The sequence below is a fragment of the Escherichia sp. WS2035 genome, assembly GCF_046487065.1.
In the GTDB taxonomy this organism is placed as follows: Bacteria; Pseudomonadota; Gammaproteobacteria; order Enterobacterales; family Enterobacteriaceae; genus Escherichia; species Escherichia coli.
In genome coordinates, this window is record NZ_JBJQKD010000001.1 from 55,701 (window position 1) to 286,386 (window position 230,686).

Below are 230,686 nucleotides of genomic sequence, written 5' to 3' on the forward strand. Positions count from 1 at the left end.
ATCCGAATTAAAGTGAAGAAATCATGCAAAAAATATTAGGTTTACTGGTGGTGCTCGGCTGCGTATTTGGCGGTTATTTTGAAGCGGGCGGGCAATTAGTGGCTATCTGGCAACCGGCGGAAATGATCATTATTTTGGGTGCCGGTTTCGGGGCGATGATTATTGGTAACCCGAAACATGTGCTGAAAGAGATTGCCCATCAAATTAAAGGCGTGATCAGTAAAAAACAGCTCGGGCCGGAGTTTCAGCGTCAGCTATTAATGTGCCTGTATGAGTTGCTCGAAATGGTGCAAAACGGCGGTCTGCGGATGTTGGATCAGCATATTGAGCAGCCGGAAGAGAGCACCATTTTCCAGAAATACCCGCTGGTGTTAACCCAGAAGCGGCTGGTGACCTTTATTGCTGATAACTTTCGCCTGATGGCGATGGGTAAAATCGACGCCCATGAGCTGGAAGGCATTCTCGATCAGGAACTGGACACCGCGGAAGAGTCCCTGTTAACGCCGTCGCGCTCGCTGCAACGTACCGCCGAAGCGATGCCGGGATTTGGTATTTGCGCGGCGGTGCTGGGCATCATCATCACCATGCAGTCGATTGATGGATCTATCGCTCTGATTGGCCTGAAAGTGGCGGCGGCTCTGGTGGGGACGTTTTTAGGCGTGTTTATCTGCTACTGCCTGATGGACCCGCTAGCCAACGCCATGGAACAGCAGGCGCGGGCGGAACATTCTTTGCTGGAATGCGTGCGCACTGTGCTGGTGGCGCAGGCAGGCGGCAAACCGACGCTGCTGGCGGTGGACGCCGGGCGTAAGCTGCTGCATCTGGCGTCCAAACCGACCTTCGCCAACCTCGACGCGTGGGTGAATGCGATGCTGGAGCAAGAATAAGCATGAGAAAGACGGGCAACCACCGCGAACGTGGGGCAAAAACCACCATCGTCCGGCGGCAGATCAAAAAGAATCATGCCGGGCATCACGGCGGGGCGTGGAAGGTGGCGTTCGCCGACTTTACTTTGGCAATGATGGCGCTATTTATGACGCTGTGGATTGTCAACAGCGTCAGTAAATCCGAGCGTGAAAGCATTATCGCCGCGCTGCACGGGCAGTCGATTTTTAACGGTGGTGGGTTGTCGCCGTTAAATAAAATCAGCCCGTCTCATCCGCCAAAACCTGCCACCGTGGCGGTGCCGGAAGAGACGGAGAAAAAAGCGCGCGACGTCAACGAGAAAACGGCGCTGCTGAAGAAGAAATCCGCCACCGAGCTTGGCGAGCTGGCAACCAGTATCAATACCATCGCCCGTGATGCGCATATGGAAGCGAATCTGGAGATGGAGATTGTTCCCCAGGGATTACGCGTGCTGATTAAAGACGACCAGAACCGCAATATGTTCGAACGCGGCAGCGCGAAGATTATGCCGTTCTTTAAAACTTTGCTGGTGGAGCTTGCGCCAGTGTTCGACTCGCTCGATAACAAAATTATTATTACCGGGCATACCGATGCGATGGCCTACAAAAACAATATCTACAACAACTGGAACCTTTCGGGCGATCGCGCGCTTTCAGCTCGTCGGGTGCTGGAAGAGGCCGGAATGCCGGAAGATAAAGTGATGCAGGTAAGTGCAATGGCGGACCAGATGCTGCTGGATGCCAAAAATCCGCAAAGCGCGGGCAACCGGCGCATTGAGATTATGGTGCTGACCAAAAGTGCGTCCGATACGCTGTATCAATACTTTGGTCAGCATGGGGATAAAGTGGTGCAGCCGCTGGTGCAAAAGCTGGATAAGCAGCAGGTGCTTTCGCAGCGAACGCGTTAAATGCTGAATCTTTACGCATTTCTCAAACCCTGAAATCACTGTATACTTTACCAGTATTGAGAGGTGAGCAATGCGTAAAATCATTCATGTGGATATGGACTGCTTTTTCGCAGCGGTGGAGATGCGCGACAATCCCGCCCTGCGCGATATCCCTATTGCTATTGGCGGCAGCCGCGAACGACGGGGGGTGATCAGCACCGCCAATTATCCCGCGCGTAAATTTGGCGTACGTAGCGCTATGCCGACAGGGATGGCGCTCAAATTATGCCCGCATCTCACCTTGCTTCCAGGGCGCTTTGACGCCTACAAAGAAGCCTCAAATCATATCCGCGAAATTTTCTCGCGCTATACCTCGCGCATTGAACCGTTATCACTGGATGAAGCCTATCTCGATGTCACCGATAGCGTCCATTGCCACGGTTCTGCGACCCTCATCGCCCAGGAAATCCGCCAGACGATCTTCAACGAGCTGCAACTGACGGCGTCTGCGGGCGTGGCACCAGTAAAGTTTCTCGCCAAAATCGCCTCCGACATGAATAAACCCAACGGCCAGTTTGTGATTACGCCGGCAGAAGTTCCGACATTTTTACAAACCTTACCGCTGGCAAAAATTCCCGGCGTCGGCAAAGTCTCGGCGGCAAAACTGGAAGCGATGGGGCTGCGGACCTGCGGTGATGTGCAAAAGTGTGATCTGGTGATGCTGCTTAAACGCTTTGGCAAATTTGGCCGCATTTTGTGGGAGCGTAGTCAGGGCATTGACGAACGCGACGTTAACAGCGAAAGGTTGCGAAAATCCGTCGGTGTAGAACGTACGATGGCGGAAGATATTCATCACTGGTCTGAATGTGAAGCGATCATCGAGCGGCTTTACCCTGAACTGGAGCGTCGTTTGGCAAAGGTAAAACCTGATTTGCTGATTGCCCGCCAGGGGGTGAAATTAAAGTTCGACGATTTTCAGCAAACCACCCAGGAACACGTCTGGCCGCGGCTGAATAAATCTGATCTAATCGCCACCGCGCGTAAAACCTGGGATGAACGCCGCGGCGGGCGCGGTGTGCGACTGGTGGGGCTGCATGTGACGTTGCTTGACCCGCAAATGGAAAGACAACTGGTGCTGGGATTATGAATAACATACAAATAAGAAACTATCAGCCTGGTGATTTTCAGCAACTATGCGCTATTTTCCTTCGAGCTGTTACGATGACGGCGAGTCAGCACTATTCTCCACAGCAAATTGCCGCCTGGGCGCAGATTGACGAATCTCGCTGGAAGGAGAAACTCGCGAAATCACAAGTGCGGGTTGCAGTTATTAATGCACAACCGGTTGGTTTTATTACCCGCATTGGACATTATATCGATATGTTATTTGTTGAACCGGAATACACCCGACGCGGAGTTGCCAGCGCTTTGTTAAAACCATTGATTAAGTCTGAATCCGAACTTACGGTGGACGCCAGCATAACCGCAAAACCCTTTTTTGAACGTTATGGTTTTCAGACAGTTAAGCAGCAGCGCGTTGAATGCCGGGGAACGTGGTTTACTAATTTTTATATGCGATATAAACCGCAACATTAAATCCAGCTTGCAATGAAAATAACGCCCGTCTAGTATGTGCGCGTTTTCTTATTCCACAAACTGCAAGGAGGTAAATCATGACAAATCCTTTATCAATGACTCTTTGCAGACCTTTCCAGGATTAATTCTTTTTTCTTGCCCTGGATTCGTCTGCCATTTCCTGATTTTTATTCATAAATGGAATGGTACATGGGCAAATATATTCGTCCCTTATCCGATGCGGTATTTACCATCGCATCTGATGACCTGTGGATCGAGAGTTTAGCGATCCAACAATTACACACCACGGCAAATTTACCCAACATGCAGCGCGTTGTGGGGATGCCAGATTTACATCCCGGACGCGGCTACCCGATTGGCGCAGCGTTCTTCTCTGTTGGTCGTTTTTACCCGGCACTGGTCGGCAATGATATCGGCTGCGGCATGGCGCTATGGCAAACAGATATTCTCGCTCGCAAATACAACGCCGATAAGTTTGAAAAGCGATTATCAGATCTGGATGACGTTGCTGAAGAAAGCTGGCTGGAGGAAAACCTGCCGTCAGCATTTGCACAGCATCCGTGGCACAACTCGCTTGGCTCCATCGGTGGCGGTAACCACTTCGCAGAACTGCAACAGATTGATCAAATTATCGACGCGGAACTGTTTGCACGGGCTGGTCTGGATGCGCAGCATCTGCAACTACTGGTTCATAGCGGCTCGAGGGGATTGGGGCAGTCTATTTTACAGCGGCATATTGCCTCGTTTTCGCATCATGGTTTGCCTGAAGGCAGTGACGACGCGCTACGGTATATTGCGGAACATGACGATGCGCTGGCGTTTGCGCGTATTAATCGCCAGCTGATCGCTTTGCGCATAATGCAACAAGTTAAGGCCACCGGAAGTCCGGTTCTGGATGTGGCGCATAACTTTGTTAGCGCGTGCCAAATCGGCGATCAACAGGGCTGGTTGCATCGTAAAGGCGCCACGCCGGATGACAACGGTCTGGTGATTATTCCCGGTTCACGCGGCGATTACTCCTGGCTGGTTAAACCTGTTGCGAACGAAAAAACGCTCCACTCGCTGGCGCATGGGGCGGGGCGTAAATGGGGGCGCACCGAGTGTAAAGGGCGTCTGGCAGCGAAATACACGGCGACGCAACTCTCGCGGACTGAACTTGGCAGTCGGGTAATTTGTCGCGATAAACAACTCATCTTTGAAGAAGCGCCACAAGCCTATAAATCGGCTGAAAGCGTGGTGCAATGTCTGGTGCTGGCTGGGTTAATTATTCCTGTCGCGCGACTGCGCCCGGTGCTGACGCTCAAAAACAGTGGAGGGAAAAAAGGATGATCTTGCTACAACTCTCCTCTGCTCAGGGGCCGGAAGAATGTTGTCTCGCAGTGAAAAAAGCACTGGACAGGCTGATTAAAGAAGCTACCCGACAGGACGTCGCGGTAACGGTGCTGGAAACAGAAACGGGTCGCTACTCTGACACACTGCGTTCGGCGCTGATTTCTCTGGATGGCGATAACGCATGGGCTCTAAGCGAAAGCTGGTGCGGCACTATTCAGTGGATTTGTCCGAGTCCGTATCGGCCTCATCATGGGCGCAAAAACTGGTTTCTGGGCATTGGGCGTTTTACCGCTGATGAGCAGGAACAATCGGATGCAATCCGTTATGAGACGCTGCGTTCGTCGGGGCCGGGCGGTCAACATGTCAATAAAACCGACTCGGCGGTACGCGCCACGCATCTGGCATCCGGTATTAGCGTGAAGGTTCAGTCAGAGCGCAGTCAGCATGCTAACAAACGGCTGGCGCGATTACTGATTGCCTGGAAGCTGGAACAACAGCAACAGGAAAATAGCGCGGCGCTGAAATCGCAGCGGCGAATGTTCCATCACCAGATTGAACGTGGCAACCCGCGACGAACGTTCACAGGGATGGCTTTTATCGAAGGATAATGAAGGATGAAACTGCCGGAAGGCGTTAAACGCCATCCGGCAGCAAATCAAATAATTACTTCGCCGGAATTTCTTTCAGCAGTTCAGTCAGCAGTGTCCAGTAATGGCCAACGCTTTCGATATGAACTTGCTCATCCGGGGAGTGTGGACCGGTGATGGTTGGCCCGATAGACACCATGTCCATTTCCGGATACGGTTTTTTGAACAGACCACATTCCAGGCCCGCGTGGATAATCTGGATGTTCGGCGTCTTGTTGAACAGACGCTGATAGGTTTCACGTACCAGATGCATTACCGGAGAGTTAGCGTCCGGCTGCCAGCCAGGATATGCGCCTTTTGCTTCGGTTTTCGCACCTGCCAGTTTACCCAGCGAATCCAGCATGCTCACTACGTAGTCTTTACCGCTGTCGATCAGAGAACGGATCAGGCAGTGAATTTCTACGTTATTGTCGGTCATGGTCACCACACCGACGTTCAGGGAGGTTTCAACCACGCCTTTGGCTACATCGGAATTACGGATAACTCCGTTCGGGGTGGCGTTCAGCAGACGAATAAAGGTATCGCGAGATGTCGCCGTTAATGCAGCTTTGTCGTTCGCTACGGAGTCCAGCAGCAATGCCAGATTCTTCTCTTTTTCTGCCAGTTCGTTTTTCAGGATCTCCTGATAGGTATCCACCAGAGATTTCAGGGCGTCGACTTTATCAGCTGCGACAGCAATGGTCGCAAAGGCTTCACGCGGGATGGCGTTACGCAGTGTGCCGCCGTTGAAATCAATAAGACGCAGGTCCAGTTCTTCTGCATGACCCGCCAGGAAGCGCACCAGCAGTTTGTTGGCATTACCCAGGCCAACGTGGATTTCACCGCCGGAGTGACCGCCTTTCAGACCTTTTAAGGTTAAATTGAAGGTTTCAAAACCAGCTGGAACCGCTTCACGATCTAAATGCAGGTTGGAGGTGAAGTCGATACCCCCCGCACATCCCATGTAGATTTCACCTTCTTCTTCGGAGTCGGTGTTAATCAGAATATCAGCCTGCAACCAGTTGCTCTGTAAGCCGAACGCACCGTCCATACCGGCTTCTTCAGTCATGGTCAGCAGCACTTCCAGCGGGCCGTGAACCACGTTTTCGTCAGCCAGAACCGCCAGTGCGGAGGCCATACCAATGCCGTTATCCGCACCCAGCGTGGTGCCGCGCGCTTTAACCCATTCGCCATCAATATAAGGCTGGATAGGATCTTTAGTGAAGTCATGCACGGTGTCGTTATTTTTTTGCGGCACCATATCGAGGTGGGCCTGCAAGACGACCGGTTTACGATTTTCCATACCTGCGGTAGCAGGTTTACGAATCAGGATATTACCTACCTGATCGCGTTCGACATGGAAACCTTTCTCTTTTGCCCAACCAACAATGTATTCAGCGAGTTGCTCTTCATGATAGGACGGGTGAGGAATAGAACAGATTTTGGCAAAAATATCCCACAGCGGCTGTGGAGATAATTGAGACAGTTCAGACACGTTAAGTCTCCTTGTCGATCACCCGCAAAACAGTATTGCAGGTCACAGGGTTAGCAGAAAATGTTGTCAACACAAGACAGGCTTGCGAGATATGTTTGAGAATACCACTTTATCCCGCGTCAGGGAGAGGCAGTGCGTAAAAAGACGCGGACTCATGTGAAATACTGGTTTTTAGTGCGCCAGATCTCTATAATCTCGCGCAACCTATTTTCCCCTCGAACACTTTTTAAGCCGTAGATAAACAGGCTGGGACACTTCACATGAGCGAAAAATACATCGTCACCTGGGACATGTTGCAGATCCATGCACGTAAACTCGCAAGCCGACTGATGCCTTCTGAACAATGGAAAGGCATTATTGCCGTAAGCCGTGGCGGTCTGGTACCGGGTGCGTTACTGGCGCGTGAACTGGGTATTCGTCATGTCGATACCGTTTGTATTTCCAGCTACGATCACGACAACCAGCGCGAGCTTAAAGTGCTGAAACGCGCAGAAGGCGATGGCGAAGGCTTCATCGTTATTGATGACCTGGTAGATACCGGTGGTACTGCGGTTGCGATTCGTGAAATGTATCCAAAAGCGCACTTTGTCACCATCTTCGCAAAACCGGCTGGTCGTCCGCTGGTTGATGATTATGTTGTTGATATCCCGCAAAATACCTGGATCGAACAGCCGTGGGATATGGGCGTCGTATTCGTCCCGCCAATCTCCGGTCGCTAATCTTTTCAACGCCTGGCACTGCCGGGCGTTGTTCTTTTTAACTTCAGGCGGGTTACAATAGTTTCCAGTAAGTATTCTGGAGGCTGCATCTATGACACAGGCAAACCTGAGCGAAACCCTGTTCAAACCCCGCTTTAAACATCCTGAAACCTCGACGCTAGTCCGCCGCTTTAGTCACGGCGCACAACTGCCTGTGCAGTCGGCCCTTGATGGTAAAACCATCCCTCACTGGTATCGCATGATTAACCGTCTGATGTGGATCTGGCGCGGCATTGACCCCCGTGAAATCCTCGAAGTCCAGGCGCGTATTGTGATGAGCGATGCCGAACGTACCGACGATGATTTATACGATACGGTGATTGGCTACCGCGGCGGCAACTGGATTTATGAGTGGGCTACCCAGGCGATGGTGTGGCAACAAAAAGCCTGTGCGGAAGAAGATCCGCAACTCAGCGGTCGACACTGGCTGCATGCGGCTACGTTGTACAACATTGCTGCCTATCCTCATCTGAAAGGAGATGACCTGGCCGAGCAAGCGCAGGCTTTGTCAAACCGCGCCTATGAAGAGGCCGCTCAGCGTCTGCCGGGCACGATGCGGCAGATGGAGTTTACCGTACCCGGCGGTGCGCCCATCACCGGCTTTTTGCATATGCCGAAAGGCGATGGCCCGTTCCCGACAGTATTAATGTGTGGTGGTCTGGATGCGATGCAGACAGACTATTACAGCCTGTATGAACGTTATTTTGCGCTGCGCGGCATTGCGATGCTGACTATTGATATGCCGTCGGTGGGCTTTTCTTCAAAATGGAAGCTCACCCAGGACTCCAGCCTGTTGCATCAGCACGTTTTAAAGGCGTTGCCTAACGTACCGTGGGTGGATCACACTCGCGTCGCGGCCTTTGGTTTCCGTTTCGGCGCTAACGTTGCCGTACGTCTGGCATACCTTGAATCGCCGCGTCTGAAAGCGGTTGCCTGTCTTGGTCCGGTAGTTCATACCCTGTTGAGTGATTTTAAGTGCCAGCAACAGGTGCCGGAAATGTATCTTGACGTTCTGGCGAGTCGTTTGGGGATGCATGATGCTTCTGACGAAGCGTTGCGCGTGGAGCTGAATCGCTATTCATTAAAAGTGCAAGGGTTGCTGGGACGTCGCTGCCCAACGCCAATGTTATCAGGCTACTGGAAGAACGATCCGTTCAGCCCGGAAGAGGACTCACGCTTAATCACGTCGTCATCTGCTGACGGTAAATTATTAGAGATCCCATTTAACCCGGTGTATCGGAATTTTGACAAAGGCCTTCAGGAAATCACAGACTGGATCGAAAAACGTTTGTGTTAAAAATTTGCTAAATTTTACCAATTTGGTAAAACAGTTGCATCACAACAGGAGATTGCAATGACGTTACCGAGTGGACACCCGAAGAGCAGATTAGTCAAAAAATTTACCGCACTAGGCCCGTATATTCGTGAAGGTAAGTGCGAAGATAATCGATTCTTTTTCGATTGTCTGGCTGTATGCGTCAACGTGAAACCGGCACCGGAAGTGCGTGAGTTCTGGGGCTGGTGGATGGAACTGGAAGCGCAGGAATCCCGTTTTACCTACAGTTACCAGTTTGGTCTGTTCGATAAAGCAGGCGACTGGACGAGTGTTCAGATAAAAGATGCCGAAGTGGTTGAACGACTGGAGCACACCCTGCGTGAATTTCACGAGAAGCTGCGTGAGCTGCTGGCGACGCTGAATCTGAAGCTGGAACCGGCAGATGATTTTCGTGATGAACCGGTGAAGTTAACGGCGTGAATGAAATGTGCCGGATGCATCACATCCGGCAATATCCATTAAAACTGATAGGTCATGCCAACCGCGACAATATCATCATTATTAATATTCAATTTGTTATCGCTATCCAGTTGGTTGATTTTATAATCAACAAACGCTGACATATTTTTGTTGAAATAATACGTAGCACCAACATCGACATAATTGACCAGATCTTCATCACCGATGCCCTCAATATCTTTCCCTTTCGATAAGACATAACCCAGCGATGGACGCAGACCAAAGTCAAACTGGTATTGAGCGACCGCTTCAAAGTTCTGCGTCTTATTGGCAAAGCCGCCAGAGATTGGCGTCATTTTACGTGTTTCAGAATAGAAAGTTGCCAGATAAATATTATTGGCATCGTATTTCAGACCTGTTGCCCATGCTTCTGCACGCTTGCCTGTGCCACGGCTTTGCAGGTTCTGCTCGTTGGTGCGATCAGAGTTGGTATAGGCTCCACTGATGGCGAAATCGCTGCCACCAAAGTCATATGTCAATGACGTGCCGAAGCCATCGCCGTTTTGCTTTTTAACGTCGCGGTTTTCGTTTTTCCCTTGATATTGCAGGGTTAAGTTCAGGCCATCGATAACGCCGAAGAAGTCGGTGTTCCGATACGTCGCCAGACCGCTGGCGCGTTTGGTCATAAAGTTGTCGGTCTGCGCCGAGGAGTCGCCACCAAATTCCGGGAACATATCGGTCCAGGCTTCCACGTCATACAACGCGCCCAGGTTACGACCATAATCGAAAGAACCCAAATCTTTATATTTCAACCCGGCAAAAGCGAGACGCGTTTTTTGCTGTGCAGTATCACTCTCCGCTTTATTACCGGCAAACTCAGCTTCCCAACGACCATAACCAGTCAGTTGATCGTTAATTTGTGTTTCGCCTTTAAAACCAAAACGGATATAACTCTGGTCGCCATCTTTACTGTCATTATCACTCATATAATGCATGGCTTTAACTTTGCCATAGACATCCAGTTTATTACCGTCTTTGTTATATATTTCTGCGGCCTGTACGGATACAGATGCCACAATGCCCATCACCACTAATGCCAGAGTGCTCTTTTTCATTTTCATTCCTGATTTTAATTAACGCGCGAATATTCAGCGGGAGAGTCCCGTTGAAAACAGGAAAGTTTTTAACCTGAGATTGTTAAAGATATATTACAGATTAATAATATTCTTAAAATGTGGTAATTTATTAAATCTGTAATAAAAGCGTAAACAACTGCCGCTACGCTTGCTGATCCCGCGCAACAAAACGCCATGCTTTGCTCGCAGATGGTTGGCAACCGACGACAGTCCTGCTAAAACGTTCGTTTGATATCATTTTTTCCTAAAATTGAATGGCAGAGAATCATGAGTGACAGCCAGACGCTGGTGGTAAAACTCGGCACCAGTGTGCTAACAGGCGGATCGCGCCGCCTGAACCGTGCCCATATCGTTGAACTTGTTCGCCAGTGCGCGCAGTTACATGCCGCCGGGCATCGGATTGTTATTGTGACGTCGGGTGCGATTGCCGCCGGACGTGAGCACCTGGGGTACCCGGAATTGCCAGCGACTATCGCTTCAAAACAGCTGCTGGCGGCGGTAGGGCAGAGTCGACTGATTCAACTGTGGGAACAGCTGTTTTCAATTTACGGCATTCATGTCGGGCAGATGTTGCTGACCCGTGCTGATATGGAAGATCGTGAACGCTTCCTGAACGCCCGCGATACCCTGCGTGCGTTGCTCGATAACAATATCGTTCCGGTAATTAATGAGAACGATGCTGTCGCTACGGCAGAGATTAAGGTCGGTGATAACGATAACCTTTCTGCGCTGGCGGCGATTCTGGCGGGTGCCGATAAACTGTTGCTGCTGACCGATCAAAAAGGTTTGTATACCGCTGACCCGCGCAGCAATCCGCAGGCAGAACTGATTAAAGATGTGTACGGCATTGATGACGCACTGCGCGCGATTGCCGGTGATAGCGTTTCAGGCCTCGGAACTGGCGGTATGAGCACCAAATTGCAGGCCGCTGACGTGGCTTGCCGTGCGGGTATCGACACCATTATTGCCGCGGGCAGCAAGCCGGGCGTTATTGGTGATGTGATGGAAGGCATTTCCGTCGGTACGCTGTTCCATGCCCAGGCGACTCCGCTTGAAAACCGTAAACGCTGGATTTTCGGTGCGCCGCCTGCGGGTGAAATCACGGTAGATGAAGGGGCAACTGCCGCCATTCTGGAACGCGGCAGCTCCCTGTTGCCGAAAGGCATTAAAAGCGTGACTGGCAATTTCTCGCGTGGTGAAGTCATCCGTATTTGCAACCTCGAAGGTCGCGATATCGCCCACGGCGTCAGTCGTTACAACAGCGATGCATTACGCCGTATTGCCGGACACCACTCGCAAGAAATTGATGCAATACTGGGATATGAATACGGCCCGGTTGCCGTTCACCGTGATGACATGATTACCCGTTAAGGAGCTGGCCGATGCTGGAACAAATGGGCATTGCCGCGAAGCAAGCCTCGTATAAATTAGCGCAACTCTCCAGCCGCGAAAAAAATCGTGTGCTGGAAAAAATCGCCGATGAACTGGAAGCACAAAGCGAAAGTATCCTCAACGCTAACGCGCAGGATGTTGCAGACGCGCGTGCCAATGGCCTTAGCGAAGCGATGCTTGACCGTCTGACACTGACGCCCGCACGGCTGAAAGGCATTGCCGATGATGTGCGCCAGGTGTGCAACCTCGCCGATCCGGTGGGGCAGGTAATCGATGGCGGCGTACTGGACAGCGGCCTGCGTCTTGAGCGTCGTCGCGTACCGCTGGGGGTTATTGGCGTGATTTATGAAGCGCGCCCGAACGTGACGGTTGATGTCGCTTCGCTGTGCCTGAAAACAGGTAACGCAGTGATCCTGCGCGGCGGCAAAGAAACGTGTCGCACTAACGCTGCAACGGTGGCGGTGATTCAGGACGCCCTGAACTCTTGTGGCTTACCGGCGGGTGCCGTGCAGGCGATTGATAATCCTGACCGTGCGCTGGTCAGTGAAATGCTGCGTATGGATAAATACATCGACATGCTGATCCCGCGCGGCGGGGCTGGTTTGCATAAACTGTGCCGCGAGCAGTCGACAATCCCGGTGATCACAGGCGGTATAGGCGTATGCCATATTTACGTTGATGAAAGCGCAGAGATCGCTGAAGCCCTGAAAGTAATTGTCAACGCGAAAACTCAGCGTCCGAGCACGTGTAATACGGTAGAAACGTTGCTGGTGAATAAAAACATCGCTGATAGCTTCCTGCCCGCATTAAGCAAACAAATGGCGGAAAGCGGCGTGACGTTACACGCTGATACAGCCGCGCTGGCGCAGTTGCAGGCAGGCCCCGCGAAGGTGGTGGCTGTTAAAGCCGAAGAGTATGACGATGAGTTTCTGTCATTAGATTTGAACGTCAAAATCGTTAGCGATCTGGATGACGCCATTGCCCATATTCGTGAACACGGCACGCAACACTCCGATGCGATCCTGACCCGCGATATGCGCAACGCCCAGCGTTTTGTTAACGAAGTGGATTCCTCCGCTGTTTACGTTAACGCCTCTACGCGTTTTACCGACGGCGGCCAGTTTGGACTGGGGGCGGAAGTGGCGGTAAGCACACAAAAACTCCACGCGCGCGGCCCAATGGGGCTGGAAGCACTGACCACTTACAAGTGGATCGGCATTGGTGATTACACCATTCGTGCGTAAATAAAACCGGGTGATGCAAAAGTAGCCATTTGATTCACAAGGCCATTGACGCATCGCCCGGTTAGTTTTAACCTTGTCCACCGTGATTCACGTTCGTGAACATGTCCTTTCAGGGCCGATATAGCTCAGTTGGTAGAGCAGCGCATTCGTAATGCGAAGGTCGTAGGTTCGACTCCTATTATCGGCACCATTAAAATCAAGTAGTTACCCCATATTTAAATACACCACGTTCTCCTCTTGTGCCGTATTTGTGCCATTGCGACTTATAATCGCATCGATTTTGCTCGCGTGCCCGGTGAAATGCCTGGCTGAAAGGTGAGCCTAACGACGAACCATTTCAAGAGTTTCCCATCCTCCCATCTCTTTAAGTGCAAGAAGAGAGACTCCGGACTGAACCAGCCAGCTTGCCTTTGCTATCAAAGTACCTTGAGGACCAGATGATTTCTGGCGATATTTACAGCGCTTCCGCAATGAGTTTTTCTCTGTGCCGCCAGAGGCGTTCCCCGCTTTTTCAGCACCGCAATAATGTCGGCGGAATGTCAGTCCTGTTGCATCATGCGGCCACCTCACTGATAAATTTTACGCCGTCGGCGGTACGCAGCCAGCGCGGGGATTTGAGTCCTTCCGTGAAATTCCAGACCAGCTCACACAGAAGCCCGGTCAGGGTTTGTTCCGTTTTTGGCTCTGCTGGACGTTCCAGCAGTAGCTGGAGCAGCGCGAGGCAGTATTCGCACAAGGAATCTGGTTCGGAAATAAAGTGCTCTGGTGTGGCGGGAAGGGTATCAACGGTCAGGCTTTCAATCAGATGCGGCGGGATGGGGTCGTGCAGCGTGGGTTGCAATAGCGCAAGAGCCGCGTGAAGCCGTCCGCAGAGCGCCAGCCGCAGCGCCGGATCGTCGGTTTCTATCAGGGTTTCGGCGAAGCGGGCGCAGTAGTCGGCCAGGACGGTGAAATCCGTGGTGGCATTGAAGGGAGCGGACAATAGATCGAGTAAATCGCAGTCAGAGATGAGGATTGTAGCCATAGGGCGTCTCCTGTAACGGTTTATTATGTCCGCCACTAGAGAGGCTAATCTCATGGGGGCGGAACCGGACGGGGTTAGCCTTACCGGCGTTACAGGAAACCGGCGCGTCTTGCGACGCCCCCGCCCGGCCCGCCATTGAGGTGTAGCCGAACGCACGACACAAAAAAGACGCTGGTGCGTCAAGTGTCGCCTGTAACGGTTTTCAGGAGGCTAATCCCGACGCCTGATTTTGCAGGCGCGGGAGAAAGATACTGCGATCGGTTATGAACGGCAAGCGGTTTTGCTGCGGTGAGTGCGGCGCAATGCGGATCTGGAATGCGCCTCGCAAAACCACGCCGGGGATTATTTGACCGTGACCTGTCCGTTCATAAGTAGAGGGAGGAGCCAGTCGCGGAGTTGGATTAAATGACTATTCTCTTGAGTGTTTGATGCCAGTTTATTATAAATTGGCATCATTTTATTCTCGAATAACGCCACAACATCAGGAGTGGGGCATATGATTTCACAATTAGTGATATGCGTATTGGTCAGGTTATTAATATTAGTTCCCAAGCACTGATTGTTTATATAAGACTTAAACCATTTCGATTGCAGGAATGTATTTATAAAATATCTGTATTTTCTGACGGGTGTAATTTTTGAACAAAATGCGCCAAATGCATGTTTTTTTTCGAAATAATACACGCCATTCTTCCCTACATGCTCCTTACTACCACTTGACATCACGATCAATATGTCAAATTTATTTAGCATTTGATTAACGTTTACTCTACTAGAAGGAATGAAGACTAAATCATCAATATCAACATTATTTCCCGTCACATTTGTAGCGCGAAGAATGCCTATCGTATCTTTATCATCCTGAGTTCGAACATCCTCTTTGCTATAAGTAACGCCACGATCTAACTCAATAAACTTACCAAGAATGGAGTCATTCCAACCTGCCGGAATTTCCCGTTTCAGCGTGGCGTTATACTCCATCTTCCCGCCGGAGGTTTTATACGGTTTTCCGTTGGCATCAGGGAAATCAAACTGTACAAACCAGTAGTCATACAGTGTTTTCGCCATCGCTTCCAGTTCCGTGTTGATGCGGTTGTTGAGGGCGATTTTTTTATCAATAACACTAAGAATAGTCACCAATTTTTCTTGACATTCAATTTCTTCAGGTATCCTGACTGGATATTCTTTTAAAGAAACTAGATCAACTCCAGTTTGTCCTCCGGTTCTGGCAGATAATTTATCAACATATTGGAAAACAGAGTCTTGCTTCAAAAAATAGTATAAAAAATCACGACTTACACCTTCTTTAGGTATAACCTTCAGCAAGGCAACGTTATATGCTCCTTTCAATCCGCGACATATTTGAAAAATTGGGGGACCATACCTACCAATCATAATATCGAATTCATCACAAAATTTCTTCGTCGACGATATTGGTATATACGTGGGAAATGCATCCGTTTTGTAATCACGCGTCTGGATCAACCTGACATATCCAGGTTTAGATACATAAATAAATTGAGATTTTGGAGGTTGACTTCCTCCGACAAAATCACATACATCTTTAATTTTCAGATAATTAAATTTCATATTTGATATCTGCCATCTGCATTTTTATTTGCACTTCTAACTCGCGCGACTGTTCAAAGAGATTATTCAGATTCTCCGTAAATCCTTTCATCTTCGCGGCAAACTGTTCCGGCGTCATGTCGGTGTATTCGATTTTCACATCAAAATACTGTCCGGCGCTGAACGAGTAATTTTTCGCGGCGATGTCGTCATAGCTGACCACCACCGAGAAATCCTCTTCGCTCCACTTGTTGTTAAACGCTTCGCAGATCCGTTTTTCTTCGCACTCCGTCAGCACCGTTTTCTGGTTTTTGCCGTCTTTGACCTTTTCACCTAAATTCGAGGCGTCGATCAGCACCACTTTCTCTTTGTTGCTGGCGTCAATAAACAGGATCGACACGTTGGTACCGGTGGTGGCGAAGATATTCGACGGCATGGAAACCACGCCCGCCAGCATCTTGTTTTGCACCAGATGTTCGCGAATGCCTTTATCAATGCCCGATTGCGCGGTGATAAACCCGGTCGGCACGACGACCGCCGCCTTGCCACCCGGTTTCAGCGAGAAAATGATGTGTTGCAGGAACAACTGGTAAATCTCCATTTTGTCCCTGGCTTTGGCTTTGATTTTCGGTATCCCGGCAAAGAAACGTTGCTGGTTTTCCTTGCTGTCCAGCGCGTCACGAAAGTCGCTGAAATCCATCTTAAACGGCGGGTTGGAGACGATGTAGTCAAAGCGTTTCAGCGCGCCGCCGTCCTTGTGGAACGGATGCAGAATAGTGTTGCCCTGGATAACGTTAGGGATCGAATGCACCAGGTTGTTGAGGATCAGGTTCAGACGCAGCAGGCTGGAGGATTTCTGCGAGATATCCTGGGCAAAGATGCTGCAACGATCTTCCCCAATGGCGTGCGCCACGTTCATCAGCAGCGTGCCGGAACCGGCGGACGGGTCGTAACAGCTTACGTTGCGCACCACGCCCTGCTGCGCTTTCGGCACCAGGATTTCCGCCATGATGCGCGCCACGGCGTGGGGCGTGTAGTATTCCGCGTATTTGCCGCCGGAGTTGCTGTTGTAGTCTTTGATCAGGTATTCAAAGATGGTGGCGTAGAAGTCGAATTTCTGCGTGAAGATGCGTTCGAAGCTGAAATCGGCCAGCTTGTTGATGATGGCGCGGCAGAAATCATCGCGCTTTGATTCGTCGGCGATGTACTGGCTGAGGCGCTCAAACAGCACCACTTTCGCGCCGCCGTCGGTTTTGACCGCGAAGACGTCGTTGTTGGTGGCGGCGATGTCCATCAGGGTGTCGTCAAAAGTTCTGGCAAAGTCCGCTGCGTTTTGTCGGTTATACAAGTAACGAATAAAATGGTGCGGCTTCAGGCGGGCGGTATCCGGGGCCATCCGCTGTTGCAGCTTTTTCAGTTGATCTTCGCTCATTGCGCTGAGCGCATCTTCCCAGCTTTCGGCGCTGGCGATACTTTTATCTTTCTGTTTGGCCTCAAAAGCGAATTTGTCGTTCAGGAATTTGTACAGGAATGCCTGAGTGATAATTTTGAATTCGTTACCGTCGTTGCCCAGGCCGTAGTTCGCACAGATGCTTTTCAGGCTGTCGATCAGGGCTTTGGTTTTGTCTCTAAATTCCAGTTCTACCACGTTCGTGCTCCGGTATTAAATTCGTTCAGGTATTCCGCCACAATCAGGCGGTTGATGTCGCTTACCGCACTGGAGGTCAGAGTGATATGGTGCTCATCCTCAAAGTGCGTGATGACGCATGACTCCATATGCCGCTCAAAATAGCTTTCATTGTTCAGTATCTGGCTGTTGTTCAGCACTTTTTCATCTGCATCCAGCTTAACGCTAAGCAGTGCTTCGAAGATTTTACGCTCCGGCTCGCTCAGGCCGCCGCGCTCGCGCAGGCGTTTGTGGGTACGCGCGTATTTCACGTCGCCCCGGTATTTCTGGCGCAGCAGGTTGTTTTGGCGGTTTAGCTCTTTGATGCGGCCATGAATTTTATTGAGTGTGCCGATATTCGCAACCATTTCTTGCTGGGTGACTTCGCTGAGTTTCTTTTTCTTAAACAGACGCTCCAGTTCGTCTTTCAGGCTGACGAACTGCGGGTCCTGCTGGTCGAAGTTGGCGGCCAGCGCTTCGCGGGTGCGGCGCAGCGTCTCTTTCAGCTCGTCGGCCAGTACCAGCTCTTCTTCACCCACTTTATGGAATTCAAAGATCACCTCTTCCAGCGCCCGGTTCAGCAGGCCGGAGAGGTCAACGCCCTGTTCCAGATCCGCTTTTAGGTTGAGTAAGTCGAGGCGGCGGCTGGCTTCGCGATAAAGGATGTTGAGTTTGTTGAAATCCAGCGCCTGGAGAAACTCAGTGTTGCCCTGGAGGCGGATGAGGTTGTACAGGCTGCGGGCGTCGGCCAGCGCGTTTTTTAGCGCCAGCGCGGTTTCCCGGTCCTGGATCTGGTTTATCTGGTCAGTGAAGATTTCCGCGTTTTCGGTATCGAAGCTAAACAGAACGTCTTTGATGTGTTCGATTTCTTCGCGGATCTCTTCCGCCGATTTGAACAGGCGGGAGTAGTGCTCCATTTCGTCGCCAAGTTCAGCCTGTAGCTCTTCGAAGTAGGCTTTGTTGGTAGCGTCAAATTCCTGGCGGATGTCGGCGAAGTCCACCACGTAGCCGTAGCGGAAGTGGTTGTACGTACGGTTGACGCGGGTCAGCGCCTGGAGCAGGTTGTGCTTTCTGATCACCCGCCCGAGGTAGAGTTTTTTCAGCCGTTTGGCGTCGAAGCCGGTGAGCAACATGTTGTAAACGAACAGCAGGTCAATCTTGCCCGCTTTGAATTGCTCCACCCATTCTTTGCGCTCCTGCTTGCTGCCGATGTCGTGCAAGATCAGGGCGGCGCGTTTGATTTTCCGCGTTTCTTTGGCGTGGAGGTGGTAAACGGCGGCAGGTTCTGCGGCCTGTAATACCGGCATTTCTTCGGAGACTTCATCGGCGGCGGTGGGCGATTCGGCGTAGTCAGTGTTGAATATCTCAAACATCTGCTTGGCCTGTTCAGAGCTGTCGCAAATCACCATGCCGCCGATGGTGTCATCATTCAGCGCGCCCCGGCTTTTGGCAAAGTCGGTGACGATGTAGTTCAGCATCGGTTTAACAAAGCTGGGATGGGCGTAGATGTATTTGCGATCCACATCGCCCATTCTGACTTCCACCTCTTTTAGCGCCTGTTGCAGGATCATTCGGTAGTTGGTGGCGATCTCTTCGCGGATCAGGCGCAGCGTGTAGCCGTCGGCGATGGAGGCGTTGTAGTAGTATTTGTGGATGTAGTCGCCGAAGAGGTCGCGGGAGTTGTAGTCTGTGCCCAGCAGAGGCGTACCGGTCAGGCCAATTTTGATGGCGTTGGTGTCCGACTGGCTTAAATTCGCCAGGAAGCTCCCTTTGGGGTTGTAGCTGCGGTGGACTTCATCGAGGAAGTACACGCGTTGGATGTTGATGTCGTAGTCTTTGGTGGTGACGACATCCGGGTCATCGCGGAATTTCTGGATGTTGACGACGGTGATTTCCGCTTTGCCGTGGTGGTTGTGCAGCGCCTGCGTTGCTTTGATATCGCGAGTGAAGGCTTCGCGGGAGTCGATAAGGTGAACGATTAAGCCACGGGCGGTGAATTCACGCTGCGCCTGCTGGAGCAGATCAAGACGATCGACAATAAAGTAGAATTTCGGGATCACCTGCTGATTCTGGAAGTAATCTGTCAGGAAGCGCACGTTGTAGTATGCCAATGCGGTTTTCCCACTGCCCTGGGTGTGCCAGATAATGCCTTTTTTCACACCCGCGTTCAGCTTGCGCTCAATCGCTTTGGTGGCGAAGAGCTGCGGGTAGCGCATGATGTGTTTTTGGATGCCGCCCGGTTCGGCTACATACACCAGCGCATAGCGCAGGATAAATGCCAGCCGATCCCGGCTCAACAGCGCGGTGCAGAGGCGGTTTGTCGGGCGGTTGTGATCTTTGTTGGTCTGAAATTCCGGGTTGGTGCGGATCACTTCCAGGTTGTTGTCTTTCAGGACGGCGATTTCGGTTTCTTCTGACAGCGGTTTCAGTAAGTTGGTCAGGTTGAAGAGTTCTTCTTCGCGGAAGTAGTTGAATACCGGGTTGCTGTAAGAGCTGCTGGCGTAGAATGCCCCTTGAATCGGCTCCGGGTCGCTGTCGTCATACTCCATGTTATTGGAGAAGATCATGAACTGGGTGATGTTGGCGAAGCGTTTGAATTTGGGGTTTTTAAAGCGTTCGTTGATGCGGTTGCGTTCTGCGACGATGCCTTCCCGATTGTTGGGTTTTTTCACTTCGATAAAGATTAGCGGCATGCCGTTGATCAGCAGCGTGATGTCCGGGCGGAATTCTTCATCACCGTTTTCGCATGTCAGTTCGGTGACGACATGGAAACTGTTGTTGTTGAAGTTATCAAAGTCGATCAGTTTGATACCGGAACGGTCACTGAGTTTTTCGAAGAAGGCGCGGCCCAGATCATCGTTGTCGAGAAGCAGCGTGAGGTCTTTTAACAGGCGTCCGATGTCGTCTGGCGCAAGTCCGGGATTTATTCTGCCAATCGCAGCGGTGAAGAGGTCAGGGAAGATATTGGTTTCTTTGTCCCAGCGTTGTTCTTTAAGGGACAGGTAGTGGTAGCCCAGCCGTATCAGGTGGAGGATGACGGGGATTTTTACTCGGGTATCTTCAGTGAATTTCATTGTGTTCCCTGTATTTATCACGTCTCAGGCCATGCAGCGCCCCACAACCTTGGAACGGCTGGCAACAATGTCTGTTCGATTTGCATCTATGTTACACGTTCTCTTTAAACCGACCGAGTCTATTTGTCGCACTTTGCCTGAATGTAGGTAAGTTTGTATTTTTTGCTCAATGTCGATTTTAAGTGGACGAAATGAGGAATCATTAAACTATTTCTTGCTGTGGCGTATCCCTGAACCTACACTGGTTTAAATATTTCTACTAATGTCTATTCAGGAGCGACATTTGCCAAACTATCTAAACTGGTTGATGCAAAACACGCTACCCGGTCAGGTGCTGCTCCAGTCATGGCTTACCCGCAATGGCGTAGATCGTAAGCTTTCTTATCTCTATGTTCAGAATGGCTGGCTCAGGCGCATCGCTCACGGTGTGTACTGCCGGACGGGCCGTGAGCCGGATTGGGTAGACGCGGTTTACTGCCTTCAAACACAGTGGGAAAAGCCTGTTCGGGTGGCGGGGCTAACCAGCCTTGCGCTTCAGGGCCATGCGCACTATACCGAACCGGGTAAGCCGCAGGTCTGGCTCGCGCTTCCGGCTTACGTCAAACTGCCGGGATGGTTTGCTGCCTTCGAACAATCAGCAACATTTATCACGCTGTATACATCGGGCCTTACCGTTGATGTCTCGTCATTTACTACGGAACTGAAAATTGGCGACCGGCAGTTAGCAGGCAGTGCACCGGAACTGGCCGCGTATGAGATCGCCTGCGGCGTTCCTTCGTTGATCTCGTTCGAACATGCCGATGCTCTGTTTCAGGGGGGGAATCTTCTCAGCCCACGCAAATTGCAGGCACTGCTTCGCGCCAGTCATTCGATTAAAACCAACCGGGTGATGCTTTACCTTGCCCGGCGTAATGGACACCCTTATTTTCAGTATCTTGATCAAAGCGGTATAGAAACAGGTACGGGAAAGCGGCAAATCATACCTGGTGGCTGGCTGGAGCCGGATTATCAAATTACTGTTCCCCGCACATTTAAACCGGAAGGAGTCGAAGATGGATCTGCGTGATAGCTATGCCAGGCAGGTTAAACTGTTGATGGCCGCTCTGCCGCATGTGGCGAAGGAATCCTGTTTCGCGTTGAAAGGCGGCACAGCAATCAATTTATTTGTGCAGGATTTCCCCCGTCTATCGGTGGATATCGATCTGGCGTATAAGAGCTTTGCGGATCGCGATACCGATCTGGCGGCGATCAACGACGCTTTGAAGAGAATTACTGCATCGCTGAACGGCAGACCGGGGATCACCGCGATTCGGCAGGAAAATAAAGCGGATGAAAAGCGCATCATTGTGAATACCGCTGATGCAAAGATTAAGATCGAGGTTAGCCCGGTCTGGCGCGGGCTGTTGTTGCCTCCGGCAGAAATGCCTGTGTGCGAACGTGTGGAAATGGAGTATGGCTTCACCACCATGAGTGTCGTCTCGCTGGCGGATCTTTATGGCGGTAAAATATGTGCTGCGCTTGATCGTCAGCATCCGCGCGATCTGTTTGATGTGTTGAATATGCTGGGGAGACCGGGCCTGACGCGCGAAATTTTTGACGGTTTTCTTTGTTATCTGGCAGGCCATCCCCGTCCCATTGCCGAGTTGCTGGCTTCAAACTGGGATACAGATCGGATTGCCACGTTATACGCTCAGGAATTTTCGGGGATGACTCAGCAGGAAACGTCGCTGGAATCGCTTCTGTCAGTAACGACTTTGCTGCCGCAGGCGTTGAAGTCACATTTTACGGATCTGGATCGCGAGTTCTTGCTCAGTTTTAAGCAAAACAGCCCTGACTGGTCGCGGTATCGCTATCCTGAAATTCAGCATCTTCCGGCTATTCGCTGGAAGCAACGCAATCTGGCGATGCTTAAAGATAAAAATCCGGCGAAGTATGTGGCGGCGGTGAATAAGCTAGAGAGGGTGCTGGAGTAATATTCTTAGCGCTGTTCAGGGACTCTGAATTGGGCCATGATGCTTTGGTTATATGAATAACTTCGTGGCAATAACTCAAACATATTCATTTAATTCAATACATAGCACCATCGAGTAAGAGATCGCTGAGTTATCAGACGATCTCTACTCATGAAAATACGAAACTATCTCTTTCCAAAGCTGATCTGAATAACATTATCTGGAGTACCATTATCAGACTCAATGATCTCATGCTCAATAAAATCCCCCCATTTCAGAAACAGATTCCGTAATTTTTCCGCTTGCTGCCCGACCTGGTAGGTTCTGATTAACCTGTCTTTGGGCACATGATTTAACAGAAGTTCTATAAGCCGTTCTGGTGCGTCCAGATATTCAGCGCAGCCTGTAGCAATGCTGCGGCGTAAATCATGTGGTGAGAAAGGAGCGACTTCTGCCATATATTTTGTTTTCAGGCGTTCAAGAGCACGAGTTATTGCGTCACCGGTGACAGGAAAACTTGGCTTACTGAGCGACTCGAATACCCAGCCGCCTTCTGAAATAATGCGCTGAGTCTTCAATAGAGAAAGCGCCAGAGGATGTAGCGTCACGATATGACTTTTACCGTTTTTGGTTTCAGGTATTGTCCAGCGGTTGCCATTAATCTGCTCCCAACGCATATTCACCGCTTCGGAACGTCGCACCCCCGTCAGGATGATGAGGCGTAATGCGTTAGCAATCGCTTGTGAAAGAATAACGCTGGACGCGATGCCTCGCCCTCCGGTTGCGACAGATCCGCCGCCGAACCCCGCTTCATCCAGTGCCTTCCATAACATTTGCAACTCGTCTTGTGGCAACCAACGCTCACGCGGTTTTCCCATTGAGGCACCAAACATTGCGGGTTTAAGCAAGCGAGCAGGGTTGTGATCGATCAATCCCTGCAAAGCGGCATGGTCAAGCGTCATATTGAGAAGAATAAGTCCCTTGCGGACACCTTCGGCGCTGGTCTTTCTGATCCGTATGAGATGTTCATAAATGTAGGCTCTGGACAGGTCGCAGACGCGTACTGAACCTAAACCTTTCTCCAGATGGCGGCGATATGTTCCCTCATAATCAGCCAGAGTACGCGCCCCAATGGGTTTATTGGTTTCACGGAATGCCAGCCAGTTTTTTCATAATTGTGAAAAAATCGGCATTTGTTCATTTTGCTGTTTTTCCGTTTTTCGCGCATAACGCGGATCAATACCTTGTTTAACCAGCGCCAGCGCGTCTGCATGTGCTTCACGCGCCTGAGACAATGTCATTGCAGGGTAGGAGCCTAACGTTATTTTAATCTGTTTTCCGTTGAGGTAAGGGCGGTAAATCCAGCTCTTCGTTTGACTCCCGGAACGGGATTCGACAGACAGGCCGGAACCTACTTTTGATTTGACGCTGACGGTTATCCGACTTTTTCCTTCAGGGGGAGTCAGGTTTGCGACTTGCCTGTCCTGGGTTATCAATATTGCCATTTTTGGCCTCATCTCGCGTACTTGCTGGCGTACTTGTTTAGCATTGTATAGAGCGAAATTCGATGGAACAATATAAGATGGGTTTTTTGTTTAATTATATGATTTTTAATATTTTTATGAGATTTATAGAGACGTGTAGATATGCGGAAAAATAGATGCTTTTTGGTTTCGTAATGCGAAGGTCGTAGGTTCGACTCCTATTATCGGCACCACTTAAATCAATAAGTTACACATCATTAATACCTTCCTTATTTTTTGATTGGGACAGATTTGGGACCGATGGGTTCAGGATCGAATCTATTTACCGTGCGTGTTCGGTAAGGTGATTAGGTGCGAGGTGAGCATATCGACGAACCATTTCGAGAGTTTCCTATCCGCTCATTTTTAAGTGCAAGCAGGGAAACACCGGACCAAACCAATCAGCTGTTCGAAAATGGCAAGCGGATTAATATGCCATGGCGGCTTTGAGCCGCACGCATGGGGTGTGGCAAGCCTGATGGATGTTACTGTGCTTGTGGTGGCGTCTTTGCTGGTCTGGTTGTTGGTTAATCGCGAAAATCATTATGCCAGAGGAATACCACAGGACGTTCAGGTTTTGCATAAAAAAGCCCACCATTAAGGTGGGCAAAAGGAATGATTTATATTCTCTGAGAGAAACATTACATTTCTCTTTGTCACTTCTAACATAAAAATATGGAGAAATAATGGAGCTTATATTAATTGGCGATTAGGTAACCATGTGGTTATACAAAACAATACAGTTCTTTACATTTGCCTTGTTTTATGAATACTCCTAAAGAGGTGTATAACATAATGGTACAAGCAGGGTAGATATGAATATATTTGAACAAACTCCACCAAACCGCAGACGTTATGGTCTTGCTGCATTCATTGGGCTGATTGCTGGCGTTGTTTCCGCATTTGTTAAGTGGGGGGCAGAAGTTCCATTGCCACCACGTAGTCCGGTTGATATGTTTAATGCAGCGTGTGGTCCGGAATCATTAATCAGGGCTGCAGGCCAAATTGATTGCTCCCGTAACTTTCTCAATCCTCCGTACATTTTTCTTCGGGATTGGTTGGGACTGACAGATCCAAATTCGGCTGTTTATACCTTCGCCGGGCATGTCTTTAACTGGGTTGGTGTAACGCACATAATCTTTTCGATAGTTTTTGCCGTTGGTTACTGTGTGGTCGCCGAAGTATTTCCGAAAATTAAACTTTGGCAGGGCTTACTGGCAGGTGCTTTAGCGCAACTTTTTGTTCATATGATTTCATTCCCTCTCATGGGACTTACGCCACCTCTCTTTGATCTTCCGTGGTATGAGAATGTCTCTGAAATTTTTGGACATTTAGTCTGGTTCTGGTCTATTGAAATTATTCGCAGAGATTTACGAAACAGAATTACCCATGAGCCAGATCCTGAGATCCCTTTAGGCTCAAATAGATAATGCTTTGAATGATAAAAATGGCGCAAATATAGCGCCATTTTTATAGGTTAAAAACGTTGCTTTTCATATTCTGATGCGGACAGTCAGTGATCATATCGCGCTACTTCAGGATGATGTAGATCCGGAGGACGCTACAGAAGAAGAGGCATTGTTGCTGGAAAATGGAAGAAGTTTCAGGTTTTGTTGTCCCTGAAAAACGAAGCCCCGCTATTACAGCTGGCGGGGCAATGCAATTAATTATTGTATATTTATAACGGTGTTAGCCCGTATTTAGCTCTTGCACGATTGCAAGCCTCATTGACTTCTCCGTTCTCACCAGACATGGCGAATTCTCTGCATGTGGACGATCGATTTTCATATATCGTGCAGCAGGCATTTTTGCCCGGTGTTCCTGCAAGGGCAATACATCGGGGATTTTTCTGATTAGTACCGCTCATGCATCGGTGAAAAGGGGATATTTGTTCAGTGAGCCTGGCGGGAATGGTACCGCCAGCATCGTCGGCTTCGGCCCAGTAAAAAGAGACGCGGAAAAATGCACAACAGGCACCACACGTCATGCATGGATTCAAATTGCTCATAATTCACCAGTACAGCTATAAATCGTAAAGATAACTGCGGTACGTCGTATGCAGGGACGTATCGCGGTTGGCTGGTGTACTTTCGATAGTGTGAGTATTGAATGATTTCCAGCCGTTACCGATTTTACGTCCTAATTAGTGAAGAAACCACTCGTTAGCAGGCCGCCTGGTACCTTTCCGTGTCTCCTGAACACTGTGGTGTGCATATGAGAAAGCTCATCGGTGACATTGACGATCGCTTCCACATCATTTAAACGATTTTTGAGTCTCTGAGGTGGAATTCTTCCCTCGTCCGATGGATAAGTCTTAGTCCGCCGAAGGGGGCTTAGCCGGACAGGAATCGCTAATCTTAATGAATTTGTCGTTATAGACCAGATAATGATTCCCCGGCTGACGTAACTCAGGCTGATGAACCACGTCTCCCGGACGTAGATACCAGGCATCGCCTTCCTCTTCGGTCGAATCACATCCTGGTTTAATCAGTAGCTTAAACCACGTGTTGCCGGTGTTACTTACCGTTCCTGTCACCTGATCGAAGGACCATTTAAACTGAACCTGACGTGGTCGTACTACCAGAATGGTATCCATCACCACCACCGGCTCCGTGCTGACCTCACCGCCGCTTGGGCTGCGTTTTGTCAGGTTACGAGTGGGGACCTCGCGAAATGAGACCCGGTAGTAGCGCTCGCGGTTATCCCGTGGGCCATGATAGTAAAATTTAAAATACTCGCTCTCACCAGCCTGCAACGCCAGCTGGCGGGGGGCGAAAAGTAGTTCACCATCCACCGGTCGGGTGCGCAATTCACTGCTGCCCGGGCTATCAATAGCACTGATGGCAATACGGTATATCCGTGCGCTTTTGTTGTTATTCACGACACGTTTGCTGACAAAGTCAGTCTCGGACGGCAGTGAAAAAGTCAGATTGCCGACCGAAATCGCCTGTGTCAAAGGTGCCGCCAGCATACAGACCACTGTCAGCAGGGCCTTAGTTAATGTTACGCCACGTCGCCTGAACATGAATCTCTCCTGAAGCGCTGACTTCGCCAAACCAGCCGTTATCATCTACCGTACGCAGAGAAATGGCGTTATCCATTGGAATCGAAAATTTGACTGTGGTCTTATCCATCTGCCCCACTTCGCCAGAGATATCAGTCCACGGTGTGGTCAACCACAGCGCATCGGTCATATCCCGCCAGCTATCATCGCACCCGGCATCGTAGGTTTTTGTAGCTCCGTTGCGGGTAATAAAGGAAAGCGTCGCCGGGAACGGTACTTTCGCCTTACCGTCATCGGAGCTGAAGACACAATAGGAGCGCCCGCCAATCACCTGCGCGGGTCCGGTCACCTTGATCAGCACTTCGTCGGCAGCTGTTTTACCGCTGGTGGTTACGATATAGCCGAAATCGAGTGCCGACTCGCCGCTGCCGACATATCCCTCCCGCGACGGTGTCTGAGTATATTCATCGGAGATAATACTGATGCTGAAATCACGGGGTTTGATAATCAGCGTGTTGGAGGTAGAAAATTCATACCAGCCAGACTCCGGTGATGTGGTGTTCTGAAAGCGAAAGTTGAACAGATCTTTGGTGTTGATATCGCTGATCCCGAGGTTCACCATCTGCTTAAAGAAGTTGCTCGAGAAGAACACATAGATCGAGTCTGCGCTCTTCATCTCGTTGAAGGTGTAGTAATAGGCAGTATTGCTCACCGGTTTCCATGAACTGCCATTCAGACTGAACTGCATATCGTACGCCCCGACGGCCGAGGCTAACGACGAGTTGGCGATCGCCGGGAATATATGGATTGAGGTGTTGCTGAGTCCGTTTGTTTGCAGGGTATAGTTAACCATCTTACAACTTAATCCTGAACGGCTGCCGATGGTTTGCGTCCGGCAGTCGGCGTTCCCTTCGCCCAGAGTCGGTACTCCGTCGCTGTTGATAAATACTTCCGCCAGCGAGTGGGTATTTATCAACCGCAGATTTGCTGCTTTCGTATGGGTGACGTTGCGAACATACCAGTTGCCGGAGGCCTGATCCTTACAGCGTGCGCCGCTGCTGGCGTCATAGTTCACAGAGGTCTGGCAGGCATTGATGGTCATTGTAAAGCTGCTGCCGACGGGCATTTGTTGCAGATACTGGTAAAACGCGTCTGACAACATGCCGTGCATCCACTTCGCGCCGCCGCTGGTCACCGTCGCGCCATAAAATCCACTGGCGTCGGTGGTTTGCGGCAGGATAAGACTGGTGGTCATATTACACCCTGCGTACCAGTTGATGCAGCGCAAGCCAGTTAAAGGAGATGAAACTGGTGAATTTTCCAGCCACATATCAAACTTCCAGTTGGTATAAAGGCCGGTGTTGTAACCGTTATCAATGTAGCCGAGGCTTTGCTGATAGATGGTTCCTGAACCATTGTATTTTAAACCGGTCCAGCGGTTGGCACCGGTCAGGCGCGGATCCAGCGCCCCGCCAGGAGTGACGAAAAAGTTGTCGTCTGAGTTGTTTTCGACAAACACAAACTCGCGTGCCGGAGCATCCGCCCAGGTTGTTTTGCTCACTGCCGCTCTGAGCGCGGTTGCAGGCCAGATTAGCGCAAAGATTATCATCGCTATCAGTAGGTTAACTCTCATTCTCTTCTCCTGTCTGCGTCACCGCCGCCCACGATGAGAGGCCGCTGCAGACCACATCACCGACCCAGACGGCACCGCGCGCCTGGTTGAGTTCCAGTGCCACTTCGCAGGTTTTATTGCCACTGTAGCGAAAATCGATAGTGGGGTATTTCTTATCCACGTCCATGACAAACTCGCCGTTTTCATCGGTTCGGGTTCGGCCGATATGGTTGTTAATCCGTGCGTTAGCCAGCAGTGTGCCGTCTTCCGCACGGATACGACCGGAGACGGTAACCATCTGCTTCACCTCTGGCTCAATGACAGCGACATTGCCTGGATAGAGAGTCAGATGACTTTTGCGACCGCTGACGATATCGTAACTGTCGAGTGAGTTTTTGCTGTTCTGCAACTCCACCTCATATCTTCCATAGGGAGAGAGCGGGAGATAGTTACGCTTGCCGTTAAGCGGGAAAATCCGCCCGTTGATTTTGGCGCTGATCTGACCATCGTTCTCCAGGCCAGTGTCGAATATCACCCCAGCGTTGCCATCGGTCCGCCCGCTGGCAGCGATGTTTTTACCCTGCCAGCCGACGCTGCCGTTGGCGGTCAAATTAGTATTGATGTAGCCGTCCGCCGCGCTATTGACGTTCAGCGTTCCGCTGGCGTAACGAGCGTCGAACTGTGCATACGCCCCACCGCTGAGGGTTTTGTCATCACCGGTATCGCCGGAGATGGCTCGTGACAGATTGGCACCAACAGTGCGAATGGTTCCTTCATCAAACTGTTTGCGTGCTGACAGGTTTGCCATGGTGTAGCCGTTTTGATGGGTCATCCCTGCGCTAAACCAGTTGCCCAGTGGTAGCGAGAGATCGAGAGCGATATATTTCCCTGTATTGGCGCTGCTGTCGCCGTTGTTATAGCGCTGAATACCGGCCCGCAGGCCAAGCGAACCAAAGGTACCGCTGTAGACACTTTGATAGTAATCTGCCGTGTAATAGTGGCTGTTGTAGCGGCGGTCATCATTGTAGCTGATGCTGAACGTACCCAGCTTCGACCACAGTGAGTTCAGGTTGAGTGTGCCGCCGATTGCACGGTTGTCGGCATCGCTACGTCGCAATTGATTGCCAATGCGGGTTTTTTCCTGGTTAACCCACAGCGAACTGAAGCCTCCAGGTAGAGTGGCGCTGATGCTGGCGATGTTGCTCCATGAGCTGTCACTGGCCAGCATGTTTTGCAAGTTAACGTTGATCGCCCCCCCAAGCGGAAGCGTCAGACGGGTTTCACCCACCGCCTGATTATCGTATCCATATCCCGTTGCCGCCCAGCTAAACGTACTCAGTGAGCCGGAGGTCGAGGCACCTGCCAGCCAACTCTCTTTGGCTGGTCGCGTCTTTTTCCCGTTTTCCGACCAGCGATCCATATGAAAGCTACCGCCCCATATCTGCCACGCCAGCGGTGCACCGACGCCACGCCCCCGGCTAAACAGCTTATTGACCCGCTGGGTGCGTTTGCTGATCACGCGACCGTTAACGATTACCTCAACTTCCACATCGTAAATACCGTACGGTAGACCCCGGGTATCCACTTCATGATTGCCCATGGTGAAGTTCTGAACGCTTAGTAGCCGCCCATCACGGGTGAGATGTACTTCGCCCGCCGCCGGTAAAAAGGCGATCACTGGCGTGGCCGACTGGCTGCTGTCGAAGATGGTGGAGCTGGCCTGGTTTCCCCAGGAAAGGCCGTAAATCTTCCCTGCTGAAATGGCGGTCATCGGCCCTAAGGACTGCAAGTTCCAGGTGTCGAGCATTCCACCGGCAAATCGGTGACCAGCAAAATCGCGTTCATACATCGCTTTATATAATTCACTGTCCTGTTGACCGCTACCAATCCCGTACAGTGAGCCGTCGAGCACCACGTGATGTTCGCGCAGCGCAGTAACGTTATTCAGCGACAGATAGCTGGAGGTGTTGCTCCCGCCGTTACGCAACTGGTTGTTATAGACGCCGAAGTTATAGCTCAGATTACTGCTGAGGGTGTTAACACTGGACTGCCCGATGTCTTCGCTACGTGAGCGTAGTACGGTGCCCAGCGCTTCGCGCTTGACCACCAGCTGCAGCAGCAGTTGGCGCAAGCTGAGATCCAACTGCGCGTTGTCAGTCAGGGGGATGGTAAGGGCCTCATTGAACGGGGCGTTGGCCAGAGTCATCAGCTGCTGTCGAGTTTGTTCGCTGACACTGGCGTTATCTTCACTCTCTTCCAGCTGTATTTTTCGGATGCGTAACTGTCCATCATCCAACCAGATAAAAGCGCTGCCGATTCGCTGATCGTCCTGGCGACCCTGGCTACCGGCGAGATGAATATAAAGCGGGACGCTCATGCCGTCCTGGAGCGCCTGACTGAAGGCCTGCGGAATAATCACCCCACCTATTTGCTGCGCACTTATGTCAGCAGCGCTGGCATCGGGCTGAACGAACAAAAAGACCATGCCGAAGGCAAACTGGGCTTTCAGTCCTGGGGAGAACCGTCGTAAAGGCATTGTCGTTATCCATCTGCACAGCTATCTATTTCACGGGAATGAACTTATCACCCTGCCAAAGTGCAACCCGTCCTTTGTTATCCGCCGTGTCCACGCGGGTAAAACGACGCGACTTGCCCGGCATCAGGTAGTAATTCTCTTTACACTCCTTACCATTGGCGGCTTTCAGGCAGGGGCCGTAGGCGAGGATCCGCAGCGTCGCATTTCCTGTATTTGTCAGGGAGCCGTTGGCGTACTGAAAGTGGTAGTTTGCCTGGCGGGGTGCGACGACCAGGATGGTGCCGATGCGGGCGGAGGCAGTGGCCACAGCGCTGCGGTTGGCATTATCGCGCTGCGCATCACTGAGGGCCTGATCAAACCAGACAATGCGGTAGTAGCGCTCTTTTTCATCTGCTGGTCCCTTATAGAAGAAGCGGATCACTTCGCTGGCTTGGGCGGGTAGCAGCAAGCTGGCGGGAGTGAGTAGCAACTCATCCGGCTTGTCCATTGCGATAACCTGCCCGTCGTCAAGCGGTGAAGAGAGCCGTTCGAGACGGATATTGATGAGGCGGCCACTGTCGGTACTGTTTTGGATCGTTTTGCTCAGCGTGCTGCTGTCACTGTTCATAAACGATGATATATCGCCGACATCCAGCGCCTGGGCCGGTGATATTCCGGAAAACAGCAGAGCGAGAGGCAGAAGGTGCTTTTTCATAACAATTCCGTCCAGGAATAAAGCAGGGGGGTACCCCTGCTGGTACATCAGAGAGATTAACTGGTCCAGGTAGCGTCGAACTGTACGCTAACGTCGCCGCTCCAGATGCCTTCCGGTAGAGTGCTGTAATCGGTTACTGCGGTGGTACCATTGGTGGTGCCGCTGATGATGGAGAAAGTGAAACCATCCTGTGCAGTGGTACGATTGCTGGCATTGTAACCGTTAGCCAGTGGGCTAAGGTTGCCGCCCAGTACGCCGTTGGCGGTATCGATCATCACGGTATCGCCAGTTTTTTCGACTGCCGCGCCGTTATAATCCACGCCCACATTCAGTGTGGAACCTGAGGTATCCAACTGGGTTAAGGTGTTGGTGATAAGACGTGAGGTCAGTTTAAAGGCGGTAGCCGTTGAGTCACCCTCGATAGCCACGTCAAATAGACCTTTTTGTGAGTTAAAACCTTTAATGCCTTCGGCATACTGGAACGCCAGGCTACCGAGTGGCGTCACAACCAGCTTACTGGTGGTGTCTTTTTTGGCTGTTGCTGACCAGGTCGCTACAGCCTGAGCTGTTACGTCAGCAGCCTGCGCCACACCTGTACCGGTAAACACCGTTACCAGAGCTATTGCCAGAACCTTTTTTTTCATTGCTTTTCTTCCCGAGTTGAATTGAGGACATGAAGTCCCGGTGAGTCATTTTTTAAAACTAACTTGCCTGGAGTTTACTGAACCAACTTATATAATTTTGAGTACAGCTTGGCCTCTGCATTACGCCGATGGGTATACACTGTCTTCACACTACAATTTTCAATTCTGGCAATCGATTTAGGCAGCATTCCCTGAGCCGTCATGCGGATAATTTCCATTTCCCGGTCAGTGATTTTATCTTTCTTAATATCTTTTCTCAGGAACCTGCCATTAATCACATAGGCCAGTTCTTTTCTAATATCACGACTCAGTCCAGCGTATACCACGCCCCTAATATTGCTGTTGTAATACCAATAATTTGCTAAGGCTTCTGACTTTCTGGCCGCAATCAATACGACCTGTTTCCCCTTTACCGCGGATAACCACTCATTATCACGGTTTATAAACTCAGTTAAAGAATCCGTATTGAGATTGATAAACACGAAATCTTTTCTGATTTTCTCCAGCGATAGATAAATTAATCTGTCGATATCCACAATCAGTTCAGATAGTCCTTTATAGAAGTAGGCGTCATGGGGAGACCAGATGTATTTATCAGAACGGTTTTGACATTCCATATGGTTTTTAACCTCATAGTCCCTGCTGTAATCATTTTGCCATGTCACTACTTTCCAAACCTGTAATTTTTACAGGTACATTCAGTTTTTTTAGTAAATCGGAAGTAAATAAGATACGTAGCACATATCAATATAGGTTAAACGAGATTAAGTTTTAATTATTTCGATTAGGTTTAAATTTATGTTTTTTTCCTGATGAGTGTCAATATGTGAACAGAAAATGAATTCCATGGTTAAGTCAATATTTACAAAAAATGAAAATATTGCTTTTTTGATAAGAAGAAAAAGACATTCAGTTTCATAAGGTTATTGGCAATATAACGTTCAATTCTTACTTGCATTTTATATTAGCCAGGAACTTTGCCCTGAGGTGTTAGGAATAGTCTTAATGTGTTGTGTAATGGACTAGTAAAAAAACAAGTTTAAATGATAAGAAATAGAATATAAAACTATCATAAGTCATAATTAAAGATGATTTGCCAATCAGTAAGGTGTTTTAATGGATTAACATGCCGCACAAAATGGTTATGGGTGTTCATTCCAATAAGTGATGGAAAATTAAACAGGTGTAAGTACGTCATCTGTCCGGTAAGCCCCCTAAGAGCTAAATTAAGTGAAGTTAAACGAAGACTGCCAGTTGTCACAGGAACGATGGCCTCTTTGCCAGGGCACTGCATTCAGTCATCTGTGCGCGTTACTCTAACTGGCACTCGAACGTCGGCGATGGGGTTACCGATGGATCTGGCCGTTCCTGTGGCGTAAACGTTTTTATGTCAGTACCAACAGATTTACCACATTTATCATCTTAACAGTTTGAGTGTAAATGCAGGCTGCGTCGCAAAGGGAGGAAACTGAGTGGCGTGTTCAGTCTAAAAGAGAGTTGATGCCAGCATACAGGGCGAAGCTGGTCAACAAGTCAACATTAATATAATGGAATATTCGGAGAGAAACGTCAGGCAGTTGACCTTAAATGAACAGGAAGATACATCCCCAGGAAAATTAATGCTGGTGTAATAAATACACCAACATTAATCCGGTCTGATTATTAATCAGACAAATATCGTTAATTCGTCGAATTTTAAATCAACGTTTTTTCTTACGACCCTGAACGGCCTTAAAACGTGGATTAGATTTACAAATCACATACAGCCGTCCTTTTCGCTTCACAATCTGACAGTCTGGATGGCGTTCTTTTGCGGTACGCAGAGAGTTAAGGACTTTCATCATGCCCCCTTTTTCGTGCTAACAAAACGACCAAAACGTTGGGTGAACCGTGCAACATTTCCTTCTGATGCCACTGTTCTCAGCTTCCCTGTATAGAACGGGTGCGATTTCGAAGAGACATCAATTGTTACGTACGGATACGTTACGCCATCCAGCTCAATCTCACGGTCTGTTTTGATAGTCGAGCCGATTTTAAAGTACTCATCAACGCTGGTGTCGTGGAACACCACAGTACGATACTCAGGATGGATATTGGGTTTCATCATTTTTACCTGTTATGTTATAACATAACCGTAAAGATACATGCTCATCCGGATCATTTCAACACCCAATCACTGTGACTATTTGTGGGATGTGGAATTTCCGCAACGGGGAAGTCTGGCATTGTTAGCAGCCATTGGCGACGCTCCCATAAACGCCTGGATGAGTGATTGATGATGGTTTCGCTGAGAGTATGGATTTTTCGAGAATGGAGGCTATCTCCACTTTACTGGCCGATGATTTATTGCAGCATGATTGATTACCTGACAATGTGTATTCCTCTCCCACGGATATAATAATTACTTACAAAAAAGGGAGAGGATGCATATTTTAAATATCACTGAAGTGAACAGTTTATTGCCGTTATTAATAGAAATGGAGAAATAAATAGGCGTATTCTACAATTGCGACAAAAACAACGATATTAATCAGTTTATGACTGATTTGCTGTACTTTATTCTCTTTCATTGGTACTTCCTCGCTTTAAAAAAGAGTGCACTTCGTAAGTGCCCTTATATAAATAACGAGTTTGGTCAACCAATTTTTTGACATGTATCACAAATTTGAATAGATGTATTACATCGGCTATCTTTTATTGCCCCAACGTCATTGATATATGTCGCCTGAAATCAGTTACGGGAATGAGTCTGATCTCAAGACTGGCCCAGTCCTGGCGTTGATTGGCGCTGAGGAGCATATCGCATCTCATCGTAACGTCGTATCTCCTGGGGTGTTATACAAGATATCGTTGTAGGTAACCAGGGAGAGGAATTGAGTCTATTAAACCGTCAACTATGCCGGATACATACTGGATTACACTGCAGGCACGCCTTGCGAGAGAACGTGCCGCAGTGACGGGTTAATTATCTGAAAGAATTTGCGAGGCTGTATCGGTTACTCATTGATTTGATAGTTTTACTCTCGGGAGAGTAATCGATATTTAATCCATTAACGGAAACCAGCCAGTTCCTTTCGATGCCTGAATTTGATCCCATAGTTTATCCGGAATGGTTAATTCAGGAACGCGTTGTGGATTAAGGGCTGTTTGAATTTCATGACTTCTACCTGATTCAGCTAAAGTCACCCATTCTGGATTTATCACCAGCCCTTTACCGATCGCAACAAGTGGCAGGCCAGCGGAAATTGCTTCTTGAGCCTGAGACGGTGTGCGTATTTTACCTGCGGCGATTACCGGCACTCTGCCTGCAATATGATTTAAAATCAATTCAATAGTTCGGGGACCATTTGGCGACTCAACAGGGTAGCTATCGTTAATACTGACCAGCGAGGTATGTATATACGAAATACCGGATGAAATGAGCCGATCAAGGAGTTTATAAGTATCCTCTATCCGCAGTCCCCCTGTTACAGATTCTTCAGGAGATATTCTGTAACCGATAGCAAAGGGCTTTGTCGCATATTCATAGACTACATTTTTTACTTCCTGTAATACGGCCAGCGGGAAGCGCATACGTCCTTCAAGATCTCCTCCCCATCGGTCATTACGCTGGTTAAATAGAGGGGAGAAGAAATTCTGCAGAAGGAATCCGTGCGCACCATGAAGTTCAACGCCATCAAAACCTGCTTTAATCGCCCTTTTTGTGACATCTCCGAATGCTCTAATGGTTTCCTGAATTTCGTTTTCAGTCATTTCCCTGCTTTGTACCACTCTCTTCATAAAGTCACCAGATTTTACGCTTGATGCGCTGGCACTAATAACATCGTAATTTGGCACAAGCTCCGGGATGGCTTTATTACCGGCGTGGAAAATCTGCAAAATAGCCGGAGCACCGCCACTTTTGGCTGCAGCTGCTAACTTTTCAAGGCTGTTAATGAAACGGTCGTCATACGCGGCAAATTCATGAGTAAACCCAATGCCGCTTGGCGTGACATAGGTACATCCTGTTATTACTAAACCAACATTTTGTGAGCGACGTTTATAAAATTCGAGTTCTTGCTCAGAGATGGTTCCATCAGGATTAGCTGACCAGGTTGTCATAGGAGCCATAACGATACGATTACGTAGCTTTATTTTTTCTGTCAGCATAAAAGGAGAAAACAATGATGGGTGTTTATTTGTCATAACAATACCTCAAATGTTTATCTGATTTTAATGCGTATAATCTTAATAAGTTGAGTTGCTACTTTTTGATGCTTTTTTCCTTTAATAGAATTCTTTTTGAGTAATTTTATTATTGTCGTGTAGTCAATAAAGGATAAATGTCAGGGAGATAATGAATCTCCCTGCAAGGTTATTACAAATGTGTTTTGTAAAAAGGAATTAATTTATCGAGCGCCTGTTTCACAGGTTCTGGCTTATCATACAGGTCGTAATGTGAATAACCTTCAACCACGACCAACTCTTTATGTTTTGAGGCTGCACGACCAATAATTTCGCAGCCGTCACGATAGGCACCAAAAGCGCCCACTCTATCGCCTACTACAACCATTAGTGGTTGAGTTAACAGGACTTCTGCAAGATGAAAAGCATCCCAGCCCACGGCAACAGTCTGATGTGAAAATAGCGAACGATTTACCCCATTAGGCGCACAGCCTCGTGGCGAACGATAATATTCTGTTGCTTCAAAAAGGTCTATTTCTGTTAATCCCGCTTCAAGAGCTGCTTCCGGAGAAGAAGGAAGCAAATCATCTACGCGAAGTTTTGCGCCGTTAGCTTCGTCTGTTCTTTGTTGCGCCATTGCTTCGAGTGCTCCGATAGGATTAAACGCTGTAAATCCCTCACGCATAAGACGCCCGTAGTTTGCACCTGTGACAGTACCAATGGCTTTAATCCGACGTTCTGTCATTGCGGCATTAATGGCATATCCACCTCCACCACAAATACCCAGTACACCAATACGCCCGGCATCAACGTAAGGTAAGGTGGTAAGGTAATCAACGACAATGCTGAAGTCTTTTACTCGCATTGTTGGATCTTCCAGATAACGCGGTTCTCCACCGCTGCTTCCCTGAAAACTGGCATTAAAAGCAATGACGATAAAGCCAGCTTTTGCCAGGGCGGCACCATACACACTACCCGATGTCTGTTCTTTGCAGCTTCCAATTGGATGGGCACTGATAATGGCAGGATACTTTTTTTCACTATTAAAATCGTCAGGGAAATAGATATCAGCAGCTATATCCCAGTAAGTGTGTTTTATTGAAACAGTTTTCATTTCAAGCTCCAGGGATTTGCCTAAACAGATTTAAATATCATTTCTATTATCCGCAACTGGCATTCGTGTTCATATCGCGAACGGCGTAATAGTATGACTTGTATTGGTTATCATCAATGGTCTAATATCTATCACAGTGTTAAGTTAAGGTTTACAATGATGAAAATAGAGCCTTCAATTTTGCCTTCCCTTGCCTGGTTTGCGCTGATTGTTCGTGCCGGCAGTTTTTCCAGAGCAGCCTCTGAAATGGGTATTACGCGGGCCGCATTGTCCCAGAATTTAAAATCTCTTGAGGAACGTCTTAACACCAAGCTGATATACCGTACAACCCGCAATATGTCGCTTACTGAGGAAGGACAGCATCTGTATGAAGTGCTGGTGTCGGCTTTGGGGCAAATTGATGATGCGTTGAAAGATGTCGGTGATACCCAACTTGAACCTACAGGACTGTTGAGAATAAATTCCTCCCGTGTTGCAGCAAGGATGCTTGTTGAGCCTCATATTGGCGAGTTTCTTACTCGTTACCCCAAAACAAAGATAGAACTCATTATGGATGACGGTTTATCTAACATTATTGCGGACGGCTGTGATGTGGGCATACGTCTTGAGCAAGGACTGGATGAGCATATGACTGCCATTCCTGTTTCTCCGCTTATTAAACTGGTTACTGTGGCATCGCCAGATTATTTAAAAGAACACGGTATTCCTGAAACTCCTCAGGAATTGAGTAACCATAATTGTCTTCGGTTGCGGCATAAAAGTAGCGGTGCACTCTCAGCATGGGAGTTTTCGAATGTTGTGGGGGGTAATGAAGAGTTCGAAATAGAGGTGTCAGGTAAGTATATTTCTAATGATGACGAAAGCATGATACGAATGGCGCTGAATGGAACGGGTATCATTCAACATCTGGATTTTGCAATCGCTGAACATATCAATGCGGGCAAGTTACAGCCGATTCTTGAGGATTGGGCCGTTTCATTTCCTGGATTTTATATATATGTTTCATCTCGGGTGAGAATGCCCTCTAAAGTTCGTGCTTTTATTGATTTTATGGTGGAGAAAAGAGTAAAAATAGAAAGTTAATGATGTGTGTCAGAATATCGGTAAGAAGAATGGCGCAATCGTGAGAATACGTTTATTCATAATAAATCTCCTGAAAGTTTAGAATTATTTTCGATACAGCCAGATTATCATTGTTACTAATAATGTGGTTAAAATAATAGCATCTATGCCCCCCTTCATGAGTGTCTGTGAAGAGGATGCTTCTACAAGGAAATCGCCAATGCTCAAAGAAAACTTCAACGAACTGCAAATCTTTCTTGTGGTGGCAAGAGAGCGAAGTTTTACCAAAGCAGCGGGCAAACTCGGCGTCTCTCAGTCTGCACTTAGCCATGCAATGAAGGCTCTGGAGGAAAGGCTCAATATCCGCCTCCTGACACGGACTACCCGCAGTGTGGCTCCCACAGAAGCGGGGGAGAGAATCATTGCCTGCCTTGAACCGCGTATTGACGAGCTTGAACAGGAACTGGAATCACTTATTCAATTGAACGGCACGCCCTCCGGGAATATTCGGTTATCTGCCGGGGAACATGCCGCGCGAAGTCTGGTCTGGCCGAAGCTAAAACCTTTTCTCAGAGAGTATCCCGAAATCAATGTCGAACTGGTGGTGGATAACGGTTTTGTCGATATTGTTGAAGGCCGTTTTGATGCCGGGATACGACTGGGTGAAAATGTTGATAAAGATATGGTTGCAGTCAGGATTGGACCAGATATGCGGATGGCTGTGGTGGGAGCTCCGGCGTATTTTGCTGCAAACCCTGCGCCTGAAACGCCTCATGAGCTACAAAATCATCGCTGCATCAACATGCGTTTGCCAACTGCCGGTGGGCTTTACCACTGGGAGTTCGAGCGAGAAGGGAAACCGCTTCGCGTTAAGGTTGATGGGCAACTGACGTGTAGTCCATTGCCAGAAAGAATTGATGCCGCGTTATCAGGGTTTGGGATCGCTTGTGTCCCTGAAGACATGGTTCAGGAGTATATAAAGTCAGGCAAGCTTATTCAGGTGTTACAGGAGTGGTGTCCAACTTTTCCTGGGTATTATCTTTACTACCCCAGCCGCAAGCAGCATCCGCCAGCTTTTGCGCTGTTGATCGATGCGCTTCGCTACACCGAATAACGGGTCCTTTATCCTGGACCCGTTTGGGTATTAGCGGCCTACGCGTGCCTGATGTTCAGGCGAGTAACGTTCACCGACGATTTTAATTGTTTCCAGCGCCTCGGTTATCTGCTGCGTATCTTTCTGCGAAAGAACAATGTCAGCAGCGGCCAGGTTTTCTTCCAGCCGGTTCAGTTTAGTGGTGCCAGGGATGGGAACAATCCACGGCTTTTGTGCTAATAGCCATGCCAGTGCGATTTGTGCAGACGTTACCCCTTTATCTGCAGCCAGTTCACCTAACAAGGTGACCAGTTTTTCATTGGCTTCAATGGCTTGTGCTGCGAAACGCGGTACGGTGCTGCGGTAATCATCTTTGCCGAAAGTGGTTCCCGGCTTAATCGCCCCTGTCAGGAAACCTTTACCTAGTGGGCTGAAGGGGACAAAACCAATTCCCAGTTCCTCCAGCAACGGCAGAATTTCCTGTTCAGGCTCACGCCACCACATGGAATATTCGCTTTGCAGGGCGGTGACAGGTTGTACCGCATGTGCACGACGAATGGTTTGTGCTCCTGCTTCAGACAGGCCGAAATGTTTGACCTTACCTTCTGCGATGAGGTCTTTCACCGTTCCTGCAACATCTTCAATAGGAACATCTGGATCAACACGGTGTTGATACAGCAGGTCAATAACATCTGTTTTCAGACGACGTAATGATCCTTCAACGGCTTCACGGATATGTTCCGGACGGCTGTTTAAAATCTGCTGCTTATTATCATCGCCGAAGGTAAAACCGAATTTAGTGGCAATTACCACGCGGTCACGAAACGGTTTTAAGGCTTCGCCGACCACTTCTTCATTCAGATACGGACCATACACTTCGGCGGTATCGAAGAAGGTGACACCACGTTCAACCGCAGCACGAATAAGTTCGATAGCCTGACGGGTATCGGTCGCCGGGCCGTAGCCGTGGCTTAAGCCCATGCAACCGAGCCCAAGGGCGGAGACTTCGAGTCCGGATTTACCCAGATAACGTTTTTGCATTGAATGAATACCTCTTTTATCGCGGCTTAAACATCAAGTTTGCGGCCAGTCAGCCATTCCACCATTGCGGGATCGCGGTGAGAGAAGAACGCGCTGGTTGCGGTATCCAGGGCGGTAATTTGCAGCATATCTTCAGGGCTGAGTTCAAAATCGAGAATGTTGATGTTCTCTTCCATGCGTTCTTTTCGCACTGATTTTGCCAGTGAAACAATGCCTCGTTGGTAGATCCAGCGCAGAACAACCTGGCCCACGCTTTTGCCATACTTCTCGCCAATTGCCGTGAGAACAGGATGCTGGAACAGACCATTTTTCCCTTCCGCAAACGGTGCCCAGGCTTCTGGCTGAATGCCACGACTTTGCATCCAGGGAACGGCCTGTAGCTGCTGATTGAAAGGGTTAACTTCAACCTGGTTTACCGCCGGAACGACGTTATTAAAAGCGATAAGGTCTGCCAGTCGGTCAGGATGGAAGTTACTGACGCCAATAGCGCGAATTTTACCGGCCTGTTGCAGCTCTTCCATGGCACGCCAGGCTCCGTGGACATCGCCATATGGCTGGTGAATCAAGTACAGGTCAACGTAATCAAGTTGCAGTCGATTCAGAGAGCGTTCGAACTGGGCTTTGGCCCCTTCGTAACTGGTATCCTGCAACCAGAGTTTCGTGGTGACAAAGAGTTCGTTACGGGCGATACCGCTTTGTTTCAGTGCGTTCCCGACCTGGATTTCATTTTGATAAGAGGCGGCGGTGTCAATCAGTCGATAACCGCTGTTAATAGCGTCAATGACCGCTCTTTCGCATTCGGCGGCATCGGTCATCTGAAATACACCAAAGCCCAACAGGGGCATTTCAATACCGTTGTTCAGTTTTACTTTTTGCATGGTGTTATCCTTCCGTTATCGTTCATGAGAAGCATAACGTAAAGGGAAGAGCTCGATTAGACGGCAGGATTTGTCAGGGGTTATGAACAAAATTCATAAATCTGTTTGAGGGTTGAGATTAGTCGTGCAAGTTCGATATCCCCGGAATTTACAGTCCGATGAATAAAAATGAATGTCCATAAAAAATATATTGGTTTATCCCGGCGTATATACTTACTTCGACGTACTCCCAATAGCAGTTAATTAAAGACGGGTCATTATTATTCACTCTGGATAATGAATTATTCACTGCCCGCAGAGTAAGAAATATAACTTAAGTATCTATTTAATGACTTGCACAAAAAGCTAAATTTTTACCCATAAATAAAAATATAATCCCGCGCCCAACCACCTGATGAGTGGCTACAGACACTGGATATATTAGGTGGCGGTGTACTTTCTTACATAAAGGTATTTCCTTTTCTGTGGAAAAGGAAACCGGGAAATCCCCGGTTTTTCTGACAAGCAGACGCCATTATTTGTGTCTGCCTATGTTCGTTAATTCGTTCATCAGGAAATTATCTCAATGTCACGTTATAAAACAGACAATAAACAGCCACGATTTCGTTATTCAGTTCTGGCCCGCTGCGTGGCGTGGGCAAATATCTCTGTTCAGGTTCTTTTTCCACTCGCAGTCACCTTTACGCCAGTAATGGCAGCACGTGCGCAGCATGCGGTTCAGCCACGGTTGAGCATGGAAAATACTACGGTAACTGCTAATAATAACGTGGAGAAAAATGTCGCGTCGCTTGCCGCTAATGCCGGGACATTTTTAAGCAGTCAGCCAGATAGCGATGCGACACGTAACTTTATTACCGGAATGGCCACCGCTAAAGCTAACCAGGAAATTCAGGAGTGGCTCGGGAAATACGGTACTGCGCGCGTCAAACTGAATGTCGATAAAAATTTCTCGCTGAAGGACTCTTCGCTGGAAATGCTTTATCCGATTTATGATACACCGACAAATATGTTGTTCACTCAGGGGGCAATACATCGTACCGACGATCGTACTCAGTCAAATATTGGTTTTGGCTGGCGTCATTTTTCAGAAAATGACTGGATGGCGGGGGTGAATACTTTTATCGATCATGATTTATCCCGTAGTCATACCCGCATTGGTGTTGGTGCGGAATACTGGCGTGATTATTTGAAACTGAGCGCCAATGGTTATATCCGGGCTTCTGGCTGGAAAAAATCGCCGGATGTTGAGGATTATCAGGAACGCCCGGCGAATGGCTGGGATATTCGTGCTGAGGGCTATTTACCTGCCTGGCCGCAGCTTGGCGCAAGCCTCATGTATGAACAGTATTATGGCGATGAAGTCGGGCTGTTTGGTAAAGATAAACGCCAGAAAGATCCACATGCGATTACCGCTGAAGTGAATTACACGCCAGTGCCTCTTCTGACCCTGAGTGCCGGGCATAAGCAGGGCAAGAGTGGTGAGAATGACACTCGCTTTGGCCTGGAAGTTAATTATCGGATTGGCGAACCTCTGGAAAAACAACTCGATACAGACAGCATTCGCGAGCGTCGAATGCTGGCAGGCAGCCGCTATGACCTGGTTGAGCGTAATAACAATATCGTTCTTGAGTATCGCAAATCTGAAGTGATCCGTATTGCTCTGCCTGAGCGTATTGAAGGCAAGGGCGGCCAGACGGTTTCCCTGGGGCTTGTGGTCAGCAAAGCAACTCACGGTCTGAAAAATGTGCAATGGGAAGCGCCGTCTTTGCTGGCCGCAGGCGGAAAAATTACGGGGCAGGGCAATCAGTGGCAAGTGACGCTCCCGGCTTATCAGGCAGGCAAAGACAATTATTATGCGATTTCAGCGATTGCCTACGATAACAAAGGCAATGCCTCGAAACGTGTGCAGACAGAAGTGGTTATTAGCGGAGCTGGTATGAGCGCCGATCGTACGGCGTTAACGCTTGACGGTCAGAGCCGTATTCAAATGCTTGCTAACGGTAATGAGCAAAAGCCGCTGGTGCTGTCTCTGCGCGACGCCGAGGGTCAGCCAGTCACGGGCATGAAAGATCAGATCAAGACTGAACTAACCTTCAAACCGGCTGGAAATATTGTGACTCGTACCCTGAAGGCCACTAAATCACAGGCAAAGCCAACACTGGGTGAGTTCACCGAAACTGAATCAGGGGTGTATCAGTCTGTCTTTACTACCGGAACGCAGTCAGGTGAGGCAACGATTACTGTTAGCGTTGATGACATGAGCAAAACTGTCACTGCAGAACTGCGGGCCACGATGATGGATGTGGCAAACTCCACCCTGAGCGCTAACGAGCCGTCAGGTGATGTGGTTGCTGATGGTCAGCAAGCCTACACGCTGACACTGACAGCGGTGGACTCCGAGGGTAATCCGGTGACGGGAGAAGCCAGCCGCCTGCGACTTGTTCCGCAAGACACTAATGGTGTAACCGTTGGTGCCATTTCGGAAATAAAACCAGGGGTTTACAGCGCCACGGTTTCTTCGACCCGTGCCGGGAACGTTGTTGTGCGTGCCTTCAGCGAGCAGTATCAGCTGGGCACGTTACAACAAACGCTGAAGTTTGTTGCCGGGCCGCTTGATGCAGCACATTCGTCCATCACCCTGAATCCTGATAAACCGGTGGTTGGCGGTACAGTTACGGCAATCTGGACGGCAAAAGATGCTAATGACAACCCTGTAACTGGCCTCAATCCGGATGCACCGTCATTATCGGGCGCAGCTGCTGCTGGTTCTACGGCATCAGGCTGGACGGATAATGGCGACGGGACCTGGACTGCGCAGATTTCTCTCGGCACTACGGCGGGTGAATTAGACGTTATGCCGAAGCTCAATGGGCAGGACGCGGCAGCGAATGCGGCAAAAGTAACCGTGGTGGCTGATGCATTATCTTCAAACCAGTCGAAAGTCTCTGTCGCAGAAGATCACGTAAAAGCCGGTGAAAGCACAACCGTAACGCTGGTGGCGAAAGATGCGCATGGCAACGCTATCAGTGGTCTTTCGTTGTCGGCAAGTTTGACGGGGACCGCCTCTGAAGGGGCGACCGTTTCCAGTTGGACCGAAAAAGGTGACGGTTCCTATGTTGCTACGTTAACTACAGGCGGAAAGACGGGCGAGCTTCGTGTCATGCCGCTCTTCAACGGCCAGCCTGCAGCCACCGAAGCCGCGCAGCTGACTGTTATTGCCGGAGAGATGTCATCAGCGAACTCTACGCTTGTTGCGGACAATAAAACTCCAACGGTTAAAACGACGACGGAACTCACCTTCACCGTGAAGGATGCGTACGGGAATCCGGTCACCGGGCTGAAGCCAGATGCACCAGTGTTTAGTGGTGCCGCCAGCACGGGGAGTGAGCGTCCTTCAGCAGGAAACTGGACAGAGAAAGGTAATGGGGTCTACGTGTCGACCTTAACGCTGGGATCTGCCGCGGGTCAGTTGTCTGTGATGCCGCGAGTGAACGGCCAAAATGCCGTTGCTCAGCCACTGGTGCTGAATGTTGCAGGTGACGCATCTAAGGCTGAGATTCGTGATATGACAGTGAAGGTTAATAACCAACTGGCTAATGGACAGTCTGCTAACCAGATAACCCTGACCGTCGTGGACAGCTATGGTAACCCGTTGCAGGGGCAAGAAGTTACGCTGACTTTACCGCAGGGTGTGACCAGCAAGACGGGGAATACAGTAACAACCAATGCGGCAGGGAAAGTGGACATTGAGCTTATGTCAACGGTTGCGGGAGAACACAATATTTCCGCTTCGGTGAATGGTGCTCAGAAGACGGTCACGGTGAAATTCAACGCGGATGCCAGCACCGGTCAGGCAAACCTGCAGGTAGACACCGCCGTTCAAAAAGTGGCAAACGGCAAAGATGCCTTTACGCTGACGGCGAACGTTGAGGATAAAAATGGTAACCCTGTTCCAGGGAGCCTGGTGACCTTTAATCTGCCCCGGGGTGTCAAGCCGCTTACAGGCGATAATGTGTGGGTGAAAGCCAACGATGAGGGGAAAGCGGAGTTGCAGGTGGTTTCCGTGACTGCCGGAACCTATGAGATCACGGCGTCAGCAGGAAATGACCAGCCTTCGAATGCGCAGTCTGTAACGTTTGTGGCCGATAAGACTACGGCGACCATCTCCAGTATTGAGGTGATTGGCAACCGTGCAGTGGCGGACGGCAAAACCAAACAGACGTATAAAGTTACGGTGACTGATGCCAATAACAACCTGCTGAAAGATAGCGAAGTGACGCTGACTGCCAGCCCGGAAAATTTAGTTCTGACTCCCAATGGGACGGCGACAACGAATGAGCAAGGGCAGGCTATTTTCACCGCCACGACCACTGTCGCAGCGACATATACACTCACGGCGAAAGTGGAACAGGCCGACGGTCAGGAATCGACGAAAACTGCCGAATCTAAATTCGTCGCGGATGATAAAAACGCGGAGCTCGCCGCAACATCTGATGTGCATTCTCTGGTGGCGGATGGGGTAACGACAGCAACACTGACGGTAACCCTGTTCTCGGCAAACAACCCGGTAGGAGGAACCATGTGGGTCGACATTGAGGCTCCGGAAGGGGTGACAGAGGCGGATTATCAGTTCCTGCCGTCGAAAAATGACCATTTCGCGAGCGGGAAAATCACGCGTACATTTAGTACCAACAAGCCAGGTACATACACATTCACATTCAACTCTTTGACATATGGAGGGTATGAAATGAAACCCGTGACTGTGACAATTAACGCCGTTCCTGCAGATACTGAAGGTGCTGAGGAGAAATAAAAACGACGATGTAATAAATAATAATGGCGTTGACATGCGCAGCGCCATTATTTACTGAATACCTACCCTGGCACCGATTAGACGGTGGCAGGGTAGGGTAAATCTTATGTGATGGAGTTACAGGCTAAACCGGGCGAACGGGGATAAAAATTTCGCAAACAATGTTATTGCTATCAATTTCGACGAAGTTTTCATTGTAATAAAATCGCTCAATATCACTGCCGTTCACTCTGGCTAACCCCCTGGCAGGTAATTCCATCAGATAGAGGTTTCGCGCCCATTCAGGGTAGTGCTCCCACTCACCTTCATAGCGGAAAGAGGCATACAGTCCTCGGTTAATTGTCCACTCTTTCGGCATCTCTGAATCGGTTTGTTTGCATACCGTACCGGCAAAAGTTTCAACTGTGAGCAAATCGACCGATTTTGTTGATGGTTCGAACGTGGAGACGAAATAGATATCCGTCTTAAAATTCTTCATACATCTGACTAAATGATGACGTCGCAGTTTGACTTCTTCATCCGGTAATTTATTCGACACTTCAATATCATATTTAAATGAATTGCCAAAAATAGGTGTCTCAGGAAAGTTGACTAATCTACACTCCGTCTTTTGCTGTTGACGTATTAAAAAAGAAGGGAAGATATTTGCGAGATCCCAATAATCACGGTGGCGGTATTCACGGGGAGAGCAGCCGAATAACTTTTTAAATTCGCGGCTGAATGACTGCTGTGAATCAAAATGCAAAGAGAGTGCAATATCAAGCATAGATTTCGCGGAGAGCCGGACAAGAATGGCGGCACGACAAAGCCTTCGTTTGCGAATGTATTCTCCCAAAGGCACATGCATGAAATTTCGGAACAGAAGCTGGATGTTGCGTCTGCTGTAGCCAGATTTCTGTGCAATATCTTCGATTGAAATAGGGTGCTCAAGATTGCACTCAATCCACTCCAGGAGCTGCTGTAGAATCTTCTGCCTGATCATCACATACTCCGTTAATTCTTTGTCATATCGCACATTTTCGTTATGTCCTGGGCCCTAAGTGTATCAAAAACAGCAAGTCCCAAGGCAAAAGCACTGATAGCGTCTGCTTCATTGCCCCAAAAATAGAGAGGTTTCAGTCCTACATTATTAATGAATTTTTTGCATAAGTGATATCAAAATCCACATACTAATTTGAGGTTACGTTTTAACGTAGACTCATTGTTCATACCTAATGGAGGGACTGACAGTGGAATTTTCCGTATTAAGTAACAATCTGAAAATGCCGATGATGGGATTTGGTGTTTTTCAGGTTACCGATAAAGACGTGTGCAAACAGTCAGTGTTGAATGCTATCCGCACGGGTTATCGACTCATCGACACTGCAGCGGTATACGGTAATGAAGATGCCGTCGGTGAAGCCGTTCGTGAAGCCATATCTGAAGGTTTATGTACCCGAGAAGAGTTATTTATAACGTCTAAATTGTGGGTGCAGGATATGTTGAATCAGGATATTGCAGCAGCAGGTATTGAAGCATCATTAAAAAAATCGGGGCTAGAATACTTCGATCTCTATTTATTGCACCAGGCCATGCGCGATTATTTTAGTGCGTGGCGTGCACTCGAAGATGCCTATGAAGAGGGCAAATTAAAAGCGATTGGGGTTTCCAATTTCTACCCTCATGTTCTGGCGAACTTTTGTGAAACGGTAAGAGTTAAACCGATGGTCAACCAGGTCGAGTTGCATCCCTATTTTGCCCAACCAGAGGCGCTGGCAACCATGAAGTATTATAACGTGCAGCCTGAAGCATGGGCTCCGTTAGGTGGTGGACGACATAAACCCTTTGAAAATAATCTGCTTCAGAGTATTGCAGATGCCCATCAAAAATCGATTTCTCAGGTCATTCTGCGTTGGAATATTCAACGGGGAGTGGTCGTTATTCCGAAATCGACACATCAACAGCGTATCGAAGAAAATTTTGCTATCTGGGATTTCTCACTGACAGAGAAAGAAATGGCGCAAATTAGTTCGCTAGATTTGGGTTATGTTGGGGAATCGGTAAAACATTTTAATCCTGAGTTTGTTCGTGGTTGTCTTGCTGTAAAAATACATGATTGATATTAATCACTTATTTTACCTGAGACGACAAAAATTTTTTAACAGGGGAGTGATATTGATCGTCACTCTGTCATATCTCCGGTAATATGGCGTCAGGCTTCATCAACAGAAAGGGGGCCTGACGCCTGAAAAAGTGAACAACAGACAGTGTTCGGATTATCAATATTCAGTTTTTAACGTTGAACTGGATTCATTACTGCGTTGTTTAAGAATATCCCGTGCCGAATCTGCCATTATCATGACAGCACCTGCCAGCATCAGAGTATCTTTCAATACCAGACGACCAGCACCGGATAAATAAGGGAAACCATGATGAGCATCACCCAATGCGGGTACCCATGCCTCCGGAGTGGTGATTAAAAATGAGAGTGTTACCAGCGGCGTGGTAAATGCCATCAGCCCACCCAATAAACCTAACCAGCGATTGACAGGATTAGCCAAAACCAGCAGAGCAATAATCACCTCCACGACGCCAAGACCGTTGGAAAAACCATAGGTATTATTAGCCGTTTGCCATGCTCTTGCTTCTGGTTTGTATTCGCCTTCGTGAGTCAGATACTGTTTATAGTCTTCCGGGTGTTCATAAAAGAACGACATTAGTGGACTGTTTGCGACGAATGGTGTAATGCTGTCTGCCTCGTAAGGGACAAACTTTAATAACCCAATCCACATAAAAACAATCGCAATGCTCAGACGAATCAATGTCAGGCCAATTTTATCTCCCCGACTTAACAGGTGCAGGTATCTTTCCATTGTAAACATCCTTATTTATACAATACTGCTGTTGCGGTTGAATTATTATCAATTCGCATCGATGTAACTTTCCAGGATGAAGCATTATATTTTCTGGCCATATCAGCAATGGCATTCTCAAGAACTGTCGGTGATGCTGATACTGATGAGACGCTGATATGTTTCAGAATTATTTTATCATCTGCATTGGTGGAAAATGCCATAACGCCAGATAATAGTGTTGCAAATAAAACAGATTTTTTAAACATATAAAATACCATCAATGAAGTGATTAAGAATTTATAAAGTAACAGGGAATTAATAAGATTCTTTTCTCTGAGACGCCAGAATATTTGTTCTGGCGTCTGATTTTGAGTTTATTTGACTAATGAAAATAGATCATTGAGTGATTCGCTCATCGACGGATGAGTAAATATCTGATCGCGTAATATGCTATAAGGCAGCCCGGCATCCATCACCATTTTCACTATATTGATCATCTCGTGGGAGTCAACACACAGCAGTGATGCCCCTAATATACGTTGGGTTTTATTATCAACAATCGCTTTTAATACCCCACGAGTATCATTCATCACTCTGGCACGCGGAATTGCAGCTACAGGCAATGTCACCACCTGAATATCAGCACCACTCTCTCTGGCCTGTTCTTCTGTCATACCAACCCTGGACAGTGGCGGTGTCATGAATACGGAATAAGGCACATTTTTCCGATCATCAGTACTACGTCTGCCTTCTCCCAGCAACTCATCACGCACAATGCGGTAATCATCCAGTGAAATATAAGTAAATTGCAGCCCGCCGGTAACATCTCCCATCGCCCAAATATTGTCTGCGGTGGTATGTAATTGCTTGTCAACGACAATTGCCCCGCGTTCGTTTACTGCGATACCTGCATTTTCTGGATGTAACGAAGCGGTAGCCGGTTGACGACCGGAAGCTATTAACAGTGCATCCACCGCCAGTTGGGCGTGTTCGCTATGCACTTGCACTTGATTTTCATGGTGACTGATTCGCTCCACATGGGCATTGAGGATTATATCGACGCCCTGATCGCGTAAAATCGTCGCGATATTATCAGCAATATCCCGATCTTCCCGAGGCAAAAACAGCGAAGCTGCCTCTAAAATGGTTACTTTGCTGCCAAAATTAGCGAACATAGAGGCGAACTCAACGCCAATATATCCGCCGCCCAAAATACCTAAATGCCCAGGCAATTCTTTTAGATTAAGTAATCCGGTGCTGTCATATACTCCTGGCGTGGTGGTAATTCCAGGAATTGGCGGAACCACGGTTTGTGCACCGGTATTAATAAAAATTTTCTCGCCATGAATTTCCAGATTTCCCTCAGGCCGATGAACACGCAGGCTATGATTATTGATAAACTCCGCCTGGCCGTCGATCACGTCGATATTGGGCATATCCGCAAGATTATGAAAATTCTTATTACGTAAAAAATTAACCACTTCATTTTTACGCTGTATGGCACGGACAAAATCTGTGTGCTGCTGTGCGTCATGAACCAATGTTTTGGTTGGGATACAGCCGATATTAATACAGGTCCCGCCATACATTGCATTTGATTGTTCGATGAGAGCCACACGCCAACCTGCTTTTGCCAGCGTGACGGCTAATGTTTTTCCAGCCTTGCCAAAACCAATAATAACTGCCTGATATTTATTCATGATGATTTCCTGTCGAAACGCGTTCATTTGACATCATGACTATAGACGCAAAAGAGCAAATAACATTTCTTCACAACGCTTGATATTTTGTCTTATCGTCTGGTATTTTCTTTTTCTTAATCAGAATCACAAAACAAAAATCATGATTAACTATTTGATGGTATTAGATTAATTATTGACTAAGATTGTTGGTGTTTGTAATCCAAAAACCACTCAGGAGTCTGATATGGATGCTCTTAGCCGTTTGTTGATGCTTAACGCTCCACAAGGAACGATCGATAAGAATTGCGTGTTAGGAAGTGACTGGCAACTTCCACATGGTGCCGGGGAGTTGTCGGTTATTCGTTGGCATGCGTTAACGCAAGGAGCGGCGAAGCTGGAAATGCCGACGGGAGAGATTTTTACATTACGCCCGGGAAATGTGGTCCTGCTACCACAAAATTCAGCTCATCGCCTGAGTCATGTCGATAATGAATCGACCTGTATTGTCTGTGGAACTCTTCGGCTGCAACATTCGGCGCGTTATTTTTTAACGTCTTTGCCGGAAACGCTGTTTGTAGCACCAGTGAACCATAGCGTGGAATATAACTGGCTGAGGGAGGCGATCCCGTTTTTACAACAGGAATCCAGATCGGCAATGCCGGGAGTGGATGCTCTGTGTAGCCAGATCTGCGCTACATTCTTTACCCTCGCGGTGCGTGAGTGGATTGCACAGGTTAATACAGAGAAAAACATTCTCAGTTTGCTTCTGCATCCACGTCTTGGTGCGGTAATACAGCAAATGATGGAAATGCCTGGACACGCCTGGACCGTCGAATCGCTGGCCAGCATCGCCCACATGTCCCGGGCAAGTTTTGCCCAGCTTTTCCGTGATGTTTCCGGAACCACGCCGCTGGCTGTATTAACAAAGTTGCGTCTACAAATAGCGGCCCAGATGTTTTCCCGGGAAATGCTCCCTGTTGTGGTGATCGCTGAGTCAGTAGGCTATGCCAGTGAATCATCTTTTCACAAGGCGTTTGTCCGCGAGTTTGGTTGTACTCCGGGAGAATATCGGGAAAGGGTGAGACAGCTTGCACCCTGAATAAAACCGCCAGAAATCAGGGCAAAGATAATCCGCATTCCGGGAGTTGTGAGCCTTTCAACTATTTCTATTTCTAACGGTGGTTTTGGGTTTTATATATTTTTTTGATGGACTCTAGCTCAGTTTTTAAATAAAAATGCAAACTAAATTGCTTCAATTAAATAAAATCCCGACTATTACTTGATGCGTGATTATTGTCGGTGATTTTTTTGTACACCATCAGTGTATATCTCAATAACCCCTGAATAAGTAGCTCTGAATAGGTATAAGGGATGTAGCCTTTTTAAATGGATTTCTTATGCCAAAAATGATCGTCGATTTCCCTATAAAATGTGAGCGATGCCGAAAGAAATAAAATTAGTTATTGCATTTGAAGTTTAGATGAAAGATTATCATTTGTCATACAAATGAGAGGTGGTATGTTGCTAGCCAATTAAAAAAGAACGCCATATTTATTGATGATTGATCCCCCGGAAGGAGGGAACCATCGGGCATAAATGGGCATGAAGTAATGGAGTATTAGTTGTGAATGTCAATTTCTTTGTCACCTGTATTGGTGACGCCCTGAAATCAAGAATGGCACGAGACTCCGTGCTGCTACTGGAAAAACTCGGCTGTCGCGTAAATTTCCCGGAGAAACAGGGATGCTGCGGTCAGCCTGCGATCAATAGTGGTTATATCAAAGAAGCGATTCCAGGGATGAAAAATCTGATCGCCGCACTGGAGGATAACGACGATCCCATTATTTCACCGGCTGGCTCTTGCACCTATGCCGTAAAAAGTTACCCGACGTATCTGGCGGATGAACCTGAATGGGCATCACGTGCCGAAAAGGTTGCCGCGCGTATGCAGGATCTCACCTCTTTTATTGTTAATACATTAGGGGTAGTCGATGTAGGTGCCAGTTTGCAAGGGAGAGCGGTGTATCACCCATCTTGTAGCCTGGCCCGTAAGCTGGGGGTGAAGGACGAACCACTTACGCTGCTGAAAAATGTGCGTGGACTGGAGCTGTTGACCTTTGCTGAACAGGATACCTGCTGCGGATTTGGCGGCACGTTCTCGGTCAAAATGGCCGAAATATCCGGCGAGATGGTGAAAGAAAAGGTTGCGCACCTGATGGAAGTCCGCCCTGAGTATTTAATTGGTGCTGACGTGAGTTGCCTGCTGAACATCAGTGGACGATTACAACGGGAAGGGCAGAAAGTCAAAGTGATGCATATTGCTGAAGTGCTGATGAGCCGCTGAGGATATAAAGATGTCGATCAAAACCAGTAATACAGATTTTAAGACACGCATCCGTCAGCAAATTGAAGATCCGATCATGCGCAAAGCGGTGGCAAACGCGCAGCAGCGTATTGGGGCAAATCGGCAAAAAATGGTCGATGAATTGGGGCACTGGGAGGAGTGGCGCGATCGGGCCGCCCAGATACGTGATCATGTTCTGAGTAATCTCGACGCTTATCTGTACCAGCTCTCAGAAAAAGTGACACAAAACGGCGGTCACGTCTATTTTGCAAAAACCAAAGAAGACGCCACCCGCTACATTTTACAGGTTGCCCAACGCAAAAATGCCCGGAAGGTAGTGAAATCTAAATCGATGGTGACCGAAGAGATTGGTGTCAATCATGTGTTGCAGGATGCCGGGATTCAGGTGATTGAAACCGATCTGGGTGAATATATTCTCCAGCTGGATCAAGATCCGCCCTCTCATGTTGTGGTCCCGGCAATTCATAAAGATCGCCATCAGATCCGTCGAGTGCTACACGAACGTCTGGGCTATGAGGGGCCGGAAACGCCTGAAGCGATGACCTTATTCATTCGGCAAAAAATCCGCGAAGATTTCCTCAGTGCTGAAATAGGTATTACCGGCTGTAATTTCGCGGTGGCAGAGACCGGTTCGGTATGCCTGGTGACCAATGAAGGTAATGCGCGAATGTGTACCACGCTGCCTAAAACGCATATTGCAGTGATGGGAATGGAGCGTATTGCTCCCACGTTTGCAGAGGTAGATGTATTGATCACCATGCTGGCGCGCAGTGCCGTTGGTGCACGTTTGACGGGATACAACACCTGGCTGACAGGACCACGCGAAGCGGGGCACGTTGATGGTCCTGAAGAGTTTCATCTGGTTATTGTCGATAACGGGCGTTCTGAGGTGCTGGCCTCTGAATTTCGGGATGTGCTGCGCTGTATTCGTTGCGGGGCTTGTATGAATACTTGTCCGGCATATCGCCATATTGGCGGTCATGGATATGGCTCTATTTATCCAGGGCCAATTGGTGCGGTGATTTCCCCGTTACTTGGCGGCTATAAAGATTTTAAAGATTTACCCTACGCCTGCTCTTTATGCACCGCTTGTGACAGCGTGTGTCCGGTGCGTATTCCGCTGTCAAAACTGATTTTGCGTCATCGTCGGGTGATGGCTGAAAAAGGGATCACCGCAAAAGCAGAGCAACGGGCGATAAAAATGTTCGCTTATGCCAATAGTCATCCAGGATTGTGGAAAGTTGGGATGATGGCTGGTGCTCATGCGGCAAGCTGGTTTATCAATGGCGGCAAAACACCACTCAAATTTGGCGCGATTAGCGACTGGATGGAAGCACGCGATCTTCCTGAAGCTGACGGAGAGAGTTTCCGTAGTTGGTTTAAGAAACATCAGGCGCAGGAGAATAAGAATGGATAATCGGAGCGAATTTTTGAATAACGTTGCTCAGGCACTGGGTCGCCCGCTGCGACTTGAACCGCAAGCAGAAGATGCGCCGCTTAACAACTATGCTAACGAGCGGCTTACCCAACTTACCCAACAACAGCGCTGTGACGCGTTTATCCAGTTTGCCAGCGATGTTATGTTGACGCGCTGTGAACTGACCAGCGAGGCGAAGGCGGCAGAAGCTGCAATACGTCTGTGTAAAGAGCTGGGAGATCAGTCGGTCGTGATTAGCGGTGACACGAGGCTGGAGGAATTGGGGATTAGCGAACGTTTGCAGCAGGAATGCAATGCCGTTGTTTGGGATCCGGCGAAAGGTATTGAGAACATATCACAAGCAGAGCAGGCTATAGTGGGCGTCGTATATGCTGAATATGGTTTAACCGAATCGGGAGGCGTGGTTCTTTTTTCCGCCGCCGGGCGCGGGCGTTCATTGAGCCTGCTCCCGGAATCTTCTCTTTTTATCCTGCGTAAAAGCACAATCCTGCCGCGTGTAGCGCAACTTGCAGAAAAATTGCATCAGAAAGCGCAGGCCGGTGAACGAATGCCGTCATGTATTAACATCATCAGTGGTCCCAGTTCAACGGCGGACATTGAGCTTATCAAAGTCGTCGGGGTTCATGGTCCGGTGAAAGCGGTGTATCTGATTATTGAGGATTGCTGAGAGAGATATGTAGTCTGGACATAAACCTGAAGGCGGTATACGAGGTTGTGAATAGCGTTAAGGACAACCTGACTTAACCCCGTTCCGTCATGGTTATGCTGCTCTTCTGTAAATATCCTGACATTAATAATGCCAGGATATTTACAGTTAAAAAGACAGGAATCCATTCCTGAAGACGGGCTCCCTTCCCGGTCACTGTCACTATAGTTTTATACAGGCACTCTCTGTCAGAATGCTGTTTATTACTGCCCAGAGTTTTGTTGGTATTCATCTACCATTTTTTTGACAAGGCAAAACATTACAGAAATCACAATACTTAGAAAAAATCCCAGAGCCAGGCAAATGGCAGCAGGGTATTTATTTTTTATTTCTGGTGAGCTTATAGTGACACAGCCATCACCGTTCGGATACAGTGACCAGTTCCTGGTCAGATATATCATTTTTGTATAAAGCTCACTGTTAATTGCTGAAGGCGTTTGTATCTCATCGAGAACTTGCCTGCCATTATGGTATTCTGACGTATACCATTTAATGATAGACGCCTGCACGCGAGATATTTCCGCTTCAGCAGTTGGTAAATCTCTCTTATCTCCTGACCATTCCAGCTTTATTTCTCTGTTCTTGACATCTGGGCTGGTCTGAAAAAATGTAGTAATTCGCTGAATAACATCTTCAGTCATTGTGGTCTGACAGGCAAAGTTATTATTGCTATCACAGCTAACAAGTATGCCTGGTGTTGTCTGATTTATTTTTAGGCTGTAACTCACTTTTATATTATCTTTATTGATATACAGAAACAACAGCACCATTGCCATACAGATAGCTATAATAAAAAGGATAACACGAATCTTTTTCTTCAGATAAAATAAAATCTCAATCAGATCGATATCCTGTTTGATTTGTTCATTCATAATATATCCAGAAAATGAAATCTGTCGCAGATAAGGTTGTATTAATAGTCTGTATCAGGAATGTTCAGGGTAAATATCAGCAAAAAGCCAGCATCATGAGTACTGGATATTTATAGCCTGCAGGCAGCATACTGCTGCCTGCAGGGGGTATAACAGTCGACAGGGGAACCGACTGCTTTATTCTTACCAGGTCACATTGATACCAACTACACCCTGTAGCGGGTTCTCAATGTCGTCACCTTTGGTGTAGTCAAGGCTTGCATATGCTCCCATGTTTTTGGTGATATCAGCCTGTACACCTGCACCCACGCGGAATGCTGCACCGTCAATGCTGGCATTGACAGACTCATCACCCAGACGGACTTTGTTGCCATCAGAGAATTCGTTCAGTGCGGCCAGATTCAGATAAGGTTTAACGGTCGCGTTGCCCACAGCGAAGTCATAACCCACGCGCGTACCGGCCTCACCCAGCACAGAGTTATAGCTGTCAGAATGAACGTCCACGCCGTTGAGTTGATAATCCACACCTTCCAGAGTCAGAGCAGACAGTTTGGCATATGGCTGAATAAACAGGCCATTACCGTCTTTCCATGTGTAACCGCCTTTAACCATCGCACCAAAACCATTGGTGTTAAAGTCAGCTTTGATGGTACCGCCACCATTCATCAGGCGAACATCTGCCGTGTTGCTGTAGTGACCAAACTGTGCAGCAGTATCAATGAAGATACCGTTGTTATACTGGCGGCTCAGGTAAGCGTGGAAGCTGTAACCTTCAGTGTCACCTTTGCTCTGCATGGTAGTCATGTCACCTTTCGCAGAAGACATCGCCACACCGGCCAGCCAGCTACCATCTTCAGTCATGAAGCGGGTATCACCACCCAGCATTACACCATTTACATCCAGGTCATAGGATGCATTTCCCGCGGTGGTATGTTTCTGTTTACCGCCAAAGTACTGAATCCATACGCCACCCTTGTCATTTTCGCTCAGACGGACAGCATCCTGACGGGCGGAGAGCGTGTCAGCCTGCAGATTAGCGACGTTAGCCGGAGCAGCTGCCATTGCCTGAATCACGGAGCTGGCGTTGGATGCTTTATGCGTGTTTTTTACGAAATAAAAGTTACCATCAGCTCCCTGTGTCAGGTCATATTGATACAGACCACCTTCCGTTGTGCCTGTGGCTTTTAGAGTGCTGTCTTTGCCGGTAGAAATAAATGCCGTTTGTTCATTGATAAGATCCAATGAACCCGCACTGTAAACACTCAAGTCACCGCTCGCTTTTCCGCTGATATCCAGAGTGTTTTCAGAAGAGGCATCAACAATCAGAGTGCCGTTTTGAGAAGCAAACGTGCCAGTATTGACTGTAGCCTTCGTGATATTAACCGTACTGTCTTTTACTGCCAGAGCATCAACAGTTGAGGAACCCGTAACATTCCAGACAGACCCGTTTTGCAGAGATACACTGGCATCTCCTGCCCCTGAAACTTTGCCTTTCCAGACTGAACTATCGGAAAGATTTATATCCAGATCACTACCCGCTTTATCGCCGCTATTGAGCGTATAAGCATTACCTTCCCAGTAAGAGCGGGCAACGTTCATATTTACATTTGTTGTGGTACCGGCTGAATTCTCGCTTTCAGAAAGGGCCAGGACATCAGAGTAGATGGTTGAATCAGCAACAGACAAATTTAAATTTTGCGTTGCTGAACCTGCGCCTTGTGCCGAAGCAGAGGCATAAATTGTTTGTTTATTATTAGCCGCCCCAATTATTGAGCCATCCTTAATATTCAGGTTGACTGTATGAATTCCCTTATTCTCCTTGGCAATAACTATTGTTTCAATCCCACCATTAATAATATTTGAGTCAGCAAGGGTGATGTTGTCGGTTGCATCACCGTCAAAACCCTGCAACAAATTACCCTTTTGAGCAAAAATTGCCGTAGAGCCGTTGCTGGAACTCTTATTACCTTGAGCATTTATGGTTGTGCCATTGAGCGTTAAATTATTTCCCGTGGTCGCTTCCAGAGATATACCTGTCGCACTACTTTTTTCATTTTTTGCAACAAAGTTACCGCCATTAACAACAACATCGCCAGTTGAATCAATGACCATTGCAGTTCGGACATAGGTACCTTCACCTTGAGCTGTGATGGTGGAGCCTGTAGCATTAATCACAACATTTTTGTCACCGCTAACTTTTACACCTTCAACGAAACCTTGGTCTACCGTTGATGTGGCGGTAATATCATGACCACCCAAAGTAACATTAAGGTCTTTATCTTTCGCATTAATTGTTGCGGCTGTAATCTGTGTAGTACCACTAATAACAACATCTTGTTCCAGAGTTGTCTTATCTTTATCCAATGTAACCGGTGTAGTTGATACCGCGTTATCAGCAGCGAATGCTGGTGCAGAAAGAGCCATAACAATAGCTGTCGCTAATGCGCTGCGGTAAAATGCCTTACTGTTTTTCATGAAGAAATTCTCCATTCTGGTAACTAATTTCAATTTCCCACTTATTTATATTTATGCAGAGATAAAGCCTGCGTCCCTGCATTTACCACCACGGAATACCTGTTGGTATTTCCGTTTTCACGCAATGTCATGGCATTCGTTGTTTCCAATGCATTTCCATCACCGTGAAAATTATTGCTGCTCAGCAGCAGGGCTTCCCGCAATGACATGCTGTCCGGTATCCCCCAACGCTTTTTTAGCGACTGCTCGGCAAGCCATATCTGTCTTATCCCCGTTTTGAGAAACTGCGCACTGTATTCCCAGCTGTGTCCGGCAAGAAGCAACGACAACACCTTCTTTTGCTTTTCCGGGAAGCGTTCTGACATGACGATTGTCTTTGTGCGGTTATTCACCTCTTTCATAAAGACAGAGTAACAGTCCATAACTGGCAAATTTTCTGCATGTTTCAGTCCTGAAAACCCACCAGAGGCATTTGCAATACTGATGACACGCTCTACTGACATTCCTGGTTTCAGTAACCTCAGGTTTTTGAGAACGCCAGAAATACTCACATCCGGTGGCAGAAAAAAGGGCGCGACGCACAACACCACCACGAATGAGTGATCCAGATAAAATCGGAACCACATTTCAGCGCATTCGGCAGGTCGCCCTGCCGATATCACGACACTCTGTGGCCTGTGCCGCAATTTATTGCGTAACTCCTCTTCTGTTCTTATGCAGGTAACATTGCCGACAGAACCGGTTGATAGAGCTGCGAACTGCGCTGGTACAATTCCTGAGGGACAGAAAAGAACGAAACGCATCCTTCCCTCACAGATGTCAGTACGCCAGCACGCTGTACAGGCTGTACAGCATGCCTCCCAATCCTGCAGCCCAGAACAGTAGAAATATTTTGGCTCCTACACTGTAGCGAGTCCGTGTGCGCCGCAGTGGGTGGTAGTAACAACGCTGCTGTGTCATAACAATCCTGGTCTTTTTTTAGATATATTTTTTCTTTGTCCGGAAAGTACTTTTCCGGAAATGGCGTCAGAATTTATTGATTCACCAACGGCAACTTTCTCTGGATAAAGGATTCCGGATACCATGTTCTGCACATACTGAGTGAGTCGATGAGCGGAATGTTGTCCGATATATTTTGCATGTAGCCGTATATTCCGTTTCACTCTGCTGTCACCGCATCCCGTATAGAGCAGCCTGAAATCGCTCAGTGTTCTCAGTCCAAGTTTCATTAAAGCCCGTGTGGCAATCGCATGCAGGGTCTTTGAACTGCGTTGTTCATAACGGGCAATCTCACTGAAACTCATGCCCTGCATCAGAATCTTAAGCACGCTCAACTCCCGTGCAGTCAGGAGCCAGAAATCGCTCATATCGCCGGGCAAAGGACGCAGTAACCAGCGGATAATTTGATTCTGATAACGACTCGCTGTCAGCATGGTGCCGATGCGTGGGAAGCCGTTATACAGACTTGCAGCAGGAGCATTATCGAACCAGTCGGAGTCACCGGTCAGGCAGACCTGCCATTGCCCGGCATCACTCCGCAAACGGGCGAGACAAGCCAGAAGAACCAACTCCCCCGAAGGAAGCGAAGGGATATCAGCTAACAGGTAGCCACAGGAGGTCTTTAAAACGAATTCAACCTCTGTAGTGACGTTGCTGTACACCCGCACGATATACCTGTCCGTTGGGATGAGAGACTCCAGTGCCAGCCTGGTGAACTGACAGGCACTGATAATAACCAGAGGCTTCTTCATTCAGACTCGTCCACGCCATTGCTACAAAACCTGACATTTTGATTCAAAATGTCAGGTTTGGTTTAATAGCCTGAATATTTAATTTTCTTGGAATATAAATCTAATTTGTTTGATTTTTATTGTTTTTAATTTTGTGTTATTTAACGATATGGGCGAAAGTTAATCACTGGTATGACCTTTGTGATTAATCATTTCAAATCATAGGGTTATTTTACTTTAGCTAGAAATATCAACATGTTATGTGTTTTATTTAATTGAATGGGCTGTTTTTTTATGGAAGAATTGAGGAAAACGTAGGAATCTGACATTTTGAATCAGAAGGTACTGTTTTAACGAGGCTTTTTTTTCCACACCCCTTTAAAACGAGCAGCATTACTGGCTGTGTATCTGACAGTATGCTGAATATTTCGATGACCCAGATAATCCTGAAGTAGTCGGGTATCGACACCATTGTCAGCCAGAGCAAAACCACAGGCATGACGTAACATATGAGGATGTGCTTTTACAGCTAATCCTGCACGTTTTCCAGCCTCACGAATGATAGAAAAAAAATGTTGTCTGCTGATAGGGCGGCGTTTCCGGGAGAGAAAAAGCCAGTCTCCTTCAACTCCGTTTTCAATTAACTTCCTCTGCTTAAGCCACAACTTGATCAAATTATATTCATCAGGAAGAAGAGGATGTGTTGTCGAGAAACCATTTTTAATACGCCGAATATTAAGTTGTTTTCCAGATGCATCAATATCGGATAAACGTAAATCAAGAAGTTCACTGGCCCTAAAACCGTGAATGAAAGCCATCATAATTAGACAGCGATTTCTTTCAGGAAAGGACATGCTCTGGGCTGCATCCATCAGCCTGTAGACTTCATCCTGTGTGAGATATTTTCTCGTCATACGCCACCGTGTACAGTTGTAAAAAAAAGAGAGGCACACCCAGATAAGTATGCCTGCAATCAGAACGTTATCGATGTAATCTCATTATCTCATTAATAAGATTTTTTGAATAGTAGTTCTACGCAACAGATTAAATATGAACTATTTATTGTGCAGCTTTTCTACAAGTCATTTTTAATGCGTATTTTTATCTACTATGATGTGAAAAAATAAATATTAAAACTATGAGTGACAGGTCGTGTGGGATGTGTATTACGTCTAATGTTTTAGTGATTTTTATTAGTTTTGAGATATTTAACATCATTTCCTGTGAGATCGTCTTGTTGTGTATCTAATTGATTTTACTTTTGTTTTTTTTTGATGCATAAATTTGGAGGGTAGAAAGTAAGATTAGTTTAATATCAATGATATGAATTTATAAATACATATTATTGCAAGGTGTTCTTTACTTTTCTGGTCGTGAGTAAATCATTGTTAATGGGTTCTGCTCATAAATTTAAAATATTCATTTAAATGATTTTTACTTTTTGTATATCTCAATTTGTTTATTTTGCATTCATTTGATGGAGAGTATTCCAACACTTTTTATTTTCCGCAAAAAACTTATTAACAACTTTTTATTATCAATTGAAAATTAATGTAAACTAAAATGTTAGCGAAGCGATAATCTTGTGCTAAAAAATATTTAAGCATGATGATTAATTAAAGAAGAGTAAAAATAAATCACTGCTAATAAATTATACGAATCGTGTTTAAAGCTCCATGTGGTTTTGGTCTGACTTATTTTTGTACTCGTTACAAGAACCCTTTTCGTATATGCTAACCGTGAGCGGGAATGAACAGGTAACCATAGCCAGGAACATTAGCGGCGTAATTCTTAAGCTGAGTGGTATTTCATCTGTAGTTTATCTGTGTATGCATAGCACATTCATCAGCCAGATTGAGCAAGTCAGCTTAGAATTTGCTGGCGAGATTGTCACGATGAAGCATGAGAGTTACCTCAGTGTTTTATATAAGGATTCGGTCCTCATAGTAGAACGGTAACTCTCAATCTGATAGGTTCCTGAGTCAGTTCACATCACGACTCATTTTTTCGCTCTCACCGGCATCCCATTTGCCACAAAATATCCCGCCGTGCTCCTCGGCAACGCTTCCTTCCCACGAATCATATCCGCTATTTTCTCGCCAATCATAATCGTCGTGGCGTTCAAATTGCCGGTGATAATTTGCGGCATAATTGACGCATCCACCACGCGCAGGCCTTCCAGCCCGTGTACGCGGCCTTCGCCGTCAACCACAGCCATCTCGTCATAACCCATTTTGCAGGTACCGCACGGATGAAACGCGGTTTCGGCGTGGTTACGCACGAACTCATCGAGCTGCTCATCCGTCTGGCATTCGACACCAGGGCTGATTTCGCGGCCACGGTATTGATCCAGCGCGGGTTGATGCATGATCTCGCGTGTGATGCGAATTGCGTCGCGGAACTCCTGCCAGTCCTGCTCGTGCGACATGTAGTTAAACAGAATTCCCGGATGCTGGTGCGGGTCGCGGGATTTAATCCGCACATGCCCACGGCTTGGCGAGCGCATCGATCCGACATGGCATTGGAAGCCGTGCTCTTTCACTGCGTTCGAGCCGTTATAGTTAATCGCCACTGGCAGGAAATGGTACTGAATATTCGGCCACGCAAATTCCTCACGGCTGCGAATAAATCCGCCTGCTTCAAAGTGGTTGCTGGCACCAACGCCGGTGCCGCCAAACAGCCACTCCGCACCGATTCTCGGCTGATTCCACCACTGCAGGGCAGGGTAGAGGGAAACCGGTTCTTTGCACTCGTATTGCAGATACATCTCCAGGTGATCCTGAAGATTTTCGCCGACGCCGGGTAATTCATGCACCAGCGGAATATTAAACTCCGCCAGCAGTTCAGCGTTGCCGACGCCGGAGCGTTGCAGGATCTGCGGTGAAGCAATCGCGCCTGCACATAACAGCACTTCTTTATTCGCCGCCGCGCGGGTCGGAATAGTGCTGTCGCCTTCCAGCCACTCGACGCCCACCGCGCGTTTGCCGTCAAAAATGATGTGATCGGTCATGGCGTGAGTACGAATGGTCAGGTTAGGGCGCGATTTGGCCTGATCGAGATAGCCACGCGCGGTGCTGGCGCGACGGCCATGCGGCGTGACGGTGCGATCCATCGGGCCAAAACCTTCTTGCTGATAGCCGTTGAGATCGTCCGTGCGTGGGTAGCCTGCCTGCATGCCCGCTTCAATCATCGCTTCAAACAGCGGATTGACGCCGGGTTTGGAGGTGATGACGCTCACCGGGCCATCGCCACCGTGGTAATCGTTCTCGCCCACATCGCGAGTCTCGGCCTTGCGGTAGTAGGGCAGGCAGTCGAGATAACTCCAGTTCTCCAGACCAGGTTCTTGTGCCCAGTTATCGAGATCCAGCGCATTGCCACGGATGTAGCACATACCGTTGATCAGCGATGAACCGCCCAGACCTTTGCCGCGTCCGCACTCCATGCGGCGGTTGTTCATAAACGGTTCGGGTTCCGTCTCATAGGCCCAGTTGTAGCGTTTGCCCTGTAGCGGGAACGCCAGCGCGGCGGGCATCTGGGTGCGGAAGTCAAAGCGATAGTCCGGGCCGCCTGCTTCAAGCAGCAGCACGGTTGTGTTCGGATCTTCAGTCAGACGGGTAGCGAGAACGTTGCCGGCTGAGCCGGCACCAATAATGATGTAGTCAAATTGCAAATAAACCTCCTGGTTAGAATATGGACTGGAATTTAGCCATCTCAACCTGGATGGACTTCACCTGGGTGTAACTCTGGAGCGTCATCACGCCGTTCTCGCGACCAATGCCGGAGTGTTTGTAGCCGCCAACGGGCATCTCTGCCGGGGATTCGCCCCAGGTGTTGATCCAGCAAATACCCGCTTCCAGCTGATGAATGACGCGATGCGCGAGGTTCAGGTCCGCCGTCACGATACCCGCCGCCAGACCGTAGTCGGTATCGTTAGCGCGGCGAATGACTTCGTCTTCCGACTCGTAGATCAGAATGGACATCACTGGCCCGAAAATCTCTTCTCGCACAATGGTCATATCGTCGCTGCAATCGGTGAACACGGTCGGTGCAACCCATGCGCCGTTATCGAAGCTATCCCCCTTCAGTACATTGCCGCCGCACAGTACGCGCGCGCCTTCCTCTTTGCCTTTGGCGATATAGCGCAGCACGTTATCGCGATGCGGGAAGCTGACCAGCGGGCCGAAGTTAGTTTGCGGATCGAAAACGTCGCCCGCGCGAATGCGCTCAACGCGCGCCAGAACCTTTTGTTCAAATGCGGCTTTGCATTTCGTCGGAACGAAGACGCGAGTGCCGTTGGTACACACCTGACCGGAGCTGAAGAAATTCGCCATCATGGCGATATCGGCGGCGAGATCGAGATCCGCATCGTCGAAAACGATCAGCGGTGATTTACCGCCCAGCTCCATGGTCACTTCTTTCAGGGAGGAAGCTGCCGAGTTAGCCATCACTTTTTTGCCGCTGGCGACACCGCCGGTAAATGACACTTTGGCAATGCCCGGATGATCGGTCAGATATTGTCCGGTCTCCGCGCCCACGCCCGGCAACACGTTAAATACGCCGTCCGGCAGGCCCGCTTCGCTGTAAATTTCGGCCAGCTTTAACGCGGTAAGCGGGGTGACTTCGCTCGGTTTGAAAATCATTGCATTGCCTGCCGCCAGCGCTGGGGCGGATTTCCACAAAGCAATCTGGATCGGGTAGTTCCATGCGCCAATCCCCGCCACCACACCCAGCGGTTCGCGGCGGGTATAAACAAATGACGTCTCACGCAACGGGATCTGGCTGCCTTCCAGCGCCGGGATCAGCCCGGCATAGTACTCCAGCACGTCCGCACCGGTAACGATATCGACGGTTGAGGTTTCCGAATATGCTTTTCCGGTGTCAAGGGTTTCCAGTTTTGCGAGTTCGTCATTGCGTTCACGCAGAATATCAACGGCCCGACGCAGAATACGCGAGCGCTCCATAGCGGTCATCGCCGCCCAGATTTTTTGCCCTTGTTGGGCACTCTTCACGGCGCGATCGACATCCTCACGCCCGGCGGCCTGCACGGTCGCCAGCACGTTACCGTTGGCCGGGTTAATGGTCTCGAAGGTGCGACCGCTGGTGGCGGAGGTATAACCACCATGTATATAAAGCTGCTGTTCTGCCATTCGGGACATCACGTCTCCTCGGTTAATCGGTGGGTAAATGCTGAGTAATAAAGTGACGGGTCAGCGAGTGTGCGAGAGGTTTATCCAGCGGTTTGCCGCTCAGTGCCGCGCGCAGCCATAATCCGTCAATTAGCGCGGCAAGGCCGTAGCCCGCTTCCTGTGCCTGTTGGCGCGGTAACTCGCGGCGAAATTCGCTCACCAGATTCGACAATAAGCGGCGGCTACTGACCTGCTGCAAACGGTAAAGCATCGGCTGATGCATACTGCTGGCCCAGAAGGCCAGCCAGGCTTTCATCGCCGCACTGCTCACCTGGGTTTCATCGAAGTTTCCGCCAACAATCGCCTGTAATCGCAGCTCTGCACTGCCCTGCGGAAGTGCATGTAATCGATTCAAAACCGCGTCACGCAGCTGACTGGTGATATCGCGCATGGTTGCTTCCAGCAGACCATTTTTGTCCCTGAAATAGTGGCTGATGATCCCCGTAGAAACGCCTGCACGGCGGGCGATCTGCGCGATCGTTGCATCGTGCATGCCCACTTCATTTATTGCTTCCAGCGTGGCGTCGATCAGTTGTCTGCGCCGGATCGACTGCATTCCCAATTTGGGCATTTTCGCCACTCCATTCATCAGCGTTGTTTATCTATTAAAGCGGTTATTGATTGGACGTTCAATATAAAATGTGTCTTAATTGTTACTAATTTGATTTTAAATGGTAACAATAACAGTGGGGATACTGGATGACAGACCTTTCACACAGCAGGGAAAAGGACAAAATCAATCCGGTGGTGTTTTACACTTCCGCCGGACTGATTTTGTTGTTTTCCCTGACAACGATCCTGTTTCGCGACTTCTCGGCCCTGTGGATTGGCCGCACGCTGGACTGGGTTTCTAAAACCTTCGGTTGGTACTATCTGCTGGCGGCAACGCTCTATATTGTCTTTGTGGTCTGTATCGCTTGTTCGCGTTTTGGTTCGGTGAAGCTCGGGCCAGAACAATCAAAACCGGAATTCAGTTTGCTGAGTTGGGCGGCGATGCTGTTTGCTGCCGGGATCGGTATCGACCTGATGTTCTTCTCCGTAGCCGAACCGGTAACGCAGTATATGCAGCCGCCGGAAGGCGCGGGACAGACGATTGAGGCCGCGCGTCAGGCGATGGTCTGGACGCTGTTTCACTACGGCTTAACCGGCTGGTCGATGTATGCGCTGATGGGCATGGCGCTCGGATACTTTAGCTATCGTTATAATTTGCCGCTCACCATCCGCTCGGCGCTGTACCCGATCTTCGGTAAACGGATTAACGGGCCGATAGGTCACTCAGTGGATATTGCTGCGGTGATCGGCACCATCTTCGGTATTGCCACTACGCTCGGTATCGGTGTGGTGCAGCTTAACTATGGCTTGAGCGTGCTGTTTGATATTCCCGATTCGATGGCGGCGAAAGCGGCACTGATCGCCTTGTCGGTGATCATCGCCACTATCTCGGTGACATCCGGTGTCGATAAGGGCATTCGCGTGTTATCGGAACTCAACGTTGCGCTGGCGCTGGGATTGATTCTGTTCGTGTTGTTTATGGGCGACACCTCGTTCCTGCTTAATGCACTGGTGCTGAACGTTGGCGACTATGTGAATCGCTTTATGGGCATGACGCTCAATAGTTTTGCCTTCGACCGTCCGGTTGAGTGGATGAATAACTGGACGCTCTTCTTCTGGGCATGGTGGGTGGCATGGTCGCCGTTTGTCGGCTTGTTCCTGGCGCGTATCTCGCGTGGGCGTACCATTCGCCAGTTCGTGCTGGGCACGTTGATTATTCCGTTTACCTTCACGCTGTTATGGCTCTCGGTATTCGGCAATAGCGCGCTGTATGAAATCATCCACGGCGGCGCGGCATTTGCCGAGGAAGCGATGGTCCATCCGGAGCGCGGCTTCTACAGCCTGCTGGCGCAGTATCCGGCGTTTACCTTTAGCGCCTCCGTCGCCACCATTACTGGCCTGCTATTTTATGTGACCTCGGCGGACTCCGGTGCGCTGGTGCTGGGGAATTTCACCTCGCAGCTTAAAGATATCAACAGCGACGCACCCGGCTGGCTGCGCGTCTTCTGGTCGGTGGCGATTGGCCTGCTGACGCTAGGCATGCTGATGACCAACGGGATATCCGCGCTGCAAAACACCACGGTGATTATGGGCCTGCCGTTCAGCTTTGTGATCTTCTTCGTGATGGCGGGGTTGTATAAATCTCTGAAGGTAGAAGATTACCGCCGTGAAAGTGCCAACCGCGATACCGCACCGCGACCGCTGGGGCTTCAGGATCGCCTGAGCTGGAAAAAACGTCTCTCGCGCCTGATGAATTATCCGGGCACGCGTTACACTAAACAGATGATGGAGACGGTCTGTTATCCGGCAATGGAAGAAGTGGCGCAGGAACTGCGGTTGCGCGGCGCGTACGTGGAGCTAAAAAACCTGCCGCCGGAAGAGGGACAACAGTTGGGGCATCTGGATTTGTTGGTGCATATGGGCGAAGAGCAAAACTTTGTCTATCAGATTTGGCCACAGCAATATTCGGTGCCGGGCTTTACCTACCGCGCACGTAGCGGGAAATCGACCTACTACCGGCTGGAAACCTTCCTGTTAGAAGGCAGCCAGGGCAACGACCTGATGGACTACAGCAAAGAGCAGGTGATCACCGATATTCTCGACCAGTACGAGCGGCACCTTAACTTTATCCATCTCCATCGTGAAGCGCCGGGCCATAGCGTGATGTTCCCGGACGCGTGATTGTTATTGCATAAAACCGCGCCATGTCTGCATATGGCGCGGTTTCTCTTACCTCTTGATACGTTATATCTGTGTACAGTTAAGCCCTTAGTATCGATTGATGATTGCCAGGCAACAGATAATAAAAAAGAAAAGAACTATTGAAGCCCAAAACCTACGCTTGGACTGTTGTGAATGTTCAATAAGCTTAGTCTTATTTAATGTAAATATTGGTGCTAATTTGAAATGACGCTTTATTCATGGGAAACGCGTAGCGCAAATCAACCAAAATCAATGTAACCGTTTGTTGTTTAAGGTTTAATTGTCTGTGTCTGATATTTTATTGATTGTTTTAAATATTGTTTTTATTGTCATTGTTATAATGTTGGCTATCTATTGCTGAATGGATTCAGTCTTAAAAAGCAGGTTGTTAAGGGATTAGCATAGAGTAATGACGTGTATGCATAACCAACATCTTTACTCATTATGTCATTGAATGTTGACGCTATGTGTTTATGAGGTTGAGGTATTTTCAGTTGATCTGGATTGTTAAATTCATATAATGCGCCTTTACTCATGAATGGACGTCAATACGTAGTGGGAAATTATAAATATCGAAATAGTCCAACTACTTCTTTATTACCAAAAATGAGTATCTGAATTTTAATATTGCATTCTTGCGTGATTATCTCCTGAGTTTGACTTGTGATTACCTTTTTAAGGTATTTAGCGTAACTGTTTTTGAGCGAGCATCAGAGGTAAAGATAATCTTCTTGATAGTGATGTGGGATGTTATACGTATGGCATCGCTAATGTTTATGGTTACCCCTTATGTGTGCTCAGGAATCCACAGGTAATCACTCATACTGAACAGCGATAAAAGATAAAAGGTGTGTTCATGAATTCATGTGATTTTCGTGTTTTTCTGCAAGAGTTCGGTACAACGGTTCATTTGTCATTGCCTGGTAGCGTATCCGAGAAAGAACGACTGCTACTCAAGCTGCTGATGCAGGGAATGTCTGTAACAGAAATATCACAGTACAGAAATCGCAGTGCAAAGACCATTTCACATCAAAAGAAACAGCTCTTTGAGAAACTGGGGATTCAGAGCGATATTACTTTCTGGCGGGATATTTTCTTTCAGTACAATCCGGAGATCATATCCGCCACGGGTAATAATAGTCACAAATATATTAATGATAATCACTATCACCATATCGTCACGCCTGAAGCCATCAGTCTGGCGTTGGAAAACCACGAGTTTAAACCGTGGATCCAACCGGTTTTCTGCGCGCAGACTGGGGTACTGACGGGCTGTGAAGTGCTTGTCCGCTGGGAACATCCACAAACGGGAATGATCCCACCGGATCAGTTTATTCCTCTGGCGGAGTCATCCGGTCTTATTGTCATAATGACTCGCCAGCTGATGAAACAGACTGCGGATATTCTGATGCCGGTAAAACATTTGCTGCCGGACAATTTCCATATTGGTATCAACGTCTCGGCGGGCTGTTTTTTGGCTGCGGGATTTGAAAAAGAGTGTCTGAACCTGGTTAAGAAATTAGGTAACGATAAAATCAAGCTGGTTCTTGAGTTGACTGAACGTAATCCTATTCCGGTAACGCCAGAAGCCAGAGCGATATTTGACAGCCTTCATCAGCACAATATTACTTTTGCGCTGGATGACTTTGGTACGGGTTATGCGACCTATCGTTACTTGCAGGCGTTCCCGGTCGATTTTATTAAAATTGACAAGTCGTTTGTGCAAATGGCGAGTGTCGACGAAATCTCCGGTCATATTGTGGACAATATTGTCGAACTGGCGCGTAAGCCTGGTTTGAGTATCGTGGCGGAAGGGGTAGAAACCCAGGAGCAGGCGGATTTAATGATCGGCAAAGGCGTTCACTTTTTACAGGGCTATTTGTACTCTCCGCCAGTACCGGGTAATAAATTTATCTCTGAATGGGTAATGAAAGCAGGTGGTTGATGTAAACCGCTATTCACAGCGCATCGGGAGGTTGGCAGCGATTAACTCTCCCGATGCAGTAAATCCTGATAGATCCCCGTTAATATGCCATTTGGCGCAAATTGTTTTTTAATCCACTGCGTCACCTGACCGGTGGCAGAGTGCTGGGTTGCGAGTAACATGCGTGAATCCTGGCGCGGGTTATGGATTTGTCGGGTAACCAGCAAGGATTGCGCCATCGCCTCACGGACCATGTAATCCGGCAAAAAACCAATTCCTTCACCTAAAATCTGGCACTGACATTTGGTGTTGAAATCGGGCACCAGAATCGATTCCTGCCCATGCAGCAACCAGCCTACTTTTTTATTAATCGTATGCGCGGTGTCCTCCACCATGATATTAGGGTAGAGACGCAGCTGGCTTTCGGCGATCGGCTCCGGCACAAAGGCTAATGGATGATCCGGAGCGATGGCAAAAGCCCAGCGAATCGCGCCAATCTCCGTGTAATCAATGCCGCCACCGTCCAGCAGCGTGTCGGGTGCGCCGATAGCGATATTTGCCTGATTATTAATAATCGCATCCCAGACGCCGTTATACACTTCGGTGGTGACGGTAATCTGGCAGGTAGGAAACTGCTTTTTCAGCACCTGTAATAAGCGTGCGGTGTGTTTGGGCGTATAAAGCAGCTGATTAATACAAATGCGCACACGCGCTTCTATGCCCTGCGAAATAGTATCGATACTGCGTTTAATGGCGTGAAAATCATTCAGCAGGTCGGTAGCTTTGCGGAAAAAATAACGCCCGGACTCCGTTAACTCAATGCTGCGGGTACTGCGAGTGAACAGCACCACATCCAGCCCTGTTTCCATTCGCTTGATGGTGTAGCTAATGGCGGAAGTGGTTAAACCCAACTCTTCTGCGGCTTTACTGAAGCTGCCAAAACGTGCAGCGGTAGTAAATGCCAACAGATTCTCTTCGGTAAAAATTGAGTTCATTAAACCATTCCCGCCATTATCGAATATGAATTTCTCCAGCCATGACTGTAGAGGTATCGGTTAAAGATAGATAATCATTTTTGAATAACTTTTAATACCCGTCGCGTTTAGTCGTCGCTTCGCTTAATTTTTGTCCTCCATATTCTGAAATTATCCCCACGCAGTTACCCGCCAGAAAACCCAGTAATGTCACCGTCCAGTTCATCCCGCTGGCAAAAAATAGCGTCATGCCGAGAAAGCCTCCGGGAATAAAAGACAATAAACCGAAACGTCCTTGCCAGACCACTACCGCTGAGAAAGGCACGGTAGTAATCACGCTCGCCCAGAACCCAGAAATCCCACTCACCGAGGCCAGCCAACCGGCAGCCAGCGCGGCGAAAAATGCCCACACCATCCCGGAATAATTAACCGCCAGACTTCTGATAAACCCCGATTTACCGCCGCCTGCGGCATAAAAACTGCAAAAGGCGACGAAGCCAATGGTTCCTAATAATTCCCATCCCTGAGAGAGCCCGACATGTGAAGACACTAACTGCCAAAGCCCTGCACAAATACCGACGGTGACACCCGTTGCCGTGAGTCCGTTCATCTTGTTCCCCTCTGGTTAGACATGGACAAAAGCTACTCTTACATGTGCAGACTATAGAGAAATAAAACCTGATTGAGTGAAAGGGTATCGGGTCAAAGAAACAAATATTGCACTACCGCACACTGCGAAAAGATTGTTGAACATCATTCAACAAAAAGGCGAAATACGGCGAATTAAATTTAAGCGGGTTCTTTTATCAGATTATCGTTGCTATTCTCAATTCATCGAAAACAGCCACAAAAACCAGGGGAATGTGAATGACTATAAAAAATCTACCTGCCGACTATTTATTGGCTGCGCAACAGGGTGATATCGATAAAGTAAAAACCTGCCTTGCGCTGGGTGTCGATATTAATACCTGCGATCGTCAGGGGAAAACGGCAATTACGCTGGCAAGTTTATATCAGCAATATGCTTGCGTTCAGGCATTAATTGATGCCGGAGCGGATATTAATAAGCAAGATCATACCTGTTTAAATCCTTTTTTAATTAGCTGTCTGAACGATGATTTAACGCTACTACGAATTATTTTACCGGCTAAACCCGATCTTAATTGCGTAACCCGTTTTGGCGGTGTCGGCCTGACGCCTGCCTGTGAAAAAGGCCATTTAAGTATTGTAAAAGAGCTTTTGGCAAATACGGAGATTAACGTTAACCAGACTAACCATGTTGGCTGGACACCGTTGCTGGAAGCGATTGTGCTTAATGATGGTGGGATTAAACAGCAGGCGATTGTCCAGTTATTGCTGGAACACGGTGCCAGCCCGCATCTGACCGATAAATATGGCAAAACGCCGCTGAAACTGGCGCGGGAACGGGGCTTTGAAGAGATTGCGCAGTTGCTGATCGCCGCAGGTGCATAAACCGGGAGGCTTGTTATCAACACACCAGAAAAACGGTGTGTGTGGGCGCTAACTGCGGATGCTGATTTTCTGGCGCAGCGGGGGCAAGGACAGGTTGAACAGGTCTTTGCCAGAGCGGTAAATATCGCACTCCCGGCTCGCCAGCAGTTGCTGACGCTGCTTTGTGAAGAGTACGACAATGCGCCTAACAGTTGTCGGTTGGCACTCACTCACTTTAATGGTCTGTTCCGGCATGATGATAAGGTTCAGTTTGACGATCAAGGCATTACGATTGGTCAACATCATCATATAGAGATGAGTCATTGCCAGCGTTGGCTGTCCCCAACCTTGCAAATGACCGCTGTGAATTTTCACCTTATCGCCTGGCAACAGTGGTACGACATTATTCATCAGCACCTGGGGGAAAATGAAACCCTGTTTAATTATCGCGGCGATAATCCGTTTTATCAGGCGTTAAATAAAGAACTACATATTAAACGACGGGCAGTTATTCAGGCCGTAAACGATAAACAAAATATCGCCTCAGCAGTCGCCAGTATGATGGGGTTAGGGATTGGCCTTACGCCATCAGCCGATGATTATCTGACCGGACTGGTACTTATTTTATTTATTTCCGGACATCCGGCGGAAAAATACAAAGAGGAATTTTATCTCGGCCTGCAACGCGGCAGAAATAATACCACGTTATTAAGTGCCATCACGCTGGAAGCCGCATTACAACAACGCTGCCGGGAAAATATTCATCGTTTTATTCACAACATTATTTATGACATCCCTGGGAACGCAACTCAGGCAATAGAAAAAATTAAACATATTGGCTCCAGTTCCGGCTGCGACATGCTGTATGGCATGGCCGATGGTTGTGCGCTGAGTCAAACCTACGGAGGGAATTATGTCAGTTAAAATAGTCATTAAACCGAATACCTATTTTGATTCTGTCTCGCTGATGTCTATCTCCACGCGTGCAAATAAACTCGACGGCGTCGAGCAGGCATTTGTGGCGATGGCGACCGAAATGAACAAAGGCGTGTTGAAGAATTTAGGACTGCTGACGCCGGAGCTGGAGCAGGCGAAAAACGGCGACCTGATGATTGTCATCAATGGTAAATCGGGTGTGGACAACGAGCAGTTGCTGGCGGAGATTGAAGAACTGTTCAACACCAAAGCGCAAAGCGGCTCGCACGAGGCGCGTTACGGCACTATTGCCAGCGCCAAAAAGCATATCCCGGAAAGTAACCTGGCAGTGATTTCGGTCAACGGTCTGTTTGCCGCTCGCGAAGCGCGTCAGGCGCTGCAAAATGACCTCAACGTGATGCTGTTTTCCGATAATGTCTCAGTTGAAGATGAACTGGCGCTCAAACAGTTGGCCCATGAAAAAGGGCTGCTGATGATGGGGCCAGACTGCGGCACGGCGATTATCAACGGCGCGGCGCTCTGCTTTGGTAACGCCGTGCGTCGCGGCAACATCGGTATTGTTGGCGCATCTGGCACCGGCAGCCAGGAATTGAGCGTCCGTATCCATGAATTTGGTGGCGGCGTTTCACAACTGATCGGCACCGGCGGGCGCGACCTGAGCGAGAAAATCGGCGGACTGATGATGCTCGATGCCATCAGCATGCTGGAAAACGATCCGCAAACTGAAATCATTGTGCTTATCTCCAAACCGCCTGCGCCTGCGGTGGCCCGCAAAGTGCTGGAACGCGCACGCGCCTGCCGCAAGCCAGTGGTGGCCTGCTTCCTCGGTCGTGGCGAAACGCCAGTGGATGAGCAGGGGCTACAGTTTGCTCGCGGCAGCAAAGAGGCGGCATTGAAAGCGGTGATGCTCTCCGGCGTGAAACAAGAACATCTCGATCTGCATACGCTTGACCAGCCGTTGATTGCGGATGTGCGCGCGCGTCTGCAACCGCAGCAGAAATACATTCGTGGTCTGTTCTGCGGCGGTACGCTGTGTGACGAAACCCTGTTCGCGGTGATGGAAAAACATGGCGATGTCTACAGCAATATCCAGCCCGATCCTGAATTCCGCCTGCAAGATATCAACCGCAGCATCAAACACACCTTCCTCGACTTTGGCGATGATGACTTCACCAACGGCAAGCCGCATCCAATGATTGACCCGACCAACCGTATCAGCCGCTTGATCGAAGAAGCGCGCGATCCAGAAGTGGCGGTGATCGTGATGGATTTTGTGCTCGGATTTGGATCGCATGAAGATCCGGTCGGTTCCACCATCGAGGCGATCAAAGAAGCGAAAGCGATCGCCGCTGCCGAAGGACGCGAGTTGATCATTCTCGCCTATGTGCTGGGCACCGATCTCGATACGCCATCATTAGAACAACAAAGCCAGATGCTGCTTGATGCCGGAGTGATTCTGGCGAGCAGCAGCACCAATACCGGATTGCTGGCGCGTGAATTTATCTGCAAAGGGGAGGAAGCCTGATGAGCCAGTCACTGTTTAGCCAACCGTTGAACGTTATTAACGTCGGTATCGCCATGTTTAGCGATGATCTGAAAAAGCAGCATGTAGAAGTGACCCAACTCGACTGGACGCCGCCGGGGCAGGGCAATATGCAGGTGGTGCAGGCACTGGACAACATTGCCGATTCGCCGCTGGCGGACAAAATCACCGCCGCTAACCAGCAGGCGCTGGAGCGCATTATCCAGTCGCATCCAGTGCTGATTGGTTTTGATCAGGCGATTAACGTGGTGCCGGGCATGACGGCGAAAACCATTCTTCACGCCGGGCCGCCGGTCACCTGGGAAAAAATGTGCGGCGCGATGAAAGGCGCGGTCACCGGAGCGCTGGTGTTTGAAGGACTGGCGAAAGATCTCGACGAGGCGGCTGAGCTGGCGGCTTCCGGGGAGATCACCTTCTCGCCGTGCCACGAGCACGACTGTGTGGGATCGATGGCGGGCGTCACCTCGGCCTCGATGTTTATGCACATCGTGAAAAACAAAACCTATGGCAACATCGCTTATACCAACATGAGCGAGCAGATGGCGAAGATTTTGCGTATGGGCGCTAACGACCAGAGCGTGATCGACCGCCTCAACTGGATGCGCGATGTGCAGGGGCCAATGCTGCGTGACGCGATGAAAATTATCGGCGAGATCGATCTGCGCTTAATGCTGGCGCAGGCGCTGCATATGGGCGATGAATGCCATAACCGCAATAACGCCGGGACGACGCTGCTGATTCAGGCGCTGACGCCGGGGATTATTCAGGCGGGTTATTCCGTTGAGCAACAGCGCGAAGTGTTTGAGTTTGTCGCCAGCAGCGATTACTTCTCCGGCCCAACGTGGATGGCGATGTGTAAAGCGGCGATGGATGCGGCGCACGGCATTGAATACAGCACCGTGGTGACCACCATGGCGCGTAACGGCGTCGAGTTCGGCCTGCGGGTCAGCGGCCTGCCGGGGCAATGGTTTACCGGCCCGGCGCAGCAGGTCATCGGCCCGATGTTTGCCGGTTATAAGCCGGAAGATTCGGGGCTGGATATCGGCGACAGCGCCATCACCGAAACCTACGGTATCGGCGGATTTGCGATGGCGACCGCGCCCGCGATCGTTGCGCTGGTGGGCGGCACGGTGGAAGAGGCTATCGATTTCTCCCGTCAGATGCGTGAAATCACCCTTGGCGAAAACCCCAACGTCACCATTCCGCTGCTCGGTTTTATGGGCGTGCCGTCGGCAATCGACATCACCCGCGTGGGTAGCAGCGGCATTCTGCCGGTGATCAACACCGCCATTGCCCATAAAGATGCGGGCGTCGGCATGATTGGCGCGGGCATTGTGCATCCACCCTTCGCCTGCTTCGAGAAAGCCATTCTTGGCTGGTGCGAACGTTACGGCGTCTGACCTGCAAAGTACGCGTTGTCTCTGCCGGATGCGGCGTGAACGCCTTATCCGGCCTACGAGTGGCACGAGAATTGTAGGCCTGATAAGCGTAGCGCATCAGGCAGTCTGGCGTTGGTCATAACCCCATCACCCTCTGTCGCGGACATAACAACATGAAAGAACTTGTGGTCGTTGCCATTGGTGGCAACAGCATTATCAAAGATAACGCCAGCCAGTCGATTGAGCATCAGGCGGAGGCGGTGAAAGCCGTGGCCGATACGGTGCTGGAAATGCTGGCTTCCGATTACGACATTGTGCTGACCCACGGCAACGGGCCGCAGGTCGGGCTGGATTTACGCCGTGCGGAGATTGCCCACGAGCGCGAAGGGCTGCCCTTAACGCCGCTGGCGAACTGTGTGGCGGATACGCAAGGTGGCATTGGCTATCTGATCCAGCAGGCGCTGAACAACCGACTGGCGCGTCACGGCGAGAAAAAAGCCGTCACTGTGGTGACTCAGGTGGAAGTGGATAAAAACGATCCGGGTTTTGCCCATCCCACCAAGCCCATCGGCGCATTCTTTAGTGAAAGCCAGCGTGACGAACTACAAAAGGCAAACCCTGACTGGCGTTTTGTTGAAGATGCCGGACGGGGCTATCGCCGCGTGGTCGCCTCGCCGGAACCGAAACGTATTGTCGAAGCACCTGCCATTAAGGCGCTGATCCAACAAGGCTTTGTGGTGATTGGCGCGGGCGGCGGTGGAATTCCTGTGGTGCGCACCGAAGCGGGAGATTACCAAAGCGTGGACGCGGTTATCGACAAAGATCTCTCCACCGCGCTACTGGCCCGCGAAATTCACGCCGACATTCTGGTGATCACCACCGGCGTCGAAAAAGTCTGTATCCACTTTGGCAAGCCGCAGCAACAGGCGCTCGATCGCGTAGATATTGCCACCATGACCCGCTATATGCAGGAAGGGCATTTCCCACCTGGCAGCATGTTGCCAAAAATCATCGCCAGCCTGACGTTCCTGGAACAGGACGGCAAAGAAGTGATTATCACCACGCCGGAATGCCTGCCTGCGGCGCTACGCGGCGAAACGGGCACCCATATTATTAAAACCTAAGGACGTAAGATGAAAGAAAACAATAGCCGCCGTGAATTTCTGAGCCAGAGCGGTAAGATGGTCACCGCCGCCGCGCTGTTTGGTACCTCAGTGCCGCTCGCCCATGCGGGGGTAGCTGGCACCCTAAACTGCGAAGCGAACAACACCATGAAAATCACTGACCCGCATTACTATCTCGATAACGTGCTGCTGGAAACCGGTTTTGACTACGAAAATGGCGTGGCGGTACAGACCCGCACGGCGCGCCAGACCGTGGAGATTCAGGACGGTAAAATTGTTGCCCTGCGCGAGAACAAGCAGCATCCGGACGCCACGCTGCCGCACTATGACGCTGGCGGTAAGCTGATGCTGCCCACCACCCGCGATATGCATATTCATCTCGACAAAACCTTCTACGGCGGGCCGTGGCGCTCGCTCAATCGTCCGGCAGGCACCACTATCCAGGACATGATCAAACTCGAGCAGAAAATGCTGCCGGAACTGCAACCGTACACGCAGGAACGGGCGGAAAAACTGATCGATTTATTGCAGTCGAAAGGCACCACTATTGCCCGCAGCCACTGCAATATCGAACCGGTTTCCGGCCTGAAAAATCTGCAAAATTTGCAGGCGGTGCTGGCGCGACGTCAGACGGGCTTCGAGTGTGAGATCGTCGCCTTCCCGCAGCACGGTTTGCTGCTGTCGAAATCGGAATCCTTAATGCGCGAAGCGATGCAGGCGGGGGCGCATTACGTCGGCGGGCTGGACCCGACCAGTGTTGATGGCGCGATGGAAAAATCCCTCGACACCATGTTCCAGATTGCGCTGGACTATGACAAAGGCGTCGATATTCACCTGCACGAAACCACGCCGGCAGGCGTGGCAGCCATCAATTATATGGTTGAAACAGTGGAGAAAACGCCACAGCTGAAGGGCAAGCTGACCATCAGCCACGCCTTTGCGCTGGCAACGCTCAACGAACAACAGGTAGATGAACTGGCGCACCGGATGGCGGCGCAGCGAATTTCGATCGCTTCGACGGTGCCGATTGGCACGCTGCATATGCCGCTCAAACAGCTGCACGACAAAGGCGTAAAAGTGATGACCGGCACCGACAGCGTTATCGACCACTGGTCGCCTTACGGCCTGGGCGACATGCTGGAAAAAGCCAATCTGTACGCGCAGCTCTATATTCGTCCTAACGAACAGAACCTCTCCCGCTCTCTGTTTTTAGCCACTGGCGATGTATTGCCGCTCAACGAAAAAGGCGAGCGCGTGTGGCCCAAAGCGCAGGATGATGCCAGTTTTGTGCTGGTGGACGCCTCCTGTTCCGCCGAGGCGGTGGCGCGTATTTCGCCGAGAACGGCGACGTTCCATAAAGGGCAACTGGTGTGGGGGAGTGTGGCAGGTTGATACGAACTTGATATGTTTGCAACGGTGAACAGTAAGAGATTTAAGCCCCAGGGAGTGGGGCGGCCTGAGTATGAGTGTGTCGGCAGAAATGGACATTATCTTTGAAGAATATGCCCTTATTGACGTTGTGTAGATAACTATTTGTCTACGTGAAAATATCATCAGTTTTGCCGATTTTTGTCTTTTACGGATAGCAAATATCACACTTATAGGCGCTCGCCTTATGGGGAACGTTGCTGCTCTGTTTCATTCAGGCTCGCGGCATGTTAGGGCTGGATCGGGTGGTTTAAATATTGGCTATATTCAATGGACGCGTTTTGCCGCGATGACATATCAGGCATCGTCAAATACACATAGCTAATCAGGAGTAAACACAATGAAGATCAAAGCTGTTGGTGCATATTCCGCTAAACAACCGCTTGAACCGATGGATATCACCCGGCGTGAACCGGGACCGCATGATGTCAAAATCGAAATCGCTTACTGTGGCGTCTGCCATTCCGATCTCCACCAGGTCCGTTCGGAGTGGGCGGGGACGGTTTACCCCTGCGTGCCGGGTCATGAAATTGTGGGGCGCGTGGTAGCCGTTGGTGATCAGGTAGAAAAACATGCGCCGGGCGATCTGGTCGGTGTCGGCTGCATTGTCGACAGTTGTAAACATTGCGAAGAGTGTGAAGACGGGCTGGAAAACTACTGTGATCACATGACCGGAACCTATAACTCGCCGACACCGGATGAACCGGGCCATACTCTGGGAGGCTACTCACAACAGATCGTCGTTCATGAGCGATATGTTCTGCGTATTCGTCACCCGCAAGAGCAGCTGGCGGCGGTGGCTCCTTTATTGTGTGCAGGAATCACCACGTACTCGCCGCTACGCCACTGGCAGGCCGGGCCGGGTAAAAAAGTGGGCGTGGTCGGCATCGGCGGTCTGGGACATATGGGGATTAAACTGGCCCACGCGATGGGGGCGCATGTGGTGGCATTTACCACTTCTGAGTCAAAACGCGAAGCGGCAAAAGCCCTGGGGGCCGATGAAGTTGTTAACTCACGCAATGCCGATGAGATGGTGGCTCATGTGAAGAGTTTCGATTTCATTTTGAATACAGTAGCTGCGCCACATAATCTCGACGATTTTACCACCTTGCTGAAGCGCGATGGCACCATAACGCTGGTTGGTGCGCCTGCGACACCGCATAAATCGCCGGAAGTTTTCAACCTGATCATGAAACGCCGCGCGATAGCTGGTTCTATGATTGGCGGCATTCCAGAAACTCAGGAGATGCTCGATTTTTGCGCCGAACATGGCATCGTGGCTGATATAGAGATGATTCGGGCCGATCAAATTAATGAAGCCTATGAGCGAATGCTGCGTGGTGATGTGAAATATCGTTTTGTTATCGATAATCGCACACTAACAGACTGAAAAAAATTAATAAATATCCTGTGGTTTAACATATTAATTTCGCTCTCCTTAACTTTTTAGTTAAGGAGAGCGAAATAATATCAAAGTAGTGGTAAACCTATAGCGTAAATTCAGATTGTTAAATTAACTCTACTACTTTACACGTTAGTTATGAGCGATTTCTGATAGTGTCTGGTTTAATCAGAGCTTTATTATCTGCGACGTTTATTTTTATTTAAGAGAGCCACCTGCAAGTTGTTATTCCACCAGAGAGTGAATCGCAAAGCAGGTCATCATTTCATCTGTATATCTGTATGCCAAATGGCATTCCCCCTCCTTTTTCGCCGATATTTTGTTGTGATCGACGAAGTTTCGCTTAAAAAAGCACCAGCAGTGGTTTCGCAGCTATATGGTGTATAAAAAATGTTCTCATACAGATGTTTTGTGAATGTGTGGGTTGACATTCATATGAAAAAAATCATAATTCCATCATGTTTGTGTGGGGGCTTTTCTGTATCTTACGCATCGCACTCAAGCCTGACAGAAAATATGCTGTAAGGCTCATATCAAAAACCGCCATTAGCTCATCAGGAAGAGCAGACGACAACCAGGATTGTTGTATGGTACGGGGTTCGAGGCCTCGATGGCGGTCCAACTTTTCAAAACTCTTCTGAATCAGATCCCCTTATTATCATCCCTGCAAAGTGGAACATTGCCATTGTTTGGCTATTCAGGACGGGTCAGACCAATGAAAAAGCCCACACAGGGGAGAGTAGGCTGAAATGGGAAGCTAAAGACTCAAGTAAACTTATCGGAAATAAGGACCACGCATTACGGGGGCTATCATCGCCGATGGTTGGGATTCGGCAAATCAGGTTGATTACGTAGAGAGTAAATTATCTGCTCACCGCTGCGTCACCCCTTCGTAAATCAGGCGTAGCGCGAATACACCAATAATTGCACCAATAACCCGACTGGCAACGCGTTGCATACGCCCATAAGCACGACGCACAGCGGGCAAAGAAAACGCCTGGCTTAGAAAGACTCGCCAGATAATTGATGTGAGCACAATCCCCGCCCAGGCCATTAATCGTGCCCATGTTGGTGTTTCGGCATTTAATGTTACTGAGAAAATACTGATAAAAAATAAAACGGTTTGCGGGTTAGAGAGATCGGTAATTAATCCACGGCGGAAAAAGATATACCAGGGGGCACTAATCGGTTGTTGTAGTGTGCTCATTTGCGGTGTTGACTGGCGGCGCATGCTGCACCACGCAAACCATAAGAGATAAGCGCCGCCGACGATTCTGATAAGCGAAAAAATCTCCTCACACTGCGTAATTAGCGTTGCAAGACCAAACAAACCCAACCCGGAATAAAATGCATCGCCCAGCGCCACGCCCAGCCCGGTCAACACCCCCGCGCGTCGACCGGAAGCCAGGCTGGTTTGTACTACCACAAAGAGATTGGCTCCCGGATTAAAAAAAGTAATCACGAACAATCCTACGGTCAGGTAAACGGCGTGCAAAGGATCCATAGTGATTTCATCCATAAATAAGTGAAGTAACTTCATCATATTTCTACCAAAAATAATCGGGTGCGAGAGAGATCACAAAGTGTCTTATTTCCGGTTACTGGCGTTTATGCCCTGACTGAACTAATTATTAATCAACCCAATAATGTGGGTGGGTGATAGTGTGATAACAACTCTGGAGCCGTAATATGAAAATAATCTCTAAAATGTTAGTCGGTGCGTTAGCGTTTGCCGTTACCAATGTCTATGCCGCAGAATTAATGACCAAAGCGGAATTTGAAAAGGTTGCATCGCAATATGAAAAAATAGGTGATATTTCAACCAGTAATGAAATGTCGACCGCAGATGCGAAAGAAGATTTGATCAAAAAAGCCGATGAAAAAGGGGCTGATGTGTTGGTACTGACCTCTGGTCAAACTGACAATAAGATCCACGGCACGGCAAATATTTATAAGAAGAAGTAATTCTGAATCCTATGTAAACATCCCCGATGCGTTAGTTTATCGGTGATCATCATCTATCGAAATTTATGCCGGATAAAGCGTTCGCGCTGCATTCGGCAGTTCAGCTTTTCAGCCGCCGCCAGAACGTCGTCCGGCTGATACCTAAATAATTCGCCGCTGCTGTTTTATCGCCATTAAATTTCTCCAGTGCCTGTTGTGCTGTCAGCAAGCCTGGAATGGGAGTCTTCGCCGACTCGCGCGCCAGTTCCGGCAGTAGCAGCTGCAAAAATTGCGGCGTTAAATCCGGCGTCGATTCCACACTTAAAAACAGCGCCAGTCGTTCCATCATATTGCGCAGTTCACGAATATTGCCCGGCCAGTCGTAGTGCAATAATAGAATCTGACAGGTCTCTAATCCCTGACGTAATGCGGCAGAAAAAGGGACAGAGAGTGCCGCCAGAGACATTTTCAAAAAGCTTTCCGCCAGCGGCAGAATATCCGCCACCCGCTCGCGTAGCGGCGGCAGTTGTAGACGCAAAATACTCAGCCGATAAAACAGGTCACGGCGAAACTGCCCTTGCTGCATATCTTCTTCCAGATTGCAGTGAGTGGCGCTAATGACCCGCACATCCACCGGAACAGGCTGATGCCCGCCGACGCGGGTGACCTCTTTTTCTTCCAGCACCCGCAGCAGCCGAGTCTGCAACGGCAGCGGCATTTCGCCTATCTCGTCAAGAAACAGCGTACCACCGTGGGCGATTTCAAACAGCCCGGCGCGTCCTCCGCGTCGCGAGCCGGTAAACGCCCCTTCCTCATAGCCAAACAGCTCCGCTTCCAGCAGCGATTCGGCAATCGCCCCGCAGTTAACGGCAACAAACGGATGTGACTTTTTGCCCTGTCGCGCATCGTGGCGGGAAAAATATTCCCGATGAATCGCCTGGGCCGCCAGCTCTTTGCCCGTCCCCGTTTCCCCCTCAATCAACACCGCCGCACTGGAGCGGGCATACAGCAAAATAGTCTGCCGCACCTGTTCCATCTGTGGTGATTGACCGAGCATATCGCCCAGCACGTAACGAGTACGCAGGGCGTTGCGGGTGGCATCGTGAGTGTTATGGCGTAACGACATGCGCGTCATATCCAGCGCATCGCTGAATGCCTGGCGCACGGTGGCGGCGGAATAGATAAAAATTCCGGTCATTCCGGCTTCTTCTGCCAGATCGGTAATCAGCCCTGCGCCGACCACCGCTTCGGTGCCGTTGGCTTTCAACTCATTGATTTGCCCGCGGGCGTCTTCTTCGGTGATGTAGCTACGTTGGTCGAGGCGCAAATTAAAGGTCTTTTGAAACGCCACCAGCGCTGGAATGGTTTCCTGATAGGTGACAACACCGATAGAAGAGGTGAGTTTTCCGGCTTTTGCCAGTGCCTGTAACACATCGTAGCCGCTCGGTTTAATCAAAATAACTGGCACTGACAGGCGACTTTTAAGATATGCGCCGTTAGAGCCAGCAGCGATGATGGCGTCGCACCGTTCGTTGGCCAGTTTCTTGCGGATGTAGGTCACCGCTTTTTCAAAGCCAAGCTGGATAGGGGTGATATTCGCCAGGTGATCAAACTCGAGGCTGATATCGCGAAACAGCTCGAACAGGCGCGTTACAGATACCGTCCAGATAACCGGTTTGTCGTCATTCAGCCGTGGTGGATGTGCCATAGCGCACCGCAAAGTTAAGAAACCGAATATTGGGTTTAGTCTTGTTTCATAATTGTTGCAATGAAACGCGGTGAAACATTGCCTGAAACGTTAACTGAAACGCATATTTGCGGATTACTTCATGAATTTATCTTTAACTCATTGAAATTAAATGTTTAATTTTATTAAGGCAATTGTGGCACACCCATTGCTTTGTCTTTATCAACGCAAATAACAAGTTGATAACAAAGGATGGGCTATGTCTCTACACTCTCCAGGTAAAGCGTTTCGCGCTGCACTGACTAAAGAAAATCCATTGCAGATTGTTGGCACTATCAACGCTAACCATGCGCTGCTGGCGCAGCGTGCCGGATATCAGGCGATTTATCTCTCCGGCGGTGGCGTGGCGGCAGGGTCGCTGGGGCTGCCCGATCTCGGTATTTCTACTCTTGATGATGTGCTGACTGACATTCGCCGTATCACCGACGTTTGTTCGCTACCGCTGCTGGTGGATGCGGATATCGGTTTTGGTTCTTCTGCTTTTAACGTGGCGCGCACCGTGAAATCGATGATTAAAGCCGGTGCGGCAGGATTGCATATTGAAGATCAGGTTGGTGCGAAACGCTGCGGTCATCGCCCGAACAAAGCGATCGTCTCGAAAGAGGAAATGGTGGATCGGATCCGTGCGGCGGTGGATGCGAAAACCGATCCTGATTTTGTGATCATGGCGCGCACCGATGCGCTGGCGGTAGAGGGGCTGGATGCGGCGATCGAGCGTGCGCAGGCCTATGTTGAAGCGGGTGCCGAAATGCTGTTCCCGGAGGCGATTACCGAACTCGCCATGTATCGCCAGTTTGCCGATGCGGTGCAGGTACCGATCCTCGCCAACATTACCGAATTTGGCGCAACACCGCTGTTTACCACCGACGAATTACGCAGCGCCCATGTCGCAATGGCGCTCTACCCGCTTTCAGCGTTTCGCGCCATGAACCGCGCCGCTGAACATGTCTACAACATCCTGCGTCAGGAAGGCACACAGAAAAGCGTCATCGACACCATGCAGACCCGCAACGAGCTGTACGAAAGCATCAACTACTACCAGTACGAAGAGAAGCTCGACGACCTGTTTGCCCGTGGTCAGGTGAAATAAAAACGCCCGTTGGTTGTATTCGACAACCGATGCCTGATGCGCCGCTGACGCGACTTATCAGGCCTACGAGGTGAACTGAACTGTAGGTCGGATAAGACGCATAGCGTCGCATCCGACAACAATCTCGACCCTACAAATGATAACAATGACGAGGACAATATGAGCGACACAACGATCCTGCAAAACAGTACCCATGTCATTAAACCGAAAAAATCGGTGGCACTTTCCGGCGTTCCGGCGGGCAATACGGCGCTCTGCACCGTGGGTAAAAGCGGCAACGACCTGCATTACCGTGGCTACGATATTCTTGATCTGGCGGAACATTGTGAATTTGAAGAAGTGGCGCATCTGCTGATCCACGGCAAACTGCCAACCCGTGACGAACTCGCCGCCTACAAAACGAAACTGAAAGCCCTGCGTGGTTTACCGGCTAACGTGCGTACCGTGCTGGAAGCCTTACCGGCGGCGTCACACCCGATGGATGTTATGCGCACCGGCGTTTCCGCGCTCGGCTGCACGCTGCCAGAAAAAGAGGGGCATACCGTCTCTGGCGCACGGGATATTGCCGACAAACTGCTGGCGTCACTTAGCTCGATTCTTCTCTACTGGTATCACTACAGCCACAACGGCGAACGCATTCAGCCGGAAACCGATGACGACTCTATCGGCGGTCACTTCCTGCATCTGCTGCACGGCGAAAAGCCGTCGCAAAGCTGGGAAAAGGCGATGCATATTTCGCTGGTGCTGTACGCCGAACACGAGTTTAACGCTTCCACCTTTACCAGCCGGGTGATTGCGGGCACTGGCTCTGATATGTATTCCGCCATTATTGGCGCGATTGGCGCACTGCGCGGGCCGAAACACGGCGGAGCGAATGAAGTGTCGCTGGAGATCCAGCAACGCTACGAAACGCCGGACGAAGCCGAAGCTGATATCCGTAAGCGGGTGGAAAACAAAGAAGTGGTCATTGGTTTTGGGCATCCGGTTTATACCATCGCCGACCCGCGCCACCAGGTGATCAAACGCGTGGCAAAGCAGCTCTCGCAGGAAGGCGGCTCGCTGAAGATGTACAACATCGCCGATCGCCTGGAAACAGTGATGTGGGAGAGCAAAAAGATGTTCCCCAATCTCGACTGGTTCTCCGCTGTTTCCTACAACATGATGGGTGTTCCCACCGAGATATTCACACCACTGTTTGTTATCGCCCGCGTCACTGGCTGGGCGGCGCACATTATCGAACAACGTCAGGACAACAAAATTATCCGTCCTTCCGCCAATTATGTTGGACCGGAAGACCGCCAGTTTGTCGCGCTGGATAAGCGCCAGTAAACCTCTACGAATAACAATAAGGAAACGTACCCAATGTCAGCTCAAATCAACAACATTCGCCCGGAATTTGATCGTGAAATCGTTGATATCGTCGATTACGTGATGAACTACGAAATCAGCTCCAGAGTAGCCTACGACACCGCACATTACTGCCTGCTCGACACGCTCGGCTGTGGTCTGGAAGCTCTCGAATATCCGGCCTGTAAAAAACTGCTGGGGCCAATTGTCCCCGGCACCGTCGTACCCAATGGCGTGCGCGTCCCCGGAACTCAGTTTCAGCTCGACCCCGTCCAGGCGGCATTTAACATTGGCGCGATGATCCGTTGGCTCGATTTCAACGATACCTGGCTGGCGGCGGAGTGGGGGCATCCTTCCGACAACCTCGGCGGCATTCTGGCAACGGCGGACTGGCTTTCGCGCAACGCGGTCGCCAGCGGCAAAGCGCCGTTGACCATGAAACAGGTGCTGACCGCAATGATCAAAGCCCATGAAATTCAGGGCTGCATCGCGCTGGAAAACTCCTTTAACCGCGTCGGCCTCGACCACGTTCTGTTAGTGAAAGTGGCTTCCACCGCCGTGGTCGCCGAAATGCTCGGCCTGACCCGCGAGGAAATTCTCAACGCCGTTTCGCTGGCATGGGTAGACGGACAGTCGCTGCGCACCTATCGCCATGCGCCGAACACCGGTACGCGTAAATCCTGGGCGGCGGGCGATGCCACTTCCCGCGCGGTACGTCTGGCACTGATGGCGAAAACCGGCGAAATGGGTTATCCGTCAGCCCTGACTGCGCCGGTGTGGGGCTTCTACGACGTCTCCTTTAAAGGCGAATCGTTCCGCTTCCAGCGCCCGTATGGTTCTTACGTGATGGAAAATGTGCTGTTCAAAATCTCCTTCCCGGCGGAGTTCCACTCCCAGACGGCAGTTGAAGCAGCGATGACGCTCTATGAACAGATGCAGGCAGCAGGCAAAACGGCGGCGGATATCGAAAAAGTGACCATTCGCACCCACGAAGCCTGTATTCGCATCATCGACAAAAAAGGGCCGCTCAATAACCCGGCTGACCGCGACCACTGCATTCAGTACATGGTGGCGATCCCGCTGCTGTTCGGGCGCTTAACGGCGGCAGATTACGAGGACAACGTTGCGCAAGATAAACGCATCGACGCTCTGCGCGAGAAGATCAATTGCTTTGAAGATCCGGTGTTTACCGCTGACTACCACGACCCGGAAAAACGCGCCATCGCCAATGCCATAACCCTTGAGTTCACCGACGGCACGCGATTTGAAGAAGTGGTGGTGGAGTACCCAATTGGTCATGCTCGCCGCCGTCAGGATGGCATTCCGAAGCTGGTCGATAAATTCAAAATCAATCTCGCGCGCCAGTTCCCGACTCGCCAGCAGCAGCGCATTCTGGAGGTTTCTCTCGACAGAACTCGCCTGGAACAGATGCCGGTCAATGAGTATCTCGACCTGTACGTCATTTAAGTAAACGGCGGTAAGGCGTAAGTTCAACAGGAGAGCATTATGTCTTTTAGCGAATTTTATCAGCGTTCGATTAACGAACCGGAGCAGTTCTGGGCCGAGCAGGCCCGGCGTATTGACTGGCAGACGCCCTTTACGCAAACGCTCGACCACAGCAACCCGCCGTTTGCCCGTTGGTTTTGTGAAGGCCGAACCAACTTGTGTCACAACGCTATCGACCGCTGGCTGGAGAAACAGCCAGAGGCGCTGGCATTGATTGCCGTCTCTTCGGAAACAGAGGAAGAGCGTACCTTTACCTTCCGCCAACTGCATGACGAAGTGAATGCGGTGGCGTCAATGCTGCGCTCGCTGGGCGTGCAGCGTGGCGATCGGGTGCTGGTGTATATGCCGATGATTGCCGAAGCGCATATTACCCTGCTGGCCTGCGCGCGCATTGGTGCTATTCACTCGGTGGTGTTTGGGGGTTTTGCCTCGCACAGCGTGGCGGCGCGAATTGATGACGCTAAACCGGTGCTGATTGTCTCGGCTGATGCCGGGGCGCGCGGCGGTAAAATCATTCCGTATAAAAAATTGCTCGACGATGCGATAAGTCAGGCACAGCATCAGCCGCGTCACGTTTTACTGGTGGATCGCGGGCTGGCGAAAATGGCGCGCGTTAGCGGGCGGGATGTCGATTTCGCGTCGTTGCGCCATCAGCACATCGGCGCGCGGGTGCCGGTGGCATGGCTGGAATCCAACGAAACCTCCTGCATTCTCTACACCTCCGGCACGACCGGCAAACCTAAAGGTGTGCAGCGTGATGTCGGCGGATATGCGGTGGCGCTGGCGACCTCGATGGACACCATTTTTGGCGGCAAAGCGGGCGGCGTGTTCTTTTGTGCTTCGGATATCGGCTGGGTGGTAGGGCATTCGTATATCGTTTACGCGCCGCTGCTGGCGGGGATGGCGACTATCGTTTACGAAGGATTGCCGACCTGGCCGGACTGCGGCGTGTGGTGGAAAATTGTCGAGAAATATCAGGTTAGCCGCATGTTCTCAGCGCCGACCGCCATTCGCGTGCTGAAAAAATTCCCTACCGCTGAAATTCGCAAACACGATCTTTCGTCGCTGGAAGTGCTCTATCTGGCTGGAGAACCGCTGGACGAGCCGACCGCCAGTTGGGTGAGCAATACGCTGGATGTGCCGGTCATCGACAACTACTGGCAGACCGAATCCGGCTGGCCGATTATGGCGATTGCTCGCGGTCTGGATGACAGACCGACGCGTCTGGGAAGCCCCGGCGTGCCGATGTATGGCTATAACGTGCAGTTGCTCAATGAAGTCACCGGCGAACCGTGTGGCGTCAATGAGAAAGGGATGCTGGTAGTGGAGGGGCCATTGCCGCCAGGCTGTATTCAGACCATCTGGGGCGACGACGACCGCTTTGTGAAGACGTACTGGTCGCTGTTTTCCCGTCCGGTGTACGCCACTTTTGACTGGGGCATCCGCGATGCTGACGGTTATCACTTTATTCTCGGGCGCACTGACGATGTGATTAACGTTGCCGGACATCGGCTGGGTACGCGTGAGATTGAAGAGAGTATCTCCAGTCATCCGGGCGTTGCCGAAGTGGCGGTGGTTGGGGTGAAAGATGCGCTGAAAGGGCAGGTGGCGGTGGCGTTTGTCATTCCGAAAGAGAGCGACAGTCTGGAAGACCGTGAGGTGGCGCACTCGCAAGAGAAGGCGATTATGGCGCTGGTGGACAGCCAGATTGGCAACTTTGGCCGCCCGGCGCACGTCTGGTTTGTCTCGCAATTGCCAAAAACGCGATCCGGAAAAATGCTGCGCCGCACGATCCAGGCGATTTGCGAAGGACGCGATCCTGGGGATCTGACGACCATTGATGATCCGGCGTCGTTGGATCAGATCCGCCAGGCGATGGAAGAGTAGGTCGGATAAGGCGCTCGCGCCGCATCCGACACCGTGCGCAGATGCCTGATGCGACGCTGACGCGTCTTATCATGCCTACAGGCCTGAACCGTAGGTCGGATAAGGCGCTCGCGCCGCATCCGACACCATGCGCAGATGCCTGATGCGACGCTGACGCGTCTTATCATGCCTACCCACTGTTTTTACACAGATAAGTTTCCCCCGCCTTTTTGTACTCATTCATATAAGAAATATATCCCCATACGAAAACGATTGCTTTTTATCTTCAGATGAATAGAATGCGGCGGATTTTTTGGGTTTCAAACAGCAAAAAGGGGGAATTTCGTGTCGCAAGATAACAACTTTAGCCAGGGGCCAGTCCCGCAGTCGGCGCGGAAAGGGGTATTGGCATTGACGTTCGTCATGCTGGGATTAACCTTCTTTTCCGCCAGTATGTGGACCGGCGGCACTCTCGGAACCGGTCTTAGCTATCATGATTTCTTCCTCGCAGTTCTCATCGGTAATCTTCTCCTCGGTATTTACACTTCATTTCTTGGTTACATTGGCGCAAAAACCGGCCTGACCACCCATCTTCTTGCTCGCTTCTCGTTTGGTGTTAAAGGCTCATGGTTGCCTTCACTGCTGCTGGGCGGCACCCAGGTTGGCTGGTTTGGCGTTGGCGTGGCGATGTTTGCTATTCCGGTGGGCAAGGCAACCGGGCTGGATATTAATTTGCTGATTGCCGTCTCCGGTTTACTGATGACCGTCACCGTCTTCTTTGGCATTTCGGCGCTGACAGTTCTTTCGGTGATTGCGGTTCCGGCTATCGCCTGTCTTGGCGGTTATTCCGTGTGGCTGGCCGTTAACGGCATGGGCGGCCTGGACGCATTAAAAGCGGTCGTTCCCGCACAACCGTTAGATTTCAATGTCGCGCTGGCGCTGGTTGTGGGGTCATTTATCAGTGCGGGCACGCTCACCGCTGACTTTGTCCGGTTTGGTCGTAATGCCAAACTGGCGGTGCTGGTGGCGATGGTGGCCTTTTTCCTCGGCAACTCGTTGATGTTTATTTTCGGTGCAGCGGGCGCGGCGGCACTGGGGATGGCGGATATCTCTGATGTGATGATTGCTCAGGGCCTGCTGCTGCCTGCGATTGTGGTGCTGGGGCTGAATATCTGGACCACCAACGATAACGCGCTCTATGCGTCGGGTTTAGGTTTCGCCAACATTACCGGTATGTCGAGCAAAACCCTTTCGGTGATTAACGGTATTATCGGTACGGTCTGCGCATTATGGCTGTATAACAATTTTGTCGGCTGGTTGACCTTCCTTTCGGCAGCTATTCCTCCGGTGGGCGGCGTGATCATCGCTGATTATCTGATGAACCGTCGCCGCTATGAGCACTTTGCGACCACGCGTATGATGAGTGTCAATTGGGTGGCGATTCTGGCTGTCGCGCTGGGGATTGCCGCAGGCCACTGGTTACCGGGAATTGTTCCGGTCAACGCGGTATTAGGTGGCGCGCTGAGCTATCTGATCCTTAACCCGATTTTGAATCGTAAAACGACAGCAGCAATGACGCATGTGGAGGCTAACAGTGTCGAATAATGCTTTACAAACAATTATTAACGCCCGGTTACCCGGCAAAGAGGGGCTGTGGCAGATTCATTTTCACGACGGAAAAATCAGCGCCATTGATGCGCAATCCGGCGTGATGCCCGTAACTGAAAACAGCCTGGATGCCGAACAAGGTTTAGTTTTACCGCCGTTTGTGGAGCCGCATATTCACCTGGACACCACGCAAACCGCCGGACAACCGAACTGGAATCAGTCCGGCACGCTGTTTGAAGGCATTGAACGCTGGGCCGAGCGCAAAGCGTTATTAACTCATGACGATGTGAAACAACGCGCATGGCAAACGCTGAAATGGCAGATTGCCAACGGCATTCAGCATGTGCGTACCCATGTCGATGTTTCGGACGCAACGCTGACTGCGCTGAAAGCAATGCTGGAAGTGAAACAGGAAGTTGCGCCGTGGATTGATCTACAAATCGTCGCCTTCCCGCAGGAAGGGATTTTGTCGTATCCCAATGGTGAAGCGTTGCTGGAAGAGGCGTTACGCTTAGGGGCAGACGTTGTTGGGGCGATTCCGCATTTTGAATTTACCCGTGAATATGGCGTGGAGTCGCTGCATAAAACCTTCGCCCTGGCGCAAAAATACGACCGTCTCATCGATGTTCACTGTGACGAGATTGATGATGAGCAATCACGCTTTGTCGAAACCGTTGCTGCCCTGGCGCACCGTGAAGGCATGGGCGCGCGAGTCACCGCCAGCCATACTACGGCAATGCACTCCTATAACGGGGCGTATACTTCGCGCCTGTTTCGTTTGCTGAAAATGTCCGGTATTAACTTTGTCGCCAACCCGTTGGTCAATATTCATCTGCAAGGACGTTTCGATACGTATCCAAAACGTCGCGGCATCACGCGCGTTAAAGAGATGCTGGAGTCCGGCATTAACGTCTGCTTTGGTCACGATGATGTCTTCGATCCGTGGTATCCGCTGGGAACGGCGAATATGCTGCAAGTGCTGCATATGGGGCTGCATGTTTGCCAGCTGATGGGCTATGGGCAGATTAACGACGGCCTGAATTTAATCACCCACCACAGTGCCAGAACGTTGAATTTGCAGGATTACGGCATTGCCGCCGGAAACAGCGCCAACCTGATTATCCTGCCGGCTGAAAATGGGTTTGACGCGCTGCGCCGTCAGGTTCCGGTGCGCTATTCGGTACGTGGCGGCAAGGTGATTGCCAGCACAAAACCGGCACAAACCACCGTATATCTGGAGCAGCCAGAAGCCATCGATTACAAACGGTAATCGGCTGGGTTACCGCGAGCGTAGTTTATGCCGGATGCGGCGTGAACACCTTATCCGGCCTACGTAGATCACTGAAATTGTAGGCCTGATAAGCGGAGCGCATCAGGCAATTTTGCTTATTTAAACTGAAGACTCAACTTTAAAATCTTTGAAATAATATTGCTTATCCCGGTCGTTTATTTCGCGAATAACCCGACAAGGAACGCCTGCAGCCACGACGTTTGGTGGAATGTCTTTTGTGACGACACTACCCGCGCCAATAACAGAATTATCCCCGATGGTGATGCCTGGATTAATAACCACATGACATCCGATCCAGACGTTATTGCCAATCGTTATCGGAAAAGAGTACATCTCTCCGTTTTTTCTCAATTCATGGTGTACCGGGTGTCCCGTAACGGAAAGAGTAACGTTGGGTGCAATCAGTACGTTATCACCGATCGTTACCGTGTAGTCGTCGACAATGGTTAAATTGAAATTTGCATAAAAATTGCGGCCTATATGGATGTTGGAACCGTAAGAGAAATAGACGGGGGGGGTCTACCCAGGCGTTTTCCCCTACCGTGGCAAACATTTCTTTAATCAGACTTTCCCTTTTTTCAAATTCTGATGGATGCGAGTGATTAAACTCATACATTAACGTTTTTCCACGAAGTCTTTTTTCAGGTAAGCCTTCGCACATATCGGTAAATAGCTTGCCTGCTTTTATTCTTTCTGTCATCGACATGTTCATTGCGATCATTCCGCCCTGATATGTTGGTCGGATAAGGCGCTCGCGCCGCATCCGACATTGATTGCTTAAGCGACTTCATTCACCTGACGACGCAGTAGAGAAAGCGGGCCGGGGCCGCTAAGCGTGAACACGGAAATTAAGGTGAAGCCCAGCGCCACCAGACCCAGCACCAGATAAGCGCCCTGGAAACCGATGCTTTCATACATATTGCCCGCCAGTACAGACATAAAAATCATCGCCAGTTGCTTAAAGAAGCAGAAACAGACCAGATAAATCGTCGCTGAAAAACGCACTTCAAACTGGCTGGTAATATATTTAAAGCAGCCCACCAGCAGGAACGGTACTTCAAACATATGCAGCGTTTTCAGAATAACCACTTCCAGCGCTGAGGTGGCGAACGATGAGCCAATAATACGTACAGACATAATAGTGCCAGCCAGCAGCAGGGCATTTTTCCCACCGATGCGATTAATGATCAGTGGCGCAAAGAACATAATCGAGGCATTAAGTAATTCGCCCATTGTCGTTACGTAGCCAAATACCCGCGTACCCTGTTCACCGGTAGCAAAAAACGAAGTAAAGAAATTAGCAAACTGTTGGTCAAAAACATCGTAGGTGCAGGAAACGCCAATAACATACAGTGACAAAAACCACAGTTTTGGCTGTCTGAACAGTTCCAGCGCCAGCTTAAGGCTAAATGCCGAATGGTTGGCACCTACCGCATTGGCAACCGTGGCTGAAGAGGGCGCATCCGTTTTGGCGAAAAAGAGTAAAACGGCGAGGATGAGTGCACAGCCAGAACCCAGCCAGAAAACAAACTGATTATTGATGGTGAACATGATGCCGACAATCGAGGCACACAGCGCCCAGCCAACACAGCCAAACATCCGCGCGCGACCAAATTCGAAATGACTGCGACGGCTGACTTTCTCGATAAATGCCTCTACTGCTGGCGCACCGGCGTTAAAACAAAAGCCAAGATAAATACCACCAACAATCGATCCTACTAAAATGTTGTATTGTAACAGTGGTCCGAAGATAAAAATAAAGAACGGCGCAAACATCACTAACATGCCGGTAATAATCCACAGCAGGTATTTGCGCAGCCCGAGTTTGTCAGAAAGCAGACCAAACAGCGGTTGGAATAATAGCGAGAACAGAGAAATAGCGGCAAAAATAATACCCGTATCACTTTTGCTGATATGGTTGATGTCATGTAGCCAAATCGGGAAAAACGGGAAGTAGGCTCCCATGATAAAAAAGTAAAAGAAAAAGAATAAACCGAACATCCAAAAGTTTGTGTTTTTTAAATAGTACATAATGGATTTCCTTACGCGAAATACGGGCAGACATGGCCTGCCCGGTTATTATTATTTTTGACACCAGACCAACTGGTAATGGTAGCGACCGGCGCTCAGCTGGAATTCCGCCGATACTGACGGGCTCCAGGAGTCGTCGCCACCAATCCCCATATGGAAACCGTCGATATTCAGCCATGTGCCTTCTTCCGCGTGCAGCAGATGGCGATGGCTGGTTTCCATCAGTTGTTGTTGGCTGTAGCGGCTGATGTTGAACTGGAAGTCGCCGCGCCACTGGTGTGGGCCATAATTCAATTCGCGCGTCCCGCAGCGCAGACCGTTTTCGCTCGGGAAGACGTACGGGGTATACATGTCTGACAATGGCAGATCCCAGCGGTTAAAACAGGCTGCAGTAAGGCGGTCGGGATAGTTTTCTTGCGGCCCCAGGCCGAGCCAGTTTACCCGCTCTGCGACCTGCGCCAGCTGGCAGGTCAGGCCAATCCGCGCCGGATGCGGTGTATCGCTCGCTACTTCAACACCTACACTGACGACCATCTCGCCGTGTCCATCAATCCGGTAGGTTTTCCGGCTGATAAATAAGGTTTTCCCCTGATGCTGCCACGCGTGGGCGGTCGTAATCAGCACCGCGTCGGCAAGTGTATCTGCCGTGCACTGCAACAACGCCGCTTCGGCCTGGTAATGGCCAGCCGCCTTCCAGCGTTCGACCCAGGCGTTAGGGTCAATGCGGGTCGCTTCACTTACGCCAATGTCGTTATCCAGCGGCGCACGGGTGAACTGATCGCGCAGCGGGGTCAGCAGTTGTTTTTCATCGCCAATCCACATCTGTGAAAGAAAGCCTGACTGGCGGTTAAATTGCCAACGCTTATTACCCAGCTCGATGCAAAAATCCGTTTCGCTGGTGGTCAGTTGAGGGATGGCGTGGGACGCGGAGGGGAGTGTCACGCTGAGGTTTTCCGCCAGACGCCATTGCTGCCAGGCGCTGATGTGTCCGGCTTCTGACCATGCGGTCGCGTTTGGTTGCACTACGCGTACCGTTAGCCAGAGTTGTCCGGCGCTCTCCGGCTGCGGCAGTTCAGGCAGTTCAATCAACTGCTTACCTTGCGGGCCAACATCCAGAGGCACTTCACCGCTTGCCAGCGGCTTGCCATCCAGCGCCACCATCCAGTGCAGGAACTCGTTATCGCTATGACGGAACAGGTATTCGCTGGTCACTTCGATGGTTCGCCCGGATAAACGGAACTGGAAATACTGCTGTTGGTGTTTTGCTTCCGTCAGCGCCGGATGCGGCGTGCGGTCGGCAAAGACCAGACCGTTCATACAGAACTGGCGATCGTTCGGCGTATCGCCAAAATCACCGCCGTAAGCCGACCACGGGTTGCCGTTTTCATCATATTTAATCAGCGACTGATCCACCCAGTCCCAGACGAAGCCGCCCTGTAAACGGGGGTACTGACGAAACGCCTGCCAGTATTTAGCGAAGCCGCCAAGACTGTTACCCATCGCGTGGGCATATTCGCAAAGGATCAGCGGGCGCATTTCTCCAGGCAGCGAAAGCCATTTTTTGATGGACCATTTCGGCACCGCCGGGAAGGGCTGGTCTTCATCCACGCGCGCGTACATCGGGCAAATAATATCGGTTGCGGAGGTGTCGGCTCCGCCGCCTTCATACTGTACCGGGCGGGAAGGATCGACAGATTTGATCCAGCGATAGAGTGCGTCGTGATTAGCGCCGTGGCCTGACTCATTCCCCAGCGACCAGATGATCACACTCGGGTGATTACGATCGCGCTGCACCATCCGCGTTACGCGTTCGCTCATCGCGGGTAGCCAGCGCGGATCATCGGTCAGACGATTCATTGGCACCATGCCGTGGGTTTCAATATTGGCTTCATCCACCACATACAGGCCGTAACGGTCGCACAGCGTGTACCACAGCGGATGGTTCGGATAATGCGAACAGCGCACGGCATTAAAGTTGTTCTGCTTCATCAGCAGGATATCCTGCACCATCGTCTGCTCATCCATGACCTGACCATGCAGAGGATGATGCTCGTGACGGTTAACGCCGCGAATCAGCAACGGCTTGCCGTTCAGCAGCAGCAGACCATTTTCAATCCGCACCTCGCGGAAACCGACATCGCAGGCTTCTGCTTCAATCAGCGTGCCGTCGGCGGTGTGCAGTTTAACCACCGCACGATAGAGATTCGGGATTTCGGCGCTCCACAGTTCCGGATTTTCAACGTTCAGGCGTAGCGTGACGCGATCGGCATAACCGCCACGCTCATCGATAATTTCACCGCCGAAAGGCGCGGTGCCGCTGGCGACCTGCGTTTCACCCTGCCACAAAGAAACCGTCACCCGCAGTTCATCGCGCAGCTCGCCGTACATCTGAACTTCTGCCTCCAGTACCGCGCGGCTGAAATCATCATTAAAGCGAGTGGTAACTTGGAAATCGCTGATTTGCGTGGTCGGTTTATGCAGCAACGAGACGTCACGGAAAATGCCGCTCATCCGCCACATATCCTGATCTTCCAGATAACTGCCGTCACTCCAGCGCAGCACCATCACCGCGAGGCGGTTTTCTCCGGCGCGTAAAAATGCGCTCAGGTCAAATTCAGACGGCAAACGGCTGTCCTGGCCGTAACCGACCCAGCGCCCGTTGCACCACAGATGAAACGCCGAGTTAACGCCATCAAAAATAATTCGCGTCTGGCCTTCCTGTAGCCAGCTTTCATCAACATTAAATGTGAGCGAGTAACAACCTGTCGGATTCTCCGCGGGAACAAACGGCGGATTGACCGTAATGGGATAGGTTACGTTGGTGTAGATGGGCGCGTCGTAACCGTGCATCTGCCAGTTTGAGGGGACGACGACAGTATCGGCGTCAGGAAGATCGCACTCCAGCCAGCTTTCCGGCACCGCTTCTGGTGCCGGAAACCAGGCAAAGCGCCATTCGCCATTCAGGCTGCGCAACTGTTGGGAAGGGCGATCGGTGCGGGCCTCTTCGCTATTTCGCCAGCTGGCGAAAGGGGGATGTGCCGCAAGGCGATTAAGTTGTGTAACGCCAGGGTTTTCCCAGTCACGACGTTGTAATACGACGGCCAGAGAATCCGTAATCATAGTCATAGCTGTATCCTGTGTGAAATTGTTATCCGCTCACAATTTCACACAACATACGAGCCGGACACATAGAGTGTAAAGACTGGGGTGCCTAATGAGTGAGCTGACTCACATTAATTGTGTTGCGCTCACTGCCCGCTTTCCAGTCGGGAAACTTGTCGTGCCAGCTGCATTAATGAATCGGCCAACGCGCGGGGAGAGGCGGTTTGCGTATTGGGCGGAAGGGTGGTTTTTCTTTTCACCAGTGAGACGGGCAACAGCTGATTGCCCTTCACCGCCTGGCCCTGAGAGAGTTGCAGCAAGCGGTCCACGCTGGTTTGCCCCAGCAGGCGAAAATCCTGTTTGATGGTGGTTAACGGCGGGATATAACACGAGCTGTCTTCGGTATCGTCGTATCCCACTACCGAGATATCCGCACCAACGCGCAGCCCGGACTCGGTAATGGCGCGCATTGCGCCCAGCGCCATCTGATCGTTGGCAACCAGCATCGCAGTGGGAACGATGCCCTCATTTAGCATTTGCATGGTTTGTTGAAAACCGGACATGGCACTCCAGTCGCCTTCCCGTTCTGTTATCGGCTGAATTTGATTGCGTGTGAGATATTTATGCCAGCCCGCCAGACGCAGACGCGCCGAGACAGAACTTAATGGGCCTGCTAACAGCGCGATTTGCTGGTGACCCAATGCGACCAGGTGCTCCACGCCCAGTCGCGTACCGTCTTCATGGGAGAAAATAATACTGTTGATGGGAGTCTGGTCAGAGACATCAAGAAATAACGCCGGAACATTAGCGCAGGCAGCTTCCACAGCAATGGCATCCTGGTCATCCAGCGGATAGTTAATGATCAGCCCACTGACGCGTTGCGCGAGAAGATTGTGCACCGCCGCTTTACAGGCTTCGACGCCGCTTCGTTCTACCATCGACACCACCACGCTGGCACCCAGTTGATCGGCGCGAGATTTTATCGCCGCAACAATTTGCGACGGCGCGTGCAGGGCCAGACTGGAAGTGGCAACGCCAATCAGCAACGACTGTTTGCCCGCCAGTTGTTGTGCCACGCGGTTGGGAATGTAATTCAGCTCCGCCATCGCCGCTTCCACTTTTTCCCGCGTTTTCGCTGAAACGTGGCAGGCCTGGTTCACCACGCGGGAAACGGTCTGATAAGAGACACCGGCATACTCTGCGACATCGTATAGCGTTACTGGTTTCACATTCACCACCCTGAATTGACTCTCTTCCGGGCGCTATCATGCCATACCACGAAAGGTTTTGCGCCATTCGATGGTGTCAGCGTAAATGCACGCCGCTTCGCCTTCCCGCTACCAGAATAGCCTGCGATTCAACCCCTTCTTCGATCTGTTTTGCCACCCGTTGCAGCGCCGGAAGATGCTTTTCCGCTGCCTGTTCGATGGTCATTGCGCTCGCCATATACACCAGATTCAGACAGCCAATCACCCGTTGTTCACTGCGCAGCGGTACGGCGATAGAGGCGATCTTCTCCTCCTGATCCCAGCCGCGGTAGTTCTGTCCGTACCCCTCTTTGCGCGCGCGCGCCAGAATGGCTTCCAGCTTTAACGGTTCTCGTGCCAGTTGATAGTCATCACCGGGGCGGGAGGCTAACATCTCGATTAATTCCTTGCGTTCTTGTTCCGGGCAAAAGGCCAGCCAGGTCAGGCCCGAGGCGGTTTTCAGAAGCGGTAACCGTCGCCCGACCATTGCCCGGTGAAAAGATAAGCGGCTGAAACGATGGGTGGTTTCGCGTACCACCATTGCATCAACATCCAGCGTGGACACATCTGTCGGCCATACCACTTCGCGCAACAGATCGCCCAGCAGCGGGGCCGCCAGTGCAGAAATCCACTGTTCGTCACGAAATCCTTCGCTTAATTGCCGCACTTTGATGGTCAGACGAAAACTGTCATCGGAGGTACTGCGCCGGACATATCCCTCTTCCAGTAACGTCTCCAGCAGTCGCCGCACAGTGGTGCGATGCAGGCCGCTGAGTTCCGCCAGCAGCCCGACGCTGGCACCGCCATCAAGTTTATTTAACATATTTAATAACATTAGACCGCGGGTTAAGCCGCGCACGGTTTTGTATTCCGTCTGCTCATTGTTCTGCATATTAATTGACATTTATATAGTTAAAACAACGTTGTGCACCTGGTGCACATTCGGGCATGTTTTGATTGTAGCCGAAAACACCCTTCCTATACTGAGCGCACAATAAAAAATCATTTACATGTTTTTAACAAAATAAGTTGCGCTGTACTGTGCGCGCAACGGCATTTTGTCCGAGTCGTGAGGTACTGAAATGGCAATACAACACCCTGACATCCAGCCTGCTGTTAACCATAGCGTTCAGGTGGCGATCGCTGGTGCCGGTCCGGTCGGGCTGATGATGGCGAACTATCTCGGCCAGATGGGCATTGACGTGCTGGTGGTGGAGAAACTCGATAAGTTGATCGACTACCCGCGTGCGATTGGTATTGATGACGAGGCGCTGCGCACCATGCAGTCGGTTGGCCTGGTCGATAATGTTCTGCCGCACACTACGCCGTGGCACGCGATGCGTTTTCTCACCCCAAAAGGTCGCTGTTTTGCTGATATTCAGCCAATGACCGATGAATTTGGCTGGCCGCGCCGTAACGCCTTTATTCAGCCTCAGGTCGATGCGGTGATGCTGGAAGGATTGTCGCGTTTTCCGAATGTGCGCTGCCTGTTTTCCCGCGAGCTGGAGGCCTTCAGCCAGCAAGATGACGAAGTGACCTTGCACCTGAAAACGGAAGAAGGGCAGCGGGAAACGGTCAAAGCCCAGTGGCTGGTGGCCTGTGATGGTGGGGCAAGTTTTGTCCGTCGCACCCTGAATGTGCCGTTTGAAGGTAAAACTGCGCCAAATCAGTGGATTGTGGTAGATATCGCCAACGATCCGTTAAGTACGCCGCATATCTATTTGTGTTGTGATCCGGTGCGCCCGTATGTTTCTGCCGCGCTGCCTCATGCGGTACGTCGCTTTGAATTTATGGTGATGCCGGGAGAAACCGAAGAACAGCTGCGTGAGCCGCAAAATATGCGCAAGCTGTTAAGCAAAGTGCTGCCTAATCCGGACAATGTTGAATTGATTCGCCAGCGTGTCTACACCCACAACGCGCGACTGGCGCAACGTTTTCGTATTGATCGCGTACTGCTGGCGGGCGATGCCGCGCACATCATGCCGGTGTGGCAGGGGCAGGGCTATAACAGTGGTATGCGCGACGCCTTTAACCTCGCATGGAAACTGGCGTTGGTTATCCAGGGGAAAGCCCGCGATGCGCTGCTCGATACCTATCAACAAGAACGTCGCGATCACGCCAAAGCGATGATTGACCTGTCCGTGACGGCGGGCAACGTGCTGGCTCCGCCGAAACGCTGGCAGGGTACGTTACGTGACGGCGTTTCCTGGCTGCTGAATTATCTGCCGCCAGTAAAACGCTACTTCCTCGAAATGCGCTTCAAGCCGATGCCGCAATATTACGGCGGTGCGCTGGTGCGTGAGGGCGAAGCGAAGCACTCTCCGGTCGGCAAGATGTTTATTCAGCCGAAAGTCACGCTGGAAAACGGCGACGTGACGCTACTCGATAACGCGATCGGCGCGAACTTCGCGGTAATTGGCTGGGGATGCAATCCACTGTGGGGGATGAGCGACGAGCAAATCCAGCAGTGGCGCGCGTTGGGCACACGCTTCATTCAGGTGGTGCCGGAAGTGCAAATTCATACCGCACAGGATAACCACGACGGCGTACTACGCGTGGGGGATACGCAAGGTCGCCTGCGTAGCTGGTTCGCGCAACACAATGCTTCGCTGGTGGTGATGCGCCCGGATCGCTTTGTTGCCGCCACCGCCATTCCGCAAACCCTGGGCAAGACCCTGAATAAACTGGCGTCGGTGATGACGCTGACCCGCCCTGATGCCGACGTTTCTGTCGAAAAGGTAGCCTGATATGCACGCTTATCTTCACTGTCTTTCCCACTCGCCGCTGGTGGGGTATGTCGACCCGGCACAAGAGGTACTCGATGAGGTCAATGGCGTGATTGCCAGCGCCCGCGAGCGTATTGCGGCTTTCTCCCCTGAACTGGTGGTGCTGTTTGCGCCAGATCACTACAACGGCTTTTTCTATGACGTGATGCCACCGTTCTGTTTAGGCGTTGGAGCGACGGCAATTGGTGATTTCGGCAGTGCGGCAGGAGAGCTGCCCGTGCCTGTGGAGCTGGCGGAGGCCTGTGCGCATGCCGTCATGAAGAGCGGGATCGATCTTGCCGTTTCTTACTGTATGCAGGTGGACCACGGGTTCGCCCAGCCGCTGGAGTTCCTGCTCGGTGGGCTGGATAAGGTGCCAGTACTGCCGGTGTTCATCAACGGTGTCGCCACGCCGCTGCCCGGTTTCCAGCGTACCCGCATGTTGGGGGAAGCCATTGGACGTTTCACCAGTACTCTCAATAAACGCGTGCTGTTCCTGGGTTCCGGTGGGCTTTCCCATCAGCCGCCGGTGCCCGAACTGGCGAAAGCCGATGCCCATATGCGCGACCGTCTGTTGGGGAGCGGGAAAGATTTACCCGCCAGTGAGCGCGAATTGCGTCAGCAACGGGTGATTAGCGCCGCTGAGAAGTTTGTTGAGGATCAGAGAACGCTGCATCCGCTCAACCCGATTTGGGATAACCAGTTCATGACTTTGCTGGAGCAGGGACGCATACAGGAACTGGATGCCGTCAGTAACGAAGAGCTTTCCGCCATTGCCGGAAAGTCGACACATGAAATCAAAACCTGGGTCGCCGCTTTTGCCGCTATTTCTGCGTTTGGCAACTGGCGTAGCGAAGGGCGTTATTACCGCCCAATCCCGGAGTGGATTGCCGGATTTGGCTCGTTAAGCGCCAGAACAGAGAACTGAATATGCAGGAGAAGATGATGAGTTATCAGCCACAAACCGAAGCCGCCACCAGCCGTTTTCTGAATGTAGAAGAAGCGGGTAAAACGCTGCGCATCCATTTTAATGACTGCGGACAAGGCGACGAAACCGTTGTCCTGCTGCATGGTTCCGGCCCGGGTGCTACTGGCTGGGCGAACTTCAGCCGCAATATCGATCCGCTGGTAGAGGCGGGCTATCGGGTGATCCTGCTGGATTGTCCGGGTTGGGGTAAGAGCGATTCGATCGTTAATAGTGGTTCGCGATCGGATCTTAATGCGCGAATCCTGAAAAGCGTGGTGGATCAACTGGATATCGCCAAAATCCACCTGCTGGGCAACTCGATGGGTGGCCACAGTTCTGTGGCGTTCACTCTTAACTGGCCGGAGCGCGTCGGCAAACTGGTGCTGATGGGCGGCGGTACGGGCGGCATGAGTTTGTTTACGCCGATGCCAACCGAAGGTATTAAGCGACTGAATCAGCTTTATCGTCAGCCGACTATCGAAAACCTGAAGCTGATGATGGATATCTTCGTTTTTGATACCAGCGATTTGACCGACGCCCTGTTTGAAGCGCGCCTGAATAATATGCTGTCGCGCCGCGATCACCTGGAAAACTTCGTTAAGAGCCTGGAAGCCAATCCGAAACAGTTCCCGGATTTTGGCCCACGTCTGGCGGAAATCAAAGCGCAAACCCTGATTGTCTGGGGGCGCAACGACCGCTTTGTGCCGATGGATGCGGGTCTGCGTCTGCTGTCCGGCATTGCCGGTTCTGAACTGCATATCTTCCGCGACTGTGGTCACTGGGCGCAGTGGGAACATGCCGACGCTTTCAATCAACTGGTGCTGAATTTCCTCGCACGCCCTTAAGGAACGGTCATGACGAAGCATACTCTTGAGCAACTGGCGGCGGATTTACGCCGCGCCGCAGAGCAGGGCGAAGCGATTGCGCCGCTGCGCGATCTGATTGGTATCGATAACGCTGAAGCGGCCTACGCCATTCAGCACATCAATGTGCAACATGACGTTGCGCAGGGGCGTCGCGTGGTGGGGCGCAAAGTGGGGCTGACGCATCCGAAAGTGCAGCAACAACTGGGCGTTGATCAACCGGATTTCGGGACATTATTTGCCGACATGTGTTATGGCGATAATGAAACCATTCCTTTTTCCCGTGTTCTGCAACCCCGCATTGAAGCGGAGATTGCACTGGTGTTGAACCGCGATCTACCCGCAACCGATATCACCTTCGACGAATTGTATAACGCCATTGAATGGGTACTTCCGGCGCTGGAGGTGGTGGGGAGCCGCATTCGCGACTGGTCGATTCAGTTTGTCGATACCGTGGCAGATAACGCTTCCTGCGGGGTGTATGTCATCGGCGGTCCGGCGCAACGCCCGGCGGGGTTAGACCTGAAAAACTGCGCCATGAAGATGACGCGTAATAACGAAGAGGTTTCCAGCGGGCGCGGCAGCGAATGCCTGGGACATCCGCTTAATGCCGCCGTCTGGCTGGCACGCAAAATGGCCAGTCTGGGTGAACCGCTGCGCGCCGGAGATATCATTCTTACCGGGGCATTAGGTCCGATGGTGGCGGTGAATGCGGGCGATCGTTTTGAAGCCCATATCGAAGGCATAGGTTCAGTTGCTGCGACATTTTCAAGCGCAGCCCCAAAAGGAAGTCTGTCATGAGTAAGCGTAAAGTCGCCATTATCGGTTCAGGCAACATTGGCACCGATCTGATGATTAAAATTTTGCGTCACGGTCAGCATCTGGAGATGGCGGTGATGGTCGGCATTGATCCTCAGTCCGACGGTCTGGCGCGTGCCAGACGTATGGGCGTCGCCACCACCCATGAAGGGGTGATCGGGCTGATGAACATGCCTGAATTTGCTGATATCGACATTGTATTTGATGCGACCAGCGCGGGCGCGCATGTGAAAAACGATGCCGCTTTGCGCGAAGCGAAACCGGATATTCGCTTAATTGACCTGACGCCTGCTGCCATCGGCCCTTACTGCGTGCCGGTGGTTAACCTCGAGGAGAACGTCGCTCAACTGAACGTCAACATGGTCACCTGCGGCGGCCAGGCCACCATTCCAATGGTAGCGGCAGTTTCACGCGTGGCGCGTGTTCATTACGCCGAAATTATCGCTTCTATTGCCAGTAAATCTGCCGGACCCGGCACGCGTGCCAACATCGATGAATTTACGGAAACCACTTCGCGCGCCATTGAAGTGGTGGGTGGCGCGGCAAAAGGGAAGGCGATTATTGTGCTTAACCCAGCAGAGCCACCGTTGATGATGCGTGACACGGTGTATGTATTGAGCGACGAAGCTTCACAAGATGATATCGAAGCCTCAATCAATGAAATGGCTGAGGCGGTGCAGGCTTACGTACCGGGTTATCGCCTGAAACAGCGCGTGCAGTTTGAAGTCATCCCGCAGGATAAACCGGTCAATTTACCGGGCGTGGGGCAGTTCTCCGGGCTGAAAACGGCGGTCTGGCTGGAAGTCGAAGGCGCAGCGCATTATCTGCCTGCCTATGCGGGCAACCTCGACATTATGACTTCCAGTGCGCTGGCGACAGCGGAAAAAATGGCCCAGTCACTGGCGCGCAAGGCAGGAGAAGCGGCATGAACGGTAAAAAACTTTATATTTCGGACGTCACGTTGCGTGACGGTATGCACGCCATTCGTCATCAGTATTCGCTGGAAAATGTCCGCCAGATTGCCAAAGCACTGGATGATGCCCGCGTGGATTCGATTGAAGTGGCCCACGGCGACGGTTTGCAGGGTTCCAGCTTTAACTATGGTTTCGGCGCACATAGCGACCTTGAATGGATTGAAGCGGCGGCGGATGTGGTGAAGCACGCCAAAATCGCGACGTTGTTGCTGCCAGGAATCGGCACTATTCACGATCTGAAAAATGCCTGGCAGGCTGGCGCGCGGGTGGTTCGTGTGGCAACGCACTGTACCGAGGCTGATGTTTCCGCCCAGCATATTCAGTATGCCCGCGAGCTCGGAATGGACACCGTTGGTTTTCTGATGATGAGCCATATGACCACGCCGGAGAATCTCGCAAAGCAGGCAAAGCTGATGGAAGGCTACGGTGCGACCTGTATTTATGTGGTGGATTCTGGCGGTGCGATGAACATGAGCGATATCCGTGACCGTTTCCGCGCCCTGAAAGCAGTGCTGAAACCAGAAACGCAAACCGGCATGCACGCTCACCATAACCTGAGTCTTGGCGTGGCGAATTCTATCGCGGCGGTGGAAGAGGGCTGCGACCGAATCGACGCCAGCCTCGCGGGAATGGGCGCGGGCGCAGGTAACGCGCCGCTGGAAGTATTTATTGCCGCCGCGGATAAACTGGGTTGGCAGCATGGGGGCGATCTCTATGCGTTAATGGATGCCGCTGACGACCTGGTGCGTCCGTTGCAGGATCGACCGGTACGAGTCGATCGCGAAACGCTGGCGCTGGGATACGCTGGTGTTTACTCCAGCTTCCTGCGTCACTGTGAAACGGCGGCGGCGCGTTATGGCTTAAGCGCGGTGGATATTCTCGTTGAGCTGGGCAAACGCCGGATGGTTGGCGGCCAGGAGGATATGATCGTCGACGTGGCGCTGGATCTGCGCAACAACAAATAATATTGACTGCCGAGAACGTGCATTTTGTATGCCCATCCCAGCACGACTGCCGGATGCGGCGTGAACGCCTTATCCGGCCTACATTTCGCCCGTAGGCAGTCATTAAATAGTTCTGATTACGCGGCTGGCAATGTATCAGTCGCGATTCACCTGCACTCGCAATGAGGTTCATCTTATGTCGACTCGTACCCCTTCATCATCTTCATCCCGCCTGATGCTGACCATCGGGCTTTGTTTTTTGGTCGCTCTGATGGAAGGGCTGGATCTTCAGGCGGCTGGCATTGCGGCGGGTGGCATCGCCCAGGCTTTCGCACTCGATAAAATGCAAATGGGCTGGATATTTAGCGCCGGAATACTCGGTTTGCTACCCGGCGCGCTGGTTGGCGGGATGCTGGCAGACCGTTATGGGCGTAAGCGTATTTTGATTGGCTCAGTTGCGCTGTTTGGTTTGTTCTCGCTGGCAACGGCGATTGCATGGGATTTCCCCTCACTGGTCTTTGCGCGGCTGATGACCGGTGTCGGGCTGGGGGCGGCGTTGCCGAATCTTATCGCCCTGACGTCTGAAGCCGCGGGACCACGTTTTCGTGGGACGGCAGTGAGCCTGATGTATTGCGGTGTTCCCATTGGCGCGGCGCTGGCGGCGACGCTGGGTTTCGCGGGGGCAAACTTAGCATGGCAAACGGTGTTTTGGGTAGGTGGTGTGGTGCCGTTGATTCTGGTGCCGCTATTAATGCGCTGGCTGCCGGAGTCGACGGTTTTCGCTGGCGAAAAACAGGCTGCGCCACCACTGCGTGCGTTATTTGCGCCAGAAACGGCAACCGCGACGCTGCTGCTGTGGTTGTGTTATTTTTTCACTCTGCTGGTGGTCTACATGTTGATCAACTGGCTGCCGCTGCTTTTGGTGGAGCAAGGATTCCAGCCATCGCAGGCGGCAGGGGTGATGTTTGCACTGCAAATGGGGGCGGCAAGCGGGACGTTAATGTTGGGCGCATTGATGGATAAACTGCGTCCAGTAACCATGTCGCTACTGATTTATAGCGGCATGTTAGCTTCGCTGCTGGCGCTGGGAACGGTGTCGTCATTTAACAGTATGTTGCTGGCGGGATTTGTCGCGGGGTTGTTTGCGACAGGTGGGCAAAGCGTTTTGTATGCTCTGGCACCGTTGTTTTACAGTTCGCAGATCCGCGCAACAGGTGTGGGAACAGCCGTGGCGGTAGGGCGTCTGGGGGCTATGAGCGGTCCGTTACTGGCCGGGAAAATGCTGGCATTAGGCACTGGCACGGTCGGCGTAATGGCCGCTTCTGCACCGGGTATTCTTGTTGCTGGGTTGGCGGTGTTTATTTTGATGAGTCGGAGATCAAGAATGCAGCCGTGTGCCGATGCCTGACGCGCCTTATTAAGCAGGGGCGAAAGGGACTTGCCCCCAATACACCTACGGCGTTTACAGGTATACTCGCTAAAAATTATTCAGCGGGTTTGGAAACAAAGATGGCAAAACTTACCTTACAAGAGCAGTTGCTCAAAGCGGGACTAGTCACCAGCAAAAAAGCGGCGAAGGTCGAGAGAACGGCGAAAAAATCGCGTGTTCAGGCGCGTGAAGCACGGGCGGCGGTAGAAGAAAATAAAAAGGCACAGCTTGAGCGTGATAAACAGCTTAGCGAGCAACAAAAACAAGCGGCGTTGGCGAAAGAATATAAAGCCCAGGTGAAGCAGCTCATTGAAATGAACCGAATTACCATTGCCAATGGCGATATTGGTTTTAACTTCACTGACGGCAATCTGATTAAGAAGATTTTTGTCGATAAGCTCACGCAAACGCAGTTGATTAATGGTCGTCTGGCGATTGCCCGCTTGTTGGTCGATAACAATAGCGAAGGTGAATACGCCATTATTCCCGCCAGCGTTGCCGATAAAATTGCTCAGCGTGATGCCAGCAGTATTGTGTTGCACAGCGCGCTCAGCGCCGAAGAGCAGGATGAAGACGATCCGTATGCCGACTTCAAAGTGCCTGATGATTTGATGTGGTAAACATTGATAAATCGTGTGCAGATGCCTGATGCGACGCTTTTCGCGTCTTATCAGGCCTACGGTTTACGAGCGAAATGTGGGCCGGATAAGGTTTACGCCGCATCCGGCATGCGTGCGCGGATGCTCAACGCATATTCAGTTTATTGGCGTGGTAGGCAATATGCTCGCCAATAAAACTGGAGACAAAATAATAGCTGTGATCATAACCCTCGTGATAACGGATTAACGTCTTGATATTCATCTCCTGGCAGATCTTTTCAAGATTTGGAGTCCGCAGTTGTTCCGCGTAAAAATCATCACTCAACCCCTGATCAACCATGATTTCCGCAACGCGTTGACCTTGTGAAATAAGACTCACCGGATCGTAATCCAACCAGGCATCTTTATTTTCACCAAGATATGCGGCAAAGGCTTGCTGTCCCCACGGTACTTGCGATGGGGAGACAATGGGCGAAAACGCCGAGACGCTGACATATTCATCTGGGTTACGTAACGCCAGCACCAGCGCGCCCAGCCCGCCCATAGAATGACCTGCGATTGACTTTCTGGCCGTTGCCGGAAAATGATGCATCACTAAATTCGGCAGCTCGTTGCGGATATAGTCATACATTTTGTAATGTTCATTCCACGGCGCTTGCGTCGCGTTCAGGTAAAACCCGGCACCTTGCCCGAGATCGTAACGGTCAGCATCTGCGACATGACTGCCTCGCGGACTGGTGTCCGGCGCAACAACAATAATGTTGTGCTCAGCCGCGTAACGCTGCATCCCCGATTTAGTAATGAAATTTTGCTCGTTGCAGGTCAGGCCTGAAAGCCAGTACAACACCGGCAATTTTTCATTCTCGGCTTTTGGGGGGAGATAGACGCCGACATTCATTTCACATTTCAGTGATTGGGAATAATGCCGATACACATTTTGCCAGCCGCCAAAGCTGGCATGTTTTTCAATGAGTTCCATCAGTCATTATCTCACGGTTAATCCCCCGGACGGCTGCCCGGGGAGAGTATTAAGAACCCCATCTGAACTGGACGGGGTAAACCAGCGGGAAATCAGTAACGAATTACGGTTCGAATGGATTTACCTTCATGCATCAGGTCGAAGGCGTCATTAATTTCATCCAGGCTCATGGTATGCGTGACAAACGGTTCCAGATCGATATCACCTTTCATCGCATCTTCAACCATACCCGGTAACTGGGAACGACCTTTCACGCCGCCAAACGCGGAACCTTTCCATACGCGACCGGTGACCAACTGGAATGGACGGGTGGAGATTTCCTGACCGGAGCCTGCTACCCCGATGATCACCGACTGACCCCAGCCGCGGTGCGCGCTTTCCAGCGCTGCACGCATCACGTTGACGTTACCGATGCATTCAAAGGTATGGTCGATACCCCATTTGTTGATATCCAGCAGGACATCTTTAATCGGTTTGTCGTAGTCATTCGGGTTAATGCAGTCGGTGGCACCGAAGCGACGCGCCAGTTCGAATTTCTTCGGGTTGGTATCGATAGCGATAATCCGTCCCGCTTTTGCCTGACGCGCGCCCTGAACCACTGCCAGACCAATCGCGCCAAGACCAAACACGGCAACAGAATCACCTGGCTGGACTTTAGCTGTGTTGTGTACCGCGCCAATACCGGTGGTCACGCCACAGCCCAGCAGGCAGACGTGTTCATGGTTTGCTTCTGGATTAATTTTGGCCAGAGACACTTCCGCTACCACGGTGTATTCACTGAATGTTGAGCATCCCATGTAGTGATAAAGCGGCTGCCCGTTGTAAGAAAAACGGGTGGTGCCGTCTGGCATCAAGCCTTTGCCCTGCGTTTCGCGAACCGCGACACACAGGTTGGTTTTGCCAGAACGACAAAACTCACACTCGCCGCACTCTGCGGTGTAAAGTGGGATCACATGGTCGCCAGGTTTGACGCTGGTTACGCCTTCACCGACTTCAACTACAACCCCGGCCCCTTCGTGACCGAGAACCACTGGGAAGACACCTTCCGGGTCATCGCCGGAGAGGGTAAATGCGTCGGTATGGCAAACACCGGTATGGGTGACTTTAATCAGCACTTCACCTTTTTTCGGTGGTGCAACGTCAATTTCAACGATTTCCAGCGGTTTACCGGGAGCAAATGCAACGGCAGCACGTGATTTCATCTCTCGCTCTTCCTCAATATGGTAATAGATTCAGCTATTTAAGATAGGCACGAACCAGTTCAATAGTGTCGTCAACGGATTGGCTGACTTCACGGCTGTAGCAGTCATTTCGGTCAAACGTTTCCCGGATATGGCTTTCAAGCACTTCTGCCATCAGTCCGTTAGCCGCGCCCCGAACGGCAGCGATCTGTTGGAGTATGGCACGGCATTCGGCATCACCCTCCAGCGACCGTTCCAGAGCATCAATCTGCCCCCGAATACGACGAACTCGAGTAAGGACCTTTTTCTTCTCTTCCGGAGTACTGGGCATTTCGCACCTCATCATCTGCACGCAATATACTATAGGGGGGTATGCTATATGTCAATGCATACCCCCCTATAGTATATAACACTGGAGAATAAAATTTATCCGGCCCCAGTATTTGTAGGCATGATAAGAGGCGTGAGCGTCACATCAGGCGATGTTTGTTAAAAGTAGCAAAATGCGCAAACTCGCTAACCATTGCCGATTTTTTTCTAAAAACGCTTTGTTATTAACAAGACGTTTTAATTCCTTTATCAAACTTACCCGCAACGAAATACTGCTCCCATAACAAGACGGGGGAGCAGACAATCATGGCAATTTCATCGCGTAACACATTTCTTGCCGCACTGGCATTCATCGCTTTTCAGGCGCAAGCGGTGAACGTCACCGTGGCGTATCAAACCTCCGCCGAACCGGCGAAAGTGGCTCAGGCCGACAACACCTTTGCTAAAGAAAGCGGAGCAACCGTGGACTGGCGTAAGTTTGACAGTGGAGCCAGCATCGTGCGGGCGCTGGCTTCGGGCGATGTGCAAATCGGCAACCTCGGTTCCAGCCCGTTAGCGGTTGCAACCAGCCAACAGGTGCCGATTGAAGTCTTCTTGCTGGCGTCAAAACTGGGTAACTCCGAAGCGCTGGTGGTAAAGAAAACTATCAGTAAACCGGAAGACTTGATTGGTAAACGCATCGCCGTACCGTTTATCTCCACCACCCACTACAGCCTGCTGGCGGCGCTGAAACACTGGGGTATTAAACCTGGGCAAGTTGAGATTGTGAACCTGCAGCCGCCCGCAATTATCGCCGCATGGCAGCGGGGAGATATTGATGGTGCTTATGTATGGGCACCGGCGGTTAACGCCCTGGAAAAAGATGGCAAGGTGCTGACCGATTCTGAACAGGTCGGGCAGTGGGGCGCGCCGACACTGGACGTCTGGGTCGTGCGGAAAGATTTTGCCGAGAAACATCCTGAGGTCGTGAAAGCGTTCGCTAAAAGCGCCATCGATGCTCAGCAACCGTACATTGCTAACCCAGACGCGTGGCTGAAACAGCCGGAAAACATCAGCAAACTGGCGCGGTTAAGCGGCGTGCCGGAAGGTGACGTTCCGGGGCTGGTGAAGGGGAATACCTATCTGACGCCGCAGCAACAAACGGCAGAACTGACCGGACCGGTGAACAAAGCGATCATCGACACCGCGCAGTTTTTGAAAGAGCAGGGCAAAGTCCCGGCTGTAGCGAATGATTACAGCCAGTACGTTACCTCGCGCTTCGTGCAATAAAAGGAGGCGCAGATGCTGCAAATTTCTCATCTTTACGCCGATTATGGCGGCAAACCGGCACTGGAAGATATCAACCTGACGCTGGAAAGCGGCGAGCTTCTGGTAGTTCTGGGGCCGTCTGGCTGCGGCAAAACTACGTTGCTGAATTTGATTGCTGGTTTTGTGCCTTATCAGCATGGCAGCATTCAACTGGCGGGTAAGGGTATTCAGGGACCGGGAGCAGAGCGTGGCGTAGTTTTTCAGAATGAAGGGTTGTTACCGTGGCGCAATGTACAGGACAACGTGGCGTTCGGCCTGCAACTGGCAGGTGTAGAGAAAATGCAGCGACTGGAAATCGCACACCAGATGGTGAAAAAAGTCGGGCTGGAAGGCGCAGAAAAACGCTACATCTGGCAGCTTTCCGGTGGTCAACGTCAGCGGGTGGGGATTGCCCGCGCGTTGGCGGCAAATCCCCAGCTGTTATTACTCGACGAACCGTTTGGTGCGCTGGACGCCTTCACCCGCGACCAGATGCAAACCCTGCTGCTGAAACTTTGGCAGGAGACGGGAAAGCAGGTGCTGTTGATTACCCACGATATAGAAGAAGCGGTGTTTATGGCGACTGAACTGGTTTTGCTTTCACCCGGCCCAGGCCGTGTGCTGGAGCGGCTGCCGCTCAACTTTGCTCGCCGCTTTGTTGCGGGAGAGTCGAGCCGCAGCATCAAGTCCGATCCACAATTCATCGCCATGCGCGAATATGTTTTAAGCCGCGTATTTGAGCAACGGGAGGCGTTCTCATGAGTGTGCTCATTAATGAAATACTGCATTCGCATCGGCTGAAATGGCGCTGGCCGCTCTCGCGTCAGGTGACCTTAAGCATTGGTACGTTAGCGGTTTTGCTCACTGTATGGTGGGCAGTCGCGGCGCTGCAACTGATTAGCCCGCTGTTTTTGCCGCCACCGCAACAGGTACTGGCAAAACTGCTCACCATTGCCGGGCCGCAGGGATTTATGGACGCCACGCTGTGGCAGCATCTGGCAGCCAGCCTGACGCGCATTTTGCTGGCGCTACTCGCGGCGGTGTTGATCGGTATTCCGGTCGGGATCGCCATGGGGCTAAGCCCGACGGTGCGCGGCATTCTGGATCCGATAATCGAGCTTTATCGTCCGGTGCCGCCGCTGGCTTATTTGCCGCTGATGGTGATCTGGTTTGGTATTGGCGAAACCTCGAAGATCTTGCTGATCTATTTAGCGATTTTTGCGCCGGTGGCGATGTCGGCGCTGGCGGGGGTGAAAAGCGCGCAGCAGGTTCGCATTCGTGCCGCCCAGTCGCTGGGTGCCAGCCGTGCGCAGGTGCTGTGGTTTGTCATTTTGCCCGGCGCGCTGCCGGAAATCCTCACCGGATTACGCATTGGTCTGGGTGTGGGCTGGTCTACGCTGGTGGCGGCGGAGCTGATTGCCGCAACGCGCGGTTTAGGATTTATGGTTCAGTCAGCGGGTGAATTTCTCGCGACTGACGTGGTGCTGGCGGGGATCGCGGTGATTGCGATTATCGCCTTTCTTTTAGAACTGGGTCTGCGCGCGTTACAGCGCCGCCTGACGCCCTGGCATGGAGAAGTACAATGAGTGAACGTCTGAGCATTACCCCGCTGGGGCCGTATATTGGCGCACAAATTACGGGGGCCGACTTAACGCGCCCGTTAAGCGATAATCAGTTTGAACAGCTTTACCATGCGGTGCTGCGCCATCAGGTGGTGTTTCTGCGCGATCAAGCTATCACGCCGCAGCAGCAACGCGCGCTGGCCCAGCGTTTTGGCGAGCTGCATATTCACCCTGTTTACCCTCATGCTGAAGGGGTTGACGAGATCATCGTCCTGGATACCCATAATGATAATCCGCCGGATAACGACAACTGGCACACCGATGTGACATTTATTCAAACGCCACCCGCAGGGGCGATTCTGGCGGCGAAAGAGTTACCCTCGACCGGCGGCGATACGCTCTGGGCCAGTGGTATTGCCGCATATGAGGCGCTCTCTGTTCCCTTCCGCCAGCTGTTGAGCGGGTTGCGTGCGGAGCATGATTTCCGTAAATCGTTCCCGGAATACAAGTACCGCAAAACCGAGGCTGAGCATCAACGCTGGCGTGAGGCGGTCGCGAAAAATCCACCGTTGCTACATCCGGTGGTGCGAACGCATCCGGTGACCGGTAAACAGGCACTGTTTGTGAACGAAGGTTTTACCACACGAATTGTTGATGTCAGCGAGAAAGAGAGCGAAGCCTTGTTAGGTTTTTTGTTTGCCCATATCACTAAACCGGAGTTTCAGGTGCGCTGGCGCTGGCAACCGAATGATATTGCGATTTGGGATAACCGAGTGACTCAGCACTATGCCAATGCGGATTACCTGCCACAGCGGCGGATTATGCATCGGGCGACGATTCTTGGGGATATTCCGTTTTATCGGGCGGGGTAAGGGGGAAATGCCGGGTTGGATAACCCGGCATAATGATCATTAACGCAGAATCTTCTTCTCAGCCAAATCCAGCGCAAAGTAGCTGAAAATCAGATCCGCACCCGCACGCTTAATCGAACCTAAGCTTTCGAGCACGACTTTCTCTTCATCTATAGCACCCGCCAGCGCGGCGAACTTAATCATCGCGTACTCACCGCTCACCTGATACGCGCCAATCGGCAATTCAGTACGTTCACGCAGCTCACGCACGATGTCGAGGTATGCTCCGGCAGGTTTAACCATCAGGCAGTCTGCGCCCTGGGCTTCATCCAGCAGTGACTCACGAATCGCCTCACGACGGTTCATTGGGTTCATCTGATAGCTTTTGCGGTCGCCTTTTAATGCGCTTCCGGCAGCTTCACGGAACGGGCCATAAAAGGAGGAGGCGAACTTGGTCGAATACGACATAATCGCCGTATCTTTAAAGCCCGCAGCGTCCAGCGCCTGGCGAATCGCCTGTACCTGACCATCCATCGCGGCAGAAGGGGCGATGAAGTCTGCGCCTGCAGCAGCTGCAACCACGGCTTGCTTGCCTAAATTTTCCAGAGTCGCGTCGTTGTCGACGCCATGCTCGCACAGAACACCGCAGTGACCGTGAGATGTGTATTCACAGAAGCAGGTGTCTGACATAACGATCATTTCTGGCACGGTCTGCTTGCAGATGCGCGACATACGCGCCACCAGTCCATCTTCCCGCCAGGCATCGCTGCCGGTTTCATCGGTATGGTGAGAGATGCCGAAAGTCATCACGGAACGAATACCGGCGTTGGCGATGCGTTCAATTTCGCGTGCCAGATGTTTCTCTGGAATGCGCATCACGCCTGGCATGGCTTCAACGGCTTTATAGTCGTCAATTTCTTCTTCAACAAAGATCGGCAACACCAGGTCGTTAAGGCTAAGTGTTGTCTCTTCAAACATAGCGCGCAGCGCAGGAGATTTGCGCAGGCGACGAGGGCGTTGGATTAAGTCTGTCATGGTCTGCCTGATGTTTGTGGAATCGAGGGGCATAGTATACCTGAAGCAGGCTGGGTGTGTTTTACGAAAGTTGTCGCGATGTTGACAAGAAGAGAATGAAAAAGAGGTCAGGACATCTTTGTAATAGAAATAGCAATAATTTCATATTCACTGAAAATATTTTTAATTTTTATTTATAGCCATAGATTATTGTTTTTGGGGATTTGGTGACGTTTTCAAAAAGTGAATAACTTAAAGTTCATTGCTTATTGATACATTATTTGTCTGTTTTAGCTGTTTTATATTTTTATGGTCTATGTTTTAAAATTAACGCTTTCATTAACGTATTGAAATATTGTGTTTTTGTTATTTATTTCTGTGTGTGTGTTCACGTGCTTTATATATGTCCGCAATCGGACTTAGGGGAAAGAATAATTGAACCATTCCTCTATAACGCCGCATAATCGTAAACGCGAAACATAATATGTTTTCTATGCATTGATAATTGATGGATCAACTTATTACGTCCCTGAGGAGGGATGACAAATGCACTCCTGGAAAAAGAAACTTGTAGTATCACAATTAGCATTGGCTTGCACTCTGGCTATCACCTCTCAGGCTAATGCAGCAAACTATGATACCTGGGGGTATCATGACAACACCACGACCGATTTAGTTTGGCCGTATGACACTGACAATGATGGAATTGCCGATGCTGGCGGCATGGACCCGATGGGTTCAGACGGTAACTACGTAACTTACAATGGTTTTGTTTACTATAACAATGCCAATGGTGATTTCGACACCGTCTTTAAAGGCGATACTGTTAACGGTACCATTTCTACTTATTACTTGAATCATGATTACGCTAGCGGTTCTGTTAACCAGTTAGATATCAGCAATTCAGTAATTCATGGGTCAATCACTTCTGAACTGCCATTTGGTTATTACAGCATTACTCCTGCAGAAGTTAATGCTAAAGGTGAAGTTGTAACTCCACAGACCTATAGTGGCTATAATTTCTATAACGGAATCACTACTGACCTTGACTACAATTGGTACGATGGTGACGTATTCACTCTGAACGTATCCAATTCCACCATTGATGATGACTATGAAGCTCTTTACTTCACTGACACATATCTTGATGGTGATAAATCTAAGTCAACCAATGAAACGTTCTATACCGCTCTGGGTGTTGCAGTAAATCTTGATGTTGAAAGCAATATCAATATTACTAACAACTCCCGTGTAGCTGGTATTGCGCTGTCTGAAGGCAATACAAGCAACACGACTTATACTAGCGAATATCATCAGTGGGACAACAACATTAATGTGTCTAACTCCACTGTAACTTCAGGGTCACAGACTCCGCTGGAAGAAAGCAATGGCTTCTTCGGTAAATCTGCTGAACCAAGTGATTACGCTGGTAATGGTGGCGAAAATGACGTAGCTCTGTCATTCTCTGACAATGCTGGCTCAAATTATTCCATGAAAAACAATGTAAACTTTGACCATTCAACCCTGTTGGGTGATGTCGAGTTCACAAGCCACTGGAATAACGATGGCGTATTCTTCTATTCAACCGGCCATGACAGCAATGGTGACGGTGTCCTTGATACCAACGGTGGTTGGGTAGATGATGCTCAGAACGTTGATGAACTGAACATTACTCTGAACAACGGTAGTAAGTGGGTTGGCTCAGCAAACATGAGTGCTGAAGTAATTGCTCCGGCAGATATGTATGATGTTGCGCCGAACAGCCTGACCCCTGGTGCCACTATCGAAGCTAACGATTGGGGTCGTATTATTGACAACAAGGTATTCCAGAGCGGCGTATTTAACGTAGCACTGAACAATGGTTCAGAATGGAATACCGTTAATAGTTCAGTAATTGATACATTAGCTGTAAATAATGGCTCTCAGGTAAATGTTACTGATTCCTCTCTGGTCTCAGATACCATTGGTTTAACCAACGGCTCCTCACTGAATATTGGTGAAGATGGTTTGGTTGCTACAGACCACCTGACTGTTGATAGCTACAGTACCGTTAATTTAACCGAATCTACTGGCTGGAATAACTATTCTAACCTGTATGCCAATACCATCACCGTAACTAACGGTGGTGTACTGGATGTGAACGTTGATCAGTTTGATACTGAAGCTTTCCGTACTGACAAACTGGAACTGACTAGCGGCAACATCGCTGACCATAACGGCAACGTAGTTTCTGGTGTGTTCGACATCAACAGCAGCGATTACGTTCTGAACGCGGATTTGGTGAACGACCGTACGTGGGATACTTCCAAGTCTAACTACGGTTACGGTATTGTTGCTATGAACTCTGATGGTCACCTGACTATCAATGGCAACGGCGACGTAGACAACGGTACTGAACTGGATAACAGTTCTGTAGACAACGTTGTTGCTGCAACCGGTAACTACAAAGTTCGTATCGACAACGCAACTGGCGCTGGCGCAATCGCTGATTACAAAGATAAAGAAATTATCTACGTCAACGACAAAAACAGCAACGCGACTTTCTCTGCTGCTAACAAAGCTGACCTGGGTGCATACACCTATCAGGCTGAGCAGCGTGGTAACACCGTTGTTCTGCAACAGATGGAGCTGACCGACTACGCTAACATGGCGCTGAGCATCCCGTCTGCGAACACCAATATCTGGAACCTGGAACAAGACACCGTTGGTACTCGTCTGACCAACTCTCGTCATGGTCTGGCTGATAACGGCGGCGCATGGGTAAGCTACTTCGGTGGTAACTTCAACGGCGACAACGGCACCATCAACTATGATCAGGATGTTAACGGCATCATGGTCGGTGTTGATACCAAAATTGACGGTAACAACGCTAAGTGGATCGTCGGTGCGGCTGCAGGCTTCGCTAAAGGTGATATGAATGACCGTTCTGGTCAGGTGGATCAAGACAGCCAGACTGCCTACATCTACTCTTCTGCTCACTTCGCGAACAACGTCTTTGTTGACGGTAGCTTGAGCTACTCTCACTTCAACAACGACCTGTCTGCAACCATGAGCAACGGTACTTACGTTGACGGCAGCACCAACTCCGACGCTTGGGGCTTTGGTTTGAAAGCCGGTTACGACTTCAAACTGGGTGATGCAGGTTACGTAACTCCTTACGGCAGCGTTTCTGGTCTGTTCCAGTCTGGTGATGATTACCAGCTGAGCAACAACATGAAAGTTGATGGTCAGTCTTACGACAGCATGCGTTATGAACTGGGTGTAGATGCAGGTTATACCTTCACCTACAGCGAAGACCAGGCTCTGACTCCGTACTTCAAACTGGCTTACGTCTACGACGACTCTAACAACGATAACGATGTGAACGGTGATTCCATCGATAACGGTACTGAAGGGTCTGCGGTACGTGTTGGTCTGGGTACTCAGTTCAGCTTCACCAAGAACTTCAGCGCCTATACCGATGCTAACTACCTCGGTGGTGGTGACGTAGATCAAGACTGGTCCGCGAATGTGGGTGTTAAATATACCTGGTAATATTCTTCACTCCGAAGAAATAGGTAATTTAATCTAAATAATGCCCGTCAAGGATTTGACGGGCATTACTGCAAAGGACGCGCAAATGTTATCTGTAGTTAAACCTCTTCAGGAATTTGGTAAGCTCGATAAATGTTTGTCCAGATACGGTACGCGCTTCGAGTTTAATAATGAAAAGCAAGTTATATTTTCCAGTGATGTCAATAGCGAAGATACTTTCGTTATTTTAGAAGGTGTTATCTCTCTGCGTAGAGAAGAAAACGTACTTATCGGTATTACACAGGCTCCTTATATTATGGGGCTGGCTGATGGTTTAATGAAAAACGATATACCATACAAATTAATATCAGAAGGAAACTGTACGGGATATCATTTGCCAGCCAAACAAACCATTACTCTTATTGAACAAAATCAACTCTGGCGAGACGCTTTTTACTGGTTAGCCTGGCAAAATAGAATTCTGGAATTACGCGACGTTCAGCTCATTGGGCATAATTCCTACGAACAAATCCGCGCGACGTTATTATCAATGATTGACTGGAATGAAGAATTGCGATCACGTATTGGCGTGATGAATTATATCCATCAACGTACACGTATATCGCGTTCTGTCGTTGCGGAAGTTCTCGCTGCTTTGCGTAAAGGCGGCTATATCGAAATGAATAAAGGCAAACTGGTCGCTATCAACCGTTTGCCTTCAGAGTATTAATCAGGATGCGGGGATAACCAACGGTTTATTCCCGCTTAGCTCGGTCACCAGGTCATTGATGCCATCGCTCATATTTTTAAAGCGCGTCAACGGCGAACGAGTGACCACCACAAACGCACCAATATTCTTCTGCGGGATCATCGCCATATAGGTAATGAAACCGCCACCACCACCTGTCTTCTGAATAATCCCCGGACGACCCTCTTTCGGGGCCATATATACCCAGCCTAAACCAAGCGCATCCGCTTTGCCGGGGACATCCATGCCAATCACTTTTGTAAACTGCGCGCGCTGATAAATCAACGTCTGCATGCGATCAGCCTGGTTACTGCGTTGATAAAAATCAGATGACAAATACTGCTGCATCCAGCGCATCATATCGCCTGGCGTGGAATAGACGCCGCCGCTGCCAATTGCCGCCAGCGTGTTATTGCACGGACTGGCACCGCGCTCAGCAACCATTAAACGGCGGCACTGATCCGGTGAGGGGGTGTAGGTGGTGTCTTTCATCCCCAACGGACGGGTAATCTGCTCTTCAAACAACTGGGTATAAGGCTTGCCGGACGCATTCGCCAGTGCATCTGCCAGCAGATCGAATGCGAGGTTGGAGTACGCGGCCTGGCTGCCCGGCGCGGCTTTTAGTTTGGCAGTGGAAAGGTATTTCCAGCGTTGCTCGCGCGTTGGCCAGACAAATACCGGACGATGTGCCGCGCCACCGGGCTGTTCACGGGGCAGGGCGCTGGTATGGGTTGCCAGATTCACCAGCGTAATGGGCGTCCCATTGTAGGTCGGTACGCGTGCGCCTGGCGGAGCATATTTACTTAGCGGATCGTTTAACTTCACGGTCCCCTGGTCGAGCAATTTTACCAGCATCTCACTGGTCATTAACTTGGTGAGGGAAGCAATACGTATGACGGAATCCAGCTGCGGGCGAACGTTATTACCAGGTCGCGTTTCGCCATAACTGCGAAAGACGCGCTGGTTACCGTCGATAACAACCAGCGCCATCCCCGTGGCACCGCTGCCGTAAAAAATATGATCGGCATAACGATCGACAATATCAGAGGCAAACTCCGGTTCAGTGATCGGCTGAGCCGCATGGACGGAGGTCAATGACGCCGAATACAGCACGGCAGAAAAAAGCAGACTACGTTTCAACGGTGGTGTCCATAGATTGAATGAAGGTAACTGAGCGTATTTATACTACTCATTGATGGATTGCAAAGGGCGAATTAGTGCAATAATAGTGTTAAAAACGTAACGGCGCGTAAACACGATCTTTTTCCTGCTCACCAATGCCTGCATTTGTGATCCTGCGCGTGTTAATCCGCTTATGTAAACAATCTTTGGTTTGTGAAACCCGTCGAAACAATTCTTATGGTCAGGCTGGCGAACTAAGCGCCTTGCTATGGGTCACAATGGGCGGTTTCATTTGGCTGACGCTTTGTAGCGGTCATGCGGTTAATACACAGCAGTTGTTAAAACGATAAGAAGTTAGCAGGAGTGCATATGTTTAAGTCTTTTTTCCCAAAGCCGGGAATGTTTTTTCTCTCGGCCTTTGTTTGGGCATTGATTGCCGTTATCTTCTGGCAAGTCGGTGGGGGTGATTGGGTGGCGCGTATCACCGGCGCTTCCGGGCAGATCCCGATTAGCGCCGCGCGTTTCTGGTCGTTGGATTTCCTGATTTTTTACGCTTACTACATTGTTTGCGTAGGACTTTTTGCATTGTTCTGGTTTATCTATAGCCCGCACCGTTGGCAATACTGGTCAATACTCGGTACTGCGCTGATTATCTTCGTCACCTGGTTTTTGGTGGAAGTCGGGGTTGCCGTCAACGCCTGGTATGCGCCGTTCTATGATCTGATTCAAACGGCGCTAAGTTCGCCGCATAAAGTCACCATCGAACAATTTTACCGCGAAGTGGGCGTCTTTCTGGGGATTGCGCTGATCGCGGTGGTGATCAGTGTGCTGAACAACTTCTTTGTCAGTCACTACGTGTTCCGCTGGCGTACGGCGATGAACGAATATTACATGGCGAACTGGCAACAACTGCGTCATATCGAAGGGGCCGCGCAGCGTGTGCAGGAAGACACCATGCGTTTTGCTTCAACGCTGGAGAATATGGGCGTCAGCTTTATCAACGCTATCATGACGTTGATCGCCTTCCTGCCGGTGCTGGTAACGCTCTCCGCACATGTGCCGGAGCTGCCGATTGTCGGGCACATTCCGTATGGTCTGGTGATTGCCGCTATCGTCTGGTCGCTGATGGGGACCGGATTACTGGCAGTGGTAGGGATCAAACTGCCGGGGCTGGAGTTTAAAAACCAGCGTGTAGAGGCTGCCTACCGTAAAGAACTGGTTTATGGTGAAGACGATGCCACGCGCGCGACGCCGCCTACGGTACGCGAGCTTTTTAGCGCCGTACGGAAAAACTATTTCCGCCTCTATTTTCACTATATGTATTTCAATATCGCCCGCATTCTCTATTTGCAGGTCGATAACGTTTTCGGTTTGTTCTTGCTGTTTCCGTCAATTGTTGCCGGTACGATTACACTCGGCCTGATGACGCAGATTACTAACGTTTTTGGTCAGGTTCGCGGTGCTTTCCAGTACCTGATTAACTCATGGACCACACTGGTTGAGTTGATGTCTATCTACAAACGTCTGCGCAGCTTTGAACATGAGCTGGATGGTGACAAAATTCAGGAAGTAACCCATACCTTGAGCTAAAAAGGAGAAGTAATGTCGCGCGTCAATCCTCTATCTTCGCTGTCATTGTTGGCGGTTCTGGTTTTAGCGGGGTGTAGTAGTCAGGCTCCGCAACCGTTGAAAAAGGGCGAAAAAGCGATAGATGTGGCGAGCGTCGTGCGGCAGAAGATGCCTGCGAGCGTGAAAGACCGCGATGCCTGGGCGAAAGATCTCGCCACCACCTTTGAAAGTCAGGGGCTGGCACCGACGCTGGAAAACGTCTGCTCGGTGCTGGCGGTGGCGCAGCAGGAGTCAAATTATCAGGCAGATCCGGCCGTTCCGGGCTTAAGCAAGATCGCCTGGCAAGAGATTGACCGTCGTGCTGAACGGATGCACATTCCTGCTTTTCTGGTGCATACCGCGCTAAAAATCAAATCGCCAAACGGCAAAAGCTATAGCGAACGGTTAGATTCGGTGCGTACAGAAAAGCAATTGAGCGCGATTTTTGACGATCTGATCAGCATGGTGCCAATGGGGCAGACGCTGTTTGGTTCGCTCAATCCGGTGCGCACCGGTGGGCCGATGCAGGTCAGTATTGCTTTTGCCGAACAGCATACCAAAGGGTATCCGTGGAAAATGGACGGTACAGTCCGTCAGGAAGTCTTCAGTCGCCGCGGCGGGTTGTGGTTTGGTACTTACCATTTACTGAATTATCCCGCCAGCTATAGCGCGCCGATATACCGTTTTGCTGATTTTAACGCTGGCTGGTACGCCAGCCGTAATGCCGCGTTTCAGAACGCGGTCAGTAAGGCCAGCGGCGTGAAGCTGGCACTGGACGGTGATTTAATTCGTTACGACAGTAAAGAGCCCGGGAAAACCGAACTGGCAACGCGCAAACTGGCGGGAAAACTGGGGATGAGTGACAGCGAAATTCGCCGTCAGTTAGAGAAAGGGGACAGCTTCTCTTTTGAGGAGACGGCGCTGTACAAGAAAGTTTATCAACTTGCCGAAGCGAAAACCGGTAAATCACTACCCCGCGAAATGTTGCCTGGCATTCAACTGGAAAGCCCGAAAATCACCCGCAATCTGACTACGGCCTGGTTTGCGAAGCGCGTAGACGAACGGCGGGCGCGTTGTATGAAACAGTGATCAAACAGGAATGTCACGCCAGATAAGGCGTTTTAGGCCGCATCTGGCAACGTAAATCTTACTGGCGGCGATGTCGCCAGTGCAGCCATAGCGCCACTACTGCAAAAATGAGGCAGCCTACTAAAAACGGGATCAGCCCAAAAATGGTGCCGACACCTAAACCAATTTCCACCCGTGGGCGACCTGTTTCCTGGACCTGCATTAAACGCTCATAGACGCCGGGCGCATGCACTAGCAGGTTCAGCAATTGTGCCCCAGCCCAAAAGCAAAACAGCACAAACAACGCATAGGCAATATTGCCAGGCGTTGAAGAGGCATTGCGATATTTTCCGCTAAACAGCGATTTTGACAGGGTGAAATCAGCCATAAAAACCTCCGGAAGTCATCTGCTTCTCTTCTGGTGTGATACCAGCGGCTTATGGCAAGTCTGACAGGTCATTTAGATTGTCAATATCAGAATCATGGTAAATTGATGTTGGGAATATTCCCGAAGCGTGAATCTTCGTTGCGAGTCACAAAATAGCAACCTTAAGTTAAATTTATTAACAATTGCGAAAGTGTTGTCTACACCACAGACAGTTGTTACAGAATATGAAAAGATGTTGTTTTTCGTTAACGGAGCTGCCATGAATCTGCCTGTAAAAATCCGCCGTGACTGGCACTACTATGCGTTCGCCATTGGCCTTATATTCATTCTTAATGGCGTGGTGGGGTTACTGGGATTTGAAGCAAAAGGTTGGCAGACCTATGCCGTCGGTCTGGTGACGTGGGTGATTAGTTTCTGGCTGGCGGGATTGATTATTCGTCGTCGCGATGAAGAAACTGAAAACGCCCAATAAGAATATTACCGGGCGTTTGAATATTACATTGTGGTTTTCAGTGCGTTATCCGCAGCGTGACGCTCCAGCGCCAGCTCAATCAAACGCGTGATCAGGTCGGTGTAACCCAGACCGCTGGCTTGCCACAGCTTCGGATACATACTGATGTTGGTGAAGCCAGGCAGGGTGTTGATCTCGTTGATCACCACTTCGTTCTCTGGGGTTAAAAACACGTCTACACGCGCCATGCCTGCGCATCCCAACGTCTGATAAGCCTGAACGGCAATCGCCCGGATCTTATCGTTGATTTCTGGCGCAATGGCTGCCGGAACTACCACTTTCGCGCCATCTTCGTCAATGTACTTGGTGTCGTAGGCATAGAAATCGCTGGTGAGTACGATCTCGCCACAGGTGCTTGCTTGCGGGTTATTGTTGCCAAGAACTGCGCATTCGATTTCACGACCTTTGATCCCTTGCTCAACGATCACTTTATGATCGAACTCGAACGCCAGATCGACGGCAATTGTGTACTGTTCTTCACTGGTTACTTTGCTGACACCAACAGAAGAGCCCTGATTAGCCGGTTTTACAAACAGCGGTAACCCCAGTTTAGACTCCACTTCGGCAAAACTGATGTTGTGACGATTAGCGCGCGTCAGGGTAATAAATGGCGCAATGTTCAGCCCGGCATCGCGCAGCAGACGTTTGGTGACATCTTTATCCATACAGGCCGCTGAAGCCAGAACATCAGAACCTACAAACGGTAAATTGGCGACCCGCAGCATTCCCTGCAAGGAACCATCTTCGCCCAGCGTACCGTGGACAATCGGGAAAATGACATCCACCGTCGGCAACGGCTGACCGTTTTGTGCGTCGATAAGCTGATGCTCATGTTTACCTGGCACCTGCGCAAGGCTGGTCGCCGAAGGACGCAACGCAATATGGGCAGGATCGTCTGCATTTAGCAGATAATTGCTGGCATCGCTGACGTGCCATTGCCCTTGTTTATCAATGCCCAGCAGCACAACATCGAAGCGACTTTTATCAATGGCATCGACAATGTTTTTTGCCGATTGCAGAGACACTTCATGTTCCGCTGATTTACCACCAAAAACGATTCCTACCCGCAGTTTTTCCATCTTAAAAACCTATCCCGTCTAACACAAAGTGCATACATTACCACGACAAAACGGGGGATTCGCGGCCTTCTGACAGAATGTTGCAATCTTCTGCTGACAAAGCGAGCAACGTACTGGTGAAGAAAGTGCGTTATCTCAAAGATGTGTGCAAGATCACAAAAATGATGAACGGGAAGCTAATTTATTCCTGGCTTAAATGACCATGTGGTGAGTTTTTTTCTCTTAATTATAAGATAACGAAGAGAATATATTTCATAACTTTTATTTATAATAAAGGTTGATAATTAAAGACCTATATTTTATGTGGGTAATTATTTAAATAAGAGAAACGTTTCGCTGGTAATCAAACAAAAAATATTTGCGCAAAGTATTTCCTTTGTCATAAAAATAATACTTCCAGACACTATGAAGTTGTGAAACATAATGTTAACTTCTCCATACTTTGGATAAGGAAATACAGACATGAAAAATCTCATTGCTGAGTTGTTATTTAAGCTTGCCCAAAAAGAAGAAGAGTCGAAAGAACTGTGTGCGCAGGTAGAAGCTTTGGAGATTATCGTCACGGCAATGCTTCGCAATATGGCGCAAAATGATCAACAGCGGTTGATTGATCAGGTAGAGGGGGCGCTGTACGAGGTAAAGCCCGATGCCAGCATTCCTGACGACGATACGGAGCTGCTGCGCGATTACGTAAAGAAGTTATTGAGGCATCCTCGTCAGTAAAAAGTTAATCTTTTCAACAGCTGTCATAAAGTTGTCACGGCCGAGACTTATAGTCGCTTTGTTTTTATTTTTTAATGTATTTGTACATGGAGAAAATAAAGTGAAACAAAGCACTATTGCACTGGCACTCTTACCGTTACTGTTTACCCCTGTGACAAAAGCCCGGACACCAGAAATGCCTGTTCTGGAAAACCGGGCAGCTCAGGGCGATATTACTGCACCCGGCGGTGCTCGCCGCTTAACGGGTGATCAGACCGCTGCTCTGCGTGATTCTCTTAGCGATAAACCTGCAAAAAATATTATTTTGCTGATTGGCGATGGGATGGGGGACTCGGAAATTACTGCCGCACGCAATTATGCCGAAGGTGCGGGCGGCTTTTTTAAAGGTATCGATGCCTTACCGCTTACCGGGCAATACACTCACTATGCGCTGAATAAAAAAACCGGCAAACCGGACTACGTCACCGACTCGGCTGCATCAGCAACCGCCTGGTCAACTGGTGTCAAAACCTATAACGGCGCGCTGGGCGTCGATATTCACGAAAAAGATCACCCAACGATTCTGGAAATGGCAAAAGCCGCAGGTCTGGCGACCGGTAACGTTTCTACCGCAGAGTTGCAGGATGCCACGCCCGCTGCGCTGGTGGCGCATGTGACCTCGCGCAAATGCTACGGTCCAAGTGCGACCAGTGAAAAATGTCCGGGTAACGCTCTGGAAAAAGGCGGAAAAGGATCGATTACCGAACAGCTGCTTAACGCCCGTGCCGATGTTACGCTTGGCGGCGGTGCAAAAACCTTTGCTGAAACGGCAACCGCCGGTGAATGGCAGGGAAAAACGCTGCGTGAACAGGCACAGGCGCGTGGTTATCAGTTGGTGAGCGATGCTGCCTCACTGAATTCGGTGACGGAAGCGAATCAGCAAAAACCCCTATTAGGACTGTTTGCTGACGGCAATATGCCAGTGCGCTGGCAAGGACCGAAAGCAACGTACCACGGTAATATAGATAAGCCCGCAGTCACCTGTACGCCTAATCCGCAACGTAATGACAGTGTACCGACCCTGGCGCAGATGACCGACAAAGCCATTGAATTGTTGAGTAAAAATGAGAAAGGCTTTTTCCTGCAAGTTGAAGGTGCGTCAATCGATAAACAGGATCACGCTGCGAATCCTTGTGGGCAAATTGGCGAGACGGTCGATCTCGATGAAGCCGTACAACGGGCGCTGGAATTCGCTAAAAAGGATGGTAACACGTTGGTCATAGTCACCGCTGATCACGCCCATGCCAGCCAGATAGTTGCGCCAGATACCAAAGCTCCGGGCCTCACCCAGGCGCTAAATACCAAAGATGGCGCAGTGATGGTGATGAGTTACGGGAACTCCGAAGAGGATTCACAAGAACATACCGGCAGTCAGTTGCGTATTGCGGCGTATGGCCCGCATGCCGCCAATGTTGTTGGACTGACCGACCAGACCGATCTCTTCTACACCATGAAAGCCGCCCTGGGGCTGAAATAAAACCGCGCCCGGCAGTGAATTTTCGCTGCCGGGTGGTTTTTTTGCTGTTAGCAACCAGACTTAATGACAGATCACGGGCGCATACGCTCATGGTTAAAACATGAAGAGGGATGGTGCGATGAAAATTACATTACTGGTTACCTTGCTTTTCGGTCTGGTTTTTTTAACCACCGTCGGCGCTGCCGAGAGAACCTTAACCCCACAACAACAGCGTATGACCTCTTGTAATCAGCAGGCGACGGCGCAGGCGTTGAAAGGGGATGCTCGTAAGACCTACATGAGTGATTGCCTGAAGAACAGCAAATCTGCGCCTGGTGAAAAAAGTTTGACGCCACAGCAGCAAAAGATGCGCGAATGTAATAATCAAGCAACACAACAATCTCTGAAAGGGGATGATCGTAATAAGTTTATGAGTGCCTGCCTCAAGAAAGCCGCCTGATACCTGATAGTGCTAACGGGTGAGCTACGAAAATGGCTCACCCGAAATTTCATACTTCTGCCTTTAGTCCCGTCTCTATAATTTGGGAAAATTGTTTCTGAATGTTCCCAAAAATAATGAATGATGAAAACTTTTTCAAAAAAGCGGCGGCGCATGGGGAGGAACCTCCTTTAACTCCTCAAAACGAACATCAGCGGTCCGGGCTGCGCTTCGCCCGTCGCGTCAGACTACCCCGCGCGGTTGGTCTGGCTGGCATGTTCTTACCGATTGCTTCAACGCTGGTTTCGCACCCGCCGCCGGGCTGGTGGTGGCTGGTGTTGGTCGGCTGGGCGTTCGTCTGGCCGCATTTAGCCTGGCAGATAGCGAGCAGGGCCGTCGATCCGCTTAGCCGGGAAATTTACAACTTAAAAACCGATGCAGTATTAGCGGGAATGTGGGTAGGCGTAATGGGCGTAAACGTGCTGCCTTCCACCGCGATGTTGATGATTATGTGTCTGAATTTGATGGGGGCAGGCGGCCCCCGTCTGTTTGTTGCGGGTCTGGTGTTGATGGTGGTTTCCTGCCTTGTCACCCTCGAACTGACGGGCATCACCGTGTCGTTCAATAGCGCACCGCTGGAATGGTGGCTCTCCCTTCCCATTATTGTCATTTATCCTCTGCTGTTTGGCTGGGTCAGCTACCAGACGGCGACTAAACTGGCGGAACATAAACGCAGGTTGCAGGTCATGAGTACCCGCGACGGTATGACGGGCGTGTATAACAGACGTCATTGGGAAACTATGTTACGCAATGAATTTGATAACTGTCGGCGGCATAATCGCGATGCAACGTTACTGATTATCGATATCGACCATTTCAAGAGCATCAACGATACCTGGGGCCATGATGTGGGTGATGAAGCGATTGTGGCGCTTACCCGACAGTTACAAATTACCCTGCGCGGTAGCGATGTGATTGGTCGGTTTGGCGGCGATGAGTTTGCAGTAATCATGTCCGGTACGCCAGCTGAGAGCGCCATCACCGCCATGTTACGGGTGCATGAAGGGCTAAACACGTTACGCTTGCCGAATACGCCACAGGTAACTTTACGGATTAGTGTGGGGGTTGCGCCGCTGAATCCACAAATGAGTCACTATCGCGAGTGGTTGAAATCGGCAGATTTGGCGCTCTACAAAGCAAAGAAAGCCGGACGTAACCGCACCGAAGTGGCGGCCTGACGTCCGGCAAAAGCCATCAGGATTTGCTGAGTTTTTCTGATTTTTCCATACACTTCGTCATCGCTTCGATCACTGCGGCACGGAAGCCTTTCTCTTCCAGTACGCGTACCGCCTCAATGGTGGTGCCTCCCGGTGAGCAGACCATATCTTTCAGTGTTCCCGGATGTTCTCCCGTTTCCAGCACCATTTTTGCGGAGCCCATTACCGCCTGAGCGGCAAATTTATACGCCTGGGCGCGTGGCATCCCGCCCAGCACGGCGGCGTCGGCCATCGCTTCGATAAACATAAAGACGTAGGCTGGCGAAGAACCGCTCACACCGACCACCGGGTGGATCATCGGCTCAGCAATCACTTCCGCTTCGCCAAAGCAGCGGAAAATATTCAGCACATCAGCGGTATCTTCTGGGGTTACCAGCGCGTTTGGCGTTACGGAGGTCATCCCGGCATTAACCAGCGCGGGAGTGTTCGGCATGGCGCGGATAATTTTCCGGTCATGGCCCAGCGCGCGGGCAAGCTGGTCGAGCGTGATACCTGCAGCAATAGAAACGACCAGAGAGTCTTTATTCAGGCTGGAGGTGATTTCGCTAAGCACTTTAATCATGATGCCTGGTTTAACGGCGGCAAAAATGATGTCGGCGATTTGCGCTACTTCTTGCGCCGATTCTGCGGCGTTGATGCCGAACTGTTCATGCAGGGCGGTGACTTTATCCGGGGAGGGGGTATATACCCAGATTTGCCCTGGAAGCACCTGACCGCTGGCAATCAGACCGCCGAGAATGGCTTTTCCCATATTGCCGCAGCCAATAAAACCGATTTTCTTTTCCATTGCCTCACTCCTGCCGTGAAATTCATTGTTTTGATAATCGCTGGCAGAAGCATAAACAGAACTATGCCGGAAGGCAAAAGCGCGACACAATAGAGGATTACCCAACAAAGGATGACTTTATGACAATTTGGGTGGATGCCGACGCGTGTCCCAATGTAATTAAAGAGATTTTGTATCGCGCGGCGGAACGTATGCAGATGCCGCTGGTACTGGTAGCAAACCAGAGTTTACGCGTGCCGCCATCACGATTTATTCGTACGCTGCGCGTCGCGGCAGGTTTCGACGTTGCCGATAACGAAATTGTTCGGCAGTGTGAAGCGGGCGATTTGGTGATCACCGCAGATATACCTTTGGCTGCTGAAGCCATTGAGAAAGGCGCGGCGGCGCTTAATCCGCGCGGCGAACGTTATACGCCAGCGACCATTCGTGAGCGCCTGACGATGCGCGATTTTATGGATACCTTACGTGCCAGTGGGATCCAGACCGGAGGACCAGATAGTCTTTCACAACGTGACCGCCAGGCTTTTGCTGCGGAGCTGGAGAAGTGGTGGCTGGAAGTGCAACGTAGTCGTGGCTAAATGTAATTTATTATTTACACTTCATTCTTGAATATTTATTGGTATAGTAAGGGATGTATTGAGATTTTCACTTTAAGTGGAATTTTTTCTTTACAATCGAAATTGTACTAGTTTGATGGTATGATCGCCATTCTCATGACACCGGCTTTCGCCGCATTGCGACCTATTGGGGAAAACCCACGATGACACAACCTCTTTTTCTGATCGGGCCTCGGGGCTGTGGTAAAACAACGGTCGGAATGGCCCTTGCCGATTCGCTTAACCGTCGGTTTGTCGATACCGACCAGTGGTTGCAATCACAGCTCAATATGACGGTCGCGGAGATCGTCGAAAGGGAAGAGTGGGCGGGATTCCGCGCCAGAGAAACGGCGGCACTGGAAGCGGTAACTGCGCCATCCACCGTTATCGCCACGGGCGGCGGCATTATTCTGACGGAATTTAATCGTCACTTCATGCAAAATAACGGGATCGTGGTTTATTTGTGTGCGCCAGTATCAGTCCTGGTTAACCGACTGCAAGCTGCACCGGAAGAAGATTTACGGCCAACCTTAACGGGAAAACCACTGAGCGAAGAAGTTCAGGAAGTGCTGGAAGAACGCGATGCGCTATATCGCGAAGTTGCGCATATTATCATCGACGCAACAAACGAACCCAGCCAGGTGATTTCTGAAATTCGCAGCGCTCTGGCACAGACGATCAATTGTTGATTTTCGAGCGCCTATACTTAACGTTCATCCCGTGAAATAAGGAAGAACGATGCCAACGAAACCGCCTTATCCTCGTGAAGCATATATAGTGACGATTGAAAAAGGAAAGCCAGGACAGACGGTAACCTGGTACCAACTCAGAGCCGATCATCCTAAACCAGACTCGTTGATCAGTGAACATCCGACCGCTCAGGAAGCGATGGATGCGAAAAAACGCTATGAGGACCCTGACAAAGAGTGACCGCATCAGACCGCTCGGAAGGGATTCTGAGTGCCGCCACAAGGGATCTGCGTCACATTTTTCACAATTCATGTTTTTCAAATAATTAGAATATTAAACAATAACAATCCATTACTGGAATCATTTGGAATCTTTACATTATGCAGTGCAGGTCTGCTGCTACGCTTTTTGTCATTTGTAGCACAAGTAAGTGTCAGCAGTGGTGCTTAACACTTGCCCGGTAATTAACGACGAAATAAAAGTAAGGTGGAAGAACAATGAGTGCGTCGTTGGCGATCCTGACTATCGGCATTGTACCTATGCAGGAAGTTTTGCCGCTCCTGACAGAATACATTGACGAAGATAATATTTCCCATCATAGCCTGCTGGGGAAGTTAAGCCGCGAAGAAGTGATGGCGGAGTACGCGCCAGAAGCAGGCGAAGACACAATTCTCACATTATTAAATGACAACCATCTGGCCCATGTTTCGCGTCGCAAAGTTGAGCGAGACCTGCAAGGTGTGGTTGAAGTGCTCGATAATCAGGGTTACGACGTCATTATATTAATGAGTACAGCAAACATTAGTAGTATGACCGCGCGTAATACGATCTTTCTTGAGCCGTCGCGGATATTGCCACCGCTGGTTTCCTCTATTGTTGAAGATCATCAGGTGGGGGTTATCGTACCGGTTGAGGAGTTGCTGACCGTTCAGGCGCAAAAATGGCAAATTTTGCAGAAACCGCCAGTATTTTCATTGGGTAACCCCATTCATGATTCGGAACAAAAAATCATTGATGCCGGGAAAGAATTACTGGCAAAAGGTGCAGATGTCATCATGCTGGATTGTTTGGGATTTAACCAGCGTCATCGCGATTTACTGCAAAAACAGCTCGATGTTCCTGTCTTGCTCTCTAACGTATTGATTGCACGGCTGGCTGCGGAATTACTGATGTAATTTTGCGTGACAGCCAGCGCCTCTGGCCCCTATAGTGAAGTAGATGTTCAACTACCAGACAGGGCCAGTTTATGCTTCAAAGTAATGAGTACTTTTCCGGCAAAGTGAAATCGATCGGCTTTTCCAGCAGCAGCACTGGTCGCGCCAGCGTGGGTGTTATGGTTGAAGGTGAATACACCTTCAGCACCGCTGAGCCTGAAGAGATGACGGTAATCAGTGGCGCGCTGAATGTGTTACTGCCTGACGCGACCGACTGGCAAGTGTATGAAGCCGGTTCGGTGTTTAATGTTCCCGGTCACAGCGAGTTTCATCTGCAAGTTGCCGAACCCACCTCTTATCTGTGCCGCTATCTGTAATTCCTCGCCTTCCCCTTGAACGGGAGGGCATTTTTCTGAAATGTCCTCTCTTTAACCCATAATAATATTTCCTTTGCTGGGATTTTTTCGATTTCCGATATATTCATAATTCATCAAGGTTGATATCAATATCAGCGAAGATCTCCAGATATTGTTGCGGAACTGGCGACGATAAAAGATAAATCAGATGATGAATGGTGGCGTGCATTGCTGCAAAGTCGCAATGATCATTTGCGCCAAACGGCATTGCACAACGCACATACCCCGGTGTTGTTGTTAACGACATTGACTGAGCCTCAGGAGCGGTCGCTGGCTATTAATAATTCACAGCTGGCTGCCGATGTGAAAACGGCGTGGTTAAAAGAGGATCCATCATTACTCTTATTTGTCGAACAACCCGATCTTTCGCTGTTACGTGATTTAGTGAAAACCGGGGCAACGCGAAAAATTCGCAGTGAAGCGCGTCACCGGCTTGAGGAAAAACAATGACACAACGCCCCTGGAGCAAGTTACAGCATAAAACGCATAATATTGCTGCGCTAAGAATTATTGCCCGCTGTAGCTAACGATTATATTCCTGGTGTGGCTTCGTACGCCGGATAAGACGCGGCAGGCGTCGCATCCGGCATTAAAGGTAAATCAGCAATTAACGTTGTGCTTCGCCACCTAATCCTTCAATCAGGTTTTGAATTAACGCTGCCAGTTCACCAGTCATCAGGATGAAATCGGCATCAAAGCGCTGGGCGAAATCTTCACGGTCGATATCTTCGTTTTGATCGCGCAGCTCGTCGCAGAACTTCAGACGCTTGAGCGAACCATCGTCGCACATCACAAACTGAATGCGCTGCTGCCAGTCGAGCGCCAGTTTAGTCACCACTTTTCCGGCTTCAATGTGGTTGGTGATCTCTTCGCTGGTCAGATCTTGTTTCTTCGCGCGGATCACGCCGCCATCTTCCAGCAACGATTTCAGCTCGGCTTCATCAAGCAGCTGGAAGCCCTGTGCCGCGCTGCCGGAACGTACCCATTCGGTCAGCGTCAGTTCAATCGGGTTTTCCATGCTCAATGGTACAACCGGTAACGACCCCAGGCTTTTACGCAGCAGTGCCAGCGTATCTTCCGCTTTTTTGGCGCTGGCGCAGTCCACCATAATCAAACCGTTAACCGTATCGATCCACATCATTGTCTGGCTAAAACGGCTGAAAGCACGCGGCAGCAGAGAGTGCAGCACTTCGTCTTTCAGCGAATCTTTTTCGGTTTTCTTCAGCTTACGCACCTGTTCCGCTTCCAGTTTGGCGATTTTCGCTTCCAGCGCCTGTTTAATCACCGGGGACGGGAGGATTTTTTCTTCTTTGCGCGCACAGATAACAATTTGACCATTGGCAACGTGCGTTAACGCATCGCTGTGCGATCCCATCGGAGGTACCCAGCCCATCTTCGCCATGTCCTGGCTGCCGCATGGGGTAAATGCCATCGAGGCTAGCTGTTTTTCCATCTCTTCTGCACGCAGCGAAATCTCGCGGCTAAGACGGTAAACCATTAAATTTTTGAACCACAGCATGATAATTTCCACGGCCTTGTCGTTAAATTTAGCGGGCATGATAACGAATTGTCGGCGGCCTTGCATTGCCAATCCGGTTGTCCGTCTCTACGCTATTGATATTGAAAAAAATAAGGAGAGTACCGTGCGTATAGGTATCGATTTAGGCGGCACCAAAACTGAAGTGATTGCATTGGGCGATGCAGGGGAGCAGTTGTACCGCCATCGTCTGCCCACGCCGCGTGATGATTACCGGCAGACTATTGAAACGATCGCCACGTTGGTTGATATGGCGGAGCAGGCAACAGGGCAGCGCGGAACGGTAGGTATGGGCATTCCAGGTTCGATTTCGCCCTACACCGGCGTGGTGAAGAATGCCAATTCAACCTGGCTCAACGGTCAGCCATTCGATAAAGACTTAAGCGCGCGGTTGCAGCGGGAAGTGCGGCTGGCAAATGACGCCAACTGTCTGGCGGTTTCAGAAGCGGTAGATGGCGCGGCAGCGGGAGCGCAGACGGTTTTTGCCGTGATTATCGGCACGGGATGCGGCGCGGGCGTGGCATTCAATGGGCGGGCGCATATCGGCGGCAATGGCACGGCAGGCGAGTGGGGACACAATCCGCTACCGTGGATGGACGAAGACGAACTGCGTTATCGCGAGGAAGTCCCTTGTTATTGCGGTAAACAAGGTTGTATTGAAACCTTTATTTCAGGCACGGGATTCGCGACGGATTATCGTCGTTTGAGCGGACATGCGCTGAAAGGCAGTGAAATTATCCGCCTGGTTGAAGAAAGCGATCCGGTAGCGGAACTGGCATTGCGTCGCTACGAGCTGCGGCTGGCAAAATCGCTGGCACATGTCGTGAATATTCTCGATCCGGATGTGATTGTCCTGGGCGGCGGAATGAGCAATGTAGACCGTTTATATCAAACGGTTCCGCAGTTGATTAAACAATTTGTCTTCGGCGGAGAATGTGAAACGCCGGTACACAAGGCGAAACATGGTGATTCGAGCGGCGTACGCGGCGCTGCATGGTTATGGCCACAAGAGTAAAAAACCCAGGCAATTGGCGTATCATGCCTGATGCGACGCTTGCCGCGTCTTATCAGGCCTACAAAGTGAGCCGTCCGGTAGGCCGGATAAGGCGCTCGCGCCGCATCCGGCAACAAATAACGCGCACAGTGGCGGCAACCCCCCGGTGCTCCGATGCCTGATGCGACACTGGCGTGTCTTATCAGGCCTACAAAATGAACAGTCCCGTAGGCCGGATAAGGCGTTCACGCCGCATCCGGCAATAAGCAACGTGCACCGTGACTGCAATCTACCCCAGTGGTTTCGCCAGCACCGGACTATCCGCCGCTTGCTGGCGCTTATAGCGACCATACAGCAGCAACGACGACATCGCAGCAAACGAAAGCAGGGCGGCGGGCAGCGCCACGTAATTATATGCCAGCCCCAGCGTCAGCATCATACCACCGCAATATGCGCCGACGGCGCTACCGAGGTTAAACGCTATTTGCCCACCTGCGGCACCTAATAACTCTCCGCCTTTGGCATTTTGCAGTAATAATATTTGTAGAGGTGCTGAAAGGGCAAATAATCCCGCGCAACAAATAAAAGCAAAAATAAGCGACGTTGTTTTCATACCGCCGAAGAAAAAGAGCATCAGCAGTGCCAGTACAATGATAAAGTCAGTCACTGCTGCAATGCGCAGTGGTGAATAACGTCCTGAAATCCTGCCACTTAGCATATTCCCCAGCACCATCCCTAGCCCAACTAACATCATAATAAAGGTCATCGCCGTTTCCGAAAAACCGGAAATAAACATCATGTATGGCTTTACGTAGCTGAACCAGGCAAACACACCTGCGTTGCCAAACATCGTAGCAGCGAAAATTAACCACGGGGCAGGGCTGCGTAAAAAGTGAAATTGTTCGCGTAGTTTTCCTTTCGCCTCGTCGCGAATATCCGGCACCCAAAAATAGACCGATGCCATCACCGCAATATTAAAAATAGCGATCAACAAAAAGGTGTAACGCCAGCTAAATTCCTGACTTAAATACGTTCCCAGTGGAATGCCCAGCAAATTGGCGACTGTCATCCCGGAAACCATCCCTGCCACGGCGGCGGTGACTTTGCCGGGTTTGATAATTTTTGATAACACGATCGCGCCGACGCCAAAAAATGCACCATGCGGGAAGCCGGAAACCAGCCGACCAATGGCGAGCATCAGGTAAGACGAAGAGAGCGTGAACATGGCGTTGCCAATGACGCACAACGCCACCAGAAACAACAAGATATGTTTGAGTGAGTAGCGACTGGAAAAAAGCGCGATGATTGGCGCACCGACCACCACCCCCAGCGCATAATACGAGATCATATGCCCGGCGGCAGGAATCGAAATTCCTACGTTATGCGCCAGCTCCGTGAGCACGCCCATAATGCCAAATTCGGCCATCCCCAAACCAAACGTGCCCAGAGCCAAAGATAAAATAACTTTTTTCATACCACCATCACAACCACCAGAACGGCTACCAATCACCGTAGCCAATAAAGTGATAGCTTGCAGGATAACGACCAGTCGGGCCAAGAGATAATTCGCCCCTCTGTATTCATTATCCTGCTGAATAGTTATTTCACTGCAAACGCACTTTCCAGTTTGCTGTAGCCCAGTCCATTGATCTTCTTCACTTTGATCTGCACCGGAATACGCTCTTTCATCGCTTCAACGTGGCTAATCACCCCGATGGTTTTGCCACTGGCATTCAGGGCATCCAACGCATCAAGGGCGGTATCCAGCGTTTCGCTATCCAGCGTGCCAAAACCTTCATCAAGGAACAGCGAGTCAATACGCGTTTTATGGCTGACCAGATCTGAAAGCGCCAGTGCCAGCGCCAGACTGACGAGGAAACTTTCGCCGCCGGAAAGGGTACGGGTATCGCGTACCGCATCAGCCTGCCAGGTATCAACAACCTCAACTTCCAGCGCCTCGCTGGCTTTGCGCTGTAACAGATAGCGCCCGTGCAGCCGGGTAAGTTGCTGATTAGCGAGATGGACTAAATTATCCAGCGTCAGCCCTTGGGCAAATTTGCGGAATTTATCGCCCTCTTTGGAACCTATTAGCGAATTCAGATATCCCCAGTCCTCAACCTGCTGCGTCATTTGAGCAATTTGCTGCATTAAGGTTTGTTGTTGCTGACGGTTATCTGCATCCTGCTTCAGCTGCTGGCGAATCTCGCCTTGACTCGTGGTGTTTTCACGCAACTTTTGGTGAGTTTGCGCTAACTCTTGCTGAATCTGCTCCACCGTCACAGTGAGAGACAACCCGCCAGGTCGGTGTTGCTGATGCTGTGTCAGCGTTTCTGCTGTCTGAGTGACCAGCGTTTGCGCCTGACGGCGCTGGTTTTCCAGATTCTGCTTGAGCTGTTCCAGCTGCGTTAGTGTTTGTTCATCCATTAGCGCCGCAAGGAACGCCTGCTGATCGTCAAAGACGCTCGCCTGTAGCGCGGTGTCAAACTGCGCCTGGGCTTTTTGCAGACTTTGCGCCGCCAGAACATCCTGTTGCTGTAACGTCTGCTGCTGGCTGTGTAATGCGAGACATTGTTCATGAACCTGCCGCCAGTTTTCCAGCGCCACAGTTTCTTCGCTGTGCGGGAGTTCATCACTTTGCGGCAACGTTTCCAGAATCGGCGTCAGCTGCTGCATACGGTTTTGCAGCGCGGTTAATTCGTTCTGGCGTTGCTGCCAGCTCTGCGCTTCTTGCTGACGCGTCGCCAACCAGCTCTCTTCTTCATCTTCCTGTGGCAATGTCAGTGCATAACCCGCCAATGCCGTTAAGAGCTGCTGCTGGCGTTGTTCAATTTGCTGTTGATACTGGATAATTTGCTGATTATGCGCGGCAATCTGCCCTTGTAATTCATGCCGTTGGCTGAGTAACCGCAGCTGGCGTTCGTGCTCATCTTGTGCATCCAGCCACGGTTGAATATCGTCCTGTGGCTGCAGGGTGATATTGAGGCTGGCCGTGACGGCTTGCCATTGTTGAGTAAGTGCTTGCTCATCTTGTCGGAGGCTTTGCGCTTCGTTTTCATCGCGCTGAAGTTGCTTTGTTAAGGCGTCCAGTTGCCCACGTAGCGTCGCACCTTCTTCGCCGAGCTTTTTCACTTCTTTTTCCAGCGTTAATAGCCGGGCCTGATTAACGCCCGGTTCCAGCGCCTGATACGCCTCGACCGCCGGGTGGCTGGTGGAACCACAAAGTGGGCAAGGCTGACCCGCCTGTAACTGTGCGCGCTGGGCTTCCAGCGTTTTAATGCGCGCTTCCTGCTCGCAAATGGTTTTCACATCGGCAAGTTGTTGCATCTTTTCTTTATAACGATGGCGCATTTTGTTAAGTGCGGCATTACGTTGCGTCTGCTCCAGAGTGACGTTCTGGATAGCGACCTGTAACTGCGCCAGACGTTTTTGTTGGGGAACAATCTGCCCATGCAGTGCGACCAGGCGCTGACGCAGTGGGCGTTGCTCAGCATGTTGCGCCTGGGCGCTAGCAACTTCATCGGCGGTTAACGTCAACGTGATCGCCGCAAGCGCATTAAGTTTTTGCTCAGCATGGGTTAACTGTTGCTGCCATTGCCGCAGATGCTCGCGATCGCTGGTTTGTTGGGAGAACTGCGCACGCCAACCCGCCAGTTCGTTGTTCCACTGACGGAAGCGGTCGTGTTCCTGTAACCAGGCATTCAGGCTTTGTTGCTGCTGCTGTAATTCTGCTGACTGCTTCGCCGCGTGGTGGCGAATGCTCGCACGAAGCGCCATTGTGCTCTGTAAGCGAGTATTTACTTCTTCAATCTGCTGGCGAGTATGCGCCAGCGCCGTGCTGTGTTCTGCGATGCGTTCCCAGTGCGGACGAAGATTTCGTGCCGGTTGTGCCAGACTGAGCGCCGCCAGTTGAGGTTGCGCTTGTTCTTCTTCGGCTAATGCCTGTTGCAAGGCCTGTTGACGGCGGCTGGCTTCTTGCTGCAATTCGTCCAGACGCGTTAACCAGTTTAGCGATTGTTGTTCTTGCTGCTGCGCGGTAATTAACTGTTTTTCTTCGTCAGTAAGTACCTGCAAACTCGCTGTCAGCGATTGCACTTGTTCCGGCGTGAGCAACGCGACGCCGCTGGCCTGCGCTTGCAGCTTCTCCAGCTCTGTGCGGGCCGATTTGTGCTGCTCAAAAACCATCGCCGAGATTTGCCCGTAGATTTCAGTGCCGGTTAACTCCTCGAGCAATTCTGCGCGTTCTTTGGGTTTGGCATTCAGGAAGGCAGCAAATTGCCCCTGCGAAAGCAGCATCGAACGGGTGAAGCGCCCGTAATCCAGTCCGGTTAACGTCGCCGTCAGTTCCAGCTTATCTTTCACTTTGTCGGCGAGAATTTTGCCGTCTGCACAGCGCGCCAGCTCTACGCGTGGCACCTGCAAATTACCGTCCGGCTGGTTACGCGCCCGATTCTGGCTCCAGAACGCGCGATACGCTTCATCTTTGACTTCAAACTCCACTTCCGCCAGACATTCGGCGGTATCGCGGGTCATGAGATCATTTTGCGATTGTGAAACGTTAGAGAGGCGCGGAGTTTCGTGATACAGCGCCAGACAAATGGCGTCCAGCAGGGTGGTTTTCCCCGCACCGGTTGGGCCGGTAATAGCAAACAGCCCGTTGCTGGCGAACGGCTCGCGGGTGAAATCAATCTTCCATTCGCCTTTTAATGAGTTCAGGTTTTTCAGGCGCAGGCTGAGAATTTTCATGCTTCGTGTTCTCCGGCGAGGCTATGCAACGTCGTGGCGAAAAGATGCTGCAGACGTTGCTGCTGTGATTCATCCAGTTCTTCCAGTGCCAGACGGCGATTGAACACCTCTTCGACGCTGAGTTCGCTGAGGGTTTCACGCTGTTGGCTGGCTAACACACGCTCGCGCTGTTCACGACTCCGGCGTACCAGCAATACTTCGACAGGCAATGATTCGGTTAATGCCTGGATTTTGCGCTGAATATCATGCAGATACTCATCAGTAGTGATTTCGATATCCAGCCAGACAGGCGGCTCCTGTGATACATCGCGCCACTGTTCCAGCTGTGCGGTAATCGACGCCAGATCGCCTTTCAGCACCGCCATGGGTTGCGTTACCGGTACGTTCAGGTTTTCCACGCTCTCTAATTTGCCGTTTGAAAATGTCACCAGATGGACATATTTACTCTTACCGCATTCATCAAAACTCAGTGGAATGGGGGAGCCGCAATAGCGAACATGTTCCATGCCGCCAATAAGCTGCGCGCGGTGAATATGCCCGAGCGCGATGTAGTCGGCTGGTGGAAAGTTTTGTGCCGGAAACGCGTCCAGCGTGCCAATATAAATGTCACGCACGGCGTCACTTTTACTGGCACCCACGGTCGTTAAATGTCCAGTGGCGATGATGGGCAGAGGCTGATCGCCGCGCAGTTTGCAGGCATCGGCATAATGTTGTTGATAATAATCAGTAATAGCCGCCAGCAAATGCTGCTGTTTTTCAATACCGTTAAGCCCCGCCTGGCTGGTAATAATGTCACGCGGGCGTAAAAAAGGTATGGGACACAGCACTGCGCCTGGCGTCCCGTCGCGACGGGGCAATATTTGCGGCGCATGTCCGGCGCTGGCGACCACGGTAGTATTGAGGAACGCCATGATATCGCGCGATTCATTCAGCGTGGCGACCGAGTCATGGTTTCCTGCCAGTACCACCAGATGACAGCCAGTTTGCTGTAAATTGACAACAAAACGGTTGTATAACGTGCGGGCGTAACTGGGCGGCGAGCCGGTATCGAAAACATCACCGGCAACAATAATCGCATCCACCAGATGGGCTTGTGCTGTCTCCAGCAGCCAGTCAAGAAAAGCCTGATGTTCAGCTTCGCGGCTTTTACTGTAGAAGTTCTGGCCGAGATGCCAGTCTGAGGTGTGAAGGATGCGCATAACGGTTCCCTGGCGAAAAAGCATGGGCGCGATTATACCCAAACAGATGTGCCATTTGCTTTTTTCTGTGCCACGGAAATCAATAACCTGAAGATATGTGCGACGAGCTTTTCATAAATCTGTCATAAATCTGACGCATAATGACGTCGCATTAATGATCGCAACCTATTTATTACAACAGGGCAAATCATGGCGAGACGTATTCTGGTCGTAGAAGATGAAGCTCCAATTCGCGAAATGGTCTGCTTCGTGCTCGAACAAAATGGCTTTCAGCCGGTCGAAGCGGAAGATTATGACAGTGCTGTGAATCAACTGAATGAACCCTGGCCGGATTTAATTCTCCTTGACTGGATGTTACCTGGCGGCTCCGGTATCCAGTTCATCAAACACCTCAAGCGCGAGTCGATGACCCGGGATATTCCAGTGGTGATGTTGACCGCCAGAGGGGAAGAAGAAGATCGCGTGCGCGGCCTTGAAACCGGTGCGGATGACTATATCACCAAGCCGTTTTCTCCGAAGGAGCTGGTGGCGCGAATTAAAGCGGTAATGCGCCGTATATCGCCGATGGCGGTGGAAGAGGTGATTGAGATGCAGGGGCTAAGTCTCGATCCGACATCTCACCGGGTGATGGCGGGCGAAGAACCGCTGGAGATGGGGCCAACTGAATTTAAACTGCTGCACTTTTTTATGACGCATCCCGAGCGCGTGTACAGTCGCGAGCAACTGTTAAATCACGTATGGGGAACCAACGTGTATGTGGAAGATCGTACGGTCGATGTCCACATTCGTCGCCTGCGTAAAGCACTGGAGCCCGGCGGGCATGACCGCATGGTGCAGACCGTGCGCGGTACAGGGTATCGTTTTTCAACCCGCTTTTAAGGCCTTGCTCATCGGACGTAGAGCAGGGCTTATGATTTCTTAACTGGAGTATCTTACGTGCTGGAACGGCTGTCGTGGAAAAGGCTGGTGCTGGAGCTGCTATTTTGCTGCCTCCCGGCTTTCATCCTGGGTGCATTTTTGGGTTACCTGCCCTGGTTTTTGCTGGCATCGGTAACAGGACTGCTTATCTGGCATTTCTGGAATTTATTGCGCCTTTCATGGTGGCTGTGGGTGGATCGTAGTATGACCCCGCCACCGGGGCGTGGTAGCTGGGAACCGCTACTATACGGCTTACACCAGATGCAGCTGCGAAATAAAAAACGCCGCCGTGAACTGGGCAATCTGATTAAACGCTTTCGTAGCGGCGCGGAGTCGCTGCCCGACGCGGTGGTGCTGACCACGGAAGAGGGCGGTATTTTCTGGTGCAACGGTCTGGCGCAACAGATTCTTGGCTTGCGCTGGCCGGAAGATAACGGGCAGAACATCCTTAACTTGCTGCGTTACCCGGAGTTTACGCAATATCTGAAAACGCGTGATTTCTCTCGCCCGCTCAATCTGGTGCTCAATACCGGGCGGCATCTGGAGATTCGCGTCATGCCTTATACCCACAAACAGTTGCTGATGGTGGCGCGAGATGTCACGCAAATGCATCAACTGGAAGGGGCGCGGCGTAACTTTTTTGCCAACGTGAGCCATGAGTTACGTACGCCATTGACCGTGTTACAGGGTTACCTGGAGATGATGGATGAGCAACCGCTGGAAGGCGCGGTACGTGAAAAAGCGTTGCACACCATGCGTGAGCAGACCCAGCGGATGGAAGGGTTGGTGAAGCAATTGCTGACGCTGTCGAAAATAGAAGCCGCACCGACGCATTTGCTCAATGAAAAGGTTGATGTGCCGATGATGCTGCGCGTCGTTGAGCGCGAGGCTCAGACTCTGAGTCAGAAAAAACAGACATTTACCTTTGAGATAGATAACGGCCTCAAGGTGTCAGGCAACGAAGATCAGCTACGTAGTGCGATTTCGAACCTGGTCTATAACGCCGTGAATCATACGCCGGAAGGCACGCATATCACCGTACGCTGGCAGCGAGTGCCGCACGGTGCCGAATTTAGTGTTGAAGATAACGGACCGGGCATTGCACCGGAGCATATTCCGCGCCTGACCGAGCGTTTTTATCGCGTTGATAAAGCGCGTTCCCGGCAAACCGGTGGTAGCGGATTAGGGTTAGCGATCGTGAAACATGCGGTGAATCATCACGAAAGTCGCCTGAATATTGAGAGTACAGTAGGAAAAGGTACACGTTTCAGTTTTATTATCCCGGAACGTTTAATTGCCAAAAACAGCGATTAATTCGCCTTTGTCATCTTTTATTGCCATAAGCCAGCCGATGCTGGCTTATTTTCTTTGCAGTCGAAATACGGGCGTTAGATTTTACAATGGTTGGTGATTTTTTGTTCGCATGATTAGCCATGTCTTTTTCATTGAAATAGTGTTTTATACTGGTTGGTGATTTCTTATCGCTATATACCTCTGGTTTTTAGATCCCTTCTTGCTTTAAAACGTTATAAGCGTTTAAATTGCGCTTCAGGTGCTGTCATACTGACTGCATTTACGCGGTAAATCGAAAAACTATTCTTCGCCGCGCCTGGTTGGGAGTATTTCCCGCTAAAATTGTTTAAATATACCGCTGTATCATCCCCAGGGATTGGCACAAAAATTTAACGTTACAACACCACATCCACAGGCAGTATGATTTATGACCCATCAATTAAGATCGCGCGATATCATCGCTCTGGGCTTTATGACATTTGCGTTGTTCGTCGGCGCAGGTAACATTATTTTCCCTCCAATGGTCGGCTTGCAGGCAGGCGAACACGTCTGGACTGCGGCATTCGGCTTCCTCATTACTGCCGTTGGCCTACCGGTATTAACGGTAGTGGCGCTGGCAAAAGTTGGCGGCGGTGTTGACAGTCTCAGCACGCCAATTGGTAAAGTCGCTGGCGTACTGCTGGCAACAGTTTGTTACCTGGCGGTGGGGCCGCTTTTCGCTACGCCGCGTACAGCTACCGTTTCTTTTGAAGTGGGCATTGCGCCGCTGACGGGTGATTCCGCGCTGCCGCTGTTTATTTACAGCCTGGTCTATTTCGCTATCGTTATTCTGGTTTCGCTCTATCCGGGCAAGCTGCTGGATACCGTGGGCAACTTCCTTGCGCCGCTGAAAATTATCGCGCTGGTCATCCTGTCTGTTGCCGCAATTATCTGGCCGGCGGGTTCTATCAGCACGGCGACTGAGGCTTATCAAAACGCTGCGTTTTCTAACGGCTTCGTCAACGGCTATCTGACCATGGATACGCTGGGCGCAATGGTGTTTGGTATCGTTATTGTTAACGCGGCGCGTTCTCGTGGCGTTACCGAAGCGCGTCTGCTGACCCGTTATACCGTCTGGGCTGGCCTGATGGCGGGTGTTGGTCTGACTCTGCTGTACCTGGCGCTGTTCCGTCTGGGTTCAGACAGCGCGTCGCTGGTCGATCAGTCTGCAAACGGTGCGGCGATCCTGCATGCTTACGTTCAGCATACCTTTGGCGGCGGCGGTAGCTTCCTGCTGGCGGCGTTAATCTTCATCGCCTGCCTGGTCACGGCGGTTGGCCTGACCTGTGCTTGTGCAGAATTCTTCGCCCAGTACGTACCGCTCTCTTATCGTACGCTGGTGTTTATCCTCGGCGGCTTCTCGATGGTGGTGTCTAACCTCGGCTTGAGCCAGCTGATTCAGATCTCTGTACCGGTGCTGACCGCCATTTATCCGCCGTGTATCGCACTGGTTGTATTAAGTTTTACACGCTCATGGTGGCATAATTCGTCCCGCGTGATTGCTCCGCCGATGTTTATCAGCCTGCTTTTTGGTATTCTCGACGGGATCAAGGCATCTGCATTCAGCGATATCTTACCGTCCTGGGCGCAGCGTTTACCGCTGGCCGAACAAGGTCTGGCGTGGTTAATGCCAACAGTGGTGATGGTGGTTCTGGCCATTATCTGGGATCGCGCGGCAGGTCGTCAGGTGACCTCCAGCGCTCACTAAATCACTGAACATTTGTTTTAACCACGGGGCTGCGATGCCCCGTGGTTTTTTATTGTGTTGATGGGTTAGGAATTGATGGAAAGTAAGAACAAGCTAAAGCGTGGGCTAAGTACCCGACACATACGCTTTATGGCACTGGGTTCAGCAATTGGCACCGGGCTGTTTTACGGTTCGGCAGATGCCATCAAAATGGCCGGTCCAAGCGTGTTGTTGGCCTATATTATCGGTGGTATCGCGGCGTATATCATTATGCGTGCGCTGGGGGAAATGTCGGTACATAACCCGGCAGCCAGCTCTTTCTCGCGTTATGCGCAGGAAAACCTCGGCCCGCTGGCAGGTTACATTACCGGCTGGACCTACTGCTTTGAAATCCTTATTGTCGCCATCGCCGATGTGACCGCTTTTGGTATCTATATGGGTGTCTGGTTCCCGACGGTGCCGCACTGGATTTGGGTACTGAGTGTGGTGCTGATCATTTGCGCCGTAAACCTGATGAGCGTGAAGGTATTCGGTGAGCTGGAGTTCTGGTTCTCGTTCTTTAAAGTCGCCACTATCATCATCATGATTGTCGCCGGTTTCGGCATCATCATCTGGGGGATTGGCAACGGCGGGCAACCGACCGGTATTCATAACCTGTGGAGCAACGGCGGCTTCTTCAGTAACGGCTGGCTTGGTATGGTGATGTCGTTGCAAATGGTGATGTTTGCTTACGGTGGGATCGAAATTATCGGGATTACCGCCGGTGAAGCGAAAGATCCTGAGAAATCGATTCCGCGTGCGATTAACTCCGTGCCGATGCGTATTCTGGTGTTCTACGTCGGTACGCTGTTCGTCATTATGTCTATCTACCCGTGGAATCAGGTTGGCACTGCCGGTAGCCCGTTTGTGCTGACGTTCCAGCATATGGGCATTACCTTTGCCGCCAGCATTCTTAACTTTGTTGTGCTGACCGCTTCGCTGTCGGCAATTAACAGTGACGTATTTGGTGTAGGCCGTATGCTCCACGGTATGGCAGAGCAGGGCAGCGCGCCAAAAATTTTCAGCAAAACCTCGCGTCGCGGTATTCCGTGGGTTACGGTGCTGGTGATGACTACCGCGCTGCTGTTTGCGGTGTATCTGAACTACATCATGCCGGAAAACGTCTTCCTGGTGATCGCTTCGCTGGCAACCTTCGCCACGGTGTGGGTGTGGATTATGATCCTGCTGTCGCAAATCGCCTTCCGTCGCCGTTTGCCGCCAGAAGAAGTTAAGGCGCTGAAATTTAAAGTGCCGGGTGGGGTAGCAACGACCATCGGCGGTTTGATTTTCCTGCTCTTTATTATCGGGTTGATTGGTTATCACCCTGATACGCGTATCTCGCTGTATGTTGGTTTCGCGTGGATTGTTGTGCTGTTGATTGGCTGGATGTTTAAGCGCCGCCACGATCGTCAGCTGGCTGAAAACCAGTAATCCTTGCGTTCTGTAAGCCGGTTCAGGAGGAAATCCTGATCCGGCTATTCCGAAAGTTATCCGCCCCCGTCCTCCTCCCCCAAATATCCTTCAGATGATGAGTGATCCTGCATTAGGCTATGGCAAGGTGATCAGATTTTCATCACAGGGGAATTATGATGTTAAATGCATGGCATCTGCCGGTGCCCCCATTTGTTAAACAAAGCAAAGATCAACTGCTCATTACACTGTGGCTGACGGGCGAAGACCCACCGCAGCGCATTATGCTGCGTACAGAACACGATAACGAAGAAATGTCAGTACCGATGCATAAGCAGCGCAGTCAGCCGCAGCCTGGCGTCACCGCATGGCGGGCGGCGATCGAGCTCTCCTGCGGACAACCTCGGCGGCGTTATAGTTTCAAATTGCTGTGGCACGATCGCCAGCGTTGGTTTACACCGCAAGGCTTCAGCCGAATGCCGCCGGCACGACAGGAGCAGTTTGCCATCGATGTACCGGATATCGGCCCACAATGGGCTGCGGATCAGATTTTTTATCAGATCTTCCCTGATCGTTTCGCCCGTAATCTTCCTCGTGAAGCTGAACAGGATCATGTCTATTACCATCACGCAGCCGGACAAGAGATCATATTGCGTGACTGGGATGAACCGGTCACGGCGCAGGCTGGCGGATCAACGTTCTATGGCGGCGATCTGGACGGGATAAGTGAAAAACTGCCGTATCTGAAAAAACTTGGCGTGACGGCGCTGTATCTCAATCCGGTGTTTAAAGCTCCCAGCGTGCATAAATACGATACCGAGGATTATCGCCATGTCGATCCGCAGTTTGGCGGTGATGGGGCGTTGCTGCGTTTGCGACACAATACGCAGCAGCTGGGAATACGACTGGTGCTGGACGGCGTGTTTAACCACAGTGGCGATTCCCATGCCTGGTTTGACAGGCACAATCGTGGCACGGGGGGAGCTTGTCACAACCCCGAATCACCCTGGCGTGACTGGTACTCGTTTAGTGATGATGGCACGGCGCTCGACTGGCTGGGCTATGCCAGCTTGCCGAAGCTGGATTATCAGTCGGAAAGTCTGGTGAATGAAATTTATCGCGGGGAAGACAGTATTGTCCGCCACTGGCTGAAAGCGCCGTGGAATATGGATGGCTGGCGGCTGGATGTGGTGCATATGCTGGGGGAAGCGGGTGGGGCGCGCAATAATTTGCAGCACGTTGCCGGGATCACCGAAGCGGCGAAAGAAACCCAGCCGGATGCGTATATTGTCGGCGAACATTTTGGCGATGCACGGCAATGGTTACAGGCCGATGTGGAAGATGCCGCCATGAACTATCGCGGCTTCACATTCCCGTTGTGGGGATTTCTTGCCAACACCGATATCTCTTACGATCCGCAGCAAATTGACGCCCAAACCTGTATGGCCTGGATGGATAATTACCGCGCAGGGCTTTCTCATCAACAACAATTACGTATGTTTAATCAGCTCGACAGCCACGATACTGCGCGATTTAAAACGCTGCTCGGTCGGGATGTTGCGCGCCTGCCCCTGGCGGTGGTCTGGCTGTTCACCTGGCCTGGTGTACCGTGCATTTATTACGGTGATGAAGTGGGACTGGATGGCAAAAACGATCCGTTTTGCCGTAAGCCGTTCCCCTGGCAGGTGGAAAAGCAGGATTCGGCGTTATTCGCGCTGTACCAGCGAATGATTGCGCTGCGTAAGAAAAGTCAGGCGTTGCGTCGTGGCGGCTGTCAGGTGCTGTATGCGGAAGATAACGTGGTGGTATTTGTCCGCGTGCTGAATCAGCAGCGTGTACTGGTGGCAATCAACCGTGGCGAAGCCTGTGAAGTGGTGCTACCCGCGTCGCCGTTGCTTAATGTCGCGCAATGGCAACGCAAAGAAGGTCACGGGCAACTGACGGACGGGATTCTGGCTTTGCCTGCCATTTCGGCTACGGTGTGGATGAATTAACGTCTTATAACGCCTTGCGTGACGCCTGCTCCATCATCCGCGGATAAAACTGCCAGAAGCGGGTTTCGAGAGCATCGTAATGGGCGTCTAAATCGTACCAGGAGTCACGCAGGGCATCCAGACGTGGGCGACGGCTTGCCATGCCGTTTAACACGCTCTGGATGAAATCCATATCGCGATAGCGCACCAACCACTGCTCTGACCATAAGTAGTTGTTCAGATTGATAAAGCGTGGCGGTGAGTCTGGAAGAATAGTCATCACTTGCTCCCGGGCATAACAGGTAAATTCCTGTAGCGGAAAATCGGGCGACAGCTGCGACCAGTGGCGGGACAGAAAGTGATCCCACATCACATCCAGCGTAATAGGCGCGACACGGCGCGTTTCATTACGAAACCACTCCCGCGCTTCGCGGACTTCTGGCAGATTGTCGGTTAATACGTCGATTCGCCGATGCATATGAATGCCAGCCACGACGTCGGGCGGAAAACTTTCTTCAGGATTTCCGCGTACGAAATCAGCCAGTAAATTGCCGGAAAGCGAGCTTTCCGCGAGATGGGCTAAATGCAGGTGAGCTAAAAAATTCATCGATTATATTCTATCCAAAGGGGGGTAAAGGTTGCAGGGAGAGCGCCCCGGCACTAGACTACCCGCCTCTTATTTTAGTCTGAGTCAGTGTCATGCGCGTTACCGATTTCTCTTTTGAATTGCCCGAATCCCTGATTGCCCACTATCCCATGCCTGAACGCAGTAGCTGTCGTTTACTGTCGCTGGACGGGCCGACGGGCGCGCTGACGCACGGTACTTTCACCGATTTACTCGATAAGCTCAACCCCGGCGATCTTCTGGTTTTTAATAATACCCGCGTGATCCCGGCGCGTCTGTTTGGGCGTAAAGCCAGCGGCGGCAAGATTGAAGTGCTGGTTGAGCGGATGCTCGACGACAAACGCATTCTTGCGCATATTCGCGCCTCGAAAGCGCCAAAACCTGGCGCAGAACTGCTGCTGGGCGATGACGAAAGTATTAACGCAACAATGACCGCGCGCCACGGCGCACTGTTTGAAGTCGAATTTAATGATCAACGTTCGGTGCTGGATATTCTCAACAGCATCGGCCATATGCCGCTGCCGCCGTACATCGACCGTCCGGACGAAGATGCAGACCGCGAACTTTATCAAACGGTTTATAGCGAAAAACCCGGCGCGGTAGCAGCACCGACCGCCGGACTGCACTTTGACGAACCTTTGCTGGAAAAATTACGCGCCAAAGGCGTGGAGATGGCGTTTGTGACGTTGCACGTTGGTGCGGGCACCTTCCAGCCGGTGCGCGTCGACACCATTGAAGATCACATCATGCACTCGGAATACGCTGAAGTGCCGCAGGATGTGGTAGACGCGGTACTGGCGGCGAAAGCGCGCGGTAACCGGGTGATTGCGGTTGGCACCACCTCAGTACGTTCGCTGGAAAGTGCGGCTCAGGCAGCGAAAAACGATCTCATTGAACCGTTCTTTGACGATACCCAAATCTTTATCTATCCGGGCTTCCAGTACAAAGTGGTCGATGCGCTGGTGACGAACTTCCACCTTCCGGAATCGACGCTGATTATGCTGGTTTCGGCATTTGCTGGTTATCAACACACCATGAATGCCTATAAAGCGGCGGTAGAAGAGAAATATCGCTTTTTTAGTTACGGTGATGCGATGTTTATCACGTACAATCCGCAGGCAATTAATGAGCGCGTTGGGGAGTAATTCCGCGGCGCTGGTTTAAACGTTGGACTGTTTTTCTGACGTAGTGGAGAAAAAATGAAATTTGAACTGGACACCACCGACGGTCGCGCACGCCGTGGCCGCCTGGTCTTTGATCGTGGCGTAGTGGAAACGCCTTGTTTTATGCCTGTTGGCACTTACGGCACCGTAAAAGGGATGACGCCGGAAGAAGTTGAAGCCACTGGCGCGCAAATTATCCTCGGCAACACCTTCCACCTGTGGCTGCGCCCGGGCCAGGAAATCATGAAACTGCACGGCGATCTGCACGATTTTATGCAGTGGAAAGGACCAATCCTTACCGACTCCGGCGGCTTCCAGGTTTTCAGCCTTGGTGATATTCGTAAAATCACCGAACAGGGTGTTCACTTCCGTAACCCGATCAACGGCGACCCGATTTTCCTCGACCCGGAAAAGTCGATGGAGATTCAGTACGATCTTGGTTCGGATATCGTCATGATCTTTGATGAGTGTACGCCGTATCCTGCTGACTGGGATTATGCAAAACGCTCCATGGAGATGTCTCTGCGTTGGGCGAAGCGTAGCCGTGAGCGTTTTGACAGTCTCGGAAACAAAAATGCGCTGTTTGGTATCATTCAGGGCAGTGTTTACGAAGATTTACGTGATATTTCTGTTAAAGGTCTGGTAGATATCGGTTTTGATGGCTACGCTGTCGGCGGTCTGGCTGTGGGTGAGCCGAAAGCAGATATGCACCGCATTCTGGAGCATGTATGCCCGCAAATTCCGGCAGACAAACCGCGTTACCTGATGGGCGTTGGTAAACCAGAAGACCTGGTTGAGGGCGTACGTCGCGGTATCGATATGTTTGACTGCGTAATGCCAACCCGCAACGCCCGAAATGGTCATTTGTTCGTGACCGATGGCGTGGTGAAAATCCGCAATGCGAAGTATAAGAGCGATACTGGCCCACTCGATCCTGAGTGTGATTGCTACACCTGTCGCAATTATTCACGCGCTTACTTGCATCATCTCGACCGTTGCAACGAAATATTAGGCGCGCGACTCAACACCATTCATAACCTTCGTTACTACCAGCGTTTGATGGCGGGTTTACGCAAGGCTATTGAAGAGGGTAAATTAGAGAGCTTCGTAACTGATTTTTACCAGCGTCAGGGGCGAGAAGTACCACCTTTGAACGTTGATTAATATTAATAATGAGGGAAATTTAATGAGCTTTTTTATTTCTGATGCGGTAGCGGCAACGGGTGCACCGGCGCAAGGTAGCCCGATGTCTTTGATTTTGATGCTGGTGGTATTCGGTCTGATTTTCTATTTCATGATCCTGCGTCCACAGCAGAAGCGCACCAAAGAACACAAAAAGCTGATGGACTCCATCGCTAAAGGTGATGAAGTGCTGACGAACGGTGGCCTGGTCGGTCGCGTAACCAAAGTAGCGGAAAACGGCTACATTGCTATCGCACTGAATGACACCACTGAAGTAGTTATTAAACGTGACTTCGTAGCTGCCGTTCTGCCGAAAGGCACCATGAAGGCGCTGTAATTAAAATTTTTCCCTAAGGGAATTGCCGTGTTAAACCGTTATCCTTTGTGGAAGTACGTCATGCTGATCGTGGTGATTGTCATCGGTCTGCTGTATGCGCTTCCCAACCTGTTTGGTGAGGATCCGGCTGTTCAGATCACTGGTGCGCGCGGAGTCGCCGCCAGTGAGCAAACGCTGATCCAGGTCCAGAAAACGTTACAAGAAGAAAAAATAACTGCTAAGTCTGTGGCACTGGAAGAGGGCGCTATTCTTGCGCGCTTCGACTCCACTGACACCCAGCTGCGCGCTCGTGAAGCATTAATGGGCGTTATGGGTGACAAATACGTCGTGGCGCTTAATCTTGCCCCGGCAACGCCGCGCTGGCTGGCAGCTATTCATGCTGAGCCGATGAAGCTCGGCCTTGACCTGCGTGGCGGCGTTCACTTCCTGATGGAAGTGGATATGGACACCGCGCTTGGCAAACTCCAGGAACAAAATATCGATAGCCTGCGCAGCGACCTGCGTGAAAAGGGCATCCCGTATACCACCGTTCGTAAAGAAAACAACTACGGCCTGAGCATCACTTTCCGCGATGCTAAAGCTCGTGATGAAGCCATTGCGTATCTGAGCAAGCGCCATCCGGACCTGGTGATTAGCAGCCAGGGCAGCAACCAGCTGCGTGCGGTAATGAGCGATGCTCGTCTGAGTGAAGCGCGTGAATATGCGGTGCAGCAGAACATCAATATCCTGCGTAACCGTGTAAACCAACTTGGCGTGGCGGAGCCGGTGGTTCAGCGTCAGGGTGCTGACCGTATCGTTGTTGAACTGCCAGGTATTCAGGACACTGCGCGTGCGAAAGAGATTCTGGGTGCGACGGCAACGCTGGAATTCCGTCTGGTAAACACCAACGTTGATCAGGCCGCTGCGGCATCCGGTCGCGTACCGGGCGACTCTGAAGTGAAACAGACCCGCGAAGGTCAGCCGGTTGTGCTGTACAAACGCGTAATTCTGACCGGTGACCATATCACCGACTCCACTTCCAGCCAGGACGAATACAACCAGCCGCAGGTTAACATCTCTCTCGATAGCGCGGGTGGTAACATCATGTCTAACTTCACCAAGGACAACATCGGCAAACCGATGGCAACCCTGTTTGTGGAGTACAAAGACAGCGGTAAGAAAGATGCAAACGGTCGTGCGGTTCTGGTGAAACAGGAAGAGGTGATTAATATCGCCAACATCCAGTCTCGTCTGGGTAACAGCTTCCGTATTACTGGCATCAATAACCCAAGCGAAGCGCGTCAGCTTTCACTGCTGCTGCGTGCCGGTGCGTTGATCGCGCCGATTCAGATTGTTGAAGAACGTACCATTGGCCCAACCCTGGGTATGCAGAACATTGAGCAGGGGCTGGAGGCTTGCCTTGCCGGTCTGCTGGTTTCTATTCTGTTCATGATCATCTTCTATAAGAAGTTTGGTCTGATTGCGACCAGTGCTCTGATTGCCAACTTGATCTTGATTGTCGGTATTATGTCGCTGTTGCCAGGCGCAACGCTGAGTATGCCAGGTATCGCGGGTATCGTCTTAACCCTTGCGGTAGCGGTCGATGCGAACGTACTGATCAACGAACGTATTAAAGAAGAGTTGAGCAACGGACGTACTGTTCAACAGGCAATTGATGAAGGTTATCGTGGCGCATTCAGTTCCATCTTCGATGCGAACATCACCACGCTGATTAAAGTCATCATCCTGTACGCAGTGGGTACCGGGGCAATTAAAGGGTTCGCGATTACTACCGGTATCGGTGTGGCGACGTCGATGTTTACCGCGATTGTCGGTACGCGTGCCATCGTAAACCTGCTATATGGCGGCAAGCGCGTCAAGAAGCTGTCAATCTGAGGAGTGCGATGTGGCACAGGAATATACTGTTGAACAACTAAACCACGGCCGTAAAGTCTATGACTTTATGCGCTGGGACTACTGGGCTTTCGGCATCTCTGGTCTGCTGTTAATCGCCGCTATCGTTATTATGGGCGTGCGCGGCTTTAACTGGGGGCTGGATTTCACCGGTGGTACGGTTATTGAAATTACGCTCGAAAAACCGGCTGAAATTGACGTAATGCGTGATGCATTGCAAAAAGCCGGTTTTGAAGAGCCGATGCTGCAAAACTTTGGTAGCAGCCACGACATCATGGTCCGTATGCCGCCTGCTGAAGGCGAAACCGGTGGTCAGGTGCTGGGCAGCCAGGTTCTGAAGGTGATTAACGAATCCACCAATCAGAATGCGGCAGTGAAGCGTATTGAGTTCGTCGGTCCGAGCGTGGGGGCAGACCTTGCGCAAACCGGTGCGATGGCGTTGATGGCGGCGCTGCTGTCTATCCTCGTGTACGTTGGTTTCCGCTTTGAGTGGCGACTGGCGGCAGGGGTTGTTATTGCGCTGGCGCACGACGTTATCATTACGCTGGGTATTTTGTCGTTATTCCATATCGAGATTGACCTGACCATTGTGGCATCGTTGATGTCGGTTATCGGTTACTCGCTTAACGACAGTATCGTGGTATCGGACCGTATTCGTGAAAACTTCCGCAAGATCCGTCGCGGTACGCCTTACGAAATCTTTAACGTGTCCTTGACCCAGACGCTGCACCGTACCTTGATCACATCCGGTACTACCTTGATGGTTATCCTGATGCTGTACCTCTTCGGTGGTCCGGTACTGGAAGGCTTCTCGCTGACCATGCTTATCGGTGTTTCCATCGGTACTGCATCTTCCATCTATGTGGCATCTGCGCTGGCTCTGAAACTGGGTATGAAGCGCGAACACATGTTGCAGCAGAAAGTGGAAAAAGAAGGGGCGGATCAGCCGTCAATTCTGCCTTAATCAAGTTTCAGCTGATGTTGAAAATCCCGGTCAGAAGATCGGGATTTTTTTTGATGTAAGGTGATTGCGAAAATCCCCGCATCTTGGGAAACTGCGCGTAACCCTACATTTCATCCAGGTAACTTTTTCATGGCTATCATCCCAAAAAACTATGCGCGGTTAGAAAGCGGCTATCGCGAAAAAGCATTAAAAATCTATCCGTGGGTCTGCGGTCGCTGTTCCCGCGAGTTTGTTTATTCCAACCTGCGTGAACTTACCGTTCACCACATTGATCACGACCATACTAATAACCCGGAAGATGGCAGTAACTGGGAATTACTTTGTCTCTATTGCCACGATCATGAGCATTCGAAATACACCGAAGCGGATCAGTATGGTACGACCGTTATCGCAGGGGAAGATGCGCAGAAAGATGTCGGTGAAGCGAAGTACAACCCATTCGCTGATTTGAAAGCGATGATGAACAAGAAGAAGTGATAAAAAATGCCGGATATGAAATCCGGCATTCTCACAATTAGAAGTTGTAACCTACTACCAGATAACCACCCCAGCCGGTAGAGCGAACGTTGAAGTTGCCGTTGCCGAAGTTCAGTTCTGCATCGTCATTCCACTGACCACCGTTATGCCAGTAACGGGCAACGACAGAGTAGTGCCAGTGATCGTAATTCAGCGCCAGAATATGGCTGGACGCAATAGAGTTATTGGTACGTGTTTTAATACCGTTGTTCGCATAACCGCTGTCATCGCCCAGGTCGGAACCCCAGTCGAAGTTGGTGAAGCCGATGTAGCTCAGCTGGCCGCCCCACAGATCGGTAATCGGCACAAAGTACTTCACTTTGAAACGGTAACCGTCCCACTCGTTTTCGTTCGCTGCGCCGTAGTTCTGCCACTGGTATTTCGCATAGACGTTCATGGACAGGCTCATCGGCAGACCAGTATCGATGTCGGTACCCAGACCCATGTACCAGGTGCTCTGGCGGCCATCTTTATTACGACCCATGTCGTAAATGTAGTTGTTCGCGAAGTACCACTCTTTGAACGGACCGAAGCTAAGGTCAGTATTGGTCAGCTTGTCAATGGAGAAACGCGGTTCGATTTCCATAAACAGCGGAGAACCGTGGTTCCAGATACCTTTTGCATCGGAGTTACCGCCGAAGAATACCGGCGCATCCGCATAACCATAGAAGTCGAACCAGTCTTTTTTAGCGAATGCTTCGTACTCAAGGTAGGTATCGTTGCGGAGCTGCGGTCCGAAACGGGTGTGATAGCTTCCGACAACGTTAACGCTCTGGTGCCACCAGTCGGAAAGATACTGCGGTTTGTCGTTTTCAGCTGCGTTGACAGTAAAAGACGAAGAGAGCGCCAGTACCGCACCGGCTGCCAGTAATGTTTTTTTCATATGTATGCCACTGTTTGAAAATCCCTTGCGGGAGTGAAAAAGGCGCAAATTGCGTTTCTAAATATTTCGTATACAGAGGAGCCTATTATAAAAATCATTGCTCACAAAAATATGTTTCGTTTCACAGTTCTATCATTTACGTAATCGATTGCGTTCACGTTTACACACATTCGGGCGGGGATTGTACTGACTTTCACCCTTGTTGCAAACTTTTACTATCAATCCAGGTGATGTAAGCGGAGTAACAAAATGACGGAGAAAGATGTTGCGGGACGCACAATATCGCCCCGCAATACGTTTACTGCATAACAGGTTGAATGTCGTGGATACGTACAAAGCCTAACTGATCCACAGAAATACCCTTTAACTGTAACGGAATATCAACATCGCTGGGGGCGAGGACGCTGGCAGGGGCGTTAATCAATTGATTCTGCACATTGATTTCCTGAAAGTTGTCTATTGTTCCCTGAATTTGCCCATATTCAACGGTTCCGCTGAATGCGGGTAAAGGGTCATTGGATTCGCCCTGAATACGTAGCGTCAGGGTAGTGCCATCTGTGTCAGGCGTAATATTCACCAGCGACATACGTAAAGTACCGATCTGGCTTTCCAGTCTTGCTGGTGTTTTTGCTCCAGGCAGAAGGTAAACCCCACTGCTGGATTTTGCATTCAGCTTGTTTTGCTGAGTGATTTTGACCGTTTCTTTATTGAGTTGCGTCATCTCCTGGTTCAGCGTGCTGACGCTGTGTTTCATCTGTCGCACTTCACTTTGCTGCACACAGGCGCTAAGGCTGAACAGGCTTCCCAGCAGGAGCAGTCGAAAAACGTTAGTATTCATAGGTCGTCCCTTTCTCGTCGCAATTAGCCTAATGGTAGAGGGTAAAAGCAGTGAAAGCATCGATCCTTTATCTCAAAAGCGTTGCGCCTTTGTTGTATCGTCAGTTCAGGGTAAAATAGATTTCTGTTAACCACCTGGTCAGGACGCCGTATGCATTGCCCATTCTGTTTCGCCGTGGACACTAAGGTAATTGACTCTCGTCTCGTGGGCGAGGGTTCATCCGTACGCCGCCGTCGGCAGTGTCTGGTGTGTAATGAACGTTTCACCACCTTTGAAGTGGCGGAGCTGGTTATGCCGCGTGTTGTAAAAAGCAACGACGTGCGTGAACCGTTTAATGAAGAGAAATTACGTAGCGGAATGCTGCGGGCGCTGGAAAAACGTCCGGTGAGTTCCGATGACGTCGAAATGGCAATCAATCATATAAAATCGCAGCTGCGCGCCACCGGTGAGCGCGAAGTGCCGAGCAAGATGATTGGCAATCTGGTGATGGAGCAATTGAAAAAGCTCGATAAAGTCGCCTATATCCGTTTTGCCTCTGTCTACCGCAGTTTCGAAGATATCAAAGAATTTGGCGAAGAGATCGCGCGCCTGGAGGACTAAGCCGTGCAGGACGAGTATTACATGGCGCGGGCGCTAAAGCTGGCGCAACGAGGACGTTTTACCACGCATCCCAACCCGAATGTCGGGTGCGTCATTGTCAAAGATGGCGAAATTGTCGGTGAAGGTTACCATCAACGAGCGGGTGAACCGCATGCCGAGGTACACGCGTTGCGCATGGCCGGCGAAAAAGCCAAAGGCGCAACGGCGTATGTCACACTCGAACCCTGTAGCCATCATGGTCGTACGCCACCGTGTTGTGATGCATTAATTGCTGCGGGCGTGGCGCGCGTGGTTGCTGCAATGCAAGACCCCAATCCGCAGGTTGCTGGACGTGGACTTTACCGTCTGCAACAGGCTGGCATTGACGTCAGCCACGGGCTGATGATGAGTGAAGCTGAGCAATTGAATAAAGGCTTTCTCAAGCGGATGCGCACCGGCTTTCCTTATATTCAGTTAAAACTTGGCGCATCGCTTGATGGTCGCACGGCGATGGCGAGTGGCGAAAGCCAGTGGATCACTTCGCCTCAGGCGCGACGCGACGTACAACGACTGCGCGCGCAAAGTCATGCCATTTTAACCAGCAGCGCCACGGTGCTGGCGGATGATCCAGCCTTAACAGTGCGTTGGTCTGAACTGGATGAACAAACTCAGGGGCTCTACCCGCAACAAAATCTCCGTCAGCCAGTACGTATTGTGATTGATAGCCAAAATCGCGTGACGCCGGAACATCGCATTGTGCAGCAGCCCGGCGAAACCTGGTTCGCGCGTACGCAGGAAGATTCTCGTGAGTGGCCGGAAACGGTGCGTACCTTGCTGATTCCAGAGCATAAAGGTCACCTGGATCTGGTTGTACTAATGATGCAACTGGGTAAACAGCAGATTAACAGCATCTGGGTGGAAGCGGGGCCAACGCTCGCTGGCGCATTGCTACAGGCGGGTTTAGTCGATGAGCTGATTGTCTATATCGCACCTAAACTATTAGGCAACGACGCCCGTGGATTATGCACGCTGCCAGGGCTTGAGAAATTAGCCGACGCTCCCCAATTTAAATTCAAAGAGATACGTCATGTAGGCCCGGATGTTTGCCTGCATTTAGTGGGTGCATGATCTCCCGGCTCGAAAGGGAAGCAGCGCACGAAATATTATGCTAAAATCCGCCCCCCTGCGGGGCCATACTCGAACCCGAAGGAAGAAAATGAACATTATTGAAGCTAACGTTGCTACCCCGGACGCTCGCGTCGCCATCACCATCGCGCGTTTCAACAACTTTATCAATGACAGCCTGCTGGAAGGTGCAATTGACGCACTGAAACGTATCGGTCAGGTAAAAGATGAAAACATTACCGTTGTTTGGGTGCCTGGTGCCTATGAGCTGCCGCTGGCGGCGGGTGCACTGGCTAAAACCGGTAAATACGACGCGGTGATTGCGCTGGGTACGGTTATTCGTGGTGGCACTGCCCACTTTGAATATGTCGCTGGTGGTGCAAGCAACGGCCTGGCGCATGTTGCCCAGGACAGCGAAATTCCGGTTGCTTTTGGTGTTCTGACCACTGAAAGCATTGAACAAGCGATCGAACGTGCTGGCACCAAAGCTGGCAACAAAGGTGCAGAAGCTGCACTGACCGCGCTTGAAATGATTAATGTATTGAAAGCCATCAAGGCCTGAAATTAGTAAGGGGAAATCCGTGAAACCTGCTGCTCGTCGCCGCGCTCGTGAGTGTGCCGTCCAGGCGCTCTACTCCTGGCAGTTGTCCCAGAACGACATCGCTGATGTTGAATACCAGTTCCTGGCTGAACAGGATGTAAAAGACGTTGACGTCCTGTACTTCCGTGAGCTGCTGGCCGGGGTGGCGACTAACACCGCATACCTCGACGGACTGATGAAGCCGTACCTGTCCCGTCTGCTGGAAGAACTGGGCCAGGTAGAAAAAGCAGTACTGCGCATTGCGCTGTACGAGCTGTCTAAACGTAGCGATGTGCCATACAAAGTGGCCATTAACGAAGCGATCGAACTGGCGAAATCGTTCGGCGCAGAAGACAGCCATAAGTTCGTCAACGGCGTACTCGATAAAGCAGCACCTGTGATTCGCCCTAACAAAAAGTAATATCCAAGCCGGTAGATTCACGGAAGACCGTTCCATGATCGCCGGCCTTTTCTTTTTTATCTGCTGAGGCGTAACGTATGGCATGTGGCGAGTTCTCCCTGATTGCCCGTTATTTTGACCGTGTAAGAAGTTCTCGTCTTGATGTCGAACTGGGCATCGGCGACGATTGCGCTCTTCTCAATATCCCCGAGAAACAGACCCTGGCGATCAGCACTGATACGCTGGTGGCGGGCAACCACTTCCTCCCTGATATCGATCCTGCTGATCTGGCTTATAAAGCACTGGCGGTGAACCTAAGCGATCTGGCAGCGATGGGGGCCGATCCGGCCTGGCTGACGCTGGCATTAACCTTACCGGACGTAGACGAAGCGTGGCTTGAGTCCTTCAGCGACAGCTTGTTTGATCTTCTCAATTATTACGATATGCAACTTATTGGCGGCGATACCACGCGTGGGCCATTATCAATGACGTTGGGTATCCACGGCTTTGTTCCGATGGGACGAGCCTTAACGCGCTCTGGGGCGAAACCGGGTGACTGGATCTATGTGACCGGTACACCGGGCGATAGCGCTGCCGGGCTGGCGATTTTGCAAAACCGTTTGCAGGTTGCCGATGCTAAAGATGCGGACTACTTGATCAAACGTCATCTCCGTCCGTCGCCACGTATTTTACAGGGGCAGGCACTGCGCGATCTGGCAAATTCAGCTATCGATCTCTCTGACGGTCTGATTTCCGATCTCGGGCATATCGTGAAAGCCAGCGACTGCGGCGCACGTATTGACCTGGCATTGCTGCCGTTTTCTGATGCGCTTTCTCGCCATGTTGAACCGGAACAGGCGCTGCGCTGGGCGCTCTCTGGCGGCGAAGATTACGAGTTGTGTTTTACGGTGCCGGAACTGAACCGTGGCGCGCTGGATGTGGCTCTCGGACACCTGGGCGTACCGTTTACCTGTATCGGGCAAATGACCGCCGATATCGAAGGGCTTTGTTTTATTCGTGACGGCGAACCTGTCACGTTAGACTGGAAAGGATATGACCATTTTGCCACGCCATAAAGATGTCGCGAAAAGTCGCCTGAAAATGAGTAATCCGTGGCATCTGCTTGCTGTCGGATTCGGAAGTGGATTAAGCCCGATCGTTCCTGGCACGATGGGGTCGCTGGCGGCGATTCCCTTCTGGTATCTGATGACTTTTTTGCCCTGGCAGCTCTATTCGCTGGTGGTGATGCTGGGGATCTGTATCGGCGTCTATCTTTGTCATCAAACGGCGAAAGACATGGGCGTGCACGATCACGGCAGTATTGTCTGGGACGAATTTATTGGTATGTGGATTACGCTCATGGCGCTGCCGACCAATGACTGGCAGTGGGTTACCGCCGGATTTGTGATTTTCCGTATTCTGGATATGTGGAAGCCGTGGCCGATCCGCTGGTTTGATCGCAATGTACATGGCGGCATGGGGATCATGATTGACGATATTGTCGCCGGGGTGATCTCCGCAGTCATCCTGTACTTTATTGGACATCACTGGCCGCTGGGTATTCTGTCGTAGTTGTGCACCGATGCCTGATGTGACGCTTGTCACGTCTCATCAGGCCTGTATACCTATTTAAATCCTACGACCGGATGCGGTTTATACGGCGTTTCCAGCTCGGCGATTTGTTCCGGCTTCAAGGTGATATCCACCGCGTTTAGCAGTTCATCAAGCTGTTCCTCCCGAGAAGTTCCGATAATCGGTGCGGCAATGCCCGGTTTACTCAACAACCAGGCCAGCGCAACTTGTGCTCGCGTTGCACCAAGTTCTTCACTGACGCCCGTTAAGCGTTCTGCAATTTGTGCGTCATTTTCATCGCTTTCTTGGTAGAGATTTTTCCCCACTTCATCCGACACCAGCCGTGCGGTGGTTTCTCCCCAAGGACGCGTCAGACGGCCCCGCGCCAGCGGGCTCCATGGAATCACCGCCACGCCTTCCTGATAACACAGCGGCAGCATCTCGCGCTCTTCTTCACGATAAATCAGATTGTAGTGATCCTGCATACTGACAAACTGCGCCCAGCCGTGCTGTTTTTGTAGTTCCAGTGCTTGAGCAAACTGCGAAGCGTGCATGGATGACGCGCCGATATAACGCGCTTTCCCGACTTTTACCACGTCGTTCAGGGCTTCCAGCGTCTCTTCGATCGGCGTGTTGTAATCCCAGCGATGAATTTGCAGGATATCGACATAATCCATGCCGAGACGGCGCAGGCTGTCGTCGATAGAGCGCAAAATTTGTGCACGGGATAATCCTTCAGGTAAATCACCAACGCGATGGAACACTTTGGTCGCAACGACCACGTCTTCACGACGGGCGAAATCCCGCAGTGCGCGACCGACGATCTCTTCGCTGCTGCCATCGGAATAGCTATTGGCGGTATCAAAGAAATTTATGCCGCCTTCCAGCGCACGTTTAATGATGGGACGGCTGCTCTCTTCCGGCAGTGTCCATGCGTGATTACCGCGATCTGGCTCGCCAAAGGTCATACATCCGAGGCAAAGTCGGGAAACGCGAAGGTCGGTTTTTCCTAAGGGGTTGTATTGCATGCTGCCACTCCTGCCATGAATAATTTCTTAAGCATAGCAGGAGTGGAGTAGGGATTATGCCAGCCAGGCTTTGATTTTGGCTTCCATACCGGTGGCATCGAGGCCGAGTTCGGCGCGCATTTCTTCCTGAGTTCCTTGTGGAATAAAGAAGTCCGGCAGGCCAATGTTCAGCACGGGTACTGGTTTACGATGGGCCATCAACACTTCGTTCACGCCGCTGCCTGCACCGCCCATAATGGCGTTTTCTTCTACGGTAACCAGCGCTTCATGGCTGGCGGCCATTTCCAGAATTAACGCTTCATCAAGCGGTTTCACGAAACGCATATCGACCAGCGTAGCGTTCAGCGATTCAGCGACTTTCGCCGCTTCTGGCATCAGCGTACCAAAGTTAAGGATCGCCAGTTTCTCACCACGACGCTTCACAATGCCTTTGCCAATTGGCAGTTTTTCCAGTGGCGTCAGTTCCACGCCAACTGCGTTGCCGCGCGGGTAGCGCACCGCGGACGGGCCATCGTTATAGTGATAGCCGGTATAGAGCATCTGGCGACATTCGTTTTCATCGCTCGGGGTCATAATGACCATTTCCGGTATGCAGCGCAGGTAAGAGAGATCAAAAGCGCCCTGGTGGGTTTGACCGTCAGCGCCAACAATGCCCGCACGGTCGATGGCGAACAGGACCGGAAGCTTTTGAATCGCCACGTCATGCAGCACCTGATCATAGGCGCGTTGCAGGAAGGTGGAGTAGATCGCGACAATGGGTTTGTAGCCTCCAATCGCCAGACCCGCAGCAAAGGTTACTGCGTGTTGCTCGGCAATTGCCACGTCAAAGTAGCGATCCGGGAATTTACGTGAAAACTCGACCATGCCGGAACCTTCACGCATCGCCGGAGTAATCGCCATCAGCTTGTTATCTTTCGCTGCGGTTTCGCACAACCAGTCGCCAAAGATTTTTGAATAGCTTGGTAAACCGCCGCTACTTTTCGGCAGACAACCGCTGGAGGGATCAAATTTAGGCACGGCGTGGAAGGTGATTGGGTCTTTTTCTGCCGGTTCATAACCACGACCTTTTTTGGTCATGATATGCAGGAACTGCGGGCCTTTCAGGTCGCGCATGTTCTTAAGCGTGGTGATAAGCCCCAGCACATCGTGACCGTCCACCGGGCCGATGTAGTTAAAGCCCAGCTCTTCAAACAACGTGCCAGGCACTACCATGCCTTTAATATGTTCTTCGGTACGTTTGAGCAGCTCTTTAATGGGTGGCACGCCAGAGAAAACTTTTTTTCCGCCTTCGCGCAGTGAAGAGTAAAGCTTACCGGAAAGCAGCTGCGCCAGATGGTTGTTGAGCGCGCCAACATTTTCGGAAATCGACATTTCATTGTCGTTGAGAACCACCAGCATATCAGGACGGATATCGCCCGCGTGATTCATCGCTTCAAACGCCATGCCAGCAGTAATCGCGCCATCGCCAATGACACAGACGGTGCGGCGATTTTTGCCTTCTTTCTCGGCAGCAACCGCAATACCAATTCCGGCACTGATGGAGGTTGATGAATGCCCGACGCTTAATACGTCATATTCGCTTTCGCCGCGCCACGGGAACGGGTGCAGGCCACCTTTCTGACGGATGGTGCCGATTTTGTCGCGGCGCCCGGTCAAAATTTTATGCGGATAAGCCTGATGCCCCACATCCCAGATTAACTGGTCAAACGGGGTATTGTAGACATAGTGCAGCGCCACGGTCAGTTCGACCGTGCCCAGCCCGGAGGCGAAGTGCCCGCTGGAACGGCTCACGCTGTCGAGTAAATAGCGGCGCAGTTCGTCGCAGAGTTTCGGTAAACTCTCTTTCGGCAACAGTCGTAACTCCTGGGTGGAGTCGACCAGTGCCAGGGTCGGGTATTTGGCAATATCAAAACTCATCAGGGGCCTATTAATACTTATTGTTTATTTATTACGCTGGATGATGTAGTCCGCTAGCGCTTCCAGTGCCGAGGTATCGAATGACTGTTCAGTCAGTTGTTTCAGCGACTGACGGGCATCGTCGATCAGATCCCGGGCTTTCTTCCGGGCTTGCTCAAGACCCAGAAGTGCAGGGTAGGTACTTTTACCAAGTTGCTGGTCGGCACCCTGGCGTTTTCCCAACGTTGCAGTATCTCCCACCACATCCAGGATGTCATCCTGAACCTGGAAGGCAAGGCCGATGCTCTCTGCGTACTTGTCGAGTACTGGCAGAGCACGACGTCCTTTATCTCCGGCGCTTAATGCACCAAGGCGAACGGCGGCGCGAATCAATGCGCCGGTTTTATGACGATGAATACGCTCAAGCGCGTCCAGAGGTACGTGTTTGCCTTCAGCGTCTAAATCTAATGCCTGACCACCGCACATTCCGGCAATACCGCTGGCGCTCGCCAACTCAGAAATCATCGAAATTCTGTCGCGATCTGACACTTCCGGCATATCGGCATCGCTTAGAATCGAGAACGCCAGCGTTTGTAAAGCGTCACCAGCGAGAATCGCGTTTGCTTCGCCAAACTTCACATGGCAGGTCGGCAAACCGCGACGCAGATCGTCATCATCCATCGCCGGTAAATCATCATGAATTAATGAGTAAGCGTGGATACACTCTACGGCGGCAGCGGGTGCGTCCAGTGTGTTTGTGCTAACGCCGAACATATGACCAGTGGCATAAACCAGGAAAGGTCGCAGGCGCTTACCACCTAATAATGCGCCATACTGCATGGTTTCGACCACGGGAGTGTTCTGAAAGGGCAGTGGGGCGATAAAACGGCTCAGCGCCTGGTTGGCCTGCTTAACGCAGGCTTCGAGTTGCTGCGGAAAGTCCATTACTCATTGTCCGGTGTAAAAGGGGTTAGAGAGGCGTCTTCATTGTCAGACAGCAGAATTTGTACGCGCTGTTCGGCTTGTTGTAATTTAGCCTGCCCCTGACGTGCCAGCTGCACGCCGCGTTCGAACTCGTTCAGCGCCTCTTCCAGCGGCAGGTCGCCACTTTCCAGACGGGTTACAATCTGTTCCAGCTCGCTCAGCGCCTTTTCAAAGCTGGCGGGAGCCTCATTTTTCTTCGGCATAATGAATGTCTGACTCTCAATATTTTTCGCCCCGTCATGGTAACGGACTCAGGGCAAATAGCAAATAACGCGCAATGGTAAGGTGATGTGCGCAGCAAAGCGATGTTAGTGGTATACTTCCGCGCCTGGATGCAGCCGCAGGTGTGGGCTGCTGTATTTTTCCCTATACAAGTCGCTTAAGGCTTGCCAACGAACCATTGCCGCCATGAAGTTTATCATTAAATTGTTCCCGGAAATCACCATCAAAAGCCAATCTGTGCGCTTGCGCTTTATAAAAATCCTTACCGGGAACATTCGTAACGTTTTAAAGCACTATGATGAGACGCTCGCTGTCGTCCGCCACTGGGATAACATCGAAGTTCGCGCAAAAGATGAAAACCAGCGTCTGGCTATTCGCGACGCCCTGACCCGTATTCCGGGTATCCACCATATTCTCGAAGTCGAAGACGTGCCGTTTACCGACATGCACGATATTTTCGAGAAAGCGTTGGTTCAATATCGCGATCAGCTGGAAGGCAAAACCTTCTGCGTACGCGTGAAGCGCCGCGGCAAACATGATTTTAGCTCGATTGATGTGGAACGTTACGTCGGCGGCGGTTTAAATCAGCATATTGAATCCGCGCGCGTGAAGCTGACCAATCCGGAAGTGACTGTCCATCTGGAAGTGGAAGACGATCGTCTGCTGCTGATTAAAGGCCGCTACGAAGGTATTGGCGGTTTCCCGATCGGCACCCAGGAAGATGTGTTGTCGCTCATTTCCGGTGGTTTCGACTCCGGTGTTTCCAGTTATATGTTGATGCGTCGCGGCTGCCGCGTGCATTACTGCTTCTTTAATCTCGGCGGCGCGGCGCATGAAATTGGTGTTCGTCAGGTGGCGCATTATCTGTGGAACCGTTTTGGTAGCTCCCACCGCGTGCGTTTTGTCGCCATTAACTTTGAGCCGGTCGTCGGTGAAATTCTCGAGAAAATCGACGACGGTCAGATGGGCGTTATCCTCAAACGTATGATGGTGCGTGCCGCGTCCAAAGTGGCAGAACGTTACGGCGTACAGGCGCTGGTTACCGGTGAAGCGCTCGGCCAGGTGTCCAGCCAGACGCTGACCAACCTGCGCCTGATTGATAACGTCTCCGATACGCTGATCCTGCGTCCGCTGATCTCTTACGACAAAGAGCACATCATCAACCTGGCTCGCCAGATTGGCACCGAAGACTTTGCCCGCACGATGCCGGAATATTGCGGCGTGATTTCCAAAAGCCCGACGGTGAAAGCGGTTAAATCGAAGATTGAAGCGGAAGAAGAGAAGTTCGACTTCAGCATTCTCGATAAAGTGGTGGAGGAAGCGAATAACGTTGATATCCGCGAAATCGCCCAGCAGACCGAGCAGGAAGTGGTGGAAGTGGAAACCGTCAATGGCTTCGGCCCGAACGACGTGATCCTCGATATCCGTTCTATCGATGAACAGGAAGATAAGCCACTGAAAGTCGAAGGGATTGATGTGGTTTCTCTGCCGTTCTATAAACTGAGCACCAAATTTGGCGATCTCGACCAGAGCAAAAACTGGCTGTTGTGGTGTGAGCGCGGGGTGATGAGCCGCCTGCAGGCGCTCTATCTGCGCGAGCAGGGCTTTAACAATGTGAAGGTGTATCGCCCGTAATATGTGGTTGTAACGTCGCATCTGGTCAGATGCGACGCTTACCGCATCCGACACTACTCGTAATAATTATAAATCCCTGCCGCCATCACCAGTTGTGATGCCACTTCATGGGCTTTCTCGCGCCCAACCAGCAGGTCGATAATTTTCAGACCAAAGTCGATAGCTGTACCCGGCCCCTGGCTGGTCAGCAATTTTACCCGTGCATCCCAGACGACGCGCTTGTCCTGCCATTGTTCGGCGGGAATTTTGTCTTTCAGCGTTGGGAAGCCGGTCATATTGCCAATCGGGAAGATATCGTGCGGGACCAGCACGGTGGCTGGCGCGGCGCAAATAGCCGCGACGATACGCCCGGAACGGTGGAACTGTTTAACGGTTTCAACCAGCAGGGTGCTATCGCGAAAACACTCTGCGCCTTTGATGCCACCAGGCAGCACAATCACGTCATATTCGCCATCAGCCACTTCGACCAGCGGCGCATCCGCCAGCAGCTTCACGCCGCGCGAGCAGGTAATCGCCAGGTTACCATCGCTGGCGACGCTGGCAGTGGTGACTTTGATACCGCCGCGAACCAAGAGGTCGATAGTGGTGACGGCTTCAGTCTCTTCACTACCAGGGGCGAGGCAAACCAGTGCCGATGCGCTCATATTCACTCTCCTTTCTTTTTACCATTTCAAACAGGCGGGTGTTTTCCGGTACGGCAATCCCATGCGCGCGGGCGCGGCGTAAGAGAAAACCATTGATATAGTCGATTTCGGTGTGGCGCAGCGCGCGGATATCCTGCAACATCGACGAGATATTTTCCGCTGTTGCATCAATCACCTGCATCACGTAATCACGCAAATCTTCTGCTGAAGTATGATGCCCTTCGCGTTCGATCACTGCCGCGACTTCTTCGCATATCTGCATAATTTCTTGCGGATGATGACGTAATTCACCATTCGGGCAATTCCAGATGGCGGTCAGTGGATTAATCACACAGTTGACTGCCAGCTTGCGCCACAGCTCGGCGCGAATATTGTTATGCCACGCGACGTCAGGCAATACGGATTGCAAAATATCCGCCAGATAACTGTAATCGCCGTCCTGTTGCCGTGCCGGACCAATATGCGTGATACCGTTTGCCACATGAATAATGACATTGCCGTCGCGGCGGGCGGCATGGGTGGTGGTGCCCATCAGTAATGGCTGCTGAATGTTTTGCAACTCTTCGATGGTGCCCATGCCGTTGTGAATTAACAGTATTGGCGTGGTTACAGGCAGTGTGGACGCGAGGCTTTTGACGGCATCGGAAACCTGCCATGCTTTCAGCGTCACCAGGAGCAGATCGCTGGTGGCGAGAAAATCGGGATCGTTGGCGGTCAGCGATTCATTAAATATCGAACCATCTGTCTCAACCAGATTCACACTACAATAAGGTTGCGGTACGCGCAGCCAGCCCTGAACGTCGTGACCCTGTTTACAAAGTGCTGTAAGCCATAATTGCCCTAAGGCACCGCATCCCAATACGGTAATTTTCATTGTTCCTCCTCACCCGCAACCACTCCGGGTGTTCAATAAGGCTATCCCTTAATTGTGCATGCTGTTGCGACTATGCACAATTAAGGGATACGTCCTGGTGCAGGACTGTTGGTTATTTAACTTTGCAGGTATTATGCTTCGCATCAAAAATGAAGGGAGAGGAAAAGATGCCATCTTTCGATATTGTCTCTGAAGTTGATCTTCAGGAAGCACGTAACGCGGTCGATAACGCGAGCCGCGAAGTGGAGTCCCGTTTTGACTTCCGTAACGTTGAAGCCTCATTTGAGCTGAATGACGCCAGCAAAACCATCAAAGTGTTGAGCGAGTCCGACTTCCAGGTCAATCAGTTGCTGGATATTCTGCGTGCCAAGTTGCTGAAGCGCGGCATTGAAGGCAGTTCACTGGATGTACCGGAAAATATCGTTCATAGCGGTAAAACCTGGTTTGTGGAAGCGAAACTGAAACAGGGCATTGAGAGCGCGACTCAGAAGAAAATCGTCAAAATGATCAAAGACAGCAAACTGAAAGTGCAGGCGCAAATTCAGGGCGATGAGATCCGTGTGACGGGCAAATCTCGTGATGATTTACAGGCTGTCATGGCGATGGTACGTGGTGGCGATCTGGGTCAGCCGTTCCAGTTCAAAAACTTCCGCGATTAATCGCGACAACCTGCGCTTTGTTCATGTCAGATGCGGCATGAACGCCTGATTCGGCCTACAAAGGTTTGTAACTCAGGAACTTAGTAGGCCTGATAAGCGTAGCGCAGCAGGCAATTTCGCCTCGCTTTTATGCCTGGCGAATTGCCTGTTCAACCTCAAAGCGATTCGTCACTTTGCTGTCGATTTTCACATAAGCTGAATGTTCTTCTTCTGCAATCAACACTTCTTTGATGCCTTCAGTTTCCAGCAAACGCACTTTTAACGCCTCGTTTGCGGCAATGTTCGCCGGGATTTCAATGCGCAAGCTGCTGACATACGGCGGTTCTTTCATGGTACTGGCGACTGCCAGCCACACTGCGGCCAGCATTGCGCCAGCGAGAAATACTCCCTGACCGTCAAACATGCCGTCAATCCAGCCGCCCAGCGAACCGCCAATCGCCACGCCAAGAAACTGGCTGGTGGAGTAAACACCCATCGCCGTACCTTTGTAACCTGCTGGCGATTCTTTACTGATAAGTGAAGGCAGAAGGGCTTCCATCAAATTAAACGCCACAAAGAAAAGCTGCACGCCGACCACCAGTTGCCAGAACTGCGTTTGTGCGTTCCACAACACAATTTCCGCAACCACGATCAACCCGACGCAGAAGACAAAGACTTGCTTCATTTTGCGCTTAACTTCAGCGTAGATAATGAAAGGCACGACCGAGCCAAAGGCGATTAACATCGTTGCCAGGTAGACCTTCCAGTGTTCAGCCGCCGGGAACCCCGCATCAGCCATCTGTCCGGGCAGGGCAACAAAGGTCGACATCAGCAAAATATGCAGACACATAATGCCAAAGTTGAGTTTCAGCAGCCGCGGTTCCGCCAGCACTTTACTGAAACTGCCTTTTACCATTCCGGACTCACGATTAAGTACATGAGTGCTACTGTTGGGCACAACCCAAATGGTCAACGCAATGCCGGTTGTTGCCAGAATAGCGATCATCCAGAACAGCACGTGCAGCCCAAGTTTGTGAGTGATGATCGGGCCAAGCACCATCGCAATGGCAAAGGTAATGCCAAAGCTCACGCCGATAAACGCCATCGCTTTGGTGCGGTTTTGTTCGCGCGTGAGATCGGAAAGCAGCGCCATAACGGCTGCGGCAATCGCACCGGAGCCTTGTAGCGCCCGGCCCAGAATAATTCCCCAGATGGAGTCAGAGAGCGCAGCGATAACGCTACCGGCGGCAAACACCGCCAGCCCACCGACAATTAATGGTTTGCGACCAATGCGGTCTGAAAGCAGGCCAAACGGAATCTGAAAAACGGCCTGAGTCAGACCATAAATACCAATGGCAATACCGATTAATGCTTCGCTGGCACCTTGCAGAGCCATGCCGTACGTGGTCAGAACCGGCAGAACCATGAACATGCCCAGCATGCGTAATGAAAATACGGTCCCTAAACCCCAGGTCGCGCGCCGCTCACCTGGCGTCATTTTATAATCGTTCATTACCACCTCTGTTTTAAATTCGCGACTAGTGTAAAGCGGCAAACGAATGGGGTAAACATGCGGATTTTTTAGTAAATATTTCGAGAGGGATATGATTCTAATGCTAAGAAAAAAGGTGCCGTAGCACCTTTTTAACTGAGAGGTTGTGTTACCACACAGCAGCCAGCAGCGTATGCGAGTCCGGCACCATAAAATCAACGGACATCATCACCGAGAGGGCAGTGATAGCGATGATAGAGAAACCGAACAGCTTGCGCGCCCAGATTCTGTCATCAGCAACTTTATAGCCGCGCAGAGCCATGCCTAACCACCAGACGCTCACCGCAGCGGCGACCACCAGATATTTATACCCAGCGTAGCCGCCAAGAGAGAGCATCAGCGTGGCAACGGCAAAGGCGATGATATACAGCGTGATGTGATTCTTCGCCACCGAAATGCCTTTCACCACCGGCAGTACCGGAATGTTTGCCGCCTGATAATCCTTAAAGCGGAAAATGGCTATGGCATAAGAGTGAGGCATCTGCCACAGGCTGAAGATAGCCAACAGGATCGCTGCGCCGCTATCGAACTCGCCGGTTACCGCACAGTAACCGATCACCGGAGGCGCAGCGCCGGAGAGCGAACCAATCAATGTGCCGTAGACAGAATGACGTTTCATGTACAGGCTATAAACGCCGACATAAACCACAAAGCCCATCACCCCCAGCCAGCAGGCCAGCGGATTCGCGCCAAACCACAGCAGCATAAAGCCAGCAATACCCAGCAAGGTGGCGTACACCAGCGAGACAGCAGGAGAGATCAGGCCTTTAACCAGCACCCGATTCTTCGTCCTTTCCATCTTTCTGTCGATATCCCTGTCGATGTAGTTGTTAAACACACAACCCGACGCCACAACCAGTGACACCCCAACCAGCGTGTAGATAAACAGGGGATAATCAATGCTGCCCTTTGAGGCCAGCAAGAATCCCCCAATCACCGAGATCAGGTTGCCAAAGATGATGCCTGGTTTCGTTACTTGCAGGTATTGCTTAAATATCATAACCGCCGCTCTTAGTGCATCATCATGTTGTAGTTGAGGTTCCACATAATCCAGATGGAGCCCACAACCAGGATGGCGATGATTAGCACGGTGAAGACAAACGCCGTCATATTCCAGCCTTCATCTGATTTGGTATTCATGTGCAGGAAGCACACCAGATGCACCAGAATTTGTACCACTGCCATTGCCAGGATTGTTCCCAGAATTACGGCCGGAGAGGCAGCCCCTGTCATCACCATCCAGAACGGAATTACCGTCAGGATTATCGACAGGATAAAGCCTGTCATGTAGGTCTTTACGCTGCCATGGGATGCGCCGCTGCTTGCGTTAGAATGACTCATTACATCGCCCCCATCAGATAAACAACAGTGAACACACAGATCCAAACCACATCCAGGAAGTGCCAGAACAGGCTCAGGCACATGATGCGGGTACGGTTAGTGCTGGTCAGGCCGCGACGGGCGATTTGCACCATCAGCACCGCCATCCAGATAAGACCGGAAGTGACGTGCAGACCGTGCGTGCCGACCAGCGCAAAGAATGCTGACAGGAAGCCGCTGCGATCCGGACCCATGCCGTTAACAATCAGGTGATGGAATTCATAGATTTCCATCCCGATAAATCCGGCACCAAACAACCATGTCAACGCCAGCCAGGAGATCACCTGGCTTTTGTTGTTTTTGTACATGGCGATAGCCGCCATGCCATAGGTGATGGAGCTGAACAACAGCAAGAAAGTTTCAACCAGAACGAACGGCAGTTCGAAAATGTCCTTACCTGTCGGGCCGCCTGCGGTGCCGTTCACCAGAACGGCATAGGTAGCAAACAAGATAGAGAACAGAATGCAGTCGCTCATCAGGTAGATCCAAAATCCGAAAATTTTGGTTCCGCCTGCATCGTGGTGCCCGTGTTCGTGCGCGTGGGCAGTCGCGTGCGTCAAAGTATCAGTTGCCATTTTTCAGCCCTGCCTTAGTAATCTCATCGAAATGCTGGTTTTCCAGTTTTTCGATTTCTGCCACCGGCACGTAGTAATCCACGTCCTCGTCGAAGCTTTTCACGATCCAGGTGATGATCATGCCTGCGAAGCCAACAATCGCTAGCCACCAGATATGCCAGATCATGGCGAAACCGAAGATGGTGGAGAAAGCCGCAATGACGATACCGGCACCGCTGTTTTTCGGCATATGAATTTCTTCATAGTGGTCAGGCTTTTTGTACGCTTCGCCTTTCTCTTTCATTTCCCAGAATGCATCACGTTCGTGAACGTGCGGCACAACGGCAAAGTTATAGAACGGAGGCGGGGAAGAGGTTGCCCACTCCAGCGTACGGCCACCCCACGGGTCGCCAGTCAGGTCACGGTTCTGGTCGCGGTCACGAATAGAAACGTATATCTGAATAACGAGGCAGAGAATACCCAGCGCAATCAGTACCGCACCGCTGGCTGCAATCATCAGCATGGTGTGGAACTGCGGGTCAATCTGCTGGCTCAAACGACGGGTCATGCCCATGAAGCCCAGCGCATACAGTGGCATAAAGGCAACGAAGAAGCCGATGATCCAGAACCAGAACGCGCGTTTACCCCAGGTTTCGTTCAGTTTGAAACCGAACGCTTTAGGCCACCAGTAGGTCATCCCTGCGAAGCAGCCGAAGACCACGCCGCCGATGATCACGTTATGGAAGTGCGCAATCAGGAACAGGCTGTTATGCAGAACGAAGTCCGCGCCCGGTACTGCCAGCAGCACGCCAGTCATACCGCCTACCGAGAAGGTAACGATAAAACCGATGGTCCACAGCATCGCAGAATGGAACACGATGCGGCCCTGATACATGGTGAACAGCCAGTTGAAGATCTTCACCCCGGTAGGGATGGCGATAATCATCGTGGTGATACCAAAGAAGGCGTTTACGTTCGCGCCCGCACCCATCGTAAAGAAGTGGTGCAGCCAGACGATGAACGACAGCACGGTGATACAGACGGTTGCCCATACCAGCGAGGTATAACCAAACAGACGTTTACGCGAGAAGGTTGCCGCAATTTCGGAGAACACACCGAATACAGGCAGGATCAAGATGTAAACTTCCGGGTGGCCCCAGGCCCAAATCAGGTTGATATACATCATCATGTTGCCACCCATATCGTTGGTAAAGAAATGGGTGCCCAGATAGCGATCCAGGGTCAACAACGCGACGGTAACCGTCAGAATTGGGAAGGAAGCAATAATCAGTACGTTTGCGCACAGTGATGCCCAGGTAAATACTGGCATCTTGAACATGGTCATGCCCGGTGCGCGCATCTTCAGAATGGTAACGAAGAAGTTGATACCGGTAAGCGTCGTACCTATACCGGATAGCTGGAGACTCCATATCCAGTAATCGACACCGACTCCCGGACTGTACTCTATTCCCGATAGCGGTGGATAGGCCAGCCAGCCGGTCTGCGCAAATTCGCCCACGCCGAGAGAAACGTTAACCAGAATCACACCAACAACGGTAAACCAGAAGCTTAAGTTGTTGAGGAACGGGAACGCAACGTCACGCGCGCCGATCTGCAGCGGAACCACCAGGTTCATCAGACCGATAACGAAAGGCATCGCCACGAAGAAGATCATGATCACGCCGTGTGCGGTGAAGATCTGATCGTAGTGGTGAGGTGGCAGGAAGCCCGCTTCGCCCGCAGAGGCAAGGGCCTGCTGACTACGCATCATAATGGCGTCAGCAAAACCACGCAGCAACATCACAATCGCCACGATGATATACATGATACCGAGACGTTTATGGTCAACGGAGGTCAGCCACTCTTTCCACAGGTAGGTCCACTTACCGAAGTAAGTGATCAGGCCAACGAGCGCCAGACCTCCCAAAATAATGCCAGCGATCGTAACCATGACGATAGGTTCATGGAACGGGACTGCATCAAGTGATAATTTTCCGAACATCTTTATTCTTCCTCAACCCCTTTAATGGGCGGATTCCGCGTGGCTCATGTCCATGCCTTCCATACCTTCATGTGCGCTGTGCTCACCTTCTGGCTGGGTCATGTCCATGCTCTTACCGTGAGCCATAAACTTGTTAATCACATCGGCAAACAAGTCTGGTTTCACGTTGGAGAAATATTCCACCTGGTTGTATTCGCTAGGCGCGGCCAGTTTTTCGAACGCTGCCATGTCAGACATGCTGTTCGGCGACTGTTTCGCTTTTGCGACCCATTGGTCGAATGCGGCGCGATCCGGTGTTGCAATAGCTTTGAACTTCATGCCTGAGAAGCCCGGGCCGCTGTAGCTGGCGGAGATACCGTCATAAGTACCGGGTTCGTTGGCGATCAGATGCAGGCGAGTCTGCATACCGGCCATGGCATAAATCTGGCTACCCAGACGCGGAATGAAGAAGGAGTTCATCACGGAGTTGGAGGTCACTTTGAAGTACACCGGAGTGTTCGCCGGGAAAGCGATTTCATTCACGGTTGCAATGCCCTGTTCCGGGTAGATGAAGAACCATTTCCAGTCCATGGAAACCACTTCGATGGTAATGGGCTTCTCGTCGTGTGCCAGCGGCTTGCTAGGCTCAAGAGCGTGAGTGGTTTTCCAGGTCAGTACCGCAAGGAAGATGATGATTAAGATAGGTACCGTCCAGACCACAGCTTCCACTTTATTGGAGTGTGACCAGTTCGGGCTGTACTTAGCATCTTTATTGCTCGCACGGTACTTCCAGGCGAAACCAACAGCCATCAAGATTGCGGGAATAACGACAATCAACATCAGGCCAAATGCCGTCAGTATCAGTGAACGTTGCTCCAGACCAATCTGTCCTTTGGGATCTAACAGCGCAGAATTACAGCCACTGAGCAATACAGTGCCTGCAAATAATGACAACCATCCCAAACTTTTATTGTATTTCCTGAGTCTCATTTAACGACCTCAATTCCACGGGATCTGGTGGCGTTTAAAGTGTGTGGGCATTTTACGGGAAGGTTACATTACTGTAAACATGATTAAATTCCTGTTACTTGGATTTGGCTATCAGGTCACATATGTTGCAAAACATATCAAGTTGATTTTAAGAAGCTGTTGCAAAAGGGCGTTATAACGAAAGGGAAGTGCAGAAGGAGTTTGGGCGGGCAATTGGTATAATCAATATAAAATAAAACAATTATTTAACAAATAACTATCATTAGGGTGACAACTGGGTGGTGAGAAAATAAGGACTCATCAGCTGAATCGTGTAAAAAAAATAGAATTCATAAATGGCGTCAATAATTTCCAGACGCTAAGCCGCACAAAAGAACAAATATCAATAAGCGATGCTGATGTTTATTTAGCCGTAATAATTACGGCGAGTGATTACTACAGCTAAATAATATTTACAGATTACGTCAGATGTGTTTTTCGTAGCGCCAGATAATCCAGCAAACCACCAAGCACGACGCCAGAGAGGGCGACTAAAACCCCGACTTCCAGCAGCGCAGGCAGGAAAGAGAAGTGCGTCAAATCCAGCGCGTCCATCGTCAACAGCAGTAACCACACGGCCAACAGGCTGATGCCCGCCGCCAGTGTCCACATGGCAAAGGCATAACCTGCAGGATATTCGGTACGGGAGATAAAGTTGTCATTTACTCGTGTATATTCAAGCGTCTGGCGGCAAACCAGCAGCAAAATAAGCCCTGGTACGGCAGCGGCGACGGAGAATAGATAGAATGTCGACCAGCCGTGTGCTTCAACAAACCAACCCGCCACGGGGCCGACATAAACTCGCCCTACAGCAGAAAGCGCTGAGAGCAGGGCAAATTGAGTAGCGGAAAATGACTTATTACACAGCGTCATTAACAGCGCGACAAAGGCTGATGTACCCATCCCGCCACAGAGGTTTTCGAAAAAGACGGCTGCACCCATGCTGTAGAGATGCTTATCAGTAATCGACAGCAGCCAGTAACCGGCGTTAGATGCACCTTGTAAAATGCCGAAAATCAGCAGTGCACGGAACAGCGACAGGCGCTGCATCAAAATCCCACCGTACAATGCGCCAACAATGGTCGCCAGTAAGCCAAGCGTTTTGTTAACCACGCCTACTTCACCCGCATCAAACCCGACGCCGCGAATCAAAAACGTGGTTGTCAGGCTCATAGCGAATGCGTCGCCCAGCTTATACAGCACGATAAGAAGCAAAATAAGCCAGGCATTATTGCGACCAAAGAAATCTCGCAGAGGTGCAACAACCGCTTGTTCCAGCGTTTTGGGCACAGGAATGGTGTCGGTGGGTTCTGGTGCAAGCAACGTCGCGATAATACAGGGGATCAACAGCGCCGCCATCAACCAGTACATGCCCTGCCAGCCCAGCCATTTATCTGCCAGCCACAGGGCTAAGCCGCCGGAAACCAGCATCCCTAAACGGTAACCCAGCACGCTGATTGCCGCGCCCGCACCACGTTCTTCTGCCGGGAGCACATCGGTTTTCCACGCATCGAAGACAATATCCTGGGAGGCAGAGCAAAAAGCGATCACCACCGCCAGTGCCGCCATCCAGCGGAGCTGGGTGCCTGGTTCGAGAAAACCCATCGCCGCAATGGCGACTAATAACAGAATTTGCGTGGCGAGCAGCCAACCGCGCCGCCGCCCGAAAAATGGGGGCGTGTAGCGGTCCATCAGTGGTGACCAGAGGAATTTAAAAACGTAAGCCTGGCCTACCAGAGAGAAGAAACCAATGGTTTTGAGATCGATATTCTCGACCGTCATCCAGGCCTGTAAGGTGCCGGACGTCAGGGCGAGCGGTAGCCCGGAAGCAAAACCCAGGATCAGCAATATGGCTGAACGCGGCTGTTGAAAAATACGTAAATATTGACTGGACATGGGCGTCTACAGGCCCGGCTTGCACCGGGCCAGAGGGCAGAAATTAACGCGCGTTCTGCTTGATGAATTCGTGGATGCTGGTGTCCTGAGACATATCAGCGATGGTATCGGTCAGCACACTGTTAACCGCATCGGCGATATTTTTGTTGGAGGCCTGGAACGCACCTTCAACGTTGTAGCTGGCACGATAGTTTTTGGTCATTTTGTTGCCATTCTGCGCGGTAGCGATGATGGCGATATCCGCTTTGGTCGCGATGTTGTAGCGCACGTTGCCCTGGGACACGTCAGCATACAGTTGGCTAACGATGATTTGCAGATTAACCGGGCCATTCGGACCAACCATGTATCCACGGGCGGTCATTTGTTTTTCCAGCACTTCTTGCAGCAGGAAACGCAGATCGCGGGAGGCGGTCAGGGTAACGATTTGATTATCGCGGGTGACTTTTGCCAGCGCCTGATCGGTACGCTGATCGGCACCATTAATGCTTACGGTGACGCCCATCAGGCTTGGATCCTGCTGTGGCAGTGTAATCGTCGGGGAAACTTCGATAGTTGTTGGCGGTTTTGCGCATCCTGCAAGCATAAACAGAGCAACTAACGGGAAGAGGATTTTTTTGAACATGTTCGGGCTCTCAGAGACTCTTAAGCGTGTTTGGTAAAAATTCCCGCCATCATAACATTGCCAACGGCGAGGGGAAGTGGGTAAGGCATGTAAATTCATCATGTTGACGAAATAATCACCCCTGGTAAAAGAAACGCTGATGCGAGGCCTGTGTTTCAATCTTTAAATCAGTAAACTTCATACGCTTGACGGAAAAACCAGGACGAAACCTAAATATTTGTTGTTAAGCTGCAATGGAAACGGTAAAAGCGGCTAGTATTTAAAGGGATGGATGACATCTCAGCGTTGTCGGAGGAGATATTTCATGATGATACGTGAGCGGATAGAAGAAAAATTAAGGGCGGCGTTCCAACCCGTATTCCTCGAAGTAGTGGATGAAAGCTATCGTCACAATGTCCCAGCCGGCTCTGAAAGCCATTTTAAAGTTGTGCTGGTCAGCGATCGTTTTACGGGTGAACGTTTTCTGAATCGTCATCGAATGATTTACAGTACTTTAGCGGAGGAACTCTCTACTACCGTTCATGCGCTGGCTCTGCATACTTACACTATTAAGGAGTGGGAAGGGTTGCAGGACACCGTCTTTGCCTCTCCTCCCTGTCGTGGAGCAGGAAGCATCGCGTAAAAACGCATTTGCAACTGTCGGCGCTTTTCCAGTATGTTGCTAAAGATTTTATGAAAAACGGCCTGCGGGCCGTTTTGTTTTGTCTGGATTTTGCGCTTTTTGCCCAGCATTCAGACGAAAATCGCCCGGGAATTGTGAAAAAATACGCGACAGCGCGCAATAACCGTTCTCGACTCATAAAAGTGATGCCGCTATAATGCCGCGTCCTATTTGAATACTTTCGGGATGATTCTGGTAACAGGGAATGTGATTGATTATAAGAACATCCCGGTTCCGCGAAGCCAACAACCTGTGCTTGCGGGGTAAGAGTTGACCGAGCACTGTGATTTTTTGAGGTAACAAGATGCAAGTTTCAGTTGAAACCACTCAAGGCCTTGGCCGCCGTGTAACGATTACTATCGCTGCTGACAGCATCGAGACCGCTGTTAAAAGCGAGCTGGTCAACGTTGCGAAAAAAGTACGTATTGACGGCTTCCGCAAAGGCAAAGTGCCAATGAATATCGTTGCTCAGCGTTATGGCGCGTCTGTACGCCAGGACGTCCTGGGCGACCTGATGAGCCGTAACTTCATTGACGCCATCATTAAAGAAAAAATCAATCCGGCTGGCGCACCGACCTATGTTCCGGGCGAATACAAGCTGGGTGAAGACTTCACCTACTCTGTAGAGTTTGAAGTTTATCCGGAAGTTGAACTGCAGGGTCTGGAAGCGATCGAAGTTGAAAAACCGATTGTTGAAGTGACCGACGCTGACGTTGACGGCATGCTGGATACTCTGCGTAAACAGCAGGCAACCTGGAAAGAAAAAGACGGCGCTGTTGAAGCAGAAGACCGTGTGACCATCGACTTCACCGGTTCTGTAGACGGAGAAGAGTTCGAAGGCGGTAAAGCGTCTGATTTCGTACTGGCGATGGGTCAGGGTCGCATGATCCCGGGCTTTGAAGACGGTATCAAAGGCCACAAAGCTGGCGAAGAGTTCACCATCGACGTGACCTTCCCGGAAGAGTACCACGCAGAAAACCTGAAAGGTAAAGCAGCGAAATTCGCTATCAACCTGAAGAAAGTTGAAGAGCGTGAACTGCCGGAACTGACTGAAGAATTCATCAAACGTTTCGGCGTTGAAGATGGTTCCGTAGAAGGTCTGCGCGCTGAAGTGCGTAAAAACATGGAGCGCGAGCTGAAGAGCGCCATCCGTAACCGCGTTAAGTCTCAGGCGATCGAAGGTCTGGTAAAAGCTAACGACATCGATGTACCGGCTGCGCTGATCGACAGCGAAATCGACGTTCTGCGTCGCCAGGCTGCACAGCGTTTCGGTGGCAACGAAAAACAAGCTCTGGAACTGCCGCGCGAACTGTTCGAAGAACAGGCTAAACGCCGCGTAGTTGTTGGCCTGCTGCTGGGCGAAGTTATCCGCACCAACGAGCTGAAAGCTGACGAAGAGCGCGTGAAAGGCTTGATCGAAGAGATGGCTTCTGCGTACGAAGATCCGAAAGAAGTTATCGAGTTCTACAGCAAAAACAAAGAACTGATGGACAACATGCGCAATGTTGCTCTGGAAGAACAGGCTATTGAAGCTGTACTGGCGAAAGCGAAAGTGACTGAAAAAGAAACCACTTTCAACGAGCTGATGAACCAGCAGGCGTAATTTACGTAGCATAACGCGCTAAATTCGCACAAAGGCCCGTCACCGCCAGGTGGTGGGCTTTTTTTTGTCATGAATTTTGCATGGAACCGTGCGAAAAGCCTCTTTCGGTGTTAGCGTAACAACAAAAGATTGTTATGCTTGAAATATGGTGATGCCGTACCCATAACACAGGGACTAGCTGATAATCCGTCCATAAGGTTACAATCGGTACAGCAGGTTTTTTCAATTTTATCCAGGAGACGGAAATGTCATACAGCGGCGAACGAGATAACTTTGCACCCCATATGGCGCTGGTGCCGATGGTCATTGAACAGACCTCACGAGGTGAGCGCTCTTTTGATATCTATTCTCGTCTACTTAAGGAACGCGTCATTTTTCTGACTGGCCAGGTTGAAGACCACATGGCTAACCTGATTGTGGCGCAGATGCTGTTCCTGGAAGCAGAAAACCCAGAAAAAGATATCTATCTGTACATTAACTCTCCAGGCGGGGTGATTACTGCCGGGATGTCTATCTATGACACCATGCAGTTTATCAAGCCTGATGTCAGCACCATCTGTATGGGCCAGGCGGCCTCGATGGGCGCTTTCTTGCTGACTGCAGGGGCAAAAGGTAAACGTTTCTGCCTGCCGAATTCGCGCGTGATGATTCACCAGCCGTTGGGCGGCTACCAGGGCCAGGCGACCGATATCGAAATTCATGCCCGTGAAATTCTGAAAGTTAAAGGGCGCATGAATGAACTTATGGCGCTTCATACGGGTCAATCATTAGAACAGATTGAACGTGATACCGAGCGCGATCGCTTCCTTTCTGCCCCTGAAGCGGTGGAATACGGTCTGGTCGATTCGATTCTGACCCATCGTAATTGATGCCAGAGGCGCAACTGTGCCGCTATACTTATCCAGGGCGGCACAACGCTGTAAGCGGCTTGCGCCTGAGAATGGCATTTGCGTCGTCGTGTGCGGCACAAAGAACAAAGAAGAGGTTTTGACCCATGACAGATAAACGCAAAGATGGCTCAGGCAAATTGCTGTATTGCTCTTTTTGCGGCAAAAGCCAGCATGAAGTGCGCAAGCTGATTGCCGGTCCATCCGTGTATATCTGCGACGAATGTGTTGATTTATGTAACGACATCATTCGCGAAGAGATTAAAGAAGTTGCACCGCATCGTGAACGCAGTGCGCTACCGACGCCGCATGAAATTCGCAACCACCTGGACGATTACGTTATCGGTCAGGAACAGGCGAAAAAAGTGCTGGCGGTCGCGGTATACAACCACTACAAACGTCTGCGCAACGGAGATACCAGCAATGGCGTCGAGTTGGGCAAAAGTAACATTCTGCTGATCGGTCCGACCGGTTCCGGTAAAACGCTGCTGGCCGAAACGCTGGCGCGCCTGCTGGACGTTCCGTTCACCATGGCTGACGCAACCACGCTGACCGAAGCCGGTTATGTGGGCGAAGACGTTGAAAACATCATTCAGAAGCTGTTGCAGAAGTGCGATTACGACGTACAGAAAGCGCAGCGCGGGATTGTCTACATCGATGAAATCGACAAGATTTCTCGTAAGTCAGACAACCCGTCCATTACCCGAGACGTTTCCGGTGAAGGCGTACAGCAGGCACTGTTAAAACTGATCGAAGGTACGGTAGCTGCTGTTCCGCCGCAAGGTGGGCGTAAACATCCGCAGCAGGAATTCTTGCAGGTTGATACCTCTAAGATCCTGTTCATCTGTGGCGGCGCATTTGCTGGCCTGGATAAAGTGATTGCCAATCGTGTTGAAACCGGCTCCGGCATTGGTTTTGGCGCGACGGTGAAAGCCAAGTCCGACAAAGCCAGCGAAGGTGAACTGCTGGCGCAGGTTGAACCGGAAGATCTGATCAAGTTTGGTCTGATCCCTGAGTTCATTGGTCGTCTGCCGGTTGTCGCAACGTTGAATGAACTGAGCGAAGAAGCTCTGATTCAGATCCTCAAAGAGCCGAAAAACGCCCTGACCAAGCAGTATCAGGCGCTGTTTAATCTGGAAGGCGTGGATCTGGAATTCCGTGACGAGGCGCTGGATGCTATCGCTAAGAAAGCGATGGCGCGTAAAACCGGTGCCCGTGGCCTGCGTTCCATCGTAGAAGCCGCACTGCTCGATACCATGTACGATCTGCCGTCCATGGAAGATGTCGAAAAAGTGGTTATCGACGAGTCGGTAATTGATGGTCAAAGCAAACCGTTGCTGATTTATGGTAAGCCGGAAGCGCAACAGGCATCTGGTGAATAATTAACCATTCCCATACAATTAGTTAACCGAAAAGGGGGGATTTTATCTCCCCTTTAATTTTTCCTCTATTCTCGGCGTTGAATGTGGGGGAAACATCCCCATATACTGACGTACATGTTAATAGATGGCGTGAAGCACAGTCGTGTCATCTGATTACCTGGCGGAAATTAAACTAAGAGAGAGCTCTATGAATCCTGAGCGTTCTGAACGCATTGAAATCCCCGTATTGCCGCTGCGCGATGTGGTGGTTTATCCGCACATGGTCATCCCCTTATTTGTCGGGCGGGAAAAATCCATCCGTTGTCTGGAAGCGGCGATGGACCATGATAAAAAAATTATGCTGGTCGCGCAGAAAGAAGCTTCAACGGATGAGCCGGGTGTAAACGATCTTTTCACCGTCGGGACCGTGGCCTCTATATTGCAGATGCTGAAACTGCCTGACGGCACCGTCAAAGTGCTGGTCGAGGGGTTACAGCGCGCGCGTATTTCTGCGCTCTCTGACAATGGCGAACACTTTTCTGCGAAGGCGGAGTATCTGGAGTCGCCGACCATTGATGAGCGGGAACAGGAAGTGCTGGTGCGTACTGCAATCAGCCAGTTCGAAGGCTACATCAAGCTAAACAAAAAAATCCCACCAGAAGTGCTGACGTCGCTGAATAGCATCGACGATCCGGCGCGTCTGGCGGATACCATTGCTGCACATATGCCGCTGAAACTGGCTGACAAACAGTCCGTTCTGGAGATGTCCGACGTTAACGAACGTCTGGAATATCTGATGGCAATGATGGAATCGGAAATCGATCTGCTGCAGGTTGAGAAACGCATTCGCAACCGCGTTAAAAAGCAGATGGAGAAATCCCAGCGTGAGTACTATCTGAACGAGCAAATGAAAGCTATTCAGAAAGAACTCGGTGAAATGGACGACGCGCCGGACGAAAACGAAGCCCTGAAGCGCAAAATCGACGCGGCGAAGATGCCGAAAGAGGCAAAAGAGAAAGCGGAAGCAGAGCTGCAGAAGCTGAAAATGATGTCTCCGATGTCGGCAGAAGCGACCGTAGTGCGTGGATATATCGACTGGATGGTACAGGTGCCGTGGAATGCGCGTAGCAAGGTCAAAAAAGACCTGCGTCAGGCGCAGGAAATCCTTGATACCGACCATTATGGTCTGGAGCGCGTGAAAGATCGTATCCTTGAGTATCTTGCGGTTCAAAGCCGTGTCAACAAAATCAAGGGTCCGATCCTCTGCCTGGTAGGGCCGCCGGGGGTAGGTAAAACGTCCCTGGGTCAGTCCATCGCCAAAGCCACCGGGCGTAAATATGTCCGTATGGCGCTGGGCGGCGTGCGTGATGAAGCGGAAATCCGTGGTCACCGCCGTACTTACATCGGTTCTATGCCGGGTAAACTGATCCAGAAAATGGCGAAAGTGGGCGTGAAAAACCCGCTGTTCCTGCTCGATGAGATCGACAAAATGTCTTCTGACATGCGTGGTGATCCGGCCTCCGCACTGCTTGAAGTGCTGGATCCAGAGCAGAACGTAGCGTTCAGCGACCACTACCTGGAAGTGGATTACGATCTCAGCGACGTAATGTTTGTCGCTACGTCGAACTCCATGAACATTCCGGCACCGTTGCTGGATCGTATGGAAGTGATTCGCCTCTCCGGTTATACCGAAGATGAAAAACTGAACATCGCCAAACGTCACCTGCTGCCGAAGCAGATTGAACGTAATGCATTGAAAAAAGGTGAGCTGACCGTCGACGATAGCGCCATTATCGGCATTATTCGTTACTACACCCGTGAGGCGGGCGTGCGTGGTCTGGAGCGTGAAATCTCCAAACTGTGTCGCAAAGCGGTTAAGCAGTTACTGCTCGATAAGTCATTAAAACATATCGAAATTAACGGTGATAACCTGCATGACTACCTCGGTGTTCAGCGTTTCGACTATGGGCGCGCGGATAACGAAAACCGTGTCGGCCAGGTAACCGGTCTGGCGTGGACGGAAGTGGGCGGTGACTTGCTGACCATTGAAACCGCGTGCGTTCCGGGGAAAGGCAAACTGACCTATACCGGTTCGCTCGGCGAAGTGATGCAGGAGTCTATTCAGGCGGCGTTAACGGTGGTTCGTGCGCGTGCGGAAAAACTGGGGATCAACCCTGATTTTTACGAAAAACGTGACATCCACGTCCACGTACCGGAAGGTGCGACGCCGAAAGATGGTCCGAGTGCCGGTATTGCCATGTGCACCGCGCTGGTTTCTTGCCTGACCGGTAACCCGGTTCGTGCCGATGTGGCAATGACCGGTGAGATCACTCTGCGTGGTCAGGTACTGCCGATCGGTGGTTTGAAAGAAAAACTACTGGCAGCGCATCGCGGCGGGATTAAAACAGTGTTAATTCCGTTCGAAAATAAACGCGATCTGGAAGAGATTCCTGACAACGTAATTGCCGATCTGGACATTCATCCTGTGAAGCGCATTGAGGAAGTTCTGACTCTGGCGCTACAAAATGAACCGTCTGGCATGCAGGTTGTGACTGCAAAATAGTGACCTCGCGCAAAATGCACTAATAAAAACAGGGCTGGCAGGCTAATTCGGGCTTGCCAGCCTTTTTTTGTCTCGCTAAGTTAGATGGCGGATCGGGCTTGCCCTTATTAAGGGGTGTTGTAAGGGGATGGCTGGCCTGATATAACTGCTGCGCGTTCGTACCTTGAAGGATTCAAGTGCGATATAAATTATAAAGAGGAAGAGAAGAGTGAATAAATCTCAATTGATCGACAAGATTGCTGCAGGGGCTGATATCTCTAAAGCTGCGGCTGGCCGTGCGTTAGATGCTATTATTGCTTCCGTAACTGAATCTCTGAAAGAAGGGGATGATGTAGCACTGGTAGGTTTTGGTACTTTTGCCGTTAAGGAACGTGCTGCCCGTACTGGCCGCAACCCGCAGACCGGTAAAGAGATCACCATCGCTGCTGCTAAAGTACCGAGCTTCCGTGCAGGTAAAGCACTGAAAGACGCGGTAAACTAAGCGTTGTCCCCAGTGGGGATGTGACGAAGTTCAAGGGCGCATCTACTGATGTGCCTTTTTTATTTGTATTCGGTGACTTTCTGCGTCTTGTGGGCTGACAATTGCCCCCGTTTCTTGTCACAATAGGCCTTTGCGCGCATCGATACGTTGCGTGAGGTACACAGTCATCTACAGCGGAGTGTTGTTACACCATGATGGACAGCTTACGCACGGCTGCAAACAGTCTCGTGCTCAAGATTATTTTCGGTATCATTATCGTGTCGTTCATATTGACCGGCGTGAGTGGTTACCTGATTGGCGGAGGCAATAACTACGCCGCAAAAGTGAATGACCAGGAAATCAGCCGTGGGCAATTCGAGAACGCCTTCAACAGCGAGCGTAATCGCATGCAGCAACAGCTGGGCGATCAATACTCCGAGCTGGCAGCGAACGAAGGCTATATGAAAACCCTGCGTCAACAGGTGCTGAATCGTCTGATCGACGAGGCGCTTCTGGATCAGTACGCTCGTGAGCTGAAACTGGGTATCAGCGATGAGCAGGTTAAACAGGCGATTTTCGCGACCCCAGCCTTCCAGGTTGACGGCAAATTTGATAACAGCCGCTATAACGGTATCCTCAACCAGATGGGGATGACCGCCGATCAGTACGCCCAGGCGCTGCGTAACCAGCTCACTACCCAACAGCTGATTAACGGCGTTGCCGGTACCGATTTTATGCTGAAAGGTGAAACCGACGAGCTGGCGGCACTGGTAGCTCAACAACGCGTGGTGCGTGAAGCGGCTATCGATGTTAACGCGCTGGCGGCGAAGCAGCCTGTGACCGAACAGGAAATTGCCAGCTACTACGAACAAAACAAAAACAATTTCATGACGCCGGAACAATTCCGCGTGAGTTACATCAAGCTGGATGCCGCGACGATGCAGCAACCGGTTAGCGATGCGGATATCCAGAGCTACTACGATCAGCATCAGGATCAATTCACCCAGCCGCAGCGTACCCGTTACAGCATCATCCAGACCAAAACTGAAGATGAAGCGAAAGCGGTACTTGATGAGCTGAATAAGGGCGGTGATTTTGCTGCATTAGCCAAAGAAAAATCTGCCGATATTATCTCTGCCCGTAACGGCGGTGATATGGGTTGGTTAGAAGATGCCACTATCCCGGACGAACTGAAAAATGCGGGTCTGAAAGAAAAAGGCCAACTGTCTGGTGTTATCAAATCTTCGGTCGGTTTCCTGATTGTACGTCTGGACGACATTCAGCCAGCGAAAGTGAAATCGTTAGACGAAGTACGTGACGACATTGCGGCGAAAGTGAAACACGAAAAAGCCCTCGATGCGTACTACGCGCTGCAGCAGAAAGTGAGCGATGCGGCAAGCAACGACACCGAGTCTCTGGCCGGTGCAGAGCAAGCTGCCGGCGTTAAAGCCACTCAGACGGGTTGGTTCAGCAAAGATAACCTGCCGGAAGAGTTGAACTTCAAGCCAGTTGCCGACGCTATCTTCAACGGCGGTCTGGTAGGTGAAAACGGCGCGCCGGGCATCAACTCTGACATCATCACCGTAGACGGCGACCGCGCATTCGTGCTGCGCATCAGCGAGCACAAACCGGAAGCGGTGAAACCGTTGGCAGATGTTCAGGAACAAGTTAAGGCACTGGTTCAGCACAACAAAGCTGAACAACAGGCGAAAGTGGATGCTGAGAAACTGCTGGTTGATTTGAAAGCCGGCAAAGGTGCGGAAGCGATGCAGGCTGCCGGTCTGAAATTTGGCGAGCCGAAAACCTTAAGCCGTTCCGGTCGTGACCCGATTAGCCAGGCTGCGTTTGCACTGCCGCTGCCAGCGAAAGACAAACCGAGCTACGGTATGGCGACCGATATGCAAGGTAATGTGGTTCTGCTGGCGCTGGATGAAGTGAAACAAGGTTCAATGCCGGAAGATCAGAAAAAAGCGATGGTGCAGGGTATCACCCAGAACAACGCACAAATCGTCTTTGAAGCTCTGATGAGTAACCTGCGTAAAGAGGCGAAAATCAAAATTGGCGATGCGCTGGAACAGCAATAATCCTGAAGCCGCCTCGCAAAAAAATGCTTTGCAGCTGTAACAAGAAAAGGTCGCTTTCGCGGCCTTTTCCATTTCTGAACATTGCCATTTGTTTACTGTTTTCACTGCCGTTAAGGTGATTCCACTGTTAACAAACAAGGAGAAAACAGTATGAAACACGGAATTAAAGCACTGCTCATTACCCTGTCCCTGGCCTGTGCCGGAATGTCTCATAGTGCTCTGGCGGCAGCTCCTGCGGCAAAACCGACAACGGTAGAAACCAAAGCGGAAGCTCCTGCAGCACAAAGTAAAGCAGCAGTACCGGCGAAAGCCAGTGACGAAGAAGGCACCCGGGTCAGCATTAATAATGCCAGCGCGGAAGAGTTAGCCCGCGCGATGAATGGCGTTGGCCTGAAGAAAGCGCAGGCGATTGTCAGTTATCGCGAAGAGTACGGTCCGTTTAAAACGGTGGAGGATCTAAAGCAGGTGCCGGGGATGGGCAATTCGCTGGTGGAACGTAATATGGCGGTATTAACCCTGTAATTAATTTGCATAGTGGCAATTTTTTGCCAGACTGAAGAGGTCATACCAGTTATGACCTCTGTACTTATAACAGTTCTTATAACAGTTCTTATAACAGTTCTTATAACAACAACGTAAGGTTATTGCGCTATGCAAACACAAATCAAAGTTCGTGGATATCATCTCGACGTTTACCAGCACGTAAACAACGCCCGCTACCTTGAATTTCTCGAAGAAGCCCGCTGGCATGGGTTGGAAAATAGCGACAGTTTTCACTGGATGACGGCCCATAACATCGCTTTCGTCGTGGTCAATATCAATATTAACTATCGCCGCCCGGCGGTATTAAGCGACCTGTTAACCATTACCAGTCAGTTGCAGCAATTAAACGGTAAAAGTGGCATCTTAAGCCAGGTCATTACACTGGAGCCGGAAGGACAGGTGGTAGCGGATGCGCTTATTACGTTTGTTTGTATTGATCTTAAAACGCAGAAAGCATTAGCTCTGGAAGGGGAATTGCGCGAAAAGCTGGAGCAGATGGTTAAGTAAACGTTTTGTGGTGCCGGATGCTCAAGCCGCATCCGGCGACACCCGGAATAATTACTTCAACCCGGTTTTCTGCTTCATCGCTGCCATCACCGTCGGTTTATCGGCCAGATAATGATTCAAACCGTTGGCACGTAAATTACACGCCGCACAATGACCGCAACCGTCGCCTTTAATGCCGTTATAACAGGTCAGCGTTTCGTTACGGACTAAATCCAGCTTGCCGTAATAATCTGCCAGCGCCCAGGTTTCCGCTTTATCAATCCACATCAGCGGCGTTTCAAAACGAATATCTTTCGCCATGCCCAAACTGACGGCATGGTTTAGTGCTTTCACAAACTCATCGCGACAATCCGGGTAGCCGGAGAAATCCGTTTCGCAGACGCCGGTAATTACGGCTTCTGCTTTTACCTGATACGCATATATTGCCGCCAGCGTCAGGAACAAAATATTACGCCCTGGGACAAACGTATTCGGGATACCATCGGCTTCAGGTTCATAATCAGGCACCGGAATGCTGTCACGCGTCAGGCTGCTGACCGCCAGCTCGTTGAGCAGCGTTACATCAAGAACCTTATGCGCGCGTGCCCCCAGTTTCAGCGCCAGTTCGCGTGCCACGTCGATTTCTGCGCGATGGCGTTGACCGTAATCGAACGTCACGCAATGGACTTCATCATATTGTTGTAATGCCTGCACCAGACAGGTGGTGGAATCCTGGCCTCCACTGAACACAACGACAGCACGTTTCATAGATAATCCTGCTTGAACAATAAAAGCGTTATGGTAACGCCTGCGATTAACCCGGACCAGCTATTCATTGCGACGGCGCGGGAAGCCAGGCTTCGGTAAATTCAAACCAGCCGCGCGGTGTCAGTCGCACACCGTTCACGCCGGGAGGGGCGCTAATGCGATAGTGATAGTTGAACAGCGGCGTCAGCGTCGCATCTGCCATTAACTGGCTAAAAACCGCTTTCAGGGCATTAAATCGGTTTTCCTCATCAGGCATTACTTGCACTGCGTCCAGTGTCGATTGCAAATGTGCATATGCTGGAGCGTCGAAAACATGTGGCCACAGTGGATCGCAACGCAGCCATTGCTCCAGGGTATATTCCGGTGCTTCGCCAATTAATCTGTCGCCCATCATGAGGTCTGCGTGTGCCAGTAGGGTCGTGTCGTCCCAGTTTTTTGCGTTATGAAAAATAATTGTGAGTTCACAGCCTTCCGCTGCCAGTGTCGCCTGTAGGCGTTCTGCCATGGTATGAAGTTCTATCGGTAGGTGATAAACCAGCGTCAAGGTTTTCGGTAGTTTAACTTCATCCGGTACCTGCCAATGCGGAATAGTCCAGCCAGGCAGTAATGCATGACTGGCGGTGATCAGGTTTTCTCCGACTTCTAACGTTTGTAATAAACCGGATTGATGAATAATGGAGATTACTTTTCGCGCCTGCCAGAGGGACAGTCGGAGACTTTTGCGCAATGTTAAATAGCAAAAACCTAAACTGATGCCGCTACTGACCTGGCTGACCCGTTGCAGCTCCTCCGGTTTGCCAATGGTGATTTGCACGGGATGCCGACAACTGGTTCCCAAATCTTTTTCGAAAAGCGGCGGAGTTATCCAGTACTCAACCGCTTTAAGCAGCGGATGACGTAAATGGTAATAATCATGGCTCTCCAGGCGCACCAGTTCCGCTGTGAATTGTGTTAAGCGAAAAGGACCTGTGCCGATCAGTGGGAATTGCGGATGCGCCAGATGGCTGCAATAGCTCGCCAGTCGGTGCGCAAGCCAGTAATCGGGGCGATGTAAAAAGAAGGTCAGACACTGCGGATGGGTGACTTCAATACGCTTCACGCTAATAAATAATTGATCCAGTGCTGGCAGTTGTAACAGCATCAATAATCGCTGGTGTAAGTGTGAGGCTTTTACTGCATCGCCGTTATGCCAGTGTAGCGTTGAACGAAGATAAAAGTCCCAGCGTAACCCGTCAGTAGAGGTTTCCCAGTGATGTGCTAAATCGCCAATCGGGCGCTGAGTATTATTATCGAAGCGGGTCAGGCCGGAAAATATCTGCCCGGCCAGATGCTGCTCGGCACGGCCGGGCAAAAAGCCCGGTTGTAGCGGTTCGAGCGGGCGATAGTAGGGAATACGCAACGTGGGCGTATCGTTTTGCCATTGTCCGCCCATAAACGGCTGTAACAGAGTGCGCAGCTCACCTGGGGCCAGTTGCGCCAGCTCCAGCACATCTTGCTGCTTTCCGGTTTCCAGCGCCTGTTCCATCATCGCATTGCGTAGCGATTCTGGCGTGACCAGAAAGCGTAGTTGACCGCGCTTTCCGCGTCCTGACTGCGCCTGCCACTCCAGCCATCCCGCCTCCTGTGCCTGACGCAACACCGTACGAACATGGCGTTCGCTGCAAAAACAGCGTTCGGCCAGTTCGCTGACGGTGACGGTTTGCGGCTTTCCGGCGGAAGGTTGCCACAGACGTTGATACTGGTTAAGACGGTTGAGCAGTCGCATATAAACCCGGAACAATATTATTTAACTATTCACTATTACTTCCGTATATATCAGGTGATACTCAATCACCATTAACTGTGTCACAGAGTGGAGAAAGAAATGGCTCGTCTGGCAGCATTTGATATGGATGGCACTTTATTGATGCCTGACCATCATTTAGGTGAGAAAACCCTCTCTACTTTGGCGCGGCTGCGTGAACGCGACATTACCCTCACTTTTGCCACGGGGCGTCATGCGCTGGAGATGCAGCATATTCTCGGGGCGCTATCGCTGGATGCATATTTGATTACTGGCAACGGAACGCGCGTGCATTCTCTGGAAGGTGAACTTTTACATCGTGATGATTTACCTGCGGATGTCGCGGAGCTGGTGCTGTATCAGCAATGGGATACCCGAGCAAGCATGCATATCTTCAATGACGATGGTTGGTTTACCGGGAAAGAGATCCCTGCGTTGTTGCAGGCATTTGTCTATAGCGGTTTTCGTTATCAGATAATCGATGTCAAAAAAATGCCACTCGGCAGCGTCACCAAGATCTGCTTCTGTGGCGATCACGACGATCTTACACGCTTGCAGATCCAGCTATACGAAGCATTAGGCGAGCGTGCACATTTATGTTTTTCCGCCACGGATTGCCTCGAAGTGCTGCCGGTGGGCTGCAATAAAGGCGCTGCATTGACGGTGCTGACCCAACATTTAGGTTTATCGTTACGCGATTGTATGGCCTTTGGTGATGCGATGAACGATCGCGAAATGTTAGGCAGCGTCGGTAGCGGATTTATTATGGGCAATGCGATGCCGCAACTGCGCGCGGAGCTCCCGCATTTACCGGTGATTGGACATTGCCGAAATCAGGCTGTCTCTCACTATTTGACGCACTGGCTGGACTATCCACATCTACCTTATTCCCCCGAATAACGAGATCCCTTCCAGCACCGGGCAATTGCCCGGTTTTTTTTGCGTTGAATTTGTCATTTTGTGCCGTGGTGCTTAAACCGCACAGAATAAATTGTCGCGATTTCACCTTTAAAATAGAATTAAAAGAGAAAAAAATTCTCTGTGGAAGGGCTATGTTAGATAAAATTGACCGTAAGCTGCTGGCCTTGCTACAGCAGGATTGCACCCTCTCTTTGCAGGCACTGGCTGAAGCCGTTAATCTGACAACCACCCCCTGCTGGAAGCGTCTGAAACGGCTGGAGGACGACGGTATTCTTATCGGCAAAGTCGCCCTGCTGGATCCGGAAAAAATAGGCCTCGGCCTGACCGCCTTTGTGCTGATAAAAACGCAACATCACAGCAGCGAATGGTATTGCCGCTTTGTCACGGTGGTTACCGAAATGCCAGAAGTGCTGGGGTTCTGGCGCATGGCTGGTGAATACGATTATCTGATGCGCGTCCAGGTTGCCGACATGAAACGCTACGACGAGTTTTATAAGCGTCTGGTAAACAGTGTACCGGGGCTGTCGGACGTCACTTCCAGCTTCGCGATGGAACAGATTAAATACACCACTTCTTTACCCATCGAATAAATATCCAGAATCAAGTCAGGACACAACGCGTGCGATTATTTGCTCAATTAAGCTGGTATTTCCGTCGGGAATGGCGTCGCTATCTCGGGGCTGTCGCCTTGCTTGTCATTATCGCGATGCTGCAACTGGTTCCGCCAAAAGTGGTTGGTATTGTTGTTGATGGCGTGACAGAACAACACTTTACTACCGGGCAGATCCTGATGTGGATCGCCACCATGGTGCTGATTGCCGTTGTGGTTTATCTCCTGCGTTACGTCTGGCGCGTATTGCTGTTTGGTGCGTCTTATCAACTGGCTGTTGAACTGCGTGAAGATTATTACCGCCAGCTAAGCCGGCAGCATCCTGAGTTTTACCTGCGTCATCGCACGGGCGACCTTATGGCCCGTGCGACAAATGACGTCGATCGCGTCGTGTTTGCCGCCGGAGAAGGGGTGCTGACGCTGGTGGATTCACTGGTAATGGGCTGCGCTGTGTTGATTATGATGTCTACGCAAATTAGCTGGCAGTTGACCTTATTTGCCCTGTTGCCGATGCCAGTGATGGCGATCATGATCAAGCGCAACGGCGATGCCTTGCATGAACGCTTTAAGCTGGCACAGGCGGCGTTTTCCAGTCTTAATGACCGCACCCAGGAAAGCCTCACCAGTATCCGCATGATCAAAGCCTTTGGTCTGGAAGATCGTCAGTCGGCGTTATTTGCCGCGGATGCCGAAGATACCGGCAAAAAAAACATGCGGGTGGCGCGTATTGATGCTCGTTTCGACCCGACCATCTATATCGCGATTGGTATGGCGAACTTGCTGGCGATCGGCGGCGGTAGTTGGATGGTGGTGCAGGGCAGTTTAACGCTGGGCCAGCTCACCAGTTTTATGATGTATTTAGGTCTGATGATTTGGCCAATGCTGGCGCTGGCATGGATGTTTAACATTGTGGAACGTGGCAGCGCGGCGTATAGCCGAATTCGTACCATGCTGGCCGAAGCGCCAGTCGTTATTGATGGTAGTGATAAGGTGCCAGAAGGTCGTGGTGAACTGGATGTGAATATTCGCCAGTTTACGTATCCGCAGACTGACCATCCTGCGCTGGAAAACGTCAATTTCGCCCTGAAACCCGGTCAGATGCTGGGTATCTGCGGGCCGACTGGTTCCGGCAAAAGTACCCTGTTGTCGCTCATTCAGCGTCATTTCGACGTCAGCGAGGGTGATATCCGTTTTCATGATATTCCTCTGACGAAGTTACAACTCGATAGCTGGCGTAGCCGTCTGGCGGTGGTCAGCCAGACACCATTCCTTTTTTCCGACACCGTGGCGAACAACATCGCGTTGGGTTGCCCGAATGCCACCCAGCAAGAGATTGAACACGTAGCGCGGTTAGCCAGCGTACATGACGATATTTTGCGTCTGCCGCAAGGTTACGACACAGAAGTGGGCGAGCGCGGTGTGATGCTTTCTGGCGGACAAAAACAGCGTATCTCCATTGCTCGAGCGTTATTAGTCAACGCGGAAATCCTCATCCTTGATGATGCGCTTTCAGCGGTGGACGGACGCACAGAGCACCAGATCCTGCATAACCTGCGTCAGTGGGGGCAGGGAAGAACGGTAATCATCAGTGCCCATCGCCTTTCTGCACTGACGGAAGCCAGTGAAATTATTGTGATGCAGCACGGGCATATCGCCCAGCGTGGCAATCATGATGTGCTGGTACAACAAAGCGGCTGGTATCGCGATATGTATCGCTATCAACAACTGGAGGCGGCGCTCGACGACGCCCCGGAAATTCGCGAGGAGGCCGTCGATGCGTAGTTTTAGCCAACTGTGGCCGACTCTCAAGCGTCTGTTAGCGTACGGTTCACCGTGGCGTAAACCGTTGGGGATTGCGGTCCTGATGATGTGGGTTGCGGCGGCGGCAGAAGTCAGTGGGCCGCTGCTTATCAGCTATTTTATCGACAATATGGTAGCGAAAAATAACCTGCCGTTGAAAGTGGTTGCAGGGCTGGCGGCGGCGTATGTTGGGCTGCAACTGTTTGCAGCCGGGCTACATTACGCGCAGTCGCTGCTGTTTAATCGGGCGGCAGTAGGCGTAGTGCAACAGTTGCGTACCGACGTGATGGATGCTGCGTTACGCCAGCCATTAAGCGAGTTTGATACCCAACCCGTCGGGCAGGTGATTTCCCGCGTCACTAATGACACTGAAGTGATCCGCGATCTCTACGTTACCGTAGTGGCAACTGTCCTGCGTAGCGCCGCACTGGTGGGCGCGATGCTGGTGGCGATGTTCAGCCTCGACTGGCGAATGGCGCTGGTGGCGATAATGATTTTCCCGGTGGTGCTGGTGGTAATGGTGATATATCAGCGTTACAGCACGCCGATTGTCCGTCGTGTGCGCGCTTATCTGGCGGATATCAACGACGGCTTTAACGAAATCATCAATGGCATGAGCGTTATCCAGCAGTTCCGTCAGCAGGCGCGATTTGGCGAACGTATGGGTGAGGCCAGTCGTTCACACTATATGGCGAGGATGCAAACCCTGCGCCTCGACGGTTTTCTGCTGCGTCCGCTGCTGAGTCTGTTTTCATCGCTCATTCTTTGTGGCTTGTTGATGCTGTTTGGCTTCTCCGCCAGCGGCACCATTGAAGTGGGCGTGTTGTATGCGTTCATCAGTTATTTGGGGCGACTTAACGAACCCTTAATCGAACTGACCACGCAGCAGGCGATGCTGCAACAGGCTGTTGTTGCTGGTGAGCGCGTTTTTGAGCTGATGGACGGACCGCGCCAGCAATATGGCAATGATGATCGCTCGTTGCAGAGCGGCACCATCGACGTCGATAACGTGTCATTTGCTTATCGCGATGACAATCTGGTGCTAAAGAACATTAATCTCTCTGTGCCTTCGCGCAACTTTGTGGCGCTGGTCGGGCATACCGGCAGTGGCAAAAGCACCCTCGCCAGTTTATTGATGGGCTATTACCCGCTAACGGAAGGTGAGATTCGCCTTGATGGTCGTCCATTAAGTACGCTAAGTCACAGCGCGCTGCGCCAGGGCGTGGCAATGGTGCAGCAAGATCCGGTGGTGCTGGCGGATACCTTCCTCGCCAACGTGACGCTGGGACGTGATATCTCTGAAGAACGCGTCTGGCAGGCGCTGGAAACCGTGCAGCTGGCGGAGCTGGCGCGTAGCATGAGTGATGGTATTTACACGCTGCTTGGCGAGCAGGGGAATAATCTCTCAGTCGGGCAAAAGCAACTGCTGGCACTGGCGCGCGTGCTGGTGGAGACGCCGCAAATCCTGATCCTTGATGAGGCAACCGCCAGCATTGACTCCGGGACTGAACAGGCGATTCAACATGCTCTGGCGGCGGTGCGTGAACATACTACGCTTGTGGTGATTGCTCACCGCTTATCGACTATTGTTGATGCCGACACCATTCTGGTGCTTCATCGTGGGCAAGCCGTGGAGCAGGGCACTCACCAGCAACTGCTGGCGGCCCAGGGACGATACTGGCAGATGTATCAACTGCAACTTGCGGGCGAAGAGCTGGCAGCCAGCGTGCGTGAAGAGGAATCATTGAGCGCCTGAATAGCGCAATATTTCATCGTTGGTGCAAAAATGTAACGCACTGTGCACTGTCATAGTGCGTTTTCATTTTCAATCTTCTTAACTTCCTGCTCTCTTTCTCGTTTTTCATTTCTGGCACACCGCTTGCAATACCTTCTTCGTGTAGCAGAACCATTACCGAATTCTGACCGGAGGGGATCTATGAAGCTGGTGACCGTGATAATCAAACCATTCAAGCTGGAAGACGTTCGTGAAGCGTTATCTTCCATTGGTATTCAGGGCCTGACCGTCACCGAAGTGAAAGGTTTTGGGCGTCAGAAAGGGCATGCCGAGCTGTACCGGGGGGCGGAATACAGCGTCAACTTCCTGCCAAAAGTAAAAATTGATGTGGCGATTGCTGATGACCAACTCGATGAAGTGATCGATATCGTCAGCAAAGCGGCTTACACCGGAAAAATTGGCGACGGCAAAATCTTCGTCGCTGAATTGCAACGCGTCATTCGTATTCGTACCGGCGAAGCCGACGAAGCGGCGCTGTAATCTCTGGCACACAGCAACAGGAACGAAAAATGAAGATAGCAACGATAAAAACTGGGCTTACTTCACTGGCGATGCTGCCGGGACTGGTAATGGCTGCACCTGCGGTGGCCGATAAAGCCGACAATGCATTTATGATGATTTGTACTGCGCTGGTGCTGTTTATGACTATTCCGGGGATTGCCCTGTTTTATGGAGGGCTGATTCGTGGCAAAAACGTGCTGTCGATGCTGACGCAGGTGACCGTGACGTTTGCACTGGTCTGTATTCTCTGGGTGGTTTACGGCTACTCGCTGGCGTTTGGCGAAGGCAACAACTTCTTCGGCAACATTAACGGGTTGATGCTGAAAAACATTGAACTGACGGCGGTGATGGGCAGCATTTATCAGTATATCCACGTGGCGTTTCAGGGATCGTTTGCCTGCATTACCGTAGGCTTGATAGTTGGGGCGCTGGCGGAACGAATCCGCTTCTCAGCTGTGTTGATTTTTGTGGTGGTATGGCTGACGCTCTCTTACATTCCGATTGCGCATATGGTCTGGGGCGGCGGTTTGCTGGCTTCTCACGGTGCGCTGGATTTCGCGGGTGGCACGGTAGTGCACATTAACGCCGCAATCGCCGGTCTGGTGGGCGCGTATCTGATAGGCAAACGCGTGGGCTTCGGCAAAGAGGCGTTTAAACCGCACAACCTGCCGATGGTCTTCACCGGGACTGCCATTCTCTATATCGGTTGGTTTGGCTTTAACGCCGGGTCAGCGGGCACGGCGAATGAAATCGCGGCACTGGCATTTGTGAATACTGTGGTCGCAACCGCGGCGGCAATTCTTGGCTGGATCTTCGGTGAATGGGCGCTGCGTGGTAAGCCTTCACTGCTGGGAGCGTGTTCTGGCGCGATTGCCGGTCTGGTCGGCGTGACGCCAGCCTGTGGTTACATTGGGGTTGGCGGCGCGTTGATTATCGGCGTGGTAGCTGGTCTGGCGGGCTTGTGGGGCGTTACCATGCTCAAACGCTTGCTGCGGGTGGATGATCCCTGCGATGTCTTCGGTGTGCACGGCGTTTGTGGTATTGTCGGCTGTATCATGACCGGGATTTTTGCCGCCAGCTCGCTGGGCGGCGTGGGCTTCGCTGAAGGTGTGACGATGGGCCATCAGTTGCTGGTACAGCTGGAAAGCATCGCCATTACGATTGTCTGGTCTGGTGTGGTGGCATTTATCGGCTACAAACTGGCGGATCTGACGGTTGGTCTGCGTGTACCGGAAGAGCAGGAGCGAGAAGGGCTGGACGTCAACAGCCACGGCGAGAATGCCTATAACGCGTAACAAGCACTGCAAAAAACAGCCGGACGGTTTTCACCTCCGGCTATTTTTTTAATTGTGATTACGCATCACCCCTTCCTGAACGGTCGAGGCAACCAGCACGCCGTCCTGGGTATAAAACTCACCGCGCACAAAGCCGCGTGCGCTGGACGCCGAGGTGCTTTCCACGCTATACAGCAGCCATTCATTCAAATTAAACGGGCGATGGAACCACATGGAATGGTCAATGGTGGCAATCTGAATCCCCGGTTCGAGAAAACCGATGCCGTGCGGCTGTAGAGCTACCGGCAGGAAATTAAGATCAGAAGCATAACCGAGCAGATACTGATGAACGCGCAGATCATCCGGCACGCTACCATTTGCGCGGATCCACACCTGACGATGCGGTTCTGCGACGTGACCTTTCAGTGGGTTATGAAACTCCACCGGACGGACTTCCAGCGGACGATCGCAGATGAATTTATCTTTCAGCACTGGCGGCAGCAGGTGCGCCAGCGATTGGGCGATTTGCGTTTCTGAAGGCAGGCCATCAGGCGCTGGTGCGGACGGCATTGTTTTTTGATGTTCGAAACCCGCTTCTGGTGCCTGGAAAGAGGCAGTCATATAAAAAATCGGTTTGCCGTTTTGAATAGCAGCAACCCGGCGGGCGCTGAAGCTGTTACCGTCACGCAGTGTTTCGACATCATAAATAATCGGCTTCTTACTATCGCCAGGGCGAAGAAAGTAGCTGTGAAAAGAATGTACCAGCCGCTCGTCAGGGACGGTCTCTTTTGCAGCATACAAGGCCTGACCCACGACCTGGCCGCCAAATACCTGGCGTAAACCTAAATCTTCACTCTGGCCGCGAAAGAGTCCTTCCTCAATTTTTTCCAGATTTAACAATGTCAGTAAATTTTTTAGCGCCTGACTCATATAACTCTCCAGTAACAAAGCTGCCGCAGCAAGCCAAAGTGAGTTGAGTATAACGCAAATTTGCCACTGGTCCGATGGGTGCAATGGTCTGAATTACGGGCTAATTACAGGCAGAAATGCGTGATGTGTGCCACACTTGTTGACGTTACTATTTTGTTAACCACTCTTCCGGCGAGGAAAGTTAGCCCGCTGGTGCATTGATAATAAGGAGAAGTGAATGAAACTCGTGCACATGGCCAGTGGTTTAGCGGTTGCGATTGCGTTGGCGGCTTGCGCAGATAAAAGCGCGGATATTCAGACGCCAGCACCGGCTGCAAATACGTCTATTTCAGCAACACAACAACCTGCTATCCAGCAACCGAATGTCTCCGGTACCGTTTGGATCCGTCAGAAAGTCGCACTGCCGCCTGATGCCGTGCTGACCGTGACACTTTCTGACGCGTCGTTAGCCGATGCGCCGTCGAAAGTGCTGGCGCAGAAAGCGGTGCGTACCGAAGGTAAACAGTCACCATTCAGCTTTGTTCTGCCATTTAACCCGGCAGATGTTCAGCCGAACGCGCGTATTCTGTTGAGTGCGGCGATTACCGTGAATGACAAACTGGTATTTATTACCGATACCGTTCAGCCGGTGATCAACCAGGGCGGAACTAAAGCCGACCTGACATTGGTGCCGGTGCAGCAAACCGCCGTGCCGGTTCAGGCTAGCGGTGGCGCAACGACTACCGTACCTTCAACTTCACCAACCCAGGTGAATCCGTCTTCGGCAGTTCCAGCTCCAACGCAATATTAAGCGAAGTTAACCCTCTCCGCCCGGAGAGGGTTAGTAGTTCCAGCGATAAAGCTGCAAGTCGATTTGCCCGCTTCCCGACACCATCACACCTTCTGCCAGTAATGCCTGTCGCTGACGCTGTAAATCCGGTCCGGTCAGTGAAATGGTGCCGTGGCGATTAACCACCCGGTGCCAGGGCAAGGTGCTGCCTTCGGGGAGACGCTTTAACACACCGCCAACCTGGCGCGCGGCACGGGGCGAGCCCGCCAGTTTCGCCACATCACCGTAAGTGGTGACATAGCCTTCGGGAATAGCGGCTACGATTTGCCAGACGCGTTGGGGAAATGAATCTTCTTTTTCCATCTTTTCTTCCTGAGGTAATTTTTCAGCATAATCTGGAAAAACGCCCGAGTGAAGCCGCATTGCGCAAGAAACCAGCATCTGGCACGCAATGGGTTGCAATTAGCCGGGGCAGCAGTGATAATGCGCCTGCGCGTTGGTTCTCAACGCTCTCAATGGGGGCTCTGTTGGTTCTCCCGCAACGCTACTCTGTTTACCAGGTCAGGTCCGGAAGGAAGCAGCCAAGGCAGATGACGCGTGTGCCGGGATGTAGCTGGCAGGGCCCCCACCCATTTCTGCCTCCTACCATTTCGTCAAAAAATCCCAACATGGCTAAACTTTAACCACAACTGACGTCGCAAGAATTGTCTGGCTGCGCAGTACGCTTCGGAGGTATGTCTGATGAAGTATGTTGATGGTTTTGTTGTTGCCGTTCCTGCCGATAAAAAGGATGCCTATCGGGAAATGGCCGCTAAGGCCGCGCCATTATTTAAAGAGTTCGGGGCGCTTCGTATTGTCGAATGCTGGGCCAGCGATATACCGGATGGTAAAGTGACCGATTTTCGTATGGCGGTGAAAGCGGAAGAGAATGAAGAGGTTGTCTTTAGCTGGATTGAATACCCTTCAAAAGAGGTCCGCGACGCTGCTAATCAAAAGATGATGTCGGACCCACGGATGAAAGAGTTCGGCGAGTCCATGCCGTTTGATGGTAAGCGAATGATCTATGGCGGATTCGAGTCAATCATCGACGAGTAGGTAGCGTGACGGGCTGTGCGGCGTGCCGTCAGCCCTATAATTCACAAATGTTGCTCGGCCCAGCGTAAGAAATCCTCTTTCGGTAATGCCTTGCTGTAGAGCCAGCCCTGACCGTAGTGCACGCCATGCTGGCGTAGCCACTCTTCTTGTTTACTGGTTTCGATTCCCTCCGCAACCATTTTCAGTTTCAGTGTTTTTGCCATTTCGATGATATGTGGCGTGACATTCTTATATTCCAGCGCATCAACGAAAGATTTATCGATCTTCAGAATGTCGACATCCAGATCCTGTAAATAGCTTAAACTTGAATACCCTGTACCAAAATCATCGAGATAAATTTCATGGCCCGCCTCCCGGTAGCGAGAAATTATCGGGGCGCTGGTTTTCGGATCGGCAAACTCGCGTTCAGTGAGTTCAAGCGCGATCTGTCTGGGATTAACCTGATAGTGATTGATCATTTCACGCAGCAATTGCGGGATTTTTTCCGAGGTGAGCACGGTGGATTCAAGATTGATCGAAATATGCTGCTGAGGATGCTGACGCAGCCAGTCGCCCATATCTTCAAAGACGCTTCTTATAATCAGTAGCGTCAATGGCTCAGAAAGGCCCGTTTGCTGTGCCAGCGGAATAAAACTATCTGGTGACAACCAACTACCGTCTGTCTGCGGCCAGCGCGCCAGTGCCTCAGCACCGACAATTTTGCCATTGGCTAAGGAGACAATCGGCTGATAGTGCACGCAAATATCACGATTTTCGATAGCATCCTGCAGCCGATGATGCGGTGACTGGATACGGCGCAAAATACGCAGCACAAACATCGCTGCCAGCAGGCCAATCACCAACCCGAGCGGTAACCAAATAAAGACTTGCCGATACCAGCCTTTCTGCAACATTTTCGTTGAAGCCCAGGTGATGATCGAAATATTCATCTCCGGTAAGGGCAGGATATCGTAAATGATTCCATTATTTTCGATATGCTCACCGGGTGTTTTTTGTAGCCTGGTAATAATTCCCTGAGCAAGTTCATCGCTGCTGGTTATGACAACGTTATGGGCATTGCCAATAATGGCGGCATCAATTTGCCATGAGCTATAGGGAATGACATCAATAAAGGAAGCGGGGTCGATCATGACGACATAATGTGCCGTTCCCATGGCGACCATGTAACGGATAATGCCTAAATCGTTATGCGATGTTAACCAGACACGATAACCATCTTTCGAAATTTTACCTGGCTCGGGGAAGGTATCGGGCGGGCTTTCATGCTCCAGAGACGAACATTGGGGAACGTTGTTATCGATATAAACCACTTCCTGAATATAGCGATAACTGTAAGATACCCGACGCATTTCCATGAGATGGGCTTCGCTACAGGCAGCGCCTTGCCATCTTTCCAGCTCTTGCAGCGCATCTTTCCCTTGTGTCGCCACCTTATTGGCCCGAATAGCGACGCGGGAGGAATACGTATTCAGCTCTTCAATAAATGACGTTTCTACCTGCTGATGGGCCAGCCAGATGCTTAAGCCGACAGGCAGCAATACTGAAAGAATCAGTACTCCCGAAATAAGGCCGACCAGATGTCGTGTTCTCACCAGCATATCCTTATTAACACAGTGTAGGGAAAGTATATCTGATTGTGGAAAAAGGCTGGCAGGAGATAAGGAGGTAGAGCTGGTATTTCATGAAGTGATGGGTGGAAGCAATCGTTGTCATTTGACCAGGCGTAGAGCTTTACGCCTGGTATGTACCCCTAACTTAAGATGTTGATTCGGCTCGAGCGAGGGTAAAAATATCGTAAAAAGATAGTTCACCTTTACGGACGATCATTTTTTGCAGTTGTTCTTTATGAACATCCGCGACACGTGGAGAGTTCAGGATGGCTTCAACCAGCGCGGCAGGTACAAAGCGCGTGTTGTACCATTCGCCGTTATAGCAAACGCGGAAATCCAGCACGTCGATATCTTCATAGCGGTAGCGTGGGTAGACATCGAAAAAGAAGAAACCATTAAGCAGGATAAATAATACAACCAGTAGCCAGACAGAGCCTGAAAGCGTTTCGGATTGCAACATCACCGCCAGGGTAGCAAAAAAAGCAACGTACATACCGATAAACAGCCCCGGATGTTTACGGATAAAACTGATACTAAAGCGGGGTTTGTTGTCGCGTTTTTCGCGGGTATTCAGAGACTCAATCGTTTCGGTCAGCAGGCGTTGTATTTCGGTCATCGTTTGCCTTCGTGATATCTGCAACTTTCCAGGGAACACCCTATTTTAACGTGGGAATAGTAGAGGGGAAGTAACAGATTTGCCACGATTTTGCATAACAGTTGAGAAAAGCTGGTTACAATTTTTTAATGATTCTGGCTGGATTACCGCCCACGACAACGTTGTCCGGGACATCTTTTGTGACAACTGCACCTGAGGCTACCACGACGTTATCACCAATGGTCACACCAGGGTTAATGACTGCACGTCCGCCAATCCAGACGTTATTACCGATGGTGACGGGTTTCCCCAGTTCAGCACCGCTATTACGTGCTACAGGGTCGATGGGATGTGTTGCCGTGTAGATATGAACGCCTGGTGCCAACATACAGTTATCACCAATGCGAATAGGGCAGACATCAAGCATCACGCAATCGAAGTTGGCGAAAAAATTATTGCCGAGAAAAATGTTATAGCCATAGTCACAGCGAAACGTTGGCTCAATATAAGCCTCTGTCACCTGACCGAATAAATCAGCAAGAATTTGCTGGCGTAATGTGTGCTCTTCCGCCAGGGAATGATTGTATCGGTGAATAAGCCGACGAGCGCGCAGGCGATCGCGAGATAACGCCTCATCTGCCGAGTGATACAACTCACCAGCAATCATCTTTTCTTTTTCTGTGCTCATTACTGACTTCCGGTTGCTGAAAATGCGGCAACACAGTAAGACGAAAAGTCAGTGAAGAGAACGTTCCCATTACATCTGTGTGATGAAGATCACATAGGGTATGCCTTCATGGCGAAAAAAAGTATAAAATTCTTAATAAACAGCCGGTTATAGCTCCGAAAGCGAGTTATTTATTAGCGAATAAATTTCCATACTGAGGAAGGGATCTTGTCGTACAGTTTATTCATGGTCAATTCGGCGAGGCGGTGATCTGCGGCTGAGTAAAATACCGCCAGTTCATTATCTGATAATTCGTATTTATTTTTCTCGATAACACGCTCCAGCGTGTCAATTGTCTGGCAACGACGTAAACGCATTAAATAATCGGTTTTCGTTAAAGGTTTTTCGGACATACTTCTACCCATGGTTGTAATAATTCTAACAAGATAAACTCGCAGGATTCTCTTTCGTCGCATTGACAAAACAACGGAATAGTCGATTACCTGACTTCCGCCATTTCTGAAGATCCTGCATATTAATACCATAACTACTGAACAACATAAAGGTGTCATCCAGATATTCGTCGATCTGCTCAATGAGCTTATTGTCTTCATTATACTTAATTTTGTAATTAAGTGCGAAGGTCGCAATATGCTCAATCAGTTCATTCAACTGGAGGTTGATCGCCGAGGTTGGGTCGTTAACCCAGCCATGATTGCTTTCTTCAAGGTTTGCAAGGCAGTCATGATACAGGGTTTCACAGAGAAACTTAAGCTGTGCGATATCATGTCTTTTGGGTGAGTATTCATCCATAACGCGTCCCCTTCTTAGCGGTTGAACTAACGGACACCTTTCGGGATGGAAAAAACTTACTGACCTGGACTTGCCCTCTCGTTTGTTAGCTTAACTATAAGCCACTCTTTGCAGGTTTTCATCGCATTATTACGAAAAATTACAATTAGGAAGGAAGCGGGACAGGACTCACTTTTTCATACTAGCACCAACCCGCAGCAGGTAAAAGCAGTTTGCTCGAACTGTTCATAACATTTCAGAATTATCGCCAGAAGAAATTGGTGACACTAATACCAGGATTGCTCTGAATATGACGTAATAACCGAGGAATGAATAAAGAATTACCGCAAATAATTAAGAATAGCCTCTAAATGGTTATGGATTATTAAATCTATTAGCGCTACTTAATATAAATTAACTAACAATCAGTATTTTTTATGAATTTTATACGTGGTTAATACTGGTTTTCGTATGGGATCCTGAGTTGGTGGTTCAATACATCCTTAATGTTCGTAGGTTATGCATAAAAAAGGCCGCTTGCGCGGCCTTAGTGATTACACGTTGTATCAATGATGATCGACAGTATGGTTGTGCTCGATATCTTCATTCTTGCGGCTAAAGCGGCGGCGAACCACCACAAAGAATACCGGAACGAAGAAGATTGCCAGTACCGTTGCGGTCACCATCCCGCCCATTACACCGGTACCTACTGCGTTCTGCGCGCCGGAACCAGCACCAGTACTGATAACCAGCGGCATAACGCCGAGGATAAACGCCAACGAGGTCATCAGGATTGGGCGTAAACGCATCCGCACCGCATCAAGCGTCGCTTCAATCAGACCTTTACCTTCTTTATCCATCAAGTCTTTGGCGAATTCGACGATAAGTATCGCGTTCTTCGCCGACAAACCAATGGTTGTGAGCAGGCCTACCTGGAAGTAAACGTCATTGGTCAGGCCACGGAAGGTGGCAGCCAGCAACGCACCGATAACCCCCAGCGGAACGACCAGCATAACGGAGAACGGAATCGACCAGCTCTCGTACAGCGCAGCCAGACACAGGAACACGACAATCAACGAAATCGCGTACAGTGAAGGTGCCTGGTTGCCGGAGAGACGTTCCTGATAGGACATCCCCGTCCAGTCATAGCCAACACCGGTAGGCAGTTTGCTCGCCAGTTGTTCCATCAGCTCCATTGCTTCACCGGTACTTTTACCCGGTGCCGCCTGGCCTAAGATTTCCATAGATGGCAGGCCGTTGTAACGTTCCAGACGCGGCGAACCGTACTCCCAACGAGAAGAGGAGAACGCCGAGAACGGCACCATCTGACCATCAGCAGCACGAACATACCAGTCGCCGATATCATCCGGCAGCATACGGTATTTCGCCTCTGACATGACGTAAACTTTCTTCACACGACCGCGGTCGATAAAGTCGTTCACATAGCTACCGCCCCATGCAGCGCCCAGAGTGGTGTTAATGTCGTTGATAGAAACACCCAGCGCCTGCGCTTTTTCCTGGTCGATATCAATCTTAAACTGCGGGGTATCTTCCAGACCGTTTGGACGTACGCTGGTCAACATATCAGGGTGCTTCGCTGCTTCTGCAAGCAACTGGTTACGCGCCTGAGTCAGTTTTTCGTGACCAAGGCCAGCCTGGTCAATCAGCTCAAAGTCAAAGCCGGTTGCGGTACCCAGTTCCACGATTGCGGGCAGGTTAAAGGCGAAAACCATCGCATCTTTGATTTGCGAGAAAGCACGTGTTGCACGCATGGTAATCGCTTCAACTTTGTTTTCTTCGCCCGGACGATCGGCCCAGTCCTTCAAGGAAACGAACGCAATACCGGTATTCTGACCACGTCCCGCAAAGCCGAAGCCGTTAACGGCGAACACCGACTCAACGTTGTTCTTTTCTTTGGTCAGATAGTAATTCGTTACCTCATTGAGCACTTTCTGCGTACGTTCCTGCGTTGCACCTGCTGGCAGCTGAACCATGGTCATAAATACGCCCTGGTCCTCATCTGGCAAGAAGGAGCTTGGCAGACGCACGAACAGATAGGCCATGCCGACCACGATGATCAGATACAGCACCAGGTAACGCCCCGTACTGCGTAGAATACCGCCTACGCTGTCGGTGTAGTGGTGCGTGCTCTTCTCGAACATGCGGTTAAACCAGCCGAAGAAGCCTTTTTTACCTTCCCCGTGATCGCCTTTGGCAATCGGTTTCAGCATGGTGGCACAAAGAGCCGGAGTCAGGATCAACGCCACCAGTACCGACAGCGCCATTGCTGAAACAATGGTAATAGAGAACTGACGATAGATAGCACCAGTAGAACCGCCAAAGAAGGCCATCGGTACGAATACCGCCGACAGTACCATCGCGATACCGACCAGAGCGCCCTGAATCTGCCCCATCGACTTACGGGTGGCTTCTTTTGGTGGCAAACCTTCTTCCGCCATCACACGCTCAACGTTTTCTACCACAACGATGGCGTCATCCACCAACAGGCCGATGGCGAGCACCATCCCGAACATTGTTAGCGTGTTTATCGAGAAGCCAAAGGCGGCAAGGACGGCAAAGGTCCCGAGCAATACCACCGGTACGGCAATGGTCGGAATCAACGTCGCGCGGAAGTTCTGCAAGAACAGATACATTACCAGGAACACGAGGATGATCGCTTCGACCAGCGTTTTAACCACTTCGTGAATAGAGATTTTCACGAACGGTGTGGTGTCATACGGGTAAACAATTTTCAGACCCGACGGGAAGAACGGTTCCATCTTCGCCAGTTCAGCACGGATTGCCGCAGCGGTATCCAGCGCGTTCGCACCGGTCGCCAGCTTGATCCCCAGACCGGAAGCCGGTTGGCCGTTAAACTCTGCGATGATGTCGTAGTTCTCACCACCCAGCTCAATTTTCGCCACATCACGCAGCAGCACGCGGGAACCATCCTGATTCACTTTCAGCAGGATTTTGCCGAACTCTTCAGTAGAGGTCAGACGCGTCTGAGCAATAATAGAGGCGTTAAGCTGTTGGCCTTTCACCGGCGGCGTACCACCGAGCTGACCAGCTGCAACCTGGGCGTTCTGTGCTTTGATGGCGGTAATGACATCAACCGGCGTTAGCTGGAATTTGTTCAGTTCATTCGGGTTCATCCAGATACGCATCGCGTACTGTGAACCGAACAACTGAACGTCACCCACGCCCGACGTACGGCTGATGGCATCTTTCATATTCGCCGCCACGTAGTCGGAGATATCCTCCTGCGTCATGGTGCCATCGGTGTTGATAACGCCGACAACCATCAGGAAGCTGCTGGATGATTTCTCAACGCTCACCCCTTGCTGCTGTACTTCTTGCGGCAGCAACGGCATCGCCAGCTGCAGTTTGTTCTGCACCTGAACCTGCGCGATATCCGCATCAGTACCAGACTCAAAGGTCAGGGTGATCTGCACGGTACCCGTGGAGTCACTGTTAGAGGACATGTACATCAGGTTATCGATACCGTTCATATTCTGTTCGATAACCTGTGTCACCGTGTCCTGCACTGTTTTCGCATCAGCGCCAGGGTAGGAGGCGGAGATCGTTACTGCCGGCGGTGCAATCGTAGGATATTGCGCCACCGGCAGTTTGAGGATCGCCAGCCCCCCTGCCAACATGATGATAATGGCGATCACCCACGCAAAAATTGGGCGATCGATAAAGAAATTAGGCATGTCTTAACGGCTCCTGTTTAAGTTAAGACTTGGACTGTTCAGGCTGAGCACCGCTTGCGGCTTGCTGGTTATTATCAGCGGTAACTTCTTGTGCTTTTACCTGGACACCAGGACGCACTTTCTGCAGCCCACTTATTACTACGCGATCGCCTGCTTTCAGACCTTCTGTCACCAGCCACTTATCGCCGATAGCCTGGCTTGCAACGATCGGACGGGTTTCCACTTTGTCATCCGCGCCAACCACCAGTACGGTGGCATCGCCACGTGGCGTACGGGTTACGCCCTGTTGCGGGACTAAAATAGCGTTTGGATTAAGCCCTTCTTCCAGACGTGCACGCACGAACATACCCGGCAGCAGAGTGTGATCCGGGTTCGGGAAGATAGCGCGTAGGGTGATAGACCCAGTGGTCTGATCAACGGTAACGTCAGAGAATTCCAGCGTACCGTCCTGCGGGAACTTAATGCCGTCACTGGTGATCAGCGACACTTTGGCTTTGCCGTTCTCTTGTTTCAGCGTGCCATTCGCCAGTTCCTGTTTCAGGCGCAGGAAGTCGTTGCTGGACTGGGTCACATCAACGTAGATCGGATCAAGTTGCTGCACGGTTGCCAGCGCAGTCGCCTGACCGTTCTGTACCAATGCGCCTTCCGTCACGTTTGACTTACCAATGCGACCACTAATCGGAGAGGTGACTTTGGTGTAAGCCAGATTGATTCGCGCAGTTTCAACGGCAGCTTTCGCCGCAGTTACCGCAGCATTCGCCTGTTGCGCATCAGCCAGAGCCTGATCGTACTCTTGTTTACTGATGTACTGAGTACCGAGCAATTTCTGATAACGATTCACCGTCAATTGCGCGATATTGGCTGCAGCCTGGGCTTTCGCCAGATCACCTTTCGCACTGTCGTATGCCGCCTGATAGGTCGCAGGATCAATCTGATAGAGAGAGACACCTGCTTCGATGTCGCTACCTTCTTTGAAATTACGCTTCAGGATAATCCCGCTAACTTGAGGACGAACTTCTGCGATCCGGTAGGCACTGGTGCGACCCGGAAGCTCGGTTGTGATCTGCAGAGGTTCAGTTTTGACTGTTACTACGCCAACGGCGGGCATCTGCTGGCCACCTTGTTGGGCCTGTTTGTCGTCACATCCTGTTAGGGCTAAGCTGCCTGAGAGCATCAGAACGACCGCCAGAGGCGTAAACCCTCTGTTTTTGTTCATATGTAAACCTCGAGTGTCCGATTTCAAATTGGTCAATGGTCAAAAGTTAATAAACCCATTGCTGCGTTTATATTATCGTCGTGCTATGGTACATACATTCACAAATGTATGTAAATCTAACGCCTGTAAATTCACGAACATATGGCACGAAAAACCAAACAAGAAGCGCAAGAAACGCGCCAACACATCCTCGATGTGGCTCTACGTCTTTTCTCACAGCAGGGGGTATCATCCACCTCGCTGGGTGAGATTGCAAAAGCAGCTGGCGTTACGCGCGGTGCAATCTACTGGCATTTTAAAGACAAGTCGGATTTGTTCAGTGAGATCTGGGAACTGTCAGAATCCAATATTGGTGAACTCGAGCTTGAGTATCAGGCAAAATTCCCTGGCGATCCACTCTCAGTATTAAGAGAGATATTAATTCATGTTCTTGAGTCCACGGTGACAGAAGAACGGCGTCGATTATTGATGGAGATTATATTCCACAAATGCGAATTTGTCGGAGAAATGGCTGTTGTGCAACAGGCACAACGTAATCTCTGTCTGGAAAGTTATGACCGTATAGAACAAACGTTAAAACATTGTATTGAAGCGAAAATGTTGCCTGCGGATTTAATGACGCGTCGCGCAGCAATTATTATGCGCGGCTATATTTCCGGCCTGATGGAAAACTGGCTCTTTGCCCCGCAATCTTTTGATCTTAAAAAAGAAGCCCGCGATTACGTCGCCATCTTACTGGAGATGTATCTCCTGTGCCCCACGCTTCGTAACCCTGCCACTAACGAATAACCCTGAATCTGACTCCAGGAATTTTCCTGGACATTTTCGTCGTTGCTATTCTGGTTCACTGCGTCGTGATATTCTTGCGGTTTGACTTTTTCAGGTCGTTCTTCAGGTTCAGAAACCTTCATTCATCATGACTATGTTCCAGTATTACAAACGATCACGGCATTTTGTTTTTTCAGCATTTATTGCTTTTGTTTTTGTCTTGTTATGCCAGAACACGGCGTTTGCACGGGCGTCATCGAATGGTGATTTACCGACAAAAGCGGACCTGCAGGCACAACTTGACTCACTGAATAAACAAAAAGATCTTTCTGCTCAGGACAAACTGGTGCAGCAGGATCTGACAGATACATTAGCCACCCTCGATAAAATCGATCGCGTAAAAGAAGAGACAGTTCAGCTACGGCAAAAAGTCGCTGAAGCGCCGGAAAAAATGCGCCAGGCGACCGCGGCGTTAACAGCACTTAGTGATGTCGATAACGACGAAGAAACGCGCAAAATTCTGAGCGCGCTTTCGTTGCGCCAGCTGGAAACTCGCGTTGCCCAGGCGCTGGACGATTTGCAAAACGCACAAAATGATCTGGCGTCTTATAACAGCCAACTGGTTTCGTTACAGACGCAGCCCGAACGCGTGCAAAATGCGATGTATAACGCTTCGCAGCAGCTGCAACAAATTCGCAGTCGTCTGGATGGGACTGATGTCGGCGAGACTGCCTTACGTCCCAGCCAGAAAGTGTTAATGCAGGTCCAGCAGGCTTTGCTGAATGCCGAGATTGACCAGCAGCGTAAAAGCCTGGAAGGGAACACTGTCTTGCAGGATACCTTGCAAAAGCAGCGTGATTACGTGACGGCGAACAGCGCCCGTCTGGAGCACCAGTTACAACTGTTGCAAGAAGCGGTAAACAGCAAGCGCCTGACTTTAACCGAAAAAACGGCGCAGGAAGCTGTCTCCCCGGATGAAGCCGCGCGTATTCAGGCTAATCCGCTGGTGAAGCAGGAACTGGAAATTAACCAGCAGTTAAGTCAGCGTCTGATTACCGCGACTCAAAACGGTAATCAGTTGATGCAGCAAAACATTAAAGTCAAAAACTGGCTGGAGCGTGCGCTGCAATCGGAACGTAATATTAAGGAGCAGATTGCCGTTCTGAAGGGCAGTCTGCTGTTGTCACGTATCCTGTACCAGCAACAACAAACACTCCCCTCGGCAGATGAACTGGAAAACATGACCAACCGCATCGCGGATTTGCGTCTCGAACAGTTTGAAGTCAACCAGCAGCGTGACGCGCTGTTCCAGAGCGATGCGTTCGTCAGCAAACTGGAAGAAGGTCACACCAACGAAGTCAACAGCGAAGTTCACGATGCATTATTGCAAGTAGTTGATATGCGTCGCGAATTGCTGGATCAGCTTAACAAACAGTTGGGTAATCAGCTGATGATGGCCATTAACCTGCAAATTAACCAGCAGCAGTTAATGAGCGTATCGAAAAATCTGAAATCCATCCTGACGCAGCAAATTTTTTGGGTGAACAGTAACCGCCCGATGGACTGGGACTGGATTAAAGCGTTCCCGCAAACGCTGAAAGATGAATTTAAGTCGATGAAAATCACGGTGAACTGGGAAAAAGCCTGGCCCGCCGTATTCATCGCCTTCCTCGCTGGTTTGCCGCTGCTGTTGATTGCCGGGCTGATCCACTGGCGTCTGGGCTGGCTGAAAGCGTATCAACAAAAACTGGCTTCCGCTGTGGGTTCCCTGCGTAACGACAGCCAGCTCAACACACCAAAAGCGATCCTTATCGACCTGATCCGCGCACTGCCGGTGTGCCTGATTATTCTCGCTGTCGGCCTGATTCTGCTGACTATGCAGCTCAATATCAGCGAGTTATTGTGGTCGTTCAGCAAAAAACTGGCGATTTTCTGGCTGGTGTTTGGCCTGTGCTGGAAAGTGCTGGAGAAAAATGGTGTTGCCGTGCGTCACTTTGGTATGCCGGAACAGCAGACCAGCCACTGGCGTCGGCAAATTGTCCGCATCAGCCTCGCGTTGCTGCCGATCCATTTCTGGTCTGTGGTGGCAGAACTCTCCCCGCTGCATCTGATGGATGATGTGCTGGGGCAGGCGATGATTTTCTTCAACCTGCTGCTGATTGCCTTCCTGGTGTGGCCGATGTGCCGCGAAAGCTGGCGTGATAAAGAGTCGCACACCATGCGACTGGTCACCATTACCGTGCTGTCGATTATCCCGATTGCGTTGATGGTGCTGACCGCCACGGGTTACTTCTACACCACGCTGCGCCTCTCCGGGCGTTGGATTGAAACCGTTTATTTGGTGATCATCTGGAACCTGCTGTACCAGACGGTATTGCGCGGCTTAAGCGTAGCGGCGCGGCGTATCGCCTGGCGCCGTGCACTGGCGCGTCGGCAGAATCTGGTGAAAGAGGGCGCAGAAGGTGCCGAACCGCCGGAAGAACCCACCATTGCGCTGGAGCAGGTTAACCAGCAGACGCTGCGTATTACCATGTTGCTGATGTTTGCGCTGTTCGGTGTCATGTTCTGGGCAATTTGGTCTGATTTGATCACCGTGTTCAGCTATCTCGACAGCATTACGCTCTGGCATTACAACGCTACTGAAGCTGGTGCTGCGGTGGTGAAAAACGTCACCATGGGCAGTCTGTTGTTTGCGATTATCGCCTCAATGGTGGCCTGGGCGTTGATTCGCAACCTGCCTGGTTTGCTGGAAGTGCTGGTGCTCTCGCGACTGAATATGCGCCAGGGCGCGTCGTATGCCATTACTACCATCCTTAACTACATCATTATTGCCGTTGGTGCGATGACGGTGTTCGGATCGCTGGGCGTCTCGTGGGATAAACTCCAGTGGCTGGCGGCAGCATTATCCGTAGGTCTTGGTTTTGGTTTACAAGAGATCTTCGGTAACTTCGTTTCCGGTTTGATCATTCTGTTCGAACGTCCGGTGCGCATTGGCGACACGGTAACCATTGGTAGCTTCTCGGGTACGGTCAGCAAGATCCGTATTCGTGCGACAACGATTACCGATTTCGATCGCAAAGAAGTGATTATCCCGAACAAAGCGTTTGTTACCGAGCGTCTGATCAACTGGTCGTTGACTGACACGACTACGCGTCTGGTGATCCGTCTCGGCGTAGCCTATGGCTCCGATCTGGAAAAAGTGCGTAAAGTGTTGCTGAAGGCGGCGACTGAGCACCCAAGGGTGATGCACGAACCAATGCCGGAAGTCTTCTTTACGGCATTTGGTGCCAGCACGTTGGATCATGAGCTGCGTCTGTATGTGCGTGAACTGCGTGACCGTAGCCGTACTGTCGATGAGCTGAACCGTACTATTGATCAGTTGTGCCGTGAAAACGACATCAACATTGCCTTTAACCAGCTTGAAGTGCATCTGCACAACGAGAAGGGCGATGAAGTGACGGAAGTGAAACGCGACTACAAAGGCGACGATCCGACGCCAGCGGTAGGGTAAGGACAATAAAGGGCGACAGTGATGCCGCCCTTTATTTTTTACTCGCTTTGTGAAGTCTCATCGCTCTGTAACTTCTTTTCATAATCGCGTTTTACAATATCCAGCGCGCGCAGCACGGTGCGGGCTGGGATCTGATTTTCTTCCAGCAGCACAATCAAATCGACGGCCAGTTTGACATCGTCAGGGGCATTTTCCAGTGACATACTCTCTCCATTGCTAGCGGGTTAAACGCGCTAACCTGTTTTCGATTTTTTCCAGCGCATGGCGGCAACGTGCCAGGCGCGCTTCATAGGCTTCCACTTCACGATGCAGCGTCTGCTGTTCCACGAGATCGGTCGCTCGCGCCAGACGGGCTCTACGTTCGGCAACCATCTCACGTAGCCGCCGCTCAAAATCCTGATGCTGAATACGTTTACGCTGCCAGCGGGCAATTTTCGGTGGTGCGCTATCCCACTCGCGTAGCGACCAGGCTGTGGCTTCACGCGCTATAGCCTCCAGTTGCGCCGCCAGATGTTCTGCCAGCCAGGCGACTTGCGGCAGCTGTTGCTGCTCAACCGCATGACGAAGCGCAGCCAGGTTATCGCCCGACTCATCGAGACAAGCCTGTAGTGTTGTCGCACGGGTCTGAAAAAGGTGCCTGTCAAAACGGGCACTTAGCGTGGCAAATTGCGCTACCGGGGCACAACGCTGACGCAGCGTGGCGAGCTGTCCTTCCAGTTTTTCCAGTAGCAGGGCGGTTTTCACGATAAGACCTCAATGAAAATGATAATTGTTATGCTAAAGTAGCCACTCTGTAAGCTGACAACACTCAATATGCAACGAATCATTTTAATCATCATTGGCTGGCTGGCGGTAGTGCTGGGTACGCTGGGCGTGGTATTACCGGTATTACCGACGACGCCGTTTATCCTGCTGGCGGCCTGGTGCTTTGCCCGTTCTTCCCCGCGCTTTCACGCCTGGTTGCTGTACCGCTCATGGTTTGGCAGCTATCTACGTTTCTGGCAGAAACATCATGCGATGCCGCGCGGCGCAAAACCACGGGCGATTTTGCTTATTTTGATTACGTTTACGATTTCGCTGTGGTTCGTCCAGATGCCGTGGGTGCGCATCATGTTGCTGGTAATTCTCGCCTGTTTGCTTTTTTATATGTGGCGAATTCCGGTGATTGATGAAAAGCAAGAAAAGCACTGAAGCACAACAATCGCAGTTGCAATTATTGCGTACAGCCAGTACATTCTGGCGTTTTCGAGCACAGGCGCAGGCGGTCAAAGGTTAAACAACTGTTACTTTTGATACGTTCAAAACGCGCCGTGAGTACCACCGTAACAAGCAGGCATACACTTATGACCGCGACTGCACAGCAGCTTGAGTATCTCAAAAATAGCATCAAAAGCATTCAGGACTACCCAAAACCCGGCATTCTTTTCCGCGATGTCACCAGCTTACTGGAAGACCCGAAAGCTTACGCTCTCAGCATCGACTTGCTGGTTGAGCGTTACAAAAATGCGGGCATTACCAAAGTGGTCGGCACCGAAGCGCGTGGCTTCTTGTTTGGCGCTCCGGTAGCTCTGGGTCTGGGCGTTGGCTTTGTACCGGTCCGTAAACCGGGCAAACTGCCGCGTGAAACCATCAGTGAAACTTACGACCTGGAATACGGCACCGATCAACTGGAAATCCACGTTGATGCCATCAAACCGGGCGACAAAGTTCTGGTGGTGGACGATCTGCTGGCAACCGGCGGCACTATCGAAGCGACCGTTAAACTGATCCGTCGTCTGGGTGGTGAAGTAGCTGACGCTGCGTTCATTATCAACCTGTTCGATCTCGGCGGTGAACAGCGTCTCGAAAAACAGGGCATTACCAGCTACAGCCTTGTCCCGTTCCCGGGCCATTAATTATCGTCAGTCTTGCGCTGCTCACGCTACGGGCAGCACAAGATGTGCATTCAGCCTCGCCGTTCTGACGGGGCTGTGTTAGCATTACCCCTTCGTGAATCCACCTTCCAGCGTTTCAGAGCCTGCCAATGAGTTATCAGGTCTTAGCCCGAAAATGGCGCCCACAAACCTTTGCTGACGTCGTCGGCCAGGAACATGTGCTGACCGCACTGGCGAACGGCTTGTCGTTAGGGCGTATTCATCATGCTTATCTTTTTTCCGGCACCCGTGGCGTCGGAAAAACCTCTATCGCCCGACTGCTGGCGAAGGGGCTAAACTGCGAAACCGGCATTACCGCGACGCCGTGCGGCGTGTGCGATAACTGTCGTGAAATCGAGCAGGGGCGCTTTGTCGATCTGATTGAAATCGACGCCGCCTCGCGTACCAAAGTTGAAGATACCCGCGACCTGCTGGATAACGTCCAGTACGCTCCGGCGCGTGGTCGTTTCAAAGTTTATCTCATCGACGAAGTGCATATGCTGTCGCGTCACAGCTTTAACGCACTGTTAAAAACCCTTGAAGAGCCGCCAGAGCACGTTAAGTTTTTGCTGGCGACGACCGATCCGCAGAAATTGCCGGTGACGATTTTGTCACGCTGTCTGCAATTTCATCTCAAGGCGCTGGATGTCGAGCAAATTCGCCATCAGCTTGAGCACATCCTCAACGAAGAACATATCGCTCACGAGCCGCGGGCGCTGCAATTGTTGGCACGCGCCGCTGAAGGCAGCCTGCGAGATGCCTTAAGTCTGACCGACCAGGCGATTGCCAGCGGTGACGGCCAGGTTTCAACCCAGGGGGTCAGTGCGATGCTGGGTACGCTTGACGACGATCAGGCGTTATCGCTGGTTGAAGCGATGGTCGAGGCCAACGGCGAGCGCGTAATGGCGCTAATTAATGAAGCTGCTGCCCGTGGTATCGAGTGGGAAGCGTTGCTGGTGGAAATGCTCGGTCTGTTGCATCGTATTGCGATGGTACAACTTTCGCCTGCTGCACTTGGCAACGACATGGCCGCCATCGAGCTGCGGATGCGTGAACTGGCGCGCACCATACCGCCGACGGATATTCAGCTTTACTATCAGACGCTGTTGATTGGTCGCAAAGAATTACCGTATGCGCCGGACCGCCGTATGGGCGTTGAGATGACGCTGCTGCGCGCACTGGCGTTCCATCCGCGTATGCCTCTGCCTGATCCAGAAGTGCCACGCCAGTCCTTTGCGCCCGTCGCGCCAACGGCAGTAATGACGCCAACACAGGTGCCGCCGCAACCGCAATCAGCGCCGCAGCAGGCACCGACTGTACCGCTCCCGGAAACCACCAGCCAGGTGCTGGCGGCGCGCCAGCAGTTGCAGCGCGTGCAGGGAGCAACCAAAGCAAAAAAGAGTGAACCGGCAGCCGCTACCCGCGCGCGGCCGGTGAATAACGCTGCGCTGGAAAGACTGGCTTCGGTCACCGATCGCGTTCAGGCGCGCCCGGTGCCATCGGCGCTGGAAAAAGCGCCAGCCAAAAAAGAAGCGTATCGCTGGAAGGCGACCACTCCAGTGATGCAGCAAAAAGAAGTGGTCGCCACGCCGAAGGCGCTGAAAAAAGCGCTGGAACATGAAAAAACGCCGGAACTGGCGGCGAAGCTGGCGGCAGAAGCCATTGAGCGCGACCCGTGGGCGGCTCAGGTGAGTCAACTTTCGCTACCAAAACTGGTCGAACAGGTGGCGTTAAATGCCTGGAAAGAGGAGAGCGACAACGCAGTATGTCTGCATTTGCGCTCCTCTCAGCGGCATTTGAACAACCGCGGCGCACAGCAAAAACTGGCTGAAGCGTTGAGTACGTTCAAAGGTTCAACGGTTGAACTGACTATCGTTGAAGATGATAATCCCGCGGTGCGTACGCCGCTGGAATGGCGTCAGGCGATATACGAAGAAAAACTTGCGCAGGCGCGCGAGTCCATTATTGCGGATAATAATATTCAGACCCTGCGTCGATTCTTCGATGCGGAGCTGGATGAAGAAAGTATCCGCCCCATTTGATCGTAAGCACAGCTTACGTTCGTCATCCTTAACGTGATTGAGAGAGAAACCTATGTTTGGTAAAGGCGGTCTGGGTAACCTGATGAAGCAAGCCCAGCAGATGCAAGAAAAAATGCAGAAAATGCAGGAAGAGATCGCGCAGCTGGAAGTCACCGGCGAATCTGGCGCAGGTCTGGTAAAAGTGACCATCAACGGTGCACACAACTGCCGTCGCGTAGAGATCGACCCGAGCCTGCTGGAAGACGACAAAGAGATGCTGGAAGACCTGGTGGCTGCAGCATTCAACGACGCAGCACGTCGTATTGAAGAAACGCAGAAAGAAAAAATGGCCTCTGTATCCTCCGGAATGCAGCTGCCGCCTGGCTTTAAGATGCCGTTCTGATGCAAACCAGCCCGCTGTTAACACAGCTTATGGAAGCACTGCGCTGTCTGCCGGGCGTTGGCCCGAAGTCGGCGCAGCGTATGGCGTTCACGCTGCTTCAGCGCGATCGTAGCGGCGGGATGCGTCTGGCGCAGGCGCTCACCCGGGCGATGTCGGAAATCGGCCACTGCGCCGATTGTCGCACCTTCACCGAACAGGAAGTCTGTAACATCTGTTCGAATCCACGTCGTCAGGAAAACGGTCAAATCTGCGTGGTGGAGAGTCCGGCGGACATTTACGCCATCGAGCAGACGGGGCAGTTTTCAGGTCGTTATTTTGTGTTGATGGGACACCTGTCACCGCTGGACGGCATCGGTCCTGATGATATCGGGCTTGATCGTCTGGAACAGCGTCTGGCAGAGGAAAAAATCACTGAAGTGATCCTCGCCACCAACCCCACGGTTGAAGGTGAAGCTACCGCTAACTACATTGCCGAGCTTTGTGCGCAATATGACGTGGAAGCCAGCCGAATCGCTCATGGCGTACCGGTTGGCGGCGAACTGGAAATGGTCGATGGCACCACGCTGTCACACTCCCTTGCCGGGCGTCATAAGATTCGTTTTTAAGCAAACGAGAGCAGGATCACCTGCTCTCGCTTGAAATTATTCTCCCTTGTCCCCATCTCTCCCTCATCCTGTTTTTAACCTTAAAATGGCATTATTGAGGTAGACCTACATGAAAGGACAAGAAACTCGTGGTTTTCAGTCAGAAGTGAAACAGCTTCTGCACCTGATGATCCATTCTCTCTATTCCAATAAAGAAATCTTCCTGCGTGAGCTTATCTCTAACGCCTCCGATGCGGCGGACAAGCTGCGTTTCCGCGCGCTTTCTAACCCGGACCTGTACGAAGGTGATGGTGAACTACGCGTTCGTGTCTCTTTCGATAAAGACAAGCGCACGCTGACCATCTCCGATAACGGCGTGGGGATGACCCGCGACGAAGTGATTGACCATCTGGGGACTATCGCTAAATCCGGCACCAAATCATTCCTCGAATCCCTGGGTTCTGACCAGGCGAAAGACAGCCAGCTGATCGGTCAGTTTGGTGTTGGTTTCTACTCTGCGTTTATCGTGGCTGACAAAGTGACCGTGCGTACTCGCGCGGCAGGCGAAAAACCAGAAAACGGCGTCTTCTGGGAATCGGCTGGCGAAGGTGAATACACCGTTGCCGACATCACTAAAGAAGATCGTGGTACTGAAATCACCCTGCATCTGCGTGAAGGCGAAGACGAGTTCCTCGATGACTGGCGTGTGCGTTCCATCATCAGCAAATATTCCGACCATATCGCGCTGCCGGTAGAGATCGAAAAACGCGAAGAGAAAGACGGCGAAACCATTATCTCCTGGGAGAAAATCAACAAAGCGCAGGCGCTGTGGACTCGTAACAAGTCGGAAATCACCGATGAAGAGTACAAAGAGTTCTACAAACACATCGCCCACGACTTTAACGATCCGCTGACCTGGAGCCACAACCGCGTTGAAGGTAAGCAGGAGTACACCAGCCTGCTGTACATTCCGTCTCAGGCACCGTGGGATATGTGGAACCGCGATCATAAACACGGTCTGAAACTGTATGTTCAGCGTGTGTTCATCATGGACGACGCAGAACAGTTCATGCCGAACTATCTGCGCTTCGTGCGTGGTCTGATTGACTCCAGCGATCTGCCGCTGAACGTTTCCCGTGAAATCCTCCAGGACAGCACGGTAACGCGTAACCTGCGCAATGCGCTGACCAAGCGTGTGCTGCAAATGCTGGAAAAACTGGCGAAAGACGACGCGGAAAAATACCAGACCTTCTGGCAACAGTTTGGCCTGGTACTGAAAGAAGGTCCGGCGGAAGATTTCGCTAACCAGGAAGCGATCGCCAAACTGCTGCGTTTTGCTTCTACCCATACCGATTCTTCTGCGCAGACCGTGTCTCTGGAAGACTACGTTTCCCGCATGAAAGAAGGGCAGGAGAAAATCTACTATATCACCGCAGACAGCTACGCGGCAGCGAAGAGCAGCCCGCACCTGGAACTGCTGCGTAAGAAAGGCATCGAAGTTCTGCTGCTTTCCGACCGCATCGATGAGTGGATGATGAACTATCTGACTGAGTTCGACGGTAAACCGTTCCAGTCTGTGTCTAAAGTTGACGAGTCGCTGGAAAAACTGGCTGACGAAGTTGATGAGAGCGCGAAAGAAGCGGAGAAAGCACTGACTCCGTTCATCGACCGTGTGAAAGCCCTGCTCGGCGAGCGCGTGAAAGATGTCCGTCTGACTCACCGTCTGACCGATACGCCAGCGATCGTTTCGACCGACGCGGACGAAATGAGCACTCAGATGGCGAAACTGTTCGCTGCGGCGGGCCAGAAAGTGCCAGAAGTGAAATACATCTTCGAACTGAACCCGGATCACGTACTGGTGAAACGTGCGGCGGATACTGAAGATGAAGCGAAGTTCAGCGAGTGGGTAGAACTGCTGCTGGATCAGGCGCTGCTGGCAGAACGCGGCACGCTGGAAGATCCGAACCTGTTTATTCGTCGTATGAACCAGCTGCTGGTTTCCTGATGTCATGCCGGATGACCTTCGTGTCATCCGGCATTTTTCTTTTCTTCATCTGCACTTTCCGCAAATTATCTTGCCATTAACCGTTTCAGCCTCAGGTGCCTTTCTTGAGGCAATCGCCTGTTGGTGGTATCGTTTATCGCTTTTTCAAAAAATTCGACACATTTTAAGGGGATTTTCGCAATGCGTATCATTCTGCTTGGCGCTCCGGGCGCGGGGAAAGGGACTCAGGCTCAGTTCATCATGGAGAAATATGGTATTCCGCAAATCTCCACTGGCGATATGCTGCGTGCTGCGGTCAAATCTGGCTCCGAGCTGGGTAAACAAGCAAAAGACATTATGGATGCTGGCAAACTGGTCACCGACGAACTGGTGATCGCGCTGGTTAAAGAGCGCATTGCTCAGGAAGACTGCCGCAACGGTTTCCTGTTGGACGGCTTCCCGCGTACCATTCCGCAGGCAGACGCAATGAAAGAAGCGGGCATCAATGTTGATTACGTTCTGGAATTCGACGTACCGGACGAACTGATTGTTGACCGTATCGTAGGCCGCCGCGTTCACGCGCCGTCTGGTCGTGTTTATCACGTTAAATTCAATCCGCCGAAAGTAGAAGGCAAAGACGACGTTACCGGTGAAGAGCTGACTACCCGTAAAGACGATCAGGAAGAGACCGTACGTAAACGTCTGGTTGAATACCATCAGATGACTGCACCGCTGATCGGCTACTACTCCAAAGAAGCGGAAGCGGGTAACACCAAATACGCGAAAGTTGACGGCACCAAGCCGGTGGCTGAAGTTCGCGCTGATCTGGAAAAAATCCTCGGCTAATCAAGCCGCAGCAGATCTGCTTTCGGGCAGGTCTGCTCATCCTCCTCAGGCAATACCTCTTACAGCAATTAGTTCTTCTTCTTCACTTTTCCGCTACAATTATCAACAAGTTGAATCGATAAGAGGCGGTAATGCGTCAGACTAAAACCGGTATCCTGCTGGCAAACCTGGGTACGCCCGATGCCCCCACACCTGAAGCGGTAAAACGCTATCTGAAACAATTTTTAAGCGACAGACGCGTGGTTGATACCTCACGGTTGTTATGGTGGCCGTTGCTGCGCGGCGTGATTTTGCCGCTGCGTTCGCCGCGTGTGGCGAAGCTGTATGCCTCTGTCTGGATGGAAGGTGGCTCGCCGCTGATGGTTTACAGCCGCCAGCAACAGCAGGCGCTGGCGCAACGTTTACCGGAGACGCCCGTGGCGCTGGGAATGAGCTACGGCTCGCCATCACTGGAAAGCGCCGTAGATGAACTTCTGGCAGAGCATGTAGATCATATTGTGGTGCTGCCGCTTTATCCGCAATACTCCTGTTCAACGGTCGGTGCGGTATGGGATGAACTGGCACGCATTCTGGCGCGCAAACGTAGCATTCCGGGGATATCGTTTATTCGTGATTACGCCGATAACCACGATTATATTAATGCACTGGCGAACAGCGTACGTGCTTCTTTTGCCAAACATGGCGAACCGGATCTGCTGTTGCTCTCTTATCATGGCATTCCCCAGCGTTATGCAGATGAAGGCGATGATTACCCGCAACGTTGCCGCACAACAACTCGCGAACTCGCTTCCGCACTGGAGATGGCACCGGAAAAAGTGATGATGACCTTTCAGTCGCGCTTTGGCCGGGAACCCTGGCTGATGCCTTATACCGACGAAACGCTGAAAATGCTCGGAGAAAAAGGCGTGGGTCATATTCAGGTGATGTGCCCGGGCTTTGCTGCGGATTGTCTGGAGACGCTGGAAGAGATTGCCGAGCAAAACCGTGAAGTCTTCCTCGGCGCTGGCGGGAAAAAATACGAATATATTCCGGCGCTTAATGCTACACCGGAGCATATCGAAATGATGGCTAATCTTGTTGCCGCGTATCGCTAAAGCTGAGCGGTAAAGAACTGAGCGCCGTCGCGAAGAGCCTCGTCGGCGGTTTTCATCATCCGTGAATAATGCAAAAAGGCGTGCAGCGTGCCTGGGTAGAGTTTGAACTCACAGGGCTGCTGATGCGCCGCTAACGTCTGGTAAAGCAGATGGCTGTCATCCAGCAGCGGATCGAACTCCGCCCCGGCAATAAAACAGGGCGGAACTTCGCGAGTGAGATCATTATTAAACAGGCAGTAATATGGCGACTCGCGGTCCGCGTCGTTGCTTAAATACGCCTCTTCATACATCTGCAAATCCTGTTGCGTTAAGCCATCCCAGACACCACCCAACAGACGACGAGCCACGGAATCCCGTAATCCGTAAAGCCCATACCACAGCAAAACGCCCGCAACTTTACCGCAATCGATCTGTTTATCGCGCAACCACAACGCACTGGCGAGCGCCAGCATGGCACCTGCGGAATCACCGGCAAAACCAATGCGGGACATATTGATTTGATAATCCTCCGCCTGCTGGTGGAAATAACAACAGGCAGCCACAATTTCCTCTATCGCTTGCGGAAAACGCGCTTCAGGTGAAAGGGTGTAATCAATGCCAATCACCGTACATTGGCTGTAGCTTGCCAGCAGGCGCATGATGCGATCGTGGGTATCGAGATTGCCGAGAATAAAACCGCCTCCATGCAAATAAAATAGCGTCGCCGGGCTATCTGGCTGCGGATAAAAGATACGTGTTTTCACCTGCCCATATTTTGTTGGAACCCTGTAAGCTCTGGTTGCCATTTCTGGAGCGTCCGCATTCCAGAATCGGCGCTCAAGCGTGTAATACTGTCGTTGCTCAGCAATCGCTCCCGTTGCAGGCCAGGGCGGTAAATCCGGCTGAAGAGTATTCACAACGGTCTTCATTTCAGCAGAGATAAGGTCCAGAACGGGTAATTTGTTTTCCGGCTTCATGCAAAAACTCCTTTCAAATTACGTCATTGTAAGGAACCACTGCCATGAAAATGCGATCCCGCCTGCTGATATTGAAACTGGCTGCGTCTCGCGCGCTCCCGTCAGATTGTGTTAACATTCGCCGCTCAGTTAACCACCCGTAAAAACAACCATGAAATTTCCCGGTAAACGTAAATCCAAACATTACTTCCCCGTAAACGCACGCGATCCGCTGCTTCAGCAATTCCAGCCAGAAAACGAAACCAGCGCTGCCTGGGTAGTGGGTATCGATCAAACGCTGGTCGATATTGAAGCGAAAGTGGATGATGAATTCATTGAGCGTTATGGATTAAGCGCCGGGCATTCACTGGTGATTGAGGATGACGTTGCCGAAGCGCTTTATCAGGAACTAAAACAGAAAAACCTGATTACCCATCAGTTTGCGGGTGGCACCATTGGTAACACCATGCACAACTACTCGGTGCTCGCGGACGACCGTTCGGTGCTGCTGGGCGTCATGTGCAGCAATATTGAAATTGGCAGCTATGCCTATCGTTACCTGTGTAACACCTCCAGCCGTACCGATCTTAACTATCTACAAGGCGTGGATGGCCCGATTGGTCGTTGCTTTACGCTGATTGGCGAGTCCGGGGAACGTACCTTTGCTATCAGCCCGGGCCACATGAACCAGCTGCGGGCTGAAAGTATTCCGGAAGATGTGATTGCCGGAGCCTCGGCACTGGTTCTCACTTCTTATCTGGTGCGTTGCAAGCCGGGTGAACCCATGCCGGAAGCAACCATGAAAGCCATTGAGTACGCGAAGAAATATAACGTACCGGTGGTGCTGACGCTGGGCACCAAGTTTGTCATTGCCGAGAATCCGCAGTGGTGGCAGCAATTCCTCAAAGACCACGTCTCTATCCTTGCGATGAACGAAGATGAAGCCGAAGCGTTGACCGGAGAAAGCGATCCGTTGTTGGCATCTGACAAGGCGCTGGACTGGGTAGATCTGGTGCTGTGCACCGCCGGGCCAATCGGCTTGTATATGGCGGGCTTTACCGAAGACGAAGCGAAACGTAAAACCCAGCATCCGCTGCTGCCGGGGGCTATAGCGGAATTTAATCAGTATGAGTTTAGCCGCGCCATGCGCCACAAGGATTGCCAGAATCCGCTGCGTGTCTATTCGCACATTGCGCCGTACATGGGCGGGCCGGAAAAAATCATGAACACTAATGGAGCAGGGGATGGCGCACTGGCAGCGTTGCTGCATGACATTACCGCCAACAGCTACCACCGTAGCAACGTACCAAACTCCAGCAAACATAAATTCACCTGGTTGACGTATTCGTCATTAGCGCAGGTGTGTAAATATGCTAACCGTGTGAGCTATCAGGTACTGAACCAGCATTCACCTCGTTTAACGCGCGGCTTGCCGGAGCGTGAAGACAGCCTGGAAGAGTCTTACTGGGATCGTTAAGTTATCGTCGGTTCGTAGGCCAGATAAGGCGTTCACGCCGCATCTGGCATTTTGCTCTCAATGCCTGATGCGACGCTGGCGCGTCTTATCAGGCCTACATATCCGCGCCTATTATCCGGCAACCACCGTTTACCTCGTCACCACCTCACCCGCCGGTGGCGTTTCCAGCAGTTCCAGCATAGTACGGGCAATTTCACGCTCACCCATCACTACCTGATTCGCACCACGTTCGGTGATATACGCCACTTCATCGTCATAATGGGCGCGGGCAATAATCTCAATATCCGGATTTTTCGCGCGGGCAGATGCCACAATCTCGCCCGCTTCATAGCCGTTGGGAATCGTCAGGATCAGCCATTTTGCACATTCCAGATGCGCCAGTTGCATAATTTCTTCGTTAGCCGCATTGCCCAATACTGCGCGGACCCCGCGCTCGCGCAGCTCATCAACACGGGTTCGTGACGTCTCAATCACCACCAGCGGAATATCAGAGGCGAGCAATTTCTCCCCCAGCAGGCTGCCTACACGACCGTAACCCACCAGTAGCGCATGGTTGCAAATATCCACTGGGATCTGCTTCTCTTCTTCGATTGCCTCTTCCAGCGTCTGCTCTTCCAGCGTTTCGGTCTTCGCCAGATATTTCTCCAGTAGTGCGAACAGTACCGGGTTGAGCATAATCGACAGGATCGCCCCTGCCAGTACCAGGTTTTGTCCGGCCTGCGGCAGTAAATTCAATGCCATTCCTAGTCCCGCCAGGATAAACGCGAACTCACCAATCTGCGCCAGGCTGGCGGCGATGGTTAACGCCGTGCGCTGGGAGTGACCAAACAAACGCACAAGGAACAGGGCCGCGACCGATTTACCAAACAGAATAATTGCCAGCGTCGCCAGTACTGCCAGCGGTTGCTGAATCAGAATTAACGGATCAAACAACATCCCGACGGAGACAAAAAACAGCACCGCAAACGCGTCGCGCAATGGCAGTGTATCGTGGGCGGCACGGTGACTCAGTTCAGACTCGTTCAGTACCATCCCGGCAAAGAACGCACCGAGTGCAAAGGAGACATCAAACAGCTCTACCGCACCAAAGGCAATCCCTAACGCCAGCGCCAGCACCGACAGGGTAAACAGCTCGCGGGAACCGGTTGCTGCGCTGCGTGCCATAATCCACGGCACCAGACGGCGACCTACCAGCATCATAATGGCGATAAATGCGATCACCTTGCCGATGGTGATCCCCATATCGACTGCAAGAGTGGCAAAGCCCACATCGCCCTGTTCCATCATTCCTGCTACCGCGGGTAGCAATACCAGTGTCAGGACCATCACCAGGTCTTCCACAATCAACCAACCGATGGCGATTTGCCCACGCTGACTGTCAATTAATTGCCGTTCTTCAAGTGCGCGCAGTAACACCACGGTACTGGCGGTGGAAAGACATAAGCCGAACACGATACCGGTCATTAACGACCAGCCCAGCACGGCGGAGAGCGCCATACCCAGCAGCGTCGCCACGGCTATCTGGGCGATCGCGCCGGGAATGGCGATGGACTTTACCGCCATCAAATCCTTGAGCGAAAAATGCAAACCGACGCCGAACATCAGCAAAATAACGCCCAGTTCAGCCAGTTCCGGCGCAAGCTTAGTATCGGCAACAAAGCCCGGAGTGAATGGTCCTGCCAGCACACCCGCTAACAGATATCCCACCAGAGGAGAAATACGTAGTTTATTGGCCAGCATGCCGAGGATAAAGGCGAGCACAAGGCCGCCAACAATGGTGGTGATAAGCGGGGTGGCGTGATGCATTCCGTCTCCTTTTCCTGGTGGTTATTGTCCATTTTTGGCCGGGAAAACCAAAATTACAGGTAATAGTTTATGACAATTTCATTGATGATGTTTATGAATAATTGTTGAATTTTGCAGAAAAATGGAATTAGCTGCAAAAAAAAGCACGGATCGGAAAACAGAAGGCGGTTTAACAGAGGAAAGGCTTATGGCGACTGTAAAACGATGCAGCCAAAGTTTGCCTTTGGCTGCAATGAAATCAGTCTTTATGCCGGTTATCAGGCAGGAATATGGTCAACATCCCCAATAGTGGCAGGAAAGCACAGATTTTATAGACTAACTCTATGCTGGTGTGGTCGGCGATAAGCCCCAGAACTGCCGCCCCCAGACCTCCCATGCCGAAAGCAAAACCGAAAAATAGTCCAGAAACCATACCGATACGTCCCGGAAGCAGCTCCTGGGCATAGACCAGAATGGCAGAGAATGCCGAAGCGAGGATAAATCCAATAATCACCGTTAAAACCCCCGTCCAGTGCAGGCTGGCGTAGGGTAAAATCAGCGTAAACGGCGCAACGCCGAGGATAGAGCCCCAAATCACATATTTCCGTCCAATTTTATCCCCTACAGGCCCGCCAATCACCGTACCTGCCGCAACGGCAAACAGGAAGGCAAACAAATGAAGCTGAGCATTCTGGATAGATAATCCGAATTTTTGCATCAGATAAAAGGTGTAATAGCTGCTGATGCTCGCCATATAGAAATATTTCGAGAAAATGAGGATTAACAGAATGCTGACCGCCAGAACAACTTTATTGCGCGGCAGTGGATTGATAATCGTCGCTTTGGGTTTTCCTTTATTCATTCGGTGCTGTGCCGAGTACCAACGGCTGATTTGCGCCAACACCACGATCGCCAGCAGTGCCGCAAGCACAAACCAGGCAACGTTGCCTTTGCCATAAGGTGCGATAATCACCGCCGCCAGCAAGGGGCCCAGGGAACTGCCAAAGTTGCCGCCGACCTGAAATATAGATTGCGCCAGGCCATGACGCCCGCCGGAAGCCATACGGGCCACGCGAGAAGATTCCGGATGAAAGACCGATGAACCGGTACCGACCAGCGCCGCTGCCAGCAGAACTGCGCCGAAACTGCCCGCCAGCGCCAGCAGCACCAGACCACTTAAGGTAAAGCACATGCCAATCGGCAACGACCACGGCATCGGATATTTATCGGTCCAGTAGCCGACCACCGGTTGCAGTAGCGAAGAGGCGAGCTGGAAGGTGAGGGTTATCATGCCAATCTGCATAAATGTCAGAGAAAATTCTGACTGAAGCAGTGGATAAATCGCCAGAATCAGCGATTGGATCATGTCGTTCAGCAGATGTGAGAGGCTGATAGCACCTAAAATACCAAACGATGTTCGGGCCTTAGTCGTTGACGCAGCCGCGCCCGCCACAGGCTGGGTTTGTTCACTCATTGCCATAGGAAAGTCACTTTTTCAGGGTTGCGATGTAAAGAATGATCTTATTTGTGATTATTACCCGACTAACATACCTGTATGCGCCGCCTGAAGGAAGTCTCAACACGGAATACAGAATTTCTAATCTGGATGCAGATTTATCTTCACCGGACGCAGACTTGTTTATGATGTCGCGTCATACTATTTTTCAACACGTTGAAATCAGGTCAGGGAGAGAAGTATGAAATTATTGCAGCGGGGCGTGGCGTTAGCACTGTTAACCACATTTACACTGGCGAGTGAAACTGCTCTGGCGTACGAGCAGGATAAAACCTACAAAATTACAGTTCTGCACACCAATGATCATCATGGGCATTTTTGGCGCAATGAATATGGTGAATATGGTCTGGCGGCGCAAAAAACGCTGGTGGATGGTATCCGCAAAGAGGTTGCGGCTGAAGGCGGTAGCGTGCTGCTACTTTCCGGTGGCGACATTAACACTGGCGTGCCCGAGTCCGACTTACAGGATGCCGAACCTGATTTTCGCGGTATGAATCTGGTGGGCTATGACGCGATGGCGATCGGTAATCATGAATTTGATAACCCGCTCACCGTATTACGCCAGCAGGAAAAGTGGGCTAAGTTCCCGTTGCTTTCCGCCAATATCTACCAGAAAAGTACCGGCGAGCGCCTGTTTAAACCATGGGCGCTGTTTAAGCGTCAGGATCTGAAAATTGCCGTTATTGGCCTGACGACGGATGACACAGCCAAAATTGGTAATCCGGAATATTTCACTGATATCGAATTTCGTAAGCCCGCTGATGAAGCGAAGCTGGTGATTCAGGAGCTGCAACAGACAGAAAAGCCAGACATTATTATCGCGGCGACCCATATGGGGCATTACGACAATGGTGAGCACGGCTCTAACGCACCGGGCGATGTGGAGATGGCACGCGCGCTGCCTGCCGGATCGCTGGCGATGATCGTCGGTGGTCACTCGCAAGATCCGGTCTGTATGGCGGCAGAAAACAAAAAACAGGTCGATTACGTGCCGGGTACGCCATGCAAACCGGATCAACAAAACGGCATCTGGATTGTGCAGGCGCATGAGTGGGGCAAATACGTGGGACGGGCTGATTTTGAGTTTCGTAATGGCGAAATGAAAATGGTTAACTACCAGCTGATTCCGGTGAACCTGAAGAAGAAAGTGACCTGGGAAGACGGGAAAAGCGAGCGCGTGCTGTACACCCCTGAAATCGCTGAAA

General features: G+C 50.9%; 203 protein-coding genes, 1 tRNA gene, 1 other RNA gene, 9 pseudogenes and 1 other annotated feature (2 of these 215 only partly in view). Of the genes and pseudogenes, 124 read left to right on the top strand and 90 right to left on the bottom strand.

The features are described 5' to 3' along the window. The 7 genes from ACJHX4_RS00315 to prfH form a co-directional block, all read left to right on the top strand. Positions 1 to 11 carry the final stretch of a FliA/WhiG family RNA polymerase sigma factor gene (locus ACJHX4_RS00315; RefSeq protein WP_000938731.1) on the top strand. Its footprint begins 706 nt before the window's first position, so 11 of the gene's 717 nt are visible here — the last part of the coding sequence; the start codon falls outside the window, past its left edge; it ends in the stop codon at positions 9 to 11. 12 nt (positions 12 to 23) lie between these two features. After that, complete coding sequence (gene motA, locus ACJHX4_RS00320) at positions 24 to 887, top strand: flagellar motor stator protein MotA (RefSeq protein ID WP_001169518.1); 864 nt, start codon at positions 24 to 26, stop codon at positions 885 to 887. A 2-nt stretch (positions 888 to 889) separates the two neighbouring features. After that, entirely contained in the window at positions 890 to 1,813 is a 924-nt protein-coding gene (lafU, locus tag ACJHX4_RS00325; RefSeq protein WP_001232544.1) for a putative lateral flagellar export/assembly protein LafU, read from the top strand. A gap of 70 nt (positions 1,814 to 1,883) precedes the next feature. After that, positions 1,884 to 2,939: a DNA polymerase IV gene (gene dinB, locus ACJHX4_RS00330; RefSeq protein ID WP_001226176.1), complete on the top strand. Its 1,056-nt coding sequence runs from the start codon at positions 1,884 to 1,886 to the stop codon at positions 2,937 to 2,939. Next, a complete protein-coding gene (locus tag ACJHX4_RS00335) occupies positions 2,936 to 3,388 on the top strand; it encodes a GNAT family N-acetyltransferase (RefSeq protein ID WP_001059897.1) in 453 nt (150 codons plus the stop codon). The genes dinB and ACJHX4_RS00335 overlap by 4 nt, the downstream gene beginning before the upstream one ends. A 189-nt stretch (positions 3,389 to 3,577) precedes the next feature. Next, entirely contained in the window at positions 3,578 to 4,717 is a 1,140-nt protein-coding gene (locus ACJHX4_RS00340) for an RNA ligase RtcB family protein (RefSeq protein WP_000521559.1), read from the top strand. Next, complete coding sequence (gene prfH, locus ACJHX4_RS00345; protein WP_000602123.1) at positions 4,714 to 5,328, top strand: peptide chain release factor H; 615 nt, start codon at positions 4,714 to 4,716, stop codon at positions 5,326 to 5,328. Before ACJHX4_RS00340 ends, prfH begins: the two co-directional genes overlap by 4 nt. Positions 5,329 to 5,383: 55 nt before the next feature. Here prfH and pepD read toward each other — a convergent pair whose 3' ends face one another. Further along, positions 5,384 to 6,841: a cytosol nonspecific dipeptidase gene (gene pepD / locus ACJHX4_RS00350; protein WP_001293022.1), complete on the bottom strand. Its 1,458-nt coding sequence runs from the start codon at positions 6,839 to 6,841 to the stop codon at positions 5,384 to 5,386. 260 nt (positions 6,842 to 7,101) lie between these two features. On the opposite strand from pepD, the gene gpt reads away from it, so the two are divergent. The 3 genes from gpt to crl all read left to right on the top strand — a co-directional run bounded on the left by gpt (position 7,102) and on the right by crl (position 9,355). Next, complete coding sequence (gene gpt, locus ACJHX4_RS00355; protein WP_001291991.1) at positions 7,102 to 7,560, top strand: xanthine phosphoribosyltransferase; 459 nt, start codon at positions 7,102 to 7,104, stop codon at positions 7,558 to 7,560. Positions 7,561 to 7,651: 91 nt separating this feature from the next. Next, positions 7,652 to 8,896 (top strand): esterase FrsA, encoded by a 1,245-nt coding sequence (gene frsA / locus ACJHX4_RS00360; RefSeq protein ID WP_000189575.1) that lies wholly within the window; start codon positions 7,652 to 7,654, stop codon positions 8,894 to 8,896. Between the two features lie 57 nt (positions 8,897 to 8,953). Then, positions 8,954 to 9,355: a sigma factor-binding protein Crl gene (gene crl, locus ACJHX4_RS00365; protein ID WP_000174703.1), complete on the top strand. Its 402-nt coding sequence runs from the start codon at positions 8,954 to 8,956 to the stop codon at positions 9,353 to 9,355. A gap of 38 nt (positions 9,356 to 9,393) precedes the next feature. On the opposite strand, the gene phoE is transcribed toward crl, so the two are convergent. Continuing rightward, complete coding sequence (gene phoE / locus ACJHX4_RS00370) at positions 9,394 to 10,449, bottom strand: phosphoporin PhoE (RefSeq protein WP_000749899.1); 1,056 nt, start codon at positions 10,447 to 10,449, stop codon at positions 9,394 to 9,396. A 288-nt stretch (positions 10,450 to 10,737) separates the two neighbouring features. Here phoE and proB point away from each other — a divergent pair, with 288 nt between their 5' ends. The 3 genes from proB (at position 10,738) to ACJHX4_RS00385 (ending at position 13,296) form a co-directional block, all read left to right on the top strand. Continuing rightward, the gene (gene proB, locus ACJHX4_RS00375) at positions 10,738 to 11,841 is read left to right on the top strand and encodes a glutamate 5-kinase (RefSeq protein WP_001285288.1); all 1,104 of its coding nucleotides are present in this window, start codon (positions 10,738 to 10,740) and stop codon (positions 11,839 to 11,841) included. Between the two features lie 11 nt (positions 11,842 to 11,852). Beyond that, positions 11,853 to 13,106, top strand: coding sequence for a glutamate-5-semialdehyde dehydrogenase (proA, locus tag ACJHX4_RS00380; RefSeq protein WP_000893315.1), 1,254 nt, complete (start codon positions 11,853 to 11,855; stop codon positions 13,104 to 13,106). A 114-nt stretch (positions 13,107 to 13,220) separates the two neighbouring features. After that, positions 13,221 to 13,296: transfer RNA gene (locus ACJHX4_RS00385), tRNA-Thr, on the top strand. 14 nt (positions 13,297 to 13,310) lie between these two features. Here the strand turns inward: ACJHX4_RS00385 and ACJHX4_RS00390 are convergent. From ACJHX4_RS00390 to ACJHX4_RS00415, 6 genes and pseudogenes are all read right to left on the bottom strand, one after another. Next, positions 13,311 to 13,514: pseudogene (locus ACJHX4_RS00390) on the bottom strand (integrase); the annotation flags it as partial. 145 nt (positions 13,515 to 13,659) lie between these two features. Further along, positions 13,660 to 14,130 carry a hypothetical protein gene (locus tag ACJHX4_RS00395; protein WP_000201175.1) on the bottom strand — a complete coding sequence of 157 codons (471 nt, stop codon included), beginning with the start codon at positions 14,128 to 14,130 and terminating at the stop codon, positions 13,660 to 13,662. Beyond that, entirely contained in the window at positions 14,108 to 14,266 is a 159-nt protein-coding gene (locus tag ACJHX4_RS00400) for an ash family protein (protein WP_071550417.1), read from the bottom strand. Before ACJHX4_RS00400 ends, ACJHX4_RS00395 begins: the two co-directional genes overlap by 23 nt. A gap of 206 nt (positions 14,267 to 14,472) precedes the next feature. After that, on the bottom strand, positions 14,473 to 15,720 hold the full coding sequence (locus ACJHX4_RS00405) for a restriction endonuclease subunit S (RefSeq protein WP_000671528.1): 1,248 nt from the start codon (positions 15,718 to 15,720) through the stop codon (positions 14,473 to 14,475). After that, positions 15,710 to 17,347, bottom strand: coding sequence for a class I SAM-dependent DNA methyltransferase (locus ACJHX4_RS00410; protein ID WP_000229741.1), 1,638 nt, complete (start codon positions 17,345 to 17,347; stop codon positions 15,710 to 15,712). Before ACJHX4_RS00410 ends, ACJHX4_RS00405 begins: the two co-directional genes overlap by 11 nt. Next, positions 17,341 to 20,439, bottom strand: a complete 3,099-nt coding sequence (locus tag ACJHX4_RS00415; RefSeq protein ID WP_000673070.1) for a type I restriction endonuclease subunit R — start codon at positions 20,437 to 20,439, stop codon at positions 17,341 to 17,343. Before ACJHX4_RS00415 ends, ACJHX4_RS00410 begins: the two co-directional genes overlap by 7 nt. A 283-nt stretch (positions 20,440 to 20,722) precedes the next feature. Between ACJHX4_RS00415 and ACJHX4_RS00420 the strand changes: the two genes are divergently transcribed. Together ACJHX4_RS00420 and ACJHX4_RS00425 are read left to right on the top strand one after the other, a co-directional pair. Continuing rightward, entirely contained in the window at positions 20,723 to 21,505 is a 783-nt protein-coding gene (locus tag ACJHX4_RS00420; protein WP_001295795.1) for a type IV toxin-antitoxin system AbiEi family antitoxin domain-containing protein, read from the top strand. Further along, positions 21,492 to 22,412: a nucleotidyl transferase AbiEii/AbiGii toxin family protein gene (locus tag ACJHX4_RS00425; RefSeq protein WP_000365807.1), complete on the top strand. Its 921-nt coding sequence runs from the start codon at positions 21,492 to 21,494 to the stop codon at positions 22,410 to 22,412. The genes ACJHX4_RS00420 and ACJHX4_RS00425 overlap by 14 nt, the downstream gene beginning before the upstream one ends. Before the next feature lie 164 nt (positions 22,413 to 22,576). Here ACJHX4_RS00425 and ACJHX4_RS00430 read toward each other — a convergent pair. Together ACJHX4_RS00430 and ACJHX4_RS00435 are read right to left on the bottom strand one after the other, a co-directional pair. Then, positions 22,577 to 23,896 (bottom strand): annotated as a pseudogene (locus ACJHX4_RS00430) (tyrosine-type recombinase/integrase). 226 nt (positions 23,897 to 24,122) lie between these two features. Continuing rightward, a pseudogene (locus ACJHX4_RS00435) lies at positions 24,123 to 24,266 on the bottom strand (integrase); the annotation flags it as partial. Positions 24,267 to 24,329: 63 nt separating this feature from the next. On the opposite strand from ACJHX4_RS00435, the gene ACJHX4_RS00440 reads away from it, so the two are divergent. From ACJHX4_RS00440 to ACJHX4_RS00450, 3 genes are all read left to right on the top strand, one after another. After that, the gene (locus ACJHX4_RS00440) at positions 24,330 to 24,515 is read left to right on the top strand and encodes a hypothetical protein (protein WP_000146240.1); all 186 of its coding nucleotides are present in this window, start codon (positions 24,330 to 24,332) and stop codon (positions 24,513 to 24,515) included. A 214-nt stretch (positions 24,516 to 24,729) separates the two neighbouring features. Beyond that, positions 24,730 to 25,344, top strand: a complete 615-nt coding sequence (locus ACJHX4_RS00445) for a YagU family protein (RefSeq protein ID WP_001019923.1) — start codon at positions 24,730 to 24,732, stop codon at positions 25,342 to 25,344. Between the two features lie 73 nt (positions 25,345 to 25,417). Next, positions 25,418 to 25,537 (top strand): tail fiber assembly protein, encoded by a 120-nt coding sequence (locus ACJHX4_RS00450; RefSeq protein ID WP_023141399.1) that lies wholly within the window; start codon positions 25,418 to 25,420, stop codon positions 25,535 to 25,537. A gap of 55 nt (positions 25,538 to 25,592) precedes the next feature. Here the strand turns inward: ACJHX4_RS00450 and ACJHX4_RS00455 are convergent, their stop codons facing one another. The 7 genes from ACJHX4_RS00455 to ecpR all read right to left on the bottom strand — a co-directional run bounded on the left by ACJHX4_RS00455 (position 25,593) and on the right by ecpR (position 33,021). Further along, positions 25,593 to 25,922: a YkgJ family cysteine cluster protein gene (locus ACJHX4_RS00455; protein WP_001295797.1), complete on the bottom strand. Its 330-nt coding sequence runs from the start codon at positions 25,920 to 25,922 to the stop codon at positions 25,593 to 25,595. A gap of 306 nt (positions 25,923 to 26,228) precedes the next feature. After that, positions 26,229 to 26,939 carry a fimbrial chaperone EcpE gene (gene ecpE, locus ACJHX4_RS00460; protein ID WP_001295798.1) on the bottom strand — a complete coding sequence of 237 codons (711 nt, stop codon included), beginning with the start codon at positions 26,937 to 26,939 and terminating at the stop codon, positions 26,229 to 26,231. Further along, positions 26,908 to 28,551, bottom strand: a complete 1,644-nt coding sequence (gene ecpD, locus ACJHX4_RS00465) for a fimbrial adhesin EcpD (protein WP_001265646.1) — start codon at positions 28,549 to 28,551, stop codon at positions 26,908 to 26,910. The genes ecpE and ecpD overlap by 32 nt, the downstream gene beginning before the upstream one ends. After that, positions 28,541 to 31,066, bottom strand: a complete 2,526-nt coding sequence (gene ecpC, locus ACJHX4_RS00470; RefSeq protein WP_001131109.1) for a fimbrial usher EcpC — start codon at positions 31,064 to 31,066, stop codon at positions 28,541 to 28,543. Before ecpC ends, ecpD begins: the two co-directional genes overlap by 11 nt. A gap of 25 nt (positions 31,067 to 31,091) precedes the next feature. Beyond that, the gene (gene ecpB, locus ACJHX4_RS00475; RefSeq protein ID WP_000716404.1) at positions 31,092 to 31,760 is read right to left on the bottom strand and encodes a fimbrial chaperone EcpB; all 669 of its coding nucleotides are present in this window, start codon (positions 31,758 to 31,760) and stop codon (positions 31,092 to 31,094) included. A 56-nt stretch (positions 31,761 to 31,816) separates the two neighbouring features. Next, positions 31,817 to 32,404, bottom strand: a complete 588-nt coding sequence (ecpA, locus tag ACJHX4_RS00480; protein WP_000730982.1) for a common pilus major fimbrillin subunit EcpA — start codon at positions 32,402 to 32,404, stop codon at positions 31,817 to 31,819. A gap of 74 nt (positions 32,405 to 32,478) precedes the next feature. Next, complete coding sequence (ecpR, locus tag ACJHX4_RS00485) at positions 32,479 to 33,021, bottom strand: ECP biosynthesis operon DNA-binding transcriptional regulator EcpR (RefSeq protein WP_000389022.1); 543 nt, start codon at positions 33,019 to 33,021, stop codon at positions 32,479 to 32,481. 823 nt (positions 33,022 to 33,844) lie between these two features. Between ecpR and ykgL the strand changes: the two are divergent. After that, positions 33,845 to 34,070: pseudogene (gene ykgL / locus ACJHX4_RS00490) on the top strand (protein YkgL). 34 nt (positions 34,071 to 34,104) lie between these two features. On the opposite strand, the gene ykgO reads toward ykgL, so the two are convergent. The 5 genes from ykgO to ACJHX4_RS00515 form a co-directional block, all read right to left on the bottom strand. After that, complete coding sequence (gene ykgO, locus ACJHX4_RS00495) at positions 34,105 to 34,245, bottom strand: type B 50S ribosomal protein L36 (RefSeq protein ID WP_000866436.1); 141 nt, start codon at positions 34,243 to 34,245, stop codon at positions 34,105 to 34,107. Next, positions 34,245 to 34,508 carry a type B 50S ribosomal protein L31 gene (locus tag ACJHX4_RS00500; protein ID WP_000803998.1) on the bottom strand — a complete coding sequence of 88 codons (264 nt, stop codon included), beginning with the start codon at positions 34,506 to 34,508 and terminating at the stop codon, positions 34,245 to 34,247. The genes ykgO and ACJHX4_RS00500 overlap by 1 nt, the downstream gene beginning before the upstream one ends. 364 nt (positions 34,509 to 34,872) lie before the next feature. Further along, a complete protein-coding gene (gene ykgR / locus ACJHX4_RS00505; RefSeq protein WP_000662258.1) occupies positions 34,873 to 34,974 on the bottom strand; it encodes a small membrane protein YkgR in 102 nt (33 codons plus the stop codon). Positions 34,975 to 35,446: 472 nt separating this feature from the next. Further along, complete coding sequence (locus ACJHX4_RS00510) at positions 35,447 to 36,589, bottom strand: NADH-dependent flavin oxidoreductase (RefSeq protein ID WP_000182343.1); 1,143 nt, start codon at positions 36,587 to 36,589, stop codon at positions 35,447 to 35,449. A gap of 172 nt (positions 36,590 to 36,761) precedes the next feature. Beyond that, the gene (locus ACJHX4_RS00515; protein ID WP_000860035.1) at positions 36,762 to 37,682 is read right to left on the bottom strand and encodes an alpha/beta hydrolase; all 921 of its coding nucleotides are present in this window, start codon (positions 37,680 to 37,682) and stop codon (positions 36,762 to 36,764) included. Positions 37,683 to 37,838: 156 nt separating this feature from the next. Between ACJHX4_RS00515 and ACJHX4_RS00520 the strand changes: the two genes are divergently transcribed. Both ACJHX4_RS00520 and ACJHX4_RS00525 read left to right on the top strand, forming a co-directional pair. Beyond that, positions 37,839 to 38,765, top strand: coding sequence for a LysR family transcriptional regulator (locus tag ACJHX4_RS00520; RefSeq protein ID WP_001524125.1), 927 nt, complete (start codon positions 37,839 to 37,841; stop codon positions 38,763 to 38,765). Positions 38,766 to 38,964: 199 nt separating this feature from the next. After that, positions 38,965 to 39,858 carry a LysR family transcriptional regulator gene (locus tag ACJHX4_RS00525; RefSeq protein WP_000910713.1) on the top strand — a complete coding sequence of 298 codons (894 nt, stop codon included), beginning with the start codon at positions 38,965 to 38,967 and terminating at the stop codon, positions 39,856 to 39,858. A 30-nt stretch (positions 39,859 to 39,888) separates the two neighbouring features. On the opposite strand, the gene ACJHX4_RS00530 is transcribed toward ACJHX4_RS00525, so the two are convergent. Further along, complete coding sequence (locus ACJHX4_RS00530) at positions 39,889 to 40,878, bottom strand: aldo/keto reductase (protein WP_001172283.1); 990 nt, start codon at positions 40,876 to 40,878, stop codon at positions 39,889 to 39,891. 26 nt (positions 40,879 to 40,904) lie between these two features. Next, the gene (locus tag ACJHX4_RS00535) at positions 40,905 to 41,756 is read right to left on the bottom strand and encodes an aldo/keto reductase (RefSeq protein WP_001174452.1); all 852 of its coding nucleotides are present in this window, start codon (positions 41,754 to 41,756) and stop codon (positions 40,905 to 40,907) included. 565 nt (positions 41,757 to 42,321) lie between these two features. Between ACJHX4_RS00535 and fdeC the strand changes: the two genes are divergently transcribed. Then, complete coding sequence (gene fdeC / locus ACJHX4_RS00540) at positions 42,322 to 46,569, top strand: inverse autotransporter adhesin FdeC (protein WP_000092553.1); 4,248 nt, start codon at positions 42,322 to 42,324, stop codon at positions 46,567 to 46,569. Between the two features lie 124 nt (positions 46,570 to 46,693). Here fdeC and ACJHX4_RS00545 read toward each other — a convergent pair whose 3' ends face one another. Next, positions 46,694 to 47,551, bottom strand: coding sequence for a helix-turn-helix domain-containing protein (locus tag ACJHX4_RS00545; RefSeq protein WP_000620995.1), 858 nt, complete (start codon positions 47,549 to 47,551; stop codon positions 46,694 to 46,696). Positions 47,552 to 47,798: 247 nt separating this feature from the next. Here ACJHX4_RS00545 and ACJHX4_RS00550 point away from each other — a divergent pair, with 247 nt between their 5' ends. Next, the gene (locus ACJHX4_RS00550; protein ID WP_001295799.1) at positions 47,799 to 48,668 is read left to right on the top strand and encodes an aldo/keto reductase; all 870 of its coding nucleotides are present in this window, start codon (positions 47,799 to 47,801) and stop codon (positions 48,666 to 48,668) included. A gap of 159 nt (positions 48,669 to 48,827) precedes the next feature. Here the strand turns inward: ACJHX4_RS00550 and rclC are convergent, their stop codons facing one another. The 3 genes from rclC to rclA all read right to left on the bottom strand — a co-directional run bounded on the left by rclC (position 48,828) and on the right by rclA (position 51,103). Further along, a complete protein-coding gene (rclC, locus tag ACJHX4_RS00555) occupies positions 48,828 to 49,421 on the bottom strand; it encodes a reactive chlorine species resistance protein RclC (protein WP_001295800.1) in 594 nt (197 codons plus the stop codon). An 11-nt stretch (positions 49,422 to 49,432) separates the two neighbouring features. Continuing rightward, positions 49,433 to 49,669, bottom strand: coding sequence for a reactive chlorine resistance periplasmic protein RclB (gene rclB, locus ACJHX4_RS00560; RefSeq protein ID WP_000474088.1), 237 nt, complete (start codon positions 49,667 to 49,669; stop codon positions 49,433 to 49,435). 108 nt (positions 49,670 to 49,777) lie between these two features. Next, positions 49,778 to 51,103, bottom strand: coding sequence for a reactive chlorine resistance oxidoreductase RclA (gene rclA / locus ACJHX4_RS00565; protein ID WP_001046304.1), 1,326 nt, complete (start codon positions 51,101 to 51,103; stop codon positions 49,778 to 49,780). Between the two features lie 226 nt (positions 51,104 to 51,329). Here rclA and rclR point away from each other — a divergent pair, with 226 nt between their 5' ends. The 4 genes from rclR to ACJHX4_RS00585 all read left to right on the top strand — a co-directional run bounded on the left by rclR (position 51,330) and on the right by ACJHX4_RS00585 (position 55,555). Beyond that, positions 51,330 to 52,184: a reactive chlorine-specific transcriptional regulator RclR gene (rclR, locus tag ACJHX4_RS00570; RefSeq protein WP_001295801.1), complete on the top strand. Its 855-nt coding sequence runs from the start codon at positions 51,330 to 51,332 to the stop codon at positions 52,182 to 52,184. 525 nt (positions 52,185 to 52,709) lie between these two features. Next, on the top strand, positions 52,710 to 53,429 hold the full coding sequence (locus tag ACJHX4_RS00575) for a (Fe-S)-binding protein (RefSeq protein ID WP_001102123.1): 720 nt from the start codon (positions 52,710 to 52,712) through the stop codon (positions 53,427 to 53,429). A 10-nt stretch (positions 53,430 to 53,439) separates the two neighbouring features. Further along, positions 53,440 to 54,867: a LutB/LldF family L-lactate oxidation iron-sulfur protein gene (locus ACJHX4_RS00580; protein ID WP_001295802.1), complete on the top strand. Its 1,428-nt coding sequence runs from the start codon at positions 53,440 to 53,442 to the stop codon at positions 54,865 to 54,867. Further along, positions 54,860 to 55,555: a lactate utilization protein C gene (locus ACJHX4_RS00585; RefSeq protein ID WP_001295803.1), complete on the top strand. Its 696-nt coding sequence runs from the start codon at positions 54,860 to 54,862 to the stop codon at positions 55,553 to 55,555. The genes ACJHX4_RS00580 and ACJHX4_RS00585 overlap by 8 nt, the downstream gene beginning before the upstream one ends. Positions 55,556 to 55,797: 242 nt before the next feature. On the opposite strand, the gene ykgH is transcribed toward ACJHX4_RS00585, so the two are convergent. From ykgH to betI, 8 genes are all read right to left on the bottom strand, one after another. Continuing rightward, a complete protein-coding gene (gene ykgH / locus ACJHX4_RS00590) occupies positions 55,798 to 56,466 on the bottom strand; it encodes a protein YkgH (RefSeq protein ID WP_001005267.1) in 669 nt (222 codons plus the stop codon). Between the two features lie 183 nt (positions 56,467 to 56,649). Further along, complete coding sequence (gene hyxB, locus ACJHX4_RS00595) at positions 56,650 to 58,941, bottom strand: outer membrane autotransporter HyxB (RefSeq protein ID WP_000798065.1); 2,292 nt, start codon at positions 58,939 to 58,941, stop codon at positions 56,650 to 56,652. Positions 58,942 to 58,982: 41 nt separating this feature from the next. After that, positions 58,983 to 59,744: a protein HyxA gene (gene hyxA / locus ACJHX4_RS00600; RefSeq protein ID WP_001213045.1), complete on the bottom strand. Its 762-nt coding sequence runs from the start codon at positions 59,742 to 59,744 to the stop codon at positions 58,983 to 58,985. Between the two features lie 153 nt (positions 59,745 to 59,897). Further along, a complete protein-coding gene (hyxR, locus tag ACJHX4_RS00605; RefSeq protein WP_001295804.1) occupies positions 59,898 to 60,692 on the bottom strand; it encodes a LuxR family transcriptional regulator HyxR in 795 nt (264 codons plus the stop codon). Positions 60,693 to 61,021: 329 nt separating this feature from the next. Further along, the gene (ipbA, locus tag ACJHX4_RS00610) at positions 61,022 to 61,585 is read right to left on the bottom strand and encodes a tyrosine-type DNA invertase IpbA (RefSeq protein WP_001295805.1); all 564 of its coding nucleotides are present in this window, start codon (positions 61,583 to 61,585) and stop codon (positions 61,022 to 61,024) included. Positions 61,586 to 62,670: 1,085 nt separating this feature from the next. After that, complete coding sequence (gene betA, locus ACJHX4_RS00615) at positions 62,671 to 64,341, bottom strand: choline dehydrogenase (RefSeq protein ID WP_001159129.1); 1,671 nt, start codon at positions 64,339 to 64,341, stop codon at positions 62,671 to 62,673. 13 nt (positions 64,342 to 64,354) lie between these two features. Next, the gene (gene betB / locus ACJHX4_RS00620) at positions 64,355 to 65,827 is read right to left on the bottom strand and encodes a betaine-aldehyde dehydrogenase (protein ID WP_001295806.1); all 1,473 of its coding nucleotides are present in this window, start codon (positions 65,825 to 65,827) and stop codon (positions 64,355 to 64,357) included. Positions 65,828 to 65,840: 13 nt separating this feature from the next. Continuing rightward, a complete protein-coding gene (betI, locus tag ACJHX4_RS00625; protein ID WP_001295807.1) occupies positions 65,841 to 66,428 on the bottom strand; it encodes a transcriptional regulator BetI in 588 nt (195 codons plus the stop codon). Positions 66,429 to 66,556: 128 nt separating this feature from the next. On the opposite strand from betI, the gene betT reads away from it, so the two are divergent. Together betT and pdeL are read left to right on the top strand one after the other, a co-directional pair. After that, complete coding sequence (gene betT / locus ACJHX4_RS00630; protein WP_000131040.1) at positions 66,557 to 68,590, top strand: choline BCCT transporter BetT; 2,034 nt, start codon at positions 66,557 to 66,559, stop codon at positions 68,588 to 68,590. An 877-nt stretch (positions 68,591 to 69,467) separates the two neighbouring features. Further along, positions 69,468 to 70,556, top strand: a complete 1,089-nt coding sequence (pdeL, locus tag ACJHX4_RS00635; RefSeq protein WP_001295808.1) for a DNA-binding transcriptional activator/c-di-GMP phosphodiesterase PdeL — start codon at positions 69,468 to 69,470, stop codon at positions 70,554 to 70,556. Positions 70,557 to 70,597: 41 nt separating this feature from the next. Here pdeL and ACJHX4_RS00640 read toward each other — a convergent pair whose 3' ends face one another. Continuing rightward, a complete protein-coding gene (locus ACJHX4_RS00640) occupies positions 70,598 to 71,530 on the bottom strand; it encodes a LysR substrate-binding domain-containing protein (RefSeq protein WP_001084389.1) in 933 nt (310 codons plus the stop codon). A gap of 91 nt (positions 71,531 to 71,621) precedes the next feature. Further along, on the bottom strand, positions 71,622 to 72,119 hold the full coding sequence (locus tag ACJHX4_RS00645; RefSeq protein ID WP_001013876.1) for a DUF1097 domain-containing protein: 498 nt from the start codon (positions 72,117 to 72,119) through the stop codon (positions 71,622 to 71,624). Between the two features lie 257 nt (positions 72,120 to 72,376). Between ACJHX4_RS00645 and ACJHX4_RS00650 the strand changes: the two genes are divergently transcribed. From ACJHX4_RS00650 to yahM, 9 genes and pseudogenes are all read left to right on the top strand, one after another. Then, positions 72,377 to 72,982 (top strand): ankyrin repeat domain-containing protein, encoded by a 606-nt coding sequence (locus ACJHX4_RS00650; RefSeq protein ID WP_000153099.1) that lies wholly within the window; start codon positions 72,377 to 72,379, stop codon positions 72,980 to 72,982. 39 nt (positions 72,983 to 73,021) lie between these two features. Then, complete coding sequence (locus ACJHX4_RS00655) at positions 73,022 to 73,885, top strand: DUF2877 domain-containing protein (RefSeq protein ID WP_001295809.1); 864 nt, start codon at positions 73,022 to 73,024, stop codon at positions 73,883 to 73,885. Further along, on the top strand, positions 73,875 to 75,422 hold the full coding sequence (gene fdrA / locus ACJHX4_RS00660; protein WP_000111857.1) for an acyl-CoA synthetase FdrA: 1,548 nt from the start codon (positions 73,875 to 73,877) through the stop codon (positions 75,420 to 75,422). The genes ACJHX4_RS00655 and fdrA overlap by 11 nt, the downstream gene beginning before the upstream one ends. After that, positions 75,422 to 76,840: a DUF1116 domain-containing protein gene (locus tag ACJHX4_RS00665; protein ID WP_000083473.1), complete on the top strand. Its 1,419-nt coding sequence runs from the start codon at positions 75,422 to 75,424 to the stop codon at positions 76,838 to 76,840. Before fdrA ends, ACJHX4_RS00665 begins: the two co-directional genes overlap by 1 nt. Positions 76,841 to 76,992: 152 nt before the next feature. Next, entirely contained in the window at positions 76,993 to 77,943 is a 951-nt protein-coding gene (locus tag ACJHX4_RS00670; protein WP_000661636.1) for a carbamate kinase family protein, read from the top strand. A gap of 9 nt (positions 77,944 to 77,952) precedes the next feature. After that, positions 77,953 to 79,335 (top strand): amidohydrolase family protein, encoded by a 1,383-nt coding sequence (locus ACJHX4_RS00675; RefSeq protein ID WP_000662434.1) that lies wholly within the window; start codon positions 77,953 to 77,955, stop codon positions 79,333 to 79,335. A gap of 215 nt (positions 79,336 to 79,550) precedes the next feature. Beyond that, positions 79,551 to 79,625: pseudogene (locus tag ACJHX4_RS00680) on the top strand (hypothetical protein); the annotation flags it as partial. An 86-nt stretch (positions 79,626 to 79,711) separates the two neighbouring features. Beyond that, entirely contained in the window at positions 79,712 to 80,761 is a 1,050-nt protein-coding gene (yahK, locus tag ACJHX4_RS00685) for an NADPH-dependent aldehyde reductase YahK (protein ID WP_000692730.1), read from the top strand. A gap of 622 nt (positions 80,762 to 81,383) precedes the next feature. Next, positions 81,384 to 81,628 (top strand): annotated as a pseudogene (yahM, locus tag ACJHX4_RS00690) (protein YahM). A gap of 16 nt (positions 81,629 to 81,644) precedes the next feature. Here yahM and ACJHX4_RS00695 read toward each other — a convergent pair. Further along, on the bottom strand, positions 81,645 to 82,316 hold the full coding sequence (locus ACJHX4_RS00695) for a LysE family transporter (RefSeq protein WP_000976972.1): 672 nt from the start codon (positions 82,314 to 82,316) through the stop codon (positions 81,645 to 81,647). A gap of 146 nt (positions 82,317 to 82,462) precedes the next feature. Here ACJHX4_RS00695 and yahO point away from each other — a divergent pair, with 146 nt between their 5' ends. Then, positions 82,463 to 82,738, top strand: coding sequence for a DUF1471 family periplasmic protein YahO (gene yahO / locus ACJHX4_RS00700; protein WP_000691951.1), 276 nt, complete (start codon positions 82,463 to 82,465; stop codon positions 82,736 to 82,738). Positions 82,739 to 82,838: 100 nt separating this feature from the next. Here the strand turns inward: yahO and prpR are convergent, their stop codons facing one another. Next, entirely contained in the window at positions 82,839 to 84,425 is a 1,587-nt protein-coding gene (gene prpR / locus ACJHX4_RS00705) for a propionate catabolism operon regulatory protein PrpR (RefSeq protein ID WP_000941064.1), read from the bottom strand. Positions 84,426 to 84,663: 238 nt separating this feature from the next. Between prpR and prpB the strand changes: the two genes are divergently transcribed. The 6 genes from prpB (at position 84,664) to codA (ending at position 93,151) form a co-directional block, all read left to right on the top strand. Then, entirely contained in the window at positions 84,664 to 85,554 is an 891-nt protein-coding gene (prpB, locus tag ACJHX4_RS00710; RefSeq protein WP_000052198.1) for a methylisocitrate lyase, read from the top strand. A 159-nt stretch (positions 85,555 to 85,713) separates the two neighbouring features. Next, on the top strand, positions 85,714 to 86,883 hold the full coding sequence (gene prpC / locus ACJHX4_RS00715) for a 2-methylcitrate synthase (protein ID WP_001285906.1): 1,170 nt from the start codon (positions 85,714 to 85,716) through the stop codon (positions 86,881 to 86,883). Between the two features lie 33 nt (positions 86,884 to 86,916). Beyond that, positions 86,917 to 88,368, top strand: coding sequence for a 2-methylcitrate dehydratase (gene prpD / locus ACJHX4_RS00720; RefSeq protein WP_001275894.1), 1,452 nt, complete (start codon positions 86,917 to 86,919; stop codon positions 88,366 to 88,368). A gap of 39 nt (positions 88,369 to 88,407) precedes the next feature. Next, positions 88,408 to 90,294 carry a propionate--CoA ligase gene (gene prpE / locus ACJHX4_RS00725; RefSeq protein WP_000010274.1) on the top strand — a complete coding sequence of 629 codons (1,887 nt, stop codon included), beginning with the start codon at positions 88,408 to 88,410 and terminating at the stop codon, positions 90,292 to 90,294. A 324-nt stretch (positions 90,295 to 90,618) separates the two neighbouring features. Beyond that, positions 90,619 to 91,878 carry a cytosine permease gene (codB, locus tag ACJHX4_RS00730; protein WP_000076233.1) on the top strand — a complete coding sequence of 420 codons (1,260 nt, stop codon included), beginning with the start codon at positions 90,619 to 90,621 and terminating at the stop codon, positions 91,876 to 91,878. Next, positions 91,868 to 93,151 (top strand): cytosine/isoguanine deaminase, encoded by a 1,284-nt coding sequence (codA, locus tag ACJHX4_RS00735; RefSeq protein WP_001295811.1) that lies wholly within the window; start codon positions 91,868 to 91,870, stop codon positions 93,149 to 93,151. Before codB ends, codA begins: the two co-directional genes overlap by 11 nt. Positions 93,152 to 93,271: 120 nt before the next feature. Here the strand turns inward: codA and lacA are convergent. The 5 genes and pseudogenes from lacA to ACJHX4_RS00760 all read right to left on the bottom strand — a co-directional run bounded on the left by lacA (position 93,272) and on the right by ACJHX4_RS00760 (position 100,444). Then, positions 93,272 to 93,884 (bottom strand): annotated as a pseudogene (lacA, locus tag ACJHX4_RS00740) (galactoside O-acetyltransferase). A gap of 65 nt (positions 93,885 to 93,949) precedes the next feature. After that, on the bottom strand, positions 93,950 to 95,203 hold the full coding sequence (gene lacY / locus ACJHX4_RS00745) for a lactose permease (RefSeq protein WP_000291538.1): 1,254 nt from the start codon (positions 95,201 to 95,203) through the stop codon (positions 93,950 to 93,952). A gap of 51 nt (positions 95,204 to 95,254) precedes the next feature. Next, complete coding sequence (gene lacZ, locus ACJHX4_RS00750; RefSeq protein ID WP_001531439.1) at positions 95,255 to 98,329, bottom strand: beta-galactosidase; 3,075 nt, start codon at positions 98,327 to 98,329, stop codon at positions 95,255 to 95,257. 122 nt (positions 98,330 to 98,451) lie between these two features. After that, positions 98,452 to 99,534 carry a DNA-binding transcriptional repressor LacI gene (gene lacI / locus ACJHX4_RS00755; RefSeq protein ID WP_000805862.1) on the bottom strand — a complete coding sequence of 361 codons (1,083 nt, stop codon included), beginning with the start codon at positions 99,532 to 99,534 and terminating at the stop codon, positions 98,452 to 98,454. Between the two features lie 76 nt (positions 99,535 to 99,610). Beyond that, positions 99,611 to 100,444, bottom strand: a complete 834-nt coding sequence (locus ACJHX4_RS00760) for a DNA-binding transcriptional regulator (RefSeq protein WP_001295813.1) — start codon at positions 100,442 to 100,444, stop codon at positions 99,611 to 99,613. A 190-nt stretch (positions 100,445 to 100,634) separates the two neighbouring features. Between ACJHX4_RS00760 and ACJHX4_RS00765 the strand changes: the two genes are divergently transcribed. The 8 genes from ACJHX4_RS00765 to ACJHX4_RS00800 all read left to right on the top strand — a co-directional run bounded on the left by ACJHX4_RS00765 (position 100,635) and on the right by ACJHX4_RS00800 (position 108,933). Further along, positions 100,635 to 102,299 (top strand): bifunctional 3-(3-hydroxy-phenyl)propionate/3-hydroxycinnamic acid hydroxylase, encoded by a 1,665-nt coding sequence (locus tag ACJHX4_RS00765; RefSeq protein ID WP_001007420.1) that lies wholly within the window; start codon positions 100,635 to 100,637, stop codon positions 102,297 to 102,299. Between the two features lies 1 nt (position 102,300). Beyond that, on the top strand, positions 102,301 to 103,245 hold the full coding sequence (mhpB, locus tag ACJHX4_RS00770) for a 2,3-dihydroxyphenylpropionate/2,3-dihydroxicinnamic acid 1,2-dioxygenase (RefSeq protein ID WP_000543457.1): 945 nt from the start codon (positions 102,301 to 102,303) through the stop codon (positions 103,243 to 103,245). 17 nt (positions 103,246 to 103,262) lie between these two features. Beyond that, positions 103,263 to 104,129: a 2-hydroxy-6-oxonona-2,4-dienedioate hydrolase gene (gene mhpC, locus ACJHX4_RS00775; protein WP_000121898.1), complete on the top strand. Its 867-nt coding sequence runs from the start codon at positions 103,263 to 103,265 to the stop codon at positions 104,127 to 104,129. Positions 104,130 to 104,138: 9 nt separating this feature from the next. After that, on the top strand, positions 104,139 to 104,948 hold the full coding sequence (gene mhpD / locus ACJHX4_RS00780; RefSeq protein WP_000160712.1) for a 2-keto-4-pentenoate hydratase: 810 nt from the start codon (positions 104,139 to 104,141) through the stop codon (positions 104,946 to 104,948). Continuing rightward, positions 104,945 to 105,895, top strand: a complete 951-nt coding sequence (gene mhpF / locus ACJHX4_RS00785) for an acetaldehyde dehydrogenase (protein WP_000044319.1) — start codon at positions 104,945 to 104,947, stop codon at positions 105,893 to 105,895. The genes mhpD and mhpF overlap by 4 nt, the downstream gene beginning before the upstream one ends. Then, positions 105,892 to 106,905: a 4-hydroxy-2-oxovalerate aldolase gene (gene mhpE, locus ACJHX4_RS00790; RefSeq protein WP_001013504.1), complete on the top strand. Its 1,014-nt coding sequence runs from the start codon at positions 105,892 to 105,894 to the stop codon at positions 106,903 to 106,905. Before mhpF ends, mhpE begins: the two co-directional genes overlap by 4 nt. Positions 106,906 to 107,080: 175 nt before the next feature. Then, positions 107,081 to 108,292, top strand: coding sequence for a 3-(3-hydroxy-phenyl)propionate transporter MhpT (gene mhpT, locus ACJHX4_RS00795; RefSeq protein ID WP_000107631.1), 1,212 nt, complete (start codon positions 107,081 to 107,083; stop codon positions 108,290 to 108,292). A gap of 101 nt (positions 108,293 to 108,393) precedes the next feature. Next, positions 108,394 to 108,933: a DUF2058 domain-containing protein gene (locus ACJHX4_RS00800; RefSeq protein WP_001096710.1), complete on the top strand. Its 540-nt coding sequence runs from the start codon at positions 108,394 to 108,396 to the stop codon at positions 108,931 to 108,933. A gap of 124 nt (positions 108,934 to 109,057) precedes the next feature. On the opposite strand, the gene fghA is transcribed toward ACJHX4_RS00800, so the two are convergent. From fghA to frmR, 3 genes are all read right to left on the bottom strand, one after another. After that, positions 109,058 to 109,891, bottom strand: coding sequence for an S-formylglutathione hydrolase (fghA, locus tag ACJHX4_RS00805; protein WP_000419064.1), 834 nt, complete (start codon positions 109,889 to 109,891; stop codon positions 109,058 to 109,060). Between the two features lie 92 nt (positions 109,892 to 109,983). After that, on the bottom strand, positions 109,984 to 111,093 hold the full coding sequence (gene frmA / locus ACJHX4_RS00810) for an S-(hydroxymethyl)glutathione dehydrogenase (protein WP_000842109.1): 1,110 nt from the start codon (positions 111,091 to 111,093) through the stop codon (positions 109,984 to 109,986). Positions 111,094 to 111,127: 34 nt separating this feature from the next. After that, positions 111,128 to 111,403 carry a formaldehyde-responsive transcriptional repressor FrmR gene (gene frmR, locus ACJHX4_RS00815; RefSeq protein ID WP_001141271.1) on the bottom strand — a complete coding sequence of 92 codons (276 nt, stop codon included), beginning with the start codon at positions 111,401 to 111,403 and terminating at the stop codon, positions 111,128 to 111,130. Between the two features lie 305 nt (positions 111,404 to 111,708). Here frmR and tauA point away from each other — a divergent pair, with 305 nt between their 5' ends. Genes tauA through tauD form a run of 4 tightly spaced genes read left to right on the top strand, consistent with a single transcriptional unit; the run spans position 111,709 to position 115,123 of the window. Beyond that, positions 111,709 to 112,671, top strand: a complete 963-nt coding sequence (gene tauA, locus ACJHX4_RS00820; RefSeq protein WP_001018403.1) for a taurine ABC transporter substrate-binding protein — start codon at positions 111,709 to 111,711, stop codon at positions 112,669 to 112,671. 12 nt (positions 112,672 to 112,683) lie between these two features. Beyond that, a complete protein-coding gene (gene tauB / locus ACJHX4_RS00825; RefSeq protein WP_000939359.1) occupies positions 112,684 to 113,451 on the top strand; it encodes a taurine ABC transporter ATP-binding subunit in 768 nt (255 codons plus the stop codon). Next, complete coding sequence (tauC, locus tag ACJHX4_RS00830) at positions 113,448 to 114,275, top strand: taurine ABC transporter permease TauC (RefSeq protein ID WP_000114572.1); 828 nt, start codon at positions 113,448 to 113,450, stop codon at positions 114,273 to 114,275. Before tauB ends, tauC begins: the two co-directional genes overlap by 4 nt. After that, complete coding sequence (gene tauD, locus ACJHX4_RS00835) at positions 114,272 to 115,123, top strand: taurine dioxygenase (protein WP_000004069.1); 852 nt, start codon at positions 114,272 to 114,274, stop codon at positions 115,121 to 115,123. The genes tauC and tauD overlap by 4 nt, the downstream gene beginning before the upstream one ends. A 39-nt stretch (positions 115,124 to 115,162) precedes the next feature. On the opposite strand, the gene hemB is transcribed toward tauD, so the two are convergent. After that, entirely contained in the window at positions 115,163 to 116,137 is a 975-nt protein-coding gene (gene hemB, locus ACJHX4_RS00840; RefSeq protein WP_001295337.1) for a porphobilinogen synthase, read from the bottom strand. A 525-nt stretch (positions 116,138 to 116,662) separates the two neighbouring features. Between hemB and ACJHX4_RS00845 the strand changes: the two genes are divergently transcribed. Further along, complete coding sequence (locus tag ACJHX4_RS00845) at positions 116,663 to 119,650, top strand: autotransporter outer membrane beta-barrel domain-containing protein (RefSeq protein ID WP_000556411.1); 2,988 nt, start codon at positions 116,663 to 116,665, stop codon at positions 119,648 to 119,650. 85 nt (positions 119,651 to 119,735) lie between these two features. After that, positions 119,736 to 120,359 (top strand): hydrogen peroxide resistance inhibitor IprA, encoded by a 624-nt coding sequence (iprA, locus tag ACJHX4_RS00850; protein WP_001295817.1) that lies wholly within the window; start codon positions 119,736 to 119,738, stop codon positions 120,357 to 120,359. Here the strand turns inward: iprA and ampH are convergent, their stop codons facing one another. Beyond that, the gene (gene ampH, locus ACJHX4_RS00855; protein WP_000830769.1) at positions 120,360 to 121,517 is read right to left on the bottom strand and encodes a D-alanyl-D-alanine-carboxypeptidase/endopeptidase AmpH; all 1,158 of its coding nucleotides are present in this window, start codon (positions 121,515 to 121,517) and stop codon (positions 120,360 to 120,362) included. Positions 121,518 to 121,868: 351 nt separating this feature from the next. Here ampH and sbmA point away from each other — a divergent pair, with 351 nt between their 5' ends. Further along, positions 121,869 to 123,089 (top strand): peptide antibiotic transporter SbmA, encoded by a 1,221-nt coding sequence (gene sbmA, locus ACJHX4_RS00860; protein ID WP_001385225.1) that lies wholly within the window; start codon positions 121,869 to 121,871, stop codon positions 123,087 to 123,089. Between the two features lie 12 nt (positions 123,090 to 123,101). After that, complete coding sequence (yaiW, locus tag ACJHX4_RS00865) at positions 123,102 to 124,196, top strand: surface-exposed outer membrane lipoprotein YaiW (RefSeq protein WP_000092069.1); 1,095 nt, start codon at positions 123,102 to 123,104, stop codon at positions 124,194 to 124,196. A gap of 58 nt (positions 124,197 to 124,254) precedes the next feature. Here yaiW and ACJHX4_RS00870 read toward each other — a convergent pair whose 3' ends face one another. Further along, positions 124,255 to 124,563: a YaiY family protein gene (locus ACJHX4_RS00870; protein ID WP_000763151.1), complete on the bottom strand. Its 309-nt coding sequence runs from the start codon at positions 124,561 to 124,563 to the stop codon at positions 124,255 to 124,257. Between the two features lie 259 nt (positions 124,564 to 124,822). On the opposite strand from ACJHX4_RS00870, the gene ACJHX4_RS00875 reads away from it, so the two are divergent. Continuing rightward, positions 124,823 to 125,035 carry a DUF2754 domain-containing protein gene (locus ACJHX4_RS00875; RefSeq protein WP_001295334.1) on the top strand — a complete coding sequence of 71 codons (213 nt, stop codon included), beginning with the start codon at positions 124,823 to 124,825 and terminating at the stop codon, positions 125,033 to 125,035. 23 nt (positions 125,036 to 125,058) lie between these two features. On the opposite strand, the gene ddlA is transcribed toward ACJHX4_RS00875, so the two are convergent. Further along, entirely contained in the window at positions 125,059 to 126,153 is a 1,095-nt protein-coding gene (ddlA, locus tag ACJHX4_RS00880) for a D-alanine--D-alanine ligase (RefSeq protein WP_000413686.1), read from the bottom strand. Positions 126,154 to 126,230: 77 nt separating this feature from the next. Between ddlA and ACJHX4_RS00885 the strand changes: the two are divergent. The 5 genes and pseudogenes from ACJHX4_RS00885 to adrA all read left to right on the top strand — a co-directional run bounded on the left by ACJHX4_RS00885 (position 126,231) and on the right by adrA (position 130,048). Further along, a pseudogene (locus tag ACJHX4_RS00885) lies at positions 126,231 to 126,434 on the top strand (hypothetical protein). Between the two features lie 181 nt (positions 126,435 to 126,615). After that, entirely contained in the window at positions 126,616 to 126,876 is a 261-nt protein-coding gene (iraP, locus tag ACJHX4_RS00890; protein WP_000792973.1) for an anti-adapter protein IraP, read from the top strand. 100 nt (positions 126,877 to 126,976) lie between these two features. Continuing rightward, the gene (phoA, locus tag ACJHX4_RS00895) at positions 126,977 to 128,392 is read left to right on the top strand and encodes an alkaline phosphatase (RefSeq protein WP_001295821.1); all 1,416 of its coding nucleotides are present in this window, start codon (positions 126,977 to 126,979) and stop codon (positions 128,390 to 128,392) included. Between the two features lie 118 nt (positions 128,393 to 128,510). Continuing rightward, entirely contained in the window at positions 128,511 to 128,831 is a 321-nt protein-coding gene (gene psiF / locus ACJHX4_RS00900; protein WP_001295332.1) for a phosphate starvation-inducible protein PsiF, read from the top strand. A gap of 101 nt (positions 128,832 to 128,932) precedes the next feature. Continuing rightward, complete coding sequence (adrA, locus tag ACJHX4_RS00905; RefSeq protein WP_000484048.1) at positions 128,933 to 130,048, top strand: diguanylate cyclase AdrA; 1,116 nt, start codon at positions 128,933 to 128,935, stop codon at positions 130,046 to 130,048. Positions 130,049 to 130,064: 16 nt separating this feature from the next. Here adrA and proC read toward each other — a convergent pair whose 3' ends face one another. After that, on the bottom strand, positions 130,065 to 130,874 hold the full coding sequence (gene proC, locus ACJHX4_RS00910) for a pyrroline-5-carboxylate reductase (RefSeq protein ID WP_001295822.1): 810 nt from the start codon (positions 130,872 to 130,874) through the stop codon (positions 130,065 to 130,067). A 119-nt stretch (positions 130,875 to 130,993) separates the two neighbouring features. On the opposite strand from proC, the gene ACJHX4_RS00915 reads away from it, so the two are divergent. The 7 genes and pseudogenes from ACJHX4_RS00915 to ACJHX4_RS00945 all read left to right on the top strand — a co-directional run bounded on the left by ACJHX4_RS00915 (position 130,994) and on the right by ACJHX4_RS00945 (position 134,257). Next, entirely contained in the window at positions 130,994 to 131,452 is a 459-nt protein-coding gene (locus ACJHX4_RS00915) for a YaiI/YqxD family protein (RefSeq protein WP_000158159.1), read from the top strand. 182 nt (positions 131,453 to 131,634) lie between these two features. Further along, complete coding sequence (gene aroL, locus ACJHX4_RS00920; RefSeq protein ID WP_000193393.1) at positions 131,635 to 132,159, top strand: shikimate kinase AroL; 525 nt, start codon at positions 131,635 to 131,637, stop codon at positions 132,157 to 132,159. Positions 132,160 to 132,208: 49 nt separating this feature from the next. Beyond that, complete coding sequence (yaiA, locus tag ACJHX4_RS00925) at positions 132,209 to 132,400, top strand: protein YaiA (RefSeq protein WP_001142439.1); 192 nt, start codon at positions 132,209 to 132,211, stop codon at positions 132,398 to 132,400. 257 nt (positions 132,401 to 132,657) lie between these two features. Then, the gene (locus ACJHX4_RS00930; protein WP_001276402.1) at positions 132,658 to 133,335 is read left to right on the top strand and encodes an AroM family protein; all 678 of its coding nucleotides are present in this window, start codon (positions 132,658 to 132,660) and stop codon (positions 133,333 to 133,335) included. Between the two features lie 71 nt (positions 133,336 to 133,406). After that, positions 133,407 to 133,691, top strand: a complete 285-nt coding sequence (ppnP, locus tag ACJHX4_RS00935) for a pyrimidine/purine nucleoside phosphorylase (protein ID WP_000941942.1) — start codon at positions 133,407 to 133,409, stop codon at positions 133,689 to 133,691. A gap of 147 nt (positions 133,692 to 133,838) precedes the next feature. After that, positions 133,839 to 134,180 (top strand): annotated as a pseudogene (locus tag ACJHX4_RS00940) (DUF2773 domain-containing protein); the annotation flags it as partial. Then, positions 134,177 to 134,257 (top strand): hypothetical protein, encoded by an 81-nt coding sequence (locus ACJHX4_RS00945; protein ID WP_122083095.1) that lies wholly within the window; start codon positions 134,177 to 134,179, stop codon positions 134,255 to 134,257. The pseudogene ACJHX4_RS00940 and the gene ACJHX4_RS00945, both read left to right, overlap by 4 nt. A gap of 80 nt (positions 134,258 to 134,337) precedes the next feature. Here ACJHX4_RS00945 and rdgC read toward each other — a convergent pair whose 3' ends face one another. Continuing rightward, positions 134,338 to 135,249 carry a recombination-associated protein RdgC gene (rdgC, locus tag ACJHX4_RS00950; protein ID WP_012896740.1) on the bottom strand — a complete coding sequence of 304 codons (912 nt, stop codon included), beginning with the start codon at positions 135,247 to 135,249 and terminating at the stop codon, positions 134,338 to 134,340. Between the two features lie 124 nt (positions 135,250 to 135,373). Here rdgC and mak point away from each other — a divergent pair, with 124 nt between their 5' ends. After that, positions 135,374 to 136,282, top strand: coding sequence for a fructokinase (gene mak / locus ACJHX4_RS00955; protein WP_001219313.1), 909 nt, complete (start codon positions 135,374 to 135,376; stop codon positions 136,280 to 136,282). A gap of 268 nt (positions 136,283 to 136,550) precedes the next feature. Here the strand turns inward: mak and araJ are convergent, their stop codons facing one another. The 3 genes from araJ to sbcD all read right to left on the bottom strand — a co-directional run bounded on the left by araJ (position 136,551) and on the right by sbcD (position 142,203). Further along, a complete protein-coding gene (gene araJ, locus ACJHX4_RS00960) occupies positions 136,551 to 137,735 on the bottom strand; it encodes an MFS transporter AraJ (RefSeq protein WP_012896741.1) in 1,185 nt (394 codons plus the stop codon). A gap of 125 nt (positions 137,736 to 137,860) precedes the next feature. Next, the gene (gene sbcC, locus ACJHX4_RS00965; protein ID WP_000698843.1) at positions 137,861 to 141,004 is read right to left on the bottom strand and encodes an exonuclease subunit SbcC; all 3,144 of its coding nucleotides are present in this window, start codon (positions 141,002 to 141,004) and stop codon (positions 137,861 to 137,863) included. Further along, the gene (gene sbcD, locus ACJHX4_RS00970) at positions 141,001 to 142,203 is read right to left on the bottom strand and encodes an exonuclease subunit SbcD (RefSeq protein WP_001221274.1); all 1,203 of its coding nucleotides are present in this window, start codon (positions 142,201 to 142,203) and stop codon (positions 141,001 to 141,003) included. Before sbcD ends, sbcC begins: the two co-directional genes overlap by 4 nt. 189 nt (positions 142,204 to 142,392) lie before the next feature. Here sbcD and phoB point away from each other — a divergent pair, with 189 nt between their 5' ends. From phoB to malZ, 5 genes are all read left to right on the top strand, one after another. Further along, complete coding sequence (gene phoB, locus ACJHX4_RS00975; protein WP_000113933.1) at positions 142,393 to 143,082, top strand: phosphate response regulator transcription factor PhoB; 690 nt, start codon at positions 142,393 to 142,395, stop codon at positions 143,080 to 143,082. Positions 143,083 to 143,139: 57 nt separating this feature from the next. Next, entirely contained in the window at positions 143,140 to 144,435 is a 1,296-nt protein-coding gene (gene phoR, locus ACJHX4_RS00980) for a phosphate regulon sensor histidine kinase PhoR (protein WP_000893576.1), read from the top strand. Between the two features lie 406 nt (positions 144,436 to 144,841). Next, a complete protein-coding gene (brnQ, locus tag ACJHX4_RS00985) occupies positions 144,842 to 146,161 on the top strand; it encodes a branched-chain amino acid transporter carrier protein BrnQ (RefSeq protein WP_000149635.1) in 1,320 nt (439 codons plus the stop codon). Between the two features lie 75 nt (positions 146,162 to 146,236). Beyond that, complete coding sequence (gene proY / locus ACJHX4_RS00990) at positions 146,237 to 147,610, top strand: proline-specific permease ProY (protein WP_001295329.1); 1,374 nt, start codon at positions 146,237 to 146,239, stop codon at positions 147,608 to 147,610. Positions 147,611 to 147,765: 155 nt separating this feature from the next. Then, positions 147,766 to 149,583 (top strand): maltodextrin glucosidase, encoded by a 1,818-nt coding sequence (gene malZ, locus ACJHX4_RS00995; protein ID WP_000979366.1) that lies wholly within the window; start codon positions 147,766 to 147,768, stop codon positions 149,581 to 149,583. Positions 149,584 to 149,587: 4 nt separating this feature from the next. Here malZ and acpH read toward each other — a convergent pair whose 3' ends face one another. After that, the gene (gene acpH / locus ACJHX4_RS01000; protein WP_001009870.1) at positions 149,588 to 150,169 is read right to left on the bottom strand and encodes an ACP phosphodiesterase; all 582 of its coding nucleotides are present in this window, start codon (positions 150,167 to 150,169) and stop codon (positions 149,588 to 149,590) included. Between the two features lie 92 nt (positions 150,170 to 150,261). On the opposite strand from acpH, the gene queA reads away from it, so the two are divergent. The 6 genes from queA (at position 150,262) to yajD (ending at position 156,203) form a co-directional block, all read left to right on the top strand. Continuing rightward, positions 150,262 to 151,332 carry a tRNA preQ1(34) S-adenosylmethionine ribosyltransferase-isomerase QueA gene (gene queA / locus ACJHX4_RS01005; RefSeq protein WP_001266506.1) on the top strand — a complete coding sequence of 357 codons (1,071 nt, stop codon included), beginning with the start codon at positions 150,262 to 150,264 and terminating at the stop codon, positions 151,330 to 151,332. Positions 151,333 to 151,386: 54 nt separating this feature from the next. Then, positions 151,387 to 152,514 (top strand): tRNA guanosine(34) transglycosylase Tgt, encoded by a 1,128-nt coding sequence (tgt, locus tag ACJHX4_RS01010; protein ID WP_000667319.1) that lies wholly within the window; start codon positions 151,387 to 151,389, stop codon positions 152,512 to 152,514. A gap of 22 nt (positions 152,515 to 152,536) precedes the next feature. Continuing rightward, entirely contained in the window at positions 152,537 to 152,869 is a 333-nt protein-coding gene (gene yajC / locus ACJHX4_RS01015; protein WP_000007629.1) for a preprotein translocase subunit YajC, read from the top strand. A 27-nt stretch (positions 152,870 to 152,896) separates the two neighbouring features. Beyond that, positions 152,897 to 154,744, top strand: a complete 1,848-nt coding sequence (secD, locus tag ACJHX4_RS01020) for a protein translocase subunit SecD (protein WP_000934823.1) — start codon at positions 152,897 to 152,899, stop codon at positions 154,742 to 154,744. A gap of 10 nt (positions 154,745 to 154,754) precedes the next feature. After that, positions 154,755 to 155,726 (top strand): protein translocase subunit SecF, encoded by a 972-nt coding sequence (gene secF / locus ACJHX4_RS01025; RefSeq protein WP_000046637.1) that lies wholly within the window; start codon positions 154,755 to 154,757, stop codon positions 155,724 to 155,726. A gap of 129 nt (positions 155,727 to 155,855) precedes the next feature. Further along, positions 155,856 to 156,203 carry an HNH nuclease YajD gene (gene yajD, locus ACJHX4_RS01030; protein WP_000974813.1) on the top strand — a complete coding sequence of 116 codons (348 nt, stop codon included), beginning with the start codon at positions 155,856 to 155,858 and terminating at the stop codon, positions 156,201 to 156,203. A 37-nt stretch (positions 156,204 to 156,240) separates the two neighbouring features. On the opposite strand, the gene tsx is transcribed toward yajD, so the two are convergent. Beyond that, complete coding sequence (gene tsx, locus ACJHX4_RS01035; protein ID WP_001295827.1) at positions 156,241 to 157,125, bottom strand: nucleoside-specific channel-forming protein Tsx; 885 nt, start codon at positions 157,123 to 157,125, stop codon at positions 156,241 to 156,243. Between the two features lie 298 nt (positions 157,126 to 157,423). Continuing rightward, positions 157,424 to 157,963: a DUF3251 domain-containing protein gene (locus tag ACJHX4_RS01040; RefSeq protein WP_001295828.1), complete on the bottom strand. Its 540-nt coding sequence runs from the start codon at positions 157,961 to 157,963 to the stop codon at positions 157,424 to 157,426. Positions 157,964 to 158,113: 150 nt separating this feature from the next. Between ACJHX4_RS01040 and nrdR the strand changes: the two genes are divergently transcribed. The 6 genes from nrdR (at position 158,114) to pgpA (ending at position 162,219) form a co-directional block, all read left to right on the top strand. Beyond that, positions 158,114 to 158,563: a transcriptional regulator NrdR gene (gene nrdR, locus ACJHX4_RS01045; RefSeq protein ID WP_000543535.1), complete on the top strand. Its 450-nt coding sequence runs from the start codon at positions 158,114 to 158,116 to the stop codon at positions 158,561 to 158,563. A 3-nt stretch (positions 158,564 to 158,566) separates the two neighbouring features. Next, a complete protein-coding gene (gene ribD / locus ACJHX4_RS01050) occupies positions 158,567 to 159,670 on the top strand; it encodes a bifunctional diaminohydroxyphosphoribosylaminopyrimidine deaminase/5-amino-6-(5-phosphoribosylamino)uracil reductase RibD (RefSeq protein ID WP_001150440.1) in 1,104 nt (367 codons plus the stop codon). A gap of 88 nt (positions 159,671 to 159,758) precedes the next feature. Continuing rightward, positions 159,759 to 160,229 (top strand): 6,7-dimethyl-8-ribityllumazine synthase, encoded by a 471-nt coding sequence (gene ribE / locus ACJHX4_RS01055; RefSeq protein ID WP_001021161.1) that lies wholly within the window; start codon positions 159,759 to 159,761, stop codon positions 160,227 to 160,229. A 19-nt stretch (positions 160,230 to 160,248) separates the two neighbouring features. Further along, on the top strand, positions 160,249 to 160,668 hold the full coding sequence (gene nusB, locus ACJHX4_RS01060; protein WP_000801125.1) for a transcription antitermination factor NusB: 420 nt from the start codon (positions 160,249 to 160,251) through the stop codon (positions 160,666 to 160,668). A 77-nt stretch (positions 160,669 to 160,745) separates the two neighbouring features. Further along, positions 160,746 to 161,723 carry a thiamine-phosphate kinase gene (gene thiL, locus ACJHX4_RS01065; protein WP_000742109.1) on the top strand — a complete coding sequence of 326 codons (978 nt, stop codon included), beginning with the start codon at positions 160,746 to 160,748 and terminating at the stop codon, positions 161,721 to 161,723. Further along, a complete protein-coding gene (gene pgpA / locus ACJHX4_RS01070; RefSeq protein ID WP_000154050.1) occupies positions 161,701 to 162,219 on the top strand; it encodes a phosphatidylglycerophosphatase A in 519 nt (172 codons plus the stop codon). Before thiL ends, pgpA begins: the two co-directional genes overlap by 23 nt. Positions 162,220 to 162,272: 53 nt before the next feature. On the opposite strand, the gene yajO is transcribed toward pgpA, so the two are convergent. Genes yajO through xseB form a run of 4 tightly spaced genes read right to left on the bottom strand, consistent with a single transcriptional unit; the run spans position 162,273 to position 166,330 of the window. Further along, on the bottom strand, positions 162,273 to 163,247 hold the full coding sequence (gene yajO / locus ACJHX4_RS01075) for a 1-deoxyxylulose-5-phosphate synthase YajO (RefSeq protein WP_001199825.1): 975 nt from the start codon (positions 163,245 to 163,247) through the stop codon (positions 162,273 to 162,275). Positions 163,248 to 163,301: 54 nt separating this feature from the next. Then, positions 163,302 to 165,164: a 1-deoxy-D-xylulose-5-phosphate synthase gene (gene dxs, locus ACJHX4_RS01080; protein WP_000006816.1), complete on the bottom strand. Its 1,863-nt coding sequence runs from the start codon at positions 165,162 to 165,164 to the stop codon at positions 163,302 to 163,304. 24 nt (positions 165,165 to 165,188) lie between these two features. Next, entirely contained in the window at positions 165,189 to 166,088 is a 900-nt protein-coding gene (ispA, locus tag ACJHX4_RS01085) for a (2E,6E)-farnesyl diphosphate synthase (RefSeq protein ID WP_000347219.1), read from the bottom strand. Then, complete coding sequence (gene xseB, locus ACJHX4_RS01090; protein ID WP_001124935.1) at positions 166,088 to 166,330, bottom strand: exodeoxyribonuclease VII small subunit; 243 nt, start codon at positions 166,328 to 166,330, stop codon at positions 166,088 to 166,090. The genes ispA and xseB overlap by 1 nt, the downstream gene beginning before the upstream one ends. 205 nt (positions 166,331 to 166,535) lie before the next feature. Here xseB and thiI point away from each other — a divergent pair, with 205 nt between their 5' ends. Further along, on the top strand, positions 166,536 to 167,984 hold the full coding sequence (gene thiI / locus ACJHX4_RS01095; protein WP_000668686.1) for a tRNA uracil 4-sulfurtransferase ThiI: 1,449 nt from the start codon (positions 166,536 to 166,538) through the stop codon (positions 167,982 to 167,984). A 53-nt stretch (positions 167,985 to 168,037) separates the two neighbouring features. Here the strand turns inward: thiI and yajL are convergent, their stop codons facing one another. After that, on the bottom strand, positions 168,038 to 168,628 hold the full coding sequence (yajL, locus tag ACJHX4_RS01100; protein ID WP_001276309.1) for a protein deglycase YajL: 591 nt from the start codon (positions 168,626 to 168,628) through the stop codon (positions 168,038 to 168,040). Further along, entirely contained in the window at positions 168,591 to 169,502 is a 912-nt protein-coding gene (gene panE / locus ACJHX4_RS01105) for a 2-dehydropantoate 2-reductase (RefSeq protein ID WP_247773308.1), read from the bottom strand. The genes yajL and panE overlap by 38 nt, the downstream gene beginning before the upstream one ends. 167 nt (positions 169,503 to 169,669) lie before the next feature. On the opposite strand from panE, the gene yajQ reads away from it, so the two are divergent. Beyond that, positions 169,670 to 170,161: a nucleotide binding protein YajQ gene (gene yajQ / locus ACJHX4_RS01110; RefSeq protein ID WP_001138904.1), complete on the top strand. Its 492-nt coding sequence runs from the start codon at positions 169,670 to 169,672 to the stop codon at positions 170,159 to 170,161. Between the two features lie 127 nt (positions 170,162 to 170,288). Here the strand turns inward: yajQ and ACJHX4_RS01115 are convergent, their stop codons facing one another. The 8 genes from ACJHX4_RS01115 to ACJHX4_RS01150 all read right to left on the bottom strand — a co-directional run bounded on the left by ACJHX4_RS01115 (position 170,289) and on the right by ACJHX4_RS01150 (position 179,154). Beyond that, positions 170,289 to 171,653: an MFS transporter gene (locus ACJHX4_RS01115; RefSeq protein ID WP_001000986.1), complete on the bottom strand. Its 1,365-nt coding sequence runs from the start codon at positions 171,651 to 171,653 to the stop codon at positions 170,289 to 170,291. 148 nt (positions 171,654 to 171,801) lie between these two features. Further along, complete coding sequence (cyoE, locus tag ACJHX4_RS01120; protein WP_000576425.1) at positions 171,802 to 172,692, bottom strand: heme o synthase; 891 nt, start codon at positions 172,690 to 172,692, stop codon at positions 171,802 to 171,804. A gap of 11 nt (positions 172,693 to 172,703) precedes the next feature. Next, positions 172,704 to 173,033: a cytochrome o ubiquinol oxidase subunit IV gene (locus tag ACJHX4_RS01125; protein WP_000019796.1), complete on the bottom strand. Its 330-nt coding sequence runs from the start codon at positions 173,031 to 173,033 to the stop codon at positions 172,704 to 172,706. Beyond that, positions 173,033 to 173,647, bottom strand: coding sequence for a cytochrome o ubiquinol oxidase subunit III (locus ACJHX4_RS01130; protein ID WP_000179819.1), 615 nt, complete (start codon positions 173,645 to 173,647; stop codon positions 173,033 to 173,035). The genes ACJHX4_RS01125 and ACJHX4_RS01130 overlap by 1 nt, the downstream gene beginning before the upstream one ends. Then, the gene (gene cyoB, locus ACJHX4_RS01135) at positions 173,637 to 175,628 is read right to left on the bottom strand and encodes a cytochrome o ubiquinol oxidase subunit I (RefSeq protein ID WP_000467176.1); all 1,992 of its coding nucleotides are present in this window, start codon (positions 175,626 to 175,628) and stop codon (positions 173,637 to 173,639) included. The genes ACJHX4_RS01130 and cyoB overlap by 11 nt, the downstream gene beginning before the upstream one ends. Before the next feature lie 21 nt (positions 175,629 to 175,649). Then, positions 175,650 to 176,597 carry a cytochrome o ubiquinol oxidase subunit II gene (cyoA, locus tag ACJHX4_RS01140; protein WP_001239434.1) on the bottom strand — a complete coding sequence of 316 codons (948 nt, stop codon included), beginning with the start codon at positions 176,595 to 176,597 and terminating at the stop codon, positions 175,650 to 175,652. Positions 176,598 to 177,056: 459 nt separating this feature from the next. Further along, positions 177,057 to 178,532, bottom strand: coding sequence for a muropeptide MFS transporter AmpG (gene ampG / locus ACJHX4_RS01145; RefSeq protein ID WP_000098434.1), 1,476 nt, complete (start codon positions 178,530 to 178,532; stop codon positions 177,057 to 177,059). 43 nt (positions 178,533 to 178,575) lie between these two features. After that, positions 178,576 to 179,154, bottom strand: a complete 579-nt coding sequence (locus tag ACJHX4_RS01150; protein ID WP_001295326.1) for a lipoprotein — start codon at positions 179,152 to 179,154, stop codon at positions 178,576 to 178,578. A gap of 304 nt (positions 179,155 to 179,458) precedes the next feature. On the opposite strand from ACJHX4_RS01150, the gene bolA reads away from it, so the two are divergent. From bolA to fadM, 9 genes are all read left to right on the top strand, one after another. Next, positions 179,459 to 179,776, top strand: a complete 318-nt coding sequence (gene bolA / locus ACJHX4_RS01155) for a transcriptional regulator BolA (protein WP_000973448.1) — start codon at positions 179,459 to 179,461, stop codon at positions 179,774 to 179,776. Between the two features lie 343 nt (positions 179,777 to 180,119). Next, on the top strand, positions 180,120 to 181,418 hold the full coding sequence (gene tig / locus ACJHX4_RS01160) for a trigger factor (protein ID WP_247773306.1): 1,299 nt from the start codon (positions 180,120 to 180,122) through the stop codon (positions 181,416 to 181,418). Positions 181,419 to 181,663: 245 nt separating this feature from the next. Next, positions 181,664 to 182,287: an ATP-dependent Clp endopeptidase proteolytic subunit ClpP gene (gene clpP / locus ACJHX4_RS01165; protein WP_000122253.1), complete on the top strand. Its 624-nt coding sequence runs from the start codon at positions 181,664 to 181,666 to the stop codon at positions 182,285 to 182,287. A gap of 125 nt (positions 182,288 to 182,412) precedes the next feature. Continuing rightward, positions 182,413 to 183,687: an ATP-dependent protease ATP-binding subunit ClpX gene (gene clpX / locus ACJHX4_RS01170; RefSeq protein WP_000130299.1), complete on the top strand. Its 1,275-nt coding sequence runs from the start codon at positions 182,413 to 182,415 to the stop codon at positions 183,685 to 183,687. 187 nt (positions 183,688 to 183,874) lie between these two features. Continuing rightward, positions 183,875 to 186,229, top strand: coding sequence for an endopeptidase La (gene lon / locus ACJHX4_RS01175; protein WP_001295325.1), 2,355 nt, complete (start codon positions 183,875 to 183,877; stop codon positions 186,227 to 186,229). A gap of 190 nt (positions 186,230 to 186,419) precedes the next feature. After that, complete coding sequence (gene hupB / locus ACJHX4_RS01180) at positions 186,420 to 186,710, top strand: nucleoid-associated protein HU-beta (protein ID WP_254892905.1); 291 nt, start codon at positions 186,420 to 186,422, stop codon at positions 186,708 to 186,710. A gap of 191 nt (positions 186,711 to 186,901) precedes the next feature. Further along, the gene (gene ppiD, locus ACJHX4_RS01185; RefSeq protein ID WP_000969359.1) at positions 186,902 to 188,773 is read left to right on the top strand and encodes a peptidylprolyl isomerase; all 1,872 of its coding nucleotides are present in this window, start codon (positions 186,902 to 186,904) and stop codon (positions 188,771 to 188,773) included. Between the two features lie 150 nt (positions 188,774 to 188,923). Then, positions 188,924 to 189,295: a helix-hairpin-helix domain-containing protein gene (locus ACJHX4_RS01190; protein ID WP_000680295.1), complete on the top strand. Its 372-nt coding sequence runs from the start codon at positions 188,924 to 188,926 to the stop codon at positions 189,293 to 189,295. A gap of 129 nt (positions 189,296 to 189,424) precedes the next feature. Beyond that, positions 189,425 to 189,823 (top strand): long-chain acyl-CoA thioesterase FadM, encoded by a 399-nt coding sequence (gene fadM, locus ACJHX4_RS01195; RefSeq protein ID WP_001194552.1) that lies wholly within the window; start codon positions 189,425 to 189,427, stop codon positions 189,821 to 189,823. 51 nt (positions 189,824 to 189,874) lie between these two features. Here fadM and queC read toward each other — a convergent pair whose 3' ends face one another. Both queC and ACJHX4_RS01205 read right to left on the bottom strand, forming a co-directional pair. Then, complete coding sequence (gene queC, locus ACJHX4_RS01200) at positions 189,875 to 190,570, bottom strand: 7-cyano-7-deazaguanine synthase QueC (protein WP_000817227.1); 696 nt, start codon at positions 190,568 to 190,570, stop codon at positions 189,875 to 189,877. 64 nt (positions 190,571 to 190,634) lie between these two features. Further along, positions 190,635 to 192,335, bottom strand: a complete 1,701-nt coding sequence (locus tag ACJHX4_RS01205) for an SgrR family transcriptional regulator (RefSeq protein WP_001238258.1) — start codon at positions 192,333 to 192,335, stop codon at positions 190,635 to 190,637. A 99-nt stretch (positions 192,336 to 192,434) separates the two neighbouring features. Between ACJHX4_RS01205 and cof the strand changes: the two genes are divergently transcribed. The 6 genes from cof to amtB all read left to right on the top strand — a co-directional run bounded on the left by cof (position 192,435) and on the right by amtB (position 199,275). Then, on the top strand, positions 192,435 to 193,253 hold the full coding sequence (cof, locus tag ACJHX4_RS01210; protein ID WP_000113027.1) for an HMP-PP phosphatase: 819 nt from the start codon (positions 192,435 to 192,437) through the stop codon (positions 193,251 to 193,253). Between the two features lie 152 nt (positions 193,254 to 193,405). After that, positions 193,406 to 193,864, top strand: coding sequence for a DNA-binding transcriptional regulator DecR (gene decR / locus ACJHX4_RS01215; RefSeq protein WP_000884589.1), 459 nt, complete (start codon positions 193,406 to 193,408; stop codon positions 193,862 to 193,864). A 29-nt stretch (positions 193,865 to 193,893) separates the two neighbouring features. Beyond that, positions 193,894 to 195,666 carry a SmdA family multidrug ABC transporter permease/ATP-binding protein gene (locus ACJHX4_RS01220; protein WP_001235630.1) on the top strand — a complete coding sequence of 591 codons (1,773 nt, stop codon included), beginning with the start codon at positions 193,894 to 193,896 and terminating at the stop codon, positions 195,664 to 195,666. Next, entirely contained in the window at positions 195,659 to 197,440 is a 1,782-nt protein-coding gene (locus ACJHX4_RS01225; RefSeq protein WP_001256214.1) for a SmdB family multidrug efflux ABC transporter permease/ATP-binding protein, read from the top strand. The genes ACJHX4_RS01220 and ACJHX4_RS01225 overlap by 8 nt, the downstream gene beginning before the upstream one ends. 180 nt (positions 197,441 to 197,620) lie before the next feature. After that, positions 197,621 to 197,959, top strand: a complete 339-nt coding sequence (gene glnK, locus ACJHX4_RS01230) for a P-II family nitrogen regulator (RefSeq protein ID WP_000780338.1) — start codon at positions 197,621 to 197,623, stop codon at positions 197,957 to 197,959. Positions 197,960 to 197,988: 29 nt separating this feature from the next. Then, positions 197,989 to 199,275, top strand: coding sequence for an ammonium transporter AmtB (gene amtB, locus ACJHX4_RS01235; protein ID WP_000685051.1), 1,287 nt, complete (start codon positions 197,989 to 197,991; stop codon positions 199,273 to 199,275). Between the two features lie 48 nt (positions 199,276 to 199,323). Here the strand turns inward: amtB and tesB are convergent, their stop codons facing one another. Next, on the bottom strand, positions 199,324 to 200,184 hold the full coding sequence (gene tesB, locus ACJHX4_RS01240) for an acyl-CoA thioesterase II (protein WP_001295832.1): 861 nt from the start codon (positions 200,182 to 200,184) through the stop codon (positions 199,324 to 199,326). Positions 200,185 to 200,401: 217 nt separating this feature from the next. On the opposite strand from tesB, the gene ACJHX4_RS01245 reads away from it, so the two are divergent. Beyond that, positions 200,402 to 200,974, top strand: coding sequence for a YbaY family lipoprotein (locus ACJHX4_RS01245; RefSeq protein WP_000779831.1), 573 nt, complete (start codon positions 200,402 to 200,404; stop codon positions 200,972 to 200,974). 30 nt (positions 200,975 to 201,004) lie between these two features. Here ACJHX4_RS01245 and ACJHX4_RS01250 read toward each other — a convergent pair whose 3' ends face one another. After that, positions 201,005 to 201,316: an MGMT family protein gene (locus tag ACJHX4_RS01250; RefSeq protein WP_000409908.1), complete on the bottom strand. Its 312-nt coding sequence runs from the start codon at positions 201,314 to 201,316 to the stop codon at positions 201,005 to 201,007. A 162-nt stretch (positions 201,317 to 201,478) separates the two neighbouring features. Between ACJHX4_RS01250 and ffs the strand changes: the two genes are divergently transcribed. Beyond that, positions 201,479 to 201,575, top strand: an RNA gene (gene ffs / locus ACJHX4_RS01255) — signal recognition particle sRNA small type. Between the two features lie 119 nt (positions 201,576 to 201,694). Beyond that, positions 201,695 to 202,048 (top strand): DUF1428 domain-containing protein, encoded by a 354-nt coding sequence (locus ACJHX4_RS01260; protein ID WP_000878135.1) that lies wholly within the window; start codon positions 201,695 to 201,697, stop codon positions 202,046 to 202,048. Positions 202,049 to 202,089: 41 nt separating this feature from the next. Here ACJHX4_RS01260 and pdeB read toward each other — a convergent pair whose 3' ends face one another. The 7 genes from pdeB to acrA form a co-directional block, all read right to left on the bottom strand. Further along, positions 202,090 to 203,640, bottom strand: a complete 1,551-nt coding sequence (gene pdeB, locus ACJHX4_RS01265; RefSeq protein ID WP_001385227.1) for a cyclic-guanylate-specific phosphodiesterase PdeB — start codon at positions 203,638 to 203,640, stop codon at positions 202,090 to 202,092. 163 nt (positions 203,641 to 203,803) lie between these two features. Then, complete coding sequence (locus tag ACJHX4_RS01270; protein WP_000136192.1) at positions 203,804 to 204,274, bottom strand: YlaC family protein; 471 nt, start codon at positions 204,272 to 204,274, stop codon at positions 203,804 to 203,806. A gap of 115 nt (positions 204,275 to 204,389) precedes the next feature. Next, positions 204,390 to 204,941: a maltose O-acetyltransferase gene (gene maa, locus ACJHX4_RS01275; protein ID WP_000102539.1), complete on the bottom strand. Its 552-nt coding sequence runs from the start codon at positions 204,939 to 204,941 to the stop codon at positions 204,390 to 204,392. Positions 204,942 to 205,114: 173 nt separating this feature from the next. Then, a complete protein-coding gene (locus ACJHX4_RS01280) occupies positions 205,115 to 205,333 on the bottom strand; it encodes an HHA domain-containing protein (protein ID WP_001291435.1) in 219 nt (72 codons plus the stop codon). Positions 205,334 to 205,358: 25 nt separating this feature from the next. Continuing rightward, positions 205,359 to 205,733: an Hha toxicity modulator TomB gene (gene tomB / locus ACJHX4_RS01285; protein WP_000344800.1), complete on the bottom strand. Its 375-nt coding sequence runs from the start codon at positions 205,731 to 205,733 to the stop codon at positions 205,359 to 205,361. A 545-nt stretch (positions 205,734 to 206,278) separates the two neighbouring features. Further along, positions 206,279 to 209,428, bottom strand: coding sequence for an efflux RND transporter permease AcrB (acrB, locus tag ACJHX4_RS01290; RefSeq protein ID WP_001132478.1), 3,150 nt, complete (start codon positions 209,426 to 209,428; stop codon positions 206,279 to 206,281). A gap of 22 nt (positions 209,429 to 209,450) precedes the next feature. Beyond that, the gene (acrA, locus tag ACJHX4_RS01295) at positions 209,451 to 210,644 is read right to left on the bottom strand and encodes a multidrug efflux RND transporter periplasmic adaptor subunit AcrA (RefSeq protein WP_001295833.1); all 1,194 of its coding nucleotides are present in this window, start codon (positions 210,642 to 210,644) and stop codon (positions 209,451 to 209,453) included. Positions 210,645 to 210,785: 141 nt separating this feature from the next. On the opposite strand from acrA, the gene acrR reads away from it, so the two are divergent. Both acrR and mscK read left to right on the top strand, forming a co-directional pair. Then, on the top strand, positions 210,786 to 211,433 hold the full coding sequence (gene acrR, locus ACJHX4_RS01300; RefSeq protein WP_000101737.1) for a multidrug efflux transporter transcriptional repressor AcrR: 648 nt from the start codon (positions 210,786 to 210,788) through the stop codon (positions 211,431 to 211,433). Positions 211,434 to 211,560: 127 nt separating this feature from the next. Beyond that, entirely contained in the window at positions 211,561 to 214,923 is a 3,363-nt protein-coding gene (mscK, locus tag ACJHX4_RS01305) for a mechanosensitive channel MscK (protein ID WP_000177739.1), read from the top strand. A 38-nt stretch (positions 214,924 to 214,961) separates the two neighbouring features. On the opposite strand, the gene rsmS is transcribed toward mscK, so the two are convergent. Both rsmS and priC read right to left on the bottom strand, forming a co-directional pair. Then, entirely contained in the window at positions 214,962 to 215,126 is a 165-nt protein-coding gene (rsmS, locus tag ACJHX4_RS01310; protein WP_000051144.1) for a pleiotropic regulatory protein RsmS, read from the bottom strand. A 13-nt stretch (positions 215,127 to 215,139) separates the two neighbouring features. Beyond that, positions 215,140 to 215,667, bottom strand: a complete 528-nt coding sequence (gene priC, locus ACJHX4_RS01315; RefSeq protein WP_000844862.1) for a primosomal replication protein N'' — start codon at positions 215,665 to 215,667, stop codon at positions 215,140 to 215,142. A gap of 69 nt (positions 215,668 to 215,736) precedes the next feature. Here priC and ACJHX4_RS01320 point away from each other — a divergent pair, with 69 nt between their 5' ends. From ACJHX4_RS01320 to hemH, 8 genes are all read left to right on the top strand, one after another. Further along, the gene (locus tag ACJHX4_RS01320) at positions 215,737 to 216,114 is read left to right on the top strand and encodes a DUF454 family protein (protein ID WP_001188900.1); all 378 of its coding nucleotides are present in this window, start codon (positions 215,737 to 215,739) and stop codon (positions 216,112 to 216,114) included. A gap of 152 nt (positions 216,115 to 216,266) precedes the next feature. Next, positions 216,267 to 216,818: an adenine phosphoribosyltransferase gene (apt, locus tag ACJHX4_RS01325; protein WP_000127356.1), complete on the top strand. Its 552-nt coding sequence runs from the start codon at positions 216,267 to 216,269 to the stop codon at positions 216,816 to 216,818. A gap of 128 nt (positions 216,819 to 216,946) precedes the next feature. After that, positions 216,947 to 218,878, top strand: a complete 1,932-nt coding sequence (gene dnaX, locus ACJHX4_RS01330) for a DNA polymerase III subunit gamma/tau (RefSeq protein ID WP_000122044.1) — start codon at positions 216,947 to 216,949, stop codon at positions 218,876 to 218,878. Further along, positions 218,211 to 218,275 (top strand) — a sequence feature (DnaX frameshifting element). Its footprint overlaps the gene before it by 65 nt. A gap of 52 nt (positions 218,879 to 218,930) precedes the next feature. Further along, complete coding sequence (locus ACJHX4_RS01335) at positions 218,931 to 219,260, top strand: YbaB/EbfC family nucleoid-associated protein (protein ID WP_000467098.1); 330 nt, start codon at positions 218,931 to 218,933, stop codon at positions 219,258 to 219,260. Further along, on the top strand, positions 219,260 to 219,865 hold the full coding sequence (gene recR, locus ACJHX4_RS01340; RefSeq protein WP_001195025.1) for a recombination mediator RecR: 606 nt from the start codon (positions 219,260 to 219,262) through the stop codon (positions 219,863 to 219,865). Before ACJHX4_RS01335 ends, recR begins: the two co-directional genes overlap by 1 nt. A gap of 109 nt (positions 219,866 to 219,974) precedes the next feature. Further along, positions 219,975 to 221,849, top strand: a complete 1,875-nt coding sequence (gene htpG / locus ACJHX4_RS01345) for a molecular chaperone HtpG (RefSeq protein WP_000678189.1) — start codon at positions 219,975 to 219,977, stop codon at positions 221,847 to 221,849. A gap of 180 nt (positions 221,850 to 222,029) precedes the next feature. Beyond that, positions 222,030 to 222,674, top strand: a complete 645-nt coding sequence (gene adk, locus ACJHX4_RS01350) for an adenylate kinase (RefSeq protein ID WP_001220233.1) — start codon at positions 222,030 to 222,032, stop codon at positions 222,672 to 222,674. A gap of 131 nt (positions 222,675 to 222,805) precedes the next feature. Further along, complete coding sequence (hemH, locus tag ACJHX4_RS01355; RefSeq protein ID WP_001250114.1) at positions 222,806 to 223,768, top strand: ferrochelatase; 963 nt, start codon at positions 222,806 to 222,808, stop codon at positions 223,766 to 223,768. On the opposite strand, the gene aes is transcribed toward hemH, so the two are convergent. Then, positions 223,765 to 224,724, bottom strand: coding sequence for an acetyl esterase (gene aes, locus ACJHX4_RS01360; protein ID WP_000801794.1), 960 nt, complete (start codon positions 224,722 to 224,724; stop codon positions 223,765 to 223,767). The genes hemH and aes overlap by 4 nt on opposite strands. A gap of 151 nt (positions 224,725 to 224,875) precedes the next feature. On the opposite strand from aes, the gene gsk reads away from it, so the two are divergent. Beyond that, positions 224,876 to 226,180: an inosine/guanosine kinase gene (gsk, locus tag ACJHX4_RS01365; protein WP_000671574.1), complete on the top strand. Its 1,305-nt coding sequence runs from the start codon at positions 224,876 to 224,878 to the stop codon at positions 226,178 to 226,180. A gap of 129 nt (positions 226,181 to 226,309) precedes the next feature. Here gsk and ybaL read toward each other — a convergent pair whose 3' ends face one another. Next, a complete protein-coding gene (ybaL, locus tag ACJHX4_RS01370) occupies positions 226,310 to 227,986 on the bottom strand; it encodes a YbaL family putative K(+) efflux transporter (protein ID WP_000546254.1) in 1,677 nt (558 codons plus the stop codon). A 238-nt stretch (positions 227,987 to 228,224) separates the two neighbouring features. Further along, on the bottom strand, positions 228,225 to 229,445 hold the full coding sequence (fsr, locus tag ACJHX4_RS01375; protein ID WP_001251634.1) for a fosmidomycin MFS transporter: 1,221 nt from the start codon (positions 229,443 to 229,445) through the stop codon (positions 228,225 to 228,227). Positions 229,446 to 229,662: 217 nt separating this feature from the next. Here fsr and ushA point away from each other — a divergent pair, with 217 nt between their 5' ends. Further along, on the top strand, positions 229,663 to 230,686 hold the 5' portion of the coding sequence (ushA, locus tag ACJHX4_RS01380) for a bifunctional UDP-sugar hydrolase/5'-nucleotidase (protein ID WP_000771748.1). It continues 629 nt past the right edge of the window; the window shows 1,024 of its 1,653 coding nt (coding positions 1-1,024); the start codon lies at positions 229,663 to 229,665; its stop codon lies off the right edge, out of view.

Excerpts from the sequence above, each read along its gene's own strand:
- motA (WP_001169518.1), top strand. The coding sequence starts at position 24 with ATGCAAAAAATATTAGGTTTACTGGTGGTGCTCGGCTGCGTATTTGGC.
- lafU (WP_001232544.1), top strand. The coding sequence starts at position 890 with ATGAGAAAGACGGGCAACCACCGCGAACGTGGGGCAAAAACCACCATC.
- dinB (WP_001226176.1), top strand. The coding sequence starts at position 1,884 with ATGCGTAAAATCATTCATGTGGATATGGACTGCTTTTTCGCAGCGGTG.
- ACJHX4_RS00335 (WP_001059897.1), top strand. The coding sequence starts at position 2,936 with ATGAATAACATACAAATAAGAAACTATCAGCCTGGTGATTTTCAGCAA.
- ACJHX4_RS00340 (WP_000521559.1), top strand. The coding sequence starts at position 3,578 with ATGGGCAAATATATTCGTCCCTTATCCGATGCGGTATTTACCATCGCA.
- prfH (WP_000602123.1), top strand. The coding sequence starts at position 4,714 with ATGATCTTGCTACAACTCTCCTCTGCTCAGGGGCCGGAAGAATGTTGT.
- gpt (WP_001291991.1), top strand. The coding sequence starts at position 7,102 with ATGAGCGAAAAATACATCGTCACCTGGGACATGTTGCAGATCCATGCA.
- frsA (WP_000189575.1), top strand. The coding sequence starts at position 7,652 with ATGACACAGGCAAACCTGAGCGAAACCCTGTTCAAACCCCGCTTTAAA.
- crl (WP_000174703.1), top strand. The coding sequence starts at position 8,954 with ATGACGTTACCGAGTGGACACCCGAAGAGCAGATTAGTCAAAAAATTT.
- phoE (WP_000749899.1), bottom strand. The coding sequence starts at position 10,449 with ATGAAAAAGAGCACTCTGGCATTAGTGGTGATGGGCATTGTGGCATCT.
- proB (WP_001285288.1), top strand. The coding sequence starts at position 10,738 with ATGAGTGACAGCCAGACGCTGGTGGTAAAACTCGGCACCAGTGTGCTA.
- proA (WP_000893315.1), top strand. The coding sequence starts at position 11,853 with ATGCTGGAACAAATGGGCATTGCCGCGAAGCAAGCCTCGTATAAATTA.
- ACJHX4_RS00395 (WP_000201175.1), bottom strand. The coding sequence starts at position 14,130 with ATGGCTACAATCCTCATCTCTGACTGCGATTTACTCGATCTATTGTCC.
- ACJHX4_RS00400 (WP_071550417.1), bottom strand. The coding sequence starts at position 14,266 with ATGGCGGGCCGGGCGGGGGCGTCGCAAGACGCGCCGGTTTCCTGTAAC.
- ACJHX4_RS00405 (WP_000671528.1), bottom strand. The coding sequence starts at position 15,720 with ATGAAATTTAATTATCTGAAAATTAAAGATGTATGTGATTTTGTCGGA.
- ACJHX4_RS00415 (WP_000673070.1), bottom strand. The coding sequence starts at position 20,439 with ATGAAATTCACTGAAGATACCCGAGTAAAAATCCCCGTCATCCTCCAC.
- ACJHX4_RS00425 (WP_000365807.1), top strand. The coding sequence starts at position 21,492 with ATGGATCTGCGTGATAGCTATGCCAGGCAGGTTAAACTGTTGATGGCC.
- ACJHX4_RS00440 (WP_000146240.1), top strand. The coding sequence starts at position 24,330 with ATGGCAAGCGGATTAATATGCCATGGCGGCTTTGAGCCGCACGCATGG.
- ACJHX4_RS00445 (WP_001019923.1), top strand. The coding sequence starts at position 24,730 with ATGAATATATTTGAACAAACTCCACCAAACCGCAGACGTTATGGTCTT.
- ACJHX4_RS00450 (WP_023141399.1), top strand. The coding sequence starts at position 25,418 with ATGCGGACAGTCAGTGATCATATCGCGCTACTTCAGGATGATGTAGAT.
- ACJHX4_RS00455 (WP_001295797.1), bottom strand. The coding sequence starts at position 25,922 with ATGAGCAATTTGAATCCATGCATGACGTGTGGTGCCTGTTGTGCATTT.
- ecpE (WP_001295798.1), bottom strand. The coding sequence starts at position 26,939 with ATGTTCAGGCGACGTGGCGTAACATTAACTAAGGCCCTGCTGACAGTG.
- ecpD (WP_001265646.1), bottom strand. The coding sequence starts at position 28,551 with ATGAGAGTTAACCTACTGATAGCGATGATAATCTTTGCGCTAATCTGG.
- ecpC (WP_001131109.1), bottom strand. The coding sequence starts at position 31,066 with ATGCCTTTACGACGGTTCTCCCCAGGACTGAAAGCCCAGTTTGCCTTC.
- ecpB (WP_000716404.1), bottom strand. The coding sequence starts at position 31,760 with ATGAAAAAGCACCTTCTGCCTCTCGCTCTGCTGTTTTCCGGAATATCA.
- ecpA (WP_000730982.1), bottom strand. The coding sequence starts at position 32,404 with ATGAAAAAAAAGGTTCTGGCAATAGCTCTGGTAACGGTGTTTACCGGT.
- ecpR (WP_000389022.1), bottom strand. The coding sequence starts at position 33,021 with ATGGAATGTCAAAACCGTTCTGATAAATACATCTGGTCTCCCCATGAC.
- ykgO (WP_000866436.1), bottom strand. The coding sequence starts at position 34,245 with ATGAAAGTCCTTAACTCTCTGCGTACCGCAAAAGAACGCCATCCAGAC.
- ACJHX4_RS00500 (WP_000803998.1), bottom strand. The coding sequence starts at position 34,508 with ATGAAACCCAATATCCATCCTGAGTATCGTACTGTGGTGTTCCACGAC.
- ykgR (WP_000662258.1), bottom strand. The coding sequence starts at position 34,974 with ATGAAAGAGAATAAAGTACAGCAAATCAGTCATAAACTGATTAATATC.
- ACJHX4_RS00510 (WP_000182343.1), bottom strand. The coding sequence starts at position 36,589 with ATGACAAATAAACACCCATCATTGTTTTCTCCTTTTATGCTGACAGAA.
- ACJHX4_RS00515 (WP_000860035.1), bottom strand. The coding sequence starts at position 37,682 with ATGAAAACTGTTTCAATAAAACACACTTACTGGGATATAGCTGCTGAT.
- ACJHX4_RS00520 (WP_001524125.1), top strand. The coding sequence starts at position 37,839 with ATGATGAAAATAGAGCCTTCAATTTTGCCTTCCCTTGCCTGGTTTGCG.
- ACJHX4_RS00525 (WP_000910713.1), top strand. The coding sequence starts at position 38,965 with ATGCTCAAAGAAAACTTCAACGAACTGCAAATCTTTCTTGTGGTGGCA.
- ACJHX4_RS00530 (WP_001172283.1), bottom strand. The coding sequence starts at position 40,878 with ATGCAAAAACGTTATCTGGGTAAATCCGGACTCGAAGTCTCCGCCCTT.
- ACJHX4_RS00535 (WP_001174452.1), bottom strand. The coding sequence starts at position 41,756 with ATGCAAAAAGTAAAACTGAACAACGGTATTGAAATGCCCCTGTTGGGC.
- fdeC (WP_000092553.1), top strand. The coding sequence starts at position 42,322 with ATGTCACGTTATAAAACAGACAATAAACAGCCACGATTTCGTTATTCA.
- ACJHX4_RS00545 (WP_000620995.1), bottom strand. The coding sequence starts at position 47,551 with ATGATCAGGCAGAAGATTCTACAGCAGCTCCTGGAGTGGATTGAGTGC.
- rclC (WP_001295800.1), bottom strand. The coding sequence starts at position 49,421 with ATGGAAAGATACCTGCACCTGTTAAGTCGGGGAGATAAAATTGGCCTG.
- rclB (WP_000474088.1), bottom strand. The coding sequence starts at position 49,669 with ATGTTTAAAAAATCTGTTTTATTTGCAACACTATTATCTGGCGTTATG.
- rclA (WP_001046304.1), bottom strand. The coding sequence starts at position 51,103 with ATGAATAAATATCAGGCAGTTATTATTGGTTTTGGCAAGGCTGGAAAA.
- rclR (WP_001295801.1), top strand. The coding sequence starts at position 51,330 with ATGGATGCTCTTAGCCGTTTGTTGATGCTTAACGCTCCACAAGGAACG.
- ACJHX4_RS00580 (WP_001295802.1), top strand. The coding sequence starts at position 53,440 with ATGTCGATCAAAACCAGTAATACAGATTTTAAGACACGCATCCGTCAG.
- ACJHX4_RS00585 (WP_001295803.1), top strand. The coding sequence starts at position 54,860 with ATGGATAATCGGAGCGAATTTTTGAATAACGTTGCTCAGGCACTGGGT.
- ykgH (WP_001005267.1), bottom strand. The coding sequence starts at position 56,466 with ATGAATGAACAAATCAAACAGGATATCGATCTGATTGAGATTTTATTT.
- hyxB (WP_000798065.1), bottom strand. The coding sequence starts at position 58,941 with ATGAAAAACAGTAAGGCATTTTACCGCAGCGCATTAGCGACAGCTATT.
- hyxA (WP_001213045.1), bottom strand. The coding sequence starts at position 59,744 with ATGCGTTTCGTTCTTTTCTGTCCCTCAGGAATTGTACCAGCGCAGTTC.
- hyxR (WP_001295804.1), bottom strand. The coding sequence starts at position 60,692 with ATGAAGAAGCCTCTGGTTATTATCAGTGCCTGTCAGTTCACCAGGCTG.
- ipbA (WP_001295805.1), bottom strand. The coding sequence starts at position 61,585 with ATGACGAGAAAATATCTCACACAGGATGAAGTCTACAGGCTGATGGAT.
- betB (WP_001295806.1), bottom strand. The coding sequence starts at position 65,827 with ATGTCCCGAATGGCAGAACAGCAGCTTTATATACATGGTGGTTATACC.
- betI (WP_001295807.1), bottom strand. The coding sequence starts at position 66,428 with ATGCCCAAATTGGGAATGCAGTCGATCCGGCGCAGACAACTGATCGAC.
- betT (WP_000131040.1), top strand. The coding sequence starts at position 66,557 with ATGACAGACCTTTCACACAGCAGGGAAAAGGACAAAATCAATCCGGTG.
- pdeL (WP_001295808.1), top strand. The coding sequence starts at position 69,468 with ATGAATTCATGTGATTTTCGTGTTTTTCTGCAAGAGTTCGGTACAACG.
- ACJHX4_RS00640 (WP_001084389.1), bottom strand. The coding sequence starts at position 71,530 with ATGAACTCAATTTTTACCGAAGAGAATCTGTTGGCATTTACTACCGCT.
- ACJHX4_RS00645 (WP_001013876.1), bottom strand. The coding sequence starts at position 72,119 with ATGAACGGACTCACGGCAACGGGTGTCACCGTCGGTATTTGTGCAGGG.
- ACJHX4_RS00650 (WP_000153099.1), top strand. The coding sequence starts at position 72,377 with ATGACTATAAAAAATCTACCTGCCGACTATTTATTGGCTGCGCAACAG.
- fdrA (WP_000111857.1), top strand. The coding sequence starts at position 73,875 with ATGTCAGTTAAAATAGTCATTAAACCGAATACCTATTTTGATTCTGTC.
- ACJHX4_RS00665 (WP_000083473.1), top strand. The coding sequence starts at position 75,422 with ATGAGCCAGTCACTGTTTAGCCAACCGTTGAACGTTATTAACGTCGGT.
- ACJHX4_RS00670 (WP_000661636.1), top strand. The coding sequence starts at position 76,993 with ATGAAAGAACTTGTGGTCGTTGCCATTGGTGGCAACAGCATTATCAAA.
- ACJHX4_RS00675 (WP_000662434.1), top strand. The coding sequence starts at position 77,953 with ATGAAAGAAAACAATAGCCGCCGTGAATTTCTGAGCCAGAGCGGTAAG.
- yahK (WP_000692730.1), top strand. The coding sequence starts at position 79,712 with ATGAAGATCAAAGCTGTTGGTGCATATTCCGCTAAACAACCGCTTGAA.
- ACJHX4_RS00695 (WP_000976972.1), bottom strand. The coding sequence starts at position 82,316 with ATGATGAAGTTACTTCACTTATTTATGGATGAAATCACTATGGATCCT.
- yahO (WP_000691951.1), top strand. The coding sequence starts at position 82,463 with ATGAAAATAATCTCTAAAATGTTAGTCGGTGCGTTAGCGTTTGCCGTT.
- prpR (WP_000941064.1), bottom strand. The coding sequence starts at position 84,425 with ATGGCACATCCACCACGGCTGAATGACGACAAACCGGTTATCTGGACG.
- prpB (WP_000052198.1), top strand. The coding sequence starts at position 84,664 with ATGTCTCTACACTCTCCAGGTAAAGCGTTTCGCGCTGCACTGACTAAA.
- prpC (WP_001285906.1), top strand. The coding sequence starts at position 85,714 with ATGAGCGACACAACGATCCTGCAAAACAGTACCCATGTCATTAAACCG.
- prpD (WP_001275894.1), top strand. The coding sequence starts at position 86,917 with ATGTCAGCTCAAATCAACAACATTCGCCCGGAATTTGATCGTGAAATC.
- prpE (WP_000010274.1), top strand. The coding sequence starts at position 88,408 with ATGTCTTTTAGCGAATTTTATCAGCGTTCGATTAACGAACCGGAGCAG.
- lacY (WP_000291538.1), bottom strand. The coding sequence starts at position 95,203 with ATGTACTATTTAAAAAACACAAACTTTTGGATGTTCGGTTTATTCTTT.
- lacZ (WP_001531439.1), bottom strand. The coding sequence starts at position 98,329 with ATGACTATGATTACGGATTCTCTGGCCGTCGTATTACAACGTCGTGAC.
- ACJHX4_RS00760 (WP_001295813.1), bottom strand. The coding sequence starts at position 100,444 with ATGCAGAACAATGAGCAGACGGAATACAAAACCGTGCGCGGCTTAACC.
- ACJHX4_RS00765 (WP_001007420.1), top strand. The coding sequence starts at position 100,635 with ATGGCAATACAACACCCTGACATCCAGCCTGCTGTTAACCATAGCGTT.
- mhpB (WP_000543457.1), top strand. The coding sequence starts at position 102,301 with ATGCACGCTTATCTTCACTGTCTTTCCCACTCGCCGCTGGTGGGGTAT.
- mhpC (WP_000121898.1), top strand. The coding sequence starts at position 103,263 with ATGAGTTATCAGCCACAAACCGAAGCCGCCACCAGCCGTTTTCTGAAT.
- mhpD (WP_000160712.1), top strand. The coding sequence starts at position 104,139 with ATGACGAAGCATACTCTTGAGCAACTGGCGGCGGATTTACGCCGCGCC.
- mhpF (WP_000044319.1), top strand. The coding sequence starts at position 104,945 with ATGAGTAAGCGTAAAGTCGCCATTATCGGTTCAGGCAACATTGGCACC.
- mhpE (WP_001013504.1), top strand. The coding sequence starts at position 105,892 with ATGAACGGTAAAAAACTTTATATTTCGGACGTCACGTTGCGTGACGGT.
- mhpT (WP_000107631.1), top strand. The coding sequence starts at position 107,081 with ATGTCGACTCGTACCCCTTCATCATCTTCATCCCGCCTGATGCTGACC.
- ACJHX4_RS00800 (WP_001096710.1), top strand. The coding sequence starts at position 108,394 with ATGGCAAAACTTACCTTACAAGAGCAGTTGCTCAAAGCGGGACTAGTC.
- fghA (WP_000419064.1), bottom strand. The coding sequence starts at position 109,891 with ATGGAACTCATTGAAAAACATGCCAGCTTTGGCGGCTGGCAAAATGTG.
- frmA (WP_000842109.1), bottom strand. The coding sequence starts at position 111,093 with ATGAAATCACGTGCTGCCGTTGCATTTGCTCCCGGTAAACCGCTGGAA.
- frmR (WP_001141271.1), bottom strand. The coding sequence starts at position 111,403 with ATGCCCAGTACTCCGGAAGAGAAGAAAAAGGTCCTTACTCGAGTTCGT.
- tauA (WP_001018403.1), top strand. The coding sequence starts at position 111,709 with ATGGCAATTTCATCGCGTAACACATTTCTTGCCGCACTGGCATTCATC.
- tauB (WP_000939359.1), top strand. The coding sequence starts at position 112,684 with ATGCTGCAAATTTCTCATCTTTACGCCGATTATGGCGGCAAACCGGCA.
- tauC (WP_000114572.1), top strand. The coding sequence starts at position 113,448 with ATGAGTGTGCTCATTAATGAAATACTGCATTCGCATCGGCTGAAATGG.
- tauD (WP_000004069.1), top strand. The coding sequence starts at position 114,272 with ATGAGTGAACGTCTGAGCATTACCCCGCTGGGGCCGTATATTGGCGCA.
- hemB (WP_001295337.1), bottom strand. The coding sequence starts at position 116,137 with ATGACAGACTTAATCCAACGCCCTCGTCGCCTGCGCAAATCTCCTGCG.
- ACJHX4_RS00845 (WP_000556411.1), top strand. The coding sequence starts at position 116,663 with ATGCACTCCTGGAAAAAGAAACTTGTAGTATCACAATTAGCATTGGCT.
- iprA (WP_001295817.1), top strand. The coding sequence starts at position 119,736 with ATGTTATCTGTAGTTAAACCTCTTCAGGAATTTGGTAAGCTCGATAAA.
- sbmA (WP_001385225.1), top strand. The coding sequence starts at position 121,869 with ATGTTTAAGTCTTTTTTCCCAAAGCCGGGAATGTTTTTTCTCTCGGCC.
- yaiW (WP_000092069.1), top strand. The coding sequence starts at position 123,102 with ATGTCGCGCGTCAATCCTCTATCTTCGCTGTCATTGTTGGCGGTTCTG.
- ACJHX4_RS00870 (WP_000763151.1), bottom strand. The coding sequence starts at position 124,563 with ATGGCTGATTTCACCCTGTCAAAATCGCTGTTTAGCGGAAAATATCGC.
- ACJHX4_RS00875 (WP_001295334.1), top strand. The coding sequence starts at position 124,823 with ATGAATCTGCCTGTAAAAATCCGCCGTGACTGGCACTACTATGCGTTC.
- ddlA (WP_000413686.1), bottom strand. The coding sequence starts at position 126,153 with ATGGAAAAACTGCGGGTAGGAATCGTTTTTGGTGGTAAATCAGCGGAA.
- iraP (WP_000792973.1), top strand. The coding sequence starts at position 126,616 with ATGAAAAATCTCATTGCTGAGTTGTTATTTAAGCTTGCCCAAAAAGAA.
- psiF (WP_001295332.1), top strand. The coding sequence starts at position 128,511 with ATGAAAATTACATTACTGGTTACCTTGCTTTTCGGTCTGGTTTTTTTA.
- adrA (WP_000484048.1), top strand. The coding sequence starts at position 128,933 with ATGTTCCCAAAAATAATGAATGATGAAAACTTTTTCAAAAAAGCGGCG.
- proC (WP_001295822.1), bottom strand. The coding sequence starts at position 130,874 with ATGGAAAAGAAAATCGGTTTTATTGGCTGCGGCAATATGGGAAAAGCC.
- ACJHX4_RS00915 (WP_000158159.1), top strand. The coding sequence starts at position 130,994 with ATGACAATTTGGGTGGATGCCGACGCGTGTCCCAATGTAATTAAAGAG.
- aroL (WP_000193393.1), top strand. The coding sequence starts at position 131,635 with ATGACACAACCTCTTTTTCTGATCGGGCCTCGGGGCTGTGGTAAAACA.
- yaiA (WP_001142439.1), top strand. The coding sequence starts at position 132,209 with ATGCCAACGAAACCGCCTTATCCTCGTGAAGCATATATAGTGACGATT.
- ACJHX4_RS00930 (WP_001276402.1), top strand. The coding sequence starts at position 132,658 with ATGAGTGCGTCGTTGGCGATCCTGACTATCGGCATTGTACCTATGCAG.
- ppnP (WP_000941942.1), top strand. The coding sequence starts at position 133,407 with ATGCTTCAAAGTAATGAGTACTTTTCCGGCAAAGTGAAATCGATCGGC.
- ACJHX4_RS00945 (WP_122083095.1), top strand. The coding sequence starts at position 134,177 with ATGACACAACGCCCCTGGAGCAAGTTACAGCATAAAACGCATAATATT.
- rdgC (WP_012896740.1), bottom strand. The coding sequence starts at position 135,249 with ATGCTGTGGTTCAAAAATTTAATGGTTTACCGTCTTAGCCGCGAGATT.
- araJ (WP_012896741.1), bottom strand. The coding sequence starts at position 137,735 with ATGAAAAAAGTTATTTTATCTTTGGCTCTGGGCACGTTTGGTTTGGGG.
- sbcC (WP_000698843.1), bottom strand. The coding sequence starts at position 141,004 with ATGAAAATTCTCAGCCTGCGCCTGAAAAACCTGAACTCATTAAAAGGC.
- sbcD (WP_001221274.1), bottom strand. The coding sequence starts at position 142,203 with ATGCGCATCCTTCACACCTCAGACTGGCATCTCGGCCAGAACTTCTAC.
- phoB (WP_000113933.1), top strand. The coding sequence starts at position 142,393 with ATGGCGAGACGTATTCTGGTCGTAGAAGATGAAGCTCCAATTCGCGAA.
- brnQ (WP_000149635.1), top strand. The coding sequence starts at position 144,842 with ATGACCCATCAATTAAGATCGCGCGATATCATCGCTCTGGGCTTTATG.
- proY (WP_001295329.1), top strand. The coding sequence starts at position 146,237 with ATGGAAAGTAAGAACAAGCTAAAGCGTGGGCTAAGTACCCGACACATA.
- malZ (WP_000979366.1), top strand. The coding sequence starts at position 147,766 with ATGATGTTAAATGCATGGCATCTGCCGGTGCCCCCATTTGTTAAACAA.
- acpH (WP_001009870.1), bottom strand. The coding sequence starts at position 150,169 with ATGAATTTTTTAGCTCACCTGCATTTAGCCCATCTCGCGGAAAGCTCG.
- queA (WP_001266506.1), top strand. The coding sequence starts at position 150,262 with ATGCGCGTTACCGATTTCTCTTTTGAATTGCCCGAATCCCTGATTGCC.
- tgt (WP_000667319.1), top strand. The coding sequence starts at position 151,387 with ATGAAATTTGAACTGGACACCACCGACGGTCGCGCACGCCGTGGCCGC.
- yajC (WP_000007629.1), top strand. The coding sequence starts at position 152,537 with ATGAGCTTTTTTATTTCTGATGCGGTAGCGGCAACGGGTGCACCGGCG.
- yajD (WP_000974813.1), top strand. The coding sequence starts at position 155,856 with ATGGCTATCATCCCAAAAAACTATGCGCGGTTAGAAAGCGGCTATCGC.
- tsx (WP_001295827.1), bottom strand. The coding sequence starts at position 157,125 with ATGAAAAAAACATTACTGGCAGCCGGTGCGGTACTGGCGCTCTCTTCG.
- ACJHX4_RS01040 (WP_001295828.1), bottom strand. The coding sequence starts at position 157,963 with ATGAATACTAACGTTTTTCGACTGCTCCTGCTGGGAAGCCTGTTCAGC.
- nrdR (WP_000543535.1), top strand. The coding sequence starts at position 158,114 with ATGCATTGCCCATTCTGTTTCGCCGTGGACACTAAGGTAATTGACTCT.
- ribE (WP_001021161.1), top strand. The coding sequence starts at position 159,759 with ATGAACATTATTGAAGCTAACGTTGCTACCCCGGACGCTCGCGTCGCC.
- thiL (WP_000742109.1), top strand. The coding sequence starts at position 160,746 with ATGGCATGTGGCGAGTTCTCCCTGATTGCCCGTTATTTTGACCGTGTA.
- pgpA (WP_000154050.1), top strand. The coding sequence starts at position 161,701 with ATGACCATTTTGCCACGCCATAAAGATGTCGCGAAAAGTCGCCTGAAA.
- yajO (WP_001199825.1), bottom strand. The coding sequence starts at position 163,247 with ATGCAATACAACCCCTTAGGAAAAACCGACCTTCGCGTTTCCCGACTT.
- dxs (WP_000006816.1), bottom strand. The coding sequence starts at position 165,164 with ATGAGTTTTGATATTGCCAAATACCCGACCCTGGCACTGGTCGACTCC.
- ispA (WP_000347219.1), bottom strand. The coding sequence starts at position 166,088 with ATGGACTTTCCGCAGCAACTCGAAGCCTGCGTTAAGCAGGCCAACCAG.
- xseB (WP_001124935.1), bottom strand. The coding sequence starts at position 166,330 with ATGCCGAAGAAAAATGAGGCTCCCGCCAGCTTTGAAAAGGCGCTGAGC.
- thiI (WP_000668686.1), top strand. The coding sequence starts at position 166,536 with ATGAAGTTTATCATTAAATTGTTCCCGGAAATCACCATCAAAAGCCAA.
- yajL (WP_001276309.1), bottom strand. The coding sequence starts at position 168,628 with ATGAGCGCATCGGCACTGGTTTGCCTCGCCCCTGGTAGTGAAGAGACT.
- panE (WP_247773308.1), bottom strand. The coding sequence starts at position 169,502 with ATGAAAATTACCGTATTGGGATGCGGTGCCTTAGGGCAATTATGGCTT.
- yajQ (WP_001138904.1), top strand. The coding sequence starts at position 169,670 with ATGCCATCTTTCGATATTGTCTCTGAAGTTGATCTTCAGGAAGCACGT.
- ACJHX4_RS01115 (WP_001000986.1), bottom strand. The coding sequence starts at position 171,653 with ATGAACGATTATAAAATGACGCCAGGTGAGCGGCGCGCGACCTGGGGT.
- cyoE (WP_000576425.1), bottom strand. The coding sequence starts at position 172,692 with ATGATATTTAAGCAATACCTGCAAGTAACGAAACCAGGCATCATCTTT.
- ACJHX4_RS01125 (WP_000019796.1), bottom strand. The coding sequence starts at position 173,033 with ATGAGTCATTCTAACGCAAGCAGCGGCGCATCCCATGGCAGCGTAAAG.
- ACJHX4_RS01130 (WP_000179819.1), bottom strand. The coding sequence starts at position 173,647 with ATGGCAACTGATACTTTGACGCACGCGACTGCCCACGCGCACGAACAC.
- cyoB (WP_000467176.1), bottom strand. The coding sequence starts at position 175,628 with ATGTTCGGAAAATTATCACTTGATGCAGTCCCGTTCCATGAACCTATC.
- cyoA (WP_001239434.1), bottom strand. The coding sequence starts at position 176,597 with ATGAGACTCAGGAAATACAATAAAAGTTTGGGATGGTTGTCATTATTT.
- ampG (WP_000098434.1), bottom strand. The coding sequence starts at position 178,532 with ATGTCCAGTCAATATTTACGTATTTTTCAACAGCCGCGTTCAGCCATA.
- ACJHX4_RS01150 (WP_001295326.1), bottom strand. The coding sequence starts at position 179,154 with ATGTTCAAAAAAATCCTCTTCCCGTTAGTTGCTCTGTTTATGCTTGCA.
- bolA (WP_000973448.1), top strand. The coding sequence starts at position 179,459 with ATGATGATACGTGAGCGGATAGAAGAAAAATTAAGGGCGGCGTTCCAA.
- tig (WP_247773306.1), top strand. The coding sequence starts at position 180,120 with ATGCAAGTTTCAGTTGAAACCACTCAAGGCCTTGGCCGCCGTGTAACG.
- clpP (WP_000122253.1), top strand. The coding sequence starts at position 181,664 with ATGTCATACAGCGGCGAACGAGATAACTTTGCACCCCATATGGCGCTG.
- clpX (WP_000130299.1), top strand. The coding sequence starts at position 182,413 with ATGACAGATAAACGCAAAGATGGCTCAGGCAAATTGCTGTATTGCTCT.
- lon (WP_001295325.1), top strand. The coding sequence starts at position 183,875 with ATGAATCCTGAGCGTTCTGAACGCATTGAAATCCCCGTATTGCCGCTG.
- ppiD (WP_000969359.1), top strand. The coding sequence starts at position 186,902 with ATGATGGACAGCTTACGCACGGCTGCAAACAGTCTCGTGCTCAAGATT.
- ACJHX4_RS01190 (WP_000680295.1), top strand. The coding sequence starts at position 188,924 with ATGAAACACGGAATTAAAGCACTGCTCATTACCCTGTCCCTGGCCTGT.
- fadM (WP_001194552.1), top strand. The coding sequence starts at position 189,425 with ATGCAAACACAAATCAAAGTTCGTGGATATCATCTCGACGTTTACCAG.
- queC (WP_000817227.1), bottom strand. The coding sequence starts at position 190,570 with ATGAAACGTGCTGTCGTTGTGTTCAGTGGAGGCCAGGATTCCACCACC.
- ACJHX4_RS01205 (WP_001238258.1), bottom strand. The coding sequence starts at position 192,335 with ATGCGACTGCTCAACCGTCTTAACCAGTATCAACGTCTGTGGCAACCT.
- cof (WP_000113027.1), top strand. The coding sequence starts at position 192,435 with ATGGCTCGTCTGGCAGCATTTGATATGGATGGCACTTTATTGATGCCT.
- decR (WP_000884589.1), top strand. The coding sequence starts at position 193,406 with ATGTTAGATAAAATTGACCGTAAGCTGCTGGCCTTGCTACAGCAGGAT.
- ACJHX4_RS01225 (WP_001256214.1), top strand. The coding sequence starts at position 195,659 with ATGCGTAGTTTTAGCCAACTGTGGCCGACTCTCAAGCGTCTGTTAGCG.
- glnK (WP_000780338.1), top strand. The coding sequence starts at position 197,621 with ATGAAGCTGGTGACCGTGATAATCAAACCATTCAAGCTGGAAGACGTT.
- amtB (WP_000685051.1), top strand. The coding sequence starts at position 197,989 with ATGAAGATAGCAACGATAAAAACTGGGCTTACTTCACTGGCGATGCTG.
- tesB (WP_001295832.1), bottom strand. The coding sequence starts at position 200,184 with ATGAGTCAGGCGCTAAAAAATTTACTGACATTGTTAAATCTGGAAAAA.
- ACJHX4_RS01245 (WP_000779831.1), top strand. The coding sequence starts at position 200,402 with ATGAAACTCGTGCACATGGCCAGTGGTTTAGCGGTTGCGATTGCGTTG.
- ACJHX4_RS01250 (WP_000409908.1), bottom strand. The coding sequence starts at position 201,316 with ATGGAAAAAGAAGATTCATTTCCCCAACGCGTCTGGCAAATCGTAGCC.
- ACJHX4_RS01260 (WP_000878135.1), top strand. The coding sequence starts at position 201,695 with ATGAAGTATGTTGATGGTTTTGTTGTTGCCGTTCCTGCCGATAAAAAG.
- ACJHX4_RS01270 (WP_000136192.1), bottom strand. The coding sequence starts at position 204,274 with ATGACCGAAATACAACGCCTGCTGACCGAAACGATTGAGTCTCTGAAT.
- maa (WP_000102539.1), bottom strand. The coding sequence starts at position 204,941 with ATGAGCACAGAAAAAGAAAAGATGATTGCTGGTGAGTTGTATCACTCG.
- ACJHX4_RS01280 (WP_001291435.1), bottom strand. The coding sequence starts at position 205,333 with ATGTCCGAAAAACCTTTAACGAAAACCGATTATTTAATGCGTTTACGT.
- tomB (WP_000344800.1), bottom strand. The coding sequence starts at position 205,733 with ATGGATGAATACTCACCCAAAAGACATGATATCGCACAGCTTAAGTTT.
- acrB (WP_001132478.1), bottom strand. The coding sequence starts at position 209,428 with ATGCCTAATTTCTTTATCGATCGCCCAATTTTTGCGTGGGTGATCGCC.
- acrA (WP_001295833.1), bottom strand. The coding sequence starts at position 210,644 with ATGAACAAAAACAGAGGGTTTACGCCTCTGGCGGTCGTTCTGATGCTC.
- acrR (WP_000101737.1), top strand. The coding sequence starts at position 210,786 with ATGGCACGAAAAACCAAACAAGAAGCGCAAGAAACGCGCCAACACATC.
- mscK (WP_000177739.1), top strand. The coding sequence starts at position 211,561 with ATGACTATGTTCCAGTATTACAAACGATCACGGCATTTTGTTTTTTCA.
- rsmS (WP_000051144.1), bottom strand. The coding sequence starts at position 215,126 with ATGTCACTGGAAAATGCCCCTGACGATGTCAAACTGGCCGTCGATTTG.
- ACJHX4_RS01320 (WP_001188900.1), top strand. The coding sequence starts at position 215,737 with ATGCAACGAATCATTTTAATCATCATTGGCTGGCTGGCGGTAGTGCTG.
- apt (WP_000127356.1), top strand. The coding sequence starts at position 216,267 with ATGACCGCGACTGCACAGCAGCTTGAGTATCTCAAAAATAGCATCAAA.
- dnaX (WP_000122044.1), top strand. The coding sequence starts at position 216,947 with ATGAGTTATCAGGTCTTAGCCCGAAAATGGCGCCCACAAACCTTTGCT.
- ACJHX4_RS01335 (WP_000467098.1), top strand. The coding sequence starts at position 218,931 with ATGTTTGGTAAAGGCGGTCTGGGTAACCTGATGAAGCAAGCCCAGCAG.
- recR (WP_001195025.1), top strand. The coding sequence starts at position 219,260 with ATGCAAACCAGCCCGCTGTTAACACAGCTTATGGAAGCACTGCGCTGT.
- htpG (WP_000678189.1), top strand. The coding sequence starts at position 219,975 with ATGAAAGGACAAGAAACTCGTGGTTTTCAGTCAGAAGTGAAACAGCTT.
- adk (WP_001220233.1), top strand. The coding sequence starts at position 222,030 with ATGCGTATCATTCTGCTTGGCGCTCCGGGCGCGGGGAAAGGGACTCAG.
- hemH (WP_001250114.1), top strand. The coding sequence starts at position 222,806 with ATGCGTCAGACTAAAACCGGTATCCTGCTGGCAAACCTGGGTACGCCC.
- aes (WP_000801794.1), bottom strand. The coding sequence starts at position 224,724 with ATGAAGCCGGAAAACAAATTACCCGTTCTGGACCTTATCTCTGCTGAA.
- gsk (WP_000671574.1), top strand. The coding sequence starts at position 224,876 with ATGAAATTTCCCGGTAAACGTAAATCCAAACATTACTTCCCCGTAAAC.
- ybaL (WP_000546254.1), bottom strand. The coding sequence starts at position 227,986 with ATGCATCACGCCACCCCGCTTATCACCACCATTGTTGGCGGCCTTGTG.
- fsr (WP_001251634.1), bottom strand. The coding sequence starts at position 229,445 with ATGGCAATGAGTGAACAAACCCAGCCTGTGGCGGGCGCGGCTGCGTCA.